Source organism: Geobacter hydrogenophilus (assembly GCF_018501225.1).
Classification (GTDB): Bacteria; Desulfobacterota; Desulfuromonadia; order Geobacterales; family Geobacteraceae; genus Geobacter; species Geobacter hydrogenophilus.
Genome location: NZ_JAHCZI010000004.1, coordinates 57672 through 288357 on the forward strand (window position 1 = coordinate 57672; position 230686 = coordinate 288357).

208 protein-coding genes, 1 tRNA gene, 1 other RNA gene and 1 riboswitch (2 of these 211 only partly in view) are annotated in these 230686 nt (G+C 63.1%); of the genes, 110 read left to right on the forward strand and 100 right to left on the reverse strand.

The genetic code is table 11. The features are described 5' to 3' along the window. Nucleotides 1–172, reverse strand: the 5' portion of a protein-coding gene (gene yaaA / locus KI811_RS08520) for a S4 domain-containing protein YaaA (protein ID WP_214186051.1). The gene continues 26 nt to the left of window position 1, outside the view; only the first 172 of its 198 coding nucleotides appear in the window; its start codon is at nt 170–172; its stop codon lies beyond the left edge, outside the window. A 100-nt stretch (nt 173–272) separates the two neighbouring features. On the opposite strand from yaaA, the gene KI811_RS08525 reads away from it, so the two are divergent. Then, nucleotides 273–836, forward strand: a complete 564-nt coding sequence (locus KI811_RS08525) for an elongation factor P (protein ID WP_214186052.1) — start codon at nt 273–275, stop codon at nt 834–836. Between the two features lie 101 nt (nt 837–937). Continuing rightward, nucleotides 938–1013, forward strand: a tRNA-Phe gene (locus KI811_RS08530). 143 nt (nt 1014–1156) lie between these two features. Here the strand turns inward: KI811_RS08530 and KI811_RS08535 are convergent. The 3 genes from KI811_RS08535 to KI811_RS08545 form a co-directional block, all read right to left on the reverse strand. Next, complete coding sequence (locus KI811_RS08535) at nt 1157–3013, reverse strand: cytochrome c3 family protein (RefSeq protein WP_214186053.1); 1857 nt, start codon at nt 3011–3013, stop codon at nt 1157–1159. A gap of 327 nt (nt 3014–3340) precedes the next feature. Beyond that, nucleotides 3341–5215, reverse strand: coding sequence for a B12-binding domain-containing radical SAM protein (locus KI811_RS08540; protein WP_214186054.1), 1875 nt, complete (start codon nt 5213–5215; stop codon nt 3341–3343). Nucleotides 5216–5272: 57 nt separating this feature from the next. Continuing rightward, a complete protein-coding gene (locus KI811_RS08545) occupies nt 5273–5827 on the reverse strand; it encodes an MXAN_5187 C-terminal domain-containing protein (RefSeq protein ID WP_214186055.1) in 555 nt (184 codons plus the stop codon). 153 nt (nt 5828–5980) lie between these two features. Between KI811_RS08545 and glmU the strand changes: the two genes are divergently transcribed. Further along, nucleotides 5981–7411, forward strand: a complete 1431-nt coding sequence (glmU, locus tag KI811_RS08550) for a bifunctional UDP-N-acetylglucosamine diphosphorylase/glucosamine-1-phosphate N-acetyltransferase GlmU (RefSeq protein ID WP_214186056.1) — start codon at nt 5981–5983, stop codon at nt 7409–7411. A 35-nt stretch (nt 7412–7446) separates the two neighbouring features. Then, nucleotides 7447–9276 carry a glutamine--fructose-6-phosphate transaminase (isomerizing) gene (gene glmS, locus KI811_RS08555; RefSeq protein WP_214186057.1) on the forward strand — a complete coding sequence of 610 codons (1830 nt, stop codon included), beginning with the start codon at nt 7447–7449 and terminating at the stop codon, nt 9274–9276. A 12-nt stretch (nt 9277–9288) separates the two neighbouring features. On the opposite strand, the gene KI811_RS08560 is transcribed toward glmS, so the two are convergent. The 9 genes from KI811_RS08560 to KI811_RS08600 all read right to left on the reverse strand — a co-directional run bounded on the left by KI811_RS08560 (nt 9289) and on the right by KI811_RS08600 (nt 17075). After that, nucleotides 9289–9753 carry a hypothetical protein gene (locus tag KI811_RS08560; protein ID WP_214186058.1) on the reverse strand — a complete coding sequence of 155 codons (465 nt, stop codon included), beginning with the start codon at nt 9751–9753 and terminating at the stop codon, nt 9289–9291. 51 nt (nt 9754–9804) lie between these two features. Beyond that, complete coding sequence (locus KI811_RS08565; RefSeq protein WP_214186059.1) at nt 9805–10749, reverse strand: D-2-hydroxyacid dehydrogenase; 945 nt, start codon at nt 10747–10749, stop codon at nt 9805–9807. 149 nt (nt 10750–10898) lie between these two features. Beyond that, nucleotides 10899–12071, reverse strand: coding sequence for a vWA domain-containing protein (locus tag KI811_RS08570; RefSeq protein ID WP_214186060.1), 1173 nt, complete (start codon nt 12069–12071; stop codon nt 10899–10901). After that, a complete protein-coding gene (locus KI811_RS08575; RefSeq protein WP_214186061.1) occupies nt 12071–12949 on the reverse strand; it encodes an AAA family ATPase in 879 nt (292 codons plus the stop codon). Before KI811_RS08575 ends, KI811_RS08570 begins: the two co-directional genes overlap by 1 nt. A 131-nt stretch (nt 12950–13080) precedes the next feature. Beyond that, nucleotides 13081–14499, reverse strand: a complete 1419-nt coding sequence (locus tag KI811_RS08580; protein WP_246551582.1) for a sensor histidine kinase — start codon at nt 14497–14499, stop codon at nt 13081–13083. A gap of 5 nt (nt 14500–14504) precedes the next feature. Then, the gene (locus KI811_RS08585; protein WP_214186063.1) at nt 14505–15179 is read right to left on the reverse strand and encodes a response regulator; all 675 of its coding nucleotides are present in this window, start codon (nt 15177–15179) and stop codon (nt 14505–14507) included. Between the two features lie 113 nt (nt 15180–15292). Next, nucleotides 15293–15937 (reverse strand): cytochrome b/b6 domain-containing protein, encoded by a 645-nt coding sequence (locus KI811_RS08590; protein ID WP_214186064.1) that lies wholly within the window; start codon nt 15935–15937, stop codon nt 15293–15295. Between the two features lie 100 nt (nt 15938–16037). After that, nucleotides 16038–16586 (reverse strand): DUF5666 domain-containing protein, encoded by a 549-nt coding sequence (locus KI811_RS08595; RefSeq protein ID WP_246551583.1) that lies wholly within the window; start codon nt 16584–16586, stop codon nt 16038–16040. Between the two features lie 81 nt (nt 16587–16667). Next, nucleotides 16668–17075, reverse strand: a complete 408-nt coding sequence (locus KI811_RS08600; RefSeq protein WP_214186065.1) for a hypothetical protein — start codon at nt 17073–17075, stop codon at nt 16668–16670. Nucleotides 17076–17328: 253 nt separating this feature from the next. On the opposite strand from KI811_RS08600, the gene KI811_RS18900 reads away from it, so the two are divergent. Beyond that, complete coding sequence (locus KI811_RS18900) at nt 17329–19626, forward strand: diguanylate cyclase (RefSeq protein WP_214186066.1); 2298 nt, start codon at nt 17329–17331, stop codon at nt 19624–19626. Further along, on the forward strand, nt 19511–19756 hold the full coding sequence (locus KI811_RS18615) for an EAL domain-containing protein (protein ID WP_281875432.1): 246 nt from the start codon (nt 19511–19513) through the stop codon (nt 19754–19756). Before KI811_RS18900 ends, KI811_RS18615 begins: the two co-directional genes overlap by 116 nt. Here the strand turns inward: KI811_RS18615 and KI811_RS08615 are convergent, their stop codons facing one another. The 4 genes from KI811_RS08615 to KI811_RS08630 all read right to left on the reverse strand — a co-directional run bounded on the left by KI811_RS08615 (nt 19757) and on the right by KI811_RS08630 (nt 23827). After that, nucleotides 19757–21022 (reverse strand): M48 family metallopeptidase, encoded by a 1266-nt coding sequence (locus KI811_RS08615; RefSeq protein ID WP_214186067.1) that lies wholly within the window; start codon nt 21020–21022, stop codon nt 19757–19759. It abuts the gene before it with no gap. A gap of 14 nt (nt 21023–21036) precedes the next feature. Beyond that, complete coding sequence (locus KI811_RS08620) at nt 21037–21765, reverse strand: OB-fold nucleic acid binding domain-containing protein (RefSeq protein WP_214186068.1); 729 nt, start codon at nt 21763–21765, stop codon at nt 21037–21039. 124 nt (nt 21766–21889) lie between these two features. Next, a complete protein-coding gene (locus KI811_RS08625) occupies nt 21890–23002 on the reverse strand; it encodes a cyclic di-GMP-binding domain-containing protein, MshE-related (RefSeq protein WP_214186069.1) in 1113 nt (370 codons plus the stop codon). Nucleotides 23003–23065: 63 nt separating this feature from the next. Beyond that, nucleotides 23066–23827, reverse strand: a complete 762-nt coding sequence (locus tag KI811_RS08630; protein ID WP_214186070.1) for a J domain-containing protein — start codon at nt 23825–23827, stop codon at nt 23066–23068. A gap of 244 nt (nt 23828–24071) precedes the next feature. Here KI811_RS08630 and KI811_RS08635 point away from each other — a divergent pair, with 244 nt between their 5' ends. Next, a complete protein-coding gene (locus tag KI811_RS08635) occupies nt 24072–24434 on the forward strand; it encodes a hypothetical protein (protein WP_214186071.1) in 363 nt (120 codons plus the stop codon). A gap of 11 nt (nt 24435–24445) precedes the next feature. Here the strand turns inward: KI811_RS08635 and KI811_RS08640 are convergent, their stop codons facing one another. The 7 genes from KI811_RS08640 to hypB form a co-directional block, all read right to left on the reverse strand. Further along, nucleotides 24446–24844, reverse strand: a complete 399-nt coding sequence (locus KI811_RS08640) for a PilZ domain-containing protein (RefSeq protein WP_214186072.1) — start codon at nt 24842–24844, stop codon at nt 24446–24448. 137 nt (nt 24845–24981) lie between these two features. Further along, the gene (locus tag KI811_RS08645) at nt 24982–25839 is read right to left on the reverse strand and encodes a patatin-like phospholipase family protein (protein ID WP_214186073.1); all 858 of its coding nucleotides are present in this window, start codon (nt 25837–25839) and stop codon (nt 24982–24984) included. A 76-nt stretch (nt 25840–25915) separates the two neighbouring features. Then, the gene (hypE, locus tag KI811_RS08650) at nt 25916–26926 is read right to left on the reverse strand and encodes a hydrogenase expression/formation protein HypE (RefSeq protein WP_214186074.1); all 1011 of its coding nucleotides are present in this window, start codon (nt 26924–26926) and stop codon (nt 25916–25918) included. A gap of 37 nt (nt 26927–26963) precedes the next feature. Continuing rightward, a complete protein-coding gene (gene hypD / locus KI811_RS08655) occupies nt 26964–28055 on the reverse strand; it encodes a hydrogenase formation protein HypD (protein ID WP_214186075.1) in 1092 nt (363 codons plus the stop codon). A 130-nt stretch (nt 28056–28185) separates the two neighbouring features. Then, entirely contained in the window at nt 28186–28416 is a 231-nt protein-coding gene (locus KI811_RS08660; RefSeq protein WP_214186076.1) for a HypC/HybG/HupF family hydrogenase formation chaperone, read from the reverse strand. Between the two features lie 5 nt (nt 28417–28421). After that, complete coding sequence (gene hypF / locus KI811_RS08665) at nt 28422–30704, reverse strand: carbamoyltransferase HypF (protein ID WP_214186077.1); 2283 nt, start codon at nt 30702–30704, stop codon at nt 28422–28424. A gap of 16 nt (nt 30705–30720) precedes the next feature. Further along, nucleotides 30721–31467: a hydrogenase nickel incorporation protein HypB gene (gene hypB, locus KI811_RS08670; RefSeq protein ID WP_214186078.1), complete on the reverse strand. Its 747-nt coding sequence runs from the start codon at nt 31465–31467 to the stop codon at nt 30721–30723. 214 nt (nt 31468–31681) lie between these two features. Between hypB and KI811_RS08675 the strand changes: the two genes are divergently transcribed. The 11 genes from KI811_RS08675 (at nt 31682) to KI811_RS08725 (ending at nt 43197) form a co-directional block, all read left to right on the forward strand. Then, nucleotides 31682–32017: a cytochrome C gene (locus KI811_RS08675; protein ID WP_214186079.1), complete on the forward strand. Its 336-nt coding sequence runs from the start codon at nt 31682–31684 to the stop codon at nt 32015–32017. An 18-nt stretch (nt 32018–32035) separates the two neighbouring features. After that, a complete protein-coding gene (gene pyk / locus KI811_RS08680) occupies nt 32036–33478 on the forward strand; it encodes a pyruvate kinase (protein WP_214186080.1) in 1443 nt (480 codons plus the stop codon). Nucleotides 33479–33494: 16 nt separating this feature from the next. After that, nucleotides 33495–34619: an NADH:flavin oxidoreductase gene (locus tag KI811_RS08685; RefSeq protein WP_214186081.1), complete on the forward strand. Its 1125-nt coding sequence runs from the start codon at nt 33495–33497 to the stop codon at nt 34617–34619. Nucleotides 34620–34705: 86 nt separating this feature from the next. Next, nucleotides 34706–36001, forward strand: a complete 1296-nt coding sequence (locus KI811_RS08690; protein ID WP_214186082.1) for a putative DNA modification/repair radical SAM protein — start codon at nt 34706–34708, stop codon at nt 35999–36001. Continuing rightward, nucleotides 35998–36741, forward strand: a complete 744-nt coding sequence (locus tag KI811_RS08695; RefSeq protein WP_214186083.1) for a TIGR03915 family putative DNA repair protein — start codon at nt 35998–36000, stop codon at nt 36739–36741. Before KI811_RS08690 ends, KI811_RS08695 begins: the two co-directional genes overlap by 4 nt. Before the next feature lie 106 nt (nt 36742–36847). Beyond that, on the forward strand, nt 36848–37489 hold the full coding sequence (locus KI811_RS08700; RefSeq protein ID WP_214186084.1) for a CerR family C-terminal domain-containing protein: 642 nt from the start codon (nt 36848–36850) through the stop codon (nt 37487–37489). After that, complete coding sequence (locus KI811_RS08705; RefSeq protein WP_214186085.1) at nt 37486–38676, forward strand: efflux RND transporter periplasmic adaptor subunit; 1191 nt, start codon at nt 37486–37488, stop codon at nt 38674–38676. Before KI811_RS08700 ends, KI811_RS08705 begins: the two co-directional genes overlap by 4 nt. 2 nt (nt 38677–38678) lie before the next feature. Then, entirely contained in the window at nt 38679–40637 is a 1959-nt protein-coding gene (locus tag KI811_RS08710; protein ID WP_214186086.1) for a MacB family efflux pump subunit, read from the forward strand. 8 nt (nt 40638–40645) lie between these two features. Further along, nucleotides 40646–42043, forward strand: coding sequence for an efflux transporter outer membrane subunit (locus tag KI811_RS08715; protein WP_214186087.1), 1398 nt, complete (start codon nt 40646–40648; stop codon nt 42041–42043). A gap of 132 nt (nt 42044–42175) precedes the next feature. Beyond that, complete coding sequence (locus tag KI811_RS08720) at nt 42176–42463, forward strand: DUF2288 domain-containing protein (RefSeq protein ID WP_214186088.1); 288 nt, start codon at nt 42176–42178, stop codon at nt 42461–42463. A 2-nt stretch (nt 42464–42465) separates the two neighbouring features. Next, the gene (locus KI811_RS08725; RefSeq protein WP_214186089.1) at nt 42466–43197 is read left to right on the forward strand and encodes a DUF1847 domain-containing protein; all 732 of its coding nucleotides are present in this window, start codon (nt 42466–42468) and stop codon (nt 43195–43197) included. Nucleotides 43198–43270: 73 nt separating this feature from the next. On the opposite strand, the gene uvrA is transcribed toward KI811_RS08725, so the two are convergent. Both uvrA and KI811_RS08735 read right to left on the reverse strand, forming a co-directional pair. Continuing rightward, nucleotides 43271–46084, reverse strand: a complete 2814-nt coding sequence (gene uvrA / locus KI811_RS08730) for an excinuclease ABC subunit UvrA (RefSeq protein ID WP_214186090.1) — start codon at nt 46082–46084, stop codon at nt 43271–43273. 170 nt (nt 46085–46254) lie between these two features. Beyond that, the gene (locus KI811_RS08735) at nt 46255–46545 is read right to left on the reverse strand and encodes a hypothetical protein (protein ID WP_214186091.1); all 291 of its coding nucleotides are present in this window, start codon (nt 46543–46545) and stop codon (nt 46255–46257) included. Nucleotides 46546–46811: 266 nt separating this feature from the next. Between KI811_RS08735 and KI811_RS08740 the strand changes: the two genes are divergently transcribed. Beyond that, a complete protein-coding gene (locus tag KI811_RS08740) occupies nt 46812–47462 on the forward strand; it encodes a LexA family protein (protein ID WP_214186092.1) in 651 nt (216 codons plus the stop codon). Nucleotides 47463–47637: 175 nt separating this feature from the next. Beyond that, a riboswitch (cyclic di-GMP riboswitch) is annotated at nt 47638–47714 on the forward strand. A 75-nt stretch (nt 47715–47789) separates the two neighbouring features. Beyond that, complete coding sequence (locus tag KI811_RS08745; protein WP_214186093.1) at nt 47790–48410, forward strand: YXWGXW repeat-containing protein; 621 nt, start codon at nt 47790–47792, stop codon at nt 48408–48410. 101 nt (nt 48411–48511) lie between these two features. On the opposite strand, the gene ppk1 is transcribed toward KI811_RS08745, so the two are convergent. The 3 genes from ppk1 to KI811_RS08760 all read right to left on the reverse strand — a co-directional run bounded on the left by ppk1 (nt 48512) and on the right by KI811_RS08760 (nt 53163). Beyond that, complete coding sequence (gene ppk1, locus KI811_RS08750; protein WP_214186094.1) at nt 48512–50698, reverse strand: polyphosphate kinase 1; 2187 nt, start codon at nt 50696–50698, stop codon at nt 48512–48514. 1 nt (nt 50699) lies between these two features. Further along, nucleotides 50700–51653: a magnesium/cobalt transporter CorA gene (gene corA, locus KI811_RS08755; RefSeq protein WP_214186095.1), complete on the reverse strand. Its 954-nt coding sequence runs from the start codon at nt 51651–51653 to the stop codon at nt 50700–50702. Nucleotides 51654–51753: 100 nt separating this feature from the next. Continuing rightward, complete coding sequence (locus KI811_RS08760; protein WP_214186096.1) at nt 51754–53163, reverse strand: phosphoglucomutase/phosphomannomutase family protein; 1410 nt, start codon at nt 53161–53163, stop codon at nt 51754–51756. A gap of 156 nt (nt 53164–53319) precedes the next feature. Between KI811_RS08760 and KI811_RS08765 the strand changes: the two genes are divergently transcribed. The 3 genes from KI811_RS08765 (at nt 53320) to KI811_RS08775 (ending at nt 56117) form a co-directional block, all read left to right on the forward strand. Next, entirely contained in the window at nt 53320–53916 is a 597-nt protein-coding gene (locus tag KI811_RS08765; RefSeq protein ID WP_214186097.1) for a 50S ribosomal protein L11 methyltransferase, read from the forward strand. Between the two features lie 88 nt (nt 53917–54004). Beyond that, on the forward strand, nt 54005–54604 hold the full coding sequence (locus KI811_RS08770; RefSeq protein ID WP_246551585.1) for a peptidylprolyl isomerase: 600 nt from the start codon (nt 54005–54007) through the stop codon (nt 54602–54604). Between the two features lie 103 nt (nt 54605–54707). After that, nucleotides 54708–56117, forward strand: a complete 1410-nt coding sequence (locus KI811_RS08775; protein ID WP_214186098.1) for a DUF4139 domain-containing protein — start codon at nt 54708–54710, stop codon at nt 56115–56117. Nucleotides 56118–56126: 9 nt separating this feature from the next. Here KI811_RS08775 and KI811_RS08780 read toward each other — a convergent pair whose 3' ends face one another. The 3 genes from KI811_RS08780 to ccsA all read right to left on the reverse strand — a co-directional run bounded on the left by KI811_RS08780 (nt 56127) and on the right by ccsA (nt 58941). Continuing rightward, nucleotides 56127–57257 (reverse strand): hypothetical protein, encoded by a 1131-nt coding sequence (locus tag KI811_RS08780; protein WP_214186099.1) that lies wholly within the window; start codon nt 57255–57257, stop codon nt 56127–56129. A gap of 106 nt (nt 57258–57363) precedes the next feature. Next, on the reverse strand, nt 57364–58074 hold the full coding sequence (locus tag KI811_RS08785) for a cytochrome c biogenesis ResB family protein (protein WP_214186100.1): 711 nt from the start codon (nt 58072–58074) through the stop codon (nt 57364–57366). 147 nt (nt 58075–58221) lie between these two features. Beyond that, nucleotides 58222–58941, reverse strand: coding sequence for a cytochrome c biogenesis protein CcsA (gene ccsA / locus KI811_RS08790; protein WP_214186101.1), 720 nt, complete (start codon nt 58939–58941; stop codon nt 58222–58224). Nucleotides 58942–59101: 160 nt separating this feature from the next. Here ccsA and KI811_RS08795 point away from each other — a divergent pair, with 160 nt between their 5' ends. The 3 genes from KI811_RS08795 (at nt 59102) to KI811_RS08805 (ending at nt 63283) form a co-directional block, all read left to right on the forward strand. Continuing rightward, complete coding sequence (locus KI811_RS08795) at nt 59102–60343, forward strand: multiheme c-type cytochrome (RefSeq protein WP_214186102.1); 1242 nt, start codon at nt 59102–59104, stop codon at nt 60341–60343. Between the two features lie 180 nt (nt 60344–60523). After that, nucleotides 60524–61543 (forward strand): hypothetical protein, encoded by a 1020-nt coding sequence (locus KI811_RS08800; protein ID WP_214186103.1) that lies wholly within the window; start codon nt 60524–60526, stop codon nt 61541–61543. Nucleotides 61544–61675: 132 nt separating this feature from the next. Then, a complete protein-coding gene (locus KI811_RS08805; RefSeq protein ID WP_214186104.1) occupies nt 61676–63283 on the forward strand; it encodes a thiolase family protein in 1608 nt (535 codons plus the stop codon). Between the two features lie 87 nt (nt 63284–63370). On the opposite strand, the gene KI811_RS08810 is transcribed toward KI811_RS08805, so the two are convergent. Next, nucleotides 63371–64336, reverse strand: coding sequence for a GSU2403 family nucleotidyltransferase fold protein (locus KI811_RS08810; protein ID WP_214186105.1), 966 nt, complete (start codon nt 64334–64336; stop codon nt 63371–63373). Nucleotides 64337–64542: 206 nt separating this feature from the next. Here KI811_RS08810 and KI811_RS08815 point away from each other — a divergent pair, with 206 nt between their 5' ends. The 33 genes from KI811_RS08815 to KI811_RS08975 all read left to right on the forward strand — a co-directional run bounded on the left by KI811_RS08815 (nt 64543) and on the right by KI811_RS08975 (nt 94917). Continuing rightward, a complete protein-coding gene (locus KI811_RS08815) occupies nt 64543–65358 on the forward strand; it encodes a GIY-YIG nuclease family protein (protein ID WP_214186106.1) in 816 nt (271 codons plus the stop codon). A 118-nt stretch (nt 65359–65476) separates the two neighbouring features. Continuing rightward, nucleotides 65477–65701, forward strand: coding sequence for a DUF3820 family protein (locus KI811_RS08820; RefSeq protein ID WP_214186107.1), 225 nt, complete (start codon nt 65477–65479; stop codon nt 65699–65701). Nucleotides 65702–65752: 51 nt separating this feature from the next. After that, nucleotides 65753–70285, forward strand: a complete 4533-nt coding sequence (locus tag KI811_RS08825; RefSeq protein ID WP_214186108.1) for a glutamate synthase-related protein — start codon at nt 65753–65755, stop codon at nt 70283–70285. 127 nt (nt 70286–70412) lie between these two features. After that, nucleotides 70413–70601, forward strand: coding sequence for a ferredoxin (locus tag KI811_RS08830; protein ID WP_214186109.1), 189 nt, complete (start codon nt 70413–70415; stop codon nt 70599–70601). A 32-nt stretch (nt 70602–70633) separates the two neighbouring features. Beyond that, the gene (locus KI811_RS08835; protein WP_214186110.1) at nt 70634–71860 is read left to right on the forward strand and encodes an acetate/propionate family kinase; all 1227 of its coding nucleotides are present in this window, start codon (nt 70634–70636) and stop codon (nt 71858–71860) included. A gap of 51 nt (nt 71861–71911) precedes the next feature. After that, nucleotides 71912–72376: a peroxiredoxin gene (locus KI811_RS08840; RefSeq protein ID WP_214186111.1), complete on the forward strand. Its 465-nt coding sequence runs from the start codon at nt 71912–71914 to the stop codon at nt 72374–72376. Between the two features lie 107 nt (nt 72377–72483). Then, nucleotides 72484–72915 (forward strand): NADH-quinone oxidoreductase subunit A, encoded by a 432-nt coding sequence (locus tag KI811_RS08845; protein WP_214186112.1) that lies wholly within the window; start codon nt 72484–72486, stop codon nt 72913–72915. Then, on the forward strand, nt 72902–75280 hold the full coding sequence (locus KI811_RS08850) for an NADH-quinone oxidoreductase subunit B/C/D (RefSeq protein ID WP_214186113.1): 2379 nt from the start codon (nt 72902–72904) through the stop codon (nt 75278–75280). Before KI811_RS08845 ends, KI811_RS08850 begins: the two co-directional genes overlap by 14 nt. A 34-nt stretch (nt 75281–75314) precedes the next feature. Next, nucleotides 75315–75761, forward strand: a complete 447-nt coding sequence (locus tag KI811_RS08855; RefSeq protein WP_214186114.1) for a hypothetical protein — start codon at nt 75315–75317, stop codon at nt 75759–75761. Nucleotides 75762–75771: 10 nt separating this feature from the next. Continuing rightward, nucleotides 75772–76293 (forward strand): NADH-quinone oxidoreductase subunit NuoE, encoded by a 522-nt coding sequence (gene nuoE, locus KI811_RS08860; RefSeq protein ID WP_214186115.1) that lies wholly within the window; start codon nt 75772–75774, stop codon nt 76291–76293. Beyond that, on the forward strand, nt 76290–76622 hold the full coding sequence (locus KI811_RS08865) for a c-type cytochrome (protein WP_214186116.1): 333 nt from the start codon (nt 76290–76292) through the stop codon (nt 76620–76622). Before nuoE ends, KI811_RS08865 begins: the two co-directional genes overlap by 4 nt. A gap of 4 nt (nt 76623–76626) precedes the next feature. After that, nucleotides 76627–76965 carry a DUF488 domain-containing protein gene (locus KI811_RS08870; protein WP_214186117.1) on the forward strand — a complete coding sequence of 113 codons (339 nt, stop codon included), beginning with the start codon at nt 76627–76629 and terminating at the stop codon, nt 76963–76965. Nucleotides 76966–77069: 104 nt separating this feature from the next. After that, on the forward strand, nt 77070–78338 hold the full coding sequence (gene nuoF, locus KI811_RS08875; protein ID WP_214186118.1) for an NADH-quinone oxidoreductase subunit NuoF: 1269 nt from the start codon (nt 77070–77072) through the stop codon (nt 78336–78338). Continuing rightward, nucleotides 78338–78913: a zinc ribbon domain-containing protein gene (locus KI811_RS08880; RefSeq protein WP_246551586.1), complete on the forward strand. Its 576-nt coding sequence runs from the start codon at nt 78338–78340 to the stop codon at nt 78911–78913. Before nuoF ends, KI811_RS08880 begins: the two co-directional genes overlap by 1 nt. Before the next feature lie 9 nt (nt 78914–78922). Then, the gene (gene nuoG / locus KI811_RS08885; protein WP_214186119.1) at nt 78923–80851 is read left to right on the forward strand and encodes an NADH-quinone oxidoreductase subunit NuoG; all 1929 of its coding nucleotides are present in this window, start codon (nt 78923–78925) and stop codon (nt 80849–80851) included. 528 nt (nt 80852–81379) lie between these two features. Beyond that, nucleotides 81380–81751: a pyridoxamine 5'-phosphate oxidase family protein gene (locus KI811_RS08890; RefSeq protein ID WP_214186120.1), complete on the forward strand. Its 372-nt coding sequence runs from the start codon at nt 81380–81382 to the stop codon at nt 81749–81751. Between the two features lie 170 nt (nt 81752–81921). Then, nucleotides 81922–82155: a DUF4160 domain-containing protein gene (locus KI811_RS08895; protein ID WP_214186121.1), complete on the forward strand. Its 234-nt coding sequence runs from the start codon at nt 81922–81924 to the stop codon at nt 82153–82155. Further along, complete coding sequence (locus tag KI811_RS08900) at nt 82139–82420, forward strand: DUF2442 domain-containing protein (RefSeq protein ID WP_214186122.1); 282 nt, start codon at nt 82139–82141, stop codon at nt 82418–82420. Before KI811_RS08895 ends, KI811_RS08900 begins: the two co-directional genes overlap by 17 nt. Nucleotides 82421–82434: 14 nt before the next feature. Next, entirely contained in the window at nt 82435–83424 is a 990-nt protein-coding gene (gene nuoH, locus KI811_RS08905) for an NADH-quinone oxidoreductase subunit NuoH (protein WP_214186123.1), read from the forward strand. 119 nt (nt 83425–83543) lie between these two features. Then, on the forward strand, nt 83544–83969 hold the full coding sequence (locus tag KI811_RS08910) for an ankyrin repeat domain-containing protein (RefSeq protein ID WP_214186124.1): 426 nt from the start codon (nt 83544–83546) through the stop codon (nt 83967–83969). Nucleotides 83970–84026: 57 nt separating this feature from the next. Continuing rightward, entirely contained in the window at nt 84027–84557 is a 531-nt protein-coding gene (nuoI, locus tag KI811_RS08915) for an NADH-quinone oxidoreductase subunit NuoI (protein ID WP_214186287.1), read from the forward strand. Nucleotides 84558–84813: 256 nt separating this feature from the next. Then, nucleotides 84814–85260 carry a cache domain-containing protein gene (locus KI811_RS08920; protein WP_214186125.1) on the forward strand — a complete coding sequence of 149 codons (447 nt, stop codon included), beginning with the start codon at nt 84814–84816 and terminating at the stop codon, nt 85258–85260. A 126-nt stretch (nt 85261–85386) separates the two neighbouring features. Beyond that, nucleotides 85387–85872: an NADH-quinone oxidoreductase subunit J family protein gene (locus tag KI811_RS08925; protein WP_214186126.1), complete on the forward strand. Its 486-nt coding sequence runs from the start codon at nt 85387–85389 to the stop codon at nt 85870–85872. Between the two features lie 52 nt (nt 85873–85924). After that, nucleotides 85925–86209 (forward strand): Rv0909 family putative TA system antitoxin, encoded by a 285-nt coding sequence (locus KI811_RS08930; RefSeq protein ID WP_214186127.1) that lies wholly within the window; start codon nt 85925–85927, stop codon nt 86207–86209. Between the two features lie 3 nt (nt 86210–86212). Then, the gene (nuoK, locus tag KI811_RS08935; protein ID WP_214186128.1) at nt 86213–86521 is read left to right on the forward strand and encodes an NADH-quinone oxidoreductase subunit NuoK; all 309 of its coding nucleotides are present in this window, start codon (nt 86213–86215) and stop codon (nt 86519–86521) included. Beyond that, on the forward strand, nt 86518–88395 hold the full coding sequence (gene nuoL, locus KI811_RS08940) for an NADH-quinone oxidoreductase subunit L (protein ID WP_214186129.1): 1878 nt from the start codon (nt 86518–86520) through the stop codon (nt 88393–88395). Before nuoK ends, nuoL begins: the two co-directional genes overlap by 4 nt. A gap of 243 nt (nt 88396–88638) precedes the next feature. Next, nucleotides 88639–89055, forward strand: coding sequence for a hypothetical protein (locus KI811_RS08945; RefSeq protein ID WP_214186130.1), 417 nt, complete (start codon nt 88639–88641; stop codon nt 89053–89055). Nucleotides 89056–89201: 146 nt separating this feature from the next. After that, the gene (locus KI811_RS08950; RefSeq protein WP_214186131.1) at nt 89202–90311 is read left to right on the forward strand and encodes a SpoIIE family protein phosphatase; all 1110 of its coding nucleotides are present in this window, start codon (nt 89202–89204) and stop codon (nt 90309–90311) included. 82 nt (nt 90312–90393) lie between these two features. Next, nucleotides 90394–90564: a hypothetical protein gene (locus tag KI811_RS08955; protein ID WP_214186132.1), complete on the forward strand. Its 171-nt coding sequence runs from the start codon at nt 90394–90396 to the stop codon at nt 90562–90564. A gap of 63 nt (nt 90565–90627) precedes the next feature. Beyond that, nucleotides 90628–92118 carry a complex I subunit 4 family protein gene (locus tag KI811_RS08960; protein ID WP_214186133.1) on the forward strand — a complete coding sequence of 497 codons (1491 nt, stop codon included), beginning with the start codon at nt 90628–90630 and terminating at the stop codon, nt 92116–92118. Next, a complete protein-coding gene (locus KI811_RS08965; RefSeq protein ID WP_214186134.1) occupies nt 92115–93515 on the forward strand; it encodes an NADH-quinone oxidoreductase subunit N in 1401 nt (466 codons plus the stop codon). Before KI811_RS08960 ends, KI811_RS08965 begins: the two co-directional genes overlap by 4 nt. Nucleotides 93516–93527: 12 nt before the next feature. Continuing rightward, nucleotides 93528–93860, forward strand: coding sequence for a DUF3147 family protein (locus KI811_RS08970; RefSeq protein WP_214186135.1), 333 nt, complete (start codon nt 93528–93530; stop codon nt 93858–93860). 160 nt (nt 93861–94020) lie between these two features. Continuing rightward, the gene (locus KI811_RS08975; RefSeq protein ID WP_214186136.1) at nt 94021–94917 is read left to right on the forward strand and encodes an NlpC/P60 family protein; all 897 of its coding nucleotides are present in this window, start codon (nt 94021–94023) and stop codon (nt 94915–94917) included. A 7-nt stretch (nt 94918–94924) separates the two neighbouring features. On the opposite strand, the gene KI811_RS08980 is transcribed toward KI811_RS08975, so the two are convergent. Beyond that, a complete protein-coding gene (locus KI811_RS08980; RefSeq protein ID WP_214186137.1) occupies nt 94925–95719 on the reverse strand; it encodes a hypothetical protein in 795 nt (264 codons plus the stop codon). A gap of 31 nt (nt 95720–95750) precedes the next feature. Next, the gene (gene merA, locus KI811_RS08985) at nt 95751–97157 is read right to left on the reverse strand and encodes a mercury(II) reductase (RefSeq protein ID WP_214186138.1); all 1407 of its coding nucleotides are present in this window, start codon (nt 97155–97157) and stop codon (nt 95751–95753) included. 82 nt (nt 97158–97239) lie between these two features. Between merA and tkt the strand changes: the two genes are divergently transcribed. Genes tkt through KI811_RS09000 form a run of 3 tightly spaced genes read left to right on the forward strand, consistent with a single transcriptional unit; the run spans nt 97240 to nt 100562 of the window. Continuing rightward, the gene (gene tkt / locus KI811_RS08990; protein ID WP_214186139.1) at nt 97240–99246 is read left to right on the forward strand and encodes a transketolase; all 2007 of its coding nucleotides are present in this window, start codon (nt 97240–97242) and stop codon (nt 99244–99246) included. Nucleotides 99247–99249: 3 nt separating this feature from the next. Then, nucleotides 99250–99858: a tRNA-uridine aminocarboxypropyltransferase gene (locus tag KI811_RS08995; RefSeq protein WP_214186140.1), complete on the forward strand. Its 609-nt coding sequence runs from the start codon at nt 99250–99252 to the stop codon at nt 99856–99858. 11 nt (nt 99859–99869) lie between these two features. Continuing rightward, complete coding sequence (locus KI811_RS09000) at nt 99870–100562, forward strand: Crp/Fnr family transcriptional regulator (protein ID WP_214186141.1); 693 nt, start codon at nt 99870–99872, stop codon at nt 100560–100562. Here the strand turns inward: KI811_RS09000 and KI811_RS09005 are convergent. Both KI811_RS09005 and KI811_RS09010 read right to left on the reverse strand, forming a co-directional pair. Then, nucleotides 100559–101548: a lysophospholipid acyltransferase family protein gene (locus KI811_RS09005; RefSeq protein WP_214186142.1), complete on the reverse strand. Its 990-nt coding sequence runs from the start codon at nt 101546–101548 to the stop codon at nt 100559–100561. The two genes, KI811_RS09000 and KI811_RS09005, sit on opposite strands and share 4 nt — an antisense overlap. A 65-nt stretch (nt 101549–101613) precedes the next feature. After that, nucleotides 101614–102123 carry a methylated-DNA--[protein]-cysteine S-methyltransferase gene (locus tag KI811_RS09010; RefSeq protein WP_214186143.1) on the reverse strand — a complete coding sequence of 170 codons (510 nt, stop codon included), beginning with the start codon at nt 102121–102123 and terminating at the stop codon, nt 101614–101616. Between the two features lie 247 nt (nt 102124–102370). Here KI811_RS09010 and KI811_RS09015 point away from each other — a divergent pair, with 247 nt between their 5' ends. Continuing rightward, nucleotides 102371–104599, forward strand: coding sequence for an ATP-dependent helicase (locus KI811_RS09015; RefSeq protein WP_214186144.1), 2229 nt, complete (start codon nt 102371–102373; stop codon nt 104597–104599). Between the two features lie 86 nt (nt 104600–104685). Here KI811_RS09015 and KI811_RS09020 read toward each other — a convergent pair whose 3' ends face one another. Then, the gene (locus KI811_RS09020) at nt 104686–106149 is read right to left on the reverse strand and encodes a sigma 54-interacting transcriptional regulator (protein WP_214186145.1); all 1464 of its coding nucleotides are present in this window, start codon (nt 106147–106149) and stop codon (nt 104686–104688) included. A 241-nt stretch (nt 106150–106390) separates the two neighbouring features. Here KI811_RS09020 and KI811_RS09025 point away from each other — a divergent pair, with 241 nt between their 5' ends. The 11 genes from KI811_RS09025 (at nt 106391) to KI811_RS09080 (ending at nt 121651) form a co-directional block, all read left to right on the forward strand. Next, nucleotides 106391–107890, forward strand: a complete 1500-nt coding sequence (locus tag KI811_RS09025; protein ID WP_214186146.1) for a YiiX/YebB-like N1pC/P60 family cysteine hydrolase — start codon at nt 106391–106393, stop codon at nt 107888–107890. 102 nt (nt 107891–107992) lie between these two features. After that, nucleotides 107993–108964: a hypothetical protein gene (locus tag KI811_RS09030; RefSeq protein WP_214186147.1), complete on the forward strand. Its 972-nt coding sequence runs from the start codon at nt 107993–107995 to the stop codon at nt 108962–108964. Between the two features lie 156 nt (nt 108965–109120). After that, nucleotides 109121–110632: a phospholipase D-like domain-containing protein gene (locus tag KI811_RS09035; RefSeq protein WP_214186148.1), complete on the forward strand. Its 1512-nt coding sequence runs from the start codon at nt 109121–109123 to the stop codon at nt 110630–110632. 151 nt (nt 110633–110783) lie between these two features. Further along, a complete protein-coding gene (locus KI811_RS09040) occupies nt 110784–113192 on the forward strand; it encodes a response regulator (protein ID WP_246551587.1) in 2409 nt (802 codons plus the stop codon). Nucleotides 113193–113370: 178 nt separating this feature from the next. Further along, nucleotides 113371–113658 carry an Asp-tRNA(Asn)/Glu-tRNA(Gln) amidotransferase subunit GatC gene (gatC, locus tag KI811_RS09050; RefSeq protein ID WP_214186149.1) on the forward strand — a complete coding sequence of 96 codons (288 nt, stop codon included), beginning with the start codon at nt 113371–113373 and terminating at the stop codon, nt 113656–113658. Next, nucleotides 113655–113807 carry a hypothetical protein gene (locus KI811_RS09055; RefSeq protein ID WP_214186150.1) on the forward strand — a complete coding sequence of 51 codons (153 nt, stop codon included), beginning with the start codon at nt 113655–113657 and terminating at the stop codon, nt 113805–113807. The genes gatC and KI811_RS09055 overlap by 4 nt, the downstream gene beginning before the upstream one ends. A 22-nt stretch (nt 113808–113829) precedes the next feature. Continuing rightward, entirely contained in the window at nt 113830–115287 is a 1458-nt protein-coding gene (gatA, locus tag KI811_RS09060; protein WP_214186151.1) for an Asp-tRNA(Asn)/Glu-tRNA(Gln) amidotransferase subunit GatA, read from the forward strand. 16 nt (nt 115288–115303) lie between these two features. Continuing rightward, nucleotides 115304–116746: an Asp-tRNA(Asn)/Glu-tRNA(Gln) amidotransferase subunit GatB gene (gatB, locus tag KI811_RS09065; RefSeq protein ID WP_214186152.1), complete on the forward strand. Its 1443-nt coding sequence runs from the start codon at nt 115304–115306 to the stop codon at nt 116744–116746. Between the two features lie 2 nt (nt 116747–116748). After that, nucleotides 116749–117789 (forward strand): S-methyl-5-thioribose-1-phosphate isomerase, encoded by a 1041-nt coding sequence (mtnA, locus tag KI811_RS09070; protein ID WP_214186153.1) that lies wholly within the window; start codon nt 116749–116751, stop codon nt 117787–117789. Continuing rightward, complete coding sequence (gene glnE, locus KI811_RS09075; RefSeq protein ID WP_214186154.1) at nt 117786–120980, forward strand: bifunctional [glutamate--ammonia ligase]-adenylyl-L-tyrosine phosphorylase/[glutamate--ammonia-ligase] adenylyltransferase; 3195 nt, start codon at nt 117786–117788, stop codon at nt 120978–120980. The genes mtnA and glnE overlap by 4 nt, the downstream gene beginning before the upstream one ends. Continuing rightward, nucleotides 120980–121651, forward strand: coding sequence for an endonuclease III domain-containing protein (locus tag KI811_RS09080; protein ID WP_214186155.1), 672 nt, complete (start codon nt 120980–120982; stop codon nt 121649–121651). Before glnE ends, KI811_RS09080 begins: the two co-directional genes overlap by 1 nt. A 23-nt stretch (nt 121652–121674) precedes the next feature. On the opposite strand, the gene KI811_RS09085 is transcribed toward KI811_RS09080, so the two are convergent. The 4 genes from KI811_RS09085 to rsmB are packed head-to-tail and all read right to left on the reverse strand — an operon-like array spanning nt 121675 to nt 125333. Continuing rightward, the gene (locus tag KI811_RS09085; protein WP_214186156.1) at nt 121675–122628 is read right to left on the reverse strand and encodes a diguanylate cyclase; all 954 of its coding nucleotides are present in this window, start codon (nt 122626–122628) and stop codon (nt 121675–121677) included. A gap of 53 nt (nt 122629–122681) precedes the next feature. After that, entirely contained in the window at nt 122682–123269 is a 588-nt protein-coding gene (locus KI811_RS09090) for a CoA pyrophosphatase (protein WP_214186157.1), read from the reverse strand. A gap of 36 nt (nt 123270–123305) precedes the next feature. Continuing rightward, on the reverse strand, nt 123306–123971 hold the full coding sequence (gene rpe, locus KI811_RS09095) for a ribulose-phosphate 3-epimerase (protein WP_214186158.1): 666 nt from the start codon (nt 123969–123971) through the stop codon (nt 123306–123308). 15 nt (nt 123972–123986) lie between these two features. Then, nucleotides 123987–125333, reverse strand: a complete 1347-nt coding sequence (gene rsmB / locus KI811_RS09100) for a 16S rRNA (cytosine(967)-C(5))-methyltransferase RsmB (protein ID WP_214186159.1) — start codon at nt 125331–125333, stop codon at nt 123987–123989. A gap of 166 nt (nt 125334–125499) precedes the next feature. Between rsmB and cls the strand changes: the two genes are divergently transcribed. Continuing rightward, entirely contained in the window at nt 125500–126933 is a 1434-nt protein-coding gene (gene cls, locus KI811_RS09105) for a cardiolipin synthase (RefSeq protein WP_214186160.1), read from the forward strand. Between the two features lie 44 nt (nt 126934–126977). Here cls and KI811_RS09110 read toward each other — a convergent pair whose 3' ends face one another. Both KI811_RS09110 and KI811_RS09115 read right to left on the reverse strand, forming a co-directional pair. After that, on the reverse strand, nt 126978–127748 hold the full coding sequence (locus KI811_RS09110) for a sugar phosphate isomerase/epimerase family protein (protein ID WP_214186161.1): 771 nt from the start codon (nt 127746–127748) through the stop codon (nt 126978–126980). Further along, nucleotides 127741–128796, reverse strand: coding sequence for a potassium channel family protein (locus KI811_RS09115; RefSeq protein ID WP_214186162.1), 1056 nt, complete (start codon nt 128794–128796; stop codon nt 127741–127743). Before KI811_RS09115 ends, KI811_RS09110 begins: the two co-directional genes overlap by 8 nt. Before the next feature lie 164 nt (nt 128797–128960). Here KI811_RS09115 and KI811_RS09120 point away from each other — a divergent pair, with 164 nt between their 5' ends. The 6 genes from KI811_RS09120 to cysS all read left to right on the forward strand — a co-directional run bounded on the left by KI811_RS09120 (nt 128961) and on the right by cysS (nt 135615). Continuing rightward, on the forward strand, nt 128961–129665 hold the full coding sequence (locus KI811_RS09120; protein WP_214186163.1) for a GntR family transcriptional regulator: 705 nt from the start codon (nt 128961–128963) through the stop codon (nt 129663–129665). Between the two features lie 106 nt (nt 129666–129771). Further along, nucleotides 129772–131160: an L-seryl-tRNA(Sec) selenium transferase gene (selA, locus tag KI811_RS09125; protein ID WP_214186164.1), complete on the forward strand. Its 1389-nt coding sequence runs from the start codon at nt 129772–129774 to the stop codon at nt 131158–131160. Between the two features lie 115 nt (nt 131161–131275). After that, nucleotides 131276–131974: a 2-C-methyl-D-erythritol 4-phosphate cytidylyltransferase gene (gene ispD, locus KI811_RS09130; RefSeq protein WP_214186165.1), complete on the forward strand. Its 699-nt coding sequence runs from the start codon at nt 131276–131278 to the stop codon at nt 131972–131974. Beyond that, nucleotides 131971–132444: a 2-C-methyl-D-erythritol 2,4-cyclodiphosphate synthase gene (gene ispF, locus KI811_RS09135; protein WP_214186166.1), complete on the forward strand. Its 474-nt coding sequence runs from the start codon at nt 131971–131973 to the stop codon at nt 132442–132444. The genes ispD and ispF overlap by 4 nt, the downstream gene beginning before the upstream one ends. A gap of 35 nt (nt 132445–132479) precedes the next feature. Beyond that, nucleotides 132480–134141 (forward strand): glutamine--tRNA ligase/YqeY domain fusion protein, encoded by a 1662-nt coding sequence (locus KI811_RS09140; protein ID WP_214186167.1) that lies wholly within the window; start codon nt 132480–132482, stop codon nt 134139–134141. 19 nt (nt 134142–134160) lie between these two features. Beyond that, the gene (gene cysS, locus KI811_RS09145; RefSeq protein ID WP_214186168.1) at nt 134161–135615 is read left to right on the forward strand and encodes a cysteine--tRNA ligase; all 1455 of its coding nucleotides are present in this window, start codon (nt 134161–134163) and stop codon (nt 135613–135615) included. A gap of 86 nt (nt 135616–135701) precedes the next feature. Here cysS and KI811_RS09150 read toward each other — a convergent pair whose 3' ends face one another. Together KI811_RS09150 and KI811_RS09155 are read right to left on the reverse strand one after the other, a co-directional pair. After that, nucleotides 135702–135893 carry a ribbon-helix-helix domain-containing protein gene (locus KI811_RS09150; RefSeq protein WP_214186169.1) on the reverse strand — a complete coding sequence of 64 codons (192 nt, stop codon included), beginning with the start codon at nt 135891–135893 and terminating at the stop codon, nt 135702–135704. Between the two features lie 236 nt (nt 135894–136129). Beyond that, on the reverse strand, nt 136130–138400 hold the full coding sequence (locus KI811_RS09155) for a sigma 54-interacting transcriptional regulator (protein ID WP_214186170.1): 2271 nt from the start codon (nt 138398–138400) through the stop codon (nt 136130–136132). 405 nt (nt 138401–138805) lie between these two features. Here KI811_RS09155 and KI811_RS09160 point away from each other — a divergent pair, with 405 nt between their 5' ends. Further along, nucleotides 138806–139021, forward strand: coding sequence for a hypothetical protein (locus KI811_RS09160; RefSeq protein WP_214186171.1), 216 nt, complete (start codon nt 138806–138808; stop codon nt 139019–139021). A gap of 9 nt (nt 139022–139030) precedes the next feature. Beyond that, complete coding sequence (locus KI811_RS09165) at nt 139031–140482, forward strand: transglutaminase-like domain-containing protein (protein WP_214186172.1); 1452 nt, start codon at nt 139031–139033, stop codon at nt 140480–140482. 109 nt (nt 140483–140591) lie between these two features. Here KI811_RS09165 and KI811_RS09170 read toward each other — a convergent pair whose 3' ends face one another. Beyond that, on the reverse strand, nt 140592–141890 hold the full coding sequence (locus KI811_RS09170; protein ID WP_214186173.1) for a M16 family metallopeptidase: 1299 nt from the start codon (nt 141888–141890) through the stop codon (nt 140592–140594). Further along, a complete protein-coding gene (locus tag KI811_RS09175) occupies nt 141887–142948 on the reverse strand; it encodes a hypothetical protein (RefSeq protein ID WP_214186174.1) in 1062 nt (353 codons plus the stop codon). Before KI811_RS09175 ends, KI811_RS09170 begins: the two co-directional genes overlap by 4 nt. Nucleotides 142949–143137: 189 nt before the next feature. On the opposite strand from KI811_RS09175, the gene KI811_RS09180 reads away from it, so the two are divergent. Then, a complete protein-coding gene (locus KI811_RS09180; RefSeq protein WP_214186175.1) occupies nt 143138–143590 on the forward strand; it encodes a hypothetical protein in 453 nt (150 codons plus the stop codon). 11 nt (nt 143591–143601) lie between these two features. Here KI811_RS09180 and KI811_RS09185 read toward each other — a convergent pair whose 3' ends face one another. Beyond that, nucleotides 143602–145167: a sensor domain-containing diguanylate cyclase gene (locus KI811_RS09185; protein ID WP_214186176.1), complete on the reverse strand. Its 1566-nt coding sequence runs from the start codon at nt 145165–145167 to the stop codon at nt 143602–143604. Between the two features lie 156 nt (nt 145168–145323). On the opposite strand from KI811_RS09185, the gene KI811_RS09190 reads away from it, so the two are divergent. Together KI811_RS09190 and KI811_RS09195 are read left to right on the forward strand one after the other, a co-directional pair. After that, nucleotides 145324–145845 (forward strand): NUDIX hydrolase, encoded by a 522-nt coding sequence (locus KI811_RS09190; protein WP_214186177.1) that lies wholly within the window; start codon nt 145324–145326, stop codon nt 145843–145845. Further along, the gene (locus KI811_RS09195) at nt 145842–146747 is read left to right on the forward strand and encodes an RluA family pseudouridine synthase (protein WP_214186178.1); all 906 of its coding nucleotides are present in this window, start codon (nt 145842–145844) and stop codon (nt 146745–146747) included. The genes KI811_RS09190 and KI811_RS09195 overlap by 4 nt, the downstream gene beginning before the upstream one ends. Before the next feature lie 36 nt (nt 146748–146783). Here the strand turns inward: KI811_RS09195 and KI811_RS09200 are convergent, their stop codons facing one another. From KI811_RS09200 to KI811_RS09220, 5 genes are all read right to left on the reverse strand, one after another. Beyond that, on the reverse strand, nt 146784–147302 hold the full coding sequence (locus KI811_RS09200) for a BCAM0308 family protein (protein ID WP_214186179.1): 519 nt from the start codon (nt 147300–147302) through the stop codon (nt 146784–146786). Nucleotides 147303–147406: 104 nt separating this feature from the next. Then, complete coding sequence (locus KI811_RS09205) at nt 147407–149155, reverse strand: diguanylate cyclase (RefSeq protein ID WP_214186180.1); 1749 nt, start codon at nt 149153–149155, stop codon at nt 147407–147409. 11 nt (nt 149156–149166) lie between these two features. Then, nucleotides 149167–149847 carry a cyclase family protein gene (locus tag KI811_RS09210; RefSeq protein ID WP_214186181.1) on the reverse strand — a complete coding sequence of 227 codons (681 nt, stop codon included), beginning with the start codon at nt 149845–149847 and terminating at the stop codon, nt 149167–149169. A 69-nt stretch (nt 149848–149916) separates the two neighbouring features. Continuing rightward, the gene (gene hslO, locus KI811_RS09215; RefSeq protein WP_214186182.1) at nt 149917–150822 is read right to left on the reverse strand and encodes an Hsp33 family molecular chaperone HslO; all 906 of its coding nucleotides are present in this window, start codon (nt 150820–150822) and stop codon (nt 149917–149919) included. 3 nt (nt 150823–150825) lie between these two features. Next, nucleotides 150826–153198: a U32 family peptidase gene (locus KI811_RS09220; protein ID WP_214186183.1), complete on the reverse strand. Its 2373-nt coding sequence runs from the start codon at nt 153196–153198 to the stop codon at nt 150826–150828. A 167-nt stretch (nt 153199–153365) separates the two neighbouring features. On the opposite strand from KI811_RS09220, the gene KI811_RS09225 reads away from it, so the two are divergent. From KI811_RS09225 to KI811_RS09240, 4 genes are all read left to right on the forward strand, one after another. Continuing rightward, nucleotides 153366–155186, forward strand: coding sequence for a KUP/HAK/KT family potassium transporter (locus KI811_RS09225; RefSeq protein WP_214186184.1), 1821 nt, complete (start codon nt 153366–153368; stop codon nt 155184–155186). Between the two features lie 18 nt (nt 155187–155204). Further along, entirely contained in the window at nt 155205–157022 is a 1818-nt protein-coding gene (locus KI811_RS09230; RefSeq protein ID WP_214186185.1) for a KUP/HAK/KT family potassium transporter, read from the forward strand. Nucleotides 157023–157105: 83 nt separating this feature from the next. Next, the gene (locus tag KI811_RS09235; protein WP_214186186.1) at nt 157106–157516 is read left to right on the forward strand and encodes a cupredoxin domain-containing protein; all 411 of its coding nucleotides are present in this window, start codon (nt 157106–157108) and stop codon (nt 157514–157516) included. A gap of 65 nt (nt 157517–157581) precedes the next feature. Next, entirely contained in the window at nt 157582–158190 is a 609-nt protein-coding gene (locus KI811_RS09240; RefSeq protein ID WP_214186187.1) for a DUF4126 domain-containing protein, read from the forward strand. A 28-nt stretch (nt 158191–158218) separates the two neighbouring features. On the opposite strand, the gene KI811_RS09245 is transcribed toward KI811_RS09240, so the two are convergent. Then, nucleotides 158219–159115, reverse strand: coding sequence for an HDOD domain-containing protein (locus tag KI811_RS09245; protein ID WP_214186188.1), 897 nt, complete (start codon nt 159113–159115; stop codon nt 158219–158221). A gap of 208 nt (nt 159116–159323) precedes the next feature. Here KI811_RS09245 and KI811_RS09250 point away from each other — a divergent pair, with 208 nt between their 5' ends. Together KI811_RS09250 and KI811_RS09255 are read left to right on the forward strand one after the other, a co-directional pair. After that, a complete protein-coding gene (locus KI811_RS09250) occupies nt 159324–159476 on the forward strand; it encodes a hypothetical protein (RefSeq protein ID WP_214186189.1) in 153 nt (50 codons plus the stop codon). Nucleotides 159477–159537: 61 nt separating this feature from the next. Then, the gene (locus KI811_RS09255; protein ID WP_214186190.1) at nt 159538–160665 is read left to right on the forward strand and encodes a metallophosphoesterase; all 1128 of its coding nucleotides are present in this window, start codon (nt 159538–159540) and stop codon (nt 160663–160665) included. A gap of 19 nt (nt 160666–160684) precedes the next feature. Here the strand turns inward: KI811_RS09255 and KI811_RS09260 are convergent, their stop codons facing one another. The 9 genes from KI811_RS09260 to KI811_RS09300 form a co-directional block, all read right to left on the reverse strand. Further along, nucleotides 160685–162979 carry a serine protein kinase PrkA gene (locus tag KI811_RS09260; RefSeq protein WP_214186191.1) on the reverse strand — a complete coding sequence of 765 codons (2295 nt, stop codon included), beginning with the start codon at nt 162977–162979 and terminating at the stop codon, nt 160685–160687. 13 nt (nt 162980–162992) lie between these two features. Continuing rightward, nucleotides 162993–164621, reverse strand: a complete 1629-nt coding sequence (locus KI811_RS09265) for a SpoVR family protein (protein WP_214186192.1) — start codon at nt 164619–164621, stop codon at nt 162993–162995. 88 nt (nt 164622–164709) lie between these two features. After that, entirely contained in the window at nt 164710–165948 is a 1239-nt protein-coding gene (locus tag KI811_RS09270) for a DUF444 family protein (RefSeq protein ID WP_214186193.1), read from the reverse strand. A gap of 195 nt (nt 165949–166143) precedes the next feature. Further along, the gene (locus KI811_RS09275) at nt 166144–168204 is read right to left on the reverse strand and encodes a serine protein kinase PrkA (protein WP_214186194.1); all 2061 of its coding nucleotides are present in this window, start codon (nt 168202–168204) and stop codon (nt 166144–166146) included. A 279-nt stretch (nt 168205–168483) separates the two neighbouring features. Further along, a complete protein-coding gene (gene groL, locus KI811_RS09280) occupies nt 168484–170124 on the reverse strand; it encodes a chaperonin GroEL (protein ID WP_214186195.1) in 1641 nt (546 codons plus the stop codon). Nucleotides 170125–170309: 185 nt separating this feature from the next. After that, nucleotides 170310–170597 (reverse strand): co-chaperone GroES, encoded by a 288-nt coding sequence (gene groES, locus KI811_RS09285; RefSeq protein WP_004513794.1) that lies wholly within the window; start codon nt 170595–170597, stop codon nt 170310–170312. Nucleotides 170598–170736: 139 nt separating this feature from the next. Continuing rightward, on the reverse strand, nt 170737–171303 hold the full coding sequence (locus KI811_RS09290) for a hypothetical protein (protein WP_246551589.1): 567 nt from the start codon (nt 171301–171303) through the stop codon (nt 170737–170739). Between the two features lie 14 nt (nt 171304–171317). Further along, on the reverse strand, nt 171318–171590 hold the full coding sequence (locus tag KI811_RS09295) for a DUF507 family protein (protein WP_214186197.1): 273 nt from the start codon (nt 171588–171590) through the stop codon (nt 171318–171320). 28 nt (nt 171591–171618) lie between these two features. Next, the gene (locus tag KI811_RS09300) at nt 171619–171903 is read right to left on the reverse strand and encodes a DUF507 family protein (RefSeq protein ID WP_214186198.1); all 285 of its coding nucleotides are present in this window, start codon (nt 171901–171903) and stop codon (nt 171619–171621) included. Nucleotides 171904–172064: 161 nt separating this feature from the next. On the opposite strand from KI811_RS09300, the gene aroF reads away from it, so the two are divergent. Both aroF and ssrS read left to right on the forward strand, forming a co-directional pair. Next, nucleotides 172065–173099, forward strand: coding sequence for a 3-deoxy-7-phosphoheptulonate synthase (gene aroF / locus KI811_RS09305; protein ID WP_214186199.1), 1035 nt, complete (start codon nt 172065–172067; stop codon nt 173097–173099). Between the two features lie 42 nt (nt 173100–173141). After that, nucleotides 173142–173322: non-coding RNA, 6S RNA (gene ssrS / locus KI811_RS09310), on the forward strand. Between the two features lie 53 nt (nt 173323–173375). On the opposite strand, the gene KI811_RS09315 is transcribed toward ssrS, so the two are convergent. The 22 genes from KI811_RS09315 to dnaA form a co-directional block, all read right to left on the reverse strand. Beyond that, on the reverse strand, nt 173376–174602 hold the full coding sequence (locus KI811_RS09315) for a Tll0287-like domain-containing protein (protein ID WP_214186200.1): 1227 nt from the start codon (nt 174600–174602) through the stop codon (nt 173376–173378). Nucleotides 174603–174665: 63 nt separating this feature from the next. Continuing rightward, the gene (locus KI811_RS09320) at nt 174666–176627 is read right to left on the reverse strand and encodes a hypothetical protein (protein ID WP_214186201.1); all 1962 of its coding nucleotides are present in this window, start codon (nt 176625–176627) and stop codon (nt 174666–174668) included. 3 nt (nt 176628–176630) lie between these two features. Further along, on the reverse strand, nt 176631–177449 hold the full coding sequence (locus KI811_RS09325) for an AAA family ATPase (RefSeq protein ID WP_214186202.1): 819 nt from the start codon (nt 177447–177449) through the stop codon (nt 176631–176633). Between the two features lie 6 nt (nt 177450–177455). Next, the gene (locus tag KI811_RS09330) at nt 177456–177641 is read right to left on the reverse strand and encodes a hypothetical protein (protein ID WP_214186203.1); all 186 of its coding nucleotides are present in this window, start codon (nt 177639–177641) and stop codon (nt 177456–177458) included. Nucleotides 177642–177646: 5 nt separating this feature from the next. Beyond that, a complete protein-coding gene (gene hemH / locus KI811_RS09335) occupies nt 177647–178600 on the reverse strand; it encodes a ferrochelatase (RefSeq protein WP_214186204.1) in 954 nt (317 codons plus the stop codon). Between the two features lie 71 nt (nt 178601–178671). Then, nucleotides 178672–179499 carry an alpha/beta hydrolase gene (locus tag KI811_RS09340; RefSeq protein ID WP_214186205.1) on the reverse strand — a complete coding sequence of 276 codons (828 nt, stop codon included), beginning with the start codon at nt 179497–179499 and terminating at the stop codon, nt 178672–178674. An 8-nt stretch (nt 179500–179507) separates the two neighbouring features. Next, nucleotides 179508–179711, reverse strand: coding sequence for a SlyX family protein (locus tag KI811_RS09345; RefSeq protein ID WP_214186206.1), 204 nt, complete (start codon nt 179709–179711; stop codon nt 179508–179510). Between the two features lie 77 nt (nt 179712–179788). Further along, entirely contained in the window at nt 179789–180811 is a 1023-nt protein-coding gene (hemE, locus tag KI811_RS09350; protein ID WP_214186207.1) for a uroporphyrinogen decarboxylase, read from the reverse strand. A gap of 166 nt (nt 180812–180977) precedes the next feature. After that, nucleotides 180978–182048, reverse strand: coding sequence for a radical SAM/SPASM domain-containing protein (locus KI811_RS09355; protein ID WP_214186208.1), 1071 nt, complete (start codon nt 182046–182048; stop codon nt 180978–180980). Between the two features lie 86 nt (nt 182049–182134). Continuing rightward, nucleotides 182135–182890, reverse strand: a complete 756-nt coding sequence (locus tag KI811_RS09360; protein ID WP_214186209.1) for an ABC transporter permease — start codon at nt 182888–182890, stop codon at nt 182135–182137. Then, nucleotides 182890–183816 (reverse strand): ABC transporter ATP-binding protein, encoded by a 927-nt coding sequence (locus tag KI811_RS09365; protein ID WP_214186210.1) that lies wholly within the window; start codon nt 183814–183816, stop codon nt 182890–182892. Before KI811_RS09365 ends, KI811_RS09360 begins: the two co-directional genes overlap by 1 nt. A gap of 5 nt (nt 183817–183821) precedes the next feature. Beyond that, complete coding sequence (locus tag KI811_RS09370; protein WP_214186211.1) at nt 183822–185504, reverse strand: sensor histidine kinase; 1683 nt, start codon at nt 185502–185504, stop codon at nt 183822–183824. Nucleotides 185505–185507: 3 nt separating this feature from the next. Continuing rightward, the gene (locus KI811_RS09375) at nt 185508–186959 is read right to left on the reverse strand and encodes a sensor histidine kinase (protein WP_214186212.1); all 1452 of its coding nucleotides are present in this window, start codon (nt 186957–186959) and stop codon (nt 185508–185510) included. A 24-nt stretch (nt 186960–186983) separates the two neighbouring features. Beyond that, a complete protein-coding gene (locus tag KI811_RS09380) occupies nt 186984–188510 on the reverse strand; it encodes an ATP-binding response regulator (RefSeq protein WP_214186213.1) in 1527 nt (508 codons plus the stop codon). Next, complete coding sequence (locus KI811_RS09385; RefSeq protein WP_214186214.1) at nt 188507–190798, reverse strand: ATP-binding protein; 2292 nt, start codon at nt 190796–190798, stop codon at nt 188507–188509. The genes KI811_RS09380 and KI811_RS09385 overlap by 4 nt, the downstream gene beginning before the upstream one ends. Before the next feature lie 35 nt (nt 190799–190833). Continuing rightward, nucleotides 190834–191841, reverse strand: a complete 1008-nt coding sequence (locus KI811_RS09390; protein WP_214186215.1) for an NAD(P)H-dependent glycerol-3-phosphate dehydrogenase — start codon at nt 191839–191841, stop codon at nt 190834–190836. Nucleotides 191842–191872: 31 nt separating this feature from the next. Continuing rightward, nucleotides 191873–193444, reverse strand: coding sequence for a HEAT repeat domain-containing protein (locus KI811_RS09395; protein WP_214186216.1), 1572 nt, complete (start codon nt 193442–193444; stop codon nt 191873–191875). A 73-nt stretch (nt 193445–193517) separates the two neighbouring features. Further along, nucleotides 193518–196091 carry a DNA gyrase subunit A gene (gene gyrA / locus KI811_RS09400; RefSeq protein ID WP_214186217.1) on the reverse strand — a complete coding sequence of 858 codons (2574 nt, stop codon included), beginning with the start codon at nt 196089–196091 and terminating at the stop codon, nt 193518–193520. Nucleotides 196092–196127: 36 nt separating this feature from the next. Then, nucleotides 196128–198515, reverse strand: coding sequence for a DNA topoisomerase (ATP-hydrolyzing) subunit B (gene gyrB, locus KI811_RS09405; protein WP_214186218.1), 2388 nt, complete (start codon nt 198513–198515; stop codon nt 196128–196130). 10 nt (nt 198516–198525) lie between these two features. Beyond that, complete coding sequence (gene recF / locus KI811_RS09410) at nt 198526–199623, reverse strand: DNA replication/repair protein RecF (protein WP_214186219.1); 1098 nt, start codon at nt 199621–199623, stop codon at nt 198526–198528. 82 nt (nt 199624–199705) lie between these two features. Next, nucleotides 199706–200827 (reverse strand): DNA polymerase III subunit beta, encoded by a 1122-nt coding sequence (gene dnaN / locus KI811_RS09415; RefSeq protein ID WP_214186220.1) that lies wholly within the window; start codon nt 200825–200827, stop codon nt 199706–199708. A 223-nt stretch (nt 200828–201050) separates the two neighbouring features. Next, the gene (gene dnaA, locus KI811_RS09420; RefSeq protein ID WP_214186221.1) at nt 201051–202403 is read right to left on the reverse strand and encodes a chromosomal replication initiator protein DnaA; all 1353 of its coding nucleotides are present in this window, start codon (nt 202401–202403) and stop codon (nt 201051–201053) included. Between the two features lie 280 nt (nt 202404–202683). Here dnaA and rpmH point away from each other — a divergent pair, with 280 nt between their 5' ends. From rpmH to def, 12 genes are all read left to right on the forward strand, one after another. Then, nucleotides 202684–202833 (forward strand): 50S ribosomal protein L34, encoded by a 150-nt coding sequence (gene rpmH / locus KI811_RS09425; protein WP_214186222.1) that lies wholly within the window; start codon nt 202684–202686, stop codon nt 202831–202833. Nucleotides 202834–202888: 55 nt separating this feature from the next. After that, the gene (rnpA, locus tag KI811_RS09430; RefSeq protein WP_214186288.1) at nt 202889–203239 is read left to right on the forward strand and encodes a ribonuclease P protein component; all 351 of its coding nucleotides are present in this window, start codon (nt 202889–202891) and stop codon (nt 203237–203239) included. After that, entirely contained in the window at nt 203233–203442 is a 210-nt protein-coding gene (gene yidD / locus KI811_RS09435) for a membrane protein insertion efficiency factor YidD (RefSeq protein WP_214186223.1), read from the forward strand. The genes rnpA and yidD overlap by 7 nt, the downstream gene beginning before the upstream one ends. 19 nt (nt 203443–203461) lie before the next feature. Next, nucleotides 203462–205069, forward strand: coding sequence for a membrane protein insertase YidC (gene yidC / locus KI811_RS09440; protein WP_214186224.1), 1608 nt, complete (start codon nt 203462–203464; stop codon nt 205067–205069). Between the two features lie 8 nt (nt 205070–205077). Further along, nucleotides 205078–206451 (forward strand): tRNA uridine-5-carboxymethylaminomethyl(34) synthesis GTPase MnmE, encoded by a 1374-nt coding sequence (mnmE, locus tag KI811_RS09445; RefSeq protein WP_214186225.1) that lies wholly within the window; start codon nt 205078–205080, stop codon nt 206449–206451. A gap of 151 nt (nt 206452–206602) precedes the next feature. Then, on the forward strand, nt 206603–208477 hold the full coding sequence (gene mnmG, locus KI811_RS09450) for a tRNA uridine-5-carboxymethylaminomethyl(34) synthesis enzyme MnmG (protein ID WP_214186226.1): 1875 nt from the start codon (nt 206603–206605) through the stop codon (nt 208475–208477). A gap of 1 nt (nt 208478) precedes the next feature. After that, nucleotides 208479–209141: a 16S rRNA (guanine(527)-N(7))-methyltransferase RsmG gene (gene rsmG, locus KI811_RS09455; RefSeq protein ID WP_214186227.1), complete on the forward strand. Its 663-nt coding sequence runs from the start codon at nt 208479–208481 to the stop codon at nt 209139–209141. A gap of 217 nt (nt 209142–209358) precedes the next feature. Next, nucleotides 209359–210099, forward strand: a complete 741-nt coding sequence (locus tag KI811_RS09460; RefSeq protein ID WP_214186228.1) for a glycine zipper family protein — start codon at nt 209359–209361, stop codon at nt 210097–210099. A gap of 66 nt (nt 210100–210165) precedes the next feature. Next, a complete protein-coding gene (gene ybgC / locus KI811_RS09465) occupies nt 210166–210564 on the forward strand; it encodes a tol-pal system-associated acyl-CoA thioesterase (protein ID WP_214186229.1) in 399 nt (132 codons plus the stop codon). A 25-nt stretch (nt 210565–210589) separates the two neighbouring features. Next, nucleotides 210590–210937: a phage holin family protein gene (locus KI811_RS09470; protein WP_214186230.1), complete on the forward strand. Its 348-nt coding sequence runs from the start codon at nt 210590–210592 to the stop codon at nt 210935–210937. Nucleotides 210938–211053: 116 nt separating this feature from the next. After that, the gene (locus tag KI811_RS09475; RefSeq protein ID WP_373878766.1) at nt 211054–211620 is read left to right on the forward strand and encodes a glycine cleavage system transcriptional repressor; all 567 of its coding nucleotides are present in this window, start codon (nt 211054–211056) and stop codon (nt 211618–211620) included. A 4-nt stretch (nt 211621–211624) separates the two neighbouring features. Then, nucleotides 211625–212131 carry a peptide deformylase gene (def, locus tag KI811_RS09480; RefSeq protein WP_214186232.1) on the forward strand — a complete coding sequence of 169 codons (507 nt, stop codon included), beginning with the start codon at nt 211625–211627 and terminating at the stop codon, nt 212129–212131. A gap of 83 nt (nt 212132–212214) precedes the next feature. Here def and KI811_RS09485 read toward each other — a convergent pair whose 3' ends face one another. Then, complete coding sequence (locus KI811_RS09485; RefSeq protein ID WP_214186233.1) at nt 212215–212571, reverse strand: hypothetical protein; 357 nt, start codon at nt 212569–212571, stop codon at nt 212215–212217. 82 nt (nt 212572–212653) lie between these two features. Continuing rightward, entirely contained in the window at nt 212654–214063 is a 1410-nt protein-coding gene (hemG, locus tag KI811_RS09490; RefSeq protein ID WP_214186234.1) for a protoporphyrinogen oxidase, read from the reverse strand. A gap of 158 nt (nt 214064–214221) precedes the next feature. On the opposite strand from hemG, the gene KI811_RS09495 reads away from it, so the two are divergent. After that, on the forward strand, nt 214222–215118 hold the full coding sequence (locus tag KI811_RS09495) for a DnaJ C-terminal domain-containing protein (protein ID WP_214186235.1): 897 nt from the start codon (nt 214222–214224) through the stop codon (nt 215116–215118). A gap of 97 nt (nt 215119–215215) precedes the next feature. Here the strand turns inward: KI811_RS09495 and KI811_RS09500 are convergent, their stop codons facing one another. Genes KI811_RS09500 through mfd form a run of 3 tightly spaced genes read right to left on the reverse strand, consistent with a single transcriptional unit; the run spans nt 215216 to nt 220720 of the window. Next, nucleotides 215216–216181 carry a peptidylprolyl isomerase gene (locus KI811_RS09500; protein ID WP_214186236.1) on the reverse strand — a complete coding sequence of 322 codons (966 nt, stop codon included), beginning with the start codon at nt 216179–216181 and terminating at the stop codon, nt 215216–215218. 60 nt (nt 216182–216241) lie between these two features. Beyond that, nucleotides 216242–217186, reverse strand: coding sequence for a peptidylprolyl isomerase (locus KI811_RS09505; protein WP_214186237.1), 945 nt, complete (start codon nt 217184–217186; stop codon nt 216242–216244). A 57-nt stretch (nt 217187–217243) separates the two neighbouring features. Next, entirely contained in the window at nt 217244–220720 is a 3477-nt protein-coding gene (gene mfd, locus KI811_RS09510) for a transcription-repair coupling factor (RefSeq protein ID WP_214186238.1), read from the reverse strand. 238 nt (nt 220721–220958) lie between these two features. Between mfd and KI811_RS09515 the strand changes: the two genes are divergently transcribed. Continuing rightward, nucleotides 220959–221849: a pentapeptide repeat-containing protein gene (locus KI811_RS09515; protein ID WP_214186239.1), complete on the forward strand. Its 891-nt coding sequence runs from the start codon at nt 220959–220961 to the stop codon at nt 221847–221849. An 83-nt stretch (nt 221850–221932) separates the two neighbouring features. Here KI811_RS09515 and KI811_RS09520 read toward each other — a convergent pair whose 3' ends face one another. Next, a complete protein-coding gene (locus KI811_RS09520) occupies nt 221933–222466 on the reverse strand; it encodes a gamma carbonic anhydrase family protein (RefSeq protein ID WP_214186240.1) in 534 nt (177 codons plus the stop codon). Between the two features lie 54 nt (nt 222467–222520). Beyond that, on the reverse strand, nt 222521–223435 hold the full coding sequence (nadA, locus tag KI811_RS09525) for a quinolinate synthase NadA (RefSeq protein WP_214186241.1): 915 nt from the start codon (nt 223433–223435) through the stop codon (nt 222521–222523). A 240-nt stretch (nt 223436–223675) separates the two neighbouring features. On the opposite strand from nadA, the gene KI811_RS09530 reads away from it, so the two are divergent. Continuing rightward, complete coding sequence (locus KI811_RS09530) at nt 223676–223984, forward strand: TatA/E family twin arginine-targeting protein translocase (protein WP_214186242.1); 309 nt, start codon at nt 223676–223678, stop codon at nt 223982–223984. 56 nt (nt 223985–224040) lie between these two features. Here KI811_RS09530 and ybgF read toward each other — a convergent pair whose 3' ends face one another. From ybgF to KI811_RS09565, 7 genes are all read right to left on the reverse strand, one after another. Next, nucleotides 224041–224856 carry a tol-pal system protein YbgF gene (gene ybgF, locus KI811_RS09535; RefSeq protein WP_214186243.1) on the reverse strand — a complete coding sequence of 272 codons (816 nt, stop codon included), beginning with the start codon at nt 224854–224856 and terminating at the stop codon, nt 224041–224043. Between the two features lie 81 nt (nt 224857–224937). After that, a complete protein-coding gene (gene pal / locus KI811_RS09540) occupies nt 224938–225519 on the reverse strand; it encodes a peptidoglycan-associated lipoprotein Pal (RefSeq protein WP_214186244.1) in 582 nt (193 codons plus the stop codon). Nucleotides 225520–225626: 107 nt separating this feature from the next. Next, complete coding sequence (tolB, locus tag KI811_RS09545; protein ID WP_214186245.1) at nt 225627–226916, reverse strand: Tol-Pal system beta propeller repeat protein TolB; 1290 nt, start codon at nt 226914–226916, stop codon at nt 225627–225629. After that, nucleotides 226913–227671 (reverse strand): energy transducer TonB, encoded by a 759-nt coding sequence (locus tag KI811_RS09550; RefSeq protein ID WP_214186246.1) that lies wholly within the window; start codon nt 227669–227671, stop codon nt 226913–226915. The genes tolB and KI811_RS09550 overlap by 4 nt, the downstream gene beginning before the upstream one ends. Next, the gene (gene tolR / locus KI811_RS09555; protein ID WP_214186247.1) at nt 227668–228087 is read right to left on the reverse strand and encodes a protein TolR; all 420 of its coding nucleotides are present in this window, start codon (nt 228085–228087) and stop codon (nt 227668–227670) included. Before tolR ends, KI811_RS09550 begins: the two co-directional genes overlap by 4 nt. 9 nt (nt 228088–228096) lie before the next feature. After that, a complete protein-coding gene (gene tolQ, locus KI811_RS09560) occupies nt 228097–228771 on the reverse strand; it encodes a protein TolQ (RefSeq protein WP_214186248.1) in 675 nt (224 codons plus the stop codon). A 115-nt stretch (nt 228772–228886) separates the two neighbouring features. Next, nucleotides 228887–229666, reverse strand: coding sequence for a carbon-nitrogen family hydrolase (locus KI811_RS09565; protein ID WP_214186249.1), 780 nt, complete (start codon nt 229664–229666; stop codon nt 228887–228889). Nucleotides 229667–229791: 125 nt separating this feature from the next. Here KI811_RS09565 and hemW point away from each other — a divergent pair, with 125 nt between their 5' ends. After that, nucleotides 229792–230686, forward strand: partial view of a radical SAM family heme chaperone HemW gene (gene hemW, locus KI811_RS09570; protein WP_214186250.1) — the 5' portion only. 257 nt of this gene lie beyond the right edge of the window; only the first 895 of its 1152 coding nucleotides appear in the window; it begins with the start codon at nt 229792–229794; its stop codon lies beyond the right edge, outside the window.

A 230686-nucleotide genomic window follows, 5' to 3' on the forward strand; every position in this document is an offset into this window, starting at 1 on the left:
CCGCCTCAACCCGGTCCCCGACCCGGAGCTTCCTGCCGCGCCGCGTCTCCACCTCGCCGTTCACCCGGACTCCCCCGTCCGCGATGAGGATCTTTGCCTCGCCGCCGGAGGCGACGATATTCTCGGCCTTCAGAAAGCTGTCGAGCTTGATGTACTCGGTTTCTATTTTCATCTCGGGATAACGCTCCTTGCTGTAACAGTCCAATCTGGTTGTCTTTGTAGCACTTTTTTGCTATGAAGAGGAGATTTTTCACGCCCAAAGGAGATTCGCCATGCTCACCACTTCCGACTTCAAGCGGGGCCTCGTCATTAAGCTCGACGGCGCTCCCTGCGTCATCCTCGACGTCCACTTTCAGTCCCCCTCGGCCCGGGGCGCCAGCACCATGGTCAAGACCAAGTACCGCAACCTCCTCACCGCCCAGGTGCTGGAGAAGACCTTCCGCTCCGGCGACAAGGTTGAGGAGGCCGACTTCGAGCGCCACAAGGGGCAGTTTCTCTATGCCGACGGCGACCGGGGCATCTTCATGGACATGGAGACCTACGAACAGTTCGAGATGGACGCCGACTCCTTCGGCGCCATCCAGCCCTACCTCCTGGACGGCACCGAGGTGACCCTCGGCCTCTTCCAGGAGCGGCTGGTGAGCGTCGACCCGCCACAGGTGGTGGAGCTCACCGTCACCGACACCCCACCGGTCATCAAGAACGCCACCGCCACCGCCCAGACCAAGGAGGCCACCCTCGAAACCGGCCTGACTATCCAGGTTCCACCCTATCTGGAGGTGGGAGAGAAGATCAAGGTCGACACACGGGACTGCCGGTTCATATCCCGAGCCTGATGCGCGGAGCAGCGCAGTGAAAATTTCCAAGCCGGCACCGGGAAAACCCAAAAAGGTATTGACACAATCCGAACCAGAGGTTATAAGTTAAAGCTCTTTTCGCCCAGATAGCTCAGTCGGTAGAGCAGAGGACTGAAAATCCTCGTGTCGGCGGTTCGACTCCGTCTCTGGGCACCAGAAAAATCAAGGCTTCGTGGATTTTCCACGAAGCCTTTTTTTGTCCCTGAAATTTCCCTCTCCTTGGGAAAACAACAAAAAGAAGGGGTGGCTTTTGGCCACCCCTTCTTATTTTCACTGCATGTTTATTACTGACTTCTCCCTTAGTGCGACCCTCCGGAGAGGAAGGCGAAGAGCATCAGTACAACCAGGGAGAGACCGATGATAACCGCGCAGAAGCCGAAGGCCTTGACGATGAAGTCGTAGGCAACGCCGCTCGTCTTCTTGGCAGCGAACTGTTCGGTGATCCCCAGTTCCTCGTAGCGCTTCCACTGGTCGCCCCGCTCTTCGAGGAATTCGTGCTTCGGCATCTGTCCGTTGAAAATGACGAAGTCCATGGGGAACTTCTCGGGACGGCCGTGGGTGTTGAAGAAGTGGACCGTGAAGATGAAGCCCGTGGCAAGGAGCGCCTCGTCAGAGTGGACGATGGTGGCGACGTTGAACATCCAGCCCGGGAGGAAGCTGCCGAAGAACTCGGGGAACCAGAGCATCAGGCCCGAGCCACCGATGGCGAACATACCCCAGAAGACCGCGATGAAGTCGAATTTCTCCCAGTATGTCCACCGCTCGAAAGTCGGTTTGGGCCCGCGGAAGAGGAACCACCTGACCATGCCGGCCACGTCCTTGATGTCACGGAAGTTGGGCATGAGGGAGTCGGGGCCGAACATGCGCTGGAGCCAGTTGCCTTTGATATCCTTCCGGACGAAGAGGAAGTGGAAGGAGAGACTCAGCGAGCCGACAAAGTAAACGAAGGTAATGCCGGCACCGAGGCGGTGAATGCGAGCAGCATTGGCTGAGTGGCCGAATATGTGGTCCATCATGAACTTCGCCCACTGCTGGTCGCTGAACTTGAGGGGAAGCCCCGAAAGCGACAGGAGCAGGAAGCTGATGATCACCAGGAGGTGGAGGAATATGTGACGCTTCTTGAAGCGGCGATAGACCTTGTGGCCGTCGGGGACGTGATGCTCCTCGTGGCCCTGGATGAGTGCCTGCTGCTTTTCGCGGTTCTCCACGAAGCCCCGGAACATCCACAGAAGGGTGTGAATCCAGAACACGGCGAAGGTGCTGACAAGGAGGCCGGTCATTGCCACGAAGGTGTAGAAGAGGATCGGGTATTTCACACGGTCGTGGGAGCCGTGGGCGTAGAACTTAGTGAAGAGGGGGGTCGCCTTCGGGTGGCACTTGGCGCACGTGGCGACGAGATTCTGGGGGTTGACGCTGGAGTTGGGATCCTTGGCAGGGAGAACGCCGTGGGCGGTGTGGCAGTCGGCGCAGCCAGCAACCTTCTCGGGGAAGCCGAGGCGGTAGTTCTTGCCGTGGTAGCTTTCCATGTAGGTTTCGACGGCAACGGTGACGACGTTGTTACGCTCCATCATCTTCTCGTCGGCGTGACACTTCATGCAGACCTTGGTGTGGAACTCACGGTTCTCCTTGGACTTCGGATCACCAAGGGGCTTGATTGCATGGAGGTTGTGGCAATCGTTACAAGCCGCCGAGTCCATGTTGCCGGCAGCCACGGACTTTCCGTGGATGGAGTTGCGGTAGCCCGCCTCCTTGTCGTGGCACTGGATGCATTTGGCCACAACTTTCCGTTTATCCTTGTTCCAGTAGGTATGGGTATGGATATCGGTGTGGCAGTCGGCGCACATCACGTCCTTCTGAGCATGGACGCTGGCGTAGTGCTCGGAGTTCTCCTTCTTGTGGCAGCGCTCGCACCGAACCTTGTGGACCTTTGTTTCGCCCTTCATGTGCTTGGCGAGATCAGTAATCTCCACGTGGCAGCTTGTACAGGCGTTCTTGCCGTGGACCGACGCGGCAAATGCCGTGGCGGAAACCTTGTTGCTGTGACAGCCGAGACAGGTGGCCGGGTCAATTGCCATGCCACTTTCGGCAGCCGCTGGCCGGGCAACGGCCATGAGCAGCAGAAGTGCGGGGACCAGCCGGAAAACCTTCGACAACATGCATGCTCCTCCTTGTGAGGTATTTTTTCTTGTTTCCCGTTGAATAACAGTAAAACAAGGTATTGCCCAAGAGATCAGAGAATGTCTCGACCCACCAGATTGACTTGTTCGCCGATGCCAATCAAAACCATTTCAATGGATTAGCAAGAAGTCGAACACTTGAAAAATAAAACGATATTCTAAATATTAAAAGTCATTCAATGAATAAGTGTCAATCTCGGCGATAGTAATACCGGGGGGGGCAAAATGCAACAAAATAGTATACTTTTTTTATACATAGAGGCAATCGCAACGCCCCAAACTCGACACGACTTCATCCCTGCTGCGTCAGGAGCAGTTCCGTACCGTGACAATCCCCTCCGCGGCGGCAAATTCGAGGAATTCCGCTGCTTCTTCGCCGGGAAGGGCGAGTCGCGCGACGACATCACCGGCCCGGCGGCAGCCGTCGAGCCCTTCGAGAAGAAGGAAATAGGACTCAAGGAGCGATTCGGTGAATATGTCGTTGCCGCGGGGATAGATGACGGCCCATGAAGGGCTGGGCGAGAAGCATGCACCGATTTCCCGGAGGTCTGCGTTGCCCGCTTCCAGCAGATCGGTGATTTCATAGGAAAAGCGGGCAAGCCTCGTGGATGGAGCAAGACACATTACCTGATCGAGAATGTTCAAGCCGGCGAGGCTGCGGTCGGTGGGAAGCTCCGGTGGCGGCGCCAGAAGCGCCGCCGCATAGTGATAGTGATAATCGACCAGGTCGAGAGCCAGGGGGAGAAGGCGACGCACCCGCCGGTCAGCAAAGATGTGGGCAAGGAACGAGCGCTGCAGCAACCAGATCGCCTCGTCGCCCAGGGCCTCCTCCCGGGTTTCAAGCCCTTGGCGTTCAAGCCATCCGCCAAAGGCGTCGAGAAACTCTGCCGGCGTCAGGGAAAGAGAGGCAATGACACCGTTGAACCAGGCGACCGCCCTCCCCCGGCTATAGAAGATGTCGCAGGCCCCGGCAAGGCGGGCGGCACGTTTCATGTCCGGGGCCGGAAACGTCGGGGTGGCGACAAGCGCGTAGGGGGGCGCCGGAAGGTGGTCGAGCCCCGCCTTTGCCGCGCGGGCGGCAAGGGGGGTGCCGGGGAGAACGGCAAGGGGGAAGATGTCCAGATGGTTCGGGTAAAGGGCGAGGGCGAAGTCGAGGGATTGCCTGAAGCATGCGAGGGAATCGCCCGGGAGCCCGTAGATGAGATCAAAGCCGAAGACGGCCCCGCTTTCGTTGAGGAGTGCAACCCGCTTTTGGAAGTCGCCCGGATCGAAATGCCGCCGGATCCCCTTCAACACGGCCGGGTCGGCACTCTGGAGGCCAATCTGGAGAGAGCAGGTAATGCCGGCAAAGAGCCGGGCCATCTCCCGGTCGAGAAACTCGCTCCGCACCTCGAAGTGGAAGTGGATATGGGGGGCGCGCTTGCGGATCATCCGCAGGATCGTCTTGGCCCGCTGCGCATCGACGTTGAAGGTGGAGTCGAGGACAAACACCTGGGGGACATTGTTGCGGACGAGAAAATCAAGCTCCGCGTCGACCCGCTCCAGGGAGAACCGCCGCACCCCCTTGGTCCCCTTGTAGTCGAAGCAGTATTCGCAGGCGAAGTCGCACCCGCGGGAGAGCTGCCAGAGAAGCCCCCCGTAGCGCCCGGGCTCGATTATTTCCGACAAAAAAGGGGACGGAATGGTGTCAAGGAGCGCCACCGGCTTCTGGGGCCGGCTTGCCAGTTTTCCATCGTCAAGCCAGGCCGTCCCCGGCGCGCCACGGAAGGGACGCCCGTCGGCAAGCCGGGCCGTCACCTCGAGAAACGGCACCTCTCCCTCGCCGAGGATGAGAAAATCGTACCCCCCCCCGGTGAGCGTTTCGAGAGGGTCTGCGGTTGCCTGGGGGCCGCCGGCGAAGATGGTGATGCCGGGACGCTTCCGCCGAAGCTCCGCTGCAACCCGCGCCGATTCCTCGGTGTTCCAGAGATAGAGGGAAAAGCCGACCGCATCGGGCTCGTGGGCAAGGACCTCGGCGGCACAGACGTCGGCTGGCGTTGAACGCAAAAAATCGCAGAGCGTGACTGCAACGCGGGCGGCAAGCTCCTCGTCGGTGCCGAGGTATGCCTTCAGGAACGCGTTGGCGAGAGGGACGGCCTGGGGAGAGGGGGCTGGGTGGATGGCGGCAAGGACGACCTTCACGGACTCCTCCAGGGGTAAAATGAAACCACTCCGCCGGGAATGGCATGACGGTGGTGATCAGGGTGTTCGACGGGGCCTGGCCTTGATCTTGGGGACGCCGTTTTCGATGACGATGCGGAATTCCACCCGATCGGTGCCGTATTTGGCCGCGATCGCCGGCTTCTGCTTTTCAATGGCGGAGGCGACCATTTCCCTGGTCACCGTCTCGACGGGGAGGTTGCAGGAGCGGCGCGCCTCGATGTACTGGCGATAGAGCTCGTCGGTTTCGTCGCGGGGAGGTGGCGGAGAGGCGCCATTCTCGGCTGTTTGGGCGGGACGTTCGTGCATGGCCATGCGGAACCGGTCCCGGGAGTACTTTCCCTCCTCCATGAGCCGCAGGGTCCGGTTCCAGTACTGCCGGTAGGAACCCAGCTTCGCCACGAGGGAGTTGTACTTGAAGTTCAGCATGGTGTTGACGATTTTCACGCTGACGTACTTGCGCGCCAGTCGGTCGACCGTTTCCTGCAGGCGCAGGGGTTCCCGCTTCTCAAGGCCGAGGAAGTACTGCTCGTACTTGATGATCAGCTCATTGAGGCACTGCTCGAACTGGGCTATGTCTTCAGGAATTCCCATAGGTTCTCCGGGATCGACTATAGACAGAAACCCCCCTCTGTGTAAAGACGAAAGCTTCCCGCTGCATCCGTCTATTCGCTTGACGTCCGCGCGGGGCATCGTATAGAGTAAATGGTTTCAAATCCAATGATTTCCCCTCAAAGGAGGGCCGCCATGGGCGATCTTGCGGCGATAATCCTTGCCGCCGGCAAGGGAACGAGAATGAAATCCGATCTGGTCAAGGTGATGCATCCCCTGGCCGGCGCACCGATGGTCGCGTGGCCAGTGGAGGCGGCCCGGCAGGCGGGGACGTCCCGCATGGTGCTGGTGGTCGGCCACCAGGCGGACACCATTCGTGAGCACTTCGCAGGAACAGAACAGGTGGCCTTTGCCCTCCAGGAGGAACAACTCGGCACCGGTCACGCCGTGGCCAGCGCCGCCGCGGCCCTCGGCGGCTTTACGGGGAGAGTCCTCATCCTCTGCGGCGACGTCCCCCTCATCCGGCCCGAGACGCTCCGGGGGATGATCGACGCCCACGGGGCCACCGGCGCGGCCCTCACGGTCCTCACCACGCGTCTTGAGAATCCCTTCGGCTACGGCCGGATCATCCGCGGCTTTGACGGCAGGGTCATCCGGATCGTCGAGGAGAAGGATGCGACTCCCGAGGAGCGGGGCCGCAGAGAGGTGAACGCCGGCATCTACTGCGCCGACGCCGCGTTCCTCTTTGGCGCGGTCACGCGGATCGGCAACGACAACGCCCAGGGGGAATACTACCTCACCGACATCGTAACCATGGCCAACGAGCAGGGGCTCCGCTGCACCGCCCATGCCGTGGCCGACCCGGTGGAGGTCATGGGGGTGAACGACCGGGCCCAACTTGCCGAAGCGGGGCGGTTTGCCCGGCAGCGGATCAACCGGGAGCTCATGCTCGACGGAGTGACCATCGTGGACCCGGCCGCCACCTACATCGACCGGGGGGCTGTCGTGGGGCGCGACACCACGGTCCACCCGGGAGTCCACCTCTCCGGCGAGACCCGGATCGGCGAAGGGTGCACCATCGAACAGGGGGCCGTCATCAAGGGGAGCACCCTCGGCAACGGCTGCGTCGTGGAACCGGGGGCCGTCATCCGGAGCTGCCGCCTCGGGAGCCGCGTGATGGTGAAGGCCGGCTCCGTCATGGAGGATGCGATCATCCACGACCAGACGGCCATCGGCCCCATGGCGCACCTCAGGCCCGGAACCGAGCTCATGGCCCACGTGAAGATCGGCAACTTCGTGGAAACCAAGAAAATCACCATGGGCGAAGGCTCCAAGGCCTCCCACCTCACCTACCTGGGTGACGCCTCCATCGGCAGCAACGTCAACGTTGGATGCGGCACCATTACCTGCAACTACGACGGAGTGCGCAAGCACCGCACCGTCATCGAGGACGACGTCTTCGTGGGAAGCGACGTCCAGTTCGTGGCGCCCGTCACCATCGGGCGGAACTCCCTCATCGCCGCCGGCACCACGGTGACCCGGGACGTCCCCCCCGACTCCCTGGCCATCGCCCGGGCCCCCCAGGTGAACAAGGACGGGTGGAAACTCAAACAGCGGGACCAGTGACCCCTTTATACCCATTTCTAACGGAGATTGAGACTATGTGCGGAATCGTCGGCTATATCGGCGCCCAGGAGGCGACACCCATCATCCTCGACGGACTCAAACGCCTTGAGTACCGGGGATACGACTCCGCCGGGGTCTGCACCCTCGACGCCGGCCGGGCCGAGGTGCGGCGGAGCGAAGGGAAGCTCTTCAACCTGGAGCGTCTCGTGGCGGCCCAGCCCCTGCTGGGGCGGATCGGCATCGGCCACACCCGCTGGGCCACTCACGGCAGGCCCTCGGAGATCAACGCCCATCCCCACCAGGCGGGCTCCATCATCGTGGTCCACAACGGCATCATCGAAAACTATCTGGAGTTGCGGGAACGGTTGAGGGGGATCGGTCGGGAGTTTTTGAGCGAAACCGACACGGAGGTGATCTCCCACCTCATCGACGAGAAGTATGGTGCCTGCGGCGACTTCGAGCGCGCCACCCGGCAGGCCCTGGCTGAGCTGCGGGGGGCCTACGCCGTCTGCGTCCTCTGCGAGAAGGAGCCGGGGATCCTCATCGCCGCCAAGCAGGGCTCCCCCATGGTGGTGGGGCTCGGCGTGGGCGAGTTCTTCGTGGCCTCGGACATCCCCGCCATCCTCTCCCACACCCGGGAAATGGTCTTCCTCGATGACGGCGAAATGGTCGTCTTCCGCGACGGCACCCCCTCCTTCAGCCGGGTGAGCGGCGAGCCCCTGGAAAAGGCCTCGCGCCATATCGACTGGTCTCCCCTTATGGCCGAGAAGGGGGGGTACAAGCACTTCATGCTCAAGGAAATCTTCGAGCAGCCCCGGGCAGTCCGCGACACCATCGCCGGCCGGCTCCGGGAGGAGCAGGGGGACGTCTACCTCGAAGACCTGAAGCTCACCGACGAGGAGCTCAGGGGCATCGACCGGATCTGCATCATCGCCTGCGGCACCTCGTGGCACGCGGCCCTCGTAGGGAAGTTCCTCCTGGAAGAGCACTGCCGCCTCCCGGTGGAGGTGGACATAGCCTCCGAATTCCGCTACCGCAACCCGGTGGTGAACGACCGGACCCTCATGGTTCTCATCTCTCAATCGGGAGAGACCGCCGACACCCTGGCCGCCATGCGCGAAGGGAAGGCGCGGGGAGCGAAAAACATCGCCATCTGCAACGTGGTCGACTCCTCCATTGCCCGTGAGGCGGCCGGGGTCGTTTACACCCACGCGGGACCCGAGATCGGCGTCGCCTCCACCAAAGCCTTCGTCACCCAGTTGGTGGCCCTCTACCTCTTCACCATCCGGCTCGGTCGGGCACTGGGAACCATGGATCAGGCCAAGGGGCGCGCCATGATCGGCGAGCTCGTGAAGATCCCCGCCCTCATCGAGAAGACCCTGGAGATGAACGACACGGTGGAGAAGGTGGCCCGCCGCTACATGAACGCCCGGGATTTCCTCTATCTGGGACGCGGGATCTGCTACCCCATCGCCCTGGAAGGGGCCCTGAAACTCAAGGAGATTTCCTACATCCACGCCGAGGGATACCCCGCTGGGGAGATGAAGCACGGCCCCATCGCCCTCATCGACGAAAACATGCCGGTGGTGGTTCTCGTGCCGAAGAACTCCACCTACGAGAAGGTTCTCTCCAACATGGAAGAGGTCATTGCCCGGGGGGGAAGGGTCATCGCCATTTGCTCCGCCGGCGACGACGGCGTTACCCGGAAGGCTGAGGAGACCCTCGAAGTCCCCTCAGACGGCGAGGAACTGGCAACGATCCTCTTGTCGGTCCCGCTCCAACTCCTGGCGTACCACGTGGCGGTCCTCAAGGGGACCGACGTGGATCAGCCCCGGAACCTGGCCAAGAGCGTGACCGTAGAATAGCGGTTTTGCCTACTAGAAGCAGCCAAGCTGGCACTGCCGGATCTTATACCTCTTGATATTGGCGGCGTTAGCGACGGACATCGGCTTTACGTTCAGTTCGTTGGCGAGGGCGAAGACGTTGGCGCAGGTGAGCGCCCCCTTTTTCTCAAGATCTTCGACGCGGCTGGAGACCTCTTCGCTGACCGGTTCTGTCGCCGAGCCCAGGTGCGAAGTCTTGGACACCGCGAAGCAGGCGAGTTGGCAGTCTGTCACGCGGATGCCGAGCCTGTCGATCATCGCCCCCACATCAAGGCGGGAAACCCCCACGTTGCCGGCCACCTTCCAGCCTGCCGGACAACTCACGTATCCATCTTTCACGGCCGCTTTCACGGCCTTTTCCAACTGTGCCAGGACTTCTTCGGAGAGATTACTCGGGTTTTCCGGCAGCGTGATCCTGCCGCTCTTTTTCTTTCGGTCTGCATCACAAAAATCGCGCATGGCAGTCCTCCTATAAAAGAAATCTACTCCTCGTGCTTGTAACGTGTTGATTTACGCTTTCCGCGGCGTACTCTTCTGCAGGATCTCAAGCCACTCCTCAATAAAGAGGTCGAGGTACTCTCGGCTGATGGCGCTGGAATGGGGCGTGATCAGGACGTTATGGTGCCCCCAGAGAGGCGAGGAGGCCGGCAGCGGCTCTTCGGCAAAGACATCCAGACCGGCGCCTGCCAGGCGGCCATTCTCCAGGGCGGCCACAAGGTCTTCCTCCCTGTAGCAGTTCCCTCGACCCAGGTTGTAAAGGTAGGCTCCCGGCTTCATGGCATTGAAGTGTCGTGCCGTGAAAATCCCATCGGTTGCCGTCCCGCCAGGCAGCAGCAGAACCACGTGATCGGCGTCAGGCAACGCCTCCTCCATCGTGTCAAAGGAGATCACCCTGTCGACACAAGGGCTCCCCGCAAAGGATTCCGGGTTGCGCTTGATCCCGGTTACGTGCGCACCAAAGGCCTTGAGCAGCTCCGCCATGGACTGCCCCAGCGCCCCCAAGCCTACGATCATGACCCGCTGGCTGAAGAGGCCGACACAACCGCTGTAGTCCTGACGCCCCCACATCCGGCGGCCCTGATCATCAAGCGACTTGCCCAGGCGCCGGTTGAAATAGAGCATCATGGAGAGAAGACTCTCGCGCATGATACGGCCGTGGAAGCTGCCATGACAGGTCATCACCTTCCCTGACGGGTCTGCCGCAACCCAGTCGCGTCCGGCGGCAGGGGTGAAGAGCGCCTTAAGCCGGGGAGCGGCTGCATACCACTCGGGTTTGAACACCCACACCAGGGCGTATTCGGCATCGGGAAGCCGTTCCATGAAGTCGCTGTCACTCGCTGCGACGGTAATGTCTACTTCCGGGAGAGATTGGCGTATCTGTTCGACGTGCCGTGGCTTCAGGGTGAAGGCGTCAATGTTGTTGTGCAGATGAATAAGGAGATTGCTGATCTTCATGGGTACGTTTCGCTTTCGGGAACCGTTGGTCTTAGCAATGCGTTACGGGAGTGACGACTATATTGATTCTGGCAGGTGTGGTCAATCTGCTGCGGCAAACCAGTACCCTCTTGTTTTCTCGGAGATATATGTGCCCTCCCCCTCGTGCGTTACCGCAAGTGCCGCACTGCCCGCGTAAGCCCTTCCAGCGTGAGGGGGAACATGGGAAAGAGACCTCCCACCACGGGAACGGTCTCGTAGTGCATCCAGGAATTCTCGGGGAGCGGGTTTATCCAGGCCCGGCGGCCGAAAGCGTCGGCAAGCTGGCGGAGCCAATCCAGGCCGGACATGGTGCCGACACGATACCGCTCCAGGATGCCGGAGGGGCTCATCAGTTCGTAGGGGGCCATGGCCCCGTCGCCCACGATAATGAGTCGATGCTCCTTACCGTACTCCCTGATCACCTCGGCCGTGGGGATGGATTCGTCGGAATCGAGGTCGGTATAGAGGTTCTCGTAGACGCAGTTATGGAAGTAGAAGGCACGGAAATCCCTGAAATGGTTGAGCCCGTGGGCCGCGGAAAAGAGCCGTTCCGTCAGGGCCCGGAACGGCTCCATGGAACCACCCGAATCCATAACCAGTAGCACTCGCACCTGGTTCTCCCGCTCGCGGGCAAAAACCAGGTCGATCTCCCCGGCATTCCTGCAGGTCTTGTCGATGGTCCCCTCAAGGTCGAGACGCTCCACGGCACCGCATTCCCTCAAATCCCGCAGACGCTTCAGTGCCACGCCGATCTGGCGCACATCCAGGGTCAGATCGTTGCGCAGGTTGCGGTAGCGCCGGCCAAAGGCCTGGAGCACGGCCCTCCCCCCGCCCCCCTCGGCGGCAAAGGATATCCCGGAGGGATGGCTGCCGCCAGCGCCGAAGGGGCTCGTCCCACCGGTGCCGATCCACTTTTTCCCGCCGTGGTGGGCCCCGTCCTGGGTGCGGAGCCGCTCTTCCAGCTGCCGCAGCAGTTCGTCCAGGGAAAGCGCTTCCAGGCGGGCCAGCTCTTCGTCTGAAAGACGCCGCGGAGCCTGCGCATCCCGGAGCCATTCCAGGACCTTCTTCCTGGTGGCAAGATCTTCGGGGAGCGGCGCATCCTTGAAGCAGTGGGCAAAGGCCTGGTCAAAGGCGTCGTAGTGGGCGACGTCCTTCACGAGGAGGCTGCGGGAGAGGTAATAGAAGTCCTCGAGGCTCTGGTTGTGGAGCCCCTTGGCGAGCCCCTCCAGCAGGGTAAGCCACTCGGTGAGGCTCACCGGCACCTTGAGCGCCCGCAGGGAGTGGTAGAGAGCCAGAAACATCAGCGGAAGAAGCGGCGGCCCGCGGTGCGGACATCGGCCGACCGGCTGGCGTGGTGGGCAAGGATGTCGGCGTCCTCCTGCATCTTGACGAGGGCGCCCAGAAACGGCACGGACTGGAGCGCGGGAGGCTCCTCGTCCGGCAGCCGGGCGCCGCTGGCCAGCAGCACCCGGATCCAGTCCAGCAGTTCCGAGGTGGAAGGGCGCTTGCGCAATCCCGGCACCTCGCGCAGACCGTAGAAGACCTTACAGGCACTCCTCATGAGCTCGGCGGGAAGGTCGGGAAAGTGGACATCGATGATGGCGCGCATCTGTGCCTCGTCCGGAAAGTCGATGTAGTGGAAGACACAGCGGCGCAGGAACGCGTCGGGAAGCTCCTTCTCCGAGTTCGATGTGACGATCACCACCGGACGATGGGCGGCCGACACCCATTCATCGGTCTCCTGCACGTGGAAACGCATCTCGTCCAGCTCGAACAGCAGGTCATTGGGAAACTCTATGTCTGCCTTGTCCACTTCGTCGATGAGGAGCACCACCCGCTCCGGGCTCCCGAAGGCCCTTCCCAGGGGGCCGAGCTTGATGTAGTGGCGGATGTCCCGGACGTCTCCGTCGCCGAAGCGGGCATCATTCAGGCGCTGGACCGTGTCGTAGGTATAGAGGCCGTCGCGGGCCTTTGTGGTGGACTTCACGTTCCACAGGATGATCTCCATCCCCAAGGCCTTGGCGATGTGGTCGGCAAGAAGCGTTTTTCCCGTGCCCGGCTCCCCCTTGAGCAAAAGCGGCCGCTCCAGGGCAATGGCCACGTTGACCACGTCCTGGAGCGCCCTGGAGGCGACGTACCCCTCGGTACCGCAAAATTGATGGAACGGGAGATTGCTCATGGTGCTCTCCTTGATTGGCTATTCTTGCGATTGTTGCTGTCGTATTTTAATATAAAGGTACCATTTTACCATTTTTCTGTCAACAAACTGCGGTTGTCTGTCGGCCTCCGCAAATCACAGCGAGAATTCGGCTAACAAGGACTGTCAAAAGAAGTCGCGTGTCGATTGACCTGCAGGGTTACGGTAAAGGTGGCTCCCTTTCCCGGTTCACTTTCCAGCGTGATCGCACCGCCATGGGCATCGATGATCGCTTTGGCTATACTGAGGCCGAGCCCGGTGCCGTCGGAGCTTCGTGCAGTGTCGGCCCGGTAGAATCGGTCGAATATCCGTGCCTGATCCTCCTTCCCTATGCCGACGCCGGTGTCTTTTATGGAGACAACCGCTTGCGCGCCGCTCCCGGAGGCGGTGAGCTCCAGCACGCCGTTTTCCCTGTTATATTTCACGCCGTTTTCGAGGATGTTGAGAAACGCTTCCGTCAAGCTCTCGCTGTTTCCCCGGATGGCGACGTCGTCTCCCAGTGCTGCGATAATCTGAAGGTGTCTCTTCTCGGCAAAAGGCTTCGTCATTTCCAGCGCTCTCCCTAGACAGGCGTTGAGGGATACGACCGCAAATCCCTGCGAAAAGACACCTGAGTCAAGGCGGGCGAGGGAGAGAAGGTCCCTCACTGTCATACTGATAGTATCGGAGACCGTCCTGATGGTCTGTATGGCATCAACGTACTCTTCCGGCGTCCGCTCCCTTTGCAGCACCACGTCACACTGGACCTTGATCACCGAAACCGGGGTCTTGAGCTCATGGGAGGCATCCGCGATCAGGCGCTTCTCGCTCTCGAACACCTTTTGCAGCCGATCGAGCATCCTGTTGAATGAGCCGGCCAGTCCTGCCAGCTCACTGGTCTCCGATTCGGCATCGATCCTTTCCCCCAGGTTTTTATGGGTGATGGTCTCGATCCTGCCGGAAAATATCGCGAGGGGGGCCAGCGACTGCCGTGCTATCCACAGGCAGATGAGAGAGGCGATCACGATCCCCGAAGGGATGACCAGAAGGAGAAAGCGTCTGAAGGTGCTGATCATGTCCAGGCTGTCGCTGAGGCTCTCCGCCACAAAGACGGTGAACGTCATGCCAAAGGCGCTGAAATCGTGCCGAAGCACCCGAATCGGCTCGCCGGCAGGCCCCACGGAGGTAGAGATATCTTCTCCGAGTTCTTCGGCAGAAGGTTCAGGTGCCCCGGCGCCAAGATCGAAGCTGTCGTTAACCAAGGAAGGCGATGCGGCGAGGAGCTTCCCGTTCATCATCACCTTGAAGTAGTGCCCGGACCGCGGGATGGAATATTCCCCTGAAACAACCTCCTCTAATTCCAGTTCAATGGTGTGGTCCTCCTCATGGAGGAGCCCGGTAATCACCTGTGCTTTGGAGTGAAGGGTCCTGTCAACCGCGCCGATGACGATCTCGTTTACCTCGCGGTAGATGAAGACGCCGACCGCGATGAACAACAGAGACGTAAACGTGATAATCGAGAGGAAGAGTCTTCCTTGTATGGAGTTCGGCATCCCTCTCATGCATCGCCTTTCAGGATGTAGCCCGCGCCCCGCACCGTGTGGATGAGCTGCCGGTCAAACCCTTTGTCCAGCTTGTTTCGCAGGTGATTCACATAGACGTCGATGACGTTGCTGTCGCGGTCGAAGTCCGTATCATAGATATGCTCCGTAAGTTCAGTCCTGCTGATTACCCTGCCGCTGTTCAGCGCCAGGTATTCAAGAAGATTGTATTCGGTGGCGGACAGGCGGATCTCTCTCCCGCCGCGGCATACGCTCCGGGAGTTCATGTCCAGCGAGAGATCGTCTATCGCAACAAGGGGGGAGGATTTTCCCTTGCTCCTCCTGATCACCGATTTCAGCCGCGCCAGGAGTTCATGAAAGTCGAAGGGCTTCACAATGTAATCATCCGCGCCGAAATTGAGCCCCTTTATCCTGCTCTCGATCTCCCCCCGGGCGGTGATCAGGAGGACCGGCACCTCGCTTTTCTTCGACCGCAATGCGTTCAGGATCGAAAGACCGTCCATGACCGGGAGCATGATGTCGAGCAGCACCGCGTCGTAGGGATAGTTCTCGGCCATGTACAACCCTTCTTCGCCGTCGCCGGCCAGGTCGACGATGAAGGCGTTTTCCTCGAGCCCCTTTTTCAGAATCCCAGCCATTCTCTTTTCGTCTTCGATAATGAGGATTTTCATCTCGCTCCACCGTCCGGGTCAGAGGCCATTATTTCCTTTCATTCTACCAGAGGGACCGGAGAGGGCCATTCTCCCAACCCTCGGGGAGCCCCCCTTCCTCCGGTCTCTGGCCTTCAGGGGACGCCACTCTCCGCTTGGTTGACGCGGGCATCGCCGGGAAATGGGGCGCCCTGAGGCTCCTTCAGGAAGAGCATTTTGCGCCAGAGATGACGTCCGCGCAGGGCATGCACGATGACGGCTCCCCCATGCATCGAGAGAAAGATAGGAATGAGGAACTGGCCGGTTTCGTGGACTTCCTTCACGGCGTGGATGAGTCCGGTCGCCTTCTGTCCCGGCACAAGGGTGAAAAAGAGAAAGCCGCCGCTCAGCGCCAATAGCAAAAATACCAGGAGGCCGAGTGTCTGCACCAGGCCGGCCAAACCTTCATGGAGCGGCCGTTCCGGCAGGCGCAGCCTCAAGAGCCCCATGATGTCTTCCCGCACGCACTGGAGCCTTTCCTTCGTATAGGGGACCCACTGGGTGAACCGGAGATGCCGGGGACCCCACATACCCAGCAACACGCGCAGAAGAATGAAGCTGGCCAACCCCATGCCGATCCAGCTGTGGAGCGTGAATCCCGTGTGTTCCGCCTTCTTGTAATCGTCGGCCAGGCTGCCGGTGAGCCAAGCTGCAATGCCGAATGACGCAAGCCCCAGGTGAACCGCGATGGCGAAAACGCTGAGAGGGACTTCAGCCGCATATTCCTTGGTAGTTGCCATGGCCGTGCCTCCTTGAGAGAACAGTTGCCGGTGATGTGTTCCTTTTCAGACAGGGGAGCGTTGCCGGGGCAAGGGAGACCCGCCCCGGCTTGCTTCTCGCCTACCGCTTGCCCCTTTTCACCTCGATCTTGCGGGCGGAAAATGTGTTGTCGACACGGCGCCCTTCCACCTCCACATAGGCGCCCACCTCAGCCTTGCCATGCTTTTCCTTGATGACGGTATCCCTTGACACCAGTATTTCCTCGCCGTTCACGATCCATTTTCCATCCTTGCCCGCCGCGAGCGTTTCGATTGTCCCGAGGATTTTTCGTTCCTCCCTGCCGTCCCTCTTCACTTCGACCGTGTGGGCATTCAGCATCTTCCCGTTCAAGGTCCCATCCACCTCCACGTAGGCCCCCACGTCTGCCTTTCCATGCTTCTCCTTTACGATGGTTGCTTTTGTTACGTTGACCTCCCTGCCGTTCACGTTCCAGACGCCGATCATCCCGCCGGGGAGGCTTCTGACCGTTCCATAAATCGTGCTTTCGTACTGCCCAGCCCGCTCATCATATTCTTTCCCTTCGCGCCTTCCATGATCGCCGGCGAATGCAACTCCTGTCGCCAGCGCCACGAACAATCCCAGTGCCACGGTGATGATGAAATCCTTCATAGTCTATTCTCCTCTCCCGGCGGTTTGACTCCGGTCGTGCCTCCCGACCTTCAATTTCCCCATGCTCCACCTTCCGCCCTGTCATGCTTTTGCCTGATGGCGGTATCCCGTTGTCACCAGCATCTCCGCATCGTACGCTGTCCACTTTTCATTCTTGCCAACGGGGAACTTGTCGACTGTGCCACGGATTTTTTGCACTTCCGTAGCGCCCCTCCTTACGGCAATCCGGTAAGCATTCAGCGTCCTCCCGCTACAGGTCCCCTCGACCTCAACGTAGGCGCCCACTTCGGCCTCTCCATGTTCCGCCTTGATGAAGGCAGCCTTCGGTACGTTGACCTCCCTTCCGTCCACGTTCCAGATGCCGGTCATTCCTTCGGGGAGGCTTCTGACCGTGCCGGAGATCGTTCTTTTGTACTGTTCAGCCTCCGCATACTCTCTCTCGAATGCCGCGATCAGTTCCATTGCCAAAGTCTTGATGAAGTTCTTCATACTCTCCTCCTTTTCTGGGGCGGTTCCGGTTTCGGGAATCCCCCATGCTTTGACTTCAGCCTAGCAAAGCGAATATGAAGGGAGGATTAACGCCCGACATTTATTTCTGAAAAAATTTTGGAGGAGCCGCTCCTGCGGTAAGCCACCTTTTCCGCCATATACTCCATTGTAAAATTATGATTAACCATGGTAAATGGTAGATCGTTCGAGATCATTCAACCGCGGCAGTGACGACTCGCCTGGGGCCTGAATTATGAAAAAACTTTCCGATTACATCGTGGTCTGTACCTGCGGGCTGACGTTGTTCATGGTCCTCGTCATCTACCTCCTCGTTTCCCTTGGCTACGAGCAGATCGTGGAACGTCGGGCGGAGGCGAACGCCAAGACCATCTCGGACATGACCTTCAATTCCCTGTACCAAGTCATGCGAAAAGGATGGTCCCGGAAGGATGTGGCGGAGTTCCTCGACAGCAACCAACGGCTTTTCAAGAGCACCAACACCAACGTCGTCATCCACCAGAGCGAGGCGCTCGCCGTCCATTACGGCCGTACCTATGACGCACAGCCCGACCAGCATGTCCGTGACGTCTTCGCCACGGGGACACGCGGAAGTTTCCGGATGGGGTCCGTCATCCGGCATGTCTACCCCCTCACCGCGTCGGCTGAATGCCTGGGCTGCCACTCCACCTCCCGCAGCGGCGAGGTGCTTGGTGTCATCGACTCCCGCATTGATATCGGCCAGGAACTGCATGATTCCCGGCGCAAGATCATCCTGTTCCTTGCCCTGATCGCCCTGCTTCCCCTTTCCGCCTCCTTTTTTCTGGCCCGGGCCTTCAGCAACCGCGTGAACCGCTCCGTAACCGACCTCCAGAACCACATTGCAGGAGTAAACAGGGTCAGCGACCTGAAGGCGCTGGAGTTCCAGGACATGCAGCTCGGTTTTACCGAATTCTCCGACATGTTCGACGAGATGAAGAAGATCATCGGCAAGCTCCGAAACGTGGCCATCGACAAGGACATCCTGGAGTTCGAGGTAAAGCTCCTGGAGCGGTTCATCATCACCTCCGAGGTGGTCAAGGACTGGAAGGCCCATGTCAACCACATCCTCATCGAAATCAACGCCATCATGGACACCTACTTCTTTTTCTCCCTCTTCATGGTGGGGGAGGAGTCCTACGACATCGAGGTATTCTGGCGCAATACCCCGAGCGACCACCTGAAGCAGCTTTTCGAGACGATCATCCGGGGCCAGCTCGCCAAGAATCCCCATCTCCAGCATGTTGAAAATCTCCAGATTATCCATAACGTCGCCCTTCCCCTGGCATCTCTCCCTTCCCTCAAGGAGGAGGATATCGAGCTTCAAACCAAGGCGCTCTTCCTGCAGGCTCCGCAGATCGGAGGGATCGTGGGGATCGGCGTCATTTCGGAGCTCGGCAAGCACCCCGCCCGCGCGCTGGTGATCGAGAGCATCCTTGCAACGCTGCTCAACGTGGTCGGTTCGGTAAAGGCAATCTACAAGTACACCAAGGACCTCGAATTCTACTCGACCCGCGACCCCCTCACCAACCTGTGCAACCAGCGGGTCTTCTGGGAACTGCTCAACAACGAGATCGACCGGGCATCCCGGCACGACCACAACTTCGCCCTGCTCCACATCGACATCGACAACCTCAAGGTCGTCAACGACTCACTCGGCCACGTGTTCGGCGACCGCATCCTGCAGGGGATCAGCGAGGTGGTTAAATCGGGAATCCGCCGAGGGGATATTCCCGCCCGCTATGGGGGGGACGAATTTACGGTGATTCTTCCCGAGGCGAGCGGCCAGCAGGCGTATCTGGTGGCGCAACGGATCATGGACGACCTCAGGGGAGTTTCATTCGATCTTCCCGATGGCGGTACGCTGAAAGCCAGCGTCTCCATCGGCGTTTCCCTCTTCCCCACCCATGCGAAAACCGCCAAGGAACTTTTCATGATGGCCGACAACATGCGGTACAAGGCCAAGGCGTCAGGAAAGAACCAGATCGCCATTCCGACGGACGATGACCTTGCCGAGGTGTACCGGACGATCGGCGAAAAAAATATCATGATCCTGAAGGCCATCGAGGAGAGGAGGGTCATCCCCTATTTCCAGCCCATCGCCAACGTCGCAACCGGTGCGGTGGAGGCCCACGAGGTCCTGATGCGGATAAACCAGCCGGACAAGGTGATCTGCGCTGAAGAGTTCGTCGGCATTGCCGAGGCCATGGGGGTCATCAGCAAGATGGACTACCACCTGATGGAAAAGGTCTTCGAGCACGTCAGCGGCACCGCCTACCGGGGCTATCTCTTCATGAACATTTCACCCAAGGCCCTTATCCTGAATGAATTCATTCCGACCGTACGGAGATTCGGGCTTTTCGTCGTACCAGTACCTGAAGCGCTTCCCGGTGGATTTCATCAAAGTCGAGGGGGATTTTGTCCGGGGGATGACCGGAAAAAGCGGCGTGGACATGTCCATCGTGAAGAGTATCGCCACCCTTGCCAAAGGGCTCGGCATACGGACGGTGGGTGAGTATGTGGAGAGCGAGGATATCCTCAAGGCGGTCGAAGGGGTCGGCCTTACCTATGCGCAGGGATTCCACGTGGGGGTGCCGTCCCCCGAGCTGATCATCGCAGAACATCCGGGCACCTTTGACAGCTGATCAGGGTACCGTGGCCTCTCCCGCTTTTCCCGCCGAAGCCATGGCCCTCAGCCTGCCCACCCGTTCAACCACGGGAGGATGGGAATAGTAGAATGCCGCATAAAGGGGATGGGGGTGGAGGTTGGAGAGGTTCTCCGTGGAGAGCTTCACAAGGGCTGAGGCCAGAGCCTCAGCATCCCCCGTGATGTCGGTGGCGAAGCGGTCCGCCTCCCGCTCGTGGCGGCGGGAGAGCCAACTGGAAAGGGGAGTGAAGGGGAAGGAGGCGATGGAGCCCAGGAAGCCGAGGATGACGAGCCGCGCCGCGAAGGAGGCATCCGTCATGCCGACGAGACCCGGGAACCCCTCCCATCCCGTGAGTTTCCAGGCAAGCCACGAGCCGGCCAGGGCACCGGCTTCCGTGAGGATCAACCGCCGGCGGATATGCCCCTTCTTCCAGTGGCCGATCTCGTGGGCAAGGACCGCCAGGATCTCCCGGTGGCTCATCTGGCGTATAAGGGTGTCGTAAAGGACGATACGCTTTACCCGGCCGATGCCGGTGAAGTAGGCATTGGAGTGGCGGCTGCGCCGGGAGGCGTCCACCTGCATGACCCGGCTGACCCGAAGCCCGGCCCGTTCGCACAGGGAACGGATCTCATCCTCCAACCCCTCCTCAGTGACCGGTTCGAACCGGTTGAAGAGGGGCTCGATGACGTAGGGGGAGAGGTACATGAGGAAGAGGGAGACGAGGGCAAAGAACCCCCAGACCCAGAGCCACCAGAAGCGGGGGCTCCACGCCACGAGGGCGAAGGCCCCGGCCACCAGAAGTCCGGTCAGCACCACGGCGATGAGGGTCGATTTGGCCAGGTCCGAGAGCCAGAGGCCGGGACTCGTGGTGTTGAAGCCGTAGCGGACTTCGAGGCGGAAGGTCCCGTAGAGGTCAAAGGGGATGCCGAGGAACGTCTGGATGAGGGTGAGGCCCAGGAAGAAGAGGATACCCGAGAGGACAAAGGAGCCTCCCAGGGAGGCGATCCACCGGTCATAGGCCGGCAGAAGCCCGAAGAGGAACACGAGGAGGAGCACCGCGTCGAAGAGGGACTCAGCGAGCCCCAGGCGGCTCTGGTCAAGGGTATAGGCAACCGTCTTGCGGAGGGTTTCCGGCTCCACCGCCCCCTCGAAACCGGGGGGGACGGTGGAGCCGTACCGTTTCAGATGGCGGAGATTCAGCGCCCGCAGGAAGAAGCCGGCGCCGAGGGTGATGAGGTAGAAAACGATGATGACGGCAGTCATGGAGAAGGAGTGCGTCAGCGCTTCACGGCCCCTTCGTCGATGATGACCTGGTAGCGATAGCCGCCGCCGAAATCCTTGTCCTTGCGGAGAGTGCCGGTGGCGGTCACCACGTCGCCCACGGCCGGGAGGTCCTGGGTGGTGACGGTCAGGTCGTGGGTTCCCTTCTTGGCATCGCCGCTGCCATCCTGAAGATGGACCCAGTTTTTCCCCATGATGCCGGCGGACACCTTGATGACCTTGCCCCGCACGACCACGGTTTTTCCGTCGAGGCTCCCCCTCTGCCCGTAGACCTCGGCGATAGTGTGGGCGTTGGGACCGGCAGCCTTCTCAACCTTCACCTGTTCGGCCGGGGTTACCACGACCCCCTTGCTCCCCGGAGAGCTTTTACCCGCCGTACTTTCAACAGCCGATGCGAGCCCCTCGGAGAAATAGATGCTTTCGAAGGTGCGCTTGAGGGCCTTGCTGGCGAAGTTCTTCATCTCCATCCCCGGCTTGAGGGTTATCTCCCGTCCCATCTCCACGGGGGTTTCGGGGATGGCGGCCCAGGTCTTCTTGCCGTCCCGCTCCAGGAGAAGGTAGGTGTACCCACCGCTCGCCATGGTTTCCGTCACCTTCCCCGCCAGGGGAACGCCTGCCGGGGCGGCTGCCCCTCCCATGGAGGACGCGCCAGGACCAAAGGCGTGGGCACCGAGGGGGAGCGAAAGGGCAAGCGCGAAGGCTGTGATGCTGAGTGCTTTGTTCATCAATGGACTCCTTCAATAATGAGTTAATCGGCCCCTTCGCCGGAGGGGAAGGGAGCAGTGGATTTCAGACTACCCGCTTCAGGGAAAAGTGACAACCCCCTTCTTCAGGAGGCACCCTTTCCCGTCATGTCATCAGGATCTTGTTCTTCAGGATGAGAACCTCGAAGGCTAGAACCCCCTTGCGGGCAACGGCCTGGAGGGTCTCCTGCCTGGCGCCGAGAAGCTCCAGCCTTCCCACGGCGCAGAGGATGGCCACCACCCGCTTGTTCATGACTAGGGGAACAAGGATCATCCCCTCGGGTTCGTCCCCCCCCAGGGCCTTCAGCAGCCTCAGGTTTGCCGGAGTGCCGGCCACGGGGCCACGGTAGAAGACCCTGGCCTTGGTCACCGACAACAGCACTGACGGCTCGTCGAGACCGATCCGCAACTCTTCGAACCGGGGGACCGGTTTCCCGTCACCGAGGGCCATCCATCCCACCGCAGCATCCCGGGTGACGAGGAGGAGCGCTGCCCGATCGAACTCCTGACCCACGTAGTTCAGGAGGGCTCGCGCCACCCCATCCCGATCAGGGGCATCGACCAGCTCGCGGGAGAGGGTGTCGATGGTGTGCCGCTTGGCGGCTTCGATCCGGGGAGTGTCGTACCCCCCCTCTCCCCACGGAAAAAATTCCTCACCCTCCGCGGGGAGCGTCGAAAAATCGATCACCTCGCGCGGGGCAGCCATGGCCGCGTCAGCAGGTTTCGGCTGGTAGCTGCAGACCCTTCTCCCCCCCAATCCCTTCGACACCGGCAGATACCGAAGCTCCCGCTTGATGCCGTAGTATTTTTCGAGGGCCATCAGGAGCCTGATCTCCGGGGCCACCAGCGGCACGATGACATGGCCGGTCCGGAAGGCTATCTGATCGATGGCGGGGAGATCGGACGGATCGGCCATGACGAGGAACAGCCGCCGGTTCTCCAACCTGAGGGGGACCACCTGGAACTGTTCCACCACCTCTAGCGGCACCGCCTCTATAATGGCAGGGGGGATGTTCATGAGCTCGTCCGGGTCGACGCAGGGGACACGCAGCTTCTCGCTCAGGACCCCCGCCAGTTCCTCCTCGTCGATACATCCCATCTCGATAAGGTTCGTTCCGAGCCGTCCGCCGAAGATGACCTGGCTCCTCAAGGCCTCATCAAGCTGGTCCGGCGTGATCCGGCCTGCCTTGACCAGCATTTCTCCAAGTCTAAGCGCCATACGGTGCGTTTTACCTCCTGATTTTGTGCGCCTTCGCGGCGCGTCGTGATAGAGAGTCGCGGCTCAGCGAGCCAATGGCGCCAACGGGGCTGCGGGCGCATGGGGAGCCGCGGGGGCCACCGGCGCGAGGGGGAGGGCCGGCGCCCTCGGAGAAGGCGGTTCATGGGAAGCCGGCGCAAGACCTTCGCCAACGGGGCCCCTGCCTCCCCCGGGGAGGGGCCACCCCCCCCCAACGGCTCCGCCGTCATTACCCCGGGGGGAAAAGACTTCCCCTTCCCCGGCCGGTGCAGACCGCTCCACACCGATCATGGCGCCGTCCACCACGACGACTGCCAGAGCACAGAGGCAAAAGCCGAGATAGAGATTCCTCACCGCCAGATTGCGGCGGCCCGCCAGATTGTAGGCCAGGGAGAAGAGGGACGGTACAAGCGCCATCTCGACTCCGTAGATCCAGGCGTTGCTCGTCATCCCATGCCGGAGCAGCCCCAGCAGGGCACAGCCAAACACCACGACACAGAATACGCGATTCGGGACCAAGCGGAAAAAGCTCCCGGCCGCCGGAGAAAGGCCCCGGTCATCCTCCTGCTCGCGATGGTCGGCCGTCATCTCTCCCGATGTATGCGTTTCATGATATGAAACGATTGACCGATGGGCCTCGATGACAAGACGCAGCCGTTCTTCGGCTCGCCGCTGCATGACGGGGTCAGCGGAGAACCGGTCGGGATGCCACGCTGCAACCTGGTCGCGAAAGGCACGTTTTACCTCCGCGGGACTCGCGCCGGGTTTCAGCTGCAACAGATCAAAGGCACGGTGCAAATCGTTCATGACACACTGACCATCCTCACCTCAACGGGCGAAAAGCTCCCGTTCACAGGCAAGCAAATTACGAGCCAGCGAGAAAGCACTTTTCGCTCCGCGCATCCGGTGACATCTCACAAAAGTGCTATACTATTACTATACAACATTATTGCCGCCAGCCAGGAAAGGCACGGATCGGGAGACGCCACGAACCAGCATTGCTCCCGGCAATGTGTGGCTGACATGGCCGGGCAGCGGAAGAGGAGGAAACATGACAGGACGTGAGATTGAAAAGGAAATTCGAGACGGGAGGAAAGCTAACCAACCGTTCATCAAGTGGTGCCGGAAGGAGAACGACTTTGTCGACTACGAACTGGTTGACAGCTTCCTCGCCAGCGTGGGGAGCGGCGACGAGTTCGCCAGCTACGAACTCCTGACCGTGGACCAGATGTGGAATGTGCTCAAGGAGTTCGACCCGAAAGGGGTATCGCGGGGGGAAAAAGGGGGCGAGGAGGTTATCTTCTGGGAGCAGACGCTGGCTGATGGTACCACCAAGAACCGGACCTGCCCCTACACGCCCGACTCGCTCATGTCGGTTTTCGATGCGGTCACCAAGGGAAACCCGGTGGACTGATAGAGAGTCTGCTACGGCGCGGCCAGGGGGTTTTTCAGCTTTTCATCCTCGGCCGCGTCGTTATTTTCTGCATAGCCATAGAACTCCTCGATAACCTGCTGGCGGTCGCCGGCAGATGACAACACGTCGGAGCGGACCAGGGAATCGATGTCAATCTTGCGGAAATTGAGGCCGATCCCATCGTCGGTGGCCCTCACCACGTTGGCCTCAAGGCTGAAGGAAAGCTCCGACGACGAGCCATGGAAAAACATAGCCACATCCACTTTCTCATGGAGGGGAATCTTCTGGTCGGTCCTGACGAAGAGCCCCTTCAGGCTCAGATTCTCCACCTCGCCCCTGAAGGTCAGGTCCCGATGACGGACAACGGCCTCGGTGCGGAGGTCAACCCGCTCGAACTTTCTCTTTTCCACCCCATTTCCTCCCTTGGTCACTCTCGACACGTAACACTATATCTATCGACAGGCGCGGCGCAATCTTTAGCAAAAAAGAGGGATGAGGCCATCCTAACAGAAACTCTCCGGCAGATACAACGGAAACCTTGTCGTCGTCAGAACCCTCCCTTGTAGCGGAGGTACTTGGCCACCTGGTGGTATCCCTGTTCGCAGAGGAATTCCTTTTCCGACGAACTGAGGGAGAAGGTGAGGGGCGAAACCGTGCCGCAGTGGATGGTGATGGTGTCCTTCCACCTCCCTCCCTTGAGAAATTCCCGATCCATGGCGCCGTAGAATATGGAGAGGAGATCGGAACCGTAACGCCGCAGGCTCAGGACTGACGAGGCCGGCCGGCTCATGCTCCGCTTGGCGAAGGTCTTGATGGTGAGGGTGCGCGCCGCATCGGCGCACTGCCCCTCGATGATCCCTGCCATGAGGGAGCCGTCGATGAAAACGTAGTCCCGCCCCCGGTGGGAGTATTTCTTCCAGGCGAAAACGAGGGGAATCCCCATGGAAAAGCGGACGGCGGCGGAGACCTTCAGGTCGGGGTGATTGTCGCCGCAGAGGAGATGGGGGGTATGGTTGAGAATGTCGGTGGCAACGACGCCGAGAGGGATGCGCAAGCCGTCACCGAGATGCTTCCCCCCCAGCTTTTCGTCCAGCCACCGTTCCAGGGCGTCCCCCCGGCAGACCCCCATCCCGGCCAGGGCGCCCCGGGGCGAGAAGTCCCGGAATGACCCGATGTCGGTGTCAAGGGAGAGGCGGTGGAGTTCATCGGGGGAATACCCCGCAGCGTAGAGGGCCGCTACGATGCTTCCCCCCGAGGCGCCGATGATTTTTCCCACGGGAATCCGCAACTCCTCCACCGCCTTGAGGGCGCCGATGAACGCGGGGCAGCGGCTTCCGCCGCCGATGAACATGAGGGTCACCGGGCCGTTGGCCGGCCCAGGAGACATTGTGTGATAGTCAGGCATGACGTTTCCCCCCCGTAGATACTTCAACAATCCATAAAAGATAGCACAAAATGAACCGGTTGAGGGATGCTGACTGCTAGCAGATGCGGGGAAGCTGCTCTCCGGCCAGCATCTCCACGGCCCGCATGCCGCCGACGGCGGTTTCCATCTGCACCCGTGCGCCCCCCTCGGCCACGTGGCCGATGATTGCCGCATCCTTCCCAAGGGGATGCCCCTTGATGCGGGCCAGGACTCCCTCTGCGGCCTCGGGAGCCACCACGGCCAGGAGCTTCCCCTCGTTGGCCACGTAGAGGGGATCAAGACCGAGGATCGAGCAGACCCCTTTCACCGCCCCGTTGACGGGAAGAGCATCCTCCCGCAGGGTAATAGTCTTATCGGACTGAAGGGCGATTTCCTTGAGGGTCGTGGCAACCCCCCCCCGGGTCGGATCCCGCAGGACATGGACCGCCTCCCCCCCCGCGGCGATGATCTCGGCCACGAGACTGTTCAGGGCCGCGCAGTCACTCTGGATGGCGGCCTGGAGATCGAGCCCCTCCCGCCTGGCCATGACCGCGATTCCGTGGTCGCCGATGGTGCCGTTGATGATGACCACATCGCCGGCCCGGGCGTTGGCGCCGTTGATGGTAAAATCGTGCTCCACGGCCCCGATGCCGGAGGTGTTGATAAAGATCCGGTCAGCCTTCCCCTTGGGGACCACCTTGGTGTCGCCGGTGACGATCCTGACCCCGGCGGCATCGGCAGCACCCCGCATGGAGGCAAGAATCTCGGTCAGCTCGGTCCGGCTGAACCCTTCCTCTACGATGAGGCCGGCGCTGATGAAAAGGGGGCGTGCCCCCATCATGGCCAGGTCGTTCACGGTGCCGTTTACGGCCAGGCACCCGATGTCGCCGCCGGGGAAGAAGATGGGGTCCACCACGTAGGAGTCGGTGGTGAAGGCGAGCCTCTGGCCGCCATGCTCCACCACTGCCGCGTCGTTCTGGCCAGCTAGGGGAATGCCCGAGAGGGTCGGTATGATGAGGTCGTCCAGGAGCTGGTGGGAAAGCTTCCCGCCGCTGCCGTGGCCCAGAAGGATAAGGTCTTTGTTCACAGGATTCTCCGAACAGTCATTTTTTCTTTGTCTCTGGTCACTGGCCATACTTGTACGCCGCCGCGCAGGTTCCCTCGGAGGAGACCATGCAGGCCCCCACGGGGGATTCGGGGGTGCAGGCACCGCCAAAGAGGGGACAGTCGGCCGGGGTCACCTTCCCCTTGAGGATCTCGCCGCAGAGGCATCCCGCGTGTTCCCGGGTCTCCTCCACCGCCACGGAAATCGCCTTCTCGGCGTCAAACGCAGCATAGGCGTCGGCGATCCGCAGGCCGCTCCCCGGGATGACTCCGATGCCCCGCCAGGGGGCATCGCAGGGGGTGAATACCTCCCGGATCACCTCCTGGGCCTTCCGGTTCCCCTCGGGCCGTACCACTCTGCTGTACTGGGTCTCCACCCGGCTCTCCCCCGCCACCACCTGGCGGACCAGCATCTCGACCCCCTGCATGACGTCGGCGGGCTCGAAGCCGGTGATGACACAGGGGATATGGAACTCCTCGGCCAGGAAGCGGTAGATGTCCGGCCCGGTGATGGTGCTTACGTGGGCGGGGCAGATGTAGCCGTCGATCTTCAGGTCCGGGTCGGCGGAGAGGACCCCCATGGGCTTCGGCATGGTCTTGTGGGCTGCCAGCACGAAGTAGTTGGCAAGCCCCTGTCTTTTCGCCGCCAGGATGCTCCCGCCGATGGCCGGGGCCGTGGTCTCGAAGCCGACGCCGAGAAAGACCACCCGCCTCTCCGGATTCCTGGCGGCAATGGCGACGGCATCCAGGGGAGAGTAGACGATCCGGATGTCGGCCCCCCGGGCCCGCTCCTCCTGGAGCGACGACGTGGAGCCGGGGACCCGGACCATGTCGCCGAAGGTGGCGACGATGACACCGGGGAGCCGGCAGAGGGCCACGGCCCGGTCCAGGTACTCGTTGGGAGTGACGCAGACCGGACAGCCCGGCCCGGAGATGAGCCGCACCTGGGGAGGAAGCAGGGTGCGGAGCCCGTACTGATAGATCGACATGGTATGGGTGCCGCAGACCTCCATGAAGGTCATGGGCTCCGTGCGCCCGGTCACGTGCTCCCTGATCCGGGCGGCAAGGCCCAGCACCACATGGCGGTCGCGGAATTCGTCCTGATACTTCATACGTTTCTCCTCAGAAACGTGGATTTTTCGCAAGGTCAAGGCGCTCAAAGGATTGAGCGGAGGCGTACTATAGGTACGCCGCACAAGCAATCCTGAAGATCAACGCCGAGATTGCGGAAAAGCCGCGTTTCTATGCCATGTCCTCCGGCTTGAACACCTCTCTCATGAGCTTCAAGGTTTCCTGGGCATCCTCCTCGTCGAGGCGGGAGATGGCAAAGCCCGCGTGGACGATGACGAAATCCCCTTCCTTCACCTCTTCATCGAGGAGCATGAGGCTCGCTTCCTTCCTCACTCCGTCGATCTCGGCAACGATGTTGCCGTCGCCGATGCTGACCACCTGCATGGGTACTCCAAGACACATAAATCCTATTCTCCTTTTCGTGCTCCGTATCCTGCGATTATCGCCTGCCCCAGGGCCAGCCCCCCGTCGTTGGGAGGAACAAGCCGGTGGGTGTAGACATGGAATCCCTGATCGGTCAGGGTCTGGAAAACCCCTTCCGTCAACAGTTTGTTCTGGAAAACGCCCCCGGAGAGGGCGACACGGTCCAGGCCGTCCACAGCGCGAATCTGGGCACAGAGGTCCGTTACCGCCCCGGCAAGGGTGTTGTGGAAGGCCCGGGCCAACTCCTCCACCGGCCGGCCAGCGGACACATCCTCCGCGAGAGCCCGGACCATGAGCCGGAAATCGATCTCGGCACCGCCGTTTTTGCGAACAATGGCATAGGGGTACAGGGACGCCGTATCGCACCCTTCGGCCAGGGCCTCCAGTTCCATGGCCGCCTGCCCCTCGAAGGAAACCTTTGCCCGCACCCCCATGGTGGCCGCCACGGCGTCAAAGAGCCGGCCGCAGCTGGAGGTAAGGGGAGAATTGATCCGCCGCTCAAGCATCCGGAGAAAGAGGGGACGCTCCGACTCGGCAACATCAGCAAGCCACGGAAGGGAAAGGTCGAAGAGCCCGGCGCCGAAAGCGTCGTGGAGATAGGAGAGCGCCATGCGGAACGGCTCCCGCACCGCGGCGTCGCCGCCGGGAAGGGGGACCTGCCGGAGGTGGCCGGCACGCCAGAAGCCCCCGTACCCCCCCACGAGGAACTCTCCCCCCCAGACGGTGCCGTCCGTGCCGTAGCCGGTGCCGTCGAAGATGACACCGATCACCTCCCCGTCGAGGCCGTTCTCGGCCATGCAGGATGCCAGGTGGGCATGGTGGTGCTGGACCGCCATACGCGGCAGCCCCACCATTCCCTCGACAAAGGCCGTGGAGAGGTAGTCGGGGTGGAGGTCGTGGGCCACAAGCTCCGGGGTTATCTCCAGGAGCCCCTGGAGGTGTGCGGTCGTCTCCGCCAAAGAATCGAGGGTGGCGGCGTTTTTCAGGTCACCGATGTGCTGGCTCATGACGGCCCGGTCCCCCCGGGCAAGGCAGACGGTCCCCTTCAGCTCGGCCCCCACGGCGAGAACGGCCGGAACCTCCACGGGAATCCGCACCTCCCGCGGCACATACCCCCGGGACCGGCGCAGGAAGAGGGGATTCCCCCGGAAGACCCGGATCACGGAGTCGTCGGTGCGGGTATGGATCTCCCGGTCGTGGACCAGGAACGCATCGGCGATTGACGCGAGCCGCTCCCTGGCCTCGGTGTCCCGGTAGGCGATGGGTTCGTCGGAGAGGTTGCCGCTCGTCATGACCAGGGCCGTGAACCGGCCCCGCAGGAGGAGATGGTGGAGCGGCGCATAGGGGAGCATGGTCCCGAAGTAGCCGTTGGACGGGGCCACCAGGGGGGAGACGGGATTGCCGGGGCGCTGCCGCAGGAGCACGATGGGGTGCTCGGGGGCGACCAGGAGCCGTTCCTCCACGGCGTCGGGAAGGGCAAAGGTCCGCACCGCCGCCAGGTCGGGGGCCATGAGGGCGAAGGGCTTCTCGTCCCGGGCCTTGCAGCGGCGCAGCTCCCGCACCGCACCGTCGTTCAGGGCGTCCACCGCCAGGTGATAGCCGCCGATTCCCTTCACGGCCACGATCTTCCCCTGGGAGAGAAGCGCCGCAGCCTCCTCCACGGGATCCCCCGGCAGGTCCCGATCGTCGGCGTCCACGAGCCTGAGCCGGGGGCCGCAGTCCGGGCAGGCCACCGGCTGGGCATGGAAGCGGCGGTCCCGGGGGTCCTCGTACTCGGCCCGGCAGGCATCACAGAGGGGAAAGGGGGCCATGGTGGTGTTGGGGCGGTCGTAGGGGATGGCGGTGATGAGGGAGTAGCGGGGGCCGCAGTTGGTGCAGGTGATGAAGGGGTAGCGATGGCGGCGGTCGGCGGGGTCGAAGAGCTCCCGGAGGCAATCGGGGCAGACGTCGCCGTCCGGGGCCACCCGCACCGGCCCGGCGCTCCCCTCGCTGTAGCGGATGGCGAAGGCGGTCTCCCCCGCCGGCGGGATCCCCTCGGTTGCAATCGAAGCGATGACAGCCAGAGGGGGGGGGTTCACCGTAAGGTCACCCACGAAGGAGGCGAGTCGCCCGGCATCCCCCTCCGCCTCCACGACGACCCCGGCGGTGGTGTTCCGCACCCAACCGGCAACGCCATGGTGCTCCGCAAGGCGGAAGACGAAGGGACGGAAGCCGACCCCCTGGACGATCCCCTCGATGGTTATCCTGGTGCGGATGACGTCAGTCATGGGACGAAGCGCGGCGTTATCCCTTCACAGCGGCGATGCAGCCGGCAAGCCAGCCGTACCAGGCGTCCATCCCCTCTCCGGTGCGGCTGGAAATCTCGAAGATGGTGATGCCGGGGCTCACGCGACGGGCCATTTCCTTGCACTTCTCCACGTCGAAGTCCACGTAGGGGAGGAGATCCACCTTGTTGAGGAGCATTACGTCGGCGGCATGAAACATGTTCGGATACTTGAGGGGTTTGTCCTCCCCCTCGGTCACCGAGAGGACCACCACCTTGTGGTGTTCCCCCAGATCGAAGGAAGCGGGACAGACCAGGTTCCCCACGTTCTCCACCAGAAGGAGATCGAGGGCGTTCAGGTCGAACTCCTCAACGGCGTGGCCCACCATGTGGGCGTCCAGGTGGCAGCCGGCGCCGGTGTTGATCTGCTTCACCGGCACACCGGTGGAAGCGATGCGGACGGCGTCATTGTCTGTCTGCTGGTCCCCCTCGATGACGGCGCAGCGATACCGGGCGGACAGGTCCTTCAGGGTCCGCTCCAGGGTAGTGGTCTTCCCCGAACCGGGGGAGCTCACGAGATTGAGGGCGAAGATCCCCTTGGCGGCGAAGAGTGTCCGGTTTTCGGCGGCGAAGCGGTTGTTGCGGGCGAGGATGTCCAGCTCGACGGCGATCTTGTGGGCTTCTTTCCCTTCGCTGTGATTATGGTGGTGATGGTCGTGGTGATGGTGGTGATGGGTATCGGTTTCGCAACCGCAGGTGGTGCACATGTCGAAACGGCCTCCTGTCCTTGGTGGCTTCATGAGAGGAAATTGTCTTTTCTCTCAACTAGTTACCAAGGAGCCTATAGTATTCGGCAATAAAGGTCAAGCATCTGGTCCAAAGCATCAGTGGGCTGTTCTTCATGTTTGTATTGCCCGCCCTTTGTGCTATTCTTCTTTCTATTCTTTGCTGTTTTTCCATCTCGCCACGGAGTACGATCACATGCGCACAGCTCCCCTTCTCTTCGTTGCCCTGGCAGCCGTTCTGACCACCGGATGCGCCATGCTCACGTCCTGGAAGAGCATCCCCCCCCCTGGCGGCTGCGACCAGTGCCACACGATCCCCATCAGCGCCAACTGGCAGGTGGCCTACCAGCCGGCGATCCTCTCCGACGAGCGCGACCGCCCCTACTTCCAGACCGAAGGGTATACCATGCCCCAACCCGCCAAACCGTCCTCTCCCCTGGACATCCGGAAGGTGGACGAACTCCCCTGTTTCGAATGCCACAAATCGCCTACTCCGGCCCACAAGGGGCGGATCGGAAAATTCCACCACTGAGGGAACCATATCGATTTCATGGACAAATTAACGCGCAAAACCAAGATCGTAGCCACCCTCGGGCCGGTCAGCTCGTCGCCGGAGATGATCGGAAAGCTCATGGAGGCGGGAGTCGACCTCTTCCGCCTCAACTTCTCCCACGGTTCCAATGACCAGCGCCGGGAGGTCATTGCCACCATCCGGCGTCTTTCGGCCGCCCGGGGAAAGGAGATCGGCATCCTCGGCGACCTCCAGGGGCCGAAGATCAGGACCGGCCGCATGGAGAACGGTGCCATCCCCCTCAAGAAGGGGGATCAGCTCGACATCACCACCGACGAGGTGATCGGCACCCCGGCACTCATCTCCACCATCTACAAGGCCCTCCCCCATGACGTAAAGCCCGGCTCCCGCATCCTCATGGACGACGGGCTCATCGAGCTGAAGGTCCATTCAGTGGAGGGTAATCGGGTCCGCTGCACCGTGGTGGAAGGAGGGACCCTCAAGGACCTGAAGGGGATCAACCTCCCCGGAGTCCATGTCTCGGCCCCCTCACTCTCGGAGAAGGACTTGCGGGACCTGGAGTTCTGCCTGGCCGAGGGGGTCGACTACATCGCCCTCTCCTTTGTCCGGACCGCCGAGGATGTGGAGGGGCTCAAGCGGATCCTCTTCGAGCGGGACGCCCACATCCCCGTGGTGGCCAAGATCGAGAAACCCGAGGCCCTGCGCAACTTCAAGAGCATCCTCAGGGTGGCCGACGCGGTCATGGTGGCCCGGGGGGACCTGGGGGTCGAGATCAGCGCCGAAAAGGTCCCCCTCTTCCAGAAAAAGATCATCAAGGCCTGCAACGAGGCGGGGAAGCCGGTCATCACCGCCACCCAGATGCTGGAATCGATGATCGACCACCCGCGTCCCACCCGGGCCGAAACCTCCGACGTGGCCAACGCCATCCTGGACGGGACCGACGCGGTCATGCTCTCGGGAGAAACCGCCTCGGGGCGGTTCCCCCTGGAGGCGGTGCGGACCATGGACAAGGTGGCCCTGGACGTGGAGCGCTACGCCCAGGTGGAAGGCCATGCCCCCCTGCGGCGTCACAATCCGAGTATCGCCGAGGCGGTGGCCGAGGCCGCCTGCCGCGCCGCCGTCACCGTGGACGCCCGGGCTATCTCGGTCATGACCCAGTCGGGGAGCACCGCGGCCCTCATCTCCAAGTTCCGGCCGCCGCTTCCCATCATCGCCTTCACCCAGTCCCTGGAGACCCGGCGGCGCCTCTCCCTCTACTGGGGGGTGAAGCCGTTCCCCATCGGGACCATGACCGGCACCGACGAACAGATCGCGGCCGTGGAGTCGACCCTCCTCTCTGCCGGGTACCGCAGGGGAGACGTCATCGTTATCACCATGGGGGTGCCGGTGGAGGCCCGGGGCTCCACGAACCTCATGAAGGTCCACAAGCTGGGGACCGGGAAATTTTTCGAAATTTTCTAACGGAGGATTGGGTTTCATGCGCAAAGTGTTCGACGAGACGAAAATCAACCACCTGATACTCCGGAACCGGCTGGTCCGCTCCGCCACCTGGGAGGGAATGTGCCGCGACGGGGGACATCCCACGGAGAAACTGGCCGCCTATTACGGGACCCTGGCCCGGGGCGGGGTGGGTCTCATCATCACCGGCTATGCCTTCGTTCGCCCCGACGGGAAGCAGCTGCCGGGCCAGCTGGGTATCCATGAGGACTCCTTTGCCCCCGAGGCGCAGCTCCTGGCCGAGGCGGTCCACCGGGAGGGGGGCAAAATCTGCCTCCAGCTGGTCCACTGCGGCGGCCAGACCACGGCCAGGGCGGCCGGTGGTCAGCCCGTGGCCCCCTCTGCCGTAAAAATCGATCAGTACCCGGAGCTCCCCCGTGAACTCCCCGAAACCGAAATTGCGGAACTGGTGGCAGCCTTTGCCGCCGGCGCCGTACGGGCCCGGGAGTGGGGTTTTGACGCGGTCCAACTCCATGCCGCCCACGGCTACCTCATCAACCAGTTCCTCTCCCCCCTCACTAACCGCCGTTCCGATCGCTATGGCGGCTCCCTGGAGAATCGGTGCCGCTTCCTCCTGGAGATCTCCCAGGCCGTCCGTGCCGCCGTGGGGAAGGATTTCCCGGTCATGGTGAAGCTGAACGGCTCCGACAACCTGAACGGAGGTCTCGACCTGGAAGAGGCGGTTCTGGTGGCCCGGATGCTGGATGAGGAGGGGATCGACGCCATCGAGGTCTCCGGCGGCACACCTGCCTCGGGCGGCCAGACTCCGGTCCGCCAGGGGATCGAGACCCGGGAGCAGGAGGCCTACAACCTCCCCCTCGCCTACCGGGTCAAGCAGGTGGTCTCCTGCCCCGTCATGGTGGTGGGGGGATTCCGCACCTTCGAGTTGGTGGAAGGGGTGATCCGTCGGGAAGAGGCCGACTTCGTCTCCCTTTCCCGCCCCCTCATCCGCGAGCCCAACCTCCCCCGCCGCTGGGAAGAGGGGGACGAAAGCCGGGCCCGCTGCATCTCCTGCAACGGCTGCTTCAAGCCGGGGATGAAGGAGGGAGGAATCTACTGCGTGGTGGACAAGGTGGAGCGGGAAAGCCGGGCGTTTTCCCTCTGAGGCGATACATTAGCGACGCATTCCGTCACAGGCCCGGGGTAGGATTACCCGGGCCTTGATTATTCTGACGGGAAACAGTGAGCACCATGCCCGAACTCACCCTTGCGGAAAAACTCGAAATCCTCGCCGATGGCGCCAAGTACGACGTCTCCTGCGCATCGAGCGGCAGCTCGCGCCGCAACAAAGGCGGCATCGGCAACGCCGCCCAGTGCGGCATCTGCCACAGCTGGACCGCCGACGGCCGCTGCGTGTCGCTCCTCAAGATCCTCCTGACCAACGCCTGTATCTACGACTGCGCCTACTGCGTGAACCGCCGCTCCAACGACACCCGCCGGGTGATCCTCACCCCTGCCGAGGTGGCAGAGCTTACCATCGGCTTCTACCGAAGAAACGCCATCGAGGGACTCTTCCTCTCCACCGGCGTGGTGAAGGACCCGGACCACACCATGGAGCTTCTCATCGAGGCGACCCGCATCCTGCGGGAGGAGCACCGCTTCAACGGCTACATCCACGTGAAGGTGGTCCCCGGCGCCGACCTCCTCCTGGTTGACCGCCTGGGACGCCTGGCGGACCGGGTGAGCGTCAACATGGAGTTGCCGTCACGGGAAAGCTTGAAGCTTCTGGCCCCGGACAAGTCGCGGGAGGCGATCGTCGCGCCCATGAAACGGGTGGGGGAGCTCATCGTCCAGACAAAGGAGGAGCGGAAGGTGTCCCGAAAGATCCCTCCCTTTGCCCCGGCGGGACAGAGCACCCAGCTCATCGTGGGCGCCTCCGGGGAGAGCGACCTACAGATCGTTTCCCTGGCCGCCGGGCTCTACGGGCGCCTCGCCATGAAACGGGTCTACTACTCGGCCTTCATCCCGGTGAACACCGATGAGCGGCTTCCCACCGTCATCGGCACCCCGCCCCTGGTGCGGGAGCACCGCCTCTACCAAGCCGACTGGCTCATGCGCTACTACGGTTTCGCCGCCGGCGAACTCCTGGATGAGGAGCGCCCCAACCTGGACCTGGCCCTGGACCCCAAGGCGGGGTGGGCCCTGCGGAACCTCCACCTCTTCCCCCTGGAGGTGAACCGGGCACCACTGGAACTCCTCCTACGGGTCCCGGGGATCGGGGTCCGGTCGGCCCAGCGGATCGTCGGGGCGCGACGAGGAGGACACCTCTCCCTGGATGACCTGGCGCGGCTCGGGGTAGTCATGAAGCGGGCCCGCTACTTCATCACCGCCCGGGGACGGTTCGGGGCCGATCTTGCCCCGGACGCGGCGGGGCTCCGGTTGCGGCTCACGGAGCGCGCCACCGCCAAAATCCGCTGGAGCCAGCCCTCCCTCTTCGACGCCGCCACTGCAATTGACATCCAGTCCTCCATCACGGGGGAGTTGTGATCCTGCGCTACGACGGCACCTTTGCCGGCTTTCTCTCCGCCGTGGCCCTGGCCCGGGAACGGGGCATCAAACCCGAGGCAATCACCGACCGGGAGCCGGAACAACAGGGGCTCTTCGCCGCTATCGAGGAGGTGGCGACCGACCGGGACCGAGCAGAGGAACTCTACCGCCTCATCAGCCGCACCCTCCCCTCCGGCGCCCTGCAGACCCTCCGCTATGCCTTTCACTCCTGCGAGCCCGGCCGGGAAATCCTCCTCTTCCGCTACCTGGAGTTAGGGCTGGCGACGGGGCCGCGGTTCGGCGCCATGCTGGCCCACGAAGCGGTCATCCCCGTCTGGAAGCTGGCCCGGGCCGTGGGGCGCGAGGCCCATCGCTACAAGGGGCTCGTCCGGTTCCAGCAGTTGGAAGGAGGTGTCTGGTACGCCGCCATGGAGCCGGACCACCGGATCCTTCCCCTCATCGCCCCCCACTTCGCAGCCCGCTTTGCCGACCAGCGCTGGATCATCCACGACCCGCGGCGGGGAGAGGCGGTCGTCTTCGACCCGGCCCGCCGGAAGTGGGCCGAGACCTCTCTTGAGGTGACCGGTCCCCTCCCCCTCTCCGCCGGGGAAGAGCTCTTCCGGGATCTCTGGCAGCGCTACTTCGACCGTCTTGCCATCGCGGAGCGTCACAATCCGAAGCTCCAGCGGCAGAACCTCCCCCTCAAGCACCGGGGGCACCTGCCGGAGTTTGAACGGTAGACGCCAGTCGGCACAAAGGATTGCTCCCCCAAATATTCCCTTGACTAATTCAAACGAGTATTTCAAATTAACATTTGAAATACTCGTTTTGTTTTGTGGAGGCATTATGTCCAGGAAGAAGTCGGGAGGCACCCGGGAAAAACTGCTGGCGGCGGCAGGCGATGTCTTTATCGAAAAGGGGTTCCGTGATGCCACGGTGGCCGAGATCTGCAGCAGGGCCGAGGCGAACATCTCCGCCGTCAATTATCACTTCGGCAGCAAGGAAGCCCTCTATCAGGAGGCATGGCGCCACTCGCTCACCGAGTCGCTCAAGGCTTACCCGATGGATGGGGGGGTCAGCGAAACCGCGACCGCCGAAGAACGGCTGCGGGGGCAGCTTACTGCCCTGATTCAGCGGATTGCCGACGAAAACAACAGGGACTTCTTCATTGCCCAGATGGAGCTGGTGAACCCTACCGGCCTCTTGCAGGAAGTCATGAAGACCGAGATGATCCCCATGCGGCAGAAGACACTCGCCCTCGTCCGCGAACTGCTCGGACCGGAGGCTACCGAGCAACAGGTCCATTACTGCGAGATCAGCATCATCAGCATGTGCGTCCATCCCATGGTGATGCAGCGGATCGCCAGGCGAACCAGGGACGACAAGATGCCGGCAATAATCGAAGACATCACGGCCTTTGCCGACCATGTGGTCACGTTCGCGCTGGCCGGGATCAACGCAATCCGCAGCAAAGGAAGAAAGCCATGAATTCTCCCAACAAGAAGAAGAACATCATCATCGGCATCATAGTCATTCTCCTGGTGACGGCGGGGGTGGCTGCCGCCAGGAAGTTCTTTGCACCGCAGAAGATCACCTACATCACCGCACCGGCCTCCCGCATGGATCTGGAGGAAAGCGTCCTCGCCACCGGCATCCTGAAGGCATTCAAGACCGTGGCGGTCGGGGCCCAGGTCACTGGACAACTCAAGACCCTCCATGTCGCCCTGGGAGACACGGTGAAGAAGGGGCAACTGCTGGCTGAAATCGACCCGGTGCTTCCGCAGAACACCCTCAGGGACGCTGAAGCCCAGGTCGACAACCTGCAGGCACAGAAACGATCGAAACAGGCCTTACTGAAGCAGTATGAACTGGCCTTTCAGCGCCAGAGCCAGATGAACGCCAAGGATGCCGGTTCCAGGGCCGACCTTGAGAGTGCGCAAGCCCAACTGGAGAGCACCCGGCATGACATCGCCGCCCTGGAGGCCCAGATCAGGAAGGCGATCATTGCGGTCGATACGGCCAGGGCAAACCTCGGCTACACCCGTATCCATGCCCCCATCGACGGGACCGTCATCTCCATCGACACCGAAGAGGGGCAGACTGTCGTATCGAACCAGACGGCCACGACGATCCTGACCCTGGCCACCCTGGACACCATGACGGTCAAGGCCAAGATCTCCGAAGCGGATGTGACCCGGGTCAAGCCGGGACTGCCGACCTACTTCACCTTGCTGGGGGACAGCGATACCCGGTATTACGGGAAGCTGCGGGCCATCGAACCCGGTCCGGTAAACGGGTCCTCAACGACCGGCAGCTCCAGTACCGGCAGCTCCAGTTCGGCAATCTACTACTACGGCCTCTTCGAGGTGCCGAATCCCGACAACAAGCTCAAGGTGTCCATGACCACCCAAGTGGCGGTGGTGTTGAATCAGGCCAGGCAGGCACTCTGCGTCCCGGTTGCGGCTCTCGGGGAAAAGCAGAAAGACGGGAAGACGACAGTCCTGGTTCTGGCGGGCGAACAGCCGGTACCCCGGACGATCCGCACCGGCATCTCCAACAATGTGCAGATTCAGGTCTTGGACGGGTTGAAAGAGGGGGAAAAGGTGGTTCTCGGCGACAGTTCCAATCTGCCGAAGACCGACCCGAACAAGATGCCTCCTCCGGGGAGACGGTAGCCATGGGGAAGCCGCTCCTTGAAATACATGGCCTGGTGCGCCGCTTCTCGACAGGCGACCAGCAGGTCGACGTCCTCAAAGGGATCGACCTGACCATCCATGCAGGAGAGATGGTGGCCATTGTCGGTGCCTCCGGTTCGGGGAAATCCACGCTGATGAACATCCTCGGCTGCCTGGACCGCCCCAGCGAGGGGAGCTACCGGATCGACGGACGGGAGACCAGCAGCCTGTCAAATGATGACCTGGCCAGGCTGCGACGGGACTACTTCGGGTTTATCTTCCAGCGCTATCACCTGCTGCCGCATCTCACCGCCGCCCAGAATGCCGAGATACCGGCGATCTATGCCGGGGTGAACAAGCATGCCCGGCAGGAACGTGCCGGCAAACTCCTGGAGCGCCTCGGCCTGAGCGAGCGATGCGAGCATCGCCCCAACCAGCTTTCCGGCGGCCAGCAGCAACGGGTCAGTATCGCCAGGGCGCTGATGAACGGCGGCGACGTCATCCTGGCCGATGAACCGACCGGCGCCCTGGACAGCAAAAGCGGCAAGGAGATGATGGCGGTTCTCCATGAACTGCATGCCAATGGTCATACCATCATCCTGGTCACCCACGACCAGCAAGTGGCCGCTCATGCCGAACGGATCATCGAGATCAGCGACGGCATGATTGTCCGTGATCAGGCCAACCCGGAACGTCAGGCGACAACGACTGCCACGCTGCCGGCAAAGGTTTCAGCCGAACAGTCGGTCAACTTCCTCCAGGCGAATTGGGGACGTTTTGCCGAAGCCTTCACAATGGCCTGGGTTGCCATGCTCTCCCACCGGATGCGGACCCTCCTGACCATGCTCGGGATCATCATCGGCATCACCTCCGTGGTCTCGGTGGTGGCGCTGGGGCAGGGGGCGCAGCAGAAGGTCATCAAGGACATCAGCGCCATGGGGACCAATGTCATCGACGTCAACCCCGGCAAGGACTGGGGGGACGAGGACGCCGCCAGTATCCAGACCCTCGTGCCGTCAGACCTTGAGGCGCTGAAGGCCCAGGTGTACGTGGACAGCGCCTCCCCCGCCACCGGCGGCAGCCAGCTCCTCCGCTACCGCAACATCACCGCCAATGCCTCGGTGAACGGCGTGAGCGAACAGTACTTCCGGGTCAAGGGGTATGACATTGCCGACGGCATCGCCTTCAGCACCGATGAGGTGAAACAGCAGGCCCAGGTGGTAGTGATCGACCAGAACAGCCGCAAGAAATTCTTCGCCACGGAAGACCCCATCGGCAAGGTGCTCTTTATCGGCTCACTTCCCTGCAGGGTCATCGGCGTCACCAAAGAGAAGGACGGCCCCATGGGGAACAGCTCGAACCTTGAGGTCTGGATCCCCTACAGCGCCGCCATGAACCGGCTGCTGGGACAGCAGTATTTCAGTTCCATCTCGGTGCGGGTCAAAGACGGCATCTCCAACCAGGTGGCGGAGCAGAGCATCACCAAACTGGTCACCCAGCGGCACGGCCGCAAGGACTTCTACACCAACAGCAGCGACAGCATCATGAAGACCATCAACAAGACCACCACCACCCTGAAGCTGATGATCTCGGCCATTGCGGTCATCTCCCTCATCGTCGGCGGCATCGGCGTCATGAACATCATGCTGGTGTCGGTGACGGAACGGACCCACGAGATCGGCATCCGGATGGCGGTCGGTGCCCGGCAGGAGGACATCATGCAGCAGTTCCTCATCGAGTCGGTCCTGGTCTGCCTGATGGGGGGAATGATCGGCATTGTCTGCTCCTGGGGAGTCGGCAAGGTGTTCTCCCTGTTCGTGAGCAGCTTCGCCATGCAGTTTTCCGTCATGTCCATTGTCTTGGCATTTCTCTGTTCAACACTGATCGGTGTCGTCTTCGGCTTTCTCCCGGCTCGCAACGCGGCCCGGCTGGACCCGATCGAAGCGCTGGCACGGGAGTAAGCACACGTATGAACACGGTATCCAAGTACAAATACACCCTCGCGTTGCCGATGATGCTCCTCCTGGCAGGCTGCAACGGCCTCCTCCCCCGCAGCCAGTATACCCGTCCGGATGTGACTCTTCCCCAGCAATGGCAGGAGACGGGCATCACCGGAACAACCGTTGCTGCCAGAGAGCAATGGTGGCGGGATTTCAACGATCCGGCCCTGAGCGAACTGATCGAGCGGGCTCTCAAAACCAACAACGACCTCGCTGCCGCCGCCATCAGGGTAAGGCGGGCCCAGCTCTCCGCCCGGCTTACCGGCACCAACCTGACGCCATCGGTATCGGTGGGGGCCACCAGCAGCATCACCCGTGACCTGAAGAACCACGTCAATACCAAGACAAGCGGCGTCACCGGCACGGCCAGCTACGAGCTGGACCTCTGGGGCAAACTGTCCAGCGCCCGCGACACCAGCAGATGGGAAGCCGAGGCGACCGAGTCGGATCGCCAGAGCACCGCCCTGTCACTGATCGGCACGGTCGCCACCAACTACTGGCAGATTGCCTACCTGAACGAGCGGATCGCCACCGTCGAGGCGAGCATCGCCTACGCGGAAAAGATCTGGGACCTGACGGAAGTGAAATACCGCGCCGGCGCCGTTTCCGCCCTCGACCAGACCCAGGCCCGTCAGACCGTTGCCGCCCAGAAAGCCCAACTGACGGAACTCCTGCAGCAGCGGACCGAGGCGCGCAATGCCCTGGCGATCCTCTTCGACCAGGCGCCGGAGAACAGCGTGCCGGAACGGCAACGGTTGCCCGATGGGTCGCTTCCGACAGTTGCAGCCGGTCTCCCCGCAAGCCTTCTCGGGCAACGTCCGGACCTCAGGGCGGCGGAGCAGAGGCTCAGGAAATACCTGGCAAGCATCGACACCACCCGTGCCAGCTACTATCCGAGCTTCACCCTTACCGGCACCCTCGGCACAAGCAGCACCAGCCTGCTGGATCTGCTGCGGAATCCGTACGCCGCCCTGGGGGCAGGCGTGACCCTCCCCTTCATCCAGTGGAACACCATGAAGCTGAACGAGGAGATCTCGAAAACGGAGTACGAGGAAGCGGTGGTCACCTTCCGCCAGTCCCTCTACTCGGCCCTCAGCGACGTGGAGAACGCCCTGTCGGCCCGCACCCGCACCGAAGAGGAGGTTATGCAGCTGGAAGAGTCCCTGGCACTGGCCAAAAAGGCCGAGGAACTGGCCGAGATCCGGTATCGCGCGGGATCGACGGCGTTGCAGCCGTGGCTCGACGCCCAGGAGAGCCGGCGTGACGCCGAAAGGGCCCTTGCCGCCGTCCGCCTGAACCGGCTCAGGAATTGTATGGCACTCTACCAGGCGATCGGCGGTCCCCAGTCCGTGGCAGCGGGTTCGTGACCCTGCCATTCGGCCTGAACCTGGACTTGGAGTTTATTGTTGCGGACTTTTTTTGATTTTTCGCCCGATGCTGGTATCCTGTCGTAACTGCACCACGGATGGTATGAGAGCAAGACGACAAGGAGAGAAGACGTGAAACCAACCAAGGAAGAACTGGCGCTTCAGGTAGACGTGGCGGAGTGGAACTGGCTCCGGGCCCATCTGGAGCGAGGGGGGCTGATCGTCGTTGCACCGGAGCTGGAAATAGCGGAGGTGGGCGAGCGAATCGCCCGGGACGACACAGTCACCGTGGGTGCCTGGATCGAATCCGGGAAGCTGTCCAAGCCGAGCGACAGCCAGATCGCCATATGGGACGCCGACAAGGCTGCCCGCTTCAGCACCCTCATCATCAGCCCCTATGTCCTCATGAAGGAGCAATGACCATGGCCGATAACGAAACGATACCCTCCTGCGCGAACTGTAGTGCAGTCTGGCAGAAGAGCGGCACCACCAACTGCTGGAGCAGCCCGGAAAACCGCCCCGGCCAGCCGGCCAACTGCCCGTCAAAGACGTCATCGGAACTCATCGACGAGAGTTTCGCCCAGTACCGGGGTGACAGCGACGACGCCCGCCTTGCCCGGGTGGCGGCAAAAGTAGAGGGGCTCTGCTACCAGAAGATGCCCGGCAGCGAGGCCGTGGTGGCCCGCTGGACCCGGGTGGAGGACACCGTGGCCCTGGCGAAGCTCATGGGATGGCAGAAAATAGGCATCGCCACCTGCATCGGCCTCCTGGAGGAGACGAAACAGCTCGTGGCCATCCTGGAGGCCCAGGGGCTGGAGCCGGCAAGCGTCTGCTGCAAATCGGGGAGCATCGACAAGCTGGAGCTGGGGCTGGAGGAGACCGACAAGGTCCGCCCCGGCACCTTCGAGCCGGCCTGCAACCCCATCGCCCAGGCGGAAATCCTGAACCGCTGCGGCACCCACATGAACATCATCGTCGGCCTCTGCGTGGGGCACGACATGCTCTTCACCAAGCACTCCCAGGCGCCGGTAACGACGCTCGTCTGCAAGGACCGGGTCACGGGCCACAACCCAGCGGCGGTCCTCTACGGGCAAAACTTCTATTACAAGCGGCTGCGGGTGCAACCTGTCGCGATACCTGCCGAAGAAACGTAGTTCTCCCTCTCTTTACCATGCACAGCTAATTACCGTGAAAATCCGCCACGTTAAGGCGGATTTTCACGGCATCTCACAGCATCTTCCGCAGATACTGTCCCGTATACGACCGCGTCACCTTTGCCACATCCTCGGGAGTGCCGGTGGCGATGATCTCGCCCCCCCGGTCACCCCCTTCGGGACCGAGGTCGATGAGCCAATCAGCGGTCTTGATGACGTCCAGATTGTGCTCGATGATCACGATGGTGTTTCCCCCCTCCACGAGCTTCTTCAACACCTCCAGGAGCTTGGCGATGTCGTGGAAATGGAGGCCAGTGGTCGGTTCGTCGAGGATATAGATGGTCCGTCCCGTGGCGCGGCGGGCCAGCTCCTTGGCGAGCTTCACCCGCTGGGCCTCACCGCCGGAAAGGGTCGTGGCCGACTGGCCAAGGCGAATGTAGCCGAGCCCCACCTCCTCCAGGGTCTGGAGCTTCGTCTTGATCTTCGGGATGTTCTCCAGGAACCGGAGCGCCTCGGAGACGGTCATGTCGAGAACCTGGGCGATGGATTTCCCCTTGTAGGTCACCTCAAGGGTCTCGCGGTTGTAGCGGGCCCCCTTGCAGACCTCGCACTGGACATAGACATCGGGAAGAAAGTGCATCTCAATCTTGATGATCCCGTCGCCGGAGCACGCCTCGCATCGCCCCCCCTTCACGTTGAAGGAGTAGCGCCCCGGCTTGTAGCCGCGCACCTTGGACTCGGGGAGCTGGGCGAAGAGGTCGCGGATGTCGGCGAAGACGCCGGTGTAGGTGGCGGGATTGGAGCGGGGGGTGCGGCCGATGGGGGACTGGTCGATATTGATGACCTTGTCGAGCTGCTCCAGCCCCCTGATCTCTTTCACCGTCCCGGCCCGCTCGCGGCTCTTGTAGAGGCGCTGGCCCAGGACCTTGTAGAGGGTGTCGATGACCAGGGTCGATTTCCCCGACCCGGAGGCCCCGGTGACGCAGGTCATGACCCCGAGGGGGATGTCGACGGTGACATCTTTCAGGTTGTTTTCCGCGGCCTCGACCATGGTGATGAAGCGCTTCGGTTTTCTGCGCTTCTTCGGCACGGCGATGGCGAGCTCCCCCGAGAGGTAGCGGCCGGTGAGGGAGGCGGGGTTCGCCATGATCTCCGCCGGGGTCCCCTGGGCCACTACGCGGCCGCCGTGCTCGCCGGCGCCGGGTCCCATGTCGAGGACGTGGTCCGCCTCCAGGATCGTCTCCTCGTCGTGCTCCACCACGAGGACCGTGTTGCCGATGTCGCGCAGGTGCTTCAGGGTCTGGAGGAGCCGGCCGTTGTCCCGCTGGTGGAGGCCGATGGAGGGCTCGTCCAGGATGTAGAGGACCCCCACGAGGCTGGAGCCGATCTGGGTGGCGAGCCGGATCCGTTGTCCCTCGCCGCCGGAGAGTGTCCCCGAGGCCCGGTCCAGCGAGAGGTAGTCGAGCCCCACGTTCACGAGGAAGTGGAGCCGCTCCCGGATTTCTTTCAGGATGCGGCGGGCGATCTCCTCCTCCTTCTGCGTCAAGGTGAGAGAGGCGAAGAACTCCAGGGCGTCCTTGATGGAGAGGGCCGTCACCTGCCGGATGTCGCGCCCCGCCACCTTCACGTGGAGCGCCTCCTTCTTCAGCCGCGCCCCCTGGCAGGTGGGGCACGGCATCACGTTCATGTACCGCTCCAGCTCTTCGTGGACCTGCTCCGAGTCGCTCTCCCGGTAGCGCCGCTCCAGGTTCGGGATCACCCCCTCGAACTCCTTGGTGTAGGTGTGGCGGCGACCGCCGTCCTCCTCCCACCAGAACTCGATCTTCTCCCCGCCGGAGCCCCGGAGGACCACGTCCTGGACCCGCTGCGGCAGCTTCTTGAAGGGGGTCAGGATATCGAATTTGTAGGCCTTGGCCAAGGCATCCAGGGTCAGGTGGTACCATCCGGAAAGCCGCTTCTCCCACGGCACGATGGCCCCGTCGCGGATGGAGAGGTCCGGGTTCGGCACCACCAGTTCCGGGTCGAAATACATCCGCGTCCCGAGGCCGGTGCAGTCGGGGCAGGCCCCGTAGGGGTTATTGAAGGAGAACATCCGGGGGGTCATCTCGGGGTAGGAGATGCCGCAGTCGATGCAGGCCAGGGCCTCGGAGAAGAGGATTGTCTCGCCGTTCACCACCTGCACCTTCACCACCCCTTCGGCATGGTTCAGGGCCGTCTCCAGGGAGTCGGCCAGGCGCCGCTCGATCCCCTCCTTGACGATGAGCCGGTCCACCACGATGTCGATATCGTGTTTCTTGTTCTTGTCGAGGGGGATCTCCTCTGAGAGCTCATACTGCGCCCCGTCCACGATGACCCGGACAAAGCCGTCCTTGCGGAGCTGGGCCAGCTCCTTCCGGTACTCCCCCTTGCGCCCCCTGATCATAGGGGAGAGGAGCTGGAGCTTCGTCCCCGCGGCCATGGCCATGATCTGGTCCACCATCTGGGAGACGGTCTGGGAGGTGATCTCCTTGCCGCACTGGTAGCAGTGGGGGTGCCCGACGCGGGCGAAGAGGAGTCGGAGGTAGTCGTAAATCTCAGTGACGGTGCCCACGGTGGAGCGGGGATTGCGGCTCGTGGTCTTCTGCTCGATGGAGATGGCGGGGGAGAGCCCCTCGATGGATTCCACATCGGGCTTTTCCATCTGCTCCAGGAACTGGCGGGCATAGGCCGAGAGGGACTCCACGTAGCGGCGCTGCCCCTCGGCGTAGATGGTGTCGAAGGCCAGGGTCGATTTCCCCGAGCCGGAGATGCCGGTGATGACGACGAGCTTGTCCCGGGGGATCTCCACGTCGATGCATTTGAGGTTATGTTCGCAGGCGCCTTTGACGATGATGGTATCGTGTGCCATGGGATTCCGGTTCCTTCGGTGTGCGGTGATTGGGCCCGGGGACGTCCGGGCAGAAAAATACTATAGCACGGAACGGAATAAAAAAAGGCCGGCCCTTCGGCCGACCCATGGCATAACATCGAATCGTTGAGACGCGCACTGGCTGTCCCCAATAAACCGGGGCTAGCCGGTCAGTTGGGGCGGTTCTCCCAGATCTGCCGGGTGAGGTCTTCGGCCCAGACCGCGACCTCTTCCGGTGTTCCGACAAAAAGCCCCTCTCCCCCCTCTCGCTGCACGTAGGCATTGAACCGATCCAGCACCGCCATGAGGTGGGCCAGGGTCTTCATGCTCCCCTCGCCGCCATCCTCCGGCAGCACATGGTCGAAACAGGCATTCAGAAGATCATCGGCAAGCTGTCCTCCCCGGGCATCCCCCGCAAGAAGCTGTGAAACCTCGCAAAACCGTCCGTGTGCCCCTTTCATGGCGTCCTCCCCGCCCGCCTGCCGCGGGCCTTCCCTTCTCCCCCATTGACGGAGGAGGTCACTATCTCCCAGCAATTTATCCTTGCCCCCCCTGGCTCACCATGATAGGTTTGCGTTAAGGGCGATTTTTCTCGAAATATTTCCTCCTGATGGCCGGTACCAGGAATGCCTTTTATCTCCCTGGTAATTTTATTATTATTCCAAAGAAATATATTGTCAACGATTATTTTTCATCCAGAAATATTTTTTTATCGGAGAGATATTTTATGGCTGCTTCCCCCATCGTCCCGACCCCATCCACGGGGAGACGGATCAAGGAAATCCGGATAAACAAGGGATTGACCCAGAAGGAGTTTGCCGACTCCCTCGGGATCGTGCAGGGATTTCTCAGCGGCATCGAGCGGGAGAAGAAGACCCCTTCGGACACCCTCCTGATCGCCCTCTGTAATCTCTATGAAATAAACCCGTCATGGCTCGCCTCGGGAGAGGGAGAAATGTACCGGACGCCGCGCCGCGCCGGGCAGCCCCCAACTCCTCCCGGTAGCGAAGGAATCCCGCTCCTGGAGCGAATAGGGCCTGAGTTTCCCCACCGGGTCGGGGAGGACGAAATCCGCGACCGCGTGGCCCTGCCGGGGGTAGCTGAGGGATGCTATGCCATTGTCGCCTACGGCGATTTCATGGCCCCCACCATCCGGGACGGCGACCTGGTGATCTTCAGGCCCGGGGAAGAGCCCCAGAACGGCGAAGTGGTCCTGGTGACCAACCGGTGGGGCGAGGCGATCCTGCGACGGTATCGGTTCAGGAACGGCGATATCGTCTACTCCCCCGACAACGCCACCTACTCCCCCTTCACCCCCGCCCCGGAGACGCGGATCATCGGCACCGTGGCGGAGGTGTGGCGCAAGGTGAAGCTATAGGCGCTTTCCACCCCAAATCGGGCAGTCGCGCCCAGATTTGAGGCGGACCCCTTCTTCCCCGCCAATCCGGCTATCCGGAAATTTCTGAGAAGTAACGGCACGTTACTCCCTCTTGTCGTGTTGGCACGCTCTCTGCTCTTTCCAGAGCAAGACCAACAACCGCATAGCCGCCGATACACGATAATACTAAACCATCCGCGAGGGTGGGACGGAAAGCCTACAGGGTCTCCCCGAGACAGCCGGGTCGCCGAAATATCTCAACAGGATATGCAGGCCCCGGCTTTTTTCATGACCGAACGTGGCCTTACCATGAAAGGAGGAAACACCATGACCAGCAAAATTATCGCATCTATCGCCTGCCTCGCCGCCTTGACGGGGACCGCCCACGCCGGAAACGTCGACTTCAGCATCGGCATCAACCTGGGGAACCGACCGGTGGCGGTGAGCTACGAGCCAGTGTACGCCCCGGCCCCTCCCCCTCGCTATGAGCCGGTCTATGCGCCTGCTCCTCAACCGGTCTACGTGCCGGCTCCGCAACCGGTGGTGATCGCCGAGCCCCCACAATTCGTCCTCTCCCCTTCCCTCGGCTTCTACGTTGCCATGGACACCCCCTACGACCTCTTCTATGCGGGGAACCGTTACTACCTGAGCCGCAACGGCGTCTGGTACGGCGGCGCCTCCTACCGGGGGCCGTGGGCCACGGTGGCGTACCGCTCCCTTCCGCGGGAACTGAGGCGCTACCCGGTGGCGACGATCCGCCAGCAGCGGGACACGGACTACCGCCGCTGGTGCAACGACGACCATGGTCGGTGGCGGAGCTTCCGCCCCGAGCGGGAGTGGCGCGATGCCCGTCGGGAAGAGAAGGCACGGTGGAAGGAAGCGAAGTGGCGAGAGAAGGAGTGGCGCAAGGAAGGCCGCGGCCGGTGGGATGACAGGGACAGGGACTGAGGAAAGGAGCTAATTTCCCCTCACCCGGCCGTTGGCCACCCTCTCCCAAGGGGAGAGGGGAAGGGGCGAGAGGGAAACTAATGAATAGAGGCCCGAGGGAGTTACCGGACAGGACGCCGGACTACCCCCCGGGCCTTTTTCTTTTTGAGGCGGGCACCGGCCTTGCGGCGCTTTTCGGCCAGGGCGACGAGGATCTCGTGGCTTCCCCGGGGGTCGTCTCCCTCCCCCGGCATCCGCTGCACGTAACCGCCGTCGGGTTGCATATCCCAGGCACTCCGCCGGTCGCCGAGCTGCACGTCGAGCATTGTCCGGAGCTCTTTCCGCAACTCCGGCGCCTCCACCGGCGCCATGACCTCGACCCGGTACTCCAGGTTCCGCTTCATGGCGTCGGCGGAGCCGATGTAGTACTCCTCGTCGCCCCCGTTGCGGAAGTAGTAGATCCGTGAGTGCTCCAGGAACCGTCCCACCACGCTCACCACCCTTACCGTCTCCGAGAGCCCCGGAACGCCGGGCCGCAGGCGGCAGCTGTCCCGGATGAGGAGATCGATCCGCACCCCTTTCCGGGCCGCACGATAGAGGGCCGCCACGACGTCGGCATCCTCCAGGGCGTTCATCTTGAACTGGATAAGCCCCGGGCTCTTCTCCGAGTGGAGGTCCGCCTCCCGCTCGATCCTGGCCAGGAGCGCCCGCTTCAGGTGCTTCGGCGCCGGCAGCAGCTTCTGGTAGTTGCGCCGGGGGGTGTAGCCGGTGGTGAGGTAGTTGAAGAGCTCGGTGGCGTCCTGCCCCATGGCCTCGTCGCTGGTGAAAAGCCCCAGGTCGGAGTAGAGCCGGGCGGTGCCGGGATGGTAGTTGCCGGTGCCGACGTGGACGTAGCGCCTCAGGCCGTCGTAGTCCTGCCGCACCACGAGGATCACCTTGCAGTGGGTCTTGAGCCCCACGACGCCGTAGGTGACGTGGATCCCCGCCTCCTCCATCCGCTCGGCAAGCCTGATGTTGGCCGCCTCGTCGAAGCGGGCCTTCAGTTCCACCGCCACCGCCACCTGCTTACCGTTCCCCGCCGCGTTCACCAGGCAGTCGATGATCCGGCTGTCGGAGGCGGTCCGGTAGAGGGTCATCTTGATGGCCCGCACCTTGGGATCTTCGCTCGCCTCGAAGAGAAACCGCTCCACCGAGGTGGCAAAGGAGTCGTAGGGGTGCTGGAGGAGGATGGCGCCGGCGTCCCGGATCACATGAAAGATGTTCCGATCGGTCATGAGGCGGGGGTGGTCGACCGGGTGGTGGGGCGGGTCGTGCAGCTCCGGGTAGCCGAGGCCGGCGATCTCGAACAGGTCCCGAAGGGCCAGCATCCCCTCCACCTCGAAGACGTCGGCGGCCTCGTTCAGCTCCAGCTCCGCGGCGAGCATCCCCCGGTGGACCGCCCCCATGCCGGCAGCCACCTCCAGCCGAACGATGGGAGCGAAGCGCCGGTCCTGGAGCTCCGACTCGATCATGGAGAGGAGGTCATCGGCCTGCTCCTCGTTCCGCTCGGTGTTGGCGTTGCGGGTGACCCGGAAGAACTCGCAGGCCACCACCTCCATCTCCGGGAAAAGGAGGTCCAGGTTGTGCTGCATTACCTCCTCAAGGGGAACAAACCGGTGGGCGTCCCCCACCCGGAGGAACCGGGGAATCCCGGCCCCCACCGGCACCTTGACCCGGGCCAGGGAGGTCTCCCGCTCCCGGGGGTAGCGAAGCGTCACGAGGAGGTTCAGGGAGAGGTTGGAGATGAAGGGGAAGGGGTGGGCGGGGTCGATGGACTGGGGAGTGACCAGGGGGAAGATGTTGCGGATGTAGTAGTCGCGGAGATCTTTCCGCTCCCGGGCGGAGATTTCGCTGTAGCCGAGGATCTGGATGCCGGCCGGGCGCAAAAGCGTCAGGAGCTCGCCGAAGAGGAGCCGCTTGCGCTCCCCCAGCTCCCGCACCACGGCGTAGCACTCCTCGATCTGCTGCCGGGGGGTGCGGCCGTCCACGGTCAGGTTCTGGATGCCGGCCCCCACCTGCTGCTTGAGGCCGCCGATCCGCTTCATGAAAAACTCGTCCAGGTTGCTGCTGACAATGGCGGCGAACTTGACCCGCTCCAGAAGCGGTGTCCGCTCGTCCTCGGCCTCGTGGAGAACCCGCCGGTTGAACTCCAGCCAGGTGAGCTCCCGGTTCAGGTAGAGCTCGGGGGATGTCAGGTCGCCGGCCGCGTCCCACCCCGCCGTCACCGGTTCGGGGACAGTTTTCTTCGGGGGGAGGGACTTGCGGGCCATGCTACAACCATCCCTTCTTCTTGAAGACGTAGAGGGGGAGCACCGCCGAGAGGATGATCAGGGTGAGGGCGAAGGGGTAGCCGAAGACCCACTCCAACTCGGGCATGTGCTTGTAGTTCATGCCGTAGATGCTGGCGATCATGGTGGGTGGCAGGAAGATCACCGACATGACGGTGAAGATCTTGATAACCTTGTTCTGCTCCACGCTCAGGTGGTTGAGGAACAGGTTCTGGATGTAGTCGAGGCGCTCGAAGTTGAAATTGGCTGAGATGACGAGGGAGTTCACGTCCTTCATCATCATGCTGAACTCCTTCTTGAGGTTCTCGGAGATGGAGGCGCTCTTCAGGAGCGATGACAGGACCCGGTGCTTGTCGGTCAGGTTCTCCCGGATGGTGATGTTGATATCCTCGTAGTCGGTGATGTGGGAGAGGTACTCGGTCGGATTCTCGAAGGAGTGGGGATCGCGGCGGCCAAGGCTGGCGATCCCCCGGGAAAGGGCCTCCAGGGTGTCGGCGTCCATGTCGACCCGCATGGCGAGGATCCCCGACAGGATATCCGCTCCGTCCCGGAACGAGCGGGGGCTCAGCCGCAGCTTGCGGGAGAACTCGGTGAAGATGCGGTGGTCGCTGAAGCGGATGGTGACCACGAAGTTCCCCCGGAGGATGAAGGAGACGGTTTCGTTGTGAAACTTCTCATCCTGGCGCACCAGGAAGTAGGTGTTGATGTCGATGCCGCTTTCGTCCTCCCAGAACCGGGAGCTGAACTCGATCTCCTCCGACTCCTGGCGGGTGGGAAGCTCGATCTTGAGGCTTCGCTCCACGGTGGCGAGCTCGTCCGTGGAGGGGGAGAGGAGGTCGAGCCAGATGAGGGAGCCGGTATCCAGGTCCACAAGCTCATCGGGCTCGACGGACACCGATCTGAATGAATCTTCCGCGCGGAGGTATGCCTTAATCATACTGCACCATTTCCTGTTTCACTATCACGCGGTTAGCGCACTGCAGCGATTGTAGATGCAAGGGAAGTAACGGTCAAGGAGTCATTTTCTCCCGCCGCCTTCAGATTCCAGCTATCTCCCGGGCCGCAGCCAGCAGCTCCTCCACCATCTGCGCATCGCCGGCCTCGCTGTAGAGCCTGAGCACCGGCTCGGTCCCCGACGGGCGGATCAGGAGCCAGGAGCCGTCGCCGAAGATGAACTTGAAGCCGTCTCGGAAGTTCTCCCGCGCCACGCTACGCCCCGCGATGGCGGCGATCCCACCCTGCTTCAGCCGGGCGATGAGTGCCTCCTTGGGAGCGTCGGCGATGGGGAGGTCGATGCGGCGGTAGGAGAAGCGGCCGATCTCGTCCATGGTCTCGTCCAGGAGCTGCCTGACCCCCTTGCCGCTCATGGCCATGGCCTCCAGGAGCAGCAGCCCCATGAGGATGCCGTCCCGCTCCGGGATGTGCCCCTTCACGCCGAGCCCCCCCGACTCCTCCCCCCCCATGAGGATATCGTGGTCGAGCATCAGCTCGCAGATGTGCTTGAAGCCGATGGGGGTCTCGAAGAGGGGGAGGCCGAATTTTTCCGCCAGGAGATCCACCATGCGGGTGGTGGAGACGGTCTTCACCACCCCGCCGGTGAGCCCCTTGCGCTCCACCAGGTGCCGGAGGATCACTGTGAAGATCCGGTGGGAGGAGAAGAACTCGCCGGTCTCGTCCACGGCGCCGATCCGGTCGGCGTCGCCGTCCAGAGCGAGCCCGATCCGGTACGGGCCGCTCGCCACCAGGGCCGCCAGTTCCGTCAGGTGCTCTTCCGTGGGCTCTGGAGGCTGTCCCCCGAAGGAGGGATTCTCGTCGTCGTGGATCTCCCGGACTCCGGGAAGGAGCTCGGGGACGAAGCCGGCGCCGGCGCCGTACATGGGGTCCACCACCACCGGGAGGTTGGCGTTGCGGATCGCCTCCAGATCCACGTAGCGGGAGAGTTGCCGGAAATACCCTTCCTTCGGATCGAATGTCGTGACGCTCCCGTCGGCCAGGGCTTCGGCCAGGTGACGGGATTTGATTTCCCGGCCAGCGGCGTCGTTGGCTGCCACCATCTCCTCCAGGATCTTCGTGGTGGAAGGGCGGGCCGAGCCGCCAAAGGCTTCCTTCACCTTGAAGCCGTTGTAGGCGGGGGGGTTGTGGCTCGCGGTGATCATGACGCCGCCGCCGGCCCCCAGTTCGTGGACCGCCCAGGAGACCGCCGGGGTCGGGGCGTAGCCTGCGGTGAGCCAGACCCGGATGCCGTTGCCTGCGGCGATCTCCGCCACCCGATCGGCGAATTCCCGGGAGAGGAAGCGGCGGTCGTAGCCCACCACGAGCCCACGGGGGGCGAGCCCTTCGCGGAGGAGGTACTCCATGGTGGCCTGGGCCACCCGGGAGAGGTTGTCGAAGGTGAAATCCCGGGCAATGACCCCGCGCCAGCCGTCGGTTCCGAATTGTATTTGCACAGTCTATCCTCCTGAATGCCAATCCATGGGAAATCGTATGTAAAACTAGACAATTTTCCGCACTATCACCCGTCAAGTCAACCTTTTGTTTATTCCTTTCGCCGGCAAATTGGGGTATGGTTCCCCTTTCATCACGCCGGCAGGGAGGCATCTTTTATGTACGGTCGCATCTTCACCCCCTTCGCCATCGGGGGGTTCACCATCGTGCCGGAGGATCACCCCGTGGACCCGGAAGCGGGCCTTCCCCTCATCATGGGGAAAAAGGGGGCCTTCGGCTCCGGCGAGCACGAGACTACCGCCTCCTGCCTGGAAGAGATGGAGCGGATTCCCGGCATCGCCGGCATGCGCTGCCTCGATCTCGGGAGCGGCACCGGCATCCTGGCCGTGGCGGCCATCCGCCTCGGGGCGGCCAGCGTGGTGGCGGTGGACATCGACCCGAAAGCCGCCGAGTCGTGCGCCGCCAACGTGCGCCTCAACGGCATGGAGGAGCGGATCTTCACCGTCTGCGGCGAACTGGGATCGGTAGGGCGGGAGCCCTACGATCTCCTCCTGGCCAACATCTACGCCGACATCCACCTGGCCCTGGCCGACGAGATGGTGTCCCTCGTCCGCCCCGGCGGGTGGCTCATCCTCTCCGGCATTCCCCTCCAGGACAAGTTCGACATTCAGCGCCGCTTCCGCAACCTCGGCTGCATTGAGCACGACTGGCGGATTCTGGAGGAGTACGTAACCATCGTCCTCCGCAAGCCCTGACACGGAAAGAGATGAAATGATTGACGTGCAGGCCTTATTCTCATTATAATTATGCGGTTTGCAATCTCTCTCGGAGGTTAGACACCCCATGTTCAAACGGATCATCCTGGCCCTGATTATCTGCGGTTTCTTCAGCGTGCTTCTCATCGCCGGCAATGCCGATGCCGCCGCAAAGGCCGAGAAGGCCAAGAACCCCGTGGTTCTCATGGAGACGACCCTCGGCGCGGTAAAGATCGAGCTCTACCCCGACAAGGCGCCGGTATCGGTCAAGAACTTTCTCGACTACGTGAACAGCGGCTTCTACAACGGCACCATCTTCCACCGGGTCATCCCCGGCTTCATGGCCCAGGGGGGCGGCTTCACCGCCGACCGGAAGCAGAAGGAAACGAAGGCCCCCATCAAGAACGAGGCCCGCAACGGCCTGAAAAACGACCGGGGCACCATCGCCATGGCCCGTACCGCCAACCCGGACAGCGCCACGGCCCAGTTCTTCATCAATGTGGTGAACAACGACGGTCTCAACCGTCCGAACCCGGACGGCTTCGGCTACGCCGTCTTCGGCAGGGTCATCGAGGGGATGGACGTGGTGGACAAGATCGTCGCCACCCCCACCCAGCGCCTCAACATGGTCTTCGCCAATCTCCCAATGACGCCGGTGGTCATCACGTCGGTGAAAGCCGTCAAATAGCCGGCACGCAAGCACACACGTTTCACAAGGGGCGTCCTGACGGGCGCCCTTTTTTGTGGTATACCCTCCTGTGTCCGCAACAAACCACGACGCGAGGTATGCCATGAGACATCGCTTCCTTCCCCTGCTCGCCCTCCTCTCCCTTCTCCTCCCCCTCCCCGCAACCGCCGCCCCCACCGTTTCCACCGTGGCGGACCAGACGGGAATCGCCCTCACCATCTACAACCAGAACCTGGGGCTCGTGAAGGACCGCCGGGAGATCCGCCTTGCCCCGGGAAACGGCGAGCTCCGCTTCATGGACGTGGCGGCCCAGATCATCCCCACCAGCGTCTCCATCGCGTCCCTCTCCAGCGGGGAACTCCGGGTCCTGGAGCAGAACTACGAGTACGACCTCCTCTCACCCCAGAAGCTCATGGATAAGTACGTGGGGAAAGAGGTGAAGCTCCACCAGAAGAACCCCTACACCGAGCGGGAAGAGGTGGTGACCGCCACGCTCCTCTCCAATAACGGCGGGCCGGTCTACCGCATCGGCGACGAAATCACCTTCGGCCATCCGGGACGCCTCATCTTTCCCGGCGTCCCCGACGACCTCATCGCCCGGCCGACCCTGGTCTGGCTCCTGGAGGGAGCTGCAGTCGAGAAGCGGACCATCGAGGCCTCCTACCTCACCGGCGGCATCTCCTGGCGGGCCGACTACGTGGTGACCCTGAGCGAGAAGGACGACCGGGCCAGCCTTGCCGGATGGGTCACCATCGACAACCGGAGCGGCGCCGCCTACCGCAACGCCACCCTCAAGCTCGTGGCCGGCGACGTGAACCGGGTGCAGGAGCAGCCCACCCGCTTTGCCAAATCCGTGCGGGCCGAAGCCATGGCCCCCGCCCCCCAGTTCCAGGAGGAGGCCTTCTTCGAGTACCACCTTTATACCCTCCAGCGCCCCTCCACCATCAAGGAGAACCAGACCAAGCAGATCAACCTGGTGACCGCCGATGCCGTGCCGGTGAAGAAGGAATTCCTCCTGAAGGGGGAGAGCTTCTACTACTACAGCCCCGCCAGCGAGGCCGTGAAACAGAAGGTGGGGGTCTTCGTGGAGATGGAGAACCGGAAGGAGCACAACCTGGGGATGCCACTTCCCAAGGGGGTCGTGCGGGTCTACAAGCGGGATGCTGGCGGGAGCCTCCAGTTCGTGGGGGAGGACACCATCGACCACACCCCGGAGAAGGAAACGGTGCGGGTGAAGCTGGGTGACGCCTTCGACGTGGTGGGGGAGCGGAAGCAGACCGAGTGGAAGAAAGTGGCCAGCGACACCTACGAGGCGGCCTTCGAGATAAAGCTCCGCAACCACAAGAAGGAGGATATTACCGTGAAGGTGGTGGAACCGGTCCCCGGCGACTGGCAGATGCTCTCGTCATCTCACCCCCACGAGAAGGGGGACGCCTTCAGCGCCGTGTTCAAGGTGTCGGTGCCCAAGGATGGTGAAACAACCCTCGTCTACCGGGTGAGGATGCGGTACTGAAAAAACCTGTCAGCGGCAGGAGACCGGCTCGTAGTTCCCGTCGTAGACCCCGACGCACTTCATGATCCCGTTGGACGCCGGCCGCCCCCCCGTGAGGCGTGAATTCGCCACGAGGGTCGTGGCGCCGACGTCGGTGAAAAGGGTGGTGAGGGAGGCATTCACCGAGGTCCCCTCCACGGTCACCGTGCCGGAATAGTAGCTGTAGATGCCGTTCCCCGCCTTGATGGCCGAGTTTCTGACGACGGGGGAGGAGTGGAGGTTGAAGACGCCGAAGGCCGTGTCGCTTCCCCCGGCCATGACGGTCACGTCGGAGATGAGCGGCGCAGCCATGAGGTTATAGATACCGTAGGCCCCCTTGCCACCCTCGGCAGTGACGGTCACGTGGGCGATGCGCGGCGCGGCGCTCCCGTTGAAGATGCCGACGATGGTCCCCTCGGTGCCGCTGGCCTGAACAGAGAGGTTCCGCAGTTCGGCCATGGACGCCCCAGCCACTACGCCGGCATCGGCGGCGCTCCCCCGCAGCCGGGTAGTCAGCTCGCCGGAGCCTTCGATGTCCACGTAGGGCTTCATGACCAGGGTGGCGATCCCCAGCTCGTAGGTGCCGGGCATGATCTTCACCAGGTAGGGTTTGTCGGCGGAGGCGTCGGTGATTGAATTGAGGGCGTCGATGGGATTCGCGAAGTCGCCGCCGCTCAGGGCCACGGTAATGAGTTCGGCGGGCCTTCTGAGAAGCCCTTCGTGGGTATGGTCGCCGGCGGCAACGGTGTTGGGGCCGGTCCCCACGGGGAGACGGGCCGCGTCGATGGTCCCCTGCACGATGTCGGCGGCGTCGTGGCCGTGGCGGCCGACCTTGTGGCCGGCGATGGGTCCGGCGATCTTGGCGTCGGTGACGGCGCCGTCGGCGATTTTCGGCGTGGTCACCGCCCCGAAGCCGAGCTTCTCGTCGGTGACGGCGCCGTCCACGATCTTGCTGTTGGTAACGGCACCGGGGACGATGGCCCGGTAGGTGACGGCTCCGTCGGCGAGCTTCGGCGCGGTCACCGAGCCGTCATCGATTCCGGCGGCGAAGACCCCGCTCCCCGCTCCCCATGCCGCTATTGCCGTGACCGTGACAACTGCCGTCCTGATTCCCTGTCCCATCCATATCCTCCCAATGTGTTCCGAAACGGGCCATGCATCCGGCAGAGCCGGTTTTTGCCGCCAGGCTATCCATCTTACCACAACAATCCTTCGCCGCAACGGCTATTTACGCCGTTCGCCGCTCCCGCCGCACCGCCAGGAGCATGACGTTCCCCGCGGTGAAGAGAAGCGCGCCTGCCAGGGCCCACCCCGCGCCCGGTTCCCGGTGGATCTCCACATAGGCGGTTGGAAACGGGAACGGCGCTGCCTGCTTCAGGTAGATGCCGATTCCTTCGTGGAAGAGGGGCTCGTTGGGGCGCACCGTCACCGGCGTTGATCGTCCCTGCTCCACGACCCGCATCCGGGCCCGGTAATCGACCGGCATCCCCCGGGGGTCGGTTTCCACCTCGATGGCGTCCACCATTACGAAACTCCCGCCGGCAAAGCGGAGGTTGGACCCCTCGAAGAGCTGCATCGCCTGTTTCTCCCCCCCCTTGGCGCTCAGGAGGTGGGCCAGAACGATGAGGAGGAACCCCGCGTGCATGAGCTGGGGTGCCAGGAGAGCCAGGAGCCCGCTCTTGCCGTAGCGCTTCCGGATCGCCTCCACGCTGCAGAGAAGCGTGTTCACCGCCATGAGGGTCAGGAGGACAAGGGTTCCCCAGAGCCACCAGGAGGCGGAGAAGGGGGCCGCGCCGAGCCAGGCGAAGAGGGGCATCTCGTTCAGGGACGCTGTATCCTCCCCGCCAAACGAACCCGCCGCCAGAAGGACCATGACTCCCCCCATGAGCCAGAGGCCGAGGGAGAGGGAGGCCAAAAAATCGTAGATTCTCTTGATCATCGCGAAAAACCCGACGTGACCGCAGGGATCACCAATGCAATAACGGGGCCACTAAATACGATACGCGGCATACCCTTTCCTGAATCCGTGACGGCTAGCGCGCCGACGGAGCGAAGTGGTGCGGTAGCCGTCACGGATTCAGGCCTTTTAGAAGCTGTGGGAGCTCTTCATCAAAATACTCACTCCCAGGTAGGTGAAGAGAGCGACCGCGAACCCGACAATGCCGCTCCAGGCCAGGGCCTTGTCGCCCCCCGTTCCCCGGAGCCGCAGGTGGAGCCAGAACGTATAGAACATCCAGAGGATGGAGGTCCAGAACTCCTTCGGGGTCCAGAGCCAGTAGGTACCCCAGGCGAAGTATCCCCAGATCCCCCCCGACACCATGGAGGCGGAGAAAAAGGTGTACCCCACCAGCGCGGCCCGGTACTGGAGATCAAGAATCCGCCGCTCTCCCCCGGCCAGGAAGATGCCCCCGAGGACCGCCCCAATGGCGAAGAGGGCGTAAGAGAAAAAGGCCAGCGCCACATGGAGCTCGAACCAGAGGGTGCGGAGAACGGGAGGAAGCGGCATGGCGAAGGCGGGAAAGAGCAGGGCCATGAGCCCGAAGAAGGCCGCGGCGCACCCCATACCCCAGGAAAAGAGAGACAACTGCCGCAGTACCGGGGAAAAGAGGAACGGCAGCGCCATAAGGCCGATGGAAACGGAGAAAAACACGAGGGTGTCGTGGGGCCCCACCAGGGGGAGCCGGCCCAGCTCGATCCCCCGGACGGCCAGGTAGGCCGCTCCGGCCGCGAGTCCGGCCGCGAAGAAGGGGCGGCTGAAGGCGCCGAAGAGGTAAAGTCCTGCCGAAAGAATGAGGAGCCATTTCATAGGGTTCGGCTATAGCACATTCGCCAGGAGAAGGGAAGCCGGAGCACGCCGCAGAACCGAACCGTTCCGCGCTTTTTGACCTGCGTCAAGGAAGTGATAACATTTGCTAATAGAATGCCGCCAGCAGCACTAACCATTTGGCAGGCAAAGGAGGAAAATGATGAAGGGACTCATCGCGCGGTACAGCATCGCCGCCGTCGTGACCGTTCTCGGGATCGCTGCATCCCTGGGGCTGCGGGCGGCGCCAACGGAAGCGGCCCAGAAGTCGAAGTGCATCAGCTGTCACGAGAAGGTAACGCCGGGGGTGGTGACCCAGTTCCTCTCCGGCAAGATGGGGAAGACACTGGACTGCTCCACCTGCCACGGCTCTGACCACCAGTCGGAGAAGGACGTGGCAAAGGTGAAGCTTCCCACCCCCGAGACCTGCGCCCAGTGCCACGAGAAGCGGGTCAAGGAATATCGCGAAGGGAAGCACGCCCTGGCCTGGGTCTCTATGAAGGCGATGCCGATGATCAACCACCAGCCTTCGGCCGTGGGTGGCGGTGACCTCAAGGGGTGCTCGGCCTGCCACAAGGTCGGCGAAAAGCCCATGGCCGACCTGACCCGGTACGGCACCGGCGCCTGCGACTCCTGCCACACCCGCCACACCTTCTCGGTGAAGGAGGCCCAGGACCCGCGGGCCTGCCGCACCTGCCACATGGGCTTCGACCACCCGCAGTGGGAGATGTGGCAGACCTCCAAGCACGGCACCATCTGGGAGATCGAGCCGACCACCGGCCGGGCCCCCACCTGCCAGACCTGCCACATGCCCGACGGGAACCACGGGGTCATGACCGCCTGGGGCTTCCTGGCGCTGCGCGTTCCCGAGGATGACAAGGAGTGGTGGGACAACCGCGTGACCATCCTCAAGGCCATCGGCGTTCTCGACGAGAAGGGGCAGCCCACCGAGCGCTTCGACGCGGTGAAGGCGGCCAAGATCGCCCGACTCACCAAGGAGGACTTCAACAAGGAGCGGAAGAAGATGATCGACGTCTGCTCCAAGTGCCACTCCAAGAGCTACGCCGAAGCCAACCTCAAGGCGGGCGACGACATCATCCGCGAAGTGGACAAGATCTTCGCCGACTCCATCCGGACCGTGAAGGGCCTCTACGACGACGGCATCCTCAAGAAGCCGGCCGGCTGGAAGTACGCTCCCGACCTCCTCCAGTTCTACGAGGCGAAGAGCGCGGCCGAGCAGGAGCTCTACCTGATCTTCCTGGAGTACCGGCAGCGGGCCTTCCAGGGAGCCTTCCACGCCAACCCCGACTACATGCACTGGTATGGCTGGGCCAAGGTGAAGGAGGCCGCCGCCAGGATCAAGGAGGATGCGGAACGCCTGCGGGCAGAAGCGAAGAAGCACTGATCAGCGGCCATGATGATGAACGGGAGGCGGGGCGAAAAGCCCCGTCTCTTTTTTTGCACCGTGATATGGACGCCGGTCCGCTGAGAGCGAAAGGGGTGGTCAAGCAGGTACCGTTCTGGTATAACCGGGACATTTAAAAGGGATTGCATCACCAGTCTTAAATCGATTCAGGAGGAAACGATGAAACGGATCGTACAGTGGATTATCCTCGCGGCCCTCGCCCTCGCCGCCTTCGGTTGCGCCCACGACCCCTTCAACATCCCGCGGGCAGACTACGAACAGAAGGTGAAGGTCCTCGGCGTGGCCCCCATCTTCATGGACGCCGACTCCGACATCCGGCATCCGGAGAAGGACACCCTCGTTACCCTGGTGCGGGAATACAACCGGAAGAACGAGAAGGAGCTGGCGGAAATGATCAAGGAATCCGGTGCCTATTTCTCGGTCCGTTTCCTGGATGCCGCCGCCCCCGACGAACTCTACCGCACGCTGCTCTTGCGGGCCGAACGGCGCGACGATGCCGGCGTGGTCTACAACAAGCAATTCTTCAAGCCGGAGGAAATCAGGACCCTGGTCACCCAGAACAACGTCGACGCGGTGCTCCTGGTGACGGTGAGCGGCCTCACCATGCGGGACCGGATCTTCTCCAGCAACCTGGTCAAATACCTCGATTCCGACTACAACGTCCTCTCCGTGTCCGCCCAGGTCCTCGACGCCAACGGCGCAACCCTCTGGGAGGACCCCAACTTCCGTGCCGGCAGCCCCTCCACGCCGGTCCTCGCCGAGCTCCAGTACCCCGACTTCGACGAAGGGGCCGCCAACATGGATGACCGGGTCAACGTAAAGTTCAAGACCATACCCGGCCTTACCCGGTATCTGGGGAAGAAGGAGAAGGACCTCCTGTTCCGGGAGCGGAAAGCCACTGCCCCCTACTATCACCTTTTCGACGAGATGGTGGAACTCCTGAAGCCCCCCATCAAGCTCTTTGGAGACGAGAAGAAGGGGGGCTCCCAGCCCGCACCGCAGCCGGCATCCTATCAACCCCAGCCTGCGCCGCAACCGGTCTACCAGCCTGCACCGGCATCCACGGCGGCACCGGCCCCGGCGGCACAGCCGGCTCCCGCTCCGCAACCGGAGACTGTGGTTCTGCCGGAGCCGACGCCGGTACGCGAAATCCCCATCGACACGAAACCGGCACAGTAACGACAATCAGCAACCGGCAGCAAAAAGCCCGAGCCTTACCGCTCGGGCTTTTTTGCTGCCGGTTGCTCAACGGCAATCGTCGTTTACACTTTATGGACAGGGTCACAATCTCTCCCGCGAAACGGAGCCCCCATGAGACACCCCGCATTCACCCCCAGAAGAGTCTATGTCGCCGCCTCGTACATGGCGCCGGTGGGGCGCTACGACGGCAGGCATCGGGAACAGCTCTCCTTCCTTGATCTGGCCGAAAAGGCGAAGGCGGTTTTCGACGGCTCGCCCGTGAAGCCCCGCGCCATTGAGGCGGTGGTGGTCGGCTCCCAGAGCCCCGTGGCCTTTTCCGGCGTCGACAACACCGCCGCCAAGATCGCCGGGGTCGTAGGGGTTTCCGGGGCCAAGTCGGTCCTCATCGATACCGCCTCCTCCTCTGGCGCCTCGGCCTTCGAGAACGCCTACCTTCAGATCGCCTCGGGCCGCTGCGACCACGTGCTCGCCATCGGCATCCAGAAGATGAGCGACGCCCCCACCGCCGAGGCTACCCGCATCGTCGCAGGCGTCATCGACAAGGACGAGGCAGAGTTCGGCCTCAGCATGCCCGCCTGCGGGGCCCTGGTGGCGCGGGCCCTCTTGGAGCGGCACGGCCTCTCCATCGACGAATGGACCGCCTTCTCGGCGTTGCTCACTCAGCGGGCTCACCGCTACGCCGCCCAGAACCCCGACGCGCACCTGAACAAAGAGATCCCCCTGGAGGAGTACTACCGCCAGATCGTCAACGGCAAGAACTACCGCTACTGGTGGCCCCTGCGCTACCACGACTTCTGCCCCATGTCCGACGGCGTGGCCGCAGTGATCCTCACCGCCGATCCCCAGGAAGTGATGGTGAGCGGTGTCGGAAGCGCCACCGACATCCCCACCATCGCCGACCGCAACTACTTCCACTCCTTCCCCGCCACCGTGGCCGCCGCGGCCGAAGCCTACGGCATGGCCGGCATCAAGGATATCCGCACCTTTGCCGGGAAGATTCACGTGAACATGCACGACCCCTTCAACGGCTTCGGCCCCATCAACATGGTTGATCTCGGCTTCGTCCCCCGGGGGCGCATCCTCGATTCACTCCTGGACGACGCCTGCACCGGCGAAAACGGCATGTTCCCCACGAACCTCACCGGAGGCCTCAAGGGGCGGGGCCATCCCCTGGGGGCCACCGGAATGATCCAAGTGGTGGAGAACCACAAGATGATCTGCGAGGGGCGCTTCAAGGCGGGCGTATCCCACTCCATCGGCGGCCCCATCAACAACAACATCGTCATCCTCCTGGAGCGGAGCGACCACTACGAGCGCCGTCCCCACGAACCCTACAAGCCGTGGGGGCTCCCCTCCCTCGGCAAGCTCAAGCCGAAGGAGGTCACCGTCGACGCCCTCCTGGCCGAAACCGGCGTCGTGGAAGGGACCTTCGTCACCGCCACCACCCGCTTTGATTACAAGACCGGCGACCCCGAGGGGATCATCACCATCGTCTCCTGCCGGGCGGCAAGCGGAAAGAGCTACCGTTTCCTCTTTGGCATCGCCGGGGAGAACTACCAGCAGCTCATCAAGCTCCTCCCCGGCGACCGGATCAGCCTTGAGCGAAGCGACGGCCAGATCCTCCTCAACCGGATGCCGGTGAAGAAGTTCTACCAGCGGACCATCGACGGGCTCGTGGACCTAGCCGGGAGCGGGTGGAAGAGGCTGACGGGATGGTAGCGAGAAGGAGATTAATGCAGGGGCAAAGCGAGGATTTACCCGCTTGAACGAAGTGGTGCGGTTGCCGTCACGGATTCACAATCCTGATTATTGCTGGAGGTGGGGGAGGTATTCGGCGATCAGTTCTTCGACCATATTGGCCTGAAGGACATCTCTTTGGCGCTTCATCGTGTCCCGGTCAGGCTGCTCTGCCATCCATCGTTTGAATCTGACAAAGGCCACGGGAGAAATGGTATTCATCCGTGCCATGTGGCCGGTCGTGGACACGATCATCGCCGAAAAGCGAGGCCCATCAAGCAGCAGACCAGCATTGCGCGCCGGCACTGCATATAACTCATCATCCTCCTCAGTCAGCCGCAGCGGGTGGGGATCGCCATCCTTCGGTTCCCTTCGGATGATATCGACTTCAAAGCCCTTGCTGTTGACGGCAGTGTATTTCTGGTCGTCACGGATTTTGAAGGTGGAATCCACCTTCTGGAGCAGCTTCAGCATCGATGAACCCACAGAGTTCATCTGTGCAATAAAGCTCAGGCGCTTCCGGGTATCCAGCAGAAGATCGATGTCCTGGGTCGCCAATGCCGCCGCGTCTCCAAAGCCAACGCCTGCTGCGGCTTCATACGCATAGAGGGAGTGAGTGCCAATGACCGTGAAATACTCCAACAGCCCCTCTTTGGCGAGTTTGTTGAGAATGTCGATGAGGATGCGAGGCGCCCGGCCGACAAAAAGCGCCCGGTTCATCCGCTGTTGTCGCTCGAGCGCGCTGGTAAGGTCTGAGAGCCTTTGCTCTGCCTCGGTTTTCCGGGCGGTAAAATTCTGGTAGATTTGTTCCGTCTTCCCGGAGCGGGGGCCAAGGCTTTTCTGGGCGTTGCCGGGGGAAGTCCGAATCAAGTATTCCGCTTCTCCCTGCCGTTTCCAATACATGCCTCCACGTACTTCGGAAGCGGCTTTTCGGGCATCCTCCCAGGCCGTGAACGTTGCCAGCGCATCGACATATTGGCGCCTGGCATCTTCTCCTATATCGATCCAATGGTATTTTTTCCGTATCTTTTTCATATTTGTATTTTTATACGGAAAACGCTTAAATACAAGCAAGTAATTGATGGATCCAATATCAGGAGCGTCGCCCCATCGTGATGTGGATTGAGAAGAAAACTTTCCTCTTTCCGTGAAGCGAAAAGAGGCTGTAATCGCTTCATATCGTGAAGCGATTAGCTGGAGCAAAAATAGAATGGGGAGTTGAAACGAAACGAAGGAAATCTATGCGCATTTTTGATCTTCTATCATTATTGAATCCGAAAATTACACCAAGTGAGTCTAAGGTTCATCTCGCCACTTGGAACGGTGAGGAAAACCCACTTGACGTTTATTTAGCGGGTGATTTCGATGAATGGCAACGATGGCAAACACGTAGGAACTTTGAACGTAAATTTGTCGTCTCCTTAATTAGCCTGCCGGGAGCCGACAAATGGCTTTTTGCAGGGGTCCATATATCGAGTGGTGCTAAATGGGTACAACAAAGTCTGCTCCACTACTACAATCTTAATGAGGATAAAAACTGTTCTAAAATGAATGGACGTATCGTTGCTTCATTTTCTCGCCCGGGCCGTCAGTCATACCTAAATGGAGAAAACTGGATTGAGCAGATCACCTTGAGTGAGATATTTGCTGAACCATTGACAATCGGTGAATTTCCTGGCTTCAGAGCAGTCAGTCTTACAATGGGAGAGTTGGAATTGATTGTCCGACAGTCACTTGAGTCTTGGCGCACAGCGTTATCTAATGTGGCAGGGGTTTACCTTATATCTGATACTGCGTCAGGAAAACTCTACGTAGGAAGTGCGTCTGGGGAGGGTGGGATTTGGCAGCGGTGGTCGTGCTACGCGGTCGATGGTCACGGAAGGAATTCAGAACTTCGTAAAATTTTGAGCGAACATGGACTGGAACGAGCCAATCATTTTTGTTTTTCTATTCTTGAAATCGCAGATATTAACGCTAGTCGAGAAGATGTGCTACGCAGAGAGTCGCATTGGAAAAATGTCCTCATGACCCGAACACATGGGTTAAATGCCAATTGAGGGGTTTCAACCAAGCGCAACAGCGGTGAAACCGCTGCCGTTAGAATTGCGGATCAAAGCGCCACCATGCTTTACGTCAGTCATCGGCCGGCACCTCTGATCCACCATACAGGAAACAATGGAACCATATCCTTCCCACGACCACGAACAGTTGCTGGAACTGGCCACCATGCGGATGCCCTTTGGCAAATATCAGGGGCGCCGCCTCATCGATCTGCCGGAACCCTATGTCGTCTGGTTCGCCGGCCAGGGCTTTCCCGAAGGGAAGCTGGGCACCATGCTGCGCGCCGTCTATGAAATCAAGGTAAACGGGCTCGAATATCTGTTCGACCGGTTGCGGTAAAGTTGCCGACCGACTACAGGAGCGCCCCTATTCCGCCCAATGGAGATTCCCATGACCAACCACCCCATCGACCCCTCCGGCCTCGTCCCCCCCGAGCGGGACGCCTGCGCCATCATCTGCTACATCAACAAGGAGGCACGCCCCACCCACGGCAACGTCCAGCGGACCATCGAGGCCCTCGTGAAGATGGGGCACCGGGCCGGGGAGATCAACGGCGAGGGTGACGGCTGCGGCGTGCTGACCGACATCCCGCGCATGATCTGGCGGGAGGTGCTGGCCGGCGCCGGCCATGATCCGAACCTGGCCGAGGCCGCCGGCTTCGCGGTGGGGCATCTCCTCCTCCCTAAAGAGGCCACTGCGGCCGACCCGCAGATCCAGGAGGCAATCCTCGCCCGCTTCGCCGCGGCCGGGGTGCAGCTTCTGGTGGAACGTCCTGGCATCGTCCGGAGCGAGGTCCTCTCCAGCCGCGCCCGGGAGGGGGAACCCCTCTTCTGGCAGGTGGCGGTACTCTGTCCGGAGAAGGTGGCCGTGCCTGCTCTCCTCTTCGAGCTCCAGACAGCCATCGAACGGGATTTCCCGGTTCACGTGGCGTCCCTCTCGGCGGATGTCACGGCCTGGAAGGTCCACGGCGCGCCGGAACTTCTCTCCCGCTACTACCCGGAACTGAAGCGCCGGGAATTCCTCTCCTCGCTCACCATCGGCCACAGCCGCTATTCCACCAACACCCTCCCCACGGTGCTCCGGGCCCAGCCCTTCTCGCTCCTGGGGCACAACGGCGAGATCAACACCATCGCCCGGCTCCGGGAGGAGGCGCGGATGATGGGAATCCCCCTCTTTGCCGACGGCTCCGACTCCCAGGACCTGAACCGGACCCTGGAGGGGCTCATGTTCCGCTACGGCCTCACCCTCTTCGAGGCCATGGAGGTGGTCTTCCCCCCCATCTTCAGCGCCATGGACGGCATGGCGCCGGAACTGCGCTCCATGTACACCTGGTTCCGCCGCTTCCTGAAGGCGAGCGCCCAGGGGCCGGCGGCCATCATCGCCCGGCACCGGGAGCTCTGCGTCTTCAGCGTGGATGCCATGGGGCTGCGCCCCCTCTGGGTGGGAGAGACGACGAAGGAAATCTTCGCCTCCTCGGAACTGGGGGTGGTCCCCCACGAGGAGATCCTGGCCGACCCGAAGCCCCTGGCCCCGGGCGAGAAGGTGGGGGTCAGGATCGCGGCGGCACGGACAGTGGAGCTCATGGACCATCCGGCCCTGCGGCAGGAGGTCTACCAGAGCTTCCGGAAACGGGCGAACCTTCCGGCCCAGGAAAAGGCCCTGGCGACCGGGGTCGAGCCGAAGGTTACAACTCCCGCCTTGTCGGCCCGTTTCAGCCGTAACGCCCGGCTCCACCAGGACAACCTCATGTCGGCCTTTGCCTGGAAATCCAGCGACCTCTCCAACCTCCGGGAGATGGCCAAGAGCGGCTCCGACCCCATCGCGTCCCTGGGGTACGACGGTCCCCTGGCCTCCCTCTCCAACCAGCGCCAGAATCTCTCCGACTACTTCAAGGAGCAGGTGGCGGTGGTGACCAACCCGGCCATCGACCGGGAGCGGGAGGCGGAGCACTTCTCCACTCGGGTCTACCTGGGGCCCCGCCCCCAGTTCCGGGGTCCGGCCCGGCCGGGGGTGGCTCTTCAGGTGCCGCTTCTGACCGGTGGCCGCCGCGCCGGAGCCGAGCCGGACGACGCAGCCGTGGCCTGGGAGTTCGGCACCGCCACCCTGGAGGGGGTCGTGGCCGCCTTCGGCGAGGGGAAAGGGCGGTGCCGGGTCATCTCCTGCGCCATGGGGACCGGAGAGACCCTCAACCAAGCGATCGTGCGGCTGACCGCCGAAGGAGTCGGCGCCGTGGCGCGGGGTGCCCAGCTTCTGCTCCTGGACGACAGCGACTGCTTCGGGCAGGGGAAGAGCTTCATCGACCCGTTCCTGGTGATCGCCTTCCTCCACAAGGGGCTCAAGGAGACCACCGACGCCGCCGGAGAGAGCCTGCGGCGCCGGGCATCCCTGGTGGTCCGCTCCGGAGCGCTCCGGAGCCTCCACGACCTCATCTTCGCCCTCGGCATGGGGGCCGACGCCCTCTGCCCCTACCTCATGTGGGAAGGGGCCGGCGACACGGCCGGAGTCCGGAACCTCCTCTCGGTCCTCGTCAAGGGGCTGGAGAAGGTGATCTCCACCATGGGGACCCACGAGATCGGGGGCTACGGCAAGTACTTCGCCTCCATCGGCCTCTGCGGGCACGTGGCGGGAATCTTCGAGACCCCCAACTTCTGTGGCTCGGGTCAGGGGGGGCTCACCCTGGAGCGGCTGGAGGCCGAAAACCGCTCCCGCACCGCCGTGGCCAGAAGCCGCGAGAAGCAGCCGGTGCCGGTCCAGTTCCGCCTCTATCCGAAAATCTGGAAGATGGTTGGCGCCGTGGCCAAGATGGAGGAGACCTACGCCGACCTCTCCCGCCTCATCCAGCAGTACGAGGCGGAGAATCCGCTCGCCATCCGGCACCTGCTCGATCTCCGCTACACCCCGGAGCTGACCGTGGACCCGGACGAGGTGAACGCTACCGTCGGAGAGCACAGCCTCCCGATCCTTTTCTCGGCCATGAGCTTCGGCTCCCAGGGGGAGACCCCGTTCCGCATCTACGCCGAGGCGGCCCGGCGGCTCAACATCGTCTGCATGAACGGCGAGGGGGGGGAGATCGCCGACATGCTCGGCCAGTACCGGAAGAACCGGGGGCAGCAGATCGCCTCGGGGCGCTTCGGGGTCAACATGGCGTTCCTCAACTCCGCCGACTTCCTGGAGATCAAGGTGGGCCAGGGGGCCAAGCCCGGCGAAGGGGGGCACCTTCCCGGATTCAAGGTGACGGCCAAGATCGCCGCGGCGCGCCACGCAACGCCGGGGGTCAGCCTCATCTCACCCTCCAACAACCACGACATCTACTCCATCGAGGATCTGGCCCAGATCGTGGAGGAGCTCCGCACCGCCAATCCCTTGGCCCGCATCTCGGTGAAGGTGCCGGCGGTGGCCGGGATCGGCACCATCGCCCTGGGGGTCGCCAAGGCCGGGGCCGACATCATCACCATCAGCGGTTACGACGGCGGCACCGGCGCAGCCAGAAAGCACGCCATCAAGTTCGTGGGGCTTCCGGCGGAGATCGGGGTCTCCGAGGCCCACAAGGCGCTCGTTTCGGCCGGGATGCGGCAGAAGGTGGAGATCTGGGCCGACGGCGGCGCCCGCACGGGGCGCGACGTGGTGAAGCTGATGCTCCTCGGCGCCAACCGGGTCGGCTTCGGCACCATGGCCATGGTGGTCATCGGTTGCACCGCCTGCCGCGGCTGCCACCTGGGGACCTGCCACGTGGGAATCGCCACCCAGATCGAAACCGTGGAAGAGGCGGAAGCGAAGGGGCTCAAGCGGTTCGTGCCGCGCGTCCTGGAGAACGGGGTCATCTACATGTGCACCTTTTTCCGGGGGATGAGCCGGGAGATCCGGATCCTCACCGCCAAGCTCGGCTTCCGGCGGACCCAGGATCTCGTCGGGCGAAGCGACCTCCTGGCCCAGGCCCGGGGGCTCGACCGCCTCGACCTGACGGAGCTTGTCCGGCCGGCCCAGACCGCCGAGGCCACCCCCTTCGAGCCCGAGGTGCGGATCATCCGCAAACCCCTCAACTACCTCACCTCCCTCGTCTCCGGGCTCGTGACCGACGCCTTTGCCAAGGGCGAGGAGCGGGTCCGCTACGACGACGACAGCGCCACCAGCTCCGACCGGGCCATCGGCACCCACCTGGCCGGCGCCTACGTGCGGGGAGTGGCGGCGGGACGCTTCCGTCCCGAGCAGAACGCCCTCCTCCACTTCCACCGGGACGCCATCCCGGGCAACGGCCTCGCCGCCTTCTCCATCGACCGGATCAACATCCGGGTGGAAGGTGGTACCCAGGACGGGGTCGGCAAGTGCGCCTCCGGCGGCAGGATCGTCATCCTCAAGGGGGAGAACCGGGAAGGGCGCCGGGTGGGGGGAACCGTCGGCAAGGGGCTCGCCTACGGCGCCCAGGGAGGAACCTTCCTCATCCAGGGGGATGCCGACAGCCGGGCCTGCATCCGCCTCTCCGGGGCCGACGTGGTCTTCGGCTCCCGCATCCGGGAGCCCCTGGACGACAGCCGGGGGGACATGGCCTGCCGGGCAAACCTCAAGGGTTTCGCCTTCGAGTACATGACCGCCGGCCGGGTGGTGGTCCTGGGGGACCCGGGCCCCTGGATCTGCTCCGGCATGACCGGCGGGGTGGTCTACTGCCACCTGGACGGTGCCGCGGGGCTCGATCGCGAGGCCCTGCGCCGGCGCCTGGCCAGGGGAGCCGGGGTGGAGATCCGCGACATCGAGGAAGAGGATGTGGCGGCCATTGGAGAACTGCTGCTCAAATACCACCGGGAGCTGCTCCACTCCCACCAGGAAGAAGAAGCCGACGCAGTGGAGAAAATCATGGCCGCGGCCAGGGGCGGCTTTGTGAGGATCGTGCCGGAAAAAAATATTGTTACCCCCCGGAGTACGGAGTGATACAATTCCCTCTCCCTATGGGAGAGGGTGCCCGAAGGGCGGGTGAGGGGGATATTCCACGTCCCCTCCCCTCACCCCTGCCCCCTCTCCCCGAGGGAGAGGGGCCGCACAGCACGGAGGTTGAGCCATGGCCCGCAACGTTTACGTCGAAAAAGATGTCTGCATCAGCTGCGGTCTCTGCGTTGAGACGGTCCCCGAGGTGTTCCGCTTCGACGACGACAACCTGGCCGAGGTTTATGACCCGGCCGGAGCCGCCGAGGAGAAGATCCAAGAGGCCATTGACGCCTGCCCGGTTACCTGCATCCACTGGGGGTAGCCGGGCACCAATCCCATAAGACAGGAAGACCCATGATTATCCTGATCCTGAACTGCCGGGGCTATTCAATCCATTTCCAGCTCTTCGACTGGTCAACGCGAACCGTCCTCGCCCGGGGGGACGTGGACCGGATCGAGCTGGGCGATTCCTTCATCATCATGGAAGTACCGGGGCGGGACCCCTACCATCTGGACTCGGACTGCCCAAGCTTCGGGGCCGCCGTGGCCCTCATCCTCTCCACCCTCACCCATCCCCTGGAAGGCCCCCTCGACCGGGTCGGGCAGATTGCCGCCGTCGGGCATCGGGTTGCCCATGGCGGCGAACAGTTCACCTCGTCGGTCACCATCGACGCCGACGTCATTGCAGCGGTGCGGGGATTCGAGGAGCTGGCGCCGCTCCACATTCCCGCGAACCTGGCCGGCATCGAGGGGGCCATGGCGACCCTTCCCCGCACCCCCCACGTGGCGGTCTTCGACTCGGCCTTCCATCAGACGATGCCCCTCCACGCCTACCTCTACCCCCTCCCCTGGGAGTGGTATGAACAGCACGGCGTGAGGCGCTACGGCTTCCACGGCGCCCCCCACTGCTACGCAGCACGGCGGGGTGCGGCCCTCCTGGGGCGCGACCCGGCCCACTGCAACCTGGTCACCGTCCACATCGGCAACGGCACCTCCCTCTGCGCCGTGGAGGGGGGACGCTCCATCGACACGAGCATGGGGCTCACCCCCCTGGAAGGAACCATGATGGGGACCCGCTGCGGCTCCATCGACCCCGGCATCCCCCCCTTCATGATGCAGGAGGAGCAGCTTGCCCCCCGGGACATGGACCGGATCCTCAACCAGCGAAGCGGTGCAGCAGGGATCACCGGACTGAAGCTGGACCGGGCAGCATTCCTGGCCCGGGCCGCGGAGGGGGACGAGCGGTGCCTCCTGGCCCTGGAGATGGAGGCCTACCGCCTCAAAAAGCACATCGGCGGCTACGCCGCAGCCCTCGGCCGGCTCGACGCCGTGGTTTTCAGCACCGCCTCGGGGGACGGGGAGTGGCTCGTGCGGGAGAAGACCCTCGCCGACATGGAAATCTTCGGCATACGGCTCGACCGGGAGCGGAACCGGGCGGCCCGTTCCGTGGACCGGGAGGAGCGGGTCAGCGCCGACGATTCCCCCGTGGCGGTCTACGTGGTCCACACCGAGGAGGAGATGGTCTATGCCGAGGAGGTGGCGGCCCTCCTGAACGGCACTGGGGGGATGACAAACGCCTGAAACGGGGTAAACTGTTTTTCTCACCGGATACCATCCACCAAGGAGAGACTTATGTCGCTGGAAGGCAAACACGCTCCCGACTTCACCCTGGAGGGGAGCGACGGAAAGAAGCACTCCCTGAACGAGTATGCAGGGAAGACCACCGTCATCTACTTCTACCCCAAGGACAGCACCCCCGGCTGAACCAAGGAGGCCAACGGCTTCCGTGACCTGAAGCCGGAATTCGACAAACTGGGCATCGGCATCCTGGGGGTGAGCAAGGACAGCCTCAAGGCCCACGACAAATTCATCCGGGACCAGGGGATCCCCTTCACCCTCCTCTCGGACCCCGACACCACAATGATGACCGCCTACGGCGCCTTCGGCAATAAGCTCCTGTACGGCAAGACCGCCTTGGGGGTTATCCGCTCCACGGTGGTGGTCGGCCCCGATGGCACCGTGATGAAGCACTGGACCAAGGTGGCCAAGGCCGACGCCCATCCGGCCCAGGTGCTGGATTACCTGCAAAAGCGGTAGGGGCGCTGCTTGTCGCGCCCTTGCTGCGACCGTTACGACCGTTGACATGAGTTCCTCTTGCGCTAGAGTGTGAACTTGGCATTTCACTCGACATCACGGAGAGTAGAATGCAGCAAGCCGCCGCCACAAACCATTCCCTCTTCCCGACCCTGCCGCCCGAGTTTCTTCCCCTGGCGCTCTACACCCTTGCGGCAACCGTCCTGATCGGTGTGCTCCTCCTGGCAGCCTGGTGGCTCGGCGCGAAGACCACCAACCGCAACAAGGAACTCCCCTACGAATCCGGGGTCATCCCCACGGGGAGCGCCCGCCTCGCCTATCCGGTCCCCTTCTACCTCATCGCCATCTTCTTCATCGTCTTCGACGTGGAGGCGGCCTTCATCTTCGCCTGGGCCACGGCCTGGCGCGAACTGGGGCTGGCGGGGCTCGTCCATATCACCTTCTTCATCGTCATCCTCCTCCTGGGCCTAGTCTGGCTCTGGATAAAGGGAGGCCTCGACTGGGGTCCTTCAAGAGAACGGAGGGGCCATGGAAGAGGCTGAAATCTCACAGAACAACATAATTTTGGCCCGTCTCGACGACCTCATCAACTGGGGGCGCGCCAATTCCCTCTGGCCCATGTTCTTCGGCCTCTCCTGCTGCTTCGTGGAGATGATGACCTCCTTCACCTCCCGCTACGACATCTCCCGCTTCGGGGCCGAGGTGCTCCGGGGGACCCCCCGGGAGGCGGACCTCATGGTCATCGCCGGCACGGTCTTCAAGAAGATGGCCCCTTCCATCCTCCGCCTCTACGAGCAGATGGCCGAGCCGAAGTGGGTCATCTCCATGGGAAGCTGCGCCAACTCCGGCGGCATGTACGACGTCTACAGCGTGGTCCAGGGGGTGAACCAGATCATCCCGGTGGATGTTCACGTCCCTGGCTGCCCCCCCCGCCCCGAGGCGTTCCTCCAGGGGGTGATGCTCCTGCAGGAGAAGATCAAACGGGAGGAACGCCCCGCCCGCAAAGTTCTTCACATGGCTGGCGGAACCGAGGGGACCACCCGGCCGGTGCTGGTGGACGGGGTGACCAAATCCCGCGACACCCGGGGGACGGGGATGGAGGGGATCGCCATCCGGGGGACCTCAGTCCAACACCCCCACTTCTGGATGCCCCGCTCCGACGAGATGTGGCGCCCCCCGGCGCCGCGGCACGACTACCCCGACTTTGGCCTTGCCGGCGAGCTGGAGACGATCTTCGGCGACCGGGTGGCGGTGGAGCAGGCCGCCACCGACATGCTCACCTACCGCTGCCCGCCGGAACTGGTCCCGGACGTCCTGCGGCACTTGAAGTCGCGAAGAGACGCCCCCTTCCGGCGCCTGGAGGACGTGGCCTGCGTGGACGAATCGTGCCGCCGGGAGCGGGAGCGATTCAAGGACTTCACCGTCAACTACCACCTCCTGAACTTCGACCAACCGGGCCACCTCCGGATCAAGACGGAACTAACGGGGGAGACCCCGGAGCTTCCGAGCGTGACAACCGTCTTCCCCGCTGCCGACTGGTACGAGCGGGAGGCCTTCGACATGTACGGCATCCGCTTCGCCGGCCACCCGAACCTGCGCCGCATCCTCATGCCGCCGGACTGGGAGGGACATCCCCTGCGGAAGGAGCACCCCTTCAGGGCCACGGAGATGGCCCCCTACACTACGGAGGACGCCCGGCGCCACCAGGCCCTGCCGGCCAGTGATTTCTTCGACCGGGTGGACGAGGAGACCCTCATCCTCAACCTCGGCCCCCAGCACCCGGGGACCCACGGGATCATCCGCTTCATCCTCAAGCTGGACGGCGAAGAGATCGTCGACATGGACACCGACATCGGCTACCACCACCGGGGGGCCGAGAAGATCGGCGAGCGCCAGCACTGGAACCAGTTCATCCCCTACACCGACCGGATCGACTACCTGGCCGGGGTCCAGAACAACCTCGCCTACGTGAACAGCGTGGAGCGGCTCTGCGGCATCACCGTCCCGGACCGGGCCATCGCCATCCGGGTCATGCTGGCGGAGCTCTTCCGGATCGCCAGCCATCTCGTCTGGCTCGGCACCTTTGCCGCCGACGTGGGGGCCATGACTCCGGTCTTCTACACCTTCACCGACCGGGAGAAGATCTTCGACATCATCGAGATGGTCACCGGCGGCCGGATGCACCCCTCCTGGTTCCGGATCGGCGGCGTGACCGAGGACCTCCCCGAGGGGTGGGACGGGGCGGTGAAGGAATTCCTCGCCTGGATGCCGGTGCGGCTCAAGGAGTACGAAGACCTGCTGAAGGAAAATCCCATCTTCAAGGCACGGCTCAAGGGGGTCGGTGTCATTACGAAGACCGAGGCCATGGAGTGGGGGATCACCGGCCCGAACCTGCGGGCCTGCGGCTTTGCGTGGGATCTGCGGAAGAAAATCCCCTACAATGGCTACCAGCACTTCCACTTCGAGATTCCCACGGAGGAGGGGGGGGACTGCTGGTCCCGCTACCGGATCAGGGTCGAGGAGATCCGCCAGTCGCTCCACATCGTGGAGCAGTGCTGGAGGGAGATGCCCGCCGGGCGCTGGATCACCGACGACTATCGCTATGTCCTCCCCAGGAAGCGGGACACGCTCCACGACATCGAGTCCCTCATCCACCACTTCATCAACGCCACGCGGGGGATGGCGCCCCCCAAGGGGGAGAACTACAGCGCCATCGAGGCCCCCAAGGGGGAGAACGGCTACTTCGTGGTGAGCGACGGCCTCAACGTCCCATACCGGGTGCGGATCAAGACCCCGAGCTTTCCCCACATTCAGGCCCTCCCCCTCATGAGCCGGGGGTGGCTCGTGGCGGATTTTCTCGCCATCATCGGGTCCATCGACTTCGTGCTGGCGGACTTGGACCGGTAGGAAAGTGATGGCTATGGAACATGCAGGAGAACTCGTGGAAGTTCTAGCCTCTATTCTCGGCACTTTTCTGCTGGTGTTGGCCATTGTCTGGCTTTTAGTCTGTTATCTGCTGTCCAAGGCCGGAGGGTGGCGGCGGCTCGCCTCCGACTACGGGAACCCTCTTCCTTACACGGGGAAGGTTCACCGGGGAGTGAGCGGCCTGCTGCGCGGATTTGCCCAGTACCGGAGCGCCCTCGTTGTGGGAGTCGACCAGTACGGCCTCCGCCTCGAACCGGTCGCCCTCTTCAAACCCTTTCATTCGCCACTCTGCCTCCCCTGGAGCGATCTGGTTGGAGTCCGCGATGAAGAGGTTCTCAAGCTGCGGGAGGTGACGACCCTCACCTTCCGCAAACATCCCACAGTCACCGTCTCCCTGGCCAGATCCTGTGCCGACTGGGTGCGTACCGAACTGGGGGGACACTGGCCGATGGCGGCCGGCTGACGGGGATAGAATGATTCCTGACACCTTGAAACAGCAGCTTGCGGCCCGCATCGCCCACGCCGTCACCAACCGCGAGGCGGCGGTGGACGTGATGAAGGAGCTGCAGCGGCACTACGGCTGGCTCACCGACGAGGCGGCGGAGGCGGCGGCGGAGCTTCTGGGGCTGACGCCGCTCCAGGTGGAGGAACTGGCCACCTTCTACGAGATGATCTACCGCCGGCCGGTGGGTAAGCGGGTGGTCCACATCTGCGACTCCATCTCCTGCTGGGCCATGGGGGGGGAGAGCCTCATGGCGCACCTGACGGCGAAGCTCGGCGTCGAACCGGGAGGGACCACGGCGGACGGGATGTTCACGCTCCTTCCCTGCTGCTGCCTCGGCAACTGCGGTGAGGCGCCAACGCTGATGATCGGCGACACCCTGTACGGCCGGGTGACGCCGGAGCGGGGGGAGGAAATCCTGAGTAAAGCGCGGGAAACCGCGGCAACCGTGCCGGAAGGACCCGGCACACCACAAGAGGAGGAGAACGTATGAAAAAGGGAATTATCATCTCCATCAGCCTGCTGGCCACGGCGGCGTTCGCCACGGCCGGCCTCGCCGACACCAGGAAGGGGGAGAAGATCGACGGCGCCAAGGAATTCCAGAAGCACTGCGCCTCCTGCCACCCCGACGGCGGCAACATCGTCAATTCCGCCAAAACCCTGAAGAAAGCGACCCTGGAGGCCAACGGAGTCAAGACCTGGAAGGACATCGTCGCCAAGATGCGCAACCCCGGCCCGGGAATGACCAAGTTCGAGAAAAAGGAAGTGAGCGACAAGGAAGCGAGGGCGATCGCGGAGTACGTCCTGAAGACCTTCAAGTAAAGCAATGATCAGGCTCAAGCGGATATACGACCCGCCGGCGCCGGATGACGGGACACGGATTCTCGTGGACCGCCTCTGGCCCCGGGGGATCGCCAAGGACGAGGCGCGGCTCGACGAATGGCTGAAGGAGATCGCCCCCAGCAATGAGTTGCGGAAGCAGTTCTGCCACGATCCGGAGCGGTGGGCGGAGTTTCGGGCAAGCTACCGGCGGGAACTGGGAGCGAACGCGGAGCTTCTGGACCGCCTTCGGAAACTGGCGAGGGAGGGGACGGTGACCCTGCTCTTCGCAGCCAAGGACGAGGAGCACAACAACGCGGTGGTATTGAAGGAACTGCTGGATTAGCACTAAGCGCCGACCAGGACCCCCCTCAGTCCCCCCTACCTTGTAGGGGGGAAGCGAGCAATGCGAGCAGGGGGGTGAACAGCAGGAGTTTACACAAAATCCCCATGGAACAGCCCCTCTTCCGACATAACCGCCCCGGCCGGTGCGTGACCTTTGTCGAGTACCGAGCCGAAGGGGGCTTCGCGGCCCTGGAGAAGGCCCTTGCCGGCATGTCCCCCAACGACGTCCAGCAGGTGGTGATCGACTCAGGCCTGCGGGGGCGCGGCGGCGCCGGCTTCCCCACGGGAAAGAAGTGGTCCTTCGTCCCCCGGGACATCCCCGGCCCCCGCTACCTCATCTGCAACTGCGACGAGATGGAGCCGGGGACCTACAAGGACCGGGTGCTCCTGGAGGCGAACCCCTATTCCCTCGTAGAGGGAATGACCTTGGCCGCCTACGCCATCGGCGTGGCCCACGCCTTCATCTTCATCCGGCGGGGATACGAGGAGGCGGCGGAGAACTGCCGCCGGGCCATCGCCGAGGCGAAAGCGGCGGGGCTCCTGGGGGAGAACATCCTCGGCACCGGCTTCTCCCTGGAGCTGGACGTCCACCAGTCCGCCGGGCGCTACATCTGCGGCGAGGAAACCGCCCTCATGAACGCCCTGGAGGGAAAGCGGGCCAACCCGCGGGCAAAACCCCCGTTCCCGGCGGTGAAGGGGCTCTGGGGGCGCCCCACGGTGGTGAACAACGTGGAGACCCTGGCCAACATCCCGGCCATCGTGGCCAACGGCGCGGCCTGGTTCAAGGGGCTGGCGCGGATTCCCGAGGCGGCGGGGATGAAGCTCTTCTGCGTGAGCGGCCACGTGAACAACACCGCCTGCTTCGAGCTGCCGCTCGGGATGACCCTGGGCGAGATTATCGACGGCCCCTGCGGCGGGATGCTCCCTGGCCGGGAGTTCAAGGCGTGCATCCCGGGCGGGGCGTCCACGCCGTTTTTCACCAAGGCCCACTGGAATGTCCCCATGGATTTCGACACCGTGGCCAAGGCGGGGTCGCGGCTCGGCACCGGCGGCATCGTGGTCTTCGACCAGAACACCTGCATGGTGGCGGCGACCCTGAACCTGGTCGCGTTCTACGCCCGGGAATCGTGCGGCTGGTGCACCCCCTGCCGAGAGGGGCTCCCCTTCGTGCAGGACGTCCTCGCCCGGATCGAGGCGGGAGAGGGACGGGAGGAGCACATCGGCATCCTCCGGGAGCACGTGCAGTACCTGAACTACGCCTTCTGCCCCCTGGCCCCGGGCGCCATGGGGCCGGTGGAGGGACTATTGCGGCTCTTCGAGGACGAGATCCGGGAGCACATTGTTCTGGGGCGCTGCCCCTTGGGAGGGAAATGATGGCAATGGCAACACCGACGGACGACTTCGGCGGGCTCGTCACCCGGGCCACGCGGCTCTGGACGGGGAATTTCGGCAACCTGCTCATCCTCTCCCTGGTCTTCGTGCTGGTGTGCTGGATCCCCATCGCCAACGTGGGGTTCCTGGCCGGCTACATCCGGGCGATCCTCAAGGTGGCCCGGGGGGAAAAGGCCGAGGCGGGGGACATCTTCCGGGCCTGGGACTGCTTCGGCGATCTCTTCGTCTACCTCCTTCTCGTGCTCGTGGCCCAGTTCGCCCTTAACCACGTGCCGGGCATCGGCCAGGTGGCGGGATTCGTCCTGGCGGTGGTGGTTACCCCCGGCATGTACGGGATCATCGACCGGAGAATGAAGTTCATGGATGCCTTCCGCTGGAGCCTTGAAGCCATCAAGGGGGATCTGGTCGGCTGGCTCCTGGCGGTCCTCATCGGCGGCATCTTCATGGCCGTGGGGGCGCTCCTTCTCGGCATCGGCATCATCATCACCCTCGGCTGGGGAAGCCTCGTCATGGCGCTCCAGTACGACCGGGAACAGCCCCGGGTGATCATCCTGTAGCGAGAGACCATGCCCAAGCTCGTCATCGATCACATACCGATGGAGGTCCCCGCCGGCACCAGCGTCCTGGAGGCGGCCAAGAGCGTCGGGATCTGGATACCCCACTTCTGCTACCACCCGGCCCTGGGAAGCGTGGGGGCCTGCCGGCTCTGCGCCGTGAAGATGCTGGACGGCCCGGTGAAGGGGATCCAGATGTCGTGCATGCTCCCGGCCCAGGACGGGATGGTGGTCTCCACCACCGACCCCGAGGCCCTGAAGATGCGGAGCCTCGTCATCGAGTGGCTCATGACCAACCACCCCCACGACTGCCCGGTCTGCGACGAGGGAGGCGAGTGCCTCCTCCAGGATTACACCGTGGCTGGGGGGCATGGCATCCGGCGCTTCGAGGGGAAAAAGCGGACCCACGTGAACCAGGATCTCGGGCCGTACATCGAGCACGAAATGAACCGCTGCATCCAGTGCTACCGCTGCGTCCGGTTTTACCAAGAATACGCCGGCGGGAGCGACTTCGGGGTCTTGGGGAGCGCCCGGCGGGTCTACTACGGCCGGTTCGAGGAGGGAAAGCTGGAATCCCCCTTTTCCGGGACCCTCGTGGACATCTGCCCCACCGGCGTCTTCACCGACAGGACCGCCCGGTTCCGGGCCCGCTACTGGGACTACGAGATGGCCCCGTCGGTCTGCCCCTGGTGTTCCCTTGGCTGCAACACGGTGCCGGCGGCCCGCTACCGGGAGCTCCTGAAGACCATTGCCCGGGAGAACCCCGCCGTGAACGGCCCCTTCATCTGCGACCGGGGACGCTTCACCAATGCCCCGGTGAACGACCCGGCGCGCCCCCGGGCGCCCTTGGTGGACGGGAAAGAGGTTACGTGGGACGCGGCCCTGGACGCCCTCATGGTGCGGGTCAGCGAACTGGAAGAGCTGTATGGCCCCGGGAGCCTCGCAGTGGTCGGCTCGCCCCGGCTCGCGCTGGAGGGGAACATCCTTCTGGCGCGCCTGGCAGACCTCCTCGGCGCGGGGCACCTCTGCTACTTCGCCGACAGGGAGGAGGGGGAGCGGGTCGCCGCGGCAGTCGACCTCCTTGCCAGCGACAAAGCCTCCTCCATGGCGGATGTGCGCAAGGCCGACTGCGTGGTCATCCTCGAAGCGGACCTCCGGGACGAGGGGCCCATGATGCTTCTGGCGGTCCGGCAGGCCTGGCGCCACGGCGCGCCGGTCTTCCTGGTGGGGAAGCACGCCCCCCTGGGGCAGGCCCGTACCGTCTCCATGGAAGCCATCGAACTCAGCATCCTCGAAGAGGTTCCCCTGGCCATCTTCGAACGGCCCGTGGTCATCTGCGGGACCAGGAACAGCACCCGCGCCGCCATCGAGCTCCTTGCCCGGGCCGACGCAAAGATCGCCTGCCTCCTCCCCGGCCCCAACGCCTTCGGGGCAGGGCTCCTGGCAAGGGAGCACGGAGCGGTCACCCTGGCCGAGGCCGTGGGCTCCGGAAAGGTGAAGGGGATCATTGCCGTGGAGGCAGACATCCCGGAGGAGCTTCTGGCGCAAGTTCCCCTGGTCGTTGCCGCCGACTGGCTCCCCACCGAGACGCTCCGGCGGGCCCAGGTGGTCCTCCCCACCGCCGCCTGGGTGGAGATGGACGGCACCTTCGTCAACAACGAGGGGCGGGCACAGCGCTTCCGCAAAGCAATGGTTCCCGGCCTGCCGATCCGGGGGCTCCCGGCCCGCTTCCACGCCTCACCGGACAAGCCGGCGCCCTTCCACCCGCCCCGGGTCCATCGGAGCGCCCCCCCCGGCGGAGAACCCCGGCCAGCGTGGCGGATCGTGGCGGAACTCATCAAGCGCTGCGGAGGGGAAGCAGAGACTGACCCCTTTGGGGGGCGGTGGGAAGCGCTACGGGGACTCGACCCGGAGGGGGACGGGGTGAGGCTGAAAGAGTGATACATGTTCCATTTGGGTAGATGAGCAGGAGAAAAATGAACCCGAAAACTACAGCAACGGTTGTCAATTTGATATGCTTGGTTTCCATTGTCGTACCAGTCATCGTTCAAATGTCATGGGCGCGTCCTATTGGGATAATATTTTTCTTCATTATGCTCCCAGTGCTCACGTATGGAGCTGGAATTATTAACTTGATCTTGGCTATAAAAACCAAAACGAATTCAGCAAGCATTGTAAATAGCATCGGAGCCGCAGGATTCGCCGCGTGGTTTTGGTATGTGCAAATTGACATGTACAGGCATCCTGACGCTCAAAGTCCAATTTTGTACGCATTTATTACGCCGTACTCTCTCATAGTCATGATTCCCTTATGGATACTTTGGTCTTATGTGAATAAATCGAAAAAGTAAAGTGAGTGCCCAACATGGCCCTACACACTGACTCCTCTCCACGCTTTACGTTCCGGTAGCCGGTGAGAGCCAGCCCCGTTATGCAAGACAACAAATTCAACATCAGGAGACTATGCCAATGATCCCGGAAAAACTATTGGAAATCATGAAACAGGACGGAGTTGTCGCCATTGCGACCTTGGGAGAGGATGGTCCCCATATGGTCAACACGTGGAATGGTTATATCAAGATATCGCCAGACGGGCGTTTGTTCATTCCTGCGGGATACATGCATAAGACCGAAGCCAACGTTGCCTATAATCCCGATGTGCTGATCACCTTGGGAAGCAGCAAGGTTGCGGGGTTGCACGGTCCCGGCGCCGGTTTCCTGATCAAGGGCAAGGCGGCCTTCATAACTTCCGGCCCGGATTTTGACTTTATGAAGGCGAAGTTCAACTGGTTACGAGCCACATTGGCCGTTACCATCGAATCTGCCACGCAAACCTGGTGAGCCTTGCGTAGTATCCAATCGCAAACCTTGCCGGCTGAGGGTGACCGAGCAACTTGACAGGCTGAGACGACAGGCAGCGAAACAGAGATGACCGAATGACCGCCTTCGCCCTCGACAAACACTGAAAAGGGGACAGGCTGCTTTATTGATGTCCAAAAGGATTTGCCACCATGCCAACCATCTTGAGAATAGGCTCCTTTCGCTTCCATTTCTATTCCGACGAACGGAACGAGCCGCCGCACATTCATGTTGAAACGCCCGAAGGGGAATGCAAATTCTGGCTCGACCCTATCGTGCTTGCCCGTAACAAGGGTGTTCCGCCCTTAGTCGTGCGGGCAATAGAACGGCTGGTCTTTGAGCACCAGGTCTACCTCAAGGAGAAATACTATGAATACCACCACTAATAGCATCGAAATACCTGAACCCGCTGCCATCCGGGTATGGGTCGAGAAGCGGACCGTCTTTCTGGAACTTACCGACGGACGTATTATCGGCTTTCCGGCGGACCGGTTCAAAATTCTTTCGCGGGCCACGGACGAACAGCTGCAGAATGTCGCCCTCAGGCTTAACGGGTATGCACTGCGCTGGGAAGAGTTGGACGAGGACATAACGGTGCCGGGCATCGTGGCGGGCAACTTCCAGCTTCCTTACATGAAAGAGGCTTCGTAGGAAGAACGCACCGAATGTCACCGATAGCCCTCGACATAGCCATCCACCTGGCCAAGATCGCCCTGATCTTCTTCGTGGTGCTGACCCTGGCGGCCTACCTGGTCTTCGCCGAGCGGCGGATTCTGGCCTGGATCCAGGACCGGAAGGGGCCGAACCGGGTGGGGCCGTTTGGACTCCTGCAACCGTTGGCGGACCTCATCAAGCTCCTGACCAAGGAGGATTTCCGACCCGCCGGGGCCGACAAGTGGCTTTTCTACCTGGCCCCGGCCATGGCGGCGATCCCGGCTATCCTCACCTTCGCGGTGATCCCCTTCGGGGCGCCGCTACAGCTCTTCGGCAGGGAGGTGCCGCTCCAGGTGGCGGACCTGAACGTGGGGCTCCTTTTCTTTCTGGCACTCTCCTCCATTGCGGTGTATGGTGTGGCCTTGGGGGGGTGGGCGTCCAACTCCAAGTACGCGCTTTTGGGCTCTATTCGGGGGCTGGCCCAGCTCATCTCCTACGAGCTTTCCATGGGGCTGTCGCTGGTGCCGACGGTGATGCTGGCCGGGTCGCTCCGGCTCTCGGACATCGTGGGGGCCCAGGAGGGGATCTGGTTCATCGTCTATCAGCCCCTGGCGTTCGCGATCTTCCTCATCAGCATCGCGGCGGAGTGCAAGCGGATCCCCTTCGACATCCCCGAGGCGGAGGGGGAGCTGGTGGCCGGGTTCCACACCGAGTATTCGGGGATGCGCTTCGGCCTCTTCTTCGTGGGGGAGTACATCAACATCATCGTCCTTGGCGGGCTGGCCACCACCTTCTTCCTGGGGGGATGGCACGGGCCGTGGCTCCCCCCCTTCGCCTGGTTCTCGGTGAAGACCCTCGCCTTCGCCTTCTTCTTCATCTGGATGCGGGGGACGCTGCCGCGGCTTCGCTATGACCAGCTCATGCACCTGGGCTGGAAGGTGCTGACGCCGCTGGCGCTGGTCAACATTCTTGTCACCGGCTGGATACTGATGCTCCGCTAACGGAGCGCCGAACATTTTCCACGGAAAGGAGGGGAACGGGTAGTCCGCACGCATCAAGGTATTACTCACGCATTGGTCATTGTCCCGGAGAAGTGAACTCATTCAAAGGAGGACGTGTCATGGTTGAGAACGTGAATACCAAAGACAAGCATGGGCATACGCCGCTCATCGAGGCGGCCAAGACAGGGGACGCCGAGACGATCAGAGATCTCCTGAACCGCGGCGCCGACATGGAAGCACGGAGCGAGAAGGGGAAGACGGCCCTGCACTACGCGGCGGCCAACGGCAAGGCTGCGGCCATCAAGACTCTGCTGGAGGCGGGGGCTGAAGTGGACCCGCGAGACATTGAATGGCATACCCCCCTCATGCTGGCGGCCAACTACGGATGCAACGAGTGCGTGGAAACCCTTTTGACGGCCGGCGCCGACCCCCTGGCCAAGATGAAGCTCGGCAACACCGCCCTGACCTATGCGGAAGCGAACGGACACCCCGACACCCTGGATCTGATAACGAAGGCCCAGCGGGCCAAGGCTGGAAACGCCTGATCCCGCGAGGAGACGTTACCGCAGGGGCGGGGGATGCCTCGCCCCTCTGTTGCGACCATGCCCATCATCACCGACTTCAAAGCAATCGCCACCGGACTCTTTGTCACCTGGAAGCACATCTTCCGCAGGAGCGTCACGGTGGAATACCCCGAGGTGAAGCGGACCCCCGCCCCCCGCTACCGGGCGAGGATCGTCCTCACCCGTGACCCCGACGGGGGCGAGCGGTGCGTGGCCTGCTACCTCTGCTCCGCCGCCTGCCCCGTGGACTGCATTTCCATGGAGGCGGCCGAGGACGGGAACGGCCGCCGGTACGCCCGGTGGTTCCGGATCAACTTCTCCCGCTGCATATTCTGCGGCCTCTGCGCCGAGGCCTGCCCCACCCTCGCCATCCAGATGACCCCCGACTACGAAATCTGCGAGCGGGACATCATGGAACTGGTCTACGAGAAGGAAGACCTCCTCATCGACGGCTGCGGCAAGGACCCCGCCTACAACTTCTACCGCCATGCCGGCATCGGCGTCGCCCAGCCACGGGGCGCCGGGGAGCGGGAGGAGGAACCGGTTGATGCGCGGGGGCTCATGCCGTGACACCCCCTCTTTCCAGTCTGGGCACCTGACATCGGATCGATCTCACCCCCCTCCCTTCTCTTCCGTACGCCATCCTCGCGTCACGCCAACAGCAATCACACGAAAATGAAACAATGGTTTACATCTGCCTATCCTTATGATATTTAGGTGTTACGATACATAGCGACCGAGGAATAATGCGTTTAAAATTTGCAGGCAGACACCGTGGTTTACGCCCAACAGGGGGCTTTATCTCAGGAAGAGAAAGGAGAGTCGCATGAATCGTATCCGTCTGTTCGCCGTCATGGTCATGGCAACCCTTGCCGTGGCATCCCAGGCCCTGGCCGGAGATTTCGGGACCGCAGCAGAGGCAAAGGCCATGCTTGAGCGGGCCGTGACCGCCATCAAGGCCAACAAGGCCGACGCCCTGGCCAAGTTCACCAAGGGAGAAGGGGGCTTCAAGGACCGGGATCTCTATCCCTTCTGCGGGGGGGCCGACGGCAACTTCACCGCCCATCCGAAACTGGTGGGGAAAAGCCTTAAAGAGTTGAAGGACAAGGCAGGCAAGCCCCTCGGGGAGGAGATGTACGCCGTTGCCAAGGAGGGAACCATCAGCGAGGTTTCCTACATGTGGCCCCGTCCCGGGAGCACTGACCCGGTGCCCAAGGTGAGCTTCGTGACAAGGGTGGACGACCAGGTCTGCGCGGTGGGCTACTACAAGTAAAACAGCATGCCGGATTGAAATTCCCTCCAGGGGGAATGGACGCATGGGGCCTCCTCGGCAGAAAACCGCCGGGAGAGGCCCCTTTTTTTCTGCAATTTACCCTCGGTATGGTAGATTTTATCCGATATGGAATCGGCACTCTTCTACATCCTGTCCGCCGTGACGGTCACGGGCACCGCCTTCGCCATCACGGAAAAGCACGCGGTGCACGCCATCGTCTACCTCGTCACCTCGTTTTTCGCCCTGGCGGTGATCTTCTTCCTGCTCGGGGCGCCGGTGGTGGCGATCTTCGAGGTGATCATCTACGCCGGCGCCATCATGGTCCTCTTCCTCTTCGTCATCATGATGCTCGACCTGGGGCATCCGGAGCGGGCCCGGCTTCCCGGCATCCGAGAGTGGTGGCCGGCCCTTGCCCTCGGCACCGTGACCCTGGCGTCGGCCCTGGCACTCGTCGTCTCCCGCGCTCCGGCGATTTCGGCACCGGGAAAAGCCATCGGCGTCAAGGAGTTCGCCCTGGCCCTCTTCGGCAAGTACGGCGTGGCGGTGGAAGTCATTTCGATGCAACTCCTTTTCGCGCTCGTCGGGGCGCTTTACCTGGCACGGAAGCGATAGGAACACTCGTGCCGAACGGGCGGCACGGTGCATATCAACAAGGAGGAATGGCATGAAACATCTCAAGGGAATGGTTGTTCTGCTGGCTGCAGTAGTGGCGATGTCCGCGGTCGGGTGCAAGAAGAAGGAGGAAGGTGCGGCCGAGAAGGCGGGAAAACAGCTTGACAAGGCCGTGGAAAAGGCCGGGGAAGGACTTGGCAAGGCAACTGAAAAGAGCAAGGAGGCTGTCGAGAAGGCCGGTGAAAAGGTGGGCGAGGCCGTCGATAAAAGCAAAGAGGCGGTCGAAAAGGCTGCCGACAAAACCAAAGATGCGGTCAAGGATGCCACTCACAAGTGACCTATGATCGTCCCCTTTGAGCACGTCCTGATCCTGGCCGGCATCCTCTTTGCCCTGGGGCTCGTCTGCGTCCTGGTCTGGCGGATGAACCTGATCATGCTTCTCATCGGCATCGAGGTGATGCTCAACGCCGCCATGCTCGCCTTCGTGGGAGGGGCGGCCCGATGGGGAATGGCCGACGGCCAGGTCTTCTCCCTCGTCATCATGGCTCTCACCTCGGCCGAGGTCTCCCTGGCCCTGGCCATGGTGGTCTACCTCCATCGGCGCAAGAGTACGGTGGATGCCGACGAGTTCAGCGAGCTGAAGGGATGAAACTCTACCTCACTCTCATACTTCTCCTGCCGCTCCTGGGAGGCGCCGTCAACGCCCTCGCAGGGCGCAAACTCCCCCGCCGCGCGTGCGAGGCCCTGGCCTGCACCGCGGTCTGGGGGGCCTTTGCCTGCGCGGCCCTGGCCTTTGCGGCCTACCGGGCCCCGGTCACGGTGGAGCTGGCTTCGTGGCTGGCGGACTTCGATTTTTCCGCCCCTGTTACCCTCTACCTGGACCCCCTCTCCCTGGTGATGATGGTGATGGTCACTTTCGTCTGCGGCCTGATTCACCTCTACGCCGTGGGGTACATGGCCGAAGACGCGAGCTACGCCCGGTTCTTCGCCCTCCTGAACCTCTTTGTTTTCGCCATGCTGGTCCTGATCCTGGCGGAGAACCTGCCGCTCCTCTACCTGGGATGGGAGGGGGTCGGCTTCTGCTCCTACGCCCTCATCGGCTTCTGGTATGACGACCCCAAGAACGCCACCGCCGGCCGCAAGGCGTTCATCGTGACCCGCATCGGCGACACCGCCTTCGGCATCGGCATCGTCTGGTGCTTCCAACTCTTTCGGACCGAATCCATCAGCCAGATCAACCAGATGGGGTTCCTGATGCCCGTTGGGGTCATCACCGCACTGGGGCTCCTCTTTCTGGCCGGGGCCATGGGGAAATCGGCCCAGGTGCCGCTCATGGTCTGGCTCCCCGACGCCATGGCCGGCCCCACGCCGGTGTCGGCCCTGATCCACGCCGCCACCATGGTCACCGCCGGGATCTACCTCATGGCCCGGATGTCGCCCCTCTTCGACGCGGCTCCCGTGGTCATGGCGGCCGTGGCCGTCACCGGCGCGGTCACCGCCTTCTACGGCGCCTCGTGCGCCCTGGTGCAGCGGGACTTCAAGCGGGTCCTGGCCTACTCCACCATCAGCCAGATCGGCTACATGATGCTCGGGGTCGGGGCCGGCGCCGTCACCGCCGCCACCTTTCACCTCCTGGAGCATGCCTTCTTCAAGGCGCTCCTCTTCCTGGGGGCCGGCTGCGTCATCACGGCCCTCCACCACGAGCAGGACATCTTCAAAATGGGGGGGCTGCGCAGGCGGATGCCGGTCACCTTCTGGGCCTTCCTGGCCGGGGCAGCCTGTCTGGCCGGGCTTCCCCCCACCGGCGGCTTTTTCAGCAAGGATGCCATCCTGGCAGCGGTCTGGGCCAAGGGGGGCCTCCTCTACGGCGGACTCTTCGCCCTGGGGCTTGCGGCAGCGCTCTTCACCTCCTTCTACACCTTCCGGATGGTCTACCTGGTCTTCGGCGGCGACGGGGTTAAGGAGATCCACCATACCCCCCGGATCATGGAGACGATGCTCCTCCCCCTGGCGATCCTGGGGCTTCTCGGAGGGTTCATCCACCTCCCCGCCTTTCTGGCCGACGGCTGGCTCGGCCGCTTCCTGGCCACGGCCCTCACCGAAGAGACGGCCCACCTCTCCCACGGCGAGGAGATGGCCGTGGAGGCAACCGCCGCCCTCGTGGCCCTCGCCGGCCTCGCCGCAGCCCACCTCCGCTACGGGGGAATACGGCGCACGGCCCGAATCGAAGCGGCCGCCGCGGAACCCCGGGGGATCACCGCCTTCCTCCTGAACGGCTGGTACGCGGACAATTTCTATCGGTTCCTCTTCATCCGCCCCTACGAAGCGCTGTCAGGCTTCCTCTGGCGCCGGGTGGACGAAGGGGTGATCGACGATTCCCTCGATCGTTTGGCCGAGGGCCTGGGAAAGACGGGCCAAGGGCTTGCGCGGTGGAACTGTGGGCGGGTGTCGGTCTACCTCCTCAGCTTCGCGGCGGGACTGGCGCTGATCCTCGGGTGGCTCGCGTGGGGATGGGTAGGCTAGGGGACCACAACAGTTTGGACGACGCTGGTGGTGCCAACCTGCGGGATAAGTATTCCATTTGGGAAGATCACCGGTTCACGCACGCGGGGAGTACCTGCACATTCAAAAGGTCATCGATGATTTCGATGGTCGTACCATCAAGGCATGGAGCATTACCTTTAGCCTTGTCGCACTGGTCGGTGCATTCGCAAGCCATGCTCCGGCTGTGTTTCTGGTGTCTTTCATCCAAAAGGAGACATTATCATGAAAGGAATACTCGGGTTGGCAGGACTGATGATCTACATTTTAGTATTGGCAGGATCACCTGCCCTTGCTGAACAACCGACCGGAAAACAACTTTCTGCAACCGAGATCAGGAAAACGATTATTGGTAACACCACGCGCCTCATTACCAAAAAAGGAAATAAGATCGTCGTGTTCTGGAAGGAAACAGGAACCGTGTATGGGACGGGCGAAGCTGGCGGGCGAGTCTCCGGTACTTGGAAGATCACTGACGAAGGCCAGCTCTGCTCCAGTTGGAACACCAGCAAATGGGAGAGCGGTTGTCGTAACCTGTTTCTTGATGAAAAGACAGGGCAGATTCAAAATTACAATAGAGAAGGAACTCCGACGGGAACTATAATCGAGATTTTGCCGGGAAATCCCGAACAACTTTATTAAGGAAGAGAGCTCACAACAAGGCCACGACAAACCTGCGCCGGTAGAAAGCCCGGAGCAGCAGGCGGTCTCCGCTTCGCTTCGCCGTGCGCCCTGCTCTCGTTGGATGCACCGGCCTTCGAATGCCGCGCCCCTGGCGGAGGGTACCTATGCTGATGACTGATTTCCCGATCGAGCTTTCGATCCTGGACTCCGTGAACGAAGGACTGTACGTCTGTGATACCGACCGCCGGATCGTTTACTGGAGCAAGTCCGCCGAGCGGATCACCAACTGGAGCCCGGAGAACGTGGTTGGCCGAAAATGCATGGACAACATCCTGAGCCACGTGGACAAGGACGGCCGCAGCCTGTGTGGCGAGGAGTTCTGCCCTCTGTATCGCTGCATGGTCACCGACCAGGCGAGCAGTGCTCCCGTCATCGTCATCGGCCAAACCAGAACCGGAGAGCGCAAACCGATGGCGGTGTACGTTGCCCCGCTCCATGATGAAAACGGGCAAGTGATCGGGGGGATAGAAACCTTCCTCGATTTTTCGGAACCGTTTGCGGATCTGGAGCGGGCCAAGCGGATTCAGACCCTCTCCCTGGATCACAATCTGCCGCAGGACAGCCGGTTCAGCTTTTCCCCCTTCTACCTTCCCTACGACATGATCGGCGGTGACTATTTCGCCATCCGCCAGCTGGATGCCGACCACTACGGCTTTCTCCTCGCCGACGTGATGGGGCACGGCGTTGCTGCCGCCCTTTACACCATGCACCTGAGCTCGCTCTGGAGCCGTCACTACCAGCTCCTCAGGCAACCGGCGGAATTTGCCGGCATCCTGAACGGCGAACTGTGCAGGGTCGTTCATGACGAGTCCTTTGCCACCGCTGTCTGCGGCATCCTGAACGCGGCGGAAAGGAGCATGCGGATCGTATCTGCCGGCGGGCCGCCTCTCCTTCTGGTGCGGGCCGATGGCAGGGCAGAACAGGTGCCGGCTCACGGGCTGCCGTTCGGCATGATCGACAACGTCGATTACGATGAAAGTGACTTTACGTGTGCAGCCGGGGACTCCCTGCTGATGTTCACCGACGGGGCCGTCGAAATCAGCAGTGCCAGCGGGCGCATGCTGGGAACGGAAGGATTGCTCGGCATCCTGCGCTCACAGGGATACCCGGAGGAGCAGATCGTACTCAAGCGGCTGCACGAGGCTTTGCTGAAGTATTCCAGCGGGGTGCGCCTTGATGACGACATGACCCTGCTCGAAATTCGTTTTCCCTGACCGGGATAGCGACAGAAGCACCCCTTGCTGGCACGAAGAAGACGTGGTTTGGCCGGAAAACTTTGACGTTGAAAGGTACTTCGTGAAAAAGCTCCTCTCGTGGGGCGCCGTCGGGCTCCTGACGAGCGCCCTGCTCGATCCGTTCATTTATTCCATGCTGGAGAAGCCGATTCCGTGGCTGCGTGATATCCTTATGGCGGCGGGTTGCTGCGCCTGCTTCTATCTCCTGATTCGCTTCCGCGATGAGCTGTGACGACGGTGGGGAGAAGACAAAGGCTCGGCGCCGTGCTGAACTGCAGAAAACAGGTACGCAATCGTGACCTCTTACCCGATCCTCACAATCCTCATCTTCCTCCCCCTGGCGGGGTGCCTCTGTCTGGCACCGGTCTGGAGCCGCCGGGCAGCGGTTCGCCCCATCGCCCTGGGGTTTGCCGTGGCGGAACTGGCCCTGGCCGGATGGCTCCTCGTGACCGCCCCGGGGATGCCGACGGCGCCGGGGGCGCCGGCAGGGTATTTCCTCTGGGAGGATGCGGCCTGGATCGAGCGGTTCGGCATCCGCTACCTCCTGGGGATGGACGGGATCAGCCTCCTCATGGGGGCGCTCACGGCCTTTATCACGGTGGTGGCCATGGCGGTGTCGTGGCGCGCCGTCACCGAGCGGACCGCGCTCCACTACTTCCTCATCCTCCTCATGGAAAGCGGAATCATGGGGGTCTTCCTCGCCCTCGATCTCGTCCTCTTTTACCTCTTCTGGGAGGTGATGCTGATCCCCATGTTCTTCCTGATCGGCATCTGGGGGCACGGCCGCCGCATCTACTCGGCGGTTAAGTTCTTCCTCTATACCCTCGCGGGATCGCTCCTGATGCTCCTGGCCATCATCGGGGTTTACCTCATCCATGGCGACGCCACCGGCACCTACACCTTCGCCCTCCCCCTCCTGGCCAAGGCCCCCATTGCCCACGCCGCGGCGCCGTGGCTCTTCGGGGCCTTTCTCCTGGCCTTCGCCATCAAGTTCCCCCTCTTCCCGGTCCACACCTGGCTCCCCGATGCCCACACCGACGCCCCCACGGCCGGGAGCGTAATCCTGGCGGCGCTCCTCCTGAAGACCGGGGCCTACGGGCTGGTCCGCTTCGGCTACCCCCTCTTCCCGGAGGCGGCCAGAGGGTTTACGCCGCTCCTCTCCGTGCTGGCCGTCGTCGGCATCCTCTACGCCTCATGGATCGCCTACGCCCAGGAGGACATGAAGCGGATGGTGGCCTATTCCAGCGTGGGGCACATGGGGTTCGTGGCCCTGGGGATCGCCTCCTGGAGCCCGGTGGCCCTGTCGGGCTCCATCCTCCAGATGGTGAACCACGGCGTCACCACCGGCGCCCTCTTCGCCCTGGTGGGAATGCTGGACGAGCGGACCGATACGCGGGAGCTCGCCGCCTACGGCGGGGTGTGGGGGAAAGCGCCCAAGCTCGCCTTCTTCTTTCTCCTTTTCGCCATGGCCTCGGCGGGGCTGCCGGGGCTCAACAACTTCACGGGCGAGTTCCTGATCCTCGCGGGGGTCTTCCGGACTACGCCGGCGGCAGCGGCCATCGCCTTTATCGGCATCGTGCTGCCACTCATCTACACGGTGAGGCTCGTGCAGGAGGTGCTCTTCCAGACAGAACGGCAGCCCCTGCAACTGCCGGACGTGACCCTGCGGGAGGGGGCGCTTCTGGCGGTGCTGGCGCTGATCGGCGTGTCTATCGGCGTCCATCCGAAGCCGCTCCTCGATATCCTCAAGGTGCCGGTGGCGCTCCTAACGGGGACGGCGCCATGACCACAACCGAGCTCTGGACCCTCATCCCTCTTCTGATCCTCGCCTGCGGCAGCGTCCTCGTGCTCATGCTCGGGGCAATCGTGCCGGGACGGTGCGGCACCGCCATCGGCGTCGCAGCCTGCGCCGGCACGGCCCTCTGGGCGCTTCTGGCTCCGCCGCAACCCATGGCGCCGCCGACCCTGGGGGTTACCTTCACCCCCTTTGCGCGCTTCTTTCTGGCTTTTTTCGCCGTGACGGCAGGCTTGTCGCTCCTCCTGGCCCACGACCACGCAGCGCGGCAGGGATTGAAGGGAGAGGAGTACCCGGCCACGGTCCTCTTCGGCGCCTTCGGCATGGGGGTGGTGGCGAGCGCGGCCAACTTCCTGACCCTCTTCCTGGGGCTGGAGGCCCTGACCTTCGCCTTCTACATCCTGGTGGCCTACGACCATAACCGTCCCGCATCGGGGGAAGCGGGACTCAAGTACCTCCTCATGGGGGCCGTGTCGGCGGCCTTTGTGGCATTCGGCATCGCGCTCCTCTACGGGGCCACGGGCACCCTGGAAATCGGCCGGGCCGTGGCCGCCTCGGCAGCCGGGGGGGGAATCGCCCTGGCTGGATGGGGGCTCCTCTTGGCGGGGCTCGCCTTCAAGATATCCCTTGCCCCGGCCCACCTCTGGACCCCGGACATCTACCAGGGGGGGCCGACGCCGGTGGTGGCCTTCCTCGCCTCGGGCTCCAAGGGGGCAGCCATCGCCCTCTTCCTCCTCATCCTCCCTCCCCTGGGGGGGATCGGCCCCCTGCGGGCGCCCCTCTGGGGTCTGGCGTTCCTCTCCATGACCGTCGGGAACCTGGCGGCGCTCCTGCAGCCCAACGTGAAGCGGATGCTCGCCTACTCTTCCGTGGCCCAGATGGGGTACGTGGCCCTGGCGCTCCTGTCGGGGGGACGGGGATACGAGGCGGCGGCCTTCTATGCCGTGGCCTACGGAGCCATGGGCCTTGCGGCCTTCGGCGCCCTTGCCTCCCTGGAGGGAGAAACGCCGCTGGAACAGGTGGATGACCTGCGGGGGCTCGGCTATCATCGCCCCTTCCAGGGGGTGGTGCTGGCCGTGGCCATGCTCGCCCTGGCGGGAATTCCTCCAACGGTGGGCTTTGCGGGGAAGTTCGCCATCTTTTTCGCGGCCCTCAAGGGTGGCGAGGCGCCCCTGGCGATCATCGGCATCCTCACGGCGGCGGCATCGGCCTACTACTACCTGCGGGTGGTGGTGAACCTCTACATGAAACAGGCGGATGAGGCGGGCTCCAGACAACGCCCCACCGTTGCGGAGGCGCTCTCCCTTGGCATTGCAGCCCTCGCCATCATCATCCTCGGCATCTGGCCCGGCCCCCTCTTCGACCTGGCCGCCGCAATCCTTCTCTAGAACGGAGCCCCCTTGCAGACCGTCATCAAGGCCCTCATCAGCCTCGCCATCATCATCGCCTGCGCCAAAATCGGCAGGCGCTTCCCGAGCCTCGGGGGCCTCATCGCCACCATGCCCCTCACGAGCCTCCTCGTCCTGCTCTGGCTCTGGTCCGACACACCGGGAGACTACCGGCTCATGGAGGGGTACACGAAGGGGGTCCTCTGGGGGATAATCCCGACGGTCCTCTTCTTCGTGGTTGCTTTGTTCCTCTTCCGGCGCCAGCTCCCCCTGCCCCTGGTCCTAGCGGCCAGCTTCGGTGTCTGGCTGGCCGGGGCTGCGATGCACCAGTACTTTCTCAGGTAATTTTTGTGTGTTGTTTTTTGTGCCGGGCGACTGTGGTGGCGTGAGGGGACGGATTTTGCCGGCACGGACGTCGGCCCAGGGAAGGACCCCCCTCAGTCCCCCCTACCTTGTAGGGGGAAGCGAGCGTAAGCGAAGCAGGGGGGTCGAAGAAGGGAGCTCAATGTACAGGTGGTGGGCCGCAGCCGCGGCTTTTTTCGTTCTCGTGATGATTGTTGCCGCTCAAGCTTCCGAAACGCCGCGTTACGCCGTGGCGGTGCTGCCGGCGCCGGTACTCAATACCCCGGATTTTCCCGGCGTCTTCGGCGGCCGGGACGGCGGAACCGTCCGTACCGACCGCCAGGGACAGATTCGGGAACTGGAATTCATCGCCCTGCCGGGGACGGCCTTTACGGTTCAGGAGACGCTCCGCAGAGGGGGATCGGTGGTCCACCGGGTCACCACCGACGACTACCCCTACCCGACCACTACGGGCTACTTTGTGGATGACCGCTTCGTGCGCCTCACGGACGAAACGCCTCATCCCCGTGCCCGGAAACTTCCTTCCCGCGACAAGATCATCGCCCGACTCCTGGCCAGCCGGGGAAGCCGCTACGTCTGGGGAGGAAACGTCCGCGCGGGGGTACCGGACATGGTCCGCCTCTTTCCCCCGGCGAAAATACTCTCCGTCGAGACGGAGCGTCGCTGGCTGCTGCGAGGGCTCGACTGCTCGGGGCTCCTCTACGAGGCCACCGACGGCGTCACCCCCCGCAACACGAGCGCGCTGGCCAGCTACGGCCGGGGGGTCCCCATTGCCGGGCTCACGGCGGAGGAAATCAGCCAGCGTCTGGAGCCCCTGGACCTCATTGTCTGGAAGGGACACGTGATCATCGTCCTCGACCGGGAGCGGACCATCGAGAGCCGCCTCGGTCCGGTGCCGGGAAAGCGGGACGGCGTGGCGGTGAGGCCGCTGCGGGAGGTTCTGGCCGAGGTGATGGGAAAGAGGGTGCCTGCGGACCGGTTCGCGGAGAAAAACGGGAGGGGAGAGAAGACGTTCGTCATCCGGCGCTGGTATGAGTAGGAGGGTGTCAGAATCCCCGCCGCCGGAGTTCCTCGCCGATAAGCCGCTTTCGCTCCTGCCCGAGGCGGCCCGAGGCAGCCAGGTTCCGAAGCTCCATGGCCGGCGCGCCGGCAAGAAGGGTGACGAAGAGAGGGGTGGGAGTGCGGGGGTTTTTGAGCATGGCCCCCTTCAGGTTGGGACGGTTCGCCCAGCGCTGGTGTCGGGCCACGGCGGCAATGGCTTCAGAGGAGGAGCGGGAGCTTGAGACAAGTTGGAAGACCGACGCCTCCTTGAGGCGGGGATTGGCGAGGCACGGCTCCACCACCCGCACGTCCCCCTCCTTCATGAGGGCGTCCAGGACCGCCGCGCTGGCCCGGCGGGCAAGGGTGATCCGGTTCCCCAGAGGGGTGGTTGGGAGCCGCTGGATGATGGCCCGCTCCGCAGCCAGCCGCTGGTCGGGAGTGGTCCCCGGAAGCTCGCTGAGGGTCACGAGTTCGAAGAGGTAGAGGCGGGGAAGGAGCGACAGGGCCACGCCGGCCGGGGTCCCCGGATTCTGGACCAGGGCCACGGTCAGGTTATGGTTCCCCGCCACCGTATCGAGGCCGGCCACGGTCTTGAGGAGTTCCTCCGTCAGGTCCCGGCGCCCCAGGAGGGCGAGGAGGTGGTTGCCGTCCAGGGCCGGGTTCCGGAGGGCCGCCCGGAGCACCTCGGGGGAGGAGTCGAGGATGGCCTCGAAGAGCTCTTCCTTGCCGCAGGTGAGGGCCCGGTGGAGACGCCGTGACAATTCAGGGTCCAGGTGTGTACTTTTTGCGCCCTTCTCCATGGTCCGCCCCGTCACGACACGCGTAGAACAACTATTCGGCACAGCACGACAACCGGCTGATATCCCTGCTGAATCCCTGGGCGCAGAGCCTCAGCCCCTCCCCCATCGAAGGATAGACATGCAACGCATTTGCCAGGTCTTCCACCGTAGCCCGCAGGCGGATGGCCAAGGCCGCTTCGTTGATGATGTCCGCCCCCCGGTGGCAGGCCAGATGCGCCCCCAGGAGGCGGCCCGTGACCTTGTCCGCCACCAGCTTGATGACCCCGGCCGTGTGTCCGGTCACGTGGGCCTTGGGAATTGCCGCCACCGGCATCACGTTCACAGCCACGTCGAATCCGGCGGCCCTCGCCCCTTCCTCCGTGTGCCCCACCATCCCCACCTCCGGGTCGGTGAAGATGGCCATGGGAACCGTGAGGGGATCGAACGTGCAGCCGCAGCCGGGGTTCAGCATGTCGTCCACCGCGACGATCCCCTCCCGGGCGCCCGCGGTGGCGATCATCATCCCGCCGATGCAGTCGCCCGCGGCCCAGATCCCCGGCGCCGTGGTCCGCATCCGCTCGTCCACCGTCACGAAGCCCCGCGGATCGGTATCCACCCCGGCCAGCTCCAGGCCGATCCCCTTGGTGGCAGGCGCAGTCCCCACTGCCAGGAGGAGCTTTTCGGCGGTAAAACTCACCCGCTCCCCGTCCCGCTCCGCCTCCACCCGCACCCCGGCGGCGTCCCCGGACACCGAGCAGATCGCCGCGCGGCAGACGATCTCCACCCCCTCCTCCCGCAGAACGTCGCGCACCGACAGGGCCGGTTCCGGCTCCACCGGTCCCAGGATGCGGGGTCCGTGCTCCACGATCGTCAGCCGGGTGCCGAGCCGACGGAACATCTGCCCCAGCTCCACGGCGATGACCCCGCCGCCGATGATGACAAGGGACTGAGGAATGGCCTTGAGGAGGAGCGCCCCCCGGCTCGTGAGAAAGGGGGTCGATTCCAGCCCTGGAATCCGCGGGACCCGGGGATCCCCCCCCACGGCCACGAGGAACCGTGCGCTCCGGATCTCCCGTCCCCCCACCTCAACCCTGCCGGGACCCAGGAAGCGGCCGGTCCCCTTCACCAGCTCCAGCCCCGGCACATTCTGGAGGATATCGAGGTATTTGGTCCTGCGGAGATACCCCACCACCTGGTCTTTTCGGGCCATGAGTCGCTCCGCGGCAACGGATCCGCCGCACTCTCCAAGGCCGAGCCTTGCCCCCAGCCTCCCCTCCTGATAGAATAGCGCGGCGTGGATCAAGGTCTTGCTCGGCACACACCCCCAGTTGATGCAGGTACCGCCGAGGGCGCTCTTTTCTATCATGAGGACCCGCGCCCCGTGGGACTGGGCCCGGAGAGCCGCAGCAAAGGCGGTGGAGCCGGAGCCGAGGATGACGAGATCGTATGTGTCGGGCATTGTCGGAACTCCTTCTGAAACAGTGTACCCGACCACGACCGTTTGAGAAGCCTATAACCAAAAAGTCAGGGAGGACACCATCATGTCAGCACCATCACTCACCACCGACGACACCCGTCTCGGCGCCAATACCCTCAGGATGCTGGCGGTGGACGCCGTAGAAGCGGCCAACTCGGGCCATCCGGGACTCCCCATGGGGGCCGCCGACTATGCCTTCCTCCTCTGGCACTCCCACCTCCGCTTCGCCCCCACGGACCCGGAGTGGGCCGGCCGGGACCGCTTCGTCCTCTCGGCGGGGCACGGTTCCATGCTCCTCTACGGCCTCCTCCACCTCTTCGGCTTCGACCTTCCCCTGGAGGAGTTGAAGCGGTTCCGCCAGTGGGGAAGCCGCACCCCCGGCCACCCGGAGTTCGGCCACACCCCCGGCGTTGAGGTGACCACCGGCCCCCTGGGGCAGGGATTCGCCATGGGGGTCGGCATGGCCCTGGCGGCCCGGATGGCCTCGGCCCGCTTTGCCGATGAGCGCTTCGACCCGTGCGGCCACCAGGTCTATGCCATCGTCAGCGATGGCGACCTCATGGAGGGGATCAGCCAGGAGGCGGCCTCCCTGGCCGGACACCTGAAGCTCGGCAACATCGTTTATATCTATGACGACAACCGGATCACCATCGAGGGGTCCACTGACCTGGCTTTTTCCGATGATACGGCCGGCCGCTTCACGGCCCTCGGCTGGCACGTGCAGAAGGTGGACGGCCACGATATCGGCCAAGTGGGTGAGGCCCTCTGGCGGGCAAGGATCGAGCGGGACCGCCCCTCCCTCATCATCGCCCGGACCCACATCGCCCAGGGCTCGCCGGGAAAGCACGACACCGCCGCCGCCCACGGCTCACCCCTCGGGGCCGAGGAGGCGGCCGCCACCCGGAGGAATCTCGGCTGGCCCGACGAGCTCTTCCATGTGCCGGAGCGGGTGCGGGAGATCTGCGACAAGCGCCGGGACGAGCTTATCGCGGCCCACGCCGCCTGGCAGGACGAGTTCCGCCGCTGGCGCCGCCGCAACCCCGACAAGGCCCGGCTCTGGGACGGCATGTGGTTAAAAGCGGTCCCTAAGGACCTGGAGGCCCGGCTCCTGGCCGCCGTTGAGGGGAGCACCGGCGCCACCCGCTCCCTGTCGGGGAAGGCGATTCAGGCCGTTGCCGCGGCGGTGCCGGCACTGGCCGGCGGCTCCGCCGACCTGGAACCCTCCACCAACACCCGGATCGTGGATTCCCCGTCGGTCCTCGCCGGGAACTACGGGGGGCGGAACCTCCACTTCGGCATCCGGGAGCACGCCATGGGGGCAGTCATGAACGGCATGGCCCGCTACGGCTGCTTCATCCCCTACGGCGCCACCTTCCTGGTCTTCTCCGACTACTGCCGCCCAGCCATCCGGCTTGCGGCCCTCATGAAGCAGCAGGCGGTCTACGTCTTCACCCACGACTCCCTCTTCCTGGGGGAGGACGGCCCCACCCACCAACCGGTGGAGCAGCTCTCGTCGCTGCGGCTCATCCCCAACCTCCGGGTCATACGCCCCGCCGACGGACCCGAGACGGCCCTGGCCTGGGGAGCGGCCCTGCGCCGCACCGACGGCCCCACGGCTCTCGTCCTCACCCGGCAGAAGGTGCCGGCCATCGTGCGGGAGGAACCCCTGGACGCGAAGACCTTCGCCAAGGGGGGGTATGTGGTCCTCTCCGGCGGAGCAACGCCCGACGCGGTCATCATGGCCAGCGGCTCCGAGGTGGGGTTGGCCCTGGCCGCGGCTGACATCCTGGCTGGCGAAGGGGTGACGGTCCGGGTCGTGTCGGTCCCCTGCCTCGAAACCTTCCTGGCCCAGCCCGAAGCATACCGCCGCCGGCTCCTGCCGGGGCGCGTCCCCCGGGTGGCCCTGGAGGCGGGGCACGGCGGCCTCTGGTGGCGACTTCTCGGCCCGGGAGGCCTCTTCATCGGCATGGAGAGCTTCGGCGCCTCGGCTCCGGAAAAGGTCCTGGCCGAGGAGTTCGGCTTCACCCCGCCCCAGGTGGCCCGCCGGGTGAGAGAGCTCGTAGGACGCTGAATAATGGGAACCCGATCGAAGCGAAGCGAGCGGTGCGGGCGTTGCCGGATGCACCTGGAGCGGTGCGTCTGCCCGGCCATTCCCCGGTATGAGCTGGCGACCCGCGTGGTCCTCGTCATGCACCACCGGGAATACCCGAAGCCAACTGCCACCGGCCCCCTGGCCCTGGCGGCGCTCCCCAACAGCGAGATCCGCATCCACGGCGAGCGGGACTCCCTCCTGGACCTGAGCGACCTGGCAACCCCGGAGCGACGGATCCTCCTCCTCTATCCCGGCGACGACGTGCCGGTCCTGTCCCGGGAGTTGCTGGAGCGGGACCATCGCCCCGTCACCCTCGTGGTCCCGGACGGCACCTGGCGCCAGGCATCCCGCATGGGGCGGCGGCTCCCGGGCCTCGGCCACGCCGAGATGGTGCGACTCCCCGAAGGACCTCCCACTCAATGGGGAATCCGCCGGGAGAACCACCCCCAGGGGCTCGCCACCTTCGAGGCCATTGCCCGGGCCCTGGGGATCATCGAATCACCCGCCGTCCAAGCCGGCCTGGAGGAACTTTTCCGCCACATGGTGCGGAGGACCCTCGAAGCCGGCGGACGCGCCACAGCTTCCGACTGAAAGGACATTTCATGGAAATAGCCGAAATCCTGAAAAAATCCCTCCTCTTCTCCGGCCTGGAGAACGAACACCTGTCCGAGGTGGCGGCCATCGCCACGCGGCGCCCCTTTGCCCGAGGAGAGAGCCTCTTCTCGGAGGGGGAGCCGGCCGCCGGCTTCTATCTCCTGGCCCAGGGGAGCATGAAGCTCTGCAAGGTGTCCCCCGACGGAAAGGAGAAGGTCCTCCACTTCGTCCACCCCGGCGAGACCTTTGCCGAGGCGGCCTTCTTCGGCGACGGGAAGTACCCGGCCGAGGCCCGGGCCACGGAAAAGGGGGAAGCGGTTTTCTTCCCCCGGGAAGGGTTCATGGGGCTCCTGGAGCGGAACCCCCGCTTCTCCCTGAACCTCATCGTCTCCCTCTCCCTCATGCTCCGCCGCTTCGCCCGGCAGATCGAGGAGCTCACCTTTGCCGAAGTGCCGGCCCGGCTCGCCGCCCACCTGGTGGAACTGGCCGAGCGCAAGTCCACCGCGTTCCAGGGAAAGACCTACCTGGACCTGGATATGAAAAAAGGGGAACTGGCATCGCGTCTCGGCACGGTCAGCGAGACCCTGTCACGGGCATTCCGGAAGCTGAAGGAGGAAGGGCTCATCGAGGTGGAGGGGAGCCGGGTGGTGATTTTCGATATGGAGAAACTGCGGAACGCCGCCGGAAGACGGCCGGCCTAGCCTTGCTGCTCCCGGGTCACCCGCTTCCAGCGGTTGTAGACCCAGAGCCACTGGTCGGGATGACGGGCGATGTACTGCTCGATGGCGCGATTCAGGAGGCGGGTGGTGGCGATGGGATCGCCGGAAGGATCGGGGGGTATTTCGGGGAAGAACTCCACCACATGCCGATCCCCCTCCCGGTAGCCGAAGCCGGGGACCAATGCGGCTCCGGTTTTGGCCGCCATGAGGGCCGGCATGGTGGTGGTCCAGGCCTTTTTCCCGAGGAACTCCACCAGCTCCCCCTCGTGGAAAGGGACTGACTGGTCCATGAGGAGGCCGATGGCCTCGTTTTTCCGGAGCCGGAAAAAGATCTGCCGAGCTGCGCCGTTGGCGTAGATGATACTGTTGCCATGCCGGTTGCGGAGCCTCTCCAGCAACCGCGTCAGGGGCTCGAATTTCTGCCGCCGGGCCACAACGGCCATCCCGTCGGCGTTGGTGCCGAAGGCGTGGGCCACCAGCTCCCAGTTATCGCAGTGGCCGGTGATGAAGATGACCCCTTTCCCCCGCTCCTTGGCCCGCCGGTAGTTCTCAAGCCCCCGCAGTTCAGTCCGGTCCACAAGCTCCCGGCCTTGGCCGAAATAGATCTTGATGATCTCCACGGCAGTCCGGCCGATGTTGGCAAAGGTGCGGCGGGCGATCTCCTCCGGCGTTCCGGCGGCGGGGTCCCACCCCTCCAGGGTGGCGAGAAAGGGATACGCGCTCTCGATGTGCGCCACGGTCTTTCGCCGCAGCTTCCCCATAAGGATGAAGGTAAGCCGTCCCCCGACCGCGCCGAGGCCCACCGCCAGGCGGCGCGGCAGGACGAGGACCGGAACTGCAACAAGGGCGAACAGGGCGAACCCCAGCCGCCACTTGATGGCGCGGACAGCCTCCTTGGTGCGGTTATGGTGGGGGGGGGGTGTTGCCTCGTGACTCGTGATATCCTGTTCGGGTGCATCCATCGACATGTCCCCACCCTAGCACAGTTTTCGCGGAAGGGGAACCGGTTGGCGCTATCGCGCGCCTTCCGCGATCATCCCTGCGGCAGCCCATCGCCCCTCTCCAGGGCCAGAAGGGCAGCCTTCCGTTGGAGCCCGCCGGCATAGCCGGTGAGGGTACCGTCCGCCCCGATCACCCGGTGGCAGGGGATGATGATGTCGATAGGATTTCGCCCCACGGCGCTCCCCACGGCCCGGGCCGACGTGATCCGCCCCCCACGGCCCTGGGCCATGCGGACAGCCAGAGCGCCGTAGGAGGTGGTCGTCCCCGGGGGGATGGTGCGGAGAAGCTCCCAGACCGCCATCTGGAAGGGGGTCCCCCGGGGTGCCAGCGGCAGGCGGAACTCCCGGAGCTCTCCGGCGAAATAGGCGGCCAGTTGCCGGCGCAGTTCCGCAAAGAGGGGATAATCCGGGTCGAGCCCCCGGTCTCCGGCATCCTCCGGCACGTACTTCTGATCCGTGAACCAGAGCCCGCTCAGTTCGTCCCCCTCCGCCAGCGCCACCATGTCGCCCAGGGGTGTCCGGATGGTGCAGTACCGTTTCATCGTCGCTCCTCCTCGAATCCGTGGCTGGATAGATGTTTGACCCGGCAACTATACCACAAACATAGTCTTGACTAAATTCCGTCCGGCCGTAAATATGGACCGTTGATCCAAGGCCCCAAAATAGTCAGATCGTCGCACCCGCAGAAAGCCCCACGGAGGCGTAGCGGCGCTACGCCGCACACGGCGGCTTCCGAGGACGGCGGCGAGATGGCTGTTTTTCAACAACCTGCTGCAAAAAGGTAATCCCATGGACCTTCTGAAAAATCTTAACCCGCCCCAGAAGGAGGCGGTTCTCCACGGCGAGGGGCCGCTCCTGGTCCTTGCCGGCGCCGGCTCGGGGAAGACCCGGGTCATCGTCCAGCGGATCGCCTGGCTCATCCGCGAGCGGGGGGTTCCCCCGTGGCAGATCCTGGCCGTCACCTTCACCAACAAGGCAGCCGGCGAGATGCGGGAGCGGGTTGAACGGCTCGTGGGGACGGGGGAGGCCCCCCTCATCGCCACCTTCCACTCCACCTGCGCCCGGTTCCTGCGGCGGGAGATCCACCACCTGGGGTACGATTCCTCCTTTGTCATCTACGACGACAAGGACGCGGAAAAGCTCCTCAAGGAGGTGATCGCCGGCCTCGGTCTCGACGAGAAGCGCTTCCCGGCCCGCTCCTTCGCCGCCGCCATCGACGATTGCAAGAACCGGGGCATCCCTCCCGAGGAGATCCCCACCGGCGACTACACCGGCGAGATGCTCGCCCGGGTCTACGGCGCCTACCAGGAGCGGCTGAAGAAGTGCAACGCCCTCGATTTCGGCGACCTCCTCATGCTGACGGTGCGCCTCTTCGAGGAACACCCCGACGTGCTGGCCCGGTACCAGGACAAGTACCGCTGGATCCTCGTGGACGAGTACCAGGACACGAACCCGATCCAGTACCGGCTCGTGCGGCTTCTGGCCGGGGAGCGGCGCAACCTCTGCGTGGTGGGGGACGACGACCAGTCCATCTACCGCTGGCGGGGGGCCGACATCCGGAACATCCTCGACTTCGAGAAGGATTTCCCCGGCGTGGTCACCGTGAAGCTGGAGCAAAACTACCGCTCCACCCGGAACATCCTGGCCGCGGCCGGGGCCGTGGTGGCCAGAAACCGGGGGCGCAAGGCCAAGACCCTTTGGAGCGAGAACCCGGCAGGGGAGAGCATCGTCTACCGGCGTCTTAGCGACGAACGGGAGGAAGCCCGCTTCGTCTGCCGTGAGATCGAAAAGCACGTGCGGCGCGGCGGGGACTTGCGGGACGTGGCAGTCTTCTACCGGACCAACGCCCAGTCACGGGTCATCGAGGACGCCATGGTGGCCGACGGCATCCCGTATCACATGGTGGGAGGGATGCGGTTCTACGAGCGGATGGAGGTGAAGGACATCCTCGCCTACCTGAAGGTCCTCGTGAACCCGGCCGACGAGGTGTCCCTCAAGCGGGTCATCAACGTCCCGGCCCGGGGGATCGGCCACGCCACCGTGGACAAGGTGGCGGAGCTGGCGCTCCGCAAGGGGATCATCCTCTACGACGCCTTCAGCGAGGCGGCCACCGGAGGGCTCCTCACCACCGGCCCCCGGGGGAAGATCGCCGGCTTCATGGCCCTCATGGAGCGCTTCGCCGGCCTCGCCGGGACAGTCCCCCTGTCGGAACTGGCCTCCCGCATCATCGACGAGACCGGCTATGCCGCCAAGCTCAAGGAGGAGCGGACCGACGAGGCCCAGGACCGCCTCGACAACCTCCAGGAACTCTGCTCCGCCATGGAGGAGTTCGAGCGGTCCAGCGACGAAAAGACCCTGGCCGCCTTCCTGGAGCAGGTGGCCCTGGTGTCGGACCTGGAGCGGGGGGAGGGGAAGCGGGAGTCGGCCACCCTCATGACCCTGCACGCGGCCAAGGGGCTCGAATTCCCGGTGGTCTTCATGATCGGCATGGAGGAGAAGCTCTTTCCCCACGTCCGCTCCCTGGACGACCCCGAGGCCATGGAGGAGGAGCGGCGCCTCTGCTACGTGGGTATGACAAGGGCACGGGAGCGGCTCGTCCTCACCAACGCCCGCCGCCGGCGCCTCTTCGGCCAGGACCAGGTGAACATGCCGTCCCGCTTCATCGCCGACGTCCCCCGGGACCTCCTGGACCTGGAGGACGAGTACCAGTCCTCCTTCGGTTTTAGCGCCGGACGGGGGATGGAGCGAGAAATTCAGAGTTCCGAACCGGCGCGCCACAACCTGGCGGCCATCTTCGAGACCGAGATCGAGCCCGACTTCGACGACGTGGAGGTGATTCCCGATGAGCCCGAGGACGGCGGCATCTGGCTCGGCATGAAGGTACGTCACGGCAAGTTCGGCGTCGGCACCATCCGCAAGATCGAGGGAAAGGGGGACGACCAGAAGGTGATCGTCTGGTTCAACTCCGTGGGGCCGAAGAAGCTGCTGGTGAGATTTGCGGGGCTTGAGCGGGTCTGATCGCTTTGGAGCATCACCCCCCCTGCTTCGCTCACGCTCGCTTCCCCCCTACAGGGTAGGGGGGATTGAGGGGGGTCCTGCCATGATCACTGCTGCAAGTATTTCTTGACCGTCCGCCGGTCCAGGTTGGTCCGGCGGGCCACCTCCTCGTAGGTGCCGCATTGCGCGTAGAGTATGCGGCAGTACCCGGCCAGAAGCCCTTGGGCATCGAGCCCCCCCGCCGCCACATCCGCCAGGAACTGTTCCGTCGCGCCGGACGGCGCCGACTTCTCCTCTCCCCGGTAATGCCCCGTCACCAACACCCGCCGCACCGCCTGCTCCAGCTCCCGCACGTTTCCCGGCCAGGGATAATTCTTCCCGGTCTCCCGCTCAATGGCCTTGCGCAGCACCTGCACCTCCCGCTCCGGCGCGGTTCCGGTCAGGCGCCTGAGGATTCCCGCCACCAGCTCTCCCAGTTCCTCGGGTCGCTCCTGGAGCCGCTGCCGTAGTGGCGGGATGGTAATCACGTCGGAGCAGAGGCGGTAGTAGAAGTCATCCCGGAATTCTCCCTGCTCCCGAAGGCGGTTCAGATCCCGGTTGGTGGCGGCGATGACCCGGCCGCTGAAGCGGAGCCGCTGGTAGCTCCCCACCGGCGAGAAGCTCCGCTCCTGGAGCACCTGGAGGAGCTTCACCTGCACCGGAAGCGACACCTCGCCGATCTCGTCCAGGAAGATGGCCCCGTGGGGGGTGCAGCGGCTGAAGACCCCCTCGTGGTGGTCGATGGCGCCGGTGAAGGCCCCTTTTTTGTGGCCGAAGAGCTCCGACTCCAGCACCCCCTCCGGGTACTGGGAAAGGTTCACCGCCAGGAAGTTGCGGGTGAAGCTCTCGCTGAAGCGGCCGCTCTTCGGGTCGAAGGGGATGAAGCCCGACCGGCCGATGGCGGCGGCCGCGGCTCCCTTGCCGGTGCCGGTCTCCCCGAGGATGAGGACCGAGAAGTCCTCCATCCGGTCCCAGAGGTACTGGTCGAACCACCGCATGTTGTGGGTGAAGAGGGTCTGCCAGAGGTGCTCCCGCACCAACCGCAGGGAGGGACTGGAGCCGGCGAGCCCTTCCCGGATGAAATAGAAGGCGCGCCGAAGCTGGTAGAAGAGGGCCAGGTAGCGGCGGCTCTCGGCCTCGGAGAAGCCCGCCTCCCCGAAGGCGGCCATGAAGCCGCCGGCAAAGGGGACCGGGCAGGGGGTGTCGCCGGCCGCGGCCTGCTCCCGGATGAGGCGGTCGAAGGAGTCGAGGAACCGGTGAAACAGGTCGAAGAGGAACACGGTCCGAACCGTTTCCCGGTCAGGGGGCGGCAGGCGGTTGAGATTGCCCCGCAGCTCCCGCTGCAGGACGGCAACCCGCTCGGCCACTCGGTCGATGATGGCGGCAAGCACGTCCCGGTCGCCGGCAGCCGTACCCGCCAGGAGCAGGTCCAATTCGTCGCGGCTCTCGCCAAAGGGATTGAGAAAGGCGGCCCGAGCCACCTTGGCAAAGAAATCCCGCTCCGTTGCCAGTATGGTTTTAATGGCATTCATGCATTTGATGTATAGGTGCCATACACAAAATGTCAACCAGATTTCAAACATGAACCAGCGGGGGCGGTGCGTCGAAATCGTAATACAGCGACAAGACTGGCAATTCCGATTCGCAGCCAGTTTGGCACACTATCGGCAATTTCTTGAGCAGAAAACATTCTAACCCTGATGTAGGGGCGCTGCTTGCCGCGCCCTGATTGGGCGGAGCAAGCGCCGCCCCTACCGTTAAAAGGAAGATCAAATGAAGCGCATCACTGCCGCAGTGCTGCTCATGGCAGCCATGCTCTCACCCGTCCCGGTCTTGGCCCAGCACCAGGCGATCTGCCGCGAGCACCTGGCCGAGGCTCACAACGGTGGCCAGCCAGCGGTTGATCGCTCCATCAATCAGGAAGTGACTGCCTTCCGGACCCTGGCAGAGCGGGCACTGGCCTTGCGGGCCGAGACCATCAAGGTAGGAAACGCGGTCCGCACCAAGGTGGATCAGGGGAAGCCCCTCACCGGCGACGACATCGCGCTCCTCAACCAGGGGATCAACGAGCACCTGGCCCTGCGGGAGGAGATGCTGGCCGTGGCCGAGAGCCACGAATGCTGGCTCGACGCCTCGGCCACCGAACTGGGGAGGGCGGGCATCACCGAAGAGGCCCGCCTCAAGGGGGTGATGGTATCCCTCGCCTCGGCCCTGGTCCTCTACGACAACTACCTGCTGGCGGTCTCCCTCTTCGAGGGGGACGCCAAACTGCGCCGCATCCTCAACGAAAAGGACCCCGGCTACGCCGTAACCCGCGCAGCCCTCTCCAAGGTCACCCTCAACTACAATTCAATCGCCAACCGGCAGCGGGTCCGGCGGGCTATCTCGTTTTTCGAGAACGAATCAAAGAAGCATCCGGCCATCCTTCGCGACGGCTCGGAAACCGCCTACCTCGCCATGCTCATTGCCCAAAGCCCCTCGTACACCATGGTCAAAAAGGTATCGCCCCTCTACGTGATCGGCCGCAAGCTGGGCTTCCTGGGGGCAGCCACCACCGACACCCTCACCGGCCTTGAACGGGAGGGCGTCAACCTTTTCAGCATGCTCTTCGGCAATACGGTGGGGCTGGTAGAGACCCGCAAGGGGAAGCTGGCCAAACGGAACGACGTGGCGCAGCAGGTTTCGGCAACCCTCAGAGCCGGCGACATCCTTTTGGAAAAGACCCCCTTCCGGCTCACCGACAAGCTGATCCCCGGCTACTGGGGCCATGCGGCGGTCTGGGTCGGCGGCGAGGCGGAGCTGAAGGAGCTGGGGATCTGGGACAATCCGGTGGTGGCCCGCCACCATGACGAGATCCGCGAGGGGCGGCTGGTGGTGGAGGCGCTCCGCTCCGGCGTGGAGATGAACACCCTGGAGCACTTCCTCAACGTGGACAGCCTCGGCATCCTGCGCAAGGGCGCGGCAGGCCCGGAAGAGCGGGGAAGGATCATCATCCAGGCCCTGCGCCAGGTGGGGAAGCCCTACGACTTCAACTTCGACGTGGAATCCAAGGAGCGGGTCTACTGCTCAAAGCTGGTCTACCTCTCCTACAGCGGCATCGACTGGCCCACGAAGAAATCCCTGGGCAGGGCCACCTTCAGCCCCGACGACGTGGCAATCCGCGCCTTCAAGGGTGGCGACCTGCAACTGGTCAGCTTCTACCACGACGGCAAACCTGTCACCGACCGGCCCGTGGCGCACATGGCGGAGCTGATGCGGGTGAGGGAGAGGTAGACGGAATAGTCTCTCCCTGGAGAAATGTTCCAATAGGGTAGATCACCGGTTCACGCGCGCGTGAACCGGTCAAAAACGAGTTAGCCGGACTGGAGAACAATCGTGAGCTCCCTGCCAAACTATGACCAGAGCGCTCTGCGCACCCTCGCGAAGCGAACGGAGTACGAAACCTGGCTCCTCGAAGCCGTGTACGCGATTGCCGAACAAGACCTATTCCGGGAGTGGCCGGACGGCATTGTGTACCCGCTCGACCAGAATGAATCGGCATGTTACGGATTCGCTTGCGGAAATATCATCATTGGCGATTGGCGCCCAGGCTTTCTCTCAGCTGGTGCACCGTTGATATTCGTATCGTCCTTCAAGCTTCTCGACATGCTTATCGACTGGGTTATCGAGAGGAACGGTGGCAGAGCTACGTTTCGATTCCAGCAGAAGATAGACCGCCTCAGTCAGCCCATCGTCTTTCCGCCATTCGTTGAATGTCGTCCATGGTTGAAGGAGCGACTCGTTGGCCTCTATCGCACCCTCGAACCTCTGCGCGGAACGATCATTCATGACAGACACTTCGCCTCAATCGATGGCTCAATCCAAGTGTCGACTTCGAAGCATGGCGTTGTAGGCGTGCCTGTGCAGATCAGTGCGCACCACCTTAGAAAGCTCGTCCTCACGATGGTGTCAACTTTGAACTACATAGGAGGGGCTTGGGCATTTGATGAGTATCGCGAAAAGACTTTGCGACGCGACCTTGATGAGATTGAACCCCTCCACGGACTTCCGCTTTTTGGCCAACGACAGCCATTCTTCACGCGAGTACGAGTGTACCAGACAAGTGCCGATCCCCTTCGGGTGGATCCCTCCCTCGTAAAGGCCGACCTGTCTAGGCGATACTTGGACCAAGATTGCATGTTCGACTTGCGGATACTGGTAGTCAGAGATGGCGCAGTCTCTGACGCCTATCTGCTTCCCTGGAACATCTTCGCTGAGCGAGGCGCCAACTGGAGAGAAGGTATTGACCCTGCGAACTATAAGAGTGCAATACCGCAGGATATCAACCCGGAGCATCTCGGTCGTTAGTAGCAGAAGAGTCAAAGCTCCAAATATCAAAAAAAAGGAAAGAATTGACGACTCAACAAGGCTTACGACCTGCCCTAAAACCCGGCAGGTCAAAGCCATGCCCGTTCAAGGATAAGAACTACAGGACGCGCGATTGCATTACCGAGGTGCTTTGTAATGATCCGATATCTGCGGCTTATCATCCTATACACCCTGCTCATCCTCACCGCCGTTCCCGGCCTGCGGCCCCTGTCGGCCGCCGAATCCGGCCCGGCCGCGCCCCCCCTCTCCCGGAGCATCCAGCCCCTCCTGGCGGCCCATCCCGGCAAAACGGGCCTCTATGTCCTGGAAAGGGGGGAGGAGTCGCTCCTGGCCCGGGCATGGCTCGCGGACCACGCCTCGAAGACCATCGACGTGCAGTATTTCATCTGGAGCAGCGACAACATCGGCATCCTGGCTTCGGAGGCTCTGCTGCGGGCGGCGGAGCGGGGGGTGCGGGTCCGGGTGCTGGTGGACGACCTCCTCATCGACGCGCCGCCGGAATCGCTCCTGGCCCTGGCCCATCACCCCAACATCGACATCAGGATCTACAACCCGAAAATGACCGTGGGGACCTCGAAGGCAAAGCGGCTCGCCAACGTGATGACCGGCTTTCGCTCCGTGAACCAGCGGATGCACGACAAGACCGCCCTGTTCGACGGGATGGTCGGCATCACCGGCGGCCGCAACATGGCCGACGAGTACTACGACTTTGACCAGGAATACACCTTCCGGGACCGGGACATCCTGATGATGGGGCCGGCGGTGGCCGAGGCGGAGGCCAGTTTCGCCCGGTTCTGGGAGAGCCCCCTGGCGGTGCCGGTGGAGAGGCTGCTGAAGAAGCCCCTGAAAAAGATGACGCCGGAGCGGACCGGCAAGGTCTATGCCGGCCTCCACGCCTATGCCGGGAAGCCGGAGAACTTCGCCCCGGAGGTCCGCCAGGCGCTCCAGGACCTCCCCCGGAGGTTCGACGGCCTGCTGCGGGAGATGGTCTGGGAGGAGGCCCGCTTCATCTCCGACCTTCCGGGGAAGAACAGCGGCCGGGAGGGTCTGAAGGGGGGCGGCCGGAGCACGGCGGCCCTGGTGGATGCGGTGCGCAAGGCCAGGCGGCGGGTCACCATCCAGTCCCCCTACCTGGTCATGCCGGAGGGAGGGCTGGAGCTGTTCCGGGGGCTCATCAAGCGGGGGGTGGAGGTGCGGATCGTGACCAACTCCCTGGCCGCCACCGACAATCTCCAGGCCTTCAGCGGCTACCGCAAGCAGCGCAGCAGGCTCCTGAAGGCGGGGATCGCCATTCGGGAGTTCCGCCCCGACCCTGCCGTGCGGAAGGAACTGATCGAGCGCTATCCGAAGCTGAAGGAGAAGCCCCCCACCTTCGCCCTCCACGCCAAGACGCTGGTGATCGACGGCGAGACCCTGTTCGTCGGCACCTTCAACCTGGACCCCCGCTCCGCCAACCTGAACACCGAGGTGGGGGTGCTGGTCCGCAATCCCTCCCTAGCCCGCCGGGTGGAGGAGCGGATCGAGCGGGACATGCTTCCGGAGAACAGCTGGAACCCGGCCACGGACAACCCGGACCGGCATGCCGCGGCGGCCAAGCGGAACAGGCTGCGCCTCTGGAAGTCGCTGCCGCTGGAACCGATACTCTAGCCCCCCGAGGTAAGAAAATTCTCAAGGAAGCCCTTTTCATGCCGAAAAGACAATAAACGGCACCACGCGCGGTGCCGGAGACCGGCACGACCCCCCGACGAATAATCCCATTGACGCCTTCCATTTTCCGGCAGAAGGACTGCTGCGGACCATGAATTTCAAAACCTGGCGAATTCGCAACTGGCGACTTTTCTCGAAGATATTCCTCATATCGACAGTTGCGGTATTTGTCATGATAGCAGGGCTCCTCGGGCTATTCCTTCCGCTTCTGGAATCACGGCTGGTCCGCGAACGGACGGATAATGCAAGCAATGTCGTGGAGGCGGCACGCTCCATAGCCGCCCACTACAATTCCCTCCAGATCCGGGGGGAGCTCTCCGAACCAGAGGCCCGCAGACTGGCCAAGGAAACCCTGCGTGGATTGCGCTACGATGTCAACGGCTACGTCTGGGTCCATGACCTGCAACACAGGATGGTGATGCACCCCATGCGCCCCGAGCTGGAAGGGGAAGACCTCTCCCGCCTTACCGACGCCCGGGGGAAACATTTTTTCCTGGCCATGAACGACGTTGTGCGCCGGGAGGGGAAGGGAGAGATCGACTACTTCTGGCCCCGTCCAAGCGATCAGGAGCCGATCCACAAGGTCTCTCACGTTGCCCTCTTCGAACCATGGCAATGGGTTCTGGGAAGCGGCATATACCTTGACGACCTGAATGATGAAATCTCCATGCTCGAGGCGCGGATCTTGTCGGGTGCGCTGCTGACGGTGCTCCTCTCCGTAGTTTTTTCCGCCTATGCAGCGTACCGCATTAACCGCCCCCTCAGACAGGCACTCTGCTGTGCTGCCACCGCCCTGGGGCATGATATGGCGGTGGTGGATAGCGAATGCCATGATGAGACCCATCAGGTGCTCCATACCATCGAGCGGATGGTCAACGACTTGAAGCGCTCCAGGGACGAAGCGGAATCAGCCAGCACAATGAAAAGCGAGTTTCTGGCCAACATGAGCCACGAGATACGGACCCCCATGAACGCCATCATCGGGATGACTGAGCTGACCCTGGAAACCCCCCTCTCACCTTCCCAGCGCGAGAACCTGGAGATCATCGGTTCGTCGGCCGAGAACCTGCTGGGGCTCCTGAACGACATCCTGGATTTCTCGAGAATCGAGGCCGGGCGCCTCTCCCTGGAGGAGGTTCCCTTCGACCTTCAGAAGACGGTGGAGGGGGCCATGGACGTGGTAGCCCCGCAGGCCCACGGCAAAGCGGTGGAGTTGATCCTGGACATGGCCCAGGACCTCCCGGAGAGCTTTACCGGCGACCCGATCCGCCTGCGGCAGGTGCTGATCAACCTCCTCAACAATGCCATCAAGTTCACTGCAAGGGGGGAGGTTGTCCTGAAGGTGGAACAACGCGCCCCGTCATCCGGCACGGACGACCGCGTAGAGCTGCTCTTCAGTATTTCGGACACCGGCATCGGTATCCCCGCCGACAAGCTCTCCCTCATATTCGAGTCGTTCACCCAGGCCGACGGCTCCACCACCAGAAAATACGGGGGTTCGGGGCTGGGGCTCGCCATTTCCCGCGCCCTCGTGTCGATGATGGGGGGAGAAATCTCCGTGGAGAGCACCGTAGGGGTCGGGAGCACCTTCCGGTTCACGGTCCGGGTGGGGGTCTGCGCTTCCCGGCGGGAGTGCCTTCCGGAACCTTGTTCGGCTGTGTCGGCCATGCATGTCCTCGTGGTGGATGACAACGCGACAAATCGCCGCATCCTGGCGGAAAAGCTCACCCGGTGGGATGCCCGTGCCGAGGTGGCTTCATCGGGAGAGGAGGCGCTACGGTGCTTGTTGGCGGCGGCCGAGGCCGACACATCGTTCGACCTGGCCATCGTGGACTACCTGATGCCGGGGATGAACGGCCTGGAACTCTCCCGCGCGGTCCGGGAGACCGAAGGGGTAGCGTCGATTCCTATCATACTTGTTTCATCGGCCTATGACGACCTGGAGGAACAGGCCCGGCTGCACGGCATATCACAGGTCGTCAGGAAACCGGTGAAACAGAGGGAGCTCGCCGTTGCCATCGAGGCTGCCTGCCGGGAAAGCCGGGTGGACAAAGGAACCAGACAGGGAGGGATGCGCAGGTTTGACCGGGAGGTGAAGGTGCTTCTCGCCGAGGACAACCCCGTGAACCTCAAAGTCTCCCGGCTCCTCCTGGAGAGTATGGGGTGCCAGGTTGTTGCCGTCGAGAATGGCGGCGAAGCGGTGAGCGCCATGAAACGGCAGCGTTTTGACATGGTACTGATGGATATCCAGATGCCGGTGCTGGACGGCCTGGAGGCGACCCGCGTGATACGGAGCGGGGCAGAGGGGGGCATCGATCAGGCCACGCCGGTAATCGCCATGACCGCCCACGCCCTTAAGGAGTACGAGAACGTCTGCCGCGAGGCGGGGATGAATGATTACATCTCCAAGCCGGTTCGGGCAGAAAAGCTGTACGACGTCATCATCCGCAATCTCCCCCCGGCCACCGGTGGTGGCGGGGTCACTTCATCCGCCCCCTGAATTTCCTGACACCGGTTCAGGAAGGTGCCGCCAGTGAAGCGGGGCAACTCCTGGACTGACGCCGCCGGAAGGGGCTGCCGGCGCATGCCGGCCCCTCCCCCCACTGCTTGTCATTTCACCCCATCCGTGCTACAAAATACCGTTCAATTCACCTGTTGCGCCCCACGGAGACCTTCCCATGAAGATAACCAAAGCCGAAGTCGATGCCGTCGCCCTCCTGGCCCGCCTTGAGCTGACACCGGGGGAGACGGAGACCTTCACCGGCCAGATGGACGCCATCCTCGCCTATGTGGAAAAGCTGAACGAGCTGGACACGAGCGGCATCATCCCCACCTCCCATGCGGTACCGGTGGAAAACGCCTTCCGGGACGACGCGGTACGCCCTTCCATAGGCGTGGAAAGCGCCCTGGCCAATGCCCCGGACCGGGTGGAAGGGTTCTTCCGGGTGCCGAAGGTAATCGAGTGAGAATGCCGGCGCACCGGCTTCTGTTCGGCCTCTTCGTCTTTGCCGCCGCGCTTCTTCTCGCCGGTTGCTTCACCTCCAGCTTCCACGGTTCATTGGAGACGAGCGCCACCATAACGAACAACTCCCCGGGGAGGGAGACGGAAAAGTAAAATCGCACGCATCGGAGACCCCATGGAACTCTTTGATCTGACCATACACGAACTGCACGAACGGCTGAAACGGAAGGAAGTCTCCTCCGTTGAGGCAACGAAGGCCATGCTCGCCCGGATCGAGGCGGTGGACCCGAAGGTGAACGCCTACATCACGGTCACCCCCGAGGAAGCCCTGGCGGCGGCGGAGGCCGCGGACCGGCGGATCGCCGCCGGGGATATCGCCCCCCTCACCGGCATCCCCGTCGCCCTGAAGGACATCTTCGTCACCAGGGGGATCCGCACCACCTGCGCCTCCAGGATCCTCGGCAACTTCGTCCCCCCCTACGACGGGACGGCGGTGGCAAAGCTGAAGGAGGCCGGGGCGGTCATCGTGGGGAAGCTCAACCAGGACGAGTTCGCCATGGGCTCCTCCGGGGAGTCCAGCGCCTTCGGCCCGACGAAGAACCCCTGGAACCTGGAGTGCATCCCCGGCGGCTCCTCCAGCGGCTCGGCGGCGGCCATCGCGGCCCGTACCGCCACGGCGACGCTGGGGACCGACACCGGCGGCTCCATCCGCCAACCCGCCTCCCACTGCGGCTGCGTGGGCCTTCGCCCCACCTACGGCCGGGTTTCCCGCTACGGGGTCATCGCCTACGCCTCGTCCCTGGATCAGGTGGGCCCCGTGACCCGTGACGTGACCGACTGCGCCCTGATGCTCGGTGCCGTGGCGGGCCACGACCCCATGGACTCCACCAGCATCGACCTCCCGGTCCCCGACTACACCAAGGCCCTCACCGGCGACGTGAAGGGGCTGAAGCTCGGCCTTCCGAAGGAGTACTACATCGAGGGGCTCGACCCGGACGTGAAGAAGGCACTGGACGAGGCCATCGAGACCTACCGGGGGCTCGGCGCCGAGTTCGTGGACATCTCGCTCCCCCACACCGACTACGCCGTGGCCACCTACTACCTCATCGCCACCGCCGAGGCGAGCTCCAACCTGGCCCGCTACGAGGGGGTCCGCTTCGGCCATCGGGCCGAAGGGGGGGCGAACCTCATCGACATGTTCCGCAAGACCCGCGCCGAAGGGTTCGGCGCCGAGGTGAAGCGGCGGATCATGATCGGCACCTACGCCCTCTCCTCGGGCTACTACGACGCCTACTACCTCAAGGCCCAGAAAGTCCGCACCCTCATCATGCAGGACTTCCTCAAGGCCTTCGAGAAGGTCGACGCCATCCTCACACCGGTGGCCCCGACCCCGGCCTTCAGGATCGGCGAGAAGACGAGCGATCCGCTCAAGATGTACCTGTCGGACATCTTCACCATCCCGGTGAACCTGGCCGGCACCTGCGCCGTCTCCGTCCCCGCCGGCATGGGCGCCGCCGGGCTCCCCATCGGCCTCCAGCTCATCGGCCGCCCCTTCGGGGAGGAGACCATCATCCGCGCCGCCCATGCCTTCGAGCAGGCCACGGCGTGGCACCAGCGCACAGCCCAACTCTAACTCTTCGGAGATCTCCATGAACTACCAAGCCGTCATCGGCCTTGAAGTCCACGTCCAGTTGAAGACCGACACCAAGATCTTCTGCGGCTGCTCCACCCAGTTCGGCGCCAGCCCCAACTCCCAGACCTGCCCGGTCTGCCTCGGGATGCCCGGCGCCCTGCCGGTCCTGAACCGGAAGGTGGTGGAGTTCGCCATTCGGGCGGGTCTTGCCACCAACTGCCGGATCGCACCACGCAGCGTTTTCGCCCGGAAGAACTACTTCTACCCGGACCTCCCCAAGGGGTACCAGATCAGCCAGTTCGAGCTCCCCATCTGCCAGAACGGCCACTTGGACATCGAGGTGGAGGGGGAAGCGACGCGGATCGGCATCACCCGCATCCACATGGAGGAGGACGCCGGCAAGCTCGTCCACAGCGACATCCCCGGCCTGGGGAGCGGCTCCGGCGTGGACCTGAACCGAGCCTGCACGCCGCTCCTGGAGATCGTCTCGGAGCCGGACATCCGCAGCGCCGACGAGGCGGTCGCCTACCTCAAGAAGCTCCACCAGATCGTGGTCTATCTCGGGATCTGCGACGGCAACATGGAGGAGGGGAGCTTCCGCTGCGACGCCAACGTGTCGGTCATGCCGGTGGGGTCCGCAACCTTCGGCACCCGCACCGAGACCAAGAACGTGAACTCCTTCCGCTTCGTGAAGCAGGCCATCGAGTACGAGATCGAGCGCCAGATCGAGCTGATCGAGGAGGGGGGGAAGGTGGTCCAGGAGACCCGCCTCTTCGACCCCAACACCGGCGAGACCCGCTCCATGCGCGGCAAGGAGGAGGCCCACGACTACCGCTACTTCCCCGACCCCGATCTCGTGCCGCTGGTCATCTCCAACGACTGGGTGGCCGACGTGGCCCTCTCGCTCCCCGAACTCCCCGAGGCCCGACGCAGCCGCTACCGCTCCGACCTGGGGCTTTCCGACTACGACGCCGAAGTCCTGACCGCCACCCGCGAGATGGCCGAGTACTTCGAGGCGTGCATCGCCGCCGGCGCCCCGGCCAAGGGGGCCGCCAACTGGGTGATGGGTGAGGTGACCCGAGCCCTGAACGAGGCAGGAAAGGGGATCGGGGAATGCCCGGTCACGCCGGAGCGCCTCACGGCGCTGCTCCAGCTCATCGAAAAGGGGACCATCTCCGGCAAGATCGCCAAGACCGTTTTCGACGAGATGTGGACAAGCGACAAGGCCCCGGAAGCCATCGTGGAGGAGAAAGGTCTCGTCCAAGTCTCCGACACCGGCGCCATCGAGACGATCATCGACGAGATCATGGCCGCCAACATGGGACAGGTGGAGGAGTTCCGCGGCGGCAAGGAAAAGGTCTTCGGCTTCTTCGTGGGCCAGGTGATGCGGGCCTCCAAGGGGAAGGCGAACCCGGCGGTGGTGAACGAGCTGCTGATGAAGAAGCTGAAGGGAGAGTAGCCATGTCCTTCCGAACCATAGAGTGGCGCGACGACAAGGTGATCATGATAGACCAGACCCGGCTTCCGGGCGAGGAGGTCTACTGCGAGTACGGCGACTACAAGAGCGTGGCCGAGGCAATCCGGGGGATGATCATCCGTGGGGCGCCGGCCATCGGCGTGGCCGCGGCCATGGGGGTCGCCCTGGGTGCCCGGGAGATCATCGCCGACACCCCCGAGTCGTTCCTGCGCCAGTTGGACAACGTCTGCGACGTCATGGCCCGGACCCGCCCCACGGCGGTAAACCTCTTCTGGGCCATCGAGCGGATGAAGCGGGTGGCTGCGGAGCACAGTGACCGGTCCCTGGACGAGGTGCGCGAGATCCTGAAGGCCGAGGCGATCCGGATCGAGGAGGAGGACCTGGAGCTCTGCAAGGCCATCGGCCGCCACGGCGCGGCCCTGATTCCCGAGGGGGCCACGGTCCTCACCCACTGCAATGCCGGCGGGCTTGCCACGGCCGGTTACGGCACGGCCCTGGGAGTCATCCGGGCCGCCCACGAAGCCGGGAAGAACATCCAGGTCTTTGCCGACGAGACCCGTCCCTGGCTCCAGGGGGCGCGGCTCACGGCGTGGGAGCTCATGAAGGACGGCATCCCCGTCACCCTCATCTCCGACAACATGGCCGGCTTCTTCATGAAGAACGGCGAGATCACCTGCTGCGTGGTGGGGGCCGACCGGATCGCCGCCAACGGCGACACGGCCAACAAGATCGGCACCTACAGCGTGGCGGTCCTGGCCAGGGAAAACAACATCCCCTTCTACGTGGCGGCCCCCACCTCCACCCTCGACCTGTCGCTCGAAAACGGCGACCAGATCCCCATCGAGGAGCGGCACGCCCGGGAGGTGACCCACCTCCAGGGGCTCCCCGTGGCCCCGGAGGGAATCGCGGTGCGCAACCCCGCCTTCGACGTGACGCCGGCCCGCTACATCGCCGGCATCATCACCGAGAAGGGGGTGATCACCGGCGACTACACGGCGAAGCTCAAGGCCCTCGTGACCCCATGAACCATACCGATTCCTTCGTCCGCCGCCTGGAGGATGCCATCGGCACCTCCCCCGATATCGACAACGACCAGCTTTTCGTGGCGCTCCTGGAGGAGGAGGGATTCACCTACGCGGCCCGTTCGGCCACGAACCTGCGCCTCCTCCAGCATGTCTTTCCCGACAGCCTCGTCTGTCGCATCGCCGTCGCCTCCCTGGCCACCCCCCTGCCGGACATGGCCCTGAACGGGCTGGAGCGGGTAAGCGGCGTGGCGGACCGGGACGAGATCCTTGCCGTCTGCTCCCAACGGGACGGTCTCTCCCAACTCCTCACCATCTGCGGCTCTTCCCCCTTCCTGGTCAACATCCTCTGCCGGGACCCTTCCTACTTCCACCACCTCTTCATCCGCAAGGCGATGGCAATCCGCCGGAGCGAGGCGGAGATGCTGGCGGAACTCCGCTCCCAGGTGCCGAAGGATACCGACTACACCACCCTCTTCCCGCTCCTGCGCCGCTTCAAGTTCATGGAAATCCTCCGGATCGCGGCCCGGGACCTGACCGGCGTCGCCCCCCTGGAAGAGGTGACCGGGGAGCTGTCGTCCCTGGCCGCCGCAGCCCTCCAGGTGGCCCAAGACGTGGCCCGGAAAAAGCTTGTGGCGGAGCATGGTCTTCCCCTCATGGAGACCCCCGACGGCCTCCGGGAGGCGGAGCTCACCATCCTGGGGATGGGGAAGTTCGGCGGCCGGGAACTGAACTTTTCCTCGGACATCGATCTCATCTACTTCTACTCCTCGGACCAGGGGGAGACGGCAGGCATTCCCGACGGCAAGGGAGGAACAACGGGCAGGATCACGCTCCACGCCTTCTTCGTGAAGCTGGGGGAGATGATCAGCAAGGCGGTCTCCCAGGTGACGGCCGACGGCTTCGTCTTCCGGGTCGATCTGGGGCTGAGGCCGGAGGGGAAGAGCGGCGACATGGCCTGCTCGTTCCGCTCGGCAGCCACCTACTACGAGTACTGGGGCCAGTCGTGGGAGCGGGCCGCCATGCTCAAGGCCCGCCCCGTGGCCGGCTCCATCGAGTTGGGAAACCGGATTCTGGCCGCCATCGAGCCCTTCATCTACCGCAAGTACCTCGATTACAACCTGATCGAGGATATGATGGCCATGAAGAAAAAGATCGACGCCTCCCTGGCCCGGCAGCAGGAGGGAGAGCTGAACATCAAGCTGGGGCGCGGCGGCATCCGGGAGATCGAATTCTTCATCCAGGCTCTCCAGCTCGTCTACGCCGGCAAGAACCCGGCCCTGCGGGAACGGAACTCCCTCAAGGCACTGGAAACGCTGAAGGACGGCCGCATCATTGCCGAGGAGGACGCCGCGGCCCTGGCCGACGCCTACCGGTTCCTCCGCACCGTGGAGCACAGGATTCAGGTGGTCCAGGAGCGCCAGACCCACTCCCTTCCCAAGAAGGACGACGAGATGCTGGCCCTGGCCCGGCGCTGCGGCTACCTGCGGAAAGACGGCCTGGCTAAGTTCAGGGAGGTTCTGGAGGGGCACAGGGAACGGGTCTCGGCCATCTACGGCGGGCTCTTCCTCTCCCGGGACGAGAAGCTTAAGGAGGAGGTGCGGCCGGAGACGTATTACTTCTTCGACCGGGGCGCTGACCCGGACTTCATCAAGGACATGCTGGCGGAGCGGCGCTTCGAGAACGTGGACGCCGCCTACGAGAACCTGCTGCTGCTGCGGGACGGCCCTCCCCGGGCCCATCTCACCGAGCGGTCCCGGCGGCTCCTGGAGCAGATATCACCGCTCCTCCTCCAGGAGATCTTCGCCTCTCCCGATCCGGACATGGCCCTCACCAACCTGGAGCGGTTCCTCTGCGCCGTGGGCTCCCGCTCCTCCTTCTACGCCCTCCTGGCCGAGAATCGGGAGATACTGAAGCTTCTGGTCTCCTTCTTCGCCACCTCGGAACTCCTGTCCAAGATCTTCATCGGCCACCCCGAACTTCTGGACAGCCTCGTCTCCCGTTCCTACGCCTCCTTCATCAAGGATCGGGAGGCCATGGAGGGGGAACTGGAAGGGATGCTCGCCGCGGCCGCCGATTACGAGGAACGTCTCGACATCCTGCGGCGGTACCGCAACGAGGAATTCCTCCGGATCGGACTCACCGACATCTACGGCAAGCTAGGGCAGTCGGAACTCACCTATCAACTCACGGGCCTCGCCGAGGTCTGCCTCTCCGCCGCCTGCCGCATGGCCAAGAAGGAGCTGGTCCGCTTCGGCAGACCCATGTACCGGGACGCCGACGGCGACCTGCGCCAGGCCCACTTCGCCGTGGTGGCCATGGGGAAAATGGGGGGGAACGAGCTCAACTACCACTCGGACCTGGACATCATCTACATCTACGATGAGCAGGGGGAGACCGACGGCGAGAAGCAGATCTCCAACCGGGAGTACTTCGCGAAGCTGGGGCAGAAGATCATCTCCATCCTCACCACCCCCACCCGCGAGGGGTATGTCTACAAGATCGACACCAGGCTCCGCCCCTCGGGGAACGCCGGTCCCCTAGTCACCTCCCTGGAGTCGTTCCGGACTTACCACGGGGAGGAAGCCCAGGTCTGGGAGCGCCAGGCCCTCACCAAGGCGCGGGTGGTCTTTGGCGACGAGCGCCTGAGGCGCCAGATCGAGGAGGTGATCCGGGGGGCGGTCTACGGCTTCGGCGCCGACGAAACGGTGCGCCAAGAGATCCACCGGCTGCGGACCCGCATGGAGGTGGAGCTGGCCAGGGAGAAGGAGGGGAGCTACAACATCAAGACCGGCCGGGGGGGAATCGTGGACATCGAGTTCATGGTCCAGTACCTCCAGCTCTGCCACGGGGTGAACCTCCCCGAGGTCCGGAGCACCAACACGCTCCTGGCCCTGAAGGCGATGCGGCTCTGCGGCGTGCTGACCGAGGAGGAGTTCGCGACGCTCCAGGGGGGGTACAAGTTCCTCCGCCGGCTGGAAAACCGGCTCCGCCTCATCCACGACTACTCCATCAATGACCTGGGGGGTCCCCGGGAGTACCTGGACAAGCTGGCCCGCCGCCTCGGCTACGACCCCAAGCTGCGGCATCCCGGGGACCTCCTCATGCGTGAGTACGAGGAGACCACCGAGGCGGTGCGACGGATTTACGAACGGATTCTGGGGGGGGACTCCCCTGGCGGGGCGGCGGCCTGATGCTCGACGCGGTCCTGATGGAGATCTTCGACATCCTCCACGCCGTCTACGGCCCCCGCCACTGGTGGCCCGCCGACACCCCCTTCGAGGTCTGCGTCGGCGCAATCCTGACCCAGAACACCAACTGGGGGAACGTGGAAAAGGCCATCGGGAACCTGAAAAGGGAGGGGCTACTCTCCCCAGAGGCATTGCGGGACGTGCCGGTAGACGCCCTTGCGGAGGCCATCCGGCCGGCCGGGTACTACAACGTGAAGAGCCTCCGGCTCAAGGATTTCGTTGGGTATCTCGGGGAGCGGCACGGCGGAAGCTTGGAACGGATGTTCGCGGGGGATTGGCAAACGTTGCGGGAGGAACTGCTGGGGGTGCGGGGGATCGGCCCGGAGACCGCTGATTCGATCCTTCTCTACGCGGGGGGGAAACCGACCTTCGTGGTGGATGCCTATACGAAGCGTCTCTTCGCGGCCCTGGGGGTTCTGAACGGGTCGGCCGGCTACGATGAGGTGCGAGATCTCTTCATGGCCAACCTGCCGCCCGACGTCCGGCTCTTCAACGAGTACCACGCCCTCATCGTGGAGCACGGCAAGCGCCACTGCCGCAAGCGCCCCCTCTGCCCCGGCTGCGGGCTCCACCTCTTCTGTCGTAGCCACGTCACGGAACGGCCGGCATCATAATCCCGTCAGTCAGTAACGAGCACCTAAGCGCCTGAAGACACCCCTTTTTCAATGCTTGCCCCGGCCATGAGCTCAACGCGGTTGCGTCCCCCCTGCTTGGCCCGGTAGAGGGCCTCGTCGGCCTGCCTGAAGAGCGAATCGATGCTCTCCACCCGGGACGACGGGTACGTGGCCACGCCAAGGCTGATGGTTATCACTAGCCCTGTGAGGCTTCCCTCGAAGACATGTTCCTGGACCTCCAGCCGCAACCGTTCAGCTATGGAGAGAGCCTCGTGGACTGGGGTTTCCGGCAGCAGCAGCACGAACTCTTCCCCCCCGTAGCGGGCCGCGAGGTCGTAGCTCCGAAGCCGCCTTCGGACGATGTCGGCCAGGATGGTGAGGACCCGGTCCCCCTCCTGGTGCCCGTAGGTATCGTTGATCTTCTTGAAGTAGTCGATGTCGAGGATGACGAGGGAGAGGGGCGCACCCTTGCGGGAGGAGCGCTGGAACTCCTTGTCCACCATCTCCATGAGATGGCGGCGGTTGTGGAGATGGGTCAGGGGATCGGTGATGGAGAGGGTACGCAGCATCTCGTTGGAGCGCTTCAACTCGTCCTGAAGCCCCTTCATCTTGAGTTGGACCCGCACCCGGGCCACCAGTTCCCCGGTGTCGAAGGGTTTGGTCACGAAGTCGGAAGCCCCCTGCTCAAGGCCCCTGATCTTCGTGTCCCGGTCTTCACGCCCCGTCAGGATGATGACCGGCAGGTCCTGAAACTCCTCCCGGGCCCGCATCATGGTAAGGAAGCGAAAGCCGTCCATCCGCGGCATCTCCAGGTCGCAGAGGACCAGATCCACCCGGTTGTTGAGGAGTACCTTGAACCCGTCAAGCCCGTCAGCGGCTTCCAGGTAGGTGTCGAAAAGGGATACCCCTTTGAGGGTCCGGAGGATCTCCTCCCGCAGGGTATCCGAATCGTCGATAACCAAGACTGTCTTCTTCATTTCTGCCCTATGCTCCGTAGCGCACGGCTACTCGGTTTCACCTGCTCCGGTTGCTACCGGCGGAACGTCAGGTCCAGGAACTGCTTGAGGATGGCCGCAGTCAGCCCCCAAATCTCGTCCCCTTCGTAGGTGAAAAAATAGACCGGATGGGTACGCCCCTTCCAGTTCCAGTCCTCGACCCGGAAAATTTCGGGTCTGAGGAGATGCGTCAGCGGCACCGTGATGATCCGCTCGATTTCGTCCGGGTTCACCCGCAGAGGGTAGTGGGGAGGGAATATACCCACCACCGGTGTCACCAGGTAGTTGTGGATGGAGTAGAAATCGTCCAGTTCCCCCAGCACGTCCACATCCCCCGGCCTGATGCCAACTTCTTCCCAGGTCTCCCGCAGGGCCGTCTCGCGGGGGCTCCCGTCGTCGGGGTGGTGTACCCCGCCGGGGAAGGAAATCTCTCCCCGGTGATGGTTCAGGTGCTCCGTCCTCTTGGTGAAGAGGATGTGGTACTCTCCCCCCTCCAGAAAGAGAGGGACGAGGACGGCGGCCGGCACTGGCCCCTGCGCCAGCGGCACCCGCTTCCGGCTTGCCAGGGCGGCCCTGATCCGTCCGGGGAGATCACTCTGCTCGCGTGCAACCGACTCTGTCATTTATAACACTTGCCGAATAATGTGCATGGCACGTAGTTACAGTATCGGCTCTTTTGCCCGGCGCTTTAGCTCTTTTATTGTTTCTTTGTAATCTTTGCTTCCGAAAACTGCACTCCCGGCCACAAAGACGTTGGCTCCCGCATGGGCAATCCGGTCGATGTTGTCGATCTTAACGCCGCCGTCCACTTCCAGTTCGGCATCGCATCCCCGCCGGTCGAGCATGGCCCGCAGGGCCTGGATCTTCGGCAGGCAGGCCTCGATGAACGACTGCCCCCCAAAGCCGGGGTTGACGGTCATGAGGAGGACCAGGTCCAGCTCGTCAAGGACATACTCCAGGACCGAAAGGGGAGTGGCCGGGTTAAGGGATACCCCTGCCTTTTTTCCCAGGGACTTGATGAGCTGAATGGTCCGGTGGAGGTGAATCGATGCCTCGGCATGAACGACGATGATGTCGGAGCCGGCCTTGGCGAAATCGGGAATGTAGCGGTCGGGGTTTTCGATCATGAGGTGCACGTCGAGGGGGAGGTCGGTTACCTTGCGGACCGCCTCCACCACCAGGGGACCGATGGTGATGTTGGGCACGAAGTGCCCGTCCATGACGTCCACGTGGATATAGTCGGCCCCGGCGGCTGCCACGGCCCTGACCTCGTCGCCGAGCCGGGAGAAATCGGCGGACAAAATTGATGGCGCTATCTTCTTCATTGCATCCTCCACGCGCTAGAGCTTTCTGAGCCGGGCGGCGAAAAAACCATCCATGCCGTGCCGGTGGGGCCAGCTCCGGAAATGCCCCCGACCGGTGAATTGTCCGGAAAAATCGGGGAAAATGGCATTCAAATCTTCTAACACAAAATCTTCGTGCCGGGAAAGGAAATCATCCACGACGTCTTCGTCCTCCGCCACCATGGTCGAGCAGGTGGAGTAGAGGAGGACCCCGCCTGACCGGAGCCTCGGGGCGACGGCAGCGAGGATGTTCCGCTGGGTGGCGGCGAGACGGGCCAGATCGTCGGGGGTCTTCCACCACTTTCCCTCAGGATTGCGGCGGATGACACCGAATCCCGAACAGGGGGCATCGAGGAGGATCCGGTCAAAGGGAGGTTCGTCGGCACCGATGCCGGGCTTCGTTGCGTCGCCGGCCATGGTGCGGATGATGCCGATGCCGAGCCGGACCGCGGCCTCGGCTACGAGACGGAGCTTCTTGGCCGAGATGTCGCAGGCGAGGACCTCTCCCCGGTTTTCCATGAGCTGGGCCAGGTACGTGGCCTTGCCTCCAGGGGCGGCACAGACGTCGAGAATCCGCTCGCCGGGTTGGGGATCGAGAAAAAACGCCGCCAGCTGCGACGACTCATCCTGCACCGCAAAGAGCCCCTCGGCAAAGCCGGGAAGGGTGGTGACTGCCGTACGGGAGAGGATGCGCACCCCGTGGGGCGCCCAGACGGTGGGCTCAGCCGTGACCCCGGCGGCGGCAAGCTCCTCCACGAAGGCCTCGCGGGTGGTCTTCAGCGTATTGACCCGGATGGAGAGGGGGGCCTGCTCGGCCATGGCGACCGCAAGGGCCTCCGCTTCCGGGATGCCGAGCTGCTCGATCCATTGCTCCACGAGCCAGCGGGGATGGGAGTGGCGCACCGCGATGTAGGCAGCGGGGTCAGCCCCGCAATCGGGCCAGGGGAGGGAGTCCCGCTCCCGGTCGGCCCGGCGCAGCACCGCGTTCACGAACCCCGCGGCCCGGGGCGCCACGGCCTTGGCCAGGTTCACCGATTCGTTCACGGCGGCCGAGGCGGGGATCCGGTCCAGAAAGAAGAGCTGATAGAGCCCGAGCCGAAGGATGACCAGGATCGCCCGCTCCAGCTTGCCGCTGCGGCTGGCGGCAAAGGCGTCCACCAGGAAGTCGAGTGTTCCCTGGCGGCGGAGCACCCCGTAGACCAGCTCAGTCAGAAGCCCCCGGTCGGGCCCCGTAAGGGTCCCCAGGGAAAGCTCCCGGTCCAGGAGCTGCTCGGCAAAGGCGCGGTCCCGTTCGACCCGCAGAAGGATATCGAGCGCCGTTCGGCGCGGATTGCTTCTCGTCACGGATAATTCCTTTATCGTTGTAGTGGTTCTGAGTATAGTAATTCCCGCCCGAAACCTCAAGAAACAGCTCCGGTCTGCTCCTTGACTTGACCGGACGGTGAGCTACCCTTAACGTGTGCCGGCCGACCCGCCGCGGGTTTTGTGTATCTTGTCATGGAGAGGTGATGTGATCGACGAACTGGCCTTAGCACTGGGAATAACGGCCCTCATTGCCCTCTCGCTCTTTTCCGCGGGGCACGCCCTGATCATGAAGCGCGATCCCCGCTCCTCCCTAGGGTGGATCGTCACCTGCCTCACCATCCCCCTGTTCGGCCCCCTCTTCTACTGGGGGATGGGGGTCAACCGGATCTTCCGTCGCGCCCGTACATGGCTCGAAAGCGGCCGGCGCCTGGCCGACCCCGAGTTCTTCACATCGACCCTCGACCAGAACACCGCCACGGCCCTCCCCCCCGGCGCCGAGTACCTGAGCGAGCTCCGCCGCCTGGCCGACCGGGTGGTGAGCACTCCCCTCGTGACGGGAAACCGGTTCATCCCCCTGGTAAACGGCGAAGGTGCCTATCCTGTCATGCTCGAAGCCATCGCCGGAGCCCGCCGGTCGATCCACCTCTCCACCTACATCTTCGACTCGGACGCCGCGGGTCGCCGCTTCATCGATGCCCTGGCCGACGCCGCGAGGCGGGGAGTCGACGTGCGGGTCATCATCGACGGCCTCGGCGAAAAATATTCCTTCCCCCGTGCCCGAACCCTCATGGAGAGGACCGGCATCCGGGTCGCCCGCTTCCTGCCGCTGAGGCAGGGGTTCTACATGAATCTGCGCAACCACAGGAAAATGCTGATTATCGACGGGGAACGGGCGTTCACGGGGGGAATGAACATCGGTGACCGCCACATGGTGGAGCGGCCGCTCCCGACGGTGGTGAAGGACCTGCACTTTACCGTCGCAGGGCCGGTGGTGGGCGAGCTTCAACAGATCTTTCTGGAGGACTGGTACTTCGTTTCCGGAGAGCTCCTGGACAGCCGACGCCACTTTCCCCCCCTCCCCGCGGCGGGGCACGCCATATCCCGGGCCATCGGCGACGGCCCCGACAAGGAGTTCCGCAAGCTCTTTCTGATCCTTATGGGGGCACTCTCCTGCGCCACCCGGCAGGTGCAGATCATGACCCCCTATTTCATTCCCGACCGGGCACTGGTGGCAGCCCTTGTCACCACTGCCCTGCGGGGCGTGGAAGTGACTCTCATCCTCCCCGAGAAGAACAATCTCCCCTTTGTCCACTGGGCCTCCCGGGCCTACCTCTGGGAGCTCCTCCAGCAGGGGATCCGGGTCTTCTACCAACCTCCCCCCTTCGTCCACACCAAGCTCTTCATTGTGGACGGCCTCTGGAGCCTCATCGGCTCCGCCAATCTCGATCCCCGCAGCCTCCGCCTCAACTTCGAGCTGAACCTGGAGATCTACGACCGGGAATTCGCCGGAACCCTGACAAAGCATGTTGCCGGCGTGCTGGCCCGCTCCCGCGAAGTAAGCCTCGAGCAGATGGACAGCCGCCCCCTGCCGGAGAGGCTGCGGGACGGGGTTGCCAAGCTCTTTTCCCCCTACCTGTAGAGCTTCTGTAGCCCCATGAAAAGACCCGCTTGCGCGGGCCTCGTTCACTTGCGGTATTTCTCGATGGCGACCAGCGCCCGGTCGAGGGCGTCGCGGCAATGGGCCTCGATGGTCCACGCGGCATCGGGAGCGTAATGCTCCATGAGAGAGAAAAAGAGGCCGAAGTCGATGGCCGCCTCCCCCAGGGGGAGGTGGTCGTCCCGCTTGCCGAAATTGTCGTGGATATGGGCCTCGGCCACGAAGGAACCCAGTTCAGCGAACCACTTCTCCATCCCCACGGTGTGGAACAGGTTCCAGTGACCCACGTCGAAGCAGTGCCGCAAACGGGGATGATCGATGGCCTCAAAAAGCGCCTTCAGGGTCGACGGCTCCTCCTCGAAGATATTCTCCACCGCGATGGTGGTGCCGAGGGCCTCGGTCCGCTCCAGCACCCGCAGCCAGGCGACGATGCTGTGGCCAAGCCACTTGTCCTGGCTCTCGCCGTAGCGCCACTTGTCATAGCCGGGATGAAAGACGATGACGTCGGGTTTGAGGATCTGCGCCGCATCCAGCACCTGCCCGAAGCGGTGCATAGTCGCCTCGCGGATGAGGCGCTCCACCGACCCCGGGTTCAGGTCAATGAAAGCCGCATGAAAGGTGCAACGGAGCCCCGCCTCGGCCAGCCGCCCGGCGATTGCGCCCACTTCCTCGGGGACGAGGGAATCAAGGGTATCGCCGGAGAAGAATATCTCAGGGCTGATGCGTCGGGAGATGATGGTCGGCAGGTTCGCCGCCAGCATCGGATAGGGGACGTGGGCATAGACGTGATTATGCATGATCAGGGTGCTCTTTTCGGTGTTTTTTGATGATCGTATCGGCGCATGATTCGCAGGCGACCAGTTGCTCCAGCTTTGCAATGGCCACCGGCTCGCCGAGGACGATGAGGGTGTCGAGTGCCTCTATCTTAGTGTGGGGATTCGGGTTGAAAACCATTTTACCCGAGGCCTTTTTGATCCCCACGATGATGACGCCGGTCTCCTTGCGAAATCCGGAAGTGACCAGATTTTCGCCGATAAAGGCCGATTTATCCGGGATTTGAATCTCCTCCATCTGGAGATCCAGGTGCTCCCGGCCCGTGGCGATCTCGATAAAATCAACCACGTTGGGGCGAAGGATCGCCTGGGCCATCCGGCTCCCGCCGATGAGGTACGGTGACACCACCTTGTTGGCCCCGGCGCGCTTGAGCTTGATATCGGACCCCTCCTCGCCGGAACGGGCCAGGATGAACAGGTCGGGGTTGAGTCCTCGGGCCGTGAGCGTTATGTAGACATTCTCCGTATCGGAGGTAACCACCGAAATCAGCCCCTTGGCCCGCTTGATCCCTGCCCGCAGCAGTGTCTCGTCCTCGGTGGCGTCGCCCCGGATGTGGAGATACTCCTCCTGGTGCAGCTTCTCATGCACCTCCGGATGCTTCTCGATGACCAGAAACGGAAGCGGCTTGGCAGCGAACTCCCGGCAGATGAGGGCGCCAATCCGGCCGAAACCGCAGATGATGTAGTGGTCATGCAGGGCCTCGATCTTTCGTTCCACCTTCTTCCTCCCGATAATCCGCTGTATCTGCCCCTCGAACATGATCTGGGCGAGACTGCCGACGATGTAGCCGAGAACGCTCACCCCGAAAATAATCAGCCCGATGGTGAATATCTTCCCCGCACTGCTCAGGTCGTGGACCTCCTTGAAGCCCACGGTGCCGAGGGTGATGACCGTCATGTACAGAGCGTCGAGGAACTGCCACCCCTCAATGGCCATGAAGCCGACCGTCCCGACAGAAACGAGCAGCAGCAGAATAGCTATGGAAATTTTAAAATGGCGTACTGGGTCCATGGTCTCTCTTCCGGACCCAAGATACTATCGGACCTGCCTCCTTGGCAAGAGCGTAACCGGGCCATGAACTGCTCTTTTTCTTTTTTTTAAGCCCCGCTAACTCCTGCTTGACAATCTTTGTATACTGTATACAATAAGCAACCATCCTCCACCGGAGTGATCCAATGAAAAAACCGCTGGAAAAACACCTGACCCTCAGGGAGAAGATACTCGAAACCATCCGCGACGCCATCATGACCGGCGCCCTCAAGCCGGGGGAAAAGGTTGCCGAGCCCGATCTTGCCGAGCGTTTCGGCATCAGCCGCACGCCGATCCGCGAGGCGTTCCGCCAGTTGGAATCGGAAGGATACCTGACCGTTATCCCCCGCAAGGGTGCCGTGGTAACCTCCTTCTCCCCCCGGGATGTGGAGGAGTTCTACGCCATCAAGAGCATCCTCGAAGGGTACGCGGCCCGTCGTGCCTGCGAAAAACTCTCCACAAAAGATATCGAAAGACTCCGCAGCATCAACGACCGTCTCCGGAACATGGCCAACGATGGCGACGTAAAACACTTCTTTCGAATCCACAACGACTTCCACGACCTGTTCCTCAAGGCAGCCGACAACGAAAAGCTCTACGAACTGATCACGAACCTCGTTCGCAAGTTCCAGCGCCTACGCTACGCGTCCCTGAGCCTACCCGGACGGATGAAAATATCGGTGCAGGAGCACGACAAAATCATCGAGGCCTTCCTCAAGCGGGACCCCGATAAGGCCGAAGTCCTCGTCCGGAAAAACGCCGAGTACGGCGGCAAGGTTCTCATGCAGAACGACGGAGCGCCCCCCCTCAAACCGGCTGAGCGTGCAGCTGCCCTCCATCTCGACCTCTAACTCCTCCTTTTCCCTGTCACGGGGCGGCCTTGACAGGCCGGCACCGATCTGGTACTGAGGTTTCTTGTTCCACAACCTCCCACCTCCCCAGACAGAGGATGCCCCTGTGACGCTCTTTGCGCGTATCCCCAAAGTTGACAAAATTCTCGAATGGGATGGGACAAAGGTCCTTCTCGGGGTTCACCCCCGCCCGACCGTCCTCAACGCTGTCAGGTCTGTTCTTGACGCCTTCCGCACCGCCGCCCGCAACGGCTCTCTCAGGGAAGAGGAACTGCTCGAAGCTGCGGTGACGTCGAGAATCGAGCGGGAAGTTGCCCGCTCAACAGCCTTCAGCCTGCGGCGCGTGGTCAACGGGACTGGTGTCGTGATCCATACGAACCTGGGGCGTTCTCCCCTGTCGAAGCGGGTAAAACCCATCCTCGACGAGATCGCCTTCGGGTATTCCAATCTCGAATTCGATCTGGACAGGGGCGAGCGGGGAAGCCGCTACAGCCATGTTGAGCGGCTTATCTGCGAACTGACCGGCGCCGAGGCGGCCCTGGTAGTGAACAACAACGCCGCCGCCGTGCTTCTTGCCCTGTCGGCCCTGGCTGCCGGGAAGGAGGTCATCGTTTCCCGGGGTGAACTGGTGGAGATCGGGGGATCCTTCCGCATCCCCGATGTCATGGGGCAGGGGGGCGCCATACTCCGGGAGGTGGGGACCACCAACCGGACCCATCCCCGCGACTACCGCCAGGCCGTCACGCCGGAGACGGCGCTTCTCCTCAAGGTCCATTCCAGCAATTTCGCCGTGGTCGGCTTTACCGCCGAGGTGTCCGCCGCCGAGCTTGTCGCCATCGGCAAAGAGCATTCCGTGCCGGTCATGGCCGACATCGGGAGCGGCTGCCTCCTGGATCTTTCTCCTTTCGGTATCCGGGGCGAGCCCACGGTTCAGGAATTCGTCAAGGCGGGAGTCGACGTCATCACGTTCAGCGGCGACAAGCTCCTCGGCGGCCCCCAGGCCGGGATCATCGTCGGCCGCAGGGAATTCATCGCCCCCCTCACGAAGCATCCCCTCCTGCGGGCACTGCGGATCGACAAGCTGACCCTGGCTGCATTGGAAGGAACGCTCCGCCTCTTCCGGGACGAACGGCAGGCCCTGGCCGAGATCCCGACCCTTCGGATGCTCACTGCGTCGGCCGCGGAACTGGCAACCCGTGCCCGGAGCTTTGCGCGACGCATCCGTCGGGCATCCCCGCCGGACATCCGGCTCACCCTCACCAGCGGCATCTCCCAGGTAGGGGGAGGAGCCTATCCCCTCCTCGAACTGCCAACGACCCTCATGGCCGTGGAGGCCGACGGCATCTCTCCCCAGGAGATGGAAATCAGGCTCAGGGGGATGGAGATTCCGGTCACCGGCCGCATTCACAGGGGACGGTTCCTCCTCGATGTCCGCACCCTCCAGGATGACGATATCCCGTTCATAGCCGCAGCCCTCAGCAGTCTTGCCGGCTAGGAACTCCTGCCGTTGTGGCGTGACTTTTGTCTGGTCTTTTGCCTATCCTTTTGTATAATCGGGTAATTCCGGCCGGCTGCTCCCGCAGCGCACCGGCCCGTCATGAGGTCGACACATGGCAGTTTTCGCCCTGATTCCGGCGGCAGGCATGGGCAAGCGGATGGGTGCCTCCATCAACAAGCAGTATCTGCTCCTGGACGGGATGCCGATCCTTGCCCGCACCCTGGAAGTCTTCGAGCGCTCCCCCCTGCTGGACGGCATCTTCGTTGTGATTCCAGCGGACGAGATCCCTTTCTGCCGCGAGCAGGTGGTGGAGCGGCACGGCTTTTCGAAGGTGCGGAGCATCGTTGCCGGCGGGGCCGAGCGCCAGCAGTCGGTCCTGAACGGCCTGCGGGACATGGAGGGAACGGTGGGGGAGGACGACGTGGTTCTCATCCACGACGGGGTCCGCCCTTTTGTCACGGAAGAGATCCTCGACCGGGCGGTTGCCGTGGCCCGTGAGCACGACGGGGCCCTGGTGGCGGTGCCGGCCAAGGACACGGTCAAGATGGTGGAGAACGGCATCATCACCGCCACGCCGCCACGGGAGACCCTCTGGCTCGCTCAGACCCCCCAGGCCTTTCGCTACGGAGTCATCCGCGCAGCCCACGAGGTGGCCGACGCCGAGCGGTTCCTCGGCACCGACGACGCCATGCTCGTGGAGCGGCTGGGGCGACAGGTCCGGATCGTTCTGGGGGACTACCGCAACGTTAAGATTACGACGCCGGAGGATATGGTTCTGGCAGAAGCGTTCATCAAGGAGAAGCTGCAATGAGAATCGGGCACGGCTACGACGTCCATTGTCTCGTGGAGGGGCGAAAACTGATCCTCGGAGGGGTTGATGTTCCCTACGAGCGGGGGCTCCTGGGACACTCGGACGCCGACGTCCTCCTCCATGCCATCGCCGACGCCATCCTCGGGGCGCTGGCCCTAGGGGACATCGGGAAGCACTTTCCCGATACCGACCCCCAGTTCAAGGGGGCCGACAGCCGCAAGCTCCTGCGCCACGTCATGGCCCTGGCCGGCCAGAAGGGATATGTCCTCGGGAATGTGGATGCCACCATGGTGGCCCAGCGCCCCAAGCTGGCCCCCTTCATCCCGGAGATGCGAGCGAATCTCGCCGAAGACCTCACCGCTGAGATCGATCGGATCAACGTCAAGGCCACTACCACTGAGCAACTTGGCTTTGCCGGCCGAGGCGAGGGGATAGCCGCTTATGCGGTGGTCCTCATGGAGCGCACGTAGCGCCCCCCTGAAATCACGTCCAAAGGATTGAGTTCATGTCAACCGAAACGACCCACGCCGCCAACTTCCTCCGCACCATCGTTCAGGAGGACCTGAAGAGCGGCAAACGCGAAACCATCGTTACCCGCTTCCCCCCGGAACCCAACGGCTATCTCCACATCGGCCACGCCAAGTCCATCTGCCTGAACTTCGGCCTGGCAAAGGAGTTCGGCGGCCGCTGTCACCTCCGCTTCGACGACACGAACCCGGTAAAGGAAGAAACCGAGTATGTGGAATCCATCAAGGAGAGCGTGCAGTGGCTTGGCTTTTCGTGGGGGACGCATCTCTACTACGCCTCCGAGTACTTCGAGCAGCTCTACCAGTGGGCCGAGCACCTGATCCAGCAGGGAAAGGCCTACGTGGACGACCTGACGGCCGACGAGATCCGCGCCCACCGCGGCACCTTGACCGAGCCGGGGAAGGAGAGCCCCTGGCGCAACCGCTCCGCGGAGGAGAACCTGGATCTTTTCCGCCGGATGCGGGCCGGGGAGTTTCCCGACGGCGCCAAGGTGCTCCGGGCGAAGATAGACATGGCCTCCCCCAACATGAACTTTCGTGATCCGGTCATGTACCGGATCATCCACGCCTCCCACCCCCACGTGGGTGACGCCTGGCGCATCTATCCCATGTACGACTACGCCCACGGCCAGTCCGACGCCATCGAGGGGATCACCCACTCCATCTGCACCCTGGAGTTCGAGGACCACAAGCCCCTCTACGAGTGGTTCCTGGACAACCTGCCGGTCCCCAACCGCCCCCGCCAGTACGAGTTTGCGCGCCTGAACCTCACCTATGCGGTCATGAGCAAGCGCAAGCTCCTGCAGTTGGTGAAGGACGGCGACGTCTCCGGCTGGGACGACCCGCGCATGCCTACCATCATGGGGATTCGACGGCGGGGGTACACCCCTGAGGCGGTCCGGAACTTCTGCGAGACCATCGGGGTGGGGCGGAGCGACAGCTGGATCGACATGAGCATCCTGGAGGAGAGCGTCCGTCAGGACCTGAACGAGCGGGCTCCCCGGGTCATGGCGGTATTGAGGCCCCTGCGGCTCGTCATCGAGAACTACCCGGAAGGGGAGGCGGAGGAGCTCACCATCCCGTACCATCCCCAGAAACCTGAGCTGGGGAGCCGGCAGGTCCCCTTCTGCGAAGAGCTGTTCATCGAGCGGGATGATTTTGCCGAGATCCCCCCCAAGGGATTCAAGCGCCTCTCCCCCGGGGAGGAGATACGCCTCAGGGGCGCCTACATCGTGAAGTGCACCGGCGTGGAAAAGGATGCCGAGGGCACCGTCACCGCGGTCCGCTGCACCTACGACCCGGAGACCCGCAGCGGTCTTCCGGGCTCCGAGCGGAAGGTGAAGGGGGTCATCCACTGGGTCTCGGCCCGCCATGCCGTGGCGGCGGAGGTGCGCCTCTACGACCGGCTCTTCACCGACCCCAACCCCTCGGGCGACGACTGGAAGGAGCAGCTGAACCCGGCGTCGGTGGAGGTTGTGCGCGGCTGCCGTCTGGAGCCCTCTCTGGCGGCGTCCCAGGCCGAGGACCGCTTCCAGTTCGAGCGGCAGGGGTACTTCTGCGCCGATCTGAGGGATTCCCGCCCCGGGGCGCCGGTCTTCAACCGGACGGTGACCCTGCGGGATTCGTGGACCAAGAAATAACGAGATGAAAGGGTAGTACATGTCTTTGCGCGTCTACAACACGCTTTCCGGAACCAAGGAAGAATTCACTCCCCTCGTGCCGGGGAAGGTCTCCATGTACGTCTGCGGCGTCACGGTCTACGACCACTGCCACATCGGCCACGCCCGCGCCAACGTGGTCTTCGACATGATCTACCGGTACCTGCGCCACGCGGGATATGACGTTACCTACGTCCGCAATTACACCGACGTGGACGACAAGATCATCAACCGGGCCAACCAGGAAGGTGTTCCCTACAACGTCATCTCAGAGCGCTTCATCGCCGAGTTCGACCGGGACATGGCGGCCCTGGGGCTCGATCTCCCCACCCACCAGCCCAAGGCTACGGAGCATATCGCCGAGATGATCGACGTCATCAACCGCCTCATCGACAAGGGGTATGCCTACGCGGCGGACGGCGACGTTTACTTCTGCGTGGAAAAGTTCGATCCCTACCTGAAGCTCTCCAAGCGCAACCTGGACGAGATGCAGGCCGGGGCCCGGATCGAGGTGGGGGAGAAGAAGCGCCACCCCATGGATTTCGCCCTCTGGAAGGGCTCCAAGCCGGGTGAGCCCTTCTGGGAGTCCCCCTGGGGCCAGGGGCGGCCGGGATGGCACATCGAGTGCTCGGCCATGAGCATGAAGTACCTGGGGGAGACCTTCGACATCCATGGCGGCGGCAAGGACCTGGTCTTTCCCCACCATGAGAACGAGATCGCCCAGTCCGAGGCGGCCAACGGCAAGCCCTTTGCCCACTACTGGATCCACAACGGTTTCGTGAACATCAACTCCGAGAAGATGAGCAAGTCCCTGGGGAACTTCTTCACCATCAAGGAGGTGCTGGAGAAGTACGACGCCGAAGTGCTCCGGTTCTTCCTCCTCTCGGCCCACTACCGTTCCCCCATCGACTTCTCGGACCAAAACCTTCGTGAGGCCGAGGCGGGGTTGGAGCGGATCTACGGGACCCTTGCGGGAATCGATGAGAATCTGACAAAAGGAGCGGAGGGTACGACGGAAGAGACTGACAGGGAGTTGGCCGAAAAGGCTGCCACCTTTCCCGAGCGTTTCCGCGAAGCCATGGATGATGACTTCAACACGGCCCAGGCCCTGGGCTTTGTTTTCGATCTGGTGAGGTCGGCAAACAGGGTGCTGGGGGAAGGAACGGGAGGGAGCAATCGCGACCTCCTGGCAGAGGCGCGGGATCGAATCCGGGAGGTGGGGGCGGTGCTCGGCATCTTCACCTCCGAGCCCCGTGCGTTCGCGGAGCGGCTCAAAAAGCGCAAGGCTGCGGAGCTTCCCATCACCGCCGAGGAGATCGAACGGCTGATCGCGGAACGGATTGCGGCCCGCGCAAGCCGGGACTTCAAACGCGCCGACGAAATCCGTGACGATCTCGCCGCAAAGGGGATCATGCTGCTCGACTCCCCCCAGGGGACAACCTGGAAGGTAAAATAACGAAACATTGCCATGGGGCCCATCCCCTGTGACCCTTTGGCACGACCTGCTAAGAAAAAAGGGCCGCTTCTTGCGGCCCTTTTTTCTTAGGCGGCCTTCTGGTGGTGGGGCTGCTCCGTCTTTTGCAATTGGACGGCAAAAATCTCCATGGCCTCGCGCATGATATCGGAGACACTCTTCTGGGTTGCATCCATTATCTGCTGGAGCCGATCACGCTCCTCGTCGCTGATTCTCATGGATATGACGTTGTACCGCGGATTCTCTCTCATTCTGCCCATGGTTTGTTATCCTCCGTGTATAGTGTGCTCGGTTACGTTCAATCGTATGAGACAACACTATTGCCATTTGCATGCCAAAACATGAGAATCGACAACCCCATCGCAACAGACTAAAATTATTGCATTTTTAAAACATTGATTTAAATTAATAAAATATTCTGTATACACAATTGTGTCATTGGTGGCACACAACTGGCCAAAAGTGCACACTTTGTTTACGCCGCGCCATCAATGAGTTAGCGAACATCCCGCTCCCTGAGGCGGTACTTATCGAGAAGCCGATAAAAAGTCCGCCGGGGGATGTTCGCCAGTTTCGCCGCCCGCGAAATATTGCCGTTGGCCTCCGTCAGGTAACGTTGGATAAGCTTCTTCTCCAGCTTCCCCATATGCTGCTCCCGCTCGGATCTAAACGATGCCGCGTGGATGTCGAGCCCCGTGGCGAACCCCTCCTCAAGCCCCTCAGAAAGGGCCAGGGGAAAGTTCTCGACCCGGATCACGCCGTCATGGGTGAGAACAGCGGCCCGCTCAATGACGTTCTGCATCTCACGGATATTGCCGGGCCACGGATACTTCGTGAGTGCCTTGACGGCACGGTCCTCGATGCCGACCATCCGCTTGTTGAGCTTGGTGCTTGCCTTGTCCATGAAGTGGTGGACCAGGATGGGAATCGACTCGACGCGGCTTCTCAGGGGGGGCATGGTAATGGTGAAGACGTTGAGCCGATAGTAGAGATCCTCCCGGAACCACCCCTCCCTGACCCCCTGCTCCAGGTTCTTGTTGGTGGCGGCAATGAGGCGCACATCAACCTTTTTTGCTGCTGTTCCCCCCACGGGGCGCACCTCTCCCATATCGAGAACCCGCAAGAGCTCTGCCTGGAGCTTGGGGGTTATGTCGCCGATCTCGTCGAGGAATATCGTCCCCCCGTCGGCAGCCTCGAAGAGCCCTTTCTTGTCGGCTATGGCACCGGTGAAGGCTCCCCGCTTGTGGCCGAAGAGTTCGCTCTCCAGGAGGGAGTCGGTGATGGTGGTGCAGTTGACGGTGACCAGTGGTTTGTCGTTGCGCTTGCTGTAGCGGTGGATCGCCCGGGCGGTGAGCTCCTTGCCGGTCCCCGACTCCCCCCGGATGAGAACCGTTGTAGGGGTGGGTCCCACCTGCTTGATGAGGCCGAGCACATCCAGGGTCTTGCGGTCGTTGCCCACGATGAACTCGTCACCGTACTCCCGTTCCAGCTCCCGCCGCGCCAGCTCGTACTTCTGGATGAGACGCCCCCGGTCCTCCTCCAGCTGCTGGAGGTTGTAGGGGAGGCACATCTCGATCTCCGCGAGCCCCTGAAAGACTGCCACGGCGTACTCGCGACAGGTGCGGTAACCGCAGGCCCGGCAGTTGAGCTCGTCCTTCACCGTGAACTTGTTGGTGGAGTTGAGGATCTTGCGGACGTCGTTTGCCTTGGGAGCCTCCAGTTTCGCGTACTTGCTGGCGAAGCTGCGGCCAAAGGAGACCCTCCCCGCCTCAAGGAGGGAATTGGGGACCGTCCGGCAGGGGACCTCCTGCTTGAAGTGGGCAATGACCCGGTTGCGGCGGTAAAACTCCGTAAGCGCCCGGTTTCTGCCGGGGCCGCCGATGCAACCGTCGTAGCAGAAGCGGAGGTCGGCGATCCGGGGGGAGATGCGGCCGGCGGCCAGGTCATTGATGATCCCCATGACGTTCACCTCGCCGCAGGCGGCGACGATCTCGGTGTCAAGGGGATCAAAGGGGATGCCGAAGGCCCGGAACGTCCCATCGGCAATGGGGAAAAGCCGGCCGGCTCCCGGCCTCATTCCGTCGAGGGGCTCGTCGGCAAGGGCCGGCAGGGCTATCTGGCGGCTCCGGAAGATACCCTCCAGTTCCCGGTAGGTCAGAACGATGTCGACGGCGCCGCGGGTCTCCTGGGTCTGCGTTTCCAGTTTGTTGGCAACGCAGGAGCTTATGTAGACGACCCTCACATGCTGCCCCAGGGTGCCCTTGAGATACCGCCCCATGGCCACCATGGGGGATACTACCGGCACAAGGTTCCCCACGAGCTTCGGGTAGTGGCGCTCGATGAGATCGACGATGGCAGGGCAGTGGGACGAAATACGGGGGTGCCCCTTTTCCGACGTGATCCGGGCATAATCGTCGGCAATCAGTTCGGCCCCATAGGATCCCTCGTGGACCTCGGCGAAGCCGATCTTCCTGAGGCCCGCCACCAACTGGCCGGGGGTAACATTATGGAAAAAGGCGGGAAAGGAGGACCCGAGCACGGCAATAACCTCCTCCCCCGAGGAGAGGAGCTTTTCGGTCACCCCCACCTTGTCGGCCACCATCTTTGCCTGCTGGGGGCAGTTGCTGAGACAGTTGCCGCAGCCGATGCACCGGTCGACGATGATCTCGGTGTAGCTCTTGGCCACCTTGATCGCCTTGACCGGGCAACTCCGGACACAGCAGTAGCATTTACGGCACTTCTCTTTTACGGTAATGATCGGTTCCATGGTTCTCCCAGCTCAGAACGTTATGCCTTACACTCTGTTGGTCGCCTGATCCACCGCTCAATCATATATCAGGCCCGCCTCCCTGTGCAACCAATGACACACCCGAAGCACACTGTGCCACACTTGACACACCAGCAGGCAAAAAAACACCCTAGCGACTAGGAGGGAAAGTCAACTAGGGCATAATGAGGGCCTTGCGACCCTCGCAATTCTTTCATCTATAGTATACCGTGCCGCTGCCACCCCTGCAACAAAAAATATTTCTAACTAATTAATATACAAAGTTTTTTCATCCTTTTACCCACCAGAGCCTCCCCTTGCGTCCAATTGCTCCCCTCTGCCGTTTATGGTATAACCTCTTCAGATTCAGCCGATTTTCCGACAATTCCACCAAAGGAGCTCTCCATGGACCTCACCCTTGATGAACACCGCCTCGTATCTGAATTTCGCCGTCTGAATCCTGCCGGAAAGCAGGAGATTCTCGACTTCGCCTCTCTCCTGCTCAAGCGCCAGGACGAGGGAGCGACGGCCGGCGAGCCCTCTGCCACCCGGAACAGCTGCACTCTCGACCGCAAGGAGGAGCGTCCCGAAACGACCAAGGAGCCGCTCTTCACGGAGTAACCCCACGCCATGCGCCTCACACGCCTTTTTTCCCAGAGCCTCGGCATCCTCTTTTTCGTTCTCATCACGGCGCTTTCCGTCAACGCCGAAACCAAAGCCCCTACCCTGCAAAAGCCTCCCACGGGGGAACGGTGGTTCGGCATCTTTCTCGGAAACGAGCGGACCGGTTTCGCTCACCAGAACATCACCGCAAAGGACGGCGGGTACGAGATCACGGCCGAGGGGAGCGTGAAGATGGTCGTCATGGGGTTCTCCCGCGAGGCATCTTCCCGGGAACGCTATGTCGTGGGGCCCGACCTCTCTCTCAGGTCATTCGCGGTGGAACAGGTCATTGACGGGACCCTCATGGGGGTTACCGGGGAGGCGACACCCAAGGGAGTCAAGGTGGTTGTGAATGCGGGAGGCGAAAGGAAGGAGAAGCTCCTGGCGGCGAAAGGTCCCGTATTCCCGCCGCCGGTCCTCAACATCCTTCCCCTCGTAAAGGGAACCGCCAAGGGGAAGCGCCTCCAGGTCCAGATGCTCGATGTGGAGGCGGTGAAAGTGAAGAAGGTGACCGTGACGGTCATGGGATTCGAGCCCCTCCCGGACGGGGCCCGCGCCCTCCACCTCCGCAACGACCTTTTCCCCCTCGTTGACAACGACATCTGGGTGGACGCCGCGGGGAACACGATACGGGAGTCGGTGCGGGACGGCCTCGTGGAAACGGTGGCCGAGGATGAGGGGCGCACCCGGCAGTTCATCGCCTCCGCGGCCCTCTCCCGTCGGGACCTTATTTTCGACTTCAGCCTCGTGCGGGTCGATCCCCCCCTTGCCAACGCGGCCAGCCTGACTCGGCTCGTGATGGAGCTTGACGGGATTCCCTCCTCCATGCCCATCATCCAGGGAGGGGGGCAAACCGCCCGCCGGACCGATGCCGGAACGGTGGTGTTCACGGTGGAGCCGGCAAAGACCGCCGCCTCGCCCCTTGCCGAGCCGGAGCGAACGCGCTACACGGAGCCCACGGACCGGCTCCCGGCGGATAATCCCGACATCATTGCCCACGCAAGGGAAGTGGTTGGCCAGGAGACGATCCCCCGGAAGCAGGTGGAAAAGCTCGTCCAGTGGGTGGCAGCCACCGTGGAGGACGCTGTCACCGACGCCCCCTCACCCCTCGACACCCTCAAATCACGGAAGGGGAACTGCCAGTCCCACGCTCGGCTCTATACATCCCTCGCCCGTGCCGCGGGGATTCCGACCCGGTTCGTCTCGGGTCTCGCCTATCTGGAAGGGAAGGGATTTCTCTACCACAGCTGGGCCGAAAGCTACGTGGATGGGGGGTGGCTGCAGGTGGACCCCACCTTCGGACAGGTTCCCGTCGATGCCACCCACGTGAAGCTGGTGGAGGGTGAGGGCCCCGATGACCTGGCGGCCATCGCCGGGGTGGTGGGGAAGATCAAAGCGCGGGTGATTGAGACGAAGTGACAAGAAGAAAGTAGCCAGGAGTCAGAATACAGAATGAGCTATTGAACCTAATGGACGAGCCGCTTTTCTCCTGAATTCTGACTCCTGAATTCTGAATTTTAAGGAGCTGTTACCGAAACTCCGCCTCATACCGCCCGACAATGCCGGCAATCTCCCGCTTGACCGCCGCCTTCACCGGTCCCACGGCCACCAGATTGAGCCGTGCCGGCGAGAAGAGCTCCCGGGCCGTGGCCATGACCGCCGCGGCATCCACGGCGCCAGCCTCGGCCTGGTCCTCCTCGATGCTCCGCACCATCCCCATGAGCTCACCCCATCCGTAGCGCACCTGCATGTCGAAGGTGGCATCCCTGCTGTAATCCAGGTCGAAGAAATAACCCTGCCGAACCCGGCCCAGTTCCTCGTCCCCCACCGGCTCCGATGCCAGGCGCAGGGTCTCGCGCAGCACTTCCGTCACTGCCACGGCCAGGTTCTCCGGAGCCGTAGAGAGCTCCACAGCGAAGCAGCCGGTATCGTCGTAGGCCGCAAGCTGGGCGTCCACCGAATAGACGATGCCGAGCCGCTCCCGCAGGTTCAGGTGGAGCCGGGAGCACCCCCCACCGGTGAGGATGCGCCGGATGAGCCGGGCAGCGGCCAGCCGCTGGTCCTCCCGGGGGAAGCTCCGGAAGGCAAGCTGGAGGTTCACCTGGCTGTCGGAGTCCTTGACGAACAGGGAAACCGGAGCGTCCTGGACATCGGAGACCGACTCCTGGACGGGGGCCGGGGGACCGCTCCAGGGTGCGAAGGCCCGGCCGGCAGCGGCAAACACCTCCTCGACAGAAACCCTTCCCGCCGCCACCACGACGGCGTTTTCCGGCACATAGTGGCGGGCCATGTGCACCCGGAGGTCCTCCTCGGTGAAGCCGGCAATGGTGTCGAGATAGCCGATGGTGGGCATGCCGATCCCGTGGCCGGGCCACAGGAGCCGGCTCGCCAGGTTGTCGGGATTAACCTCTTCCCCCTGCTCGTTGATATCCTCCAGGGCCTCTTCGGTGATGATCTTCTTCTCGATCTCGAGCCCCGTGAGGAGTGGAGAGAGGAGCATGACCGACAGAAGCCTCAGCCCCTCGGCCACGTGATCAGGGTGGACACGGGTGTAGTAGCAGGTGGTCTCGGCATCGGTGGCGGCGTTGATGCAGCCGCCGATCGCCTCGAAGTCCGCCTCCAGCTCCAGGCTCGACGGATGCTCGGCAGTGCCGCGGAAGAGCATGTGCTCCAGAAAGTGGGCGAGCCCCGCCTTCTCGCGGCTGTCGTGGCGGCCCCCCACCCGAAGGTAGACGGCGATCTCCGCCGAGTTGAGGTGGGACATCTCCACGGCAACGACGCGAAGGCCGTTGGGAAGGGTTGTAAGCCGGGGTGTGATTGTGGTCATGGGGCTTCCGCGCTGATGGTCCGGATGGCGTCGAAGACGACGGCGTCGTACTTGTCCTGGGAGATGGCCTGGGCCACGGAGGGGATCTTCAGGAGCGATTTCACGAGGCCGAACCGCATATCCCGGGGAAGGATGTCGATGTAGCGGACCAGGTTCTCCTCCTGCTCCGCTCCGAGCCGCGGATCACTGGTGAGGGTCGCCACGATGTCCCCCATGGTGGAAGCCTGCAGGTCGTCCCGCTGGGCCTCAAGGCGCTCCCGCACCCCGTCCCAGCCGTTGAGGACCTCGACGGCGGTGACGGGGTGGCGGGTGTTCTCGGCGCACCAGTGCAGGAACGCAATGGCCGCCTCCTTACCGACGATGCCGGCGTAGATCTCCATTTCCAGGTCCCTGGGGAAGCGGCAGCTCTTGCGGAGGATGCTCACCATCTCCCATCCCCGCTCCGTGGGCTCCGCATCCATCTCCAGGGGGCTCCCCTGGCTGGCGAGGAACATGGAATTGGCGGCCAGAAAGTGGCGTACGCCAGTGTCCAGGTCCCGGGCAGCGGCGTAGCCGGCCCAGCAGTGGTAGTCGGTTTCCACGTAGAGCATCACCATCCGGTCGATGAGGGCCCGGTCCAGAGTCGCCACCTGGTAGGTGCCGTCAGGGGGGTTGATGGTCACCACCACCTTGTGTTTCGGATGGAGGGAGTGGGTGTGGAGAGCCCGGCGCATCCCCTCGGCCGGGGGCTCCACGAACTGGAAGATGGCCTGGAGGGTGTCCTCCTGCTGGGCCCGGTTCAGCTCGTCGCAGTGGATGACCGTGGCCGGCTCGTCATCGGCGGGCCACCAGCAGGGGCGGGACCAGTTCATCACCTTCCCCTCCCGGTAGGGGATGCCGACCAGGTCCCCCACCTCCATCTGACCGAGGCGCAGCGGTACGTAGCTGCTCCCCAGCTCCCGGCAGAGCTGAACGATCCCGGCGGTCTTCCCCACCCCCCGGTGCCCCACCACGCAGGGGGTAAGGTCGGTCCTGGTCAGGATTTCCCGCAGGACGGTTTTCATCTGTTCGACGTTCATGACGTGCGTTACACCTCGTATGCATCCTGGAAGTACTGAGCTTCACTACCGCAATGTGAAAGCATAGCATTGTTGCGGCCGCCAGGTCCATACCGACGTGCGCGACAGCAGGGTGAACTCCCTTGACACGTCAGGGGCAAAGTGCTATAAACGCCGTCCCTTTCGGGGGTAACAAAGTGAGGTGGAAGCATGATTGTCAGGAAGCGCTCAGCAGGAGATAACGTCGAGGCAAAATGCACCCGGTGCCGGGCGGTGCTGAACCACACCATCGTGGCGATGGTGGGGGAACGGATTGTCCGGGTCCAGTGCAACACCTGCGGCGGCCAGCACAACTACCACCAACCCCAAGAAGAAAAGAAGCCGGTTGAGCGTTCCGCGTCTCAACGCTCCACGTCCCGCACCCCATCGGCGGGCCGTCCCCGCCGAGAGCCGATTCCCAAGGGTCCGTCGGAGTGGGAGCTGAGCATAGAAGGGGTCGACCCGGACACGGCCACCCCCTATGCCATGGACCGCCCCTTCCGCACCGGCGAGGTCGTCTCCCATCCCGTCTTCGGCATCGGCATCGTCGTGACCGTCACCAAGCCCAACAAGGTTGAGATCCTCTTCAAGGACGGCGTGAAGCTGCTGCGCTGCGCCCTGTAAACCACCCCGATTCACCCCGCCTCCAGCCCGGCTTTACGGAGGGACTTGTCCTCATACATCCTTCGGTCGGCCAGGCGCCATGTATCACGCAGGGTACTGGGGGTGCTCGCCGTTGCGGCGCCAAGGGAGAGGCTCAGCCTGAACTCTGCGGTCTCGCCATTGCACGCGGCAACGCTTCTCCGTATCCTCTCCAGAGCCTCTGCTGCAGCAGCCTCGTCAGCACTTTCGAGAATCACGGCAAACTCATCCCCCCCCACCCGCGCCACCACATCCTCTGCCCGAAACGCCTCCTGGAGCGCCCGTGCCGCCACGATGATCAGCCGGTCTCCGGCTGCATGCCCCAGGGTGTCATTCACCCACTTGAGCCTGTCCACGTCGACCATGATGACGCTGGCCGGAAAGTGGCGCCCCCGGTCGATCCGGTCCATCTCAGCCTCGAAAAAGCGCCGGTTGTAAAGGCCGGTCATGGAGTCACGGGTGGAGAGGAGGACAAGCTTTTCCTCGTGCTCGTGAAGCCGGTTCATGAGGCTGTTGAACGCGTCGGCCACCGCCTGGATCTCGTCGCCGGAGTGTATGAGCACGTTGCGGTAGGTGCCGCTTTCCTCAATCCCCCTGATCTGTTCCGCAAGGAAGAGCATCGGCATCATCAGATGACGCATGAACAACCAGACGACAATGGCGATCAGGAGCCCGGCGGGGATGATCCAGGTCCGGACCGAACGTTCAGTGGCCAGCATCGGTGCATAGGCCTCGGCCACCGGGTAATCGGCTGCAAGCATCCACGGCGCCGCGCCCAACCGCTTCACTGTCGTGACGACGCGCTCCCCCTTCGCATTGATCGTCTCACCGCAAACCACTCCACCGTCGGCACCGCGGACATAGAGGCTTTGCAGCCCCGGGGGGAGGCCACGGTTCAGCATGGTCCCCCGATGGGGGTTCGTCATGATGGTTTCGTCGGCGGTGAAGAGATAAAAGTATCCGGTGCGCCCCACCTTCGCATCGGACAGGGAACCAAGGAAATTCTCCTTCATGAGATCCATGCTGCCGCCAAGGAGCGCCACCAGGCGGCCGTCGAGGCTGAATATCGGCGCGGTGAACATGATCACCGGGTGCCGGTGGGGCTGCCGGGAGATATAGGGAGACGAGATATACGGCCTCCCCGTTGCCACCGTGGCACGGAGATACTCGCGGTCCGAAAAGTCCATGTCGGGCCGGATGACTTCTTCGATGGTGGAGGCAAGGAGCTTCCCGTCGGCGGTAAAGAGGAACACCCCGTTGTCGAAGATGGAGCCGAGGGCCGGCAGCGTGTCCAGGAATTCCCGCGCCCTCCGGCTGCTTGCAAGGTGGCCGGCGGTGCAGCTCCGGGCCGCTGAGGCGAGGGCATCATGGGATACCACGAGCTTGTCGTCCAGGTCCTTGGCGAGCCTCGTCACGAGAGTGGCCTGCTGGGCCTCCACGCCGCGAGCGAATTCATTCTCGAGAAAAGAGAGCGTGAGGTGAGCGGCCAAGGGGATGCAGGTAGACATAATGAGCATCACGAAGGCTGTTATTTTGGTTTTGAGGCTCATTCGTCCCATGGGGCTCTCTATGCAAAGTTCATCATTACAAAGTACTATTTCGGTAACATATCCCTTTTCTTGAGAAATTAAACGCCTGAAGCGGCCATGACCCTTCTTCCCTTCTCTCCCCGCTTAGTGATATGCTCGGCTCATTTGCTGAAAGGTGGAAATACCATGGACACCCGCAACCGCACCACACCCTTCAAGGGGCTGGTGGTCGACATTGAGCAGATGGACGTACGGATAGGCGACAAGGGATGGCACACGTTCCAGGTTGTACGCCATCCGGGAGGGGTTGGTGTCCTGCCGCTCCACGACGACGGGACCGTTACCCTCATCCGGCAGCTGCGCCCCTCGGTGGATGCAACGTTGCTTGAGATCCCGGCCGGCCGCCTCGATCCGGGAGAGGAGCCGGCGGCATGCGGCATGCGGGAGCTGGCCGAAGAGACGGGGCTCTCCTCGACCCGGCTCGAATCCCTCGGTGTCATCCTCACCTCGCCGGGAGTTTTTGACGAGGCGATCCATCTCTATCTGGCCACTGGTCTCTCCCAGGGGGAGGCCGACCCGGAGCAGTACGAGGAGATTGAAACGGTGCGGATACCCCTCGAGGAGGCCCTCGTTATGGCGACGGACGGCCGCATCCGCGACAGCAAGACTATCATCGCCCTTTTCCGGGCCAAGGCTGGGTTGCCATGATCCTCACCGGCCGGGCAGGAGAAGGAGAGGCAGGGATGCGTCTCGACGACGGGGCGGTGCGGCTCTTCCCGCAGCTCTCCAAGACCCGGGTCCGCAAGATCATCGACTGGGGGGGATGCGCCGTGGCCGGCGCCATGGTGCGGGTCGCCTCCCGCACGCTGCGGGCCGGGGAGGAGATCGTCCTCGGCGTCATGGAGCCGGAGCGCTACCAGGAGCTGGCCTACACCCGTGATGACCTCCTCTTCGAGAACGACGACTACCTGGCGGTGAACAAGGCGGCCGGGCTCAACTGCCAGCGGACCCCCTACCAGCTCAAGGGAACCGTGGAGCATGCGGTCACCCTCTACCTGCGCACCCTCGGGAGCCAGGAGCCGGCCCGGGTGATCCACCGTCTCGATCGGGGGACCTCGGGGGTGATGATCTTTCCCAAGACAAAGCGGGCAGCAGCCCACATTTCCGCCCAGCTGAAAGAAGGGAGGGTGGAAAAGGTTTACTGGGCCCTTGTTGCGGCCGAGCCGGAATCGGACCAGTGGGAGGTCAACGCCCCCATCGCCAAGGTGGGGAGCGCCCGTTACGGGGTGGCCACCCCGGGCCGTGGGGCACTGACCCGTTTCACGGTCATCGCCCGGGGGAGCGGCGGCTTTCTCGTGGAGGCCCGCCCCCTCACCGGCCGCACCCACCAGATCCGGGTCCACCTGGCCCACTGCGGTCTTCCCATCGTCGGCGACACCACCTACGGCGGCGAGAAGGCACCGCGGATGATGCTCCACTGCCGGGCCATGTCCTTTACCGCGGCCAACGGAATCCCGATCACGGTCGAGGCCCCCCCCGATGAGGCCTTCCGCGAAGCCTGCACTGGCCGGAGCATCTCATTGATACAGGGGTTGATTCATATCGACTGACGAAAAAGGGCGACGTTCCCGTCGCCCTTTTTCGTGTCAGCGTGTCCAGTTCACCCGGACGAAGCTCTCATCCTGGCTCCACTGGAGACCGAGCTTCCCGCTGTGGGATTTGTAGATCTCCTTCCCCAGCTTTTCCGCCAGCTTCTCGTCGGTGGTGCGGATGGTGAGGACATTCGCCTCCTGGCCGATCTCCATGATCCTCGCTAGGGGATTCTTGGCCCGCGTCTTCGCCTCGACGTTCTTGACGGCGTTCAGGATCACCTCTTCGTGCTTGAGGAGGTAGTCGCCGGACAGGGTGACGACCCCAGCGGGATTATTGTCCTTCATCCGTTGGCAGGCCGGGCAGACCACCTTTCCCGGCACGTGACCGGCAGGGAGCTTTGCCCCCTCGTCACCCTCGTTGAACCACCGTTTCCCCCAGAAGGCAGCCTTGCACCCGGTGCAGACCACCGCTTCTTCCTTACCTTCAGCCGGCAGGTAGACATCCGTGCTGCGGGCTGCCCTCTTGCCGTGCTCTTCAACGCCAAACCGCGCTGATCCACGTGGAGTTGCCATAGGCGTCACACCCCTTTCCCGGAAGGCTTCCTGCCTTCCGCCCAATCGCCTGCAGTACTTTTACACGTTCCAGTATACCACTCGCCTTCCGGGGCGCCACAGAGCTACAAGGCCCGGCTCTCCACCCGGTCTCTTCCCAGCCCCTTGGCCCGGTAGAGGGCCTGGTCCGCCGCATCCACCAACTCCCGGGCCGTCGCGGCGTCATCGGGGAAGGTGGCGATGCCGACACTCACCGTGAGGACACCGCCCGGCTGGGTCTCCTGGAGGGGAAAGGGGTGCTCGGCCACGGCCCGCCGCAGCTTTTCCCCGGCGATGAGGGCAAGGTCGCGGCCGGTTTCAGGCATGATGACCACGAACTCCTCTCCGCCGTAGCGGGCCGCGATGTCAGAATTCCTGATGCTGGCAATAAAAAGCTTGCTGATCTCCTTCAGCACCTCGTCACCACGCAGGTGGCCGTGCCGGTCGTTGTACTGCTTGAAAAAGTCGATGTCGATCATGGCGAGAGAGCAGTGCCTGCCGTAGCGGCGGGCCCGGGCCAGCTCGTGTTCGAGGCTCAGCCAGAACTGCCGCAGGTTGAAGAGGCCGGTGAGGGGGTCAGTGAACGCCTCGCTGGCGGCAATCTCATAATTGCGCTTGAGGAAATCGTAGTTGAGCTTCTGGGCAATAAGGCTGCGGGCCTTGAGAAGAAGCTCCTCCATTTCGGCCGGCAGGACGAAGAAGCCGTCGGCCCCCGCCTGGGCGCTTCCCACCTTTGCCGAGCGGTCGGAGTAGGGAGCGGTTATGATGACCGGGATCTGCTTGCTCCGCTCGTGGGCCTTGAGCCTCAGGCAGACGTCGATCCCCCCCACTTCGTTGAGGGAGAGGCCAAGGATGCAGAGGTCGGGGGCCATGGAAATCCCCTTGTCCAGGGCATCCCGCCCCCCCGAGGCGACGAGGGGCTCGTACCCTTCCTCCCGGAGCCGCGCCAGGAGGGGCATGAGTAGGTCCCCTTCAACTCCTGCCACCAGCACCCGCGGTGTGCGGACCAGGCGGAAGGAACCCCTCCCCTTGGGAATGAGCACGGTAAAGGTGCTCCCCTCGCCGGCCCGGCTTTCCACGGCAATGCGCCCACCGTGGAGGTCCACGAAGTGCTTCACCAGGGCGAGGCCAAGCCCGAGGCTCCCGGGGGTGGCAACCGCCCCGCTCCCCATCTCGAAGCTCTTGAATATCTGCCCCAGCTCCTCTTCCCGAATTCCCGGACCCTGGTCGGAAACCGCCACTTCCAAAAACTGCTCCTCAACGCCTCCGGGGGCCACGTCCCGCAGACGCACCGTGATCCGGGATCCCCTGGGAGAAAATTTGAGGGCGTTGGTGGTCAACTCTTCGACAATGAAAGAAAACTTCCCCTCGTCGGCCATGAGGGTGCCCGGACCATTCACACAGCCGACGTCGATGGCAACCCCCATCTTCTCGGCCGTTTCCCGCAGCCGCTTCACCACCCGGTCCAGGGCATCCTGCACGGGGAACTCCTTGGGGAGAAAAACCGCCATCCCCAGGTCACTCCCGGAGAGCTCCAGAACCCGCTGGAGCATCCGCTGGAGCCGCATCCCCCGTATGACGATGGCTTCGAGGCCACGCCGCTGCTCGGAGTTCACCTCTCCCATGGCGCCGTCGCGGAGACAGGAGGCGAAATCGATGATATGGTCCAGGGGACGCTGGAACTCCCGGGACATGTGGGCAAGGAACTCGGATTTCACCTGGTTGGCCATGAAGAGGCGCTCATTGGCCTGCTCCAGCTCCTCGGTCCGCTCCCGGAGAAGGCGGCGCAGAAGGTCCAGTTCCCGGGCGCTGACGATCTTCCGTGATCCTGCCATGGCGCCCCCTGTCAGGCCACGGGCCAACGGGTCGTGTGGGGGTCGAAGGGGGCTTCTCCCCCCTTCGGTTCCCTCCCCCGGAGGATGGCGCGGGCCGGGGCGCCGTCCCCGCCGGCAATCTTGAGGGGAAGGCAGACCAGTTCGTACTCACCCGGCTCCACCTCGGCAAGGGTGATCCCCTCCAGGATCACAACCCCCGCGTCCAGGAGCATCCGGTGGACGGTGATGCCGCTTGCGATTCCCTCGATGGAGAGGTAGTCGATCCCCACGAGCCGGACTCCCGCTTCGATGAGAAACGCTGCCCCCTCCTCGGTGAGGTGGGCGAAATCGTCCTGGAAGCCTGGGCGGTCCCAGAGGAGGGAATTGTCGGTCCGCAAGAGAACCCGCTCCTCCCCCCGCACCGGAAGACGGGAAAGCTCACGACGGCCGATGGCCCGCTCGCCGCGAACGTCCAGCACCCGGGCCTTCCCCATGAGAAGGGAGAGGGGAAGGTGGTCCACGGTGGCGCCGCCGTCGCGGCAGTGGCCCGGCACGTCCAGGTGGGTGCCGCTGTGGGTGGTCATGGTGATGCGGGAGACGTTGGCCGTGTCTCCCCGGGCGATGCGGGTGACCGGCTCGAAGGTGACCGGCGGGTCGCCGGGGTAGACGGGAAGGTCGGGGGAGAGGGGAACCGTGATGTCGTGGATTGTCATGGATGGCCTCCGCTGCGTGGGGATCACGAAAAAGTATACCCGCGGCGGAGGAATTTGCGAGGACGAGCGCTACATTGCCGAAATCCCGGCAAGGAGACGCTCAAGGTCATCGCGGCCGAAATGGTAGCGCTCCCGGCAGAACTCGCAGGTCACCTCGGTCTCACCCTGTTCGGCCAGGAGGGAGGCGAGGTCGTCGCGCCCAAGCGATATGAGGACCCGCTCGATCCGCTCCCGGCTGCAGGAGCAGACAAAGGCCAGTGCCCGCTTCTCCAGGGTGTCGTAGGGAATTCCCTCGAAGAGGTACTCCAGGAGCCCCTCGGGACTCTTCCCCTGCCGGAGGAGCTCCGTGACCGGCGGCATGGCGCCGATCCGCTCCATGAGCCGGTCCACCGCCTCGTCGTTGTGGGGAGGAAGCGACTGGATGAGGAACCCGCCGGCTGCGGCAATGGCGCCGGCCGGCTCCACGAAGACCCCGAGCCCCACCGCCGACGGCACCTGCTCCGAGTCGGTCAGGTAGTAGGCGAGGTCCTCGGCGATCTCGCTCGTGTAGAGAAGCACCGTCCCGGTGTAGGGCTCCTTGAGCCCCAGATCCTTGGTGACCGTGAGGAGCCCGGCCTGGCCGATGGCGGCGGCCACGTCCAGCTTGCCGTCCTCCCGCAGGAGGCTCACCTCCGGGTTCCCCACGCAGCCACGGACGGCGCCGTTGGCGTCGGCCTCCACGAGGATCTTCTTCAGGGGGCCGTTCCCCTCGAAGCGGAGGGCCACCCGCTGGCCGGTCTTCAGGAGCGCTCCCATGAGGGCCCCGCCGGTCACGGCGCGCCCCAGGGCCGCCGAGGCGGTGGGCCAAGTGCCGTGACGGCGGCAGAGCTCACCCACGAGGCCGGTGGTGACGCAGGCGAGAGCCCGGATGCTGCCGTCCCTGGTGATGACGCGGACGAGATAGTCGGTGATGATCGAGTCGGTGCTGTTTCCCATGATCTATACCAATCCCATGACAAAGTTGAATTCGCTCGTCCCCGGCACCCCCTCGCCCCGGGCAAAGGCGTCGAGAATGGGGCGCCACCGTTCCCGGGGGGCCTGGGAGAGGTCCACCACGAAGGAGCCGCACCCCGCCTCCTGGAGCCGGCCCCGGAAGTGGGTGACGGAGAAGCGGACCGCCGGGGTGATGGTGGTGAGGTCCCCCCGCACCGTCACCTCGTACTCCTCCCCCCGGTCGGAGACCAGGGGGGCATCCCCCTTCACCCCCTTGATGGCGATGCGGGTGGTCATGGCCGGCACCCCCCCGTAGACCAGGACCCGCCGCCGCACCGGCACCGGCGCGGCCAGGAGCGCCGCCATGTTCTCCACGTCGTCCTCGATGTAGAGGGTGGAGGTGGTCACCCCCAACTCATGCCACGCCATGAGGGCCTGGGTGTTGAGGGAGAAGAGGCGGTAGTCGGTGGAGAGCTCCACGTCCCGTCCCGCAAGGAGGGGGAAGTGGGAGAGGTTCGAGAGCTCGAAGCGGCGGAACCCCTGACCCGTGAGGAGGGCGATCGCCTCCTGGTAGAAGGGGATTTCAGCATCGAAGATGACGAAGGGGAGGTGCCAGATGATCCGCCCCTCGTCCCCCCGGAGCTTGCGCGCCGTGAGGGGAACCTGGTGGATGTTGGCCCGTGAAACCGGAAGGATCGCGGCGTCGACCCCCTGCTGGCGGAGGATGGCCGTATCGCGCAGGTGCTCGATCCGGACCGTCACCTCACTCTTTGCCTCGCGACGCGGGTGCCCCGGCGGGACCAGAGAGGCCAGGGCCCGTTTCCGCGCTTCGGCCCGGCGCTGGGCAGCGCCGGCGGCCACCTTCTCGCCCAGCCGGCGATAGAAGTCGCGGCGGATATCCTTGAGCCGGGCCGGCGGGATGAGGACCGAGGGGAAGCCCGGGGCGTCAAGGCCCAGGAACTCGAAGGGGGTCTCGCCGGTGCGGGAGAACTGGGCCCGGAGGACCCCTGCCATGTCGCTGGTGGTGGAGGGCTCCAGAAGGCCGACCGGAAACTCGGCGGTAAATTCGACACCGGCGGCCCGGGCGCCGATGCGGAGGGTCTCCCCGGCAAGGGAAAGCTCAAGGGAACAAGGCATCTTCCCCGGCTTTACGGCGTCGAGGCGCCTTAGGCAGGCGTTCTCGCTCATGGTGAAGGCAGTCTCGGAGGAGACCTTGAAGACCGCGTCCCCCGCCTTGAAGGCGAAGGGGGAGACCACCGTGACGATGCTCCGCTCCCTGGCCGACTTCACCCGCTCCTTCCCCACAAAGATATCCTTTACCGTGAAGGCCTTGCCGGCCATGTCGCTCTTGGGCTGCACCCGGACCCGGTCCCCCACGAAGAGGCGGTCTTTCGTTTCAAAGGTGAGCCGGTCCCCCCGCACGCTCTTCACCTCCCCGAGAAAACGCCCGGTGGCGCCCCGGAGGGTCGGGATGGCGATGTCGGTGGGTGTGCGGGAGGCCATGAACCCCTTGGTGGGGACCCGGCCGAAGGAAAACTTGAGGATCTCCTTGGCCCGGGCCGCCGCCTCGGCCCGCTTGCGCTCCGGGGCGTCGAGGACGAGGCGGTAGGCCTCCACCACGCTCGCCACGTACTCGGCCGACTTCATCCGCCCCTCGATTTTCAGGGACGCGACCCCGGCGGCGGCCAGGTCGGGGATGAGGTCCACGGTGGAGAGGTCGTTGGTGGAAAAGAAGTACCCCTCGTTCTGCCGATGGCGGTAGTGGCGGCGACACGGCTGGGCGCAGCGCCCCCGGTTGCCGCTGTGGCCGCCAAGAAACGACGAGAAGTAGCACTGCCCCGAGATGGCGAAGCAGAGGGCGCCATGGACGAAGCACTCGATCTCAACCCCTGATTCGCGGCTGATATGACGGATGTCGTCGAGGTGGAGCTCCCGGGCGAGGACCACCCGCTCGAACCCCATATCCCTGAGCATCCGGGCGCCGGGAAGGTTGTGGATGGTCATCTGGGTGGAGGCGTGGCGGGGAAGGCCCGGAAAGTGGCCCCGGATGAGGCGGGCAATTCCCAGGTCCTGGAGGATGACGGCGTCGGCCCCCATGGCCTCAAGGGCGGCGAGGGTCTCCACGAGCTGCGGCAACTCCCCCTCCTTCACGAGAGTGTTGAGGGTGATGTAGACCTTGCGGCCGAGGCCATGGGCATAGGCCACCATCCGCTCCATCTGGGGGAGGGAGAAGTTCTTCGCCTTGGCCCGGGCCGAGAACTCCCTGAGTCCCGCGTAGACCGCGTCGGCCCCCTTCTCCATGGCGGCAAAGAAGGCCTCCAGGGAGCCGGCCGGGGCGAGAAGTTCCGGTTTTTTCTTATGTTCATAGGGTTTATGCATCCCTTCAGACTACCCGAAGGGGGGAGAGAAGGTCAAGGAGAATGGCCGGAACGGAAGCCGGTTTGCGCTTGTGCCGCCGTGTGCTAAGTGATATAAGGGGCCGGCTGTATACATTGGCTCGCATCCCGATGCCCGACACCGGCTCGCGAGCCTTGGAGGATGCACGGATGGTGCAGGAACACACAGAATCATTCTGGGGCGGAATCATCAAGTCCATGGGGCTTGTTTTCGGCGACATCGGCACGAGCCCCATCTATACCCTCACGGTCATCATGACCCTGACGAAACCGGACGCCGAGCATGTCCTCGGCATCCTCTCCCTCATCGTCTGGACTCTCATCATCCTCGTCTCCGTGGAGTACGCCTGGCTCGCCATGAGCCTCGGCCGCAAAGGGGAGGGGGGGACCATCGTTCTCAAGGAAATCCTGGTCCGGCTCCTCAAATCGGGGCGCCAGGTGGCCTTCGTCGGCTTTCTTGCCTTCATGGGGGTCTCGCTCCTGCTGGGGGACGGCATCATCACCCCGGCCATCAGTATCCTCTCCGCCGTGGAGGGGATGCGGCTGATCCCGGGATGGGAAAACCTCGCCCAAGGGATCCTGATCCTCATTGCGGCGGTCATCGCCCTCATCCTGTTCATCTTCCAGTTCAAGGGGACCGACAAGGTGGCCGGCGCCTTCGGGCCGATCATGGTCATCTGGTTCGGTGCCCTGACTCTGTCGGGGATCGTGTCGATCGCCGGCACTCCGGAGGTCGTCAGCGCGGTGAGCCCCCATCATGCCGTGAGCTTCCTGATGCATAACGGCATGGCCGGGTTCTTCATCCTCTCGGAGGTCATCCTCTGCGCCACCGGCGGCGAGGCCCTCTACGCCGACATGGGGCACCTGGGGCGAAAGCCGATCATCCGGGCCTGGTACTTCGTCTTCTGCGCCCTGGTCATCAACTACCTGGGGCAGGGGGCCTTCATCCTGAGAAACCCCAACGAAACCAACATCCTCTTCTCCATGGTGAAGAGCCAGGCGCCCATTCTCTACATTCCCTTCCTCTGCCTCACCATCATGGCTACCATCATCGCATCCCAGGCCCTCATAAGCGGGGTCTTCTCCATCGTCTACCAGGGGATAACCACCCGGATCCTCCCCCTCATGAAGGTGGACTACACCTCCACGCACCTGAAATCCCAGATATACATCGGCGCCGTCAACTGGTCACTGCTGGTGGCGGTCATCTTCATCATGCTCATCTTCAAGAAGTCTGAGAACCTGGCCGCCGCCTACGGCCTTGCGGTCACCGGCACCATGTTCATCACCGGCATCATGATGACCATGATCTTCTCCCGCACCACCAAGAAGTGGAAGGTCCCCATCGCCCTGGCGGTGACCCTCATCGATCTGGTCTACCTGACGGCGAACTTCCACAAGCTCCCCCACGGCGGCTACTGGTCACTGATCCTTGCCTCGATCCCCCTGGCCATCATGATCATCTGGACCCAGGGGCAAAAGGCACTCTACCGGGCGCTCAAGCCCCTGGACCTGGAGACGTTCCTTCTCTCCTACGGGCAAATCTACGCCAAAGGGCACAACATTCCGGGCACCGGGCTGTTCTTCGTGCGGGAGACGGCGGTGGTCCCCCCCTATGTGATCCACTGCATCATCCGGAGCAACATCATTTACGAACGCAACGTCTTCGTCTCCCTGAACCGCTCCGACGAGCCCTTTGGCGTCAGCGCCAAAGTCACGAAGGGGATCGGGCCGGGGCTCGACAGTTTCGAGATCCATGCCGGCTACATGGAGCTGGTTGATATGGAAAGGCTTCTCAAGAAGAAGGGTGTGGAAGAAAAGGTCATCTTCTACGGCATCGAGGACATCGCCACCAACAACCCCATCTGGCGCGTCTTCTCAACCATCAAGCGGCAGACCGCCAACTTCGTCCAGTTCAACAAGCTGCCGGTCAGCAAGCTGCAGGGTGTCGTAACGCGGGTGGAGATGTAACCGTGAAAGGGACCGGCCGTGGACCAGAATAAGGGAGACGTCTCACTGGGCGGAATCGTCAAGGCCCTCGGTCTCGTCTTCGGCGACATCGGCACGAGCCCCATCTACACCCTGACGGTAATCTTCACCCTGACCCAGCCGACGCGGGAGAACGTCTTCGGCATCCTGTCGCTGGTTTTCTGGACCATGACGATCCTCGTCACCATGGAGTACGCCTGGCTCGCCATGAGCCTGGGGCGAAAGGGGCAGGGGGGAGAGATCGTCCTGCGGGAGATCATCATGAAGCTGGTGAAGACGGGGCGTCTCGTGGCCTTTGCCGGCTTTCTCTCCTTCGTGGGGGTATCGCTCCTGCTGGGTGACGGGGTTATCACCCCTGCCATCAGTATCCTCTCCGCCGTGGAGGGGCTCCTCCTTATCCCCGGCCTCGAAGGACTCTCCTCCGGAACCCTTGTCGCCATTGCCGCCGCCATCGCCATCGGCCTCTTCTCGGTCCAGTTCAAGGGGACCGACCGGGTGGCAGGCACCTTCGGCCCCATCATGGCGGTCTGGTTCAGCACCCTGGCCGTCACCGGCGTCGTCTCCGCCCTCTCCATGCCCGAGATCGTGGAGGCGATCAATCCATGGCACGCCTTCACCTTCTTCCGGGAGAACGGCCTGGCCGGCTACTTCGTCCTCTCCGAGGTGATCCTCTGCTCCACGGGGGGCGAGGCCCTTTACGCCGACATGGGACACCTGGGGCGCCGCCCCATCGTCAAGTCGTGGTACTTTGTCTTCATGGCCCTCTATCTGAACTACCTGGGGCAGGGGGTCTTCGCCATTACCCACCCGGAGGCGAAGAACCTCCTCTTCGGCATGGTCCGGGATCAGATGCCGGCCCTCTACATCCCGTTCCTCATCCTCACCATCATGGCCACCATCATCGCCTCCCAGTCCATCATCAGCGGGGTCTTCTCCATCGTCTACCAGGGGATAACCACGCGGCTCCTGCCGCTCATGCGGGTCGACTACACCTCCCGGGAAATCAAGTCCCAGATTTACCTGGGCGCCGTCAACTGGTCCCTCATGGTGGCGGTCATCCTCGTGATGCTCCTTTTCCGCAAGTCCGAGAACCTGGCCGCCGCCTACGGCATGGCGGTCACCGGCTCCATGACCATCACCGGCATCATGATGATCATCGTCTTCGCCCACACCACCAAGAAGTGGCGGGCCCTGGTGGCCCTGGTGATCACCCTCATCGACGCAGCGTACCTCCTCTCCACCTTCTCCAAGATCCCCCACGGGGCCTACTGGTCCCTGATCCTGGCGTCGATCCCCTTTGTCACCATCATCATCTGGACCCGGGGACAGCGCTCCCTTTACCACGCCCTGAAACCCCTCGACCTGGAGACCTTCCTCATCTCCTACGAGCAGATCTACGCCAAGGGACCCATCCGGGGGACCGGCCTCTTCTTCACCCGCGATTCCGACGTGGTCCCACCCTACGTGGTCCACTGCATCATCCGGAGCAACATCATCTACGAGCGCAACGTCTTCATCTCCCTCGTCATCACCGACGAGCCCCTGGGGGTCGACACCGAGCTGATAAAGGGAATCGGGCCGGGGCTCGACGCCTTCCGGATCGAGGCCGGGTACATGGAGGTGGTGGACATCGAGGCGCTCCTCAAGGCGAACGGCATCCAGGAGAAGGTCATCTTCTACGGGGTCGAGGACATCTCCACCCGCAACCCCATCTGGCGGGTCTTCTCGGTCTTCAAAAAGCTCACCCCCAATTTCGTCCAGTTCCACAAGCTGCCGGCCAGCCGCCTCCAGGGTGTCGTGACGCGGGTGGAGATGTAATACTTCCAATCCCCTCCCTTCCATTGACAAGCACGCCTCGCGCCTTAGAATTACCTTACAAACTGCGGCAGAGGAGTCCTTCAATGAAAAAAACTATCGCCATAGTGATGATGCTGGCGGTCGGCAGCCTTGCGGCTGCCGCTTCCCAGGAGGAGGAAAAACCTTACTTTGCCGCCATCGGCAGCGACGGGATCCAGCATGTGGAAATCGTTGGGGGGAGCTACTTCTTCAAACCGGGCCATATCGTTGTCAAGGTGAACGTGCCGGTGGAGTTGAAGGTACGAAAAGAGGCCGGGATGGTTCCTCACAATATCGCGATGAACTCGCCGGAGGCCGGGATCGTTTTCGATGTCACCCTGGGGGATGAGCCGAAAATCGTGAAATTCACTCCTGTCAAGAGGGGCAAATACAGCATGTACTGCACCAAAAAACTTCTCTTCTTCAAGAGCCACCGGGAAAAGGGCATGGAAGGCCTGCTCGAAGTGGTCGAATGAAACCCGAGAGTCAGGGCTTGGCGAAGAGGAGAACACAACTGCCGTTCGGACTGGGATGATTCACCATGGATATACTGGCACTGCTGGGGACGGCCACCGGCATCGCGCTCTTTTCGGGACTGAGGCTCTACACGACAATTCTTGCCATCGGCCTTGCCCTGCGGTTCGGCTCCTTCCATCTCCCGCAGGGCCTCGCAGGGCTTTCGGTCCTTGCCGACTGGCGGGTGCTTGCCGTTGCGGCGGCATGTTTCGTTGTCGAATTCCTGGCGGACAAGATTCCCCTCGTCGATTCGGTCTGGGACGGGATCCACACCTTTATCCGCCCGATCGGCGCCGCGGTGCTCGGGTACACCGTTATCGGCAACTATGACCCGTGGATTCAGGTGGCGATCGTCCTCGCCTGTGGCGGCATCGGCTTCACCGCCCATTCGGCGAAGGCGGGCACCCGCGTGATCCTCAACCAGAGCCCGGAACCCATCAGCAACATCGGGGCAAGCCTGGTGGAGGACCTGTTCGCCGTGGGCGGCTCCCTGGTCGCCCTGACACACCCCCTTCTGATGCTGGGAGTGGTCGTGATCTTCCTCCTTGTCTTTGCCTTCCTCGCCCGCAAGATCGTGCATCTGCTGATCGGCCGGTTTTGGCGCCCCCGGGACGGCCTGAACGGACCATCGTGATACCCTGCGATGGCCAGGCAGCGAACTCTCAGATGAACAGGAAGATCGATTCCACCTGGAGCCGGATGTCTTCAATGGCGTTGTCTAGGTCTCGGAGGATCGTCTCAATGGCGTCTGCGTCGATGCCGGGAAAGTGCTCGGCCATGCGGAGCCATGCCCCGTACTCGGTCTCGCCCCCCTCGCTCACCTCATACCCGCCGTAGTCGATGCTCCGCCAGCGGCAGAACTGGTCAGCGACGGCGATGATGGAGACGAGGTCGGCATCATCCTGGGGAGCGTGGGTCGGATCATGATGGTAGAGCATGGCATCGGTCACGAATTTCGGAACATTCCACCGTTTGCCGATGACGTGGCCCACTTCGCTGTGGGTGGTGCCGAGCAACAGGGACTCGACCCCGTGGAAGGAATGCCCCTCTGCCTTGGCCCTCTGGGCGATCTGGGCAAACATCGGTTCGAGATAGTAGTTGAGGAACACCTCGCCGATGTCGTGGAGCAACCCGGCAATATATGCATTGTCCGGTTCGGCGTAGCCGACCTTTTTGGCGATCCTTTTGGAGACCAAGGCGACACCAAGGGCGTGAGACCAGAGCGTTGCCCGATCGATGACCCCCTTCCCCTCCCTGAACAGGTCGATGATCGAGCAGGTGTAGATGACCTCCTTGATGTGATCCAGCCCCAGATATACGATCGCCTCCTTCAGGGAGACGATGTTTTTCATGGTGCTGTAATAGGGGGAATTGACCAGCCGCAGAAGTCGGATCGTCAGCACCTGATCCATGAGGAGAAGGTCCAAAATCTCCTGAATGTCCACCTCGGGGTCGTGAAGTTTCTGTACAATGCTGACAATAACCGTCGGGACGGTTGGAAGTTCGGGAATCGTCGCCAGCAGCGCTTCGGCCCTGGCAATCCGATTGTCGACATTCATGGGATGCCTCCTGTGCCTGGTCCCTAACCTTTTGGACTCACAGCTCTTATCGGCATCCCCCGCCGCTTTCTTGAGAGGAAAACCGATCCTCCCCGCAGGGAGTCGAACGGCGCCATAGCCACGCTGCCGCTCCGTGATACAATTATCAGGTTTGCGGAGCATGAACAGGGTACCTTATCTTCTGCGCATCGAAACGGAGGGTACACACATGGAAGGTTCAAAGCGATTCGGGGAGACCTACCGCACGTGGGCAACGGGAGAGAAAACCGAGGGGATATGCGAGGTGTGCGGCGGGGAGTTGGAAATTGATCCGGAAAGTGGCGAGCAGTCGTGCCCGTCCTGCGACAATCCGGAGCCTTAGGATGCGCGCCGAAAGAACGTCTGCGCCCCATTTCCTTGCCAGCCGGGAGTAATAAACCGTCGTGAACCTCTTTCTGCTCGTCTTTTTCCTGGTCTACGGCGGCACCCACGCCTATTTCTTCATCAAGGCGCGGGGGGCCTTCGGCTTCGGCCCATCCATAGGGGCACCCCTCGCCCTTTTCCTGGCGCTCATGGCCCTCGCGCCGGTCCTCGTCCGTATCACCGAGCGGCACGGGTGGGAATTCACGGCCCGTTTCCTGGCCTGGACCGGCTATCTCTGGATGGGTCTCCTCTTTTTCTTCTTCTCCGCATCCCTTGCCATGGACCTCTTCCACCTCGTTCTCAAGGGGGGAGGAGCGCTCCTGCAGCGCGACCCGTCTCTCCTGATCATCGGGAAGAGGGCCGCCTTCGGCATCGCCGCAGCCTACGCGGTATTGGCATGCCTGTCGAGCTCTATGGAGGCGGGGCACATCAGGTCCCGGCGGATCGTTATCCCCACCACTAAACTTCCCGCCACTATCCCGAAGCTGACGATAGCGCAAATTTCCGATGTCCATTTGGGTCTGATTGTGCGGAAGGAACGGCTTGAGAATATCCTGGCCAAGGTCAGGGAGGCCAGGCCCGACATCGTCGTTTCGACGGGGGATCTGGTGGACGGACAGATCAACGACCTGTCGGCTCTGGAAAAACCCCTGGCTGAGCTCTCGCCCCGGTACGGAAAGTTCGCGGTAACCGGCAACCACGAGGTTTACGTCGGTCTCGACCAGGCCATCGCTTTCACTCGCAGGGGAGGATTTACGGTCCTGCGGGGGGAGGGGGTGACCGCCGGGGGGGTGGTGAACATCGCCGGGGTCGACGACCCCGCAACCCCTTCGCCGCCCCATGCCGAGCGGAACGTCCTGGCGGGACTCCCCGCCGACCGCTTCACCATCCTTCTCAAGCATCGCCCCCGGATCGACGGGGAGACCGTTGGACGCTTCGACCTCCAACTCTCGGGCCACGTCCACGGCGGCCAACTCTTCCCCTTCGGGCTCCTGGTCCGCCTCTCCTATCCCTACATGGACGGCTTTTATCGGCTGGCGAACGGGTCAGCCCTCTCCGTGAGCCGCGGCAGCGGCACCTGGGGTCCGCCGCTCCGTTTCCTGGCCCCCCCCGAGGTTACCATCATCGAACTGATCCCCTTCGGCTGAATCAGGGGATAGCCGTTCATCAGGTGCTGCCGTACGCCTTGGCCAGGTCATTGTCGATGACGTAGATGCAGACTTCCTTGGCGCCGTTCTTAGTATAGCGGAACTTGCTGCAGAGGTTGTTGACGAGGAAGGTGACGTCGTCGCGGATCCGCTTGTCGTAGGTCTTGAACTCCTCTTTCCCGAAATCCTTGATGGCGCGGCGGAAGTTGACGTTCTCCAGGAAGGGGTCCAGGGCCTTCTCCTTCAGGTTGAAGACATATTTGTCGAACAAAGTCCGGTAGAGACGAGTAGCGGTTATCCCCTTCCCCTCGAAGAGGATCTCCTGGGCCAGGGTGTGGGCGGCGTACTCCCGCTGGATCTCTTTCCGGAAGGCGAGACGCTGCTCCCGGTCGCGGCCATTGCTCCCCAGAAGGCGGTTCTCGATTCCCTCGAAGAACGACTCGCTGATGTGGAGCTTGTCCCTGGTCCAGGTGCAGGTTTCGTCCACCTCGGGCTCGAAGTTGATGGCAAAGAGGTAGTTCTGAACGTCCCGGGAGATCTGCTCCTCGTTGTAGTAGTAGAGGGATTCCTTCACCTCCTGGAGAATGGTGAAATTGTAGAGCCCCCTGAGGGCGTCGAGGAAGCCGTTGGGGAGCTGCTTTCCCAGTTCCGGGTGGACCTTGGTGAAGAAGGCGATGAGGATGGTCATGGTGATCAGCTTGTCCTTGCGGGCAAAGGTGGAATAGAACTCGCCGAAGATCTTCAGGGCGTCGCGCCCGGAGAACCCCCTGTGTCCCTCGCTCTCCCCCTCGGCAATAATCTGGCGACGCCGCTTGGCGGTGAGGCGCTTGCGGTCCTCCTCCGAAAGCCAGGGAGGGATGAAGCCGGTATAGATCTCCATCTTGAGGAGCTGGAGGTTGAAATCGCAGAAGGTGCTGTAGCGGTGGGGCTCGGGGATCCACTCGTGCATGGCGAAGGAGCGTTCGTCCATGCGCGACGCGATGATGATCCGGGCGAAGTTGTGGAGGACCCGGGGCAGGAAGCTGTGGTCGATATGCTTGCCGAAGGTGTTGCGGTAGATCTCCACCTCGGTGTTGAGGTCCAGCACGTAGGGTATCTTGATGTACTCGATCCGGTCCAGGAACGACTGGTACCCCTCGATGTTGCTCTTGTCCTCGGGGTTCATGAGGGCCAGGAACAGGGAATCGACGTTCTCCTCCAGGTCGTCCACCTTGTGGACCCCCTCGCTCACGATGTTGTGGAGTTCGATGAGCCGGTCGGTGTTGTGCCCCTTGATGTCCATGAGGGCGTAGATGCCGTTGTTGGTCTTGGCATACTCGGAGAAGAGGTACTTCACCAGGTTGCTGTCCTTGAGGATGGCGTTGATCCGGCTCTGGAGCATCTCGTTGGTGAAGACGCTGTTGCGCATCGGCTTGTCGCCGGGGTTGAAGACGCTGACCCCCTCGCCGAGGCGACGATTGAAGCGGTAGGGGCGGGCGTGGAGCATGCCGAGGACCGCGGCCGGGCTTTTCAGCCGGGCCAGGAGCGCCTGGTAGAGGGAGCTGCAGATGGTGCAGGGGGTGTCGCGAAAGAGCCACTCGTACTCCTTCTCGGTGAAGAGACGCCACTTCATCTCGTCGTTCTTGAACAGATCGTCGAAGAACTGGCGCCTGAGCTGCTTCGGAATCACGAGGAGGGGATTGTCGTGGGAGGGGCAGGGGATCTCCACGTAGTCATCCCCCGGATGGAGGGCGTGCTCCGCCGCCAGGAGCTCATCCTGGTTGAAGTCGTGCTCCTCCAGGAGCTTGGAAAGCTTGTCGAGAAACACCGCCGTCTCGTGCCGGGTGAACCCCCCGAATGCCTGGCGGTCCAGACGCCAGACCGCCTCGTAGCGTATCCCCGCCTCGGTATTGACGTAGTTCTCGAACTTCAGGAGCAGGTTGTTGAGGAAGGTGCTCTTGCCGCTTCCCGGCGGCCCCTCGAAAACATAGATCTTGTTCTGGAGGGAACCCCGTTTCAGGGCCTCCACGAGGCCCACGAACCGGTTGGCGAAGAGGCGGTCGGCGAAGAAGGGATGGTCGGTCCCCTCCACGAAGAGGCGGCGGCAGTCATAGGGGATGAAATGGATCGACTCGGGGTCGTCGGGATACTCGTCGGCGCCGATGTCGATGTGGCTCATGACCATGTCATGGAAGACCTGGAAGACGTTGCGGATGACCCGCGTGGGATTGGCCACGAGAATCTTCAGGAACTCCTCGAAGGGAATGGGGGCCAGGTGCTCCCATTCGTTCGCGATCCGGTCCATGTGATGTAATGCCCTGCTTATGGTGTCCATGGGTCTATTCCGCTCACACGAGAGTCTTGGAAAGTGTCCGGTTTTCCATGGTGTAGACGTGCCGGCGCCAGTGGATCTTCGGCGCTTCCCCTTCACCGCGGGGCGCGCCCGCTTCCTGGGGAGGAGCCGACGCCACTTCGCTGGTCTCCAGCTTCACCGGTCCCCCCCAGAGGAATTCTATTCCCAGCATGGTGTTGGCGATAAAGTCCGAGATCAGCGGTTTCCCCTCGAAGAGATGGTTGAGGTAGAGGGTCTTCCCTCCCCCCTTTGTCCGATCCACCTCGATGCGGGGTGGATGGTAGAGGGAGTCCTGGAGCATGCCCCGGTATTCCTCGGCCTTACGGCTCTTGACATAGTACTGCCACGCTGTCCGCTCCGCATTCAGGCGCTTCCCCACCACGAAGAGGTGGTGGCGGTTGACGAAGTCCTGGTCCACGTACGTGTTGATGAAGGTGAAGTCGCAGAGGTTTTCCCGCACCGCGAAGATAACATCGCGCCCCGTGCCGGTTGCCCGGTCGAACTCCTTCCGGGCATGGCTGTCGGCCAGCCGCTGGTACTCCAGGGAGAGCCGCCCCTGATCGGCCCCCTCCTCGATCTGCTGGAAGAGCCGCATTCCGATGGCATAGGGATTGAGCCCCACCCGGTGAAGGCAGGTGACCCCCGAGTGGACCCGTGCGAAGTCCACCTCGTGCCCCTTGATCCGGTCGTCGGTGAGAAAGAGGGCCTCGTGCCAGTAGCTGGCCCACCCCTCGTTCATGATCTTGGTCCGGATCTGGGGCTGGAAGTAGACCGACGTGGAGCGGATCACCTCCAGCACTGACTTCATCCACAGGTTCTCGTCCTGGTTCAGGAACTCCGAATGCTCCATGAGGAACTGGAGGAGATCGAGCCGCTCCTCTTTCTTCTCCCTGGTTCCCTTGAGATAGAACGCCTCGAACTCCGGATGCTTCGCCACCACGTCGGCAAAGAAGCTCTCCTCGCACATCTCACCCACTTCCCGCTTGCAGCGGTTGTAGCGCTCGATCTCCTTCACGTACTCGGCGGTCTTCACCCCCTTGACCTCCTGGAGGAAGACGTCGAAGTAGTAGTCAAGCCGCTTGGAAAAGGCGGGGCGGTCCTGCCGGAAGAGGTGGGAGAGCCCGTCAAAGTACCCCACCAGGTTGTCAATGGCGCGGGCGAACTCGATGACGTAGTCGACCCACCGGCCGTGCTCGGAGCGCAGCCGCGTGATGAGCCGCTTGTCGGCCAGGGCCTTCCCGGTCAGGTCGTATTCCCAGGTGTGGCGGAAGTAAAGGTTGTTCTGGAAAAAGTCGATGTGGGCCAGGACATGATAGAAGATCATCACGTTCAGCCAGTCGGGGTTGTTGTCGTTGTAAAAGGAGATGGGAGGCCGGGTGTTGATGACTGTCTCGTAAGGGTTGCTGGGGTAGAGCTCGTACTTACCCTTTTCCCTGAGCAGTTCCACGTCATGGACCCAGTAGTCGTAGAGGGTCGGGATCATCACCTTGGGGTGGAGTTCCAGCATGTCCCGGTTGGTGACGATGTACTCCAGGGTCTCGTCGGAGAAGCGCAAGCCGGCATCGCGGGCCCGCTCCTTGCACCCTTCCATGATTGTTTTCGTATGCTGGTCGATGAGTTCCATAATGAATGTTCTGTGTAGGGGCGCTGCTTGCCGCGCCCTTGCATCCGATGACGGGCGCGGCAAGCAGCGCCCCTACCCCATAAAATTCCTACGAAATCAAACGCTTGATCCCATCGATAATCCGCGTTTCGTCGGCATCCTCGCCCATCACATCCATGCGCAAAAACTCCGGCTTTTCATCCAGGAGCCCCGATCCCTTCAGGTACCGCTCCACTTCGGTGGCCCCGCGGGAGCCGTAGGCGTTATGCTCGGCGATGGTGATCCCCACCCGGTTGGTATAGGTGAGCATCCGCCGCAGCTCGGGAATGGTCTCCTCGCCGTTGGTGTCCCAGTCGTCGCCGTCGGTGCCGTGGAAGACATAGATGTTGTAATCCTTGGCAAGGCTCTCCTGCTCCACGATGTCGTTCACCATCTTGTAGGCCGCTGCCACCCTCGTTCCCCCGGCCACCCGGAGGTTGTAGTAGGTGTAGAAGTCGGGAACCTCCCGGGCGTCGTTGTCATGGAGGACGAATCGGGTCTCCACCTGCCTGGCGAACTGGTAGAGGAGCCAGCTGTAGATGAGCACGTGCTGGGAGCAGATCACCTCCGACGCCTTCCCCTCCATGGAGCCGGAATAGTCGCGGACGAAGAAGACGAGAGCCTGGGACTCGTACTCCAGTTCCCGGGAGAGGATCCGGAAGATTCGGTCACGGGGGTCGATGAGGAGGCGGGTCGTGTCGATGTTGGTAACATCGTCGATGTTCCCCAGGGCGATGTTGGTCTCGATGACCCGCCTGAGGGTCTGTTTCTTTTCGAGGATCTGGCCGAAGCCCCGGTTGCGGTCGGTGAGGTCGTAGGTGTAGTGGGAGAAGGAGCTCTTCTTCCCCTTTTCCTTCAGGTTCGGCAGATTGAACCGCTCCGTCAGAATCCGCCCCAGGTCGTAGGCCGATGACTCCAACTCATGCCCCTCGCCGCCGCCGTGCCCAGCAGTGCCGCTTCCCGCCCCCTGCTCGGGGCGAACCGGCTGCTCGCCGAGGATATCCCCTTCCGCCTCGTCGCCGGTCCCCCCCATGGGCTCCTCCTCTTCGGGAGGAGTGGGGGCCCGATCGTGCATGAACTTCTCTTCCACCGTGGTGGGGACCACCACGAACTTCTCCTGTTTCCCCTTGCCCGGCTTGATGAGCTTGCCGATCCGGATCTTGCGGGGAAAGCCATCCTCTTCCCGAAGCCGGTCCCGCTCCAGAAGTTCGTCCAGAGAGCGGATCCGGGTGGTGTAGGACCCTTCTGGCTCGGGGGCAAGGGAGGAGATATTCCACAATTCAATTGGTTTGGAATCGTCGGTTTTCATTATGGTTCCGACCCATTCAGAAACGTGGATTTTTGATTCGGCCTCTGGCCTCACCCTGCGGGCATCATTCGATGTCCAATTTGCCTTTGGCAAAATGTCGCAAGGTCAAGGCGCTCGAAGGATTGCGCGGAGGCGTAGCAGTGCTACGCCGCACAAGCAATCGTGAAGATCAATGCAGAGATTGCGGACGCGTTTCTATATCTCGTCTTCTTGCGTGCAGAAGTACTCTATCGTCTTCTGGGCGCAGGTCCGGCAGTAGCCCAGCTTCTTCAGCATGGTGTCAACCATCCGGTCATAGAGCTTCTGGTTCTCCTCGTTGGTCCGGTTGGCAAGGGCGCCGATGAGGCTCCCGGCACCGGCGATGTCGCTCTTGAGCCGCACATCGGTCACCGCCTTCACCAGCTCCAGGTTGTCCATGAAGTCGTAGGTGGGATCCACCGAGATCTTCTGGCCGTAGATCTTGCGAATGGAGGTACGGAAGCTCTCCCGCTGCTCGTCGGTCTTGAGACCGAGACGGTCCTCCACGTTCTTCACGTAGCGCTCATCGATCTTCAAGGCCTTCAGCTCGCCGGTCTGGGGATCTTTGTACTTCCACATCCGGTCAGGGCCGAGACTCTCCGCGTCGATGCCGATGATCATGTTCACATAGTTCATGACGTCCTTCTTGACGGCGTAAGGCTCATCCATGTAGGCGTTGAACATCTCGGTCATGATCCGCTCGCGGTAGAGCCCCTTGGCGATCTTCAGGTCCTCCAGGTACTTGGCCCGGTCGTTCTGGTCGGGAACGTAGTCGAGGACGATCCGCTCCAGGGACTTGAACACGTCGTAAGCCACCATGCAGCGCCCCTCGTTGGTCTCCGAGCTCTCCACGAGGAGCTGCACGGCCCGCCCCAGGTTCCGCTGGCCGAGCCCCTTCTGGCCGAAGCGCTTGGTGACGTCCTGCTCCTGGCTCAGGATGTCCACCACCTCTGCCAGAGTCTTGAGGCTCTTCTCCCCGGCGATCTCGCCGGCGGCCAGCTTCATGGCCTCGATGGGGGTGAGTTTCTCGGAGCGTGGAAGCCGCGTGAGCACCACCCCCACGCAGGAGGCGTAGTTCAGGTTCGGGTCCTGGTGGAGCTCCTCCCGGTTCAGGGTGGTCTTGGTCTCGCCGCCGATGGCGTAGGTGGTGAGCTGCTCCTGCATCCGGTAGTTGGTGTTGTGGGAGACGTAGCAGATGCGGCAGCGGTCGATGATGGGAGCCTCCTCCTTCTCGGAGAGGTAGCGGTTGAACTCGGCGTTGTTGCTGGTGGCGATGATGAGGGTGTCGATGGGCCAGCGGTAGCCGTCGATCTCGATGACCCGGTTCTGGATGACCCCCAGGTAGACCTGCACCAAGTCCTTCTTGTTCTTGTAGATCTCGTCGGAGAAGTGGATGCCGCCGCCGGCCACCCGGGCCAGGGCGCCGCGGCGGAGATCAAAGCGGTAGGGGTTGTTGATGTCGGTGATGTGGAGGAGCCGCTGGATCGACTCTTCACCCAGAAGGTCCACGGCGCTGGAGGTGATCTTGTCCTTGGCCGCGTATTTGCCGGTGACGGTTCCGAGGGTCTCGGTGAGCGGGACCGGAATCACCTCGATGAACTTCAGCATCTCTTCGATGTTACCGCCGGTGAAGGTGCGGATGTCGTTGAGGATGTAACTGGAGCAGGCCCCCAGGGGGCGGTAGTTGTCGGCCAGCTGCTGAAGCTCCTTGTCGGTGAAGCCGAACTCCCGGGCCAGGAACTCCGTGGCCTCGTCTTGTGACTCGAAGAGGTTCATGGCGAGCACCATGGGATCCTCGTAGGTCTGGGACTCGATAATGTCGATCTTCCCGTAGCTCCCCAGCTGCGCCATCCCCGTGTAACGGAAGGAATGGCGCCGGTTCTCGGGCTTCGCCAGGAACTCCCGGTAGCGGCCGCAGACATACTCCACGAAGAAGGTCTTGCCGTTGCCCGGCTCTCCCACCAGGACGAAGGCCATCTCCTTGGAGGACCCCCCCTCGGCCGCATCCTTCACGAAGGAGACGAAGCTGTTGATCTCGTCGTACATGCCGACGGGGTGCTTGCGGCCGGTGCGGAAGATCCGGAAATCGTAGGTGGTGCGGCCATTGACCACAACCTTGTCGACCCCCTGCTCCAGGATCATCCGGGTCACCCCCTGGAAGGCATTCTCGAAGCGGCGTCTCCCCTCCTTGACCGCAGCGATGTGATCGCGAAGCGTCACGGTGCCGGTACCGTTCATCGTTTTCTCCCCCCTCGGAACGCGGGCAGGCGAAGAGCGTCTTCACCAGCCCGAAAAGTGCGGGTCGCGGGGCAACCCTTGGCGCTAATTAAGTATACACATTTTTTCGGGCAGCCAAGACCGGCACAGTATTTTTTTCTCGATGAATATGCCGCCATTCCAGAGCGTTATGTTTTAACCACTCTATAGCAACAGGATGGCAAAAGGCCGGAAACAGAAAAAGGGGAAAGACCGAAGTCCTTCCCCTTTTCATGTTCAACCGGAATGAGCCGGAATGATTTACATCATGCCGCCCATGCCACCCATTCCGCCCATGCCGCCGGGCATTGCCGGCATGGCTGCCTCTTCCTTGGGCTTGTCGGCGATCATGGCCTCGGTGGTCAGCATGAGGCCGGCCACGGATGCGGCATTCTGCAGGGCGCAGCGGGAGACCTTGGTCGGGTCGATGATGCCGGCCTGGAGCATGTCGGTGTACTCGTCCTCGGCGGCGTTGTAGCCGAAGGCGTCGGCGCCGTTCTTCACCTTGTCGACGACGATGGAGCCGTCAACGCCGGCGTTCTGGGCGATCTGGCGGATCGGCTCCTCAAGGGCACGCTTGATGAGGATGACGCCGAACTGCTGCTCCACCGGGAGGGAAACGCCGTCAAGAACCGGCAGGGAGCGAATGTAGGCAACACCGCCGCCGGGGACGATCCCCTCGTCAACGGCTGCGCGGGTAGCGTGGAGGGCGTCCTCGACGCGGGCCTTCTTCTCCTTCATCTCGGTCTCGGTGGCGGCACCGACCTTGATGACGGCAACGCCCCCCACCAGCTTGGCAAGGCGCTCCTGGAGCTTCTCGCGGTCGTAGTCGCTGGAGGTCTCCTCGATCTGGGCGCGGATCTGCTTCACGCGGCCCTGGATGTCGGCTTCGACGCCGGCGCCGTCAATGATGGTGGTGTTGTCCTTGTCAACGGTGATCCGCTTGGCGGTGCCGAGCATGTCAAAGGTTGCGTTCTCGAGCTTGAAGCCGAGCTCTTCGGAGATCACCTTGCCGCCGGTGAGGATGGCGATATCTTCCAGCATGGCCTTGCGGCGGTCGCCGAAACCCGGGGCTTTCACGGCGCAGATGTTGAGGACGCCGCGGAGCTTGTTGACCACGAGGGTGGCCAGGGCCTCCCCCTCGATGTCCTCGGAAATGATGAGGAGCGGGCGGCCGCTCTTGGCGGTCTGCTCAAGGATCGGGAGGAGATCCTTCATGTTGGAGATCTTCTTGTCGTGGATCAGGATGTTGGCGTTCTCGAGGGAAGCCTCCATGCGCTCCGGATCGGTCACGAAGTAGGGGGAAAGGTAGCCGCGGTCGAACTGCATCCCTTCCACGGTCTCAAGGCTGGTCTCCATGGCCTTGGCTTCCTCGACAGTGATGACCCCTTCCTTGCCGACCTTCTCCATGGCCTCGGCGATGATGCCGCCGATGGTCTTGTCGTTGTTGGCGGAGATGGTGCCGACCTGGGCGATCTCCTTGTGGTCCTTGATGGGCTTGGAAATCTTCTGGAGCTCGCCCACGATGGCCTCGACAGCCTGGTCGATGCCGCGCTTGATCTCCATGGGGTTGTGGCCGGCGGCCACCAGCTTGGAGCCCTGGCGGTAGATGGCCTGGGCGAGGACCGTGGCGGTGGTGGTGCCGTCGCCGGCAACGTCGGAGGTCTTGGAGGCGACTTCCTTCACCAGCTGGGCGCCCATGTTCTCGAACTTGTCATCCAGCTCGATTTCCTTGGCGACGGTGACGCCGTCCTTGGTGATGAGCGGAGAACCGAACGACTTCTCGATGACGACGTTGCGCCCCTTGGGGCCGAGGGTCACCTTGACGGCGTCGGCGAGGGTATTGACACCTTTCAGGATGGCGTTGCGCCCTTCCTGATCGAACTTGATAATCTTGGCCATGTTACTCGTTCCTCCCTATTTATTTCTTCGTTTTCGTATGTTGTTCCTGTGCTGTTTCATGGCACAGCCAAAGGCTCCCGATGCAAGGCGCGTGAGGAGCGGGGCGCGAGGCGTACCCATCGGTACGTTGAGCGTGCCGCGACGAACGCAACGCCGCAGATGGACCTTTGGCGAAGCCAGCCACTCTATTCGATGACGCCGAGGATGTCGTCTTCGCGCATGATGAGGAAGTCCTCTCCCTCGACCTTGATGTCGGTGCCGGCATACTTGCCGAAGAGCACCTTGTCGCCCACCTTCAGGTCGATGGGGATCACCTTGCCATCCTCGGTCTTCTTGCCATTGCCCACGGCCACGATTTCTCCGCGCTGGGGCTTCTCCTTGGCGGTGTCGGGGATGAAGATCCCTCCGGCGGTAACTTGCTCCTCCTCGATTCTCTTCACGAGGATGCGGTCCTGCAACGGTCTGAGTTTCATCTGCTGCTTCTCCTTTCTTCCATGAGTATGCTCACGATATTTCATCGAAAAAAATTAGCACTCGATACAGCTGAGTGCTAACGCGAAGTAACTATAGTCACCCCCCGGACAAAAATCAAGGTCATTCGCAAAAAAAATTTCAGGGGGAAGAAGACACGGAGGGACGTGGCGGCGCCAGGGCCTCAAGGACTTTCTGGGAAAGGTCGCGGGCAAGGGCCCGGGCGAGTCGGCCCCGCTCCCGGTCGATGGTGGAGCGGTCGTGATCGAAGAAGCTCTCCATGGGGACAAAAATCTCCACCGATGGAATGCTCTTGCCGGGCTCATGGACATAGACCCGGGCCTTGACCCGGATATTGGTGGAGCAGCACCCCGAGTCCTCCACATAACTCCAGATGTCGCCGGAGATGTAGTACTGGCGGGCGAGCCAGCCGGGGTCCACCACGCTCACCTCGTCCTTGAGGATGGCGAAGGAGCGGATCCCCGTCTCGCGCCGACGGCCGTTGAGCTGGTCCACGAAATCGTTGAAGACCGTTGCGGAGAATTCCTCGGGGACCAGGGCGCCGGCAAAGGGTACCACGTAGGCGGTCTCCACGTCGGAGGCGGGGCGGAAGGAGGGGGAGACGCTGATCTGGGGTTTTGGTCCGCACCCGGCCAGTCCCATAACGACGAGGGCCAAAAGCGCCGGATAAACAAGCGCGCGTGTCAATCTGCCGCAGAGGCTCACCATTTCCGCTTCGCCATCTCTTCCTGGTAGAATTTCTGATAGAGCACCTCGTACTCCCGGCTCCCCGGAACCTTTGCCTGGGCGTAGGAGGCAAGCTTCCTGCGGACGGCGGCATCCACCTCGCCGGTCACCGCGAAGAAGGAGGAGACCGCCTCCTTGATGCACTGCAGCGAGCGCCGCTCGTCGGGAAAATCGGCGACGTCGTCCTTCCAGAGCCGGTCCTGGATCCGGTGGGCCAGATGGGAAATGCGGTCTTCGGAAATGCTCATTTTTCGTACTCCATTCCGACCGGCAAGGTCAGATGACGATTCCCTTCTCCTTGGCCAGCCGCTCCTTGATCATCTTCAACATCTTGTGCCGGTCGATGCCGACGCCGCCCCCCATGGAGCGGAGGGTCTGCTCCAGGAGGCGCTCGGCCTCACGCTCCAGATCCTCTTCCCCCTTGGCGTCGGCGGCGATGGCTTTCTTGATCCGGTCGAGGACCACCCCTCGCTCGGCCTTGAGGGTGATGAGCCCCGCCGCGGTGAGCCGCTCCAGCACCTGCTCCGCCAGCCGGGCGATCTGCGCTTCCTTGAGCTTCATGGGTCCTCCCGATGCTTTTTCGCGTCATGGGCCGCTCGTTGTGGCCGGGGAATCCATTCTACCCATTGCCCGCGAAAAAGCAAGGCACCGTTGACCCCCGCCTCCCCCTCTGGTATCGTTGCCCCCATGGGAAGACTGCAATCCTGGACAGGGAGGGGCGCGTGCTGATCGTCATGAACCACAAGGCTGGTCCGAAACAGATCGAGGCGGTTGTGAAGGCAGTGGAAACCATGGGGCTTACGGCGGCGCCGATTCCGGGGAGCGAGCGGACCGCCATCGGGGTCCTCGGCAACAAGGGGTACGTGGACGACACCACCATCCGGGACCTCCCCGGGGTCCAGGAGGTGATCCACGTATCCAAGCCCTACAAGCTCGTCTCCCGCGACTTCCATCCCCGCAACACCATCGTGAGAGTCTGCGACGTCTCCATCGGCGAGGGGAAACGGCCAGTGGTGGTGGCCGGCCCCTGCGCGGTGGAAGGGGAGGAGCAGATCCTGAAGACCGCCCGGGCGGTTAAGAAAGCAGGAGCGGATCTCCTCCGGGGGGGCGCCTTCAAGCCCCGCACCGGTCCCCACACCTTCCAGGGAATGCGGGAAGAGGGGCTGAAGCTCCTGGCCAAGGCCCGGGAGGCGACGGGACTCCCCATCGTCACCGAGGTCATGAGTCCCGACACGGTGGGGCTTGTGGCGGAATACGCCGACCTCCTCCAGGTGGGGGCCCGCAACATGCAGAACTTCGAGCTCCTGAAGGAGCTTGGGCGCACCCGCAAGCCGGTCCTCCTCAAGCGGGGCATGAGCGCCACCCTGGAGGAGTTCCTGGCCGCCGCCGAATACATCCTGGCCGAGGGGAACCCTCACGTGATCCTCTGCGAGCGGGGAATCAGGACCTTCGAGACCGCCACCCGCAACACCCTCGACCTGGCAGTGGTTCCCCTCATTCGGGAGATGTCCCACCTGCCGGTCATGGTGGACCCCTCCCACGCCACGGGAAAACGGAGCCTCGTGGCCCCCATGGCCAAGGCGGCCCTGGTTGCCGGGGCACACGGCGTGCTGATCGAAGTACACCCGGAGCCGGACAAGGCCCTCTCCGACGGTCCCCAGTCCCTGACCTTCCACGGTTTCGACGTCCTCATGGAGGAAATCAGGCGCCTGAACGCGTTCCTCGGAGTCGATGGAGGCAGAGAAAAAGCCTCTTGATTTATCCGGGAGAGGGCGCTAAACTGGCCATAAATATTAGAAATCTCTCTACCATGTTCGTCAGGCTGATATGCCCCAGCGGAACATTTACGTAAGACGGGGGCTCTTTCTACCGTGGTGTGCTGCCCCATCATGTGGGATTTGCCTGAAGCGGTACAGAGCCTGCCACCTGTAAGGAACTCGCTGTGAGGCCCTTACAAGCCAACGGCATGGTGGAGGGATGAAAAAAAGGGGGGGAGCGCACTGTGCGTCTCCCCCCTTTTGTGCCGAAACCTTTCAGTAGGCCGTGTGTTGGTTGTGCTCCCTCAGGATTGCCGTAAAGAGGGGATTATGGTCCGACCGTGAAACGGAGAGGGCCATCTCAACCTCGGTTATCCCCCCCCTGACGTCCCGTATTTTCCGGGAAGTCGTCTCCCCAACCACTCCCCCCGTCCCGTCGCGCAGGTATGCCGCGATGCCGTCCCGCACCCCGTCGCTGTCGGCCAGGAAGGTGTAGATCGTTGCACCGAGGAGTTCCCCCTTGGGAAGCCCGAAGAGTTCCTCGGCACGGCGGTTGGCGATGATGAGCTTGCCGTCGGCCAGGAAGGTGACGATGGCCGACTGGGCCATCTCCAGGACATTGCGGTAGCGGTCCTCGGACTCCATCCGCTGTCGGGTCTTGAGGTCCAACTCCTCCATCATGCCATTGAAGGCGGCCACGAGTTCGCCGATCTCGTCCCGGGAGCGCTGGGGAATCCGGTCGCCGAAGCTGCCGGTGGCGGTGACATGGGTAATGGAGGCGGAAACCTTCCGGAGCGGGTCGATAATAGTCCGCCGGACGAGGAATCCCATCACGAGGATAATGAGGCAGAAGGTGAGCCCCCGCGTGGCCAGGTCGAGCCTGAAGTTGGTCCCGGCCTCGCGGTAGAGGTCGGCCAGGGGGATCGAGACCGACACGGCGCCAATCACCTCACCGACCTTGTAGTTGTAGGAGAAGTGCCCCTTGGGGAAGCGAGCCCGGACAAAGGGAGGCGCATCCTCGTAGCGGCCGTGGCATTCGAGGCAGCTCTTTTCCGCCACCATCGAGAGCATGTAGCGAAAGCTCCGCTCCTTTCCGGTCCTGACGATGCGGTAGGTTTCCGTGCTCTTCTTCGAGGCGAAGAGCTTGAGCATCTCTTCCTCGTACGGATCGGGACGGTTGTCGGGGTTGCGGTACCGGAGCGAAACCTGGCGCACGTAGTAGTTGCTCCCCTTGGTCAACCGCTTGGCCACGTTGGTGGCCACCACCTGGGGGACCAGGTTGTAGTTCTCGTTGGGCTCCCCCTTCACCACGCTGGAGATGTAGTCGCGGGTCTCGATGATCTGCCGGGCAATGCTCCGGGCGTTGTCCACGGCGATCCGGTCGATGAGCGCCCTTTCTCGATGGTAGACGAAGAAGGCCGCCGCCAGGAAGATGAAAACCAGAAGGAGCGACAGGATGATGTTGAACTTCGTGCTGATCTTCAGGTTGGCAAACCAGGACATGCATGCCTCCGGCCGTTGATATTGCTTCTAGTATACCTGTCCGGCCGCCGCAGACAAGGAGAGTCACCAGACATAGTCCTTCGCGATCTCCCGCTTGTCGTGGCCATGGAGGATGTGGAGGACCCGCAGCCCCTTGAGCTTCACCGGTGACAGGGAGCCGAGGGGAATGTAGACGATCTTCTTCCCCATGCGGGCCGCCAGCTGGCGGAACATGCTCCGGGGTGGGCGCGGCGCCGCGTAGACCACATGCTTCTCCGGAGAGTAGTCCAGGGCAGCCAAAAGGAGCACCTCGGCCTTGGTGCGGGCAAAGGCGTAGTCGGGGTCGTGCCAGACGTCCATCATCCGCCGGGGAGGGTAGGAGAGGAGGAAGCCTCCATACTCGCAGCGGCAGATGCCGGGGCCCACGATGTTGTCGGCCGGGGAGGTGGCGTAGAAGGCCATGTCCGACTCCTGGTCGTGCTCCCCGAGCCAGGTCATCCGGTAGGGGAACCTGCGGTTGTCCCGGTCCTCGTCGAAGATCACCACCACCCCGCCGACGCCCCCTTTGGCCCGCTGGTTCTCCCGCACGTAGATCCGGCCGTCGGTCAGGTTACGCAGGGTCTCCCGCATGTCGATCCCGTCCAGGAGCGAGGCGGTGAAGGGCTCGGTGCGGGAGAGCTCCTCGGAGAGCTGCATGGCACCCTTCCTCTTCAGGAACCGGCCGTAATCCTCGATCACCACATCCTCCGGCGGGTAGGAGCAGATAGAGGGGTTGTCGAACCCCTCCAGCCACTCGCCGGGGCGCTTCTCCTTTTTCCGCTTCAGGAACCCCAGGTGCGACAGCCCCTTCTGCCGCTTCTGCCGGGGACGAAAGCGGATGCGGCGGGCGCCGCCCCAGATCTCCTCGGGAGAGATGGCGATGGTGGGAAGGTCGGCGTCGGTCCGCTGCCAAGGGTAGTGGGTGGCCAGGCGCCAGAAGGCGTAGGCGAAATTGTCGTCGATGCACCCCCGGGCCGCGGCCAGGAGCTGGAACAGATCGGGGAGGAGCATGCCTCCGGTGAGGGCGTAGTTGCGGGCAAAGCGGAAGAAGGCCCGCTTCTGCCAGAGATGGACCTGCTCGCCGGTCTCCTGCCGGTAGTGGCGGGCCGCCTCCCGGAAGAGGTGGAAGATGATCCGCTGCCGGTCCGGGAACTCCCCCTCCCGCCCCGCGTGGCGGGCGCTCCGCTCCACGGCGTGGCGCAGAAGCTCCTCCTCGGGAATCTCCCGCTTCCCCCCCGCGATGAGCTCCAGGGCGCTGAACCGCTTGCGGAGCGTGGCGGCGCCATCCACAAGCTCAGGAGGGAGGGGGCCCCGGCGCAGCTCGTACACCGCCGAGAGGAAGGGGAACTCCCCGAGGATCTCCCGGCAGGAATCGGGGTGGAGGTTGAAGAGGGCCACGTTCTCGCGCCTCACCCGCTCCAGGGGGGCGGCTTGGGGGCGGCCGAACTCCTCCTTCACCCGCTCCAGGTGGAACATACCGCAGATGAAGAGGATGCGCCCATGCTCCCGGGCCAGCTCCCGGAGCCGGAAGGCCATCCCCTGCTCCCGCCGCCGGTCCTCGGGACCGTGGGGGAGGGCAGCCGCTCCCTTGCCGTACTCTTCATAGTAGGGGGTGAGGCCGATCCGGTGGATGGCGTAGGGGTCGGGAAGGGGCTCGTGGTGGAGAGGATAGGAGTCGGTGTCCACATCGACCAGCGCCACGGGAATCCCCAGCTCCCGGCCGAGCCGCGCTCCCTCCACCAGGGGGTCCGCCGGCTCCACGAGGAGATAGACCGTCTCCTCCCCCTTTTTCGCCCTGGTGCCGTAGCGGAGCACCGATACCTCCGGCAGGCGCGCCACTCCCCGCAGGAAGGGAGCCTCCAGGGTGGGCGGCAGCTCCAGGGCGATGCAGTCGGGCTTCACCCGGTGCACCGCCTCGCGCACGAGCCAGGCGAACTCCATCCGGTAGTGGAGGACGGGGAGGGCGTGGACCGGGCCGAACTGTTCCAGGTGGAGGCGATGGGGCATGGCTTACGCCAGGTACCGCAGCGCCTCGTCCCCCAGCACCCGCTCTACGGCCAGCGGCAGGAGTTCGGCGGCGTCCTTTTCGGTTGCGGCCATCATCTTGAGGGCGTAGCGGGCGATGTTGATGCCGTCGCGGACCGAGTAGAGCTCGTCGGCGGCGTGGGCCCGCTGGAGGAAGTCGACCACGTACTTGAGGATGCGGGTCGGGGCGAAGGGGAGGTTTTCCTTGAGGATCATCAACTCCTCGTCGGCCTCGGGGAAGTCGATGAAGATCTGGGGCTGGAGCCGGGAGTGGATGTACTCGGGGACCTCGAAGGTGGAGGCGTCCTCGTTCATGGTGACCACGATCCGGAAATCCCGGTGGGCCGGCACCCGGAGGCCGGTGATGATGGACTCCACGTAGCGCCGGTCGTCCAGGAGCGGCGCCAGGGAAGCCCACGCCTTCTCGCTCATCCGGTTCCCCTCGTCGAGGATGAGAACTCCCCCCTTCACCATGGCGGAGACGAGGGATGACGCGGCGTACTGGATCTTCCCGTCGGGGCCGATGACCGGGGTGATGATGAGGTCTTCGGGGCGGGTATCCATGGTGGCCTGGAAGAGGTAGACGGGGCGACCCAGCCGCCTCGCTGCGGCATAAGCGAGGGTGGTCTTTCCCACGCCCGGCTTGCCGATGAGGCGGGGGTTGAAGGGGATGTCCCGGTCGTCGATGACCATCCAGGCGGCCAGGAGTTGTTGGAGGAGCTCATCCTGGCCGACCCATTTGAGGGGGAGCGTCACGGGGCCAGCCAGGGTGAGAGAAATTCCGTCAATGGTTGTCTGTTCCATAGCCGTTCACCTGTCGATAACGTACATCATGGCGAGTTTCGCCCGGTTGTCCAGGCATTGGGGGCAGAGGGTGCCGGCGTCGTTCCAGAGCTCCGCCGCCAGCCACTCACCGGCCTCCTCGTAAGGGGTGCGCTCCACTCCGGGGGTGAAGTCATTCCCGCAGACGGTGCAAGTTTTTGTCTCGTGTTCCATTCCGCTCACGTCCCCGCTTTCCGCACCAGGTCCGCCAGGCAGTCGATGAAGAGTGGTGAGCTGTTCAGGGAGGGGGAACGGCGGAATTTGGCATACCCCAGCCGGTGGGCCAGCATGGCGTACTCGATGTCGATCTCGTGGAGGGTCTCGATGTGGTCCGACACGAAGGAGAGGGGAACCATGAGAAGGTTCTTCACCTGGTGGGCCGCCAGGTGCTCCAGCATCTCCTCGGTGGAGGGCTCCAGCCACTTGACCGGCCCGGCCCGGGACTGGAAGGCCAGGTGGTAGGTGATTCCCTCGAACCGCTCCATGACGAGCCGCACCGTCTCCTCGATGTGGGAGAGGTAGGGGTCCCCCTTGTCGATGAACGACTGGGGGAGGGAGTGGGCCGAGAAGAGGATCTGCACCTCGGACAGGGGGTGGAATGCGTCGAGCCCCTCCCGGATCTTCTCGGCCAGGGCCTCGATGTAGCGGGGATGGTCGTAGAAGCGGTCCACGTAGGTGATGTCGAAGGTGGCCCCCGCCTGCCCCAGGACCCGTTTCAGCTCGTTGATGCTCGATCCGGTGGTGGCCCGGGAGTAGTGGGGGTAGAGGGAGAGGGCGATGATCCGCGTGATCCCCTCCCGCCGGATGGCCGCCAGGGCCTCCACGGTGGTGGGCTTCCAGTAGCGCATGGCCGTGAAGCAGCGGTACCCGTCCCCCAGGGCCTCTTCCAGGGCCTTCGCCTGGGCCTCGGTCAGCTCCCGGATGGGGGACTTGCCGCCGATCTCCTCGTACTTCAGCTCCACAGGCCGGGCCCGCTTCCTGGCGATGAGCCGGGCGATGAACGGCTGCAGAAAGGAGGGGCCGATCCGAATGATGTCCCGGTCGGTGAAGAGGTTGACGAGGAAAGGCTCCACGGCGTCCAGGGAGTCGGGGCCCCCCATCTGCAGGAGGAGCACTGCGGTTTTTTCTGACATGGTCGCCTCGTTAGCGGTAGTGGTCAGGCCTTGTGGCGCTCCCATCCAGATACCTCATAACCCTGGGTCGGTCAAGGAGGAAGAGGACCGGTGATCCCCTCGTCCCGGAGAAATCCGGCCACGGTTCGCAGGAACACCCGCCGGTCGGGGGGACAGTCGTTGTGGGCGCAAGCGAGCTCCACCAGCCGCCCCCGCCGGGCTGTCCGCGCCAGCTCCCGGCCGTGGCCTACGGGAATGATGTCGTCGTGGATCCCGTGAAGGACGAGGACCGGCCCGCTGTAAGCGGCAAGGGCGTGGCGGTTGTCGAAGACGTCCCGCACCAGGAATCCCGGCAGGAGCATCCGCCGGGCGAAGGGGCGGGTCGAAGTGAAGGGGGACTGGAGGATAATGGCCGCCAGGTGGCGCTGCCGGCTGAGGGCGCAGGCCGCCCCGCCCCCCAGGGACCGGCCGAAGGCAACCACCCTGCCGGCGTCCACCCCCCTCTGGCCGATGACGGCATCGTAGGCAGCCACCGCCGCCGCGGTAATGCTCTCCTCCGACGGACTCCCCCCTGAACGCCCGTACCCCGGATACTCCACGAGAAGCACCCCCATCCCCAGTGCCCGGAAGTCCTCCGCTTCCTCCGGCAGAAAGTCGATCACCTCGCCGTTGCCGTGGAAGACAAGAACCACCGGCCCCGTTTGTCCCGCCTTTATCCCCGGTGCCGGCAGAAACCACGCATCTACCCTTCCGAAGCCCGTATCGAGGTAAAGGGGGACCATGCCGGGAATCCGGGGGGGCTGGCCGGCAACGTCAATGGCCCGACCGGGGTACATGAGGGAGCGCTGGAGGAGGTAGCAGAGCGCCCCGTAGGCTGCGTAGATCACCGCACCGAGTATGAGGAGCCTGAGGATGTTCATCCCGCAGCTCAGTAGTGGGGGGGCGGCTCCTCGTCCTCCGGCTTTCTCACCGGCGACGGGGCCTCGGCCAGAACCTGCTCCCGGAGCCCATTCAGCTCCGCCTCCAGCCGGTCGATGGCCTGCTGCTGGCGGAACACCACGTCGTTCAGCTCACTCACGGTGCGCGACAGGTGGGTGACGTGGATCTCCAGGTCGGTGATGCGATCGTTCATGGGGCCTCTTTCTCAGCGGGAAATAGAAAAAGGGAGCATCCTTCGCTCCCTTTTTCTATTTCGTCTCCTCGCTTCTCCTACTTCTGGGACAGCCGGTGCACGCACTCGACCATGTGGATGGCGTTCGCCGGCGGCACCGTCGGAAGAATGCCGTGCCCCAGATTGAAGATGTGGCCGGGACGGCCGGCGTTCTCGTCGAGAACCCGCTTCACCTCCGCCTCGATGACCTCCTTGGGGGCGTAGAGGACCGTGGGGTCCAGGTTCCCCTGGACGGCCATGTTCGGGCCGAGCACGTCCCGGGCTTTCCCCAGGTTCACGTGCCAGTCGAGCCCCATGACGTCACCGCCGGCCTTCTGCACCGTCTCCAGCATGGTGCCGGCCCCCTTGACGAAGTGGATCACCGGGGTGTTCTGGCGGTTCAGGCCGTTGATGAGCTTCCGGGTGTAGGGGAGGACAAATTTCTCGTAGTCGGTGGGGGAGAGGACCCCGCCCCAGGTGTCGAAGATCTGGATCGCCTGGGCACCGGCCCGGATCTGGGCGTTCAGGTACTCCATGTCCATCATGGTCACCTTCTCCATGAGGGCGGCGTAGACCTCCGGGGCGGCATACATCATCCGCTTGATGGTGGCCCAGTCCTTGGACCCCTTCCCCTCCACCATGTAGCAGGCCAGGGTGAACGGCGCCCCGCCGAAGCCGATGAGGGGGACCCGGCCGGCCAGCTCCTTGCGGAGGATCTTGATGGTGTCCAGGACGTAGGGGACATCCTCCTCGGGGTTGGGGATCCGGAGCCGCTCCACGTCGGCCATGGTCCGGACCGGGGTCTCGAAGACCGGGCCGGGGACGAAATCGAGCTTGAGCCCCATGGGTTCCACGGGTGTGAGGATATCCGAGAAGAGGATCGCCGCGTCGACCCCCAGGATATCCACCGGCTGGATGGTCACCTCGGCGGCCAGCTCCGGGGTCTTGCAGAGCTCCAGGAAGGTGCACTTGGAGCGCACCGCCATGTATTCGGGGAGATAGCGCCCAGCCTGGCGCATGAGCCACACCGGGGTACGGTCAACGGGCTTCCCCCAGCAGGCGTCGAGAAAACGATTATTCATAGAAAATCCTCCTTGGAAATTGAAAGCAGTTCAAAACCAGGAACGTGAGATTTGCGTCAGATTGGTGCACCCGCAGGAACCCCGGCGGAGGCGTAGCCCAGCTACGCCGCACAACGGGGTGACGAGGACGGCGCCAAGATGGCGTAAATATCGCGTTCCTCCCTACCTACGCCTTCTTCTGGAGGCGTATCGGCACATAATTGCAGAACGGCTCTTCCGCCATGTAATCCCCGTACACCGCGTCGGCCCTTGCCCGGCAGCCGCCGCAGACGTTGATGAACTCGCACTCGCCGCACTTCCCCTTGTAGGCCTTGAAGTTCCTGAGATCCTTGAAAATCTCGGAGTTCTCCCAGATCTCCCGGAAGGGAGTCTCCTTCACGTTGCCGGCGGTGCGGTGGAAGTAGGAGCAGGGCTTCACGTTGCCAAAGCAGTCGATGAGGCAGATGGTCTGGGCCGCGATGCACCCCTTGCCGCCGCCGGTGGAGAAAGTCAGCGACCGGCGCTCGAACTTGACCCCTTCCTCCTTGGCCCTCATGGGGACCATCCGGTAGTAGTGGGGGGCGCAGGTGGGGCGCATGAGGATCTCGTCCTCCAGCTTCTCCTGCTGGTAGTGCCACTCCAGGATCTCCTCGTAATCCTCCTTGGAGATGAGCTCGTTCATGATCTCCTCGCCACGCCCCGTGGGGACGATCATGAACATGTACCAGGCAGTGGCCCCGAGGGACTTGGCCACCTTGAAGGTATTGGCGATGTCGTGCTGGTTTCGCTTGGTGAAGGAGGAGTTGATGAGGAACTTCTGGCCGTGCTTGCGGAAGAGTTCCGCGGCCCGCACCACCCCGTCGAAGGCGCCGGGGCACTGGCGGAAGTCGTCGTGGACCGCGGCGGTGCTGCCGTCCAGGGAGAGGGAGACCATCTTGATGTCGGCCTTCCGCATCTTCTGGCAGATCTCGTCGGTAACGAGTGCTCCGTTGGTGGCCATGCACATGCGCAGCCCCAGGGAGGTACCGTATTCGGCCAACTCGAAGATGTCCTTGCGCATGAGGGGCTCGCCCCCTGAAAGGACGACCACCGGCTTGGAGAAATCGGCGATCTCCTTGAGGAGCTTCTTCCCCTCCTCGGTGGTGAAATCCCCTTCGGAGGAGGTCAAATCCGACGAGCAGCGGCAGTGGACGCACTTGAGGTTGCACTTCTGGGTGGTTTCCCAGGCAACCCATTTAGGTATGAATTCTTCGGCCATGGGTTCTCCGTTCGTGTGACAATCCTGTAAATCCTACTATGAATAACGCCGGCAGCACAAGAAGTTTAGCTTAGCGCAGATGGAGGCTACTCCGCCATCTTCCGGTTGAAGATGGCCACCGTGACAGTGAAGGCGATCAGGGCAGTCACGGCCAGGATGGCGATGAGCCCCCCGTCGAATGAACCCGCCAGGAGCGCCCGGCGCGATCCCTCGAAGAGGGCCGTGGTGGGGATGGCCATGACGGCGGCGCGCATGGCCTCGGGATAGGAGGAGACGGGAAAGAAGACCCCGGACAGGAAGATGAGGGGCATGATGACCACCGCCTGAACCTTGCCGATGGTCTCGGGCTTGTCCATGAGGGTGCCGCAGACGGTGCCGGCGCAGGAAAAGACCATGGAGCCGAGGGCGATGAAGGCGAGGTATCCCGCTAGGTGGGCCGGGTCGAAGCGGACCCCGGTCAGGAGGAAGATGACGGTAGCCACTGCCACTCCCTTGAGGGCCCCCTGGGTGAAGCCGGAGATAATCTTGCCGATGACGATGTCATAGACCGTGATGGGGGTGACCCGGTACGCCTCGATGGTCCGCTGTACCTTGCGGTGGAACCACATGCTCCAGGCGCTCTCGTCAAAGGCGGCGGAGACGGCGGTCATAGTGATGAGCCCCGGCGCCATGAACACGGTGTAGGGAACCCCCTCCACGTTGGCGATGTACCCCTTGAGGCCGAAGCCGAAGGCCAGGTAGAAGGTGAGGGGGGATGCCACCACCGCCACCAGCTCCGAAAAGAGGCTGCGGCGGAGCACCAGCATGTCCCGCTTCCAGATGGAGAAGGCGCCTTTGAACACTATTCCCGCACCTCCCGCCCCGTCAGTTCGATGAAGACATCCTCCAGGGTCGGCTCCCGGGGGCAGACCTTGCGGATGTCGTCGGTGCCGACGGCGTCCATGAGGGGTTTCAGGAACTCCTCTCCGGCAAGGGAGAGGCGGAAGAGATCGCCGGTCCGCTGGAGGGAGCGGACAAAGGGTAACCCTGCCAGGATCGCTTCGTAGCGGTCGGCATTGGCCCGGAACTGCATCTCGTAGCAGTGGGCGTGGGCCATCCGCTCCTTGAGCCGGGCCGCGCTCCCGTCCACGAGCAGCCGGCCGTGGTCCATGATGACGATCCGGTCGCAGAGGGCATCGGCTTCGTCCATGTAGTGGGTGGTGAGGAAGATGGTCATGGAATCCTTCAAGGACTCGACGTACTCCCAGACGGCCCGGCGGGACTGGGGGTCGAGGCCGGTGGTGGGCTCGTCGAGAAAGAGGACCCGGGGCCGGTGGACCAGTGCCCGGGCCACCACGAGGCGCCGCTGCATGCCGCCGCTGAAGGTGTCGGGAAAGTCGTTGCGCCGCCCCGAGAGCCCCACCAGCTCCAGGAGCTCGTCCACCCGCCGGCTGGTCTCGGCGGCTCCCATGCCGTGGAGCCGGGCCTGCATCACCAGGTTCTCCCGGGCCGTGAGGTAGCGGTCCAGGTTGTTCTCCTGGGGGACCACGCCGATGAGGCGCCGCACCTCCTTTCCCTGCTGCTGGACGTCGAACCCCTCCACTTGGGCCGTGCCGGCGTCGGGACGAAGGAGCGTGGTGAGGATCCGGATGATGGTGGTTTTCCCGGCGCCGTTGGGGCCCAGGAGCGCGAAGATGGTTCCCCGCTCCACCTCCAGGGAGAAGGAGTCCACGGCCGTAAGGGAGCCGAAGCGCTTAGTGAGGCGGTTGAGCGAGAGAGCCGATGCCACGGGGCCTACCGTCCGACCACGCGAGGGATGACGCAGGTGTTGTCCATGGGGAAGAGGAGGGAGAAGACGCTGCCAGTGCCGTTCTCACCCGCCCCCACCCAGACCATGCCGCCGTGGGCATCCATAATCCCCTTGACGATGGAGAGGCCGAGACCCGACCCCTTGGACATGAAGCCGGTCTTGCCGGAGGAGTGGTAGGCGAGGTCGCCGACGCCGTAGAATTTCTCGAAGATCCGCACCCGCTCCTCGGAGGGGATGCCGATTCCCGTGTCGGCAATGTCGAGGCGGTAGAAGGCGGGGTGCCCCTCGATGTTGGAGGGAAACTCCCGGTAGAAGCAGCGGAGCGAATCGGCCTGGGGGAGGAGGTCGTCCAGGGAGGTGAGCTCGCCGCTGATGGTAATCCGTCCCCCGTCCGCGGTGAATTTGATGGCATTCTCCAGGAGGTTCCGGGTCACGAGCCGGCAGAACCCCTCGTCGGCCGGAATGCTGCACGTGTCCTCGGCGATGGAGAGCTCGATGTCCCGCTCAGAAAGGGGGAGAATAAGGGTCTGGCGCACCTCGCGGCAGAGGTTGAGGAGGTTCACCATCCGCTTGGTGACAGCGAACCCCTTGGTTTCGATGCGGGAGATGGAGAGGAGATCGTCCACGATCCCTCGCAGTTGGGTCACCCCCTCGTAGACCGACTCCATCATCTCCTTCTGCTCGGGGGTCATCTCCAGGCCGCTGTAGTGGAGGAGGAACTGCAACCCCCCGATGATGGAGGTGAGGGGGGTCTTCAGCTCGTGGGAGGCCATGCCGATGAAGGTGTTCTTGGCGGCGTTCAGGCGTCCCAGCTCCATGTTGGCCCGCTTCATCTCCTCCAGGTTCTCCTTGAGGGCCTGGAGGCTCCGGAGCAGCTCCAGGGTGGCCAGCTCCTTCTCTTCCTCCATTTTTTTCCGCTTGGTGACGTCCTCGATGACGTAGACGAAGCCGTGTTCGTTTTCGGTGGGGTGCATGGGAAAGCAGGAGGCCTTGTACCATCCCGTGAGCTTGGGAAAGCGGACATCCCCGTTGTCGGCCTTGAGATCGATGCACTGGACGAAAACGCTCTCCTCTGCGTCAGTGTTCCCGTAGAAGAGCTCGGTGATGTTCCTCCCCAGGATGTCGCTGTAGGTGGCGTTGAAGGCCTCGATCACCCGATTGTTGCAGCGGATGACCGTGCTGTAGAGGTCCGTGAGGACGACCAGGTCCGAGACGGCGTCGAAGGCCGCCTCCCACTCCATCTTCCCCTGGCGGATGGCCCGCTCGGCCCGGCGCCGGATGCGCCGCTCGGCCGCCTCCCGCAGCTCCCGCTCGATGGCGGGAATGAGTCGCGACAGGTTTCCCTTCATGAAGTAATCGTTGGCGCCGGCCCGCATGGCGTCCACGAGCATGTCCTCGGCGATCTTGCCCGAGACGATGATGAAGGGGAGGTCGAGACCGCTCTCCTTGAGGGTTTCCAGGGCCTGGGGCGCGGAGAACCGGGGCATCCGGTAATCGGAAATGACCATGTCCCATTGCCGGGAGACCAGGGCCTTTTTCATGGCGGAGCGGGTCTGCACCCGCTCGCACTCCACCGTGTATCCCCCCCGTTCCAGCTCCCGCAGAAGCAGAAAGGCATCCTCCTCGGAGTCCTCCGCCAGCAGTATCCTCAGTTTCATATCGTCCATCGCTTATCCTTCGTCGCCGTTCGCAAGGCGGTGAGATTCTCCCAGGGTAAAGAAGAAGGTGGCGCCTGCGCCGATTGTCCCCTCGGCCCAGGCACGACCGCCGTGCCGCTCCACCACCCGGCGCACCGTGGCCAGCCCTATGCCGGTCCCCTCGAACTCGTCCATAGCGTGAAGCCGCTGGAAGGGGCTGAAAAGCTTGCCCACGTAGGCCATGTCGAAGCCGACCCCGTTATCCCGAATGAAGTAGACCCGTCCCTCCTCCCCCTCGACTGCCCCGCACTCGATGGCGGCGTGGGGATTCTTCCCCGTGTATTTCCAGGCATTTCCCAGGAGGTTTTCCAGCACGACTCGCAGAAGAAGAGGGTCCCCTTCGGCCTGAACCCCGCTGGCAATGGTAAAGTCCACGTCACGCTCCGGGTCTGTCTGCTTCAGTTCCAAGGCTATGGTCCGAGCCAGGTTACTGAAATCGACGGGGCGCCGTTGCAGTTCGCTGCGGCTCACGGAGGCCAGCTGGAGGAGATCGTCGATGAGCTGCCCCATCCGGTTGGCAGCGGCGCAGATCCGAGTAAGGTATCCCTTCCCCTCCTGATTGAGCCGGTCGCCGCAGTCCTCCAGGAGCGCTCGACTGAACCCGTCGATGTGGCGCAGCGGCGCCCGCAGGTCGTGGGAAACGGAATAGCTGAAGGACTCCATCTCACGGTTGGCCTGCTCCAGTTCCGCGGTCCGTTGCTGAACCCGCTGCTCCAACTCGGCGTTGAGTCGCAGGATCTCCTCCTCCGCTCTGATCCGCTCCGTTACGTCATTGCACAGGACCACCTTCGCTCGCCTTCCGGCGAAGTCGATCGTGTGGGAGGTGATCTCCACGGAGATGATCGTGCCGTCCTTTTTCCGGTGGCGCCAGACGCCGACCCGGTGAGGCCCGCTGTCGACCCGCTTCACGATATCCATGAGCTGCGGCACATCCTCGGGGGGACGGATGTCCTTGATGGTCATGGCAAGAAACTCTTCGCGGCTGTATCCGTAATGCTGGATAGCCGATCCGTTCACCTCCAGGAAGGCGAGGGTCTCCAGATCGAAAACCCACATGGGATGCGGATTGCTCGAAAAGAGGAGCCGGTAGTTTTCCTCGCTCTCCCGCAGTTCTTGCTGGGCCCGTTCGGACTCGTCCAGCTGCTGGCGGAGCTCCTCCTCCGCCATGCAGAGCTCTTCGTTGCGCTCCCGCAGAAGTTCCTCCCGGCGCATCACCTCATCGACGAAGCGCCGGACCACCACATGGAGGAGGAGGGCGGTCACCGCCACAAAGAGCCATCCCTTTGCCGTTGCCAGGCTGGTGATGAGGTCGGGATCCCGCACGGCAAACCCGAGGAACCGGTCGGACAGGAGGATCCAGAGTCCGGCACAGAGGGCATAGTACGCCGCGATCCTGAGAGGCATGGTACGGTACGGCAGTTTCATGGGCGAGGTTCTCCCGGTCAGTGGTCAGTCGGTCCCCAGCGGAAAGAGCATCCGGAAGGTGCTCCCCTTATCAGGCTCGCTCTCAGCCCAGATGAAGCCGCGGTGGGCATCCATGACCTTGCGGCAGAAGGCAAGCCCGAGCCCGGTGCCGCTCGACTTCCCCATCTTGCGGTTGCGGGCCTGGACGAAGCGGTCGAAGATGGTGACGAGGGAATCAACCGGAATCCCGGCCCCCGTGTCGCTCACCGAAACGAGAAGGTATCGTCCCTCCGGGGGGAGACTCTCGGTCGGGTAGGCGCCGGGGGTAATACCCTGTGCGGCCGCCGCGACGTTATCCGGCAGCTCAGCCCGTACTTCGATGCCGCCATCAGTGGTGAACTTCAGGGCATTGGAGAGGAGGTTGCCCAGGAGCCGCCCGAATTGCTTCCGGTCCACCAGGAAGGTGACCGGAGTGCTGGGTAGAGAGAGGGTGAGTTCGAGCCCGCTGTGGCGGGCCACCGGCTCGAACCTGCCAACGGTCCGCTGCAGGAGCGGCCCGAGCTCTTCTTCCACAAGGGTCGTCACCATCCGCCCCGCCTCGAAGCGGTGGACATCCAGGAGGGTGTCGATCATGTCCACCATCTCGGCGCAGCTCTCCACGGCGGCATCCAGGTACATGCTCTGTTCCGGATTCACCGGACCGAGCCGCCCCTCCTTCACCAGGTCGATGGAGCCAATGATGGCGGTGATGGGGGTCTTCAGGTCATGGGAGAGCATGCTGACGAAATCCTCCCGCTCCTGTTCCAGGGCCTTGAGGGCCGAGATGTCGCGGATGATCTCCACGCTCCCGATCATCTCGCCGGCGGCGTTCGCCAGGGGGGCGGCACTGGAGAGAACCGGCACCATCCGGTCCGGCAGGCGGAGGTCGTAGGCCACGTCGAGGCACGGCTCTCCCGTGGCGAGCACCACGCGGCAGGGGAGCCGGTCGGCCGGGATGGCGGCGGAGAGGAGCTCCTCCACGGGGCGGGCATGGACCGCGGCCGCATCAACCCCGAAAAGTTCCGCGGCAGTGCGGTTGATGCTCATGACGAGTCCCTGGCGGTCCACGGCCACGAGGGCTTCGGCCATCCCCTGGAGAATCGCCTCCATCTTGCGGCGCTCTTCCTCCACCTCCCGCTGGAGCCGCTCGTTCTCGAGCCGGGTCCGGTTGTACTCGATGGCCCGCTCCACCCGTTTCTTCATGTCGTCGGAGGAGAAGGGCTTGGAGATATAGTCCACCGCCCCCTTCTTCATGGCCTCAACGGCGATGTCCTCGCTGCCGTGGGCGGTCATCATCACCACCACCAGCTCGGGCCACTCCTGCCGGATCCGCTCCAGCACCTCGATGCCGTCCAGGCGGGGCATGCGGATATCCAGGAGAATCAGGTCATAGTGTTCCCGGGCCAGCATCTCCAGGGCTTCCAGGCCATCCCGGGCCCGGGTGGTGCGGTAGCCGGCGTCCTCCAGCTGAAGCTTGAGAATGAGGGCGATGTCCGCTTCGTCGTCGACGATGAGGATTTTGACGTTATTCATGATTGTTCCTCATAGACGGGGACCGTGAAGGTGAAGACGTTCCCCCCCCCGGTCCCTTCGTTGTAAAAGATCCTGCCGTGGTGATGTTCGACGATTTCCTTGCAAATGGCAAGCCCAAGGCCCGTCCCGCCGTGCTGACGGCGGTCCGAATTGTCGAGCAGCTGGAATTTCTTGAAGAGTTTTCCCCGATCCGACCACAGGATCTCCCGCCCCCGGTCGCCCACGGATATGGCCACGTAGTTTGCGGTCCGCTCCGCCGTCACCACCACCTGTTCCCCCCGGGGTGAAAACTTGATCGCGTTGGAGAGGAGGTTGGTGAGAACCTGCACGAGACGGTCCCGGTCCCCGTAGATGGGAGGGAGGTCCTGGCCGCACCGGTTCTCGACGGCGACGTCGTGCTCCAGGGCAAACCCTGCCAGCTCCTCGATTGAGTGGGTGACCAGGGTTCGCACATCCTGGGACTCCGGCACGAACTCCAGCCGTCCCGATTCGATCCGGGCGATGTCGAGGATATCGTTCACGAGCCGGATCAACCGGTCAGTGTTGCGGAGACAGACGGAGAGAAGCTCCCCCTCCATCCCGCCGAACCCTTTCCCCCGGTCGTGGATGAACTGGAGCGACCCCTTGATGGAGGTGAGGGGGGTCTTGAGCTCATGGGACACCGTGGAGATGAACTCGGTCTTTACCCGATCCACATCCTCTTCCCCGGTCACGTCGCGCACCGACATGACAACGCCGGCCAAGGCTCCCCCCTGGTCGCAGAAAGGTGAAAGGCTGATCTTGAGTTTCTTCCCCTTCATGGACATTTCCACGTCCCGGCGAGGGGTCAGGTCATCGGTTTCTTTCATGGTGCGGACGTAATCGGCGAGGGCACAGAACTCTCCGCCGGCACAGAGCTCCTCCAGGGTATGCCCCAGTACCCGGGGGGGAACCATCTCGAAGATCCGCTGGGCCGCGGGGTTAAAGAGGATGACTTTCCCCTCCCGGTCGGTGACCGCAATTCCTTCAGCCATGCCGGTGAGAATCGCCTCAAGACGCCCCATCTCCATCTGCAGGGCCGTTGTCCGTTCGCTCACGTTCTCTTCGAGATGTTCATTCATCTCCTGGAGCTTGCGGTTCAGCTCCGCCTGTTCGTGGGCCGTGGCCCGGATGGTCCGGTCCCGCTCCTCCAGACTTCGGGCCATGCGGTTGAAGGCTTCGCCCAACTCTCCCACTTCGTCGGCGGTGGTTACCTCCACCCGCTGCCGCAAGTCCCCGCTCTCGATCTTTCGCACCCCACCGGCAAGGGCGTTCAGGGGCATGGTCAACCTGCGGGCCACGTGGAAAGCCGTCAGGAACGTGAGTACGATGCCGATGACGGCGGATACGAGGATATTCCTGAGGCTGTCGCCGAGGATTCCCTTTAAATCGTCCCGGGAAAGGGCCACGTAGAGGGAACCCACGTAGTCTCCGCGGCTGTTGGTAAGGGGTGTGATAGCGGTCTTGTAGGCCTTTCCCCCGATGGTTACGTCGCCTCCGAATGACTGCCCCCGCTCCAGCTTGTCGAGGATGTCGGGGGCGATGGCGGCGGGGTAGGGGAAGGCGGGATTGACGCCGGCCGGGGCAAGCCTATTGCCGCGGATGACAGCCACAACCACCTGCTTGCCGAAAATCTCCTGAATCCCGGCCGGCTGCTTCACGTCCCGGTCGATGACTTCCCCGGCCACGATGGCGCCCAGGGGCTCTCCCCCCACGGCCAGTACCGGAACGACGACGGTTATCATCATGACGCTTCCGTCTCCGTAGGGAGGACGGGAGCAGAAGTCGCGGATCCCGACGCTGCAGAGGAAACGGTCGCTTACCAGCTCGGTTGCGGAAACGGGCCGTTTTTCCCGCAGCGCCCGTTCCACGATGGGAGCCAGTTCGCGGACATTCTCCGGCACCGACTCGCCACCACCGGCGATGACCTTCAACTGCGGGTCCACGAAGAGGAACGGCTCCGCGAAGGGGAGGCTGGTCTTCCAGCGCCGTACCGTCTCCTGGAGCCAGACCCTGTCCCTTCTCTTGACCCGCTCCTGCACCGTCTGCGCGGAGGCGGGGAGGAGGAGGGCGTACTTCAGGTGCTCTGCCCGGGAGAAGTACTGATCCTTGGCGTAGCGGAGGTTCTCGGCAAGTTCCTTTGCCAGGTTGTCTTCAAGGGAGGCGTTGATGCTGGTGACGGTTGTCTGGATGAGGATGGCGTAGGAGATGAAGAGAATGAGGAGGGTAGCCAGAAAAAGCTTGTTCCTGATCGTGAGGCGCAGGTTCATGGCATACCCTCCGACGGGTGTGGGGACTCGGGTTCCTATCCCCGCTCGGCCTTCGGGTCGCGGGTCATGAGTTCAAGGACCGCCTGCCGGGCCGGCTTGTCCTCGTAGAGCACCTGGTAGACCTTCTCGGTGATGGGCATGTCGACCCCCACCTGGCCGGCGAGACGCCAGGCCGACTCGGCGGTCTTCACCCCCTCGGCCACCATCCGCATCTCGCCGAGTATCTCGGAAAGGCGCATCCCCTGGCCCAGCTTCATCCCCACGGTCCGGTTGCGGGAGAGGTCGCCGGTGCAGGTGAGGACCAAGTCCCCCATGCCGGCGAGCCCGGCGAAGGTGGCCGGATCCGCCCCCATGGCGCGGCCCAGGCGGTTCATCTCGGCGAGCCCCCGGGTGATGAGGGCGGCCCGGGTATTGTGGCCGAGCCCCAGACCATCGGAAATTCCCGCAGCCAGGGCGATGACGTTCTTGAGTGCCCCGCCGATCTCGACCCCAACCACGTCGCTGTTGGTGTAGACCCGGAAATAGGGGGCGGTGAAGAGGCGCTGGACCAGGGAAGCCGCCTCCGGGTCGGCGGATGCCGCCACCACCGCCGTGGGCATCTCCTGGGCAACCTCCCGGGCGAAGCTGGGGCCCGAGAGGACGCAGAAGCGGCCGGCGACCTCCGGTGGAAGGACGGCGGCGCAGACCTGATCCATGGTCATGAGGGTATCGAGCTCGATCCCCTTGGAGGCGTTCACGAGGGTAACGCCGGGCCGGAGGAGCGGAGCGAGCTGGATCAGGACGCTCCGCATGACCTGGGAGGGGGAGACGAGAACCAGCACATCCTTCCCCGCAGCCGCCTCCTCAAGGGAGTTGGTGAAGGCGAGGCCGGCAGCGAGTTCCATGCCGGGGAGAAAGAGGGTGTTGACCCGCGTGGCCCGCATCTCCGCCACCAGCTCCGGCTCATAGGCCCAGAGGGTGACGTCCAGCCCCTTCTTTGCCAGAAGATTTGCCAGGGTCGTTCCCCAACTCCCCGCGCCGATGACTCCGATTTTCTCGCCCATGGACAGTCCCTCGCTCATGTTGTTTACTTTCTCAGTCCCACTCCCCGTCCTCGTCGTCCCAAGGGGTGGGGGGGAACTGGTACCCTTCGGCCCGGGCCTCCCGGACCATGCCGATCAGTTCCAGGAGCCAGCGCCGCAGGAAGGGGTGCCGATGAAGGGGGATGATCCCCCGGGAGAGGCTCACCGCGCAGGCCACAGTCTGGATCACCGGGTGCTCCTCCCGGCCGGCGCGGACCATGAGGTCGGCCGTGAGGAAGAGCCGCCGGACGATCCGCTCCACGCGGGGGGCCACTTCCTGGCGGCACCATTGCTCCAGAAACCGGTCGACGGCCGCCTCGTCCTCCCGGGCAAAGGGTTCGTCGCCGAACCGCTCCAGCTCATCGGCCAGAAGCCGGGTCCGGCTGTCGAAGAAGAACCAGCCGTCAAAGAACCAGTCGTCCAGGAGCCCGGCGCTCCCGGCCACGAGGTCCGGGCGATCCGCCCCGGCCAGTTCCATCCCCCCGAAGGAGGGGACGTAGGGACGCGGGGTCACGTCGAGCCCCGACAGGATCCGCTGCCGCACGTAGAACTCGGGGGGGAGGTAGAAGCCGCTCGCATGGCTCCGCTCCAGGGCATCCCCGACCAAATCGGCCGCGTAGCCCGGGTCCACCGTCACCAGGGTCTCTTCCACGGCGTTTTCCCGCACGATATCCCCGTATTCGTCCGGCGTCAGGCCGCTCCATCCCCAGGCATCCCGCATCCCGTCGGTCTCGTGGAGCTCCATGAAGAGAACGTCGAGACGATCGGACGCCGTCCAGCGCGCCACCAGGAGGCAGCTGAGTCCCGCTGCATCGGGGGGGCTCGCCCACGTGGCATGGAACGGCAGCTGCGGTTCCGCTCCGCCGGCGCCGGCGTCGACCCCCAGGAACCCCAGCCTCCGCAGGCTCCGCTCGGCCAGGGAACGGTGCTCTTCGGGCGCTTCGGCCAGATAACGCCGAAGCAGACGCGCAGCCCCGGGGAATCTGACCCTCCCCAGGGTCTCAATGATCTCCCGGTGGGTATCCGGCTCATCGAACGCCAGGAGGACCCCGAAGAGATCCACCACCCGGGGGTCGTCCACAAAGCAAAGCTCCCGGACGATGGCCTTCTGGGCCTCCAGGCCGTAAGCGGCGAACTCCTCCATGAAAACGATGAGCCCTTCCTCCCCCCGGTCAAGGAGCCGGGGAACCGCAAGCCGAAGGGAGCCTCCGTTCCCGTCCACGGCCTGGGCGAAGGGGGGGGCGGACACGTCCACCCCATAGCCGGCCAGTGCCTGGATGAGGGCCGACCGGGCCGGTCCTTCCAGGTCCTTCCGGGTGAGGACCACCTGGATCAGCTGCTCCAGCCACCCGTCATCCTCGAAGAAGCTGAGGAGCGTGGTGTAGCGGGAGATGACCGCGTCGTTCTTCTCCCGCCAGATGCGCCGAAAGAGGGGAGAAAGGGCCCGGCGTCCCGCCGCCCTTAGCGTGGTGCCGATCCTGGTCAGTTCGTCGGTGGTGACGGTTTCTTTTGTCAGTTCCTCCAGGAGGTTCAGGATCGTGTGGCGCTCCCGGAGGCTCGTGTCGATGCTGCGATTACTTTTCATAGGCGGGGACCGGGGACCAGGGACCAGGACCGGAAATACGCATAATCCGGTCTCGGGTCGCTGTCCGTCGCGGCTACTCCTCGACAACCTCCGCCTCGGGAAGGTCGTCGCCGCCGTCAGGTCCCTCGTCTCCCTCATCCTTTTCGGCCAGCTTGGCCACGGCCACGATCCGCTCGTTCTGCTCGGCGGTCATGAGCCTGACCCCCTGGGTATTGCGGCCGATGACCGAGAAGGGGGCCACCGGTATCCGGAGGATCTTCCCCTGGTCGGTGATGAGCATGAGGTCGTTCTCGTCGGTCACCTGCATGATGTCCACCACGCAGCCGTTGCGCTCGGTGGTCTTGATGGTGATGATCCCCTTACCGCCCCGGGACTGGACCCGGTACTCGTCCAGCTCGGTCCGCTTGCCGAAGCCGTTCTCGGTGACGGTGAAGATGGTGGAGCCGGTGGCGCTCGGGTTGATGACCTCCATGCCGATCACCACATCGTCGTCCTCCAGGGTCATCCCCCGCACCCCGCGGGATACGCGCCCCATGGGACGGGCATCATCCTCGTGGAAGCGGATCGACTTGCCGTTCCTGGAGGCCAGGAGGACATCCTGCCGCCCGTCGGTGAGGGCCACGGCGATGAGCTTGTCCCCCTCGTCCAGGTTCACGGCGATGATGCCGCCGCTCCGGATGTTGGCGTACTCCCGCAGGGGGCTCTTCTTCACGACGCCAAGACGGGTCGCCATGAGGATGTTCCGCTCGTCGTCGAATCCCTTCACCGAGAGGATGGCGGTGATCTGCTCGTTCTCCTGGAGGTTCAGGAGGTTGACGATGGCCTTGCCCCGGGTGGCCCGGCCCCCCTCGGGGATCTCGTAGACCTTGATCTGGTAGACCTTGCCGGCGTCGGTGAAGAAGAGCATGAAGTCCTTGCTAGAGGCGACGAAGAGGTGCTCGACGAAATCCTCCTCTTTGGTCTTCATGCCGGTCTTCCCCTTCCCCCCACGGCGCTGGGAACGGTACTGGGAGACGGCGGTCCGCTTGATGTAGCCGGTGTGGGAGACGGTGACCACCACGTCCTCCTCGACGATGGTGTCCTCCAGGGATATCTCGGCGCTCCGGTCCACGATCTCGGTGCGGCGCTCGTCCCCGAACTTCTCCTTCAGCTCCCGAAGCTCACCCACGATGATCTTGAGGATCTCCGCCTCGGAGGCGAGGATCTCCTTCAACCGGGCGATGTACTTAAGGATATCGTCGTACTCCTGGAGGATCTTGTCCCGCTCCAGGCCCGTGAGGCGGTGGAGCCGCAGGTTCAGGATCTCCTGGGCCTGGACCTCGGTGAGCCGGACCGGCTTCTGGTACTGACTGTGGATGGCCGGGAGCGTGAGCCCCATCTTCCCGAGCCACTCCTCGTCGGAGAAGAGGCCCGACATGAGCCCTTCCTTGGCCTCGGCCGGGGTCTTGGACCCCCTGATCAGCTCGATGACCGCATCGAGCCAGTCCAGGGCGATCTTGTAGCCTTCCAGGATATGGGCCCGGGCCTCGGCCTTCTTGAGATCGAAGATGGTGCGCCGGGTGACGATCTCGCGGCGGTGGTCGATGAAGTGGCCGATGGCGTCCCGAAGGGTCAGGACCCGCGGCCGTCCCGCCACGATGGCGAGCATGTTGATGCCGAAGGAGGTCTGCATCTGGGTCTGCTTGTAGAGGTGGTTGAGGATCACCTGGGGATTCTCGTCCCTCTTCAAGTCGATGACGATCCGCATCCCGTCCCGGTCGGACTCGTCGCGGATGTCGCTGATCCCCTCCAGCTTCTTCTCTCGCACCAGCTCGGCGATCTTGGTGATGAGGTTCGCCTTATTCACCTGGTAGGGGATCTCGGTGACGATGATGGACTGGCGCTCGGTCTTCTTGTGGGTCTCGATGCTGGCCCTGGCCCGCATCTGGACGATGCCGCGACCGGTCCGGTACCCCTGGAGTATCCCCTCTCTACCGTAGATGAACCCGCCCGTGGGGAAGTCGGGGCCGGGGATGAGGGCCAGGAGCTCCTCGAAGCTGATGTGCGGGTTCGCAATGGTGGCGATGATCCCCTCGATCACCTCCGAAAGGTTGTGGGGGGGAATGTTGGTGGCCATGCCGACGGCGATCCCGGAGGAGCCGTTCACCAGAAGGTTCGGGAACTTGGAGGGGAGGACCAAAGGTTCCGTGAGGGAGCCGTCATAGTTGAACCCCAGGTCCACGGTCTCCTTCTCCAGGTCGTTCAGAAGCTCGTGGGCCAGCTGCTCCATCCGGATCTCGGTGTAGCGCATGGCTGCCGGGGAGTCGCCGTCCACGGAGCCGAAGTTCCCCTGGCCGTCCACCAGGGGGTAACGCAGGGAGAAGTCCTGGGCCATCCGTACGATGGTGTCGTAGGCCGCCGTGTCGCCGTGGGGGTGGTACTTACCGATCACGTCACCGACCACCCGGGCCGACTTCTTGTAGGGCTTGTTGTAATCGTTCCCCATGTCGTACATGGCGTAGAGGCAGCGCCGGTGCACCGGCTTGAGGCCATCCCGCACGTCGGGGAGGGCCCGGCCGATGATGACGCTCATGGCGTAGTCCATGTACGAGCGCTTCATCTCGTCTTCGATGTTGACGGCTGTCTTGTTCAGGGTATGTTCAAGCATTATGGTTCCTCGGATAGTTCCACGTAGTATCGGTCATCAGATGTCGAGGTTCGACACGTTCAGGGCGTTCTGCTCGATGAAGTCCCGGCGGGGCTCCACCTGGTCACCCATGAGAATGGTGAAGATGGTGTCGGCCTCGATGGCGTCCTCGATTTTCACCTGGAGGAGCGTCCGGTTGGTGGGCTCCATGGTGGTCTCCCAGAGCTGATCCGGGTTCATCTCGCCGAGACCCTTGTAGCGCTGGATGGAGAGCCCCTTCTTGGCGCTGTCCATGAAGAAGGAGAGGAGGTCGAGCCCGATGGTGGTGGAGAAGAGCTCCTTCCCCTCGCTGGAGACCATGGCCCGCCCGTCGCCGAACATCTCCCGCACCTTCCGGAAGCTCTCCACCAGGAGCCCGTACTCGTAGGAGCCGATAAGGTCGAGGGTGTGCTGGTCGAGGGCGATCCGGAGGTTGCCGAGCCGCACGATGACCCGCCCGTCGTCCAGGGGGCTGGAATCGCCACCTTCATAGACCCGGGAGATATTCGCCAGGAACGGCACCAACTGCTCCATGTCCTCGATGCCGGCCTTGACCCCAAGCCGCAGGAAGACCCGGATGAGCTCCTCGTTGATCCCCTTCCGCACCACCTTGTCCAGGATGGTCCGGTACTCCACCAGCTGCTTGAGGATCGGAATAATCTGCTTGCCGCTGTAGGTTTTCTCGCCGCTCTCCAGGAAGAGGACCATATCTTCGGTCCCCTCCTCCAGGAGGTATGCCTGCATGGCCGCCTCGTTGCGCAGGTAGAGCTCCTTGCGCCCCCGCTTTACCTTGTAGAGTGGAGGCTGGGCGATGTAGAGGTGCCCCCGCTCCACCACCTCCGGCATCTGCCGGAAGAAGAAGGTGAGGAGGAGCGTCAGGATGTGGGAGCCGTCCACGTCGGCGTCGGTCATGACGATGATCCGGTGGTAGCGGAGCTTGGCCACATCGAAGTCTTCCTTGCCGATGCCGGTCCCCAGGGCCGTGATCAGGGTGCCGATCTCCTGGGAGGAGAGCATCTTGTCGAAACGGGCCTTCTCCACGTTGAGTATCTTACCCTTGAGGGGCAGGATGGCCTGGAACTTCCGGTCCCTCCCCTGCTTGGCAGAGCCGCCGGCGGAGTCACCCTCGACGAGATACAGTTCGCACAGCGCTGGGTCCCGCTCCTGGCAGTCGGCCAGCTTGCCGGGGAGGCTGGAGATGTCCAGGGCCCCCTTGCGCCTGGTCAGCTCCCGGGCCTTGCGGGCCGCTTCCCGGGCCCGGGCCGCCTCGATGGATTTGCCGATGATGTCCTTGGCTATCTTGGGGTTTTCCTCCAGGAAGACCGCCAGCTGTTCGTTCATGAGGGATTCCACGTATCCCTTCACCTCGGAGTTGCCGAGCTTGGTCTTGGTCTGCCCCTCGAACTGGGGCTGGGGGATCTTCACAGAGATGACCGCCGTGAGCCCCTCCCGCAGGTCCTCGCCGGAGATGGATACCTTCTCCTTCTTCATGAGCTCGTTGGCCGCGGCGTAGGTGTTCATGGAGCGGGTGAGGGCCGCCCGGAACCCCACCAGGTGGGTGCCACCCTCGTGGGTGTTGATGTTGTTGGCAAAGGAGAAGACCTTCTCGTCGTAGGAGTCGTTGTACTGGAACGCAATCTCCATCTCGATGCCGGCCTTTTCCCCTTTGAAGTAGACCGGTTTCGGGTGGAGCGCGGTCCGGTTCTTGTTCAGGTACTCCACGAAGGAAACGATGCCTCCCTCGTAGTGGAAGTCGTGGTGTTTCCCCTCCTCCCGCTCGTCGGCGATGGTGATCCGGACCCCGGCGTTCAGGAACGCAAGCTCACGGAGCCGCTGGGAGAGGACGTCAAAGGAGAATTCCGTGGTCTCGAAGATGGTGTCGTCGGGGAGGAAGGTGATCTTGGTCCCCCGCTTCTTGGTCTCACCCACCACTTCCAGCGGGGTCAGGGGGGCGCCGAAGGCATAGGACTGGTGGTACACCTTGCCGTCGCGGCGAATTCCCAGCTCCAGCTTCTTGGAGAGGGCATTCACGACCGAGACCCCGACCCCGTGGAGACCGCCGGAGACCTTGTAGGAGGTGTTGTCGAACTTGCCCCCCGCATGGAGGACCGTGAGGGCCACCTCCGCCGCCGGCTTCCCCTCCGTGGGGTGGATGTCGGTGGGGATGCCGCGGCCGTTGTCCACCACCGTAAGGGAGCCGTCAAGGTGGATGGTGACGTTCACCTCGTTGCAGTAGCCGGCCAGGGCCTCGTCGATGGAGTTGTCGACGATCTCGTAGACCAGGTGGTGGAGCCCCTGGGCCGAGGTGGAGCCGATGTACATGGCGGGACGCTTGCGGACCGCCTCGAGTCCCTCCAGTACCTTGATCTTGTCCGCGCCGTAGTCGTTAGTCAGTTCGTCAGCCATACTTCTCCCTCTATGAAGGCGTCACCGTTCCACGTGAAACGTGAAAGGACGCGTGGGTTGCGATCCCCTCCAGGCGGAGGGTTGAGACATCGGTGGTGGTGATAAAGACCTGCATCCGCTTTTCCCGGAGGAAGGCCATGAGATTCGCGTTGCGCTGGGGGTCCAGCTCCGACGAGATGTCATCCAGGAGGAGCACTGGCGGTGCCCCATTGAGCCGCTCCAGGTACTCGATCTCTGCCATTTTCAGCGCCAGGACGAAACTCCTCTGCTGCCCCTGGGAGCCGTGGGTGCGTATCACCCGGCCGTTCAGGACGAAGTCCACGTCGTCCCGGTGGGGGCCCACCACGGTGGTTCCCCGGCGGAGCTCCTCGGCCTCGTGGGCCCCGAAGAGGGCCAGGAGCGCGTCTGTTCCCTCCCGGGCCACCTGGTCGGGGGCCGTGAGGTGGGGACGGAAGGCAAGCCCCGCCTCTTCTTCTCCCCCGGCAATCTCCCGGTAGAACCGTCGGACCAGCGGCTCTATCTCGGCCAGGTACCCCATCCGCTTCACCATGAGCCGGGTCCCGGCCTCGGCCAATTGATTAGTCCAGATATCGAGCCCCTCGCGACTTCCCCGCTTCAGCAGGGCGTTGCGCTGCTTGAGGAGCCGGTGGTACTCGTGGTGGAGGAGCAGGTACCCCAGATCCCCGCTGAATATGGCCCGGTCCAGGTAGCGGCGCCGGAGATCCGGGCCGCTGCGGGCCATGGCGATCTCCTCGGGGGAGAAGACCACGGCGTTCACGTTGCCGAAGAAATCGGCAAGACGGGTCACCGGCTTCTGGTCGACCCTCGCTTTTCGGCCTTCCTTCCCCAGGTAGAGGGCGATCTCCCTGCCGACCCCGTCCCGCTCGGCCCATCCCCGCAGGAGCGCATGGGGGGTGTTCCAGGTGACGAGATCAGGGGTCTTGGCGAGGCGAAACGACTTCATGGTCCCCAGGAGGTAGATGGCCTCCAGGACCGAGGTCTTCCCCTGGCCGTTGGCGCCGTGGAGGACATTGAAGCGCCGGTTGAAGCGGATTTCCGCTGCGGCTATGTTCCGGAAGGAACTGATCTGGATCTTCGTCACGAACATGGTGTTTCTATAGCCGAAAGAACGGCAAAAGGCCTCTCCCGGGGAGGGGCCTTCGCCTTCCGTGGCTGCCGGTTACTGTTTCCTACAGGCGCATCGGCATGATCACCGCGGTGAAACCGTCGACCGCGGCCGGTTTCACGATGGCCGGCGATAGCTCATCCCGAAGCACCAGCGCCACTTCGCTCTCGCTGAGGACCGCCAGGACATCCAGGAGGTACTTGGCGTTGAAGCGGATGGAGAGGGGAGGGCCGCTATAGGAAGCCTCCAACTCCTCCGATGCCTCCCCCAGTTCCGGGTTGCTGGAGGAGATGACCATCTGGGCACCGTTGAGCTCCATCCGTATCCCCTTGAACTTCTCGCTGGAGAGGATCGACATCCGCCGCAGGGAGTGGAGGAACGGATCCCGGGCAACCGTCACGATCTTGTCGTTGGCGACCGGCACCACGCGGGTGTAGTCGGGGAATTCACCGTCCACGAGCCGCATCACCACCACGGTGTTCCCCTTCTTAATGACGGCGCTGTTGTCCATGAAGCCGAGGGCCAGTTCCTGGGTCGTTGCTTCCTCGCAGATCTTCTTGAGCTCGAAGATACCCTTCTTGGGGAAGATGACCCCCTTGGCCATCTCAGGCCCCACGGCCCCGTGGAACTCCTTCTCGGCGATGGAGAGGCGATGGCCGTCGGTGGCCACCATCCTGAGGATCGGCCGGTCGTCCTCCACGGTGGCCTTCACGAAGGTGCCGTTCAGGTTGTACTTGGTCTCGTCGAAGCAGATTGCATAGGCGGTCTTCTCGATCATGTCGGCCAGGAGCGCCCCTTCGATCCGGATCAGGCTCTCTTCGTTCACCTTGGGGAAATAGGGAAACTCCTCGGGGGAGAGGCCGACGATGCTGAAGTGGGCCTTGCCGCAACGGATCTCCACCCAGTCGTTCTCCTTGGTGGCGAAGGAGATGACCTCCTCGGGGAGCTCCTTGACGATCTCATGGAGCTTCTTGGCTGAGACGGTGATTCGTCCCTCCCGGGTGACGGTCGTTTCGTAGGAACTCTTCATCCCCACTTCCAGGTCCGTGGCCGTCAGCTCGATTCGATCGGCATGGGCCTCGATAAGGACGTTGGAGAGGATCGGCATGGTGTTCCTCTTTTCGACGATTCCCTGGATCTTTTGGAGAGCCCGGGAGAAGGTTTCCTTGTCGATCTTGAATTCCATCTCTCCTCCTTGTCAACAGATGCAGATTAGTATGGTTATGCTTTTTTTAAGCTTAGTAGAAGCAATAGGGGGTGTGGATCCGGGGATAACCCGATAACTCACGATAGCAACACAATTTTTTTCGGGGCTCCCCTGTTGACGGCTGCGGGGTTATCCCGGAGCGGACAGTCAAGGACTGGAAGGTTGTCCACAAACGGCCCCTCCATTCACAGAGTTGTCCCCTTTAGTTCAACAGTCCCTTGCGCAGGGTCTCGATGGTGCTTTTCAGCTCGAAATCCTGGGAGAGGAGCTTGTCCACCTTCTTCACCGAGTGGATGATGGTGGAGTGGTCCTTCCCTCCGAACTTTTCCCCGATATCCGGGTACGAGGCCTTGGTCAGGTCACGGCAGAGGTAAATGGCGATCTGGCGCGGCACCACCAGGGCCTTCAGGCGCTTGTCCGACTTCAGCTCCGCCACCTTGATGTTGAAGTGGTCGGCCACATACTTCTGGATCATCTCCACGGTGATCTCTTTGGTCTTGTCGACGATGATGTCCTTCAGGACCTCCCGGGCCATGTCGAGGGTGATGTTCTTTCCCGTGAGGCTCGCCACGGCCCCGAGGCGGATCAGCATCCCTTCCAGCTCCCGCACGTTGGTGCTGGCGCTGGAGGCAAGGAAGAGCGCCACGTCGTCCGGGAGGCGGATGCCGTCGGAATCGGCCTTCTTGCTGAGGATGGCCACCTTGGTTTCGGTGTCCGGGGGCTGGATGTCGGCGATGAGCCCCCACTCGAAGCGGGAGCGGAGCCGCTCCTCCAGGCCGGGGATGTCCTTGGGAAACTTGTCTGAGGTGACCACGATCTGCTTGTGGGACTCGTAGAGGGCGTTGAAGGTGTGAAAAAACTCCTCCTGGGTCCGTTCCTTGCCGGCGATGAACTGGATGTCATCGATGAGGAGGAGGTCCATCTTGCGGAACTTGTTCCTGAACTGCTCCATCTTCTGGTAACGGAGGCAGTTGATGAGCTCGTTCATGAATTTCTCGGAGGTGTAGAAACAGACCCGGGCCTTGCGGTTCTTGACCAGGACCTGGTTGCCGATGGCCGTCAGGAGATGGGTTTTCCCCAGACCCACGCCGCCGTATATGAAAAGCGGATTGTACTTGCCGGCCGGGTTGTTGGCCACCGACAGGGCCGCTGCATGGGCGAACTGGTTGCTCCCGCCGCAGACGAAGGTGTCGAAGGTATACTTGGTGTTCAGATTGGTGGAAAATTCGGCGGGCGCGCTTTTTTCCGTCTCAACGGGCCCGAGCTCATCCTCTGTGCGGCTTTTGCGCGGGCTTTTCGCTGCCTTTTCCTGTTGCCGGGCCGCCACCTGGAGTTCAACCTGGAAGTGGGAGTCAGTGAGGGAGCGGACCGATTCGAGGATCATGGGAAGATAGCTCTCCCTGACCCGGTCCCTGATGAACTGGTTGGGGGCCTCCAGGAGGAGAGTATTCTTATGGGCTCCGGCGAACCTGATTGGCTCTATCCAGGTGGTGAAGGTCTGGTGCGTGAGCACCTTGGCCAGATTGGATTGTGCCTGGAGCCAAACGTCTTCCATAGAGGGTAGTCTCGGGGACCAGTTATACACATGGTTGTCAACAGGTGTGAATAACTGGATTTTTGTTGATAAATTGAGGTATTGGAAGTGGAAAAGCTACTATTCTGGACAGGCTGGATGTAGCCTCAGGATAGAGGAGACTAGCAGAGGAGAGGGGCGTTTGCAAGGCCAAATGTACCGTGTAGAGGTAAATTTGTACTTGACAGACAAAGGTTGCTGTGATTAAAGATACTCTCTTTGCAATATCAGCTAAAGAGACACTGATTCAGGGAGATAGCATATGAAAAGGACCTTTCAGCCCAGCAACACTTCCCGGAAGCGCACCCACGGCTTCCGTGTACGCATGTCCACCAAGAACGGCCGGCTCGTCATCAAGCGTCGCCGTGCCAAGGGGCGCAAGCGTCTTGCGGTGACCATCGCCGGCAAATAATCCTCCGTTTGCCTTCCGACGCCTGGAGGCGGACCGATGGAGCGGGGGAATTCCTCTGTTCACGTTTACCAAAGACGAGCGCCTGCTCAAAAGAGTCGATTTTCTCAGGCTCTCGGAGAGTGCGCGCAAAATCAGCACCCCCTGCTTCCTTGTTCTTTGGGCAGCGGGGCCTGATACAGCTTGTCGTATTGGCATCACCGTAAGCCGCAAGGTAGGCAATGCGGTAACCAGAAACCGGATCAAGCGCCTTGTGCGGGAGTACTATCGACTGCACAAGGCGCTCTTTCCTCCCCTCGACATCAACATAATTGCCCGAAGGGGAGCTGACAAGCTCGACTACCAGGGAGTCTGCAAGGAACTGGACCGGGTTGTGGAGCGCCTCGCGGGCATAACACGATCATGCTGAAGATTCTCATTCAGATCATCGGCATCTACCAGCGCTACCTTTCGCCCCTCACCGGGCCCACCTGCCGCTTTTATCCCTCCTGTTCAACCTACGCCAAGGAATCGCTCATGCGGCACGGCCTTCTCAAGGGTCTGTGGTACAGTGCCGTCCGGATCATGAAGTGTCATCCGTACCACCCCGGTGGCTACGATCCCGTCAAGTAACCATCCATCAGGAGCTGACATGGAAAAAAGGGCTTTGATCGCAGTTATACTCTCTATTATCTTCTTCTACGGGTACTCGGCCCTGTTTCCCCCGCCGAAGAAGGACGCACCGGCGCCGTCCCCCCAGCAGGCGGTGACCACTCCCGCACCCGCTGCGACCCAGGCGACTGTTGCAGCAGCTCCGCCCCTTTCGCCTGTTCCCACGGCAGCGGTCAGCGCCCAGCAGAAAGAGATTGCCGTCGAGGCACCCGACTATACGGCGGTCTTTTCGACCCAGGGGGGTAGTCTGACCCGTCTGGTCCTGAAGAAGTACCGGGAAACCGCCGACCACAATGGCAAACCCGTCACCTTGGTGGACGAGCGCGATCCGTCCGCCTACACTCTCTCTACCCGAGCCTCCGGCATCGGCCTCGATCCGTCCGCTCTCTTCGTGCCGAGCACCGACTCCCTGACCGTCGGAGCAGGGGAGAAGAAGGAGCTGGCCTTCACCTGGATTTCGCCTGCCGGCGTCACAGTCCGCAAGGTCTATACCTTTCAGGGGGGGAACTACGGCATCGATATGACTTACCAGGCGACTAACTCTGGAACAGCCCGGGTTGGCGCGGCCTTCCAGACAGTCATGACCTATCCGGCGGTCCCCCGGGCAAAAGAGAGCCGGCTTGAGACGTTCGGACCGGTGACCTTTGCCCAGGACAAGCTTGCGGAGGAGAAGATCAAGGACCTGGTCGGCCAGGGGAAGAGCTACAGTGCGCCTCTCTGGAGTGGCTTTGCCGACAAGTATTTCCTTTCGGCTGTCGTGGCCCAGGGGGGGAGCATCGCCTCGGCCGCTGTCCGCAGCACCCCCCGGGGGATGCTTGAGGACACCGTCACCGCGCCGGAGACCTCCCTGAACCCCGGCGAGTCCAAATCCGTTGTTTATCGCCTCTACTTCGGTCCCAAGGACCTTGATATTCTCAAGGCTCAAGGGAACAGTCTCGAGCGGGCCATCAACCTCGGCTGGTTCGCCATGCTCGCCAAGCCGCTCCTCCATAGCCTCAAGTTCTTCTATAAGTACGTCCACAACTACGGAATCGCCATAATCATCATCACGGTGATCCTTAAAATTCTTTTTTATCCCCTTACCCACTCCAGCTACAAGTCCATGAAGCAGATGCAGAAGCTTCAGCCGAAGATGCAGGAGGTGCGGGAGAAGTACAAGAACGACCGTGACGCCATGAACAAGGCCATCATGGAGCTCTATCAGGCCCACAAGGTGAATCCGGTGGGCGGATGTCTCCCGATGCTTGTCCAGATCCCGGTATTCTTCGCACTTTACAAGGCCCTCATGTTTTCCATCGAACTGCGGCATGCGCCGTTCATGCTCTGGATCCAGGATCTCGCCGGCAAGGACCCTTACTATGTGACTCCCATCATCATGGGGATCACCATGGTGATCCAGCAGAAGATGACGCCGTCCCAGATGGATCCCATGCAGCAGAAGATGATGATGGCCCTGCCGGTGGTCTTCACCTTCATGTTCCTGAACTTTCCGTCGGGGCTCGTCCTTTACTGGCTCGTGAACAACGTCCTGACCATTGTCCAGCAGTCCTACATCAACAAGAGTATTGCTGCCTCCGAGGCGAAGTAGAAACTCCCATGTACGTGGAAGATACCATAGCGGCCATCGGTACGCCGGTAGGGGAGGGGGGGATCGGCGTTATCCGCGTGAGCGGTCCCGATGCCCCTGCCATTGCCCGGCGGATCGTACGGCGAGGCAATGAGAACGGTGACTTTGAGAGTCACCGTTTTTATTATGGCATGGTGATGGATCCCGATACTGCGGACTCCGTCGACGAGGTCATGGCGGTCCTCATGGTGTCACCCCGTTCCTACACCCGGGAAGATGTCCTTGAGATCCAGTGCCACGGGGGATATCTGGTAACCCGACGGGTTCTCGACGCGGTGCTCCGGTGCGGCGCGCGTCTGGCCGAACCGGGGGAGTTCACCCGGCGGGCATTTCTCAATGGCAGGATCGACCTGGTGCAGGCCGAGGCGGTCATCGACGTGATCCGCTCCAAGACCGAGGCCGCGCTCTCCCTGGCCCAGCACCAGCGGGAAGGGCGCCTCTCCGAGCGGCTCGATGCGGTCCAGGGTAGCCTTCGGCATGGTCTCGCCCTTATCGAGGCATTCATCGATTTCCCCGAAGAGGAAGTGGATTCCGCCACCCAGGGTGAAATCGAGGCAAGGGCCCGGGAGGCCCTCGCCCGGATCGATGAACTTCTCGACGGCTTTGACGAGGGGAGGGTGCTCCGGGAAGGTGTCTCGGTTCTCATCGCCGGCAAGCCCAATGTGGGGAAATCGAGCCTCCTCAACACGCTCCTGCGGGAGAAGCGGGCCATTGTCACGTCGGTCCCCGGCACCACCCGCGACATCATAGAGGAGGTGGTGAACGTCCGGGGTCTGCCGCTCCGGATGCTGGACACCGCCGGTATCCGGGAAACCGAGGACATTGTCGAACAGGAGGGGGTCCGTCTCACCCTGGAGAAGATACCCCAGGCCGACCTGATTCTCTTCGTCCTTGACGGCTCCCGCCCCTATGACGACGATGACCGGATGATTCTCGACGCCCTGGCGGGTCGTCGCTCCATCGTCGTAGTGAACAAGAGCGACCTCCCTGCTTCCCTTTGTCTCCCCGGCGACCTTGAAGGGGTGCGCAACGTGCCAATCTCCACCGCCACCGGGGCCGGCATAGACGACCTGCGCGAGGCCATTTTCGATACCTTCATCCACGGTCATGCCATTGACAGCCGGGAGTATGTTGCCCTCTCCCAGGCCCGTCACCGGGACGCGCTGGAAAAGGCTAGAGGTAGAATCGTCGTCTTTCTCGAAAACCTTGCCGTAGGCCACGAACTCGAAATTCTGGCGGTTGATCTGAGGGACGCCCTCGATGCGGTTGGGGAGGTCACCGGTGAAACTACCCCCGATGATATACTCGACATGATCTTCCAGCGGTTCTGTATCGGGAAGTAGGTTTGACGAAGAGGGTCTGTAACGGGTATCATGGCGCTGGATGTTTCACGTGAAACATCGTGGTTAACTTCTTGCTGCCACTGATTAATTTGCTGGGATACCGTATCCATTATCGCCTCCTGTGAAACAGGGTTGAGGTCATACGCAAGAGATGGAATTCATCGACTACGATAAACAGTACGACGTCATCGTGGTGGGGGCGGGCCACGCTGGCTGCGAGGCGGCCCTGGCGGCGGCCCGCATGGGGTGCGAGACGCTGCTCCTTACCATCAATCTGGACGCTATTGCCCTCATGTCGTGCAACCCAGCCATTGGCGGGCTCGCCAAGGGGCACCTGGTGAAGGAGATCGACGCCCTCGGCGGCGAGATGGGGAAGAACATCGACGCCACCGGCATCCAGTTCCGCATCCTCAACACCCGCAAGGGGCCAGCGGTCCGGGCATCCCGGGCCCAGGCCGACAAGCAGCACTACCGTCTCCGGATGAAGCAGGTCATGGAGCAGCAGGAGCGGCTCTCCCTCAAACAGGCCGAGGTGACCGGCCTCGTGGTCGAAGGGGGAGTGGTGCGGGGGGTCGACACCAGGGTGGGGGTTCGCTATCGCGGCGCCAGCGTCATCCTTACCACCGGCACCTTCATGCGCGGACTCATCCACGTGGGGCTCACCAACTACCCGGGGGGGAGGGCAGGGGATCTGCCGTCCGTGGGGCTGTCGGACCAGCTCCGGGAGCTGGGCTTCGCCGTGGGGCGTCTCAAGACCGGCACCCCGGCCCGCCTCGATGGCCGCACCATCGACTTCTCGCGCCTGGAGCCCCAGCACGGTGATGACCCACCGGTTCCCTTCTCCTTTTCCACGGATCGGATCGGCCAGCCCCAGGTACCGTGTTACATTGCGTACACCAACCCCCGCTCCCACGATATCATTCGTTCGGGCCTCGACCGCTCGCCCCTCTATGCCGGGGTTATCGAGGGGATTGGCCCTCGCTATTGCCCCTCCATCGAGGACAAGGTGGTCCGGTTCCCCGAAAAGGACCGCCACCAGACCTTCCTGGAGCCCGAGGGAAGAGACACGGTGGAGTACTACCCTTCGGGGCTCTCGACGTCGCTTCCCATCGACATCCAGTGGGCCTTCTACCGGAGCATCGAGGGGCTGGAGCGGGTGGAGATCATGCGGCCCGCCTATGCTATCGAGTACGATTATGTGGATCCGATCCAACTCCATGCGTCCCTGGAGACGAAGCTCGTCCGCAATCTCTACCACGCCGGTCAGATCAACGGCACCTCCGGGTATGAAGAGGCTGCGGGGCAGGGGCTCATGGCCGGCATCAACGCCGCCTTGCGGGTGCAGGGAAATGATCCCCTGGTTCTCGACCGGAGCGAGGCCTATATCGGCGTCATGATCGACGACCTCGTGACCCTTGGCACCCGGGAACCCTACCGGATGTTCACCTCCCGGGCCGAGTACCGGCTGCTTCTGCGGGAGGACAACGCGGACCTGCGGCTCCGGGAGCGGGGCCACGCCGTGGGGCTCGTTGCGGAAGGAGAGTACCAACGGTTCCAGAAGAAACGGGAGCGGATCGGAGCCGAGCTTGCTCGGCTCAAGGGAACGAAACTCCTCCCCTCCGAGGCGGATCCGGACTTCCTTTCCACGTTCTCCCTGACTGCTCTCCAGAATGCGCTCACGTACGAGCAACTCCTGCGGCGTCCCGATATAACCTACGAGGAACTGTGCCGCATTGACCCTCACGCGGCGGAGGTGCCGCCGGCGGTGCGGGAGCAGGTGGAGATCCAGATCAAGTACCAGGGGTACATCGAGCGGCAGCTGGACCAGGTGGAGCGGGCCCGAAAGCTGGAAGGGACCCCTATTCCCGCCGGATTCGACTATGGTGCCATCCCCGGCCTCTCGGCCGAAGTGCGGGAGAAGCTGGCCAAATTCCGTCCCGACACCCTGGGGCAGGCCTCCCGCATCCAGGGGGTGACCCCGGCGGCGGTGGGTATTCTGTCTCTTGCCCTCAAGGCCCGGGGGTAGCATGGACCAGGAAGCCAAGGACCTCCTGATGCGCGGAGCGACCCAGCTGGGCGTGGAACTCACGTCGGCCCAACTGGGGAAATTTGCCCTCTTTGCCGCTGAGCTCCGGAAGTGGAATCACAAGATCAACCTGACCGCCATCACCACCGAGCGGGAGATCGCCCTCAAGCACTTCGTGGATTCCCTCTCTCTCTGCCGCGCGGTCGGGAAGGGGGGGCGGCTCCTGGATCTCGGGTCCGGCGGCGGCTTTCCGGTCATCCCCTTTGCCATCCTTCATCCGAAGAGCGAAGCGGTGTCAGTTGACGCAGTGGAAAAGAAGATCATCTTCCAACGCCATGTGGGGAGGCTCCTGGGGCTTTCGTACTTTCAGGCGATCCATGCCCGGGGGGAGGAACTGGCGGGGCGGTTCGCCGGCCACTTCGACTGGGTTGTTTCCCGGGCGTTCTCCGACATCCCCACCTTTGTCCATATGGCGCTACCCCTTCTCGCCCCCAGCGGCACCATCATCGCCATGAAGGGGCAGGCGGGCCGCGAGGAGGCCGAGACGTCCGGTCCCGCCTTGGAGATCCTTGGCGTGGAGATTCGTCAGGTAATGGAATTTCCTCTTCCGTTTTCCGGCGACAAGCGAAGCCTCATCGTCATGGGACGAAAAAACGCTTCATAGGCACTTTTGGGTTTAGGTGCTCTAAATTTGCGTGTAAACGGTTTTTGGGTATAAGGTAGCCATTACCCTGTCTCTGTCTTAAAAAACCCGTCACATTAAAAATGTGGGTGCCGCTTTTTTGGGCACAATCGGCCTCGGAAAACGATTGCGACGGGAGCGAAGGGTGATACTCTTTTCACAACGCCATTAACATTGTCACAAAAGGAGTGACCACGCCATGAAGCATGCCATGCTCAAGAACGGTGCCACCCTGCTTGTCCCCCTGATGCTGGTTTCGGCCTGCACCCCCTACCGGAGCCAGTACGTGGGCTTTCGGCCCGCCGAGGACTATGTGAACCGGCTTGTGGTGAGCGGCGTCACCATCGGCGGCGAGGCCTTTGCCGACAGCGGTGCAGCCCAGGATGCCTTTGGCTTCGATATCAAGGGGAGCGGCCTCATTCCAGCCCAGATCGTCATGACCAACCAGGGAAGGAAAAACCTTGAGATCGTATCCGGCCAGACTTTTCTGGTGAACGACCAGAACCGCTACTTCCAGGTAGTCCCTAACGCGGTGGCCGTGGACCGGATCGAGAAGTCGACACAGTTTGCCTCCTTCTTCGGGAGCGAGACAGGAAAGGGTGCCGTTCTCGGTGCCGTGGGGGGGGCCGTCCTCGGCGCCGCCGTCGGCATCGTCTCCGGTCGCGGCATCGGCGAGGCAATCGGCAAGGGAGCTGCCATCGGTGGCGCCGGTGGCGCCGTTGCCGGTGGGCTTAAAGGGGGAACCTCGGGAGAGCGGGAGCGGACCATCATCAACGATATCAGAGCCAAGGGCCTTGAGGGGAAGACGATCCCGGCCGGGAGCATTGCCAGCGGCTTCCTCTTCTTCCCCGCTGAGGCTGACACGGCGCGGGAACTGCGGTTGCAGCTCCGGGACCAGGACACCGGTGAGATCCACAACGTGGTCCTGAAATTCAAGTAACGCCGTCTATTGCCGATCCGAAAGAGGCCCCAGGCCTCTTTTTTTTGCCGTCGGAGGAGAGAAATAATGGAGTTTCGCGTCTACTACGAAGACACCGATGCCGGAGGGGTGGTCTACCATGCCCGCTACCTGGGCTTTTTCGAGCGGGGAAGGTGCGAATTCCTCCGCCGGCGGGGCCTGTCGGTGCGGGAGCTGGCCGACGAAGGTGCCGTCTTCCCGGTAGTGCGGATGGAGGTCGACTTCCGGGCGCCGGCGGTGCTCGACGACCTCCTCCGGGTGGAAACCGAGGTGCTTGAGGTGGGGAAGACCTCGTTCTCCCTGGGGCAGCGGGTAGTGAGGGCGGAAGACGGAAAGACCCTTGTGGAGGGGCGCGTCACCCTCGTCTGCGTCCGGCCCGGGATGAAGCCCCGCCGGCTTCCCGAGGAACTCATCGGGGCGCTCCGATCGACGAATGGGGCCAGCTGAAAGGCCGGCAAGGAGGCATCACACAATGCTCGGAATCATCCTTAAATTGATTGTCAACGCAGTAGCCCTCTTTGCCGTGGTCCGCCTGGTTCCCGGCATCAGCATCGCCGGTACCGGTAATCTCTTCGTTGCGGCCCTTGTCCTGGGCTTCCTCAACGCGGTGCTCAGGCCCATCATCTCCTTTTTTACCCTGCCGATCACGGTGCTCACCCTCGGCCTCTTCACCCTCGTGGTGAACGGCGCCGTCTTTGCCCTGGCCGCCTGGATCGTCCCGGGATTCAGCATCGCCGGCATCGGGAGCGCCATTCTGGGCGCACTCGTCTTCAGCGTCGTCAGTTTCGTGCTCAATATGATCGTTCGGCCGGTTGAGTGAAGTCCTGGCCATGAGAACCACATCCGCCACCTTGCCATTGGCGACGCCATCTGCTAGAGTCGACGCCTAACCGCTGCGGAATAGCGCACCGATCACCGAAGGAGACCCTTTCCATGATGAGCACGAAGAAAACGGATTCCCTTGCCCACTACGCCGTCACTGTTGTGGGAAAAGACCGCCCCGGCATCGTGGCAGCAACGGCAGGGGTCCTCTACCGGCTGGGGTGCAACGTCGAGGATTCCAGCTCCACCATGCTCGGGGGGGAGTTCTCCATGATTCTCATTGTCTCCCATGAGAAACCTTTCAGCAAGAGCAGGATTCTGGAGGAGTTCCGGGGAGTTGCGGAAGAGATGGGGCTCACGGTGGCGGCCCGGACCCTCTCCCCCGACGAGGTGGCCTACCAGGCGCCGGGGGGGGAGCTCTGCATGGTTTCGGTCTACGGCTCCGACCGGCCCGGGATCATCTACCGCGTGACAAAGGAGCTGGCCGAACGGAAGGTGAATATCACCGACCTCAATACCAAGCTCATCGGCACCAAGGAAGAGCCGGTCTACGTCCTGATGCTGGAGGCGGCCCTGCCGGAAGGTATCGCCGTGGAGGACGTGACGGCGATGCTCGACAAGATCAAGAAGGAGTTGAACGTGGAGATTTCGGTGCGATCCATCACGCCGGTTTCCCTCTGACGCCATGCCCGCACAGCCCATCCTCTGCTATCCCCATCCCGTTCTCAAGAAGGTGAGCCACGCCGTCACGACCATCGACGACGAGATCCGGGGGCTCATCGACGATCTCCTGGACACCATGCGTGCCGGACCCGGCTCCGTCGGGGTCGCCGCGCCCCAGATCGGCGTCACCCTCAGGGTCTGCGTGGTGGACGTCTCCGGAAGCCGTCACGGCAAGGAGAACAACCACGGTCTCCTTGTCATGGTGAACCCTGCGATCGTCCACCGGGAGGGCGCGGCCATCATGCGGGAGGGGTGCATGAGCGTCCCCGACTACACCGGCGACGTGGAGCGGGCCACCGCCATCACCGTCCGGTTCCGGGACGGGGAGGGGACGGAGCGGGAGATCGCCGCCAGCGGCTTCGAGGCGGTCGCCATCCAGCACGAGATGGACCATCTGGACGGGATCCTCTTTTTGGACCGGATCGTGTCCCTCAAGACGGGGCTCTTCCGGAGGAAGAACTACAAGTAGCGTGAGCCCTTGCTAGGCAAAAACAAAAACGGGGAGGCTGCTGGCGCGGCCCCCCCGAAGACTGGCGTCGTACGCCGTGGCGGTTACTTTATCTCTTTCAAGTCCTGCACTTCTTTGTTCCCGGTTTCTTTCATCTGCTTGGCTTTCTCCTTCTTCTGCTTCACCGTGCTCTTGACCTTCTCGTGCTTTTCAGAGGCCTTGGCCTTTTTCTTTTCAACCTGCTCTTTTACGTCGGCCCGCTTGTCGGAGACCTTCTTTTCCTTCTCTGAAAGCTTCTCTTTCGCGGCCTTTTCCTTCTTCTGCACCTTTTCCTTTGCCTTATCCTCCCTCTTCTGGAGCTCGGCAGAGGGAGAGGGGACGGTGTAATCGGCGGCCGACGCGATACCGGCGAAGGCGCCGAGGGTGATGCAGGCGGTCAGGGTCAGCAAGGTCTTTTTCATGGTCTTCCTCCTGGGGATTGGTGTGAATGCCCGTACGGGGCACGGGAGAATAGAATGTGATCGTTGAATATTCAAGCCTTAACTATCGGCCCTTCAGGTGGGCCACCACCTCGTCGGCGGTGCGGTTGGCGGCGGCGGCGCAGTCGTTGAGGCCGATGCCGCGGTAGGAGTTGCCGGTAAGAAAGAGCCCCGGGAGGGCAGAGGCGCGTTCCTGGAGGGCTGCCAGGCGCTTCCCGTGGCCGACGGTGTACTGGGGGATGGCCTGGGGATGGCGGAAGATCCTGATGAAGGAGGGGTCCGCCGTGATTCCCATGGTCGCCTTGAGGTCTGCCTTCACCCGCTGCATCACCTCCGCGTCGGAAAGTTGCACATACTCGGGGAAGCAGGCGCCGCCGAGCATGCTCCGCAGAAGCACCTTACCCTCGGGGGCACGGTTTTCGAAGATGCTGGAATCCCAAAGGGTACCGAGGGTGTTCATCCCCTCCTCCTTGGGGATCAGGTAGCCGAAGCCGTTCAGGTCGTAGGCGATCCGCTCCCGTTCGTAGCCGAAGCAGACCACGGTCATGGAGGCGTAGGGGATCTCCCCCAGCACCTGGGCCATGGCGGCGTCCACGCCGCTGACGATGCCGGCGGTGGCATGGGCCGGCGAGGCGAGGATCACCACGTCGGCGTCGATGTCGACGGTTGGCGTCTTCAGCCGCCACGGGACACTCGATCCCCTAGTCAGGCCCGTCACAGGCTGACCCGTAACCACGGTCGAGGAACCGAGCTGCTCCGCCAGGATGTCGGTCAGCTCCTGGATCCCCCACCGGAAGGAGGTGAGGACTCCACCGGGGCCGGCGGCGCTCGATACCGCCTTTCCCTGAGCCGTTTCCTGCTTCTTCTTTTTCGCCAGTTTGATCATGGCTGTTATGAGGCTGCCGTATTCATCCTCCAGTTCCGCGATGCGGGAAAAGCAGGAGCGCAACGACATGGTTTCCGGGTCGCCGGCGAAGATCCCCGACACCATGGGGGAGATGAGTTTCTGGAGGGCCTCTTCGCCGAGACGCCGGCGGCCGAAGGAGGCGAGGGTTTCGTCGGCCCCGTCGGTCCGCTTCGGGATGAAGGGTTCCATGGCGAGGCGAAGTTTGCCGGGCCACGAGATGAGCCTGCTCTTGAGGAACATGGGGCCGTTTTCCGGGAGCCGGTTCAAGGCGCCCCCGGTGTAGATGAAGCGCTTGCGGGCGTTGTCGTTGCTCCGCAGGAGCCTCTCCGAGGCGCCCAGGTCCCGGCAGAGGTCGAGGGTCTGGGGCTTGGAGTCCAGAAAGCCGTTGGGCCCCCACTCGCAGAGGTATCCCTCCTCCTTGATGCTCCAGATCTTGCCGCCGACCCGCTCTTCCTTTTCCAGCAGGGTCACATCCAACTCGATGCCCGCCTCTGCACCTTTATTACGCAGCTCAAAGGCGGTTGCGAGCCCCGAGATGCCGCCCCCCACCACGATAACTTTTTTCATCCCTGCTCCTCGCCGTTAGATGGATGCACTCTGGTCATTGATAGACCCTGCATGGGCAGCTGTCAAGAAAGTAAACATGGAGCCTTCTCCAGCTGAACCGTTGACAGGGTACCCGGGAGCGCTTACATTCTTTGAAGACCTACGGAAAGGATTTTCAGATGGCGCATACGGATTACTACGAGGTGCTCGGCCTGAAGAAGGGGGCCACCGAAGCGGAGATCAAGAAGGCTTACCGGAAGCTGGCCGTCAAGTACCATCCCGACAAAAATCCCGGCGACAAGGGGGCCGAGGACAAGTTCAAGGAGATCAACGAGGCCTACGCGGTCCTCTCCGATCCCCAGAAGCGGGCCCAGTACGACCAGTTCGGCTCCAGCGGCTTCCACCAGCGCTACAGCCAGGAGGACATCTTCCGCGGGTTTGACGTGGGGGATATCTTCAAGGACATGGGGTTCGGCACCGACGACATCTTCTCCCGCATCTTCGGCGGCGCAGGCGGTTTCCGACAGGGTGGGTTCGGCTTCGGTGGCGGTCGCCGGCGGGGCGAGGACTTCACCATGGAGGTTCCCGTCACGTTTCGGGAATCGTATGACGGCGGCGAAAAGCGGGTGGCCTTCATGCGAGACGGGAAGCGGGAGGAGCTCGCCGTCAAGATACCGGCCGGAGTGGAAGACGGCGCGCGGCTCCGGGTAGCGGGGAAGGGGGGCTTTGGCCACGGTGGCGGACCCACCGGCGACCTCTACCTGATCATCAAGGTGGGAACCGATCCCCATTTCACCAGGGAGGGGGATGACATCGTGGTGGAGCGGAAGATCCGCTTTACCGACGCCCTCCTCGGCGCCTCCCTCGATGTGCCGACCCTGGAGGGCACCAAGCGGATCAAGATACCAGCCGGCATCCAGCCGGGGACCAAGATCCGTCTCAAGGGGCTCGGCTTCCCCCGCATGGGGAAGTCGGGAAAGGGAGATCTTTTCGTGCGTATTGGGGTGACGGTGCCCGAGAGCCTTACCCCGGAGCAGAAGGCCCTGGTGGAGGAGTTGAGGGGCAAGGGGCTGTAAAGGCCGAGGGATTCGTAATTCGGGACTGGGGGCTGGAAGAAACAAAAAAAGCCGATGCACTGTTGCACCGGCTTTTTTACTAGTCCCGAGTTCCGAGCTACTGCCTGATCTCGATGGCCGCCCCCTTGCGGAGGTCGGCCACCCACTGGTTGAAGCGCTCTTCCGACTTCTTCCGGTAGAGGATGTCCTCCACTTCGGCCTTGACCTGCTCGAAGGGTTTCGGTGTGCCGGCGAAGCGTGCCTCCTGCTTGACGATGTGGAGCCCCCCCGAGACATAGATGAGGTCGCTCACCTCGCCCGGCTTCATCTTTGTGAGGCTCTCCTCGAATTCGGGGAGGATGTCCCCCTTGCGGAAGGTTCCCAGATCGCCACCGGTATTCTTTGCCGCAGGGTCGTCTGAGTACTGGCGGGCCAGTTCGGCAAAGTCCTTGCCGTCACGGGCCTCGTGGAGGACGGTCAGGGCGGTGGTCATGATCTTCTTCACCTGGTCGGCCGGCATCTTCTCATCGAGCTTGAAGTAGATGTTGCGGGCACGGAAGTTCTCCTCGCCGCCAAACCGGCCGGGGTTCGCCTCGTAGTACTCCCGCATCTCCCGTTCGCCGACCTGGATCTTCGACCGCACCTCCTGGCTCACCAGACGCAGCCGCTCCAGCTGTTCGCGGATCTGGACCTTGTACTGGTCGAAGGAGAGCCCCTGATTGGCCAGGGCCGAGACGAGGGACTCCTGGGAGAGCTTGTTCTGCCGCTTCACGTCCTCGATGGCCTGCCGGACTTCCTCTTCGCTTACCTTGATGTCCAGCTCCCGGACCTTCTGCTCCACGAGCTTCTTGTCGATGAGGCGGTTGAGGGCCGTCTCGTCCAGATGGACGAGGGACTCGGGGGGTGGAGGAGGCTGCTGGCGCTCCGCCTCCCTGAGGATAGTGGCCTTTTCCTTCTCGACCGCGTAGGAGGTGATGATTTCGTCGTTGACGACGGCAAGAATCCGGTTGACCACCTCGGCATATGACGGTGAGGGAAGGGTGGCGATAAGGACAAGGGTGGCTGTGATGAGGGTTTTAATCATGGTTTCCGTTGGGGAGGGGGCACGGGGCTGCCGACGTTGATGCCGGCAGCCCCGGTGCGCTTACTTCGTTTCCGTCTTCTTTGCCGGAGCGCTCTCAGTGCCCGCGGACGCCGGTTTTTCCGCGGCGCCTCCGATTCCCTTGAGGACGTCCTCCTTGATGGTGACCTTGGCCCCCTTCTTGATGTCATCCTTGAGCTTCTGGAAGACTTCCTGCTGCTTGCTGGGGAGGATGGCCGCCCTGAGCTGCTCTTTCACCTCGTCGAAGGTACGGATGCCGGCCGGCCGCTTGCCGGTCAGCTTGATGATGTGGTAGCCGAACTTGGTCTTGACGATGCCGGAGGTTTCCCCCTCTTTCAGGCCGAAGACCACCTTTTCGAATTCTGGGACCATGGAGCCCTTGCTGAACCACCCCAGGTCGCCTCCCTTGGCTGCGGCGGAGTCGATGGAATGCTTCTTGGCCAGCGACTCGAAGTTCCCACCTTCCTTGAGTTCCTTGAGGACCTTCTGGGCCTCGTCCTCGCTCTTCATGAGGATGTGGCTCGCGTGGACCTGGGGACCAGTCTTGAACTTGTCTTTGTTTTCTTCGTAGAACTTCTTCATCTCCTCGTCGGAGACTTTGGCCTGCTCCTCTACCTTCTTCTTGAGGAACGCCTCCACCACGACCCGCTTCTTCAGTTCCTCCAGCTTGGCCGCCACGTCGGGACTCTTGTCCAGGCCATCCTTTCTGGCCTGCTGGAGGATCAGCTCCCGGACCACCATGGTATCGAGGAGTTCCTTTTTCCCTTCGGCAGTGTCGGCCATGGGCTTCAGGTAGGGGGGAAGGTTTTCCAGCTCCTTCTGGAAGTCGCCGGTGGTGATGGTGTCGCCGTTAACCTCAGCGATGACCTCCCCTTGTTTCTTTGCAGGGGCAGAGGCCGTGCCGGTTTCCGTCTTCCCCTTGCAGCCGGTGAATGGGGCCGCCAGAAGGGTGGCCGAGAGGATCGTCAGAACCGCTGTTCGTTTCACGTTGAAACTCCTTTTCAGGTCCATTAAGTATTGAAGAATCTTGCGGAAGCTAGCACATCACCCAAGCCTTTTCAAGAGATTTCTGGCCTCTTCCAGGACCCCCTCGAAGGAGGTGTCGACAAGCTCCGCCGTGAGCCTGAAGTCCGGTGAGAACTGGTATCGCTTCGGGTTTGAACGGATGAGTCCGATGATGGTGTCGGGGGTGGCTGGCGTCTTCTGGTGGAAGGTGAGAGAGAGGCGCCTCCCGTCGAACTCCGCCATGGTCACCAGGAGCCGCTTGAAGTGGATCCGCAGCTTCATCACCTCCAGGAGGTAGGTGGCGGCCAGGGGGAGCTTGCCGAAGCGGTCCACGAGCTCCGCCATCACCTCGTCCACCTCCTCTTCGTTTTCGGCCTGAGTCAGCTTCTTGTAGATGATGAGGCGCTGGTTGGGCTCTTTGACGTAATCCTCGGGAACGAAGGCAGGGATACGGAGGTTGATCTCCGGCTCCACCCGCTCCAGCCGCTCCTCCCCCTTCAAGGCCTGGATCGCCTCCTCTAGGAGCTCTGTATAGAGGTCAAAGCCCACGGCGGCGATGTTCCCCGACTGCTTGGCCCCGAGGATGTCGCCGGCACCGCGGATCTCCAGATCGTGGGTGGCGAGCCGGAAGCCTGCCCCGAGCTCCGTCAGCTCCTGGATGATCTTGAGCCGCTCCCGGGCGTCGGAGGAGATGGCCCCCTCGCCGGGGATGAGGAGGTAGGCGTAGGCCCGCTGCTTGGAGCGCCCCACGCGCCCCCGGAGCTGGTAGAGCTGGGCCAGGCCGAAGGTGTCGGCCCGGTCCACGATGAGGGTGTTGGCGTTGGGGATGTCGAGCCCCGACTCGATGATGGTGGTGCAGAGCAGCAGGTTCGTCTCCCCGTGCATGAAGCCGAGCATCACCTTCTCCAGCTCCCCCTCGTCCATCTGGCCGTGCCCCACGGCGATTTTCGCCTCGGGGACGATGCGGCGCAGGTGCTCGGCCCAGTTCATGATGGACTGGACCCGGTTGTGGACGAAGAAGACCTGCCCGCCGCGGCGCAGCTCCCGCATGACCGCCTCCCGGATAAGGTCGTCGGAGGAGCGGGCCACGAAGGTCTTCACCGCCAGCCGGTCAACGGGCGGGGTGTCGATGATTGAGAGGTCCCGGATTCCCATCATGGACATGTAGAGGGTCCGGGGGATCGGGGTGGCGGTCAGGGTCAGGATATCCACCACCGCCTTGTACTTCTTGAGCTTTTCCTTGTGGGTGACGCCGAAGCGCTGTTCCTCGTCCACGATGAGGAGCCCCAGGTCCTTGAAGGAGACATCACTCTGCAACAGGCGATGGGTGCCGATTATGACGTCGATGGCCCCTTTCTTAACCTTCTCCAGGATCTCTTTCTGCTCCTTAGGCGTGCGGAAGCGGGAGAGCATCTCCACAGTGACCGGGTAGGCGCCGAGGCGGGTCCGGAAGGTCTCCAGATGCTGCTGGGCCAGGACCGTCGTCGGGACCAGGACCGCCACCTGCTTTCCGTCCATGACCGCCTTGAAGGCCCCCCGCATGGCCACCTCGGTCTTGCCGTACCCCACGTCGCCGCAGACGAGGCGGTCCATGGGTTTTGCGCTCGTCATGTCGCCGAGCACGTCCATGATGGCCGACATCTGGTCCGAGGTCTCCTCGTAGGCAAAGGAGGCCTCGAACTCCCGGTAGAGGTCGTCGGGGGGGGAGAACGCATGCCCCTCGTGGAGCTGGCGGGCAGCGTAGATCTGGAGCAGTTCTCCTGCCATCTCCTGGACGGCGGCCCGGGCCTTCCCCTTGGCCTTTTCCCAGGAGGTCCCCCCCAGCTTGTCCACCCGGGGTTCGATCCCCTCGGCCCCCACGTAGCGCTGGACGAGATTCAGCCGGTCCACGGGGAGGTAGAGCTTGTCTCCCCCCGCGTACTCCAGGAGGATGAAGTCCCCGGCGCAGCCGCTCAGGGAAATGTGTTGCAGGCCTCGGTAGATGCCGATGCCGTGGTCGAGATGGACCATGTAGTCGCCGGGCTTCAGCTCGGCCAGCGACGTCATGATCTGTTTTTTGCGCAACTCCGAGACCCCGCGTCGCTTCTGGCGTCGGCCGAAGATCTCTTCCTCGGCGATGACGATGAGCTTCCCCTCCGGGAGGCGGAACCCCCGGGAGAGCTCGCCGATCACCACGTCCACCTTGCCGTCGTCCCGTTCCCGTTCGGCAGGGAAGGGGCGGTCGGAGACGTTCAGGGGGAGGGGGTAGTGGGAGAGGAGCTCGTAGAGGCGCTGGGCCTGGCCCCGCTGGTGGCAGGCGATTATCACCCGCTGCCGCTCCTCCAGCCAGCCGTTGAGCCGGTTTACCAGAGGCTTCAGGACCCGTTCGCTGTCGGAGGAGATATCCACCTTGAGGTCGGTGTTCTCTTGGACGTCCACGGCAATGGGGGCGCCATCGTCACTCTCCCCTGCCACTGCCAGGTACGGGATTGTCACGAGCCTCCCCGCATCGATTCCCGCGGCCGTTTCCAGGGCCGAAAGGAAGAACTCTGCCGGCGCCGCGAAGAGGTCTCCCCGCTCCCGGGCCTGGGCCTCGGCCGTCTCCAGTTCGCTGTCGAGCCGTTCGTTCTCCTCGGCCAGGGCTGCCGGGTCCAGGATCACCCGGACGGCGTCGCCGGCGTAGTCGAAGAGGGTCTCCAGCCGCGGGTGGAAGAGGGGGAGGAGCCACTCCACCCCGGCCGGATAGAGGCCGTGCTGAAGCTGCTCCAGAAGCTCCCGCCGGGCCACGGGGGAGATCTCCAGTTCGTCGCAGCGGGTCTTGATACGGGGAGTGGCGGCCTTCAGCACTTCCTCGGTCAGGAGCATTTCCCGGGAAGGGAGGAGGAGGAGCTCCTCCAGGGGGGCGAGGGAGCGCTGGCTGAGGGGGTCGAAGGCGCGGATGGTCTCCACGAAGTCGCCGAAGAACTCGATCCGCACCGGCTGCTCGAACCCCGGGGGGAAGATGTCGACGATTCCCCCCCGCACGGCGAAGGTACCCCGGTCCTCCACCAGGGGGACGTTCAGGTAGCCGAGGGTGACGAGCTTGGCGAGAAAATCCTCCCGGTCGCTCTCCTCCCCGGGGAGAAAATAGAGGGATGCGTTGTCCAAAACCGTCCGGGGAAGCACCCGCTGCCTGAGGGCGTCCGGGGTGGTCACCACGGCGGCCATCTTGCGGTCCATGAGGCGGCGGAGGCAGGCGAGCCGCTGTCCGGTCACGTCGGCGTGGGGCGATCCCTTTTCGAAGGGTGCCACATCCCAGGCGGGAAAGGAGAGGATGTCCGAGGGACGTCCGCTGAAGAAGCGGAGCTCGGTGCAGATTTCGACGGCCCTGTCGGCATCGGGGGCGATGACGAAGAGGGGGCGCTCCACCGTTGCCAGGAGTCTGGCCAGGAGATAGGCCGGGGCCGATCCGCCGAGACCGGTGAGGGTGACCCTGCCGATTTCGGGGGCGAGGCGGTCGGCGATCCGGTTGATGAGCTGGATGTCAGCGGGGGGCATTTACGTCTTCCTTTACGTCGTGAGGGTGCCCTTGAACGATACCAGCGCGGTTGTGAAAAGGCAAGGCTGCCATCCCTTCGGATTCCTTGACGGATGGGGCACTAGGGGGCAAAGGTTCTCATTTTTCCGAAAAAATGTTCAAGATCAGTGGAAAATGTCCGATACGGAAAAAGGGGGGAATAGTGTCTGCCATGGGCAGGTCCGCCCCGTTCAACTTCGTTCGAGAGGAATGCCGTCCATGAAGCACCGCCTGTTTCGTTGTCTGGGAATTCCGGCCGTCATTACCACGTTCCTTGTCGCCGTTGGCAGTGAAATGCCGGCCGCCGCCTCTGCTGGAGGAAAAAAATCGGCATCTGATGAAGCAGCCGCCTCTACTCCGGCGAAGCCGGCCCTTCCCTATGCCGAGTATGTGCGCCTCGTGAGCAGGCGGGGTGTCGGCGGGCGCGGCCACGCCAAAAAGAAGGTTGCGAAGGGGGCAAAGGTGACCCGCACCGCAAAGAAGGAGGACAAGAAAGCGGTTTCAGGTAAAGCCGAGCCGGTTACGGTGGTTGCGGCCCAAGCCGTTGCCCCGGCTGTGGCCGTTGAGTCGAAGCGGGGTGGGGGATGGCGGCCCGGTCCGGCGGAGGTGCGCGAGGTCCTCGGTACGACCCGCGACCTGTCGGGAGCGAACCTGCGGGGGATGAACCTGGCTGGCCTTGATCTGCGCAACGCCTCCCTGGCCAATGCCGACCTCTACCTGGCCAACCTTGCGGGTGCCCGGCTCGACGGGGCGAACCTGCGGGGAGCATCCCTCGAAATGGCCAATCTGCGGGGTGCGAGCCTCAAGGGGGCCAAGCTATCGGGGGCCGGTCTCTTCATGACGAATCTGGAAGGGGCCGACCTGGAGCGGGCGGACCTGACGGGTGTCTACGCCGTGGGGGCCAACCTTCGGGGTGCGGCGCTGGTAAGCGCAAACCTTCGGGGTGGGCTCTTCACCAATGCGGTCATGGAGCGTAGCGACCAGCGGAGCGTGGCGGTGCTGACGGAGGATGAAGAGGGGAGGGGGGCCGGCACGGTGACAAAGGCAATGGCACTGGACGATGCAACGCGATCCGCTACGGCCGAACGGTTCACGTTCTTTAAATTCTGAGCATTTCCCCTGCCGCACCATGACAGAAGCCGGCTCCCCACGGAGGGACGCCGGCTTTTTCATTGACTGCGGAGGCCGTTTCGCTACGGCTTGTCGTCCAGATACTCGCGGGAATACCTGACGTAGTTGCCGGCCGAACGCTTGAGCCAGGCGATCTCGTCGGGGGTCAGATCCCGCTTGTACCGGGCCGGCGCGCCTACCCAGAGGGTATGGGGGGGGATGACGGTCCCCTCGGTGACGAGGGCCCTTGCCCCCACCAGCGCCCCTTCACCCACCACCGCCTTGTCCATGACCATGGCCTGCATCCCGATGAAGGCGCCGTTCTCAATGGTGCAGCCGTGGAGGGTGACGCTGTGTCCCACGGTCACGTCGTCGCCGATGACAAGCGGGGCGCCGGGGTCCTCGGCATGCTTCTTGTGGGTCACGTGGAGCATGGTGAGATCCTGGATGTTGCTCCGGGCCCCGATCCGGATGAAGTTCACATCCCCCCGGACCACCACGTTGTACCAGATGCTGCTTTCGGCCCCCACGGTCACGTCGCCGATGACGACCGCGGTTTCGGCGATGAAGGCGGTAGGGTCGATCTGGGGCTGCATCCCCTGAAATGAACGAATCATTGGAAAACCTCTACAGATTGGATTGTTCCGGTCACGGGTCCCGGCCCCCGCTTTTCAGTCCCGCGGTATGGCGATCATCCGGTCCAGGGCCCGCTTGGCAGGAATCCGGATCTCCTCGGGCACCTGCACCACCGGCGCCATGGTCGTGAGGGCGGCAAGGATGTCTTCCAGGGAGGTGAGCTTCATGTTGGGGCAGACCAGGGCTGGCGAGGCGAGGATGAACTCCTTGCCGGGGTTCTCTTGACGGAGTCTGTAGAGGATTCCCGCTTCGGTGCCGATGATGAAGCGCTTGGCTGGGCTCTTGCGGCAGAAGTCGTACATGCCGCTCGTGGAGCAGGCGTGGTCGGCCAGGGCCACCACCGCCGGGTTGCACTCGGGGTGGCAGACGAAGATGGCGTCGGGGTTCTCCTCCTTGAGGCGCGCCACCACGTCAGGTTTGAGCCGCTCGTGGGTGGGGCAGTAGCCGTCCCAGAAGTGGAAGGTCTTGTCCGACTGCTTGGCCACGAACTGGCCCAGATTGCGGTCGGGGACGAAGATCACCTCCCGGTCGGGGAGGGAGTTGACCACCTTCACGGCGTTGGCTGAGGTGCAGCAGATGTCGCTCACGGCCTTCACCGCCGCCGAGGAGTTCACGTAGGTGACCACCGGCACGCCCGGATGCCTGGCCTTCAGTTCCTGGAGCCCTTCTACCGTCACCATGTCGGCCATGGGGCAGCCGGCGTCGAGGCGCGGCAGGAGCACCGTCTTCTGGGGCGAGAGGATGGATGCCGACTCGGCCATGAAGTGAACGCCACAGAAGACGATCACGTCCGCAGCGGTTTTGGCCGCCTCTTGGGAGAGCCCCAGGGAGTCGCCGGTAATGTCGGCGATTTCCTGCACCTCGTCCCGCATGTAGTTGTGAGCCAGGAGGACGGCGTTGCGCTCCTTGAGGAGCCGCCTGATTTCCTGCTTGATGGTATCGGCCTGCATGGGCGTGTTTCCTTTCCCCTTTTCCCGTATACGGGCGAAATTGGATGATACTAAATCAACGTTTGGTCACATGTCAAACCCTTTGCCCGGTCTCGGACCGTGCCCTGGCATGGTACGCTTGACACGAATCGGCCCACACTCTATTATTTTTACATTCATTTGGTCAGGATTGAGCGCGGAAGAGAAGGTGTTTCGCGGCGGGCCGGAGGCTCCGACCGCTGTCATGGGAGGTATACGAATATGTTTGGAATCGGCATGCCGGAGTTGATCGTCATCCTTGTCATCGCCCTTATCGTCATCGGTCCCCAGAAGCTCCCCGACATCGCCCGGTCCCTGGGGAAAGGCCTGGCCGAGTTCAAGCGGGCCTCCGACGACTTCCAGCGGAATTTATCCGAGGAGGTCAGGAACCTGGACGAGAAGGAGGCAGCCGAGAAAGAGGCCCAGGCTGCTGCTGATCCGAAGCGGGACCTGGCTGCCGAGGTGAAGGCCCATGAGGACGGGGCAACGGAGACTGCCTCCAGGGGAGGCGGCGGGGCGAAGTCGGCTTGAGATGGCCTGATACGAGATGCCGGAAATGAAAAAGGCGGGCTTGCACCCGCCTTTTGCTATTTGAGGGCCTTGAGCCTCTCCTTGGCCCGCTTCGCCTCTTCGGTGGAGGGGTGCTCGTCGATGAGTTTTCGCAGCACATAGCGGGCGCTCTTCAGGTCGCCAATCTCGTTGAAGGCTGCGGCCTGTTTCAGCATGGCCGCAGGGGCCTTCTCCTTGCCGGGATAATTCTTGATCACCTCCTGGAATTCCAGGACCGCCTGCTCGTACTTCTTCTCGCCGTAGTAGGCCTCGCCTGACCAGTAGTGGGCGTTGACCGCCAGTTCGTGCTTCGGGTGCTGTTCCAGGAAACGGGCGAAGGCCTCTCTGGCCCCGGCGTAGTTGCCGCTCCGGTAGGCGTCAAGCCCCTTCTGGTAAAGGGCCTCGGGAGTCGCGGGCTCGGGGGGCTTGGCCTGGGCCGTTTCCATGTCCGTCACCTTCTTCTGCACCGCGCCAAGCCGTTCCTCCAGGGAAGAAAGGCGCCGTTCCAGGTCTTCCTTGAGGAGATTCACCTCCTCGGCCGGCTTCTTGGCGGCAAGGGAGAGGTCGTCCACCTTCCCGGCCATTACCTGGAGGTCGACTTTCATGGCGTCCATGGATGCCTGGAGGTCCGCAAGCCCTTTACGGGCGCCGGCGCGCTCCTTCTCGAAGTCCTGCAGGGTTGTCTCGATGCCGGCCTTGGTCTCCGTCCGCACCCCTCCCAGATCCTTCTCGAGGCGGAAGATACGGGTCTTCAGTTCCTCGTTGTCCCGCTGCACCGTCTCCAGGTCGCTGCGCATTGCGCATCCCGACAGGGCCAGCAGCACGACGAGCGATATATTCCGTACGATTTTCATCGACACCTCCATAGCTTAGTGCCCGGCAATAGAGAAAGGGAGCCGTTGCCGGCTCCCCTCCCGTTTTCCTGGACGATAACCCTATTTGACAATGAGGAATTCGGCCCGACGGTTTTTCGCCCAGGCTTCTTCGGTATGTCCCGGATCAAGGGGCTTCTCCTCACCGTAACTAATGATGGAAAGGCGATTGGCGGCGACGCCGAGGGTCACCAGGTAGTCACGGGCCGCCTTGGCCCGCTTCTCCCCCAGGGCCAGGTTGTACTCGTCGGATCCCCGTTCGTCGCAGTGCCCTTCGATCAGGAGGCGGGCATTGGGCTGCTTCTTGAGGAGGTACTCCGCATTCTTGGAGAGGATATCCCGGGCGGCCTGGGAGAGGACGAAGGAGTCGAAATCGAAGAAGATCCGATCCAGGGTCGCCGTGACGGTGTCAAGGGCCGTGGCCGGCTGGAGGGTTTCCGTCTTGACAGGGACCTCGGGGATGGGCTGGGCCGCAATGGGCTCCTCCTTCACCGGCGGAACTACGGGTTTGACCGGTGTTGTGGGCTGGGGGGCAACGGCCGGCGGTACAGCCTCTTCCGGCTTCACCATCTCCTTTTTGGCGCAACCAGCCGCAACGAGACCGAAACAGAGCAGGGCAACGAGACCAAAGGTGCTTCTACGCATACATCTTCTCCTTTTGTGATAGACAATCGCCCGCCGGAAAGAGGTCCGGCCGGCCGCCAATATCTCCGTTCATTATAGAGAACAGCGCTTCATTTTCAAGACCTGCCTCACCAACGCGGCGACCACGTGGGATGGGAGTCCCTCCCCTTCCCCCCGGAAACCGGGGTCTGGCCGCTGCCGTCGGCCCTCATCACGTAGATCCCCTCACCGCCGCCGCGGGTGGAGCTGAAGGTGATGAAGCGGCCGTCGGGAGACCACCGGGGATGCTCGTTGCTTCCCTCGCTGGTGAGCCGGGTATCGTTGGTCCCGTCGGGGTTGATGGCGTAGATCTGGAACCCCCCTTCTTGGCGGCTGTAGACGATCCGGTCACCCTTGGGTGACCAGCGGGGGCTCACGTTGTAGCTGCCGCTGGTGGTGAGGCGCCGGACCCCGGTGCCGTCGGCATTCATGATGAAAATCTGGGGCTTGCCGAGCCGGTCCGAGACGAAGACGATTTTGCGGCCGTCAGGGGACCAGGCGGGGGAAACCTCGATGGCGCTGGTATTGGTGAGCCGGTGTGGGTTCTTCCCGTCCCGGGAGATGGTGTAGATCTCCGAGTTGCCGTCCTTGCTCAGGGTAAGGGCGATGATCTTGCCGTCGGGGGACCAGGCGCCGGTGGCGTTGATCCCTCGGTAGGAGGAGATCCGTGCCTCGGCGCCGGTGAAGAGCTCCCGCCGGAAAAGGTCGGGGTTCCCCTGGCGGTAGGAGGTGAAGATGATCTCCTTACCGTTGGGGGAGAAATCGGGGTTCAGGTTGATGGAGCGGTTTTTTGTGAGCTGCTGAACGTTGTGGCCGTCATAGTCCATGAGGAAGATCGCCTTGGCGCCGGCCCGGGTGGAGACAAAGGCGATTTTTCCCGTGAAGGGGCCACGCTCCCCCGTCAGGGCGGCCATGATGTCGTCGGAGAAGGTATGGGCGATTCTCCGGACATCTCCGGGACGGCCCGTGTACCGCTTGGCCAGGATCTCCTTCCCCTGGGTGACGTTGTAGAGGCGGAACTCCATGGTCATGGCGTTCCCCGCAACGGTATAGCCGCTCCTGACCAGGAGGTCGACCCCGGCGCTCCGCCATGGCGTGAAGTCAAACTCTCCCGGCCTGATGCCGCCGGCGGCCCCGGAAGCGGGGGGAGCCGTGACGGTGAAGGGGCCGGCAAGGACCATGTCGAACTGGAGCGCTTCAGCCGTCTCACGGGCCACCTGGGAAGCCTCGGAGCCGCCGAGGCGCCGAGGGGCGTCCACGGTAAGGGTCAGTTTGTGGGCTCCCGCCGCCGTCACTTCCCGATACCCTTCCTGGGAATGGAGGAGTGTCGGGACCATGCAGAGAATGATGGTGAAGAGGATGAGGAGACGTCGTGTCATTTTTTTCCCACTCCCTGTGGTCTGAAGATGAAGCCGTACTCGAATTCGCCGCCGCCCGGAGGCGGTACGAAGGTCTTTTCGGCCCGGGCGATGGCCTTGAAGACCGATTCCTCGAAGATCTTGTCGCCGCTCGAGCGCTCGATCCGCTTCCGCGCGATGTGCCCTCCGGCGTCGATGGTCAGTTTCACTATCACCTCCGGCGTCTTGCTCTGGTGGGCGATGGTGGACTGGAAGGCGTCCGTGAGCCGTGACTGGATATAGCTCGCATAGTCGCTCCCCGCCTCTTGCCCGGTACCGCCGGGGGTTCCCACCCGCTCCGGCTGGCGGCCGCTCCCAGCCGTCTTGCGCCGCAGAGCGTCGATGGCCGCCTCCTGGCGCCGCTCGTCGATGGCCCGTTGGAGCTTGGCCATCCGTTCCTCGAAGGCCTGGCTGGCATCGCTCTCCCGGGATGAGGTTGCCTTTTTCGGGGCAGCAGCCCTTGCCGGGGTCTGTTTCCGGGGAAGGGCCATCTCCGCGGGCTTCGGCGGGGGGGGCGACGCTGCGGGGAGGGAGCTTCCCCCTGTCACGGGGCTCCCGGCTCGGGGGGATGCCACCGGCAGGTTCACGACGTCCACATAGTAGACGGGGGCCTCCAGCGGAGCAGGGGGGGAGAAGCGGTAGAGGAGGAAGAAGGCGGCGAGGGAGGCGTGGACAACGCAGGAAGTGGCAAGACCCCACCCCAGCCCGGTATCTCTCGACTGGCGGGTGTGGCTCATTTTGTCGGGGCGGGCTCCGTCACCATGCCGAGGCGCTCGATACCGGCCCCCTTGATTTCAGCCATGGTCCGCACCACATCACCGTAGGGGACATCCCGGTCGGCCTTGAGGAAGACCTCCTTCTTGGTCCGGTTGGCCACCATGGTGGTCAGTTTCGCCTTCAGGTCTCCCGGAGCCACCTCCGTGGCGTTGATGAATACCTTGCCGCTCCGGTCAATGGAGACGACCACCGCCTCCTCCTGGGTGGCCATGGCCTTGGTTTCCGCCTTGGGGAGGTTCACCTGGACCCCCTGCTGCATCATGGGGGCCGTCACCATGAAGATGACCAGGAGCACGAGCATCACGTCCACCAGGGGGGTGACGTTGATCTGCGACATGGTGCCGCGGTCGCCGTTGTTTCTGCTGCCGATTTCCATGGTCTGCTCCTACTTCTTGGTCACGGTCCGCTGGACGATGTTCAGGAACTCGGTGGAGAAGTTGTCCATGGTGGCGATAAGGACCTTGATCTTGTACTGGAAATGGTTGTAGGCCATGACCGCGGGGATGGCGGCCACCAGGCCGATGGCGGTGGCGATGAGGGCCTCGGAGATGCCCGGAGCCACGACGGCCAGGGATGCCGAGCCGGTCTCGCCGATCCCCTTGAAGGCGGTCATGATCCCCCAGACCGTGCCGAAGAGGCCGATGAAAGGAGTGGTGGAGCCGGTGGTGGCCAGGAACGTCACGTACTTCTCCAGACGGGTGATCTCCGAGGTGGTAGCGCGACGCAGGGCCCGGGCGATGTTCTCGATACCCCCCAGCTCGGTGCTCATGACGTCCAGCTCTTCCTTTTGGTCACCCTTCTCCACGAGGCGCTTCAGCTCGCCGTACCCCTCGCTGAAGAGAACCGTCAGGGGTGAGTTAGTGAAGCGGTCCAGCTGGGAGTTGATGCCGTCGAACCGCTTGGTCTTCCAGAAGAAATCCAGGAAGCGCTCCGACTCGCTGTTGGCCCGGTAGACCTGGAGGAGCTTGAAGAAGATGATGGCCCAGGAGACCACCGAGAAGAAGACGAGGATGCAGAGGACGAGCTTGACGACGAGACCGGTTCCCGCAAGATGTAACACGGCATGAACCTCCGGCAGTTAAATTAATGAGATGCGCGTTGGCTGAACAATAGTCCCGGCCGGCTGCCACGTCAACCGTTTTCCGGACGACAGCAGCGGGCGGAACGAAATAATCCTAGTAAAATTCGGGCTTTCTGTCCTCGAAGCAGGGAATTTGCCGGCGCCAGGAATCCATCTCCCCGAAGTCGAGAGTGGCGCTGATCTCGCACGGCTCGTACCCCCCCTCGGCCAGGTGCTCCCCCTTGGGGCCGATGATGAGGCTCGCGCCGAAGAAGTCCAGCTTTCCCTGGATCCCGCAGCAGTTGGCCGCCACCACGAAGAGTTGGTTCTCGATGGCTCGGGCCTTCAGGAGCGCCTTCCAGTGCTCGTCCCGGGGCTTGGGCCATTCGGCGGGCACCACGAGGATCTCCGCCCCCTCCACTGCCAGCCGTCGGGCCAGCTCCGGGAACCGGAGGTCGTAGCAGATGAAGACGCCGATCCGCCCTACGCTGGTGTCCACCACGAGCCAGCGGTCGCCGCCGTCCAGGGAGCGGTCTTCCCCCATGAGAGAGAAGAGGTGGATCTTCCGGTAGAAGCCGAGGAGTTCCCCTCGGTCCAGGACGTAGGCGGTGTTGCAAACCTTTTCCCCGTGGGGCTCCGGCATGCTCCCCACGATCACCATTCCCAGCTCCCGGGAGAGCCGCCCCAGTTCCGCCACCACCTCGGGGGTCCGCGTTGCCAGCTCGTTCAGCTCCCGGTAGGCATAACCCGTATCCCACATCTCGGGGAGGACCGCCAGGGCGCACCCCTGGGCGGCGAGGCGGCGCAGCGCCCCCTCCACATACCGCATGTTGGCATCCACGTCGCCAACCTTGATGGTGAACTGGACGGCTCCTGCCTTCACAGTACGCGTCATGCCGATCTCCCTTCGGGACTTTGGGGTGCGTCTGCCAAACGGGGTTTAGTGTAGCGGCATCCCGGGCCATTTTCAACCAAAGAAGTTTGGACTTCCGCTCAGAAGGTGGCGTATCATCGGCACAAATGGACGATACGACCGCCCTCTATATCCACATCCCCTTTTGTGTGCGCAAGTGCCTCTACTGCGCCTTCGCCTCCACGGACGAAGCCCCCCTCGCGACCGGCGAGTACGCGGCGCTTCTCCTCCGGGAGATGGAACTCCGGGCCGCGGCGCTGGCATCTCCCCTGCGCGCCACCACCCTCTATCTGGGAGGAGGGACCCCGTCGCTGCTGGAGCCCGACCTTGTCGGGAATATCATCGATTGCGCCATCCGCCTGTTCAGGCTCGATCCCGCGGCCGAGATCACCCTCGAAGCCAATCCCGGCACCGTCACGGCTGGCTCCCTCGCGGGGTACCGGGCGGCCGGGGTGAATCGCCTCTCCCTCGGCGTCCAGTCCCTCGACGACCGGATGCTGGCTCGACTCGGACGGGTCCATACGGCCCGGGAAGCGAAGGACGCTTTCGTCCAGGCTCGCCGGGCTGGCTTCGACAATATCGGCATTGATCTCATCCATGGCCTCCCGGGCCAAGACCTCGGCCACTGGAGGGACCAGCTCCGGCTGGCGGCGGCCCTTCGTCCGGAGCACATCTCGGCCTATGGCCTCACGGTGGAGGAGGGGACCCCCTTTGCCCGCCTGGAGGATCAGGGTGAGCTGGCGCTTCCGGACGAGGATGAGGCCGCCGCTATGTTCGAGGAAACGGCGGAGCTCCTGGCAGAGGGCGGCTACGAACAGTACGAGATCGCCAACTTCGCCCTGCCGGCACATCGCTCCCGCCACAACCAGGTCTACTGGCGGCGGGGGAACTATCTCGGGTTCGGCGCCGGGGCCCACTCGTTCCTGCGGGAGCCGTTCCCCGGCCTTCGCTGGCGCAACCCGGACGACCTCGGCACCTACGGATGCTCTCTGGCGGATGGGG

Bases quoted from the DNA above. Each gene is read 5' to 3' on its own strand.
- KI811_RS08525 (WP_214186052.1), top strand. From the start codon at position 273: ATGCTCACCACTTCCGACTTCAAGCGGGGCCTCGTCATTAAGCTCGAC.
- KI811_RS08535 (WP_214186053.1), bottom strand. From the start codon at position 3,013: ATGTTGTCGAAGGTTTTCCGGCTGGTCCCCGCACTTCTGCTGCTCATG.
- KI811_RS08545 (WP_214186055.1), bottom strand. From the start codon at position 5,827: ATGGGAATTCCTGAAGACATAGCCCAGTTCGAGCAGTGCCTCAATGAG.
- glmU (WP_214186056.1), top strand. From the start codon at position 5,981: ATGGGCGATCTTGCGGCGATAATCCTTGCCGCCGGCAAGGGAACGAGA.
- glmS (WP_214186057.1), top strand. From the start codon at position 7,447: ATGTGCGGAATCGTCGGCTATATCGGCGCCCAGGAGGCGACACCCATC.
- KI811_RS08560 (WP_214186058.1), bottom strand. From the start codon at position 9,753: ATGCGCGATTTTTGTGATGCAGACCGAAAGAAAAAGAGCGGCAGGATC.
- KI811_RS08565 (WP_214186059.1), bottom strand. From the start codon at position 10,749: ATGAAGATCAGCAATCTCCTTATTCATCTGCACAACAACATTGACGCC.
- KI811_RS08570 (WP_214186060.1), bottom strand. From the start codon at position 12,071: ATGTTTCTGGCTCTCTACCACTCCCTGCGGGCGCTCAAGGTGCCGGTG.
- KI811_RS08575 (WP_214186061.1), bottom strand. From the start codon at position 12,949: ATGAGCAATCTCCCGTTCCATCAATTTTGCGGTACCGAGGGGTACGTC.
- KI811_RS08580 (WP_246551582.1), bottom strand. From the start codon at position 14,499: ATGCCGAACTCCATACAAGGAAGACTCTTCCTCTCGATTATCACGTTT.
- KI811_RS08585 (WP_214186063.1), bottom strand. From the start codon at position 15,179: ATGAAAATCCTCATTATCGAAGACGAAAAGAGAATGGCTGGGATTCTG.
- KI811_RS08590 (WP_214186064.1), bottom strand. From the start codon at position 15,937: ATGGCAACTACCAAGGAATATGCGGCTGAAGTCCCTCTCAGCGTTTTC.
- KI811_RS08595 (WP_246551583.1), bottom strand. From the start codon at position 16,586: ATGAAGGATTTCATCATCACCGTGGCACTGGGATTGTTCGTGGCGCTG.
- KI811_RS08600 (WP_214186065.1), bottom strand. From the start codon at position 17,075: ATGAAGAACTTCATCAAGACTTTGGCAATGGAACTGATCGCGGCATTC.
- KI811_RS18900 (WP_214186066.1), top strand. From the start codon at position 17,329: ATGAAAAAACTTTCCGATTACATCGTGGTCTGTACCTGCGGGCTGACG.
- KI811_RS08615 (WP_214186067.1), bottom strand. From the start codon at position 21,022: ATGACTGCCGTCATCATCGTTTTCTACCTCATCACCCTCGGCGCCGGC.
- KI811_RS08620 (WP_214186068.1), bottom strand. From the start codon at position 21,765: ATGAACAAAGCACTCAGCATCACAGCCTTCGCGCTTGCCCTTTCGCTC.
- KI811_RS08625 (WP_214186069.1), bottom strand. From the start codon at position 23,002: ATGGCGCTTAGACTTGGAGAAATGCTGGTCAAGGCAGGCCGGATCACG.
- KI811_RS08630 (WP_214186070.1), bottom strand. From the start codon at position 23,827: ATGAACGATTTGCACCGTGCCTTTGATCTGTTGCAGCTGAAACCCGGC.
- KI811_RS08635 (WP_214186071.1), top strand. From the start codon at position 24,072: ATGACAGGACGTGAGATTGAAAAGGAAATTCGAGACGGGAGGAAAGCT.
- KI811_RS08645 (WP_214186073.1), bottom strand. From the start codon at position 25,839: ATGCCTGACTATCACACAATGTCTCCTGGGCCGGCCAACGGCCCGGTG.
- hypD (WP_214186075.1), bottom strand. From the start codon at position 28,055: ATGAAGTATCAGGACGAATTCCGCGACCGCCATGTGGTGCTGGGCCTT.
- KI811_RS08660 (WP_214186076.1), bottom strand. From the start codon at position 28,416: ATGTGTCTTGGAGTACCCATGCAGGTGGTCAGCATCGGCGACGGCAAC.
- hypF (WP_214186077.1), bottom strand. From the start codon at position 30,704: ATGACTGACGTCATCCGCACCAGGATAACCATCGAGGGGATCGTCCAG.
- hypB (WP_214186078.1), bottom strand. From the start codon at position 31,467: ATGTGCACCACCTGCGGTTGCGAAACCGATACCCATCACCACCATCAC.
- KI811_RS08675 (WP_214186079.1), top strand. From the start codon at position 31,682: ATGCGCACAGCTCCCCTTCTCTTCGTTGCCCTGGCAGCCGTTCTGACC.
- pyk (WP_214186080.1), top strand. From the start codon at position 32,036: ATGGACAAATTAACGCGCAAAACCAAGATCGTAGCCACCCTCGGGCCG.
- KI811_RS08685 (WP_214186081.1), top strand. From the start codon at position 33,495: ATGCGCAAAGTGTTCGACGAGACGAAAATCAACCACCTGATACTCCGG.
- KI811_RS08690 (WP_214186082.1), top strand. From the start codon at position 34,706: ATGCCCGAACTCACCCTTGCGGAAAAACTCGAAATCCTCGCCGATGGC.
- KI811_RS08700 (WP_214186084.1), top strand. From the start codon at position 36,848: ATGTCCAGGAAGAAGTCGGGAGGCACCCGGGAAAAACTGCTGGCGGCG.
- KI811_RS08705 (WP_214186085.1), top strand. From the start codon at position 37,486: ATGAATTCTCCCAACAAGAAGAAGAACATCATCATCGGCATCATAGTC.
- KI811_RS08710 (WP_214186086.1), top strand. From the start codon at position 38,679: ATGGGGAAGCCGCTCCTTGAAATACATGGCCTGGTGCGCCGCTTCTCG.
- KI811_RS08715 (WP_214186087.1), top strand. From the start codon at position 40,646: ATGAACACGGTATCCAAGTACAAATACACCCTCGCGTTGCCGATGATG.
- KI811_RS08725 (WP_214186089.1), top strand. From the start codon at position 42,466: ATGGCCGATAACGAAACGATACCCTCCTGCGCGAACTGTAGTGCAGTC.
- uvrA (WP_214186090.1), bottom strand. From the start codon at position 46,084: ATGGCACACGATACCATCATCGTCAAAGGCGCCTGCGAACATAACCTC.
- KI811_RS08735 (WP_214186091.1), bottom strand. From the start codon at position 46,545: ATGAAAGGGGCACACGGACGGTTTTGCGAGGTTTCACAGCTTCTTGCG.
- KI811_RS08740 (WP_214186092.1), top strand. From the start codon at position 46,812: ATGGCTGCTTCCCCCATCGTCCCGACCCCATCCACGGGGAGACGGATC.
- KI811_RS08745 (WP_214186093.1), top strand. From the start codon at position 47,790: ATGACCAGCAAAATTATCGCATCTATCGCCTGCCTCGCCGCCTTGACG.
- ppk1 (WP_214186094.1), bottom strand. From the start codon at position 50,698: ATGGCCCGCAAGTCCCTCCCCCCGAAGAAAACTGTCCCCGAACCGGTG.
- corA (WP_214186095.1), bottom strand. From the start codon at position 51,653: ATGATTAAGGCATACCTCCGCGCGGAAGATTCATTCAGATCGGTGTCC.
- KI811_RS08765 (WP_214186097.1), top strand. From the start codon at position 53,320: ATGTACGGTCGCATCTTCACCCCCTTCGCCATCGGGGGGTTCACCATC.
- KI811_RS08770 (WP_246551585.1), top strand. From the start codon at position 54,005: ATGTTCAAACGGATCATCCTGGCCCTGATTATCTGCGGTTTCTTCAGC.
- KI811_RS08775 (WP_214186098.1), top strand. From the start codon at position 54,708: ATGAGACATCGCTTCCTTCCCCTGCTCGCCCTCCTCTCCCTTCTCCTC.
- KI811_RS08780 (WP_214186099.1), bottom strand. From the start codon at position 57,257: ATGGGACAGGGAATCAGGACGGCAGTTGTCACGGTCACGGCAATAGCG.
- KI811_RS08785 (WP_214186100.1), bottom strand. From the start codon at position 58,074: ATGATCAAGAGAATCTACGATTTTTTGGCCTCCCTCTCCCTCGGCCTC.
- ccsA (WP_214186101.1), bottom strand. From the start codon at position 58,941: ATGAAATGGCTCCTCATTCTTTCGGCAGGACTTTACCTCTTCGGCGCC.
- KI811_RS08795 (WP_214186102.1), top strand. From the start codon at position 59,102: ATGAAGGGACTCATCGCGCGGTACAGCATCGCCGCCGTCGTGACCGTT.
- KI811_RS08800 (WP_214186103.1), top strand. From the start codon at position 60,524: ATGAAACGGATCGTACAGTGGATTATCCTCGCGGCCCTCGCCCTCGCC.
- KI811_RS08805 (WP_214186104.1), top strand. From the start codon at position 61,676: ATGAGACACCCCGCATTCACCCCCAGAAGAGTCTATGTCGCCGCCTCG.
- KI811_RS08810 (WP_214186105.1), bottom strand. From the start codon at position 64,336: ATGAAAAAGATACGGAAAAAATACCATTGGATCGATATAGGAGAAGAT.
- KI811_RS08815 (WP_214186106.1), top strand. From the start codon at position 64,543: ATGCGCATTTTTGATCTTCTATCATTATTGAATCCGAAAATTACACCA.
- KI811_RS08820 (WP_214186107.1), top strand. From the start codon at position 65,477: ATGGAACCATATCCTTCCCACGACCACGAACAGTTGCTGGAACTGGCC.
- KI811_RS08825 (WP_214186108.1), top strand. From the start codon at position 65,753: ATGACCAACCACCCCATCGACCCCTCCGGCCTCGTCCCCCCCGAGCGG.
- KI811_RS08830 (WP_214186109.1), top strand. From the start codon at position 70,413: ATGGCCCGCAACGTTTACGTCGAAAAAGATGTCTGCATCAGCTGCGGT.
- KI811_RS08835 (WP_214186110.1), top strand. From the start codon at position 70,634: ATGATTATCCTGATCCTGAACTGCCGGGGCTATTCAATCCATTTCCAG.
- KI811_RS08845 (WP_214186112.1), top strand. From the start codon at position 72,484: ATGCAGCAAGCCGCCGCCACAAACCATTCCCTCTTCCCGACCCTGCCG.
- KI811_RS08850 (WP_214186113.1), top strand. From the start codon at position 72,902: ATGGAAGAGGCTGAAATCTCACAGAACAACATAATTTTGGCCCGTCTC.
- nuoE (WP_214186115.1), top strand. From the start codon at position 75,772: ATGATTCCTGACACCTTGAAACAGCAGCTTGCGGCCCGCATCGCCCAC.
- KI811_RS08865 (WP_214186116.1), top strand. From the start codon at position 76,290: ATGAAAAAGGGAATTATCATCTCCATCAGCCTGCTGGCCACGGCGGCG.
- KI811_RS08870 (WP_214186117.1), top strand. From the start codon at position 76,627: ATGATCAGGCTCAAGCGGATATACGACCCGCCGGCGCCGGATGACGGG.
- nuoF (WP_214186118.1), top strand. From the start codon at position 77,070: ATGGAACAGCCCCTCTTCCGACATAACCGCCCCGGCCGGTGCGTGACC.
- KI811_RS08880 (WP_246551586.1), top strand. From the start codon at position 78,338: ATGGCAATGGCAACACCGACGGACGACTTCGGCGGGCTCGTCACCCGG.
- nuoG (WP_214186119.1), top strand. From the start codon at position 78,923: ATGCCCAAGCTCGTCATCGATCACATACCGATGGAGGTCCCCGCCGGC.
- KI811_RS08890 (WP_214186120.1), top strand. From the start codon at position 81,380: ATGATCCCGGAAAAACTATTGGAAATCATGAAACAGGACGGAGTTGTC.
- KI811_RS08895 (WP_214186121.1), top strand. From the start codon at position 81,922: ATGCCAACCATCTTGAGAATAGGCTCCTTTCGCTTCCATTTCTATTCC.
- KI811_RS08900 (WP_214186122.1), top strand. From the start codon at position 82,139: ATGAATACCACCACTAATAGCATCGAAATACCTGAACCCGCTGCCATC.
- nuoH (WP_214186123.1), top strand. From the start codon at position 82,435: ATGTCACCGATAGCCCTCGACATAGCCATCCACCTGGCCAAGATCGCC.
- KI811_RS08910 (WP_214186124.1), top strand. From the start codon at position 83,544: ATGGTTGAGAACGTGAATACCAAAGACAAGCATGGGCATACGCCGCTC.
- nuoI (WP_214186287.1), top strand. From the start codon at position 84,027: ATGCCCATCATCACCGACTTCAAAGCAATCGCCACCGGACTCTTTGTC.
- KI811_RS08920 (WP_214186125.1), top strand. From the start codon at position 84,814: ATGAATCGTATCCGTCTGTTCGCCGTCATGGTCATGGCAACCCTTGCC.
- KI811_RS08925 (WP_214186126.1), top strand. From the start codon at position 85,387: ATGGAATCGGCACTCTTCTACATCCTGTCCGCCGTGACGGTCACGGGC.
- KI811_RS08930 (WP_214186127.1), top strand. From the start codon at position 85,925: ATGAAACATCTCAAGGGAATGGTTGTTCTGCTGGCTGCAGTAGTGGCG.
- nuoK (WP_214186128.1), top strand. From the start codon at position 86,213: ATGATCGTCCCCTTTGAGCACGTCCTGATCCTGGCCGGCATCCTCTTT.
- nuoL (WP_214186129.1), top strand. From the start codon at position 86,518: ATGAAACTCTACCTCACTCTCATACTTCTCCTGCCGCTCCTGGGAGGC.
- KI811_RS08945 (WP_214186130.1), top strand. From the start codon at position 88,639: ATGAAAGGAATACTCGGGTTGGCAGGACTGATGATCTACATTTTAGTA.
- KI811_RS08950 (WP_214186131.1), top strand. From the start codon at position 89,202: ATGCTGATGACTGATTTCCCGATCGAGCTTTCGATCCTGGACTCCGTG.
- KI811_RS08965 (WP_214186134.1), top strand. From the start codon at position 92,115: ATGACCACAACCGAGCTCTGGACCCTCATCCCTCTTCTGATCCTCGCC.
- KI811_RS08975 (WP_214186136.1), top strand. From the start codon at position 94,021: ATGTACAGGTGGTGGGCCGCAGCCGCGGCTTTTTTCGTTCTCGTGATG.
- KI811_RS08980 (WP_214186137.1), bottom strand. From the start codon at position 95,719: ATGGAGAAGGGCGCAAAAAGTACACACCTGGACCCTGAATTGTCACGG.
- merA (WP_214186138.1), bottom strand. From the start codon at position 97,157: ATGCCCGACACATACGATCTCGTCATCCTCGGCTCCGGCTCCACCGCC.
- tkt (WP_214186139.1), top strand. From the start codon at position 97,240: ATGTCAGCACCATCACTCACCACCGACGACACCCGTCTCGGCGCCAAT.
- KI811_RS08995 (WP_214186140.1), top strand. From the start codon at position 99,250: ATGGGAACCCGATCGAAGCGAAGCGAGCGGTGCGGGCGTTGCCGGATG.
- KI811_RS09000 (WP_214186141.1), top strand. From the start codon at position 99,870: ATGGAAATAGCCGAAATCCTGAAAAAATCCCTCCTCTTCTCCGGCCTG.
- KI811_RS09005 (WP_214186142.1), bottom strand. From the start codon at position 101,548: ATGTCGATGGATGCACCCGAACAGGATATCACGAGTCACGAGGCAACA.
- KI811_RS09010 (WP_214186143.1), bottom strand. From the start codon at position 102,123: ATGAAACGGTACTGCACCATCCGGACACCCCTGGGCGACATGGTGGCG.
- KI811_RS09015 (WP_214186144.1), top strand. From the start codon at position 102,371: ATGGACCTTCTGAAAAATCTTAACCCGCCCCAGAAGGAGGCGGTTCTC.
- KI811_RS09020 (WP_214186145.1), bottom strand. From the start codon at position 106,149: ATGAATGCCATTAAAACCATACTGGCAACGGAGCGGGATTTCTTTGCC.
- KI811_RS09025 (WP_214186146.1), top strand. From the start codon at position 106,391: ATGAAGCGCATCACTGCCGCAGTGCTGCTCATGGCAGCCATGCTCTCA.
- KI811_RS09035 (WP_214186148.1), top strand. From the start codon at position 109,121: ATGATCCGATATCTGCGGCTTATCATCCTATACACCCTGCTCATCCTC.
- KI811_RS09040 (WP_246551587.1), top strand. From the start codon at position 110,784: ATGAATTTCAAAACCTGGCGAATTCGCAACTGGCGACTTTTCTCGAAG.
- gatC (WP_214186149.1), top strand. From the start codon at position 113,371: ATGAAGATAACCAAAGCCGAAGTCGATGCCGTCGCCCTCCTGGCCCGC.
- gatA (WP_214186151.1), top strand. From the start codon at position 113,830: ATGGAACTCTTTGATCTGACCATACACGAACTGCACGAACGGCTGAAA.
- gatB (WP_214186152.1), top strand. From the start codon at position 115,304: ATGAACTACCAAGCCGTCATCGGCCTTGAAGTCCACGTCCAGTTGAAG.
- mtnA (WP_214186153.1), top strand. From the start codon at position 116,749: ATGTCCTTCCGAACCATAGAGTGGCGCGACGACAAGGTGATCATGATA.
- glnE (WP_214186154.1), top strand. From the start codon at position 117,786: ATGAACCATACCGATTCCTTCGTCCGCCGCCTGGAGGATGCCATCGGC.
- KI811_RS09080 (WP_214186155.1), top strand. From the start codon at position 120,980: ATGCTCGACGCGGTCCTGATGGAGATCTTCGACATCCTCCACGCCGTC.
- KI811_RS09085 (WP_214186156.1), bottom strand. From the start codon at position 122,628: ATGAAGAAGACAGTCTTGGTTATCGACGATTCGGATACCCTGCGGGAG.
- KI811_RS09090 (WP_214186157.1), bottom strand. From the start codon at position 123,269: ATGACAGAGTCGGTTGCACGCGAGCAGAGTGATCTCCCCGGACGGATC.
- rpe (WP_214186158.1), bottom strand. From the start codon at position 123,971: ATGAAGAAGATAGCGCCATCAATTTTGTCCGCCGATTTCTCCCGGCTC.
- KI811_RS09110 (WP_214186161.1), bottom strand. From the start codon at position 127,748: ATGCATAATCACGTCTATGCCCACGTCCCCTATCCGATGCTGGCGGCG.
- KI811_RS09115 (WP_214186162.1), bottom strand. From the start codon at position 128,796: ATGGACCCAGTACGCCATTTTAAAATTTCCATAGCTATTCTGCTGCTG.
- KI811_RS09120 (WP_214186163.1), top strand. From the start codon at position 128,961: ATGAAAAAACCGCTGGAAAAACACCTGACCCTCAGGGAGAAGATACTC.
- ispD (WP_214186165.1), top strand. From the start codon at position 131,276: ATGGCAGTTTTCGCCCTGATTCCGGCGGCAGGCATGGGCAAGCGGATG.
- ispF (WP_214186166.1), top strand. From the start codon at position 131,971: ATGAGAATCGGGCACGGCTACGACGTCCATTGTCTCGTGGAGGGGCGA.
- KI811_RS09140 (WP_214186167.1), top strand. From the start codon at position 132,480: ATGTCAACCGAAACGACCCACGCCGCCAACTTCCTCCGCACCATCGTT.
- cysS (WP_214186168.1), top strand. From the start codon at position 134,161: ATGTCTTTGCGCGTCTACAACACGCTTTCCGGAACCAAGGAAGAATTC.
- KI811_RS09150 (WP_214186169.1), bottom strand. From the start codon at position 135,893: ATGGGCAGAATGAGAGAGAATCCGCGGTACAACGTCATATCCATGAGA.
- KI811_RS09155 (WP_214186170.1), bottom strand. From the start codon at position 138,400: ATGGAACCGATCATTACCGTAAAAGAGAAGTGCCGTAAATGCTACTGC.
- KI811_RS09160 (WP_214186171.1), top strand. From the start codon at position 138,806: ATGGACCTCACCCTTGATGAACACCGCCTCGTATCTGAATTTCGCCGT.
- KI811_RS09165 (WP_214186172.1), top strand. From the start codon at position 139,031: ATGCGCCTCACACGCCTTTTTTCCCAGAGCCTCGGCATCCTCTTTTTC.
- KI811_RS09170 (WP_214186173.1), bottom strand. From the start codon at position 141,890: ATGACCACAATCACACCCCGGCTTACAACCCTTCCCAACGGCCTTCGC.
- KI811_RS09175 (WP_214186174.1), bottom strand. From the start codon at position 142,948: ATGAACGTCGAACAGATGAAAACCGTCCTGCGGGAAATCCTGACCAGG.
- KI811_RS09180 (WP_214186175.1), top strand. From the start codon at position 143,138: ATGATTGTCAGGAAGCGCTCAGCAGGAGATAACGTCGAGGCAAAATGC.
- KI811_RS09185 (WP_214186176.1), bottom strand. From the start codon at position 145,167: ATGGGACGAATGAGCCTCAAAACCAAAATAACAGCCTTCGTGATGCTC.
- KI811_RS09190 (WP_214186177.1), top strand. From the start codon at position 145,324: ATGGACACCCGCAACCGCACCACACCCTTCAAGGGGCTGGTGGTCGAC.
- KI811_RS09195 (WP_214186178.1), top strand. From the start codon at position 145,842: ATGATCCTCACCGGCCGGGCAGGAGAAGGAGAGGCAGGGATGCGTCTC.
- KI811_RS09200 (WP_214186179.1), bottom strand. From the start codon at position 147,302: ATGGCAACTCCACGTGGATCAGCGCGGTTTGGCGTTGAAGAGCACGGC.
- KI811_RS09205 (WP_214186180.1), bottom strand. From the start codon at position 149,155: ATGGCAGGATCACGGAAGATCGTCAGCGCCCGGGAACTGGACCTTCTG.
- KI811_RS09210 (WP_214186181.1), bottom strand. From the start codon at position 149,847: ATGACAATCCACGACATCACGGTTCCCCTCTCCCCCGACCTTCCCGTC.
- hslO (WP_214186182.1), bottom strand. From the start codon at position 150,822: ATGGGAAACAGCACCGACTCGATCATCACCGACTATCTCGTCCGCGTC.
- KI811_RS09220 (WP_214186183.1), bottom strand. From the start codon at position 153,198: ATGCATAAACCCTATGAACATAAGAAAAAACCGGAACTTCTCGCCCCG.
- KI811_RS09225 (WP_214186184.1), top strand. From the start codon at position 153,366: ATGGTGCAGGAACACACAGAATCATTCTGGGGCGGAATCATCAAGTCC.
- KI811_RS09235 (WP_214186186.1), top strand. From the start codon at position 157,106: ATGAAAAAAACTATCGCCATAGTGATGATGCTGGCGGTCGGCAGCCTT.
- KI811_RS09240 (WP_214186187.1), top strand. From the start codon at position 157,582: ATGGATATACTGGCACTGCTGGGGACGGCCACCGGCATCGCGCTCTTT.
- KI811_RS09245 (WP_214186188.1), bottom strand. From the start codon at position 159,115: ATGAATGTCGACAATCGGATTGCCAGGGCCGAAGCGCTGCTGGCGACG.
- KI811_RS09250 (WP_214186189.1), top strand. From the start codon at position 159,324: ATGGAAGGTTCAAAGCGATTCGGGGAGACCTACCGCACGTGGGCAACG.
- KI811_RS09260 (WP_214186191.1), bottom strand. From the start codon at position 162,979: ATGGACACCATAAGCAGGGCATTACATCACATGGACCGGATCGCGAAC.
- KI811_RS09265 (WP_214186192.1), bottom strand. From the start codon at position 164,621: ATGGAACTCATCGACCAGCATACGAAAACAATCATGGAAGGGTGCAAG.
- KI811_RS09270 (WP_214186193.1), bottom strand. From the start codon at position 165,948: ATGAAAACCGACGATTCCAAACCAATTGAATTGTGGAATATCTCCTCC.
- KI811_RS09275 (WP_214186194.1), bottom strand. From the start codon at position 168,204: ATGAACGGTACCGGCACCGTGACGCTTCGCGATCACATCGCTGCGGTC.
- groL (WP_214186195.1), bottom strand. From the start codon at position 170,124: ATGGCCAAGATTATCAAGTTCGATCAGGAAGGGCGCAACGCCATCCTG.
- groES (WP_004513794.1), bottom strand. From the start codon at position 170,597: ATGAAACTCAGACCGTTGCAGGACCGCATCCTCGTGAAGAGAATCGAG.
- KI811_RS09295 (WP_214186197.1), bottom strand. From the start codon at position 171,590: ATGAGCATTTCCGAAGACCGCATTTCCCATCTGGCCCACCGGATCCAG.
- KI811_RS09300 (WP_214186198.1), bottom strand. From the start codon at position 171,903: ATGAAGCTCAAGGAAGCGCAGATCGCCCGGCTGGCGGAGCAGGTGCTG.
- KI811_RS09315 (WP_214186200.1), bottom strand. From the start codon at position 174,602: ATGTCCTGGTTTGCCAACCTGAAGATCAGCACGAAGTTCAACATCATC.
- KI811_RS09320 (WP_214186201.1), bottom strand. From the start codon at position 176,627: ATGCCCCATCGCCTCCACCTGGAACAGTTCGGCCCGGTCCACGCCCTC.
- KI811_RS09325 (WP_214186202.1), bottom strand. From the start codon at position 177,449: ATGGAACAGACAACCATTGACGGAATTTCTCTCACCCTGGCTGGCCCC.
- KI811_RS09330 (WP_214186203.1), bottom strand. From the start codon at position 177,641: ATGGAACACGAGACAAAAACTTGCACCGTCTGCGGGAATGACTTCACC.
- hemH (WP_214186204.1), bottom strand. From the start codon at position 178,600: ATGTCAGAAAAAACCGCAGTGCTCCTCCTGCAGATGGGGGGCCCCGAC.
- KI811_RS09340 (WP_214186205.1), bottom strand. From the start codon at position 179,499: ATGAACATCCTCAGGCTCCTCATACTCGGTGCGGTGATCTACGCAGCC.
- KI811_RS09345 (WP_214186206.1), bottom strand. From the start codon at position 179,711: ATGAACGATCGCATCACCGACCTGGAGATCCACGTCACCCACCTGTCG.
- hemE (WP_214186207.1), bottom strand. From the start codon at position 180,811: ATGAATAATCGTTTTCTCGACGCCTGCTGGGGGAAGCCCGTTGACCGT.
- KI811_RS09355 (WP_214186208.1), bottom strand. From the start codon at position 182,048: ATGGCCGAAGAATTCATACCTAAATGGGTTGCCTGGGAAACCACCCAG.
- KI811_RS09370 (WP_214186211.1), bottom strand. From the start codon at position 185,504: ATGGACGATATGAAACTGAGGATACTGCTGGCGGAGGACTCCGAGGAG.
- KI811_RS09375 (WP_214186212.1), bottom strand. From the start codon at position 186,959: ATGAAACTGCCGTACCGTACCATGCCTCTCAGGATCGCGGCGTACTAT.
- KI811_RS09380 (WP_214186213.1), bottom strand. From the start codon at position 188,510: ATGAATAACGTCAAAATCCTCATCGTCGACGACGAAGCGGACATCGCC.
- KI811_RS09385 (WP_214186214.1), bottom strand. From the start codon at position 190,798: ATGAACCTGCGCCTCACGATCAGGAACAAGCTTTTTCTGGCTACCCTC.
- KI811_RS09390 (WP_214186215.1), bottom strand. From the start codon at position 191,841: ATGGGCGAGAAAATCGGAGTCATCGGCGCGGGGAGTTGGGGAACGACC.
- KI811_RS09395 (WP_214186216.1), bottom strand. From the start codon at position 193,444: ATGAAAAGTAATCGCAGCATCGACACGAGCCTCCGGGAGCGCCACACG.
- gyrA (WP_214186217.1), bottom strand. From the start codon at position 196,091: ATGCTTGAACATACCCTGAACAAGACAGCCGTCAACATCGAAGACGAG.
- gyrB (WP_214186218.1), bottom strand. From the start codon at position 198,515: ATGGCTGACGAACTGACTAACGACTACGGCGCGGACAAGATCAAGGTA.
- recF (WP_214186219.1), bottom strand. From the start codon at position 199,623: ATGTTCGTGACGAAGATCCAGATCAGTTCCTTCCGGAACATAGCCGCA.
- dnaN (WP_214186220.1), bottom strand. From the start codon at position 200,827: ATGGAATTCAAGATCGACAAGGAAACCTTCTCCCGGGCTCTCCAAAAG.
- dnaA (WP_214186221.1), bottom strand. From the start codon at position 202,403: ATGGAAGACGTTTGGCTCCAGGCACAATCCAATCTGGCCAAGGTGCTC.
- rpmH (WP_214186222.1), top strand. From the start codon at position 202,684: ATGAAAAGGACCTTTCAGCCCAGCAACACTTCCCGGAAGCGCACCCAC.
- yidD (WP_214186223.1), top strand. From the start codon at position 203,233: ATGCTGAAGATTCTCATTCAGATCATCGGCATCTACCAGCGCTACCTT.
- yidC (WP_214186224.1), top strand. From the start codon at position 203,462: ATGGAAAAAAGGGCTTTGATCGCAGTTATACTCTCTATTATCTTCTTC.
- mnmE (WP_214186225.1), top strand. From the start codon at position 205,078: ATGTACGTGGAAGATACCATAGCGGCCATCGGTACGCCGGTAGGGGAG.
- mnmG (WP_214186226.1), top strand. From the start codon at position 206,603: ATGGAATTCATCGACTACGATAAACAGTACGACGTCATCGTGGTGGGG.
- rsmG (WP_214186227.1), top strand. From the start codon at position 208,479: ATGGACCAGGAAGCCAAGGACCTCCTGATGCGCGGAGCGACCCAGCTG.
- KI811_RS09460 (WP_214186228.1), top strand. From the start codon at position 209,359: ATGAAGCATGCCATGCTCAAGAACGGTGCCACCCTGCTTGTCCCCCTG.
- ybgC (WP_214186229.1), top strand. From the start codon at position 210,166: ATGGAGTTTCGCGTCTACTACGAAGACACCGATGCCGGAGGGGTGGTC.
- KI811_RS09470 (WP_214186230.1), top strand. From the start codon at position 210,590: ATGCTCGGAATCATCCTTAAATTGATTGTCAACGCAGTAGCCCTCTTT.
- KI811_RS09475 (WP_373878766.1), top strand. From the start codon at position 211,054: ATGAGCACGAAGAAAACGGATTCCCTTGCCCACTACGCCGTCACTGTT.
- def (WP_214186232.1), top strand. From the start codon at position 211,625: ATGCCCGCACAGCCCATCCTCTGCTATCCCCATCCCGTTCTCAAGAAG.
- KI811_RS09485 (WP_214186233.1), bottom strand. From the start codon at position 212,571: ATGAAAAAGACCTTGCTGACCCTGACCGCCTGCATCACCCTCGGCGCC.
- hemG (WP_214186234.1), bottom strand. From the start codon at position 214,063: ATGAAAAAAGTTATCGTGGTGGGGGGCGGCATCTCGGGGCTCGCAACC.
- KI811_RS09495 (WP_214186235.1), top strand. From the start codon at position 214,222: ATGGCGCATACGGATTACTACGAGGTGCTCGGCCTGAAGAAGGGGGCC.
- KI811_RS09500 (WP_214186236.1), bottom strand. From the start codon at position 216,181: ATGATTAAAACCCTCATCACAGCCACCCTTGTCCTTATCGCCACCCTT.
- mfd (WP_214186238.1), bottom strand. From the start codon at position 220,720: ATGCCCCCCGCTGACATCCAGCTCATCAACCGGATCGCCGACCGCCTC.
- KI811_RS09515 (WP_214186239.1), top strand. From the start codon at position 220,959: ATGAAGCACCGCCTGTTTCGTTGTCTGGGAATTCCGGCCGTCATTACC.
- KI811_RS09520 (WP_214186240.1), bottom strand. From the start codon at position 222,466: ATGATTCGTTCATTTCAGGGGATGCAGCCCCAGATCGACCCTACCGCC.
- nadA (WP_214186241.1), bottom strand. From the start codon at position 223,435: ATGCAGGCCGATACCATCAAGCAGGAAATCAGGCGGCTCCTCAAGGAG.
- KI811_RS09530 (WP_214186242.1), top strand. From the start codon at position 223,676: ATGTTTGGAATCGGCATGCCGGAGTTGATCGTCATCCTTGTCATCGCC.
- ybgF (WP_214186243.1), bottom strand. From the start codon at position 224,856: ATGAAAATCGTACGGAATATATCGCTCGTCGTGCTGCTGGCCCTGTCG.
- pal (WP_214186244.1), bottom strand. From the start codon at position 225,519: ATGCGTAGAAGCACCTTTGGTCTCGTTGCCCTGCTCTGTTTCGGTCTC.
- tolB (WP_214186245.1), bottom strand. From the start codon at position 226,916: ATGACACGACGTCTCCTCATCCTCTTCACCATCATTCTCTGCATGGTC.
- KI811_RS09550 (WP_214186246.1), bottom strand. From the start codon at position 227,671: ATGAGCCACACCCGCCAGTCGAGAGATACCGGGCTGGGGTGGGGTCTT.
- tolR (WP_214186247.1), bottom strand. From the start codon at position 228,087: ATGGAAATCGGCAGCAGAAACAACGGCGACCGCGGCACCATGTCGCAG.
- KI811_RS09565 (WP_214186249.1), bottom strand. From the start codon at position 229,666: ATGACGCGTACTGTGAAGGCAGGAGCCGTCCAGTTCACCATCAAGGTT.